Here is a 223,873-nt window from a genome sequence, read left to right as displayed (position 1 = left end):
CGCCGCGACGACGGATCCGCGCATGGTGCGCTGGTGGTGGGAGCGGCAGCCGGACGCGCCGGTGCTGCTCGCCACCGGCGGCCGCGCGCCGAGCGCGGTGAGCCTGCCCGCGGTGACCGCGGCGCGGGCGCTGGCGCGGCTGGACCGGCTCGGTGTGCGTACGGGCCCGGTGGTGGCCACGCCGGAGCGCTGGGCGCTGCTGGTGGCCGGTTACGGCTACGAGGAGCTGGGCGAGCTGCTCGGCGAGCTCGGCTGGGTGCCGGCGTCGCTGGCCTTCCACGGCGAGGGCGGCTATCTGGCGCTGCCGCCGTCGCAGACGGGCGCGGGCCGTGTCCGCTGGGAGCGGGCGCCGCGGCCGGGGCCGGACGGCGGTGCGCCGTGGCTGCCGCCGGTGGCGTCGGTGGTCGACGTGCTGGTGGCGGCGGTGGCGGCGGCTCCGGGCGGCGGCAGCAGGTTCGTCGGCTGAAGAGGCGCGCCCCGCCGGGCCCGGCGGGCGTACGAGAGGTGGAGCGGTGCGTACGGGCAGGCATGCCGCGAGGCGGCCCGTGCGCACCGCTTGTCCGTCCCGCGTCCTGTCTGTCCCGCGCCGCCGAAATGGCGCTCTGTCCCCCGCCTTCGGGTGTGCGCGGCGCGGTGGGTAAAGTCCCCGCGCCGTCCCGTGTCCGGGCATGTAAAGACCCGGCCGCTGGCGACGGGGGATGCACCAGCGACCGGGCTACAAGCGACGGTAACAACACTTTGGCGTTTCGCAAATTCGAACGTCGTAATTCCCGTCAAATGATGGACCCGTCATACCGCACGGTATGTCTTTGATCAGCTAAGCGTCACCTGGCGGTTGGCGAGCCCGCCGCGGGCCTTGCGTTCCGTCCCCGTCAGCGGCTCGGTGACGGCCAGCGCCTCCGCCAGCCGCTCCCCGAACTCCGCGGCGGGCTTCTCGCAGTCCTCCGCGGTCATCGACGACGGCAGGTCCCACACCGGCACCACGAGCCCGTGCGCGCGGAACGAGCCGACGAGCCGGGTGCCCTCCGCGAGCTGGGAGTGGCCGGCGGCGTGGAGCCGGGCGAGGGCGTCGAGGAGCTTCTCCTCGGGGTGGGGCATGACCCAGCGCAGGTGGTTCTTCTCCGGCGCCTCGCACCAGTACGCGGCCTCGACGCCGCCGAGGCGGGCGGTGGGGATGGCGGCGGCGTTGGCCCGTTCCAGGGAGGCGGCGACCTCGCCGGACGCCGACTCGGCGTCGTCCAGCCAGAACTCGAACCCGTCGTGCACCACGGGCCGCAGCGCCGCGGAGGTGTCGAGGAGGTCCTGGAGGCGCGGGCCTTCGCCGGTGCCGGTGGGGGCGGCGGGTTCGACGGGGGAGCCGGGGGTGGCGGTGAGCGCGCGGGTGAGGACGTCGGCGAGGTCGCGGCTGATGTCGCCGGAGGCGGTGTCGTTCTGCAGCCCGAGGAGCACCGTGCCGTCGTCGCGGCGCAGCGCGGGCCAGGCCATGGGGAGCACGGTGGCGAGGGTGAGCGACGGTACGTCGTCGGGGCGGCCGGCGGCGAGGGTGAGTTCCGCGGTGCCGGCGGGGACGAGTTCGCGCAGCGCCACCCAGTCGCATTCGCCGGGCAGTCCCTCGAAGGGCCGGCGGACCAGCTCGGTGACGGCCTGCGCGGCGGCGCGGCCGTGGCATGCCTTGTACCGCCGGCCCGAGCCGCACGGGCAGGGCTCGCGGGCGCCGACGACGGGGATGTCGCCGTCGGGCACGGCGGCGGGCTGGGATGCCTTCGTACGGGGGCGGCGCTTCTTCGCCATGGCTGGAATGCTCCGTTCGGGGCGCGGACGGTGTCACGTACCGCCGGAGCCTAGTCCCAGCGCGGGGCCGCCGGGCGCACCGCCCGGGGACGGCCGCGGGGCGGGCGCGGAGCGGGCGCGGGATCGGCGCGAGTCCGGCCCGGGGGCGGCGCGGCTCGGGCGCGGTTCCGGCGCGGGGTCTGCGGACGGTTCGGCGGCCGGTTCAGCGGCCGGGCAGGGAAGCCCAGACCGTGACCTCGCCGAGGGGGCCCGCGTCGTAGCGCACGCCCCAGTCGCAGGCGAGGGAGGAGATGATGGCCAGTCCGCGGCCGCCCTTGGCGGTGACCGAGGGTGTGGCGGGAAGTGGTCGGGTGGGTCCGCCACCGTCCGTGACGGCGACGGTGACGCGGCCGTCCGGATCGATGTGCCAGTCGGCCCGTACGCGCGTGTCCGCGGTACCGGGGCCGGGGGCGGCGGGCGCCTCCTCCGCGGCCTGGGCGCCGGCGTCCGCGCCGGGCGCCGGTTCCTGCCCGGGGCCGGCGGCGGGGCGGGGGTCCGCCCGGCCGCGTACGAGCACTTCCGCGTCCGCGGTCGCCGCCTCCGTGGCCAGCGGTCTGGCGTGCCTGCACGCATTGCTGAGCAGCTCGGAGAGGACGAGCACGGCGTCTTCCACGGTCGCCTCCGCGGTGCCCCGGGCGCGCAGGTCCGCGCGCAGCCGGCGGCGGGCGAGCCCCACCCCGTCCGGGCCGTGGGGAACGGCCATGGACGAAGCCGGCGCCTGCTGTGCCACCACGAACATCACCACCCCCAGCGATCTCCTCGCCCCGCAACAGGGAGTCAATGCCCCCGCGGGGTGGATCGGAAACCGGCCAACCGGCGACCGGTGATGGACTCGTTACGTAACCGAACGCAGTGCGCGCGCCGCTGTACTACGCGTAGTCACGCATCGCCCGTCGGCGGTGTGTCGTAGCCGAGGCGGTCCAGTTGTGCGCGGACCTGGCGGGGGCGGTTGGTGATGACGGCCTCGACGCCCAGGCGGGCGCACATGGCGACGTCGTCGGGTTCGTCGACGGTCCAGACGTGGACGCGGTGGCCGGCGCGGTGGAGGCGGGCGACGTAGCCGGGGTTGCCGCGGACGATGCGCACGCTCGGGCCCGCGATGCCGACGCCGCGGGGCAGCCGGCCGTCGCGGAAGCGGGGGAGGAGGAACTGCATGAGGAAGACGGTGGGGACGGCGGGTGCGGCGGCGTGGACGCGGTGCAGGGAGCGGGCGGAGAAGCTCATCACCCGGACGAGGGAGGGCTCGCCGCCGGTCTCGTGGGGGCCGGGCGCGGTGGGGGGTGCGGCGCCCCTGGCGGGCGGGGCCGCCGGGCCCGCGAGGCCGAAGCGGCGCAGCAGTTCGACCAGTTTCTCTTCCACCTGGCCGGCCCAGCGGGTGGGGTGCTTGGTCTCGATGGCGAGCTCGACCCGGCGGCCGGCGTCGGTCACCAGCTCCAGCAGCCGTTCCAGGGTGAGTACCGAGGTACGTTCCCAGTCGGGCTCCTCCGGTGTCTCGCGCTGGCGCCGGCCGATCTCGTCGCGGCGGGCCTCGCGGGCCTTCCAGGAGCCGAAGTCGAGGGCGGCGAGGTCGGCGAGCTCCAGTGCGGAGACGGCGCCGCGGCCGTCGGAGGTACGGTTGACGCGCCTGTCGTGGACACAGACGAGATGGCCGTCGGCGGTGAGCCGCACGTCGCACTCCAGGGCGTCGGCGCCTTCCTCGATGGCCCTGCGGTACGCGGCGAGCGTGTGCTCCGGCGCGTCCTCGGACGCGCCCCGGTGCGCGACGACGGCGGGCCGGCCCGGCTCCGTACGCCCGGACGGCCGATCCGCTGGTGCTTGGCTCACCGGCTCATCGTGCCACCCGGCGCGCCGGGTGGCCCGGCCCTCGTCTGCCTCCCAGGGGATGCGCCGGGAATGTCCGAAGTAAAGGATGTCAGCCAAAGACTAGGTGCGGTTTACCGTCCGCTGACAAGCGGTGCGGGACCCTGGTTGGGCGGGTAGGCGCAACTGGCACCTGGCGTGAAACGTGAAGGAGAGAGCTGTGAGCACCGAGAACGACGGCGCGACGCCCCGGCGGCCGGACTTCCCGCCGCCGGACGCGGGAGCGAGGTCTCCGGTCGAGTCTCCTGAGCGCGCGAGCGGCGGAGCCGGCGGCGCCTGGCCGACGGGACCGGAGAGGCCGGGTGGTTCGGACGCTGCCGGCCCTCCGGGTGGCCCGGGTGCCGGGGGGCACGGTGGGGCGCGTACGGAGCAGTTCGCCGCGGTCGGTGCCGCGGGCGGCACGGGCTCCGGCGGCCACACCGGTCCCGCCGGAGGTCAGGCCGGGCCCAGCGGCGCCGCCGGTCCCCCCGGCGGCGCCGGCCCGCAGTGGCCCCCGCCCCCGCTCTCGGCGGACGCCTCCCCGGCGGGCGCCACACCGGCCGGCCACGGCCCGGCGGGCTCGCCGCCCCCCACCCAGCCCGGCTGGGGCAGCGCTCCGCCGCCCGGCGGCACCGGCTGGGACGCCGCCCCCAGGCCCTCGGGCAACGGCGGCCGGCGCGTGGGCACGGTGGTCACGGCCACCCTCGTCGCCGCGCTCCTCGGCGGCGGCATCGGCGGCGGCATCGGGTACTGGGCGGCCGAGGGCGACGACTCCGGCAGTACGTCCACGACAGTCTCCGGCACGCAGGACGGCCAGAAGATCGAGAACCCGCCCGGCTCCGTCGCCGGCATCGCCGGCAACGCGCTGCCCAGCGTCGTGACCATCGAGGCCAGCGGCGGCGGCGGTGACGGCGCCTCCGGCGAGGAGGGCGCGGCCACCGGCACCGGCTTCGTCTACGACAAGCAGGGCCACATCCTCACCAACAACCACGTCGTGGCGGGCGCCGAGGGCAGCGGGTCGCTGACGGCGACGTTCTCCAACGGCAAGACGTACGACGCCGAGGTCGTCGGCCAGGCCAGCGGCTACGACGTCGCGGTCATCAAGCTCACCGACGCCTCCGGCGCCAAGCTGACGCCGCTGCCGCTCGGCGACTCCGACAAGGTCGACGTCGGCGACCAGACCATCGCCATCGGCTCGCCGTTCGGCCTGTCGGGCACGGTCACCACCGGCATCGTGAGCGCCAAGAACCGCCCGGTGGCCTCCGGCGACGCGAGCGGCCAGCAGGAGTCGTACATGAACGCCCTGCAGACCGACGCCTCCATCAACCCCGGCAACTCCGGCGGCCCGCTGCTGGACCACGACGGGAACGTCATCGGCATCAACTCCGCGATCCGCCCGGCGGACAGCGGCAGCCCGTTCGGCGGCGGCCAGGGCGGCAGCATCGGCCTGGGCTTCGCGATCCCCATCAACCAGGCGGACCGGGTCGCGCAGAACCTCATCGAGACCGGCGAGCCGGTGTACGCGATCATCGGCGTCTCCGTCGACAACTCGTACCAGGGCAAGGGCGCGAAGGTGAGCGAGTCGGGCAGCGACTCGACGGGCGACCCGGTGACGCCGGGCGGGCCCGCGGCCGACGCGGGCCTGCAGCCGGGCGACGTGATCACGAAGCTGGACGACACGATCGTCGACAGCGGCCCGACGCTGATCGCCCAACTGTGGGCGCACGAGCCGGGCGACAAGGTGGAGATCACCTACGAACGCGGCGGCGACCAGAAGACGACGCAGCTCACCCTCGGCGAACGCGAGGGCGACGGCTGACGCACAGCGCAGCGCCCCGGCGGCCGGTCACCCCACGCGGGTGCCCGGCCGCCGGTGTGTGTGCGGGGGCCGGGGGCTTCGGCGGTACGGCGCGTCGGCATCCCGGGTTGCGCGCGGCCGGCCGGGGCAAGGCGGCCCGCCGGGGCAATGCGGCCGGTGGCGGTCACGGGCGGAGCCGGGCGCCCGCGCGATGCGCAGATTCCGCGGGGCGGGAGGTCCGGGCCGGGTGTTCGGGGCCGTCCCTCGTCGGCCCCGCCCCTCACCCGGCCCGGACCGGCTCGGCCCGGGGCCCGTCACTGCCCCGGCCGGAACCTCCCCGCACCGGCCCGGCCGCCGGCCGGACCCGGCTGCTCACCGGATCCTGCCGCCTGCCGGACCCGGCCGGCCGCCGGACCGCCGGTCAGCCCTTGCGGGCTGCGGTCTCGGCGCGCACCTCGGCCCACGCGGCCTCCTTCAGCGCCATCCGGGCCGCCGGCAGCCGGCCGCCCGTCGTCTGCCAGTACGGATGCGTGGACACCCGCACCGACAGCCGCAGCAATCGCCGCCGCAGGACCGCCGTTTCGCTTGCGCTGTGCCGGGGCTCTTCCGCGAGCCTGCGGTACACCGCGTACCAGTCGCGCTGGGTCTGGACGAGGTCTTCGGGGAAGGTGTGGGTCACGCAGGTATTCTGACACGTGTTCGATTTTTGAGTCACGCGTCTTCACCGGATCCCCTCCCGCCACCGCACCCGCGCGCCGCCCCCGGCCGCCCGCGGACGGCATAACGGACGGCCCGCGGACGGCGTGCGGTGTGCGCGTGTCGCGCGGCGGGCCGCGGCAGAAAACCGTTCGACAGCGCGGGCGTCCGGGGGATGGGATGAGGCGGACCGCAGGCCGGGAGGAGAGTCGTTTGCCGTCCGAGACCACCGCAGGCGCCACCGCAGCCGCGGACAGCCCCGCCGTCGCCCCCGACGCCGCCACCCCGGCCGGCACCCCCGCCGTCGACGAGGCGCTGGCCAGGCGCCTGCTGGCGGCGCAGTTCCCGCGCTGGGCCCATCTGCCGCTCCGCCCCCTGCACCCCGGCGGCTCGGACCACGTGATCTTCCGGCTCGGCGACGCCATGTCCGTACGCCTCCCGCGCGGCGACTGGGCCGCGGGCCAGGCCGAGAAGGAACTCCTCTGGCTGCCCCGTCTCGCCCCGCACCTGCCGCTGGCCGTGCCCGCGCCGCTGGAGGTCGGCGAGCCGGCGTTCGGCTACCCGTGGCACTGGTCGGTGTCCCGCTGGCTCGACGGCCGGACGGCGACCCCCGAAGGACTCGCGGATCCGGTGGAGGCGGCGGCGGACGTGGCGGCGTTCCTGCGCGCGTTGCAGGGCCTCGCGCTGCCTTCCGGCGGGTCGTACGGACTGCTCTCCCCCGCGGTGCCGCTGCGGGACCGCGACCGTACGACGCGGGCGGCGATCGCGGCGGTGGACGCGGCCGGGGCGTTCGACGCCCGCGCGCTGACGGCGGTGTGGGAGGCGGCCGTTGAGGCGGGGGACCGGGACGGGCCGCCGGTCTGGTTCCACGGCGACATGCACAACGGCAACCTCCTCACCCGCGGCGGCCAGTTGAGCGCCGTCCTCGACTTCGGCGGCCTGGGCGTCGGCGACCCGGCCTGCGACCTGGTCATCGCCTGGACCCTCTTGGACGCCGGACCGCGCGCGGCGTTCCGCGAGGCGCTGGGCGCGGACGACGCGGCGTGGGCGCGGGGGCGGGGCTGGGCGCTGACGACGGCGCTCAGCGCGTACACCGCGTACGCGGCGACGAACCCGCTCGTCGCCCGCAACACGACCCGCCAGATCACCGAGGCCCTGGCGGACACGGTGCCGTGACCGCGGCCGCGAGGAGCGAGACGCATGACCACTGAAGGAACGCACATCGAGCCGGCGAGCGTGGCGGACTTCCACCGCGTGCTCGCCGACCACCCCCGCTACTGGGGCGAGCGCGACCTGCGCGCGCTGCATCTGCTCGCGATGGTGCAGGAGTTCGGCGACACCTGCCTGGTCGCCCGCGCCGCGGACGGCATCCGCGGCTACGTCTTCGGCTTCGTCACCCCGTCCCGTACGGGATACGTCCACCTCATCGCCACCCGCGACGACGCCCGCGGCGCGGGGCTGGGGCGGCGGCTGTACGGGGCGTTCGCGGCGGCGGCGGCGCGGCTGGGGGCGGAGCGGCTGAAGGCGATCACGTCGGTGGCCAACACGGGGTCGCAGGCGTTCCACCGCGGGCTGGGGTTCGCGGCGCGGGTGGAGGAGGACTACGACGGGGTGGGGCGCCCGATGGTGGTGTTCGGCAGGGATCTGCCGCTGTAGCCGGCCTCAGCTCCCGCAGCAGGAGCCGGCGCGGGGGCCGGCGTCCCCGGTGAGCCGTTCGTCCTTGGCGAGCCGTTCGGCGTCGCCCTTCACGACGTACACCTCCCAGGGCTCACGCCCGGGACCGTGCACCCAGACCTTGTCCTGGAGGGCGTAGCAGCAGGAGGTGTCGCTCTCCTCGAACGCGGCCAGCCCCGCGTCCCGCAGCCGGGAGGCCGCAGCGGTGACCTGCTCGGTGCTCTCGACCTCGACGCCGAGGTGGTCGAGCCGGGTGTCCTCGCCGGGCTCGCCCTCGATGAGGACGAGCTTGAGCGGGGGCTCGGCGATGGCGAAGTTGGCGTAGCCGGGGCGGCGCTTGGCGGGCTCGGTGCCGAAGAGCCTGGCGTAGAAGGCGACGGAGCCGTCGAGGTCGGCGACGCGAAGGGCGAGCTGGGCGCGGGGCATGGGTGTGCCTCCCGAACTGTATCGATGTCTGTCGATGCAGTATTGCCAGGTGATTCGAAGAGTGTCAACATAGAGGAATGTCGAAACAAGAGCTGGTGCTGCTCGACCGGAACACGGGCACCTGCTGCCCCGAGCTGACGACCGCGCCGCTCTCCGAGGAGAAGGCCACCGGCCTGGCGAAGGCGTTCAAGGCGCTGGGGGATCCGGTGCGGCTGCGGCTGCTGTCGATGATCGCGAGCGAGGAGGGCGGCGAGGTCTGCGTCTGCAACCTGACGCCGGCCTTCGACCTCTCCCAGCCGACGATCTCCCACCACCTCAAGCTGCTGCGGGAAGCGGGGCTGATCGCCGGCGAACGCCGCGGGACGTGGGTGTACTACCGCCTGGTCCCCGAAACGACGGACCGCCTCGCCGCCCTCCTCGCCCGCCCCGCCCCCGACTCCCCCACCCCCTGAGCATTTCTGAGCCCCAGGAGCCCGCGCCGATGCCCTCCCCCACGTATCCCACGGTGCTGTTCGTCTGCGTCCACAACGCCGGCCGCTCCCAGATGGCCGCCGCCTACCTCACCCACCTCACCGCCCACCGCATCGCGGCCCGTTCCGCCGGCTCCGCCCCGGCGGCGACGGTCAACCCGGCGGTCGTCGCGGCGATGGCCGAAGCCGGCATCGACCTCTCCGCGGCCACCCCGAAACGCCTCACGCCGGAGGCGGTCGAATCGGCGGACGTGGTCGTCACGATGGGCTGCGGCGACGCCTGCCCGGTCCTCCCGGGCACGCGCTACGTCGACTGGCGGCTCCCGGACCCGGCGGGAGAGGACGTGGCGGGCGTACGGCCCATCCGCGACGAGATAGAGAAGCGCGTGCGGGCGCTGATCGCCGACCTGACCGCGGAGGCCGGGCCGGACGGGGCGCCGCGGGCCGGTTGAGAAGTTTCCGCCGAACGCGAAGAGGACGTCGGCCGGCGCCGACCGGTACGCCGGCGGTAGCGGCGAACGACGGGGGTGACGGCCGGTCATCGCCGAAATACGGGGCAAAACACACTAAATTCGTCCCGACAAGGCGAAGGAACGAGGCCCCCATGCTCACGGCGGTAGCCACCGCGGCCGACGCGCCGCTCACCCTCACCGAACGCGAGGTGCCCGAGCCCGGGCCGGGGGAGGTGCTGGTCAGGGTCATCGCGTGCGGCGTCTGCCACACCGACCTGGACCTGCTCCAGGGCCACTGGCCCCTCGCCCGCTTCCCGGTGGTCCCCGGGCACGAGATCACCGGCGAGGTCGCGGCCCTCGGGCCCGGCGTCTCCTGGCCGGCGGTCGGGACGGCGGTGGGCGCGCAGTTCCTCGGGGACTCGTGCCGGCACTGCGACTACTGCGTACGCGGCGAGCAGATCCTCTGCCCCGCGAAGCGGATCACGGGCATCGTCATGGACGGCGGCTACACCGAGTACGCGGTCCTCAAGGCCGACTTCGTCACGCCGCTGCCCGAGGGGCTGGACCCGGTGGGGGCGGCGCCGCTGATGTGCGCGGGGCTGACGGCGTTCAACAGCCTGCGGCAGGCGGGGACCACGGCGAGTTCGCGGGTCGCCGTGATCGGCACGGGCGGCGTGGGGGCGCTGGCGATCCGGTACGCGGTCGCGATGGGCGCGCGCGTCGCCGCGCTGGGCCGCTCGCCGCACGGCGAGGCGGCGGCCCGCGACCTGGGCGCGGAGCGCTACATCACCACCCGCGACACGGATCCCGCCGAGGCGCTACGGGCCTGGGACGGCGGCGCCGACGTGATCCTGAACGCGGCCCCCTCCACCGCCGCGGGCACCGCGGCGGTGGAGGGCCTGGCCCCGGACGGCACCCTGGTCCTCTGCGGCTACGACGACACACCGCTGGAACTCCCCCCGGGCCCGATGGTCCTGAACCGCCTCCACGTGATGCTGAACCCCTCGGGCTCGCCGCACGACGCCCGCGACACACTGGCGTTCTCGGCGACGCACGGGATCGTGCCGGACTACACCCCGATCGGTTTGGAGGGCGCAAACGCAGCCCTGGAAGCAATGACCAAAGCCACCCCACCCAACCGCTCGATCATCACCTTCGCCTGACGCCGGGGAGCGGACGGGGACAGAGGCGGAGGGCATCCCGCACGTGCGGGGAGCACGGCACCGGGGCCGACGAGGTCACGCGGCCGGTCTCGCCACGACGGTGCCGCTTCTGGGCTGTGGGGGTGGGGCTTCTCTGCGGAGAGTGTGGGATTCGAACCCACGGTGACGCAGGACGCCACGCCGGTTTTCAAGACCGCTCCGGTGGTGCGGTCTTCACCCCTCTTGACCTGCGCGATTGCTCATTTGCCGCTTCAGAATGCCACTCTCGGCCCACGCATTGCCCACGACGGTCGGTCGAGTGACGGGTTCGAGGAAGCGGAGGCCGGTTCCTGAGCGGTCGGCCGCCGGTCGAACCTACCAAGATCCACTCCCGGGTCACTCCCGACTCTCCGCGCACGCGCCGTCAGGCCATGCCGCACGGTGTGGGTGTAGGCGGACACGGACCCGGCGGGCTCCTGTCCAACGGGCCTGGAGCCGGAACCACGACCGGGCGCGCCATGGTCGCCGTTCCAGGTCCTCACTGCGACCCAACCCTCCACCCGGGGACGCCCAGCCACCCGCCTTGGCGTATCCACAGTCCTGACACAGCATCACTTTTCACATAGTGTGGGTTGATGAGGCTCTGAGGGGGTCAGCTTTGCTTCACACTCGTATGACACGAGCGAGACTGTACGTACTCGTAGATTCTTTCGAGTCCGATGTGCGCCAAATGATCTTGCGATACGTCCTTGATCATTTGAGTGAGCCTGATGCTCTGGGCGACAGTTTCGAGAGGGCCGCCGATCGACGCCACGCTGATTCCAGCGACGACGAACTCTCAATCGTTGAGTACCTGGATATGCGCGAGGCGTACGACATACTCAACCGGCACCGCGAGGCACTTCCGGTTGAGCTGGCCAGGGAGTTGCGGCATGGCACACCTAGGATGGACACTCTCGTCCCCATCCGTAATCGCGTCATGCATGGGCGCCCTCTGCAGGCTGGCGATGCTGAAAAAGCAGTAAGCGTATGTCGTGACTTCAAGAGCAGGTTCTGGCCGACACTACGGGACACCTTGGATAGATTGGGTGCGCACCCCGATTGGGAACCTGCATTCAACGGGTCAGATCGTCGTTATTCTGATCGCATCCTGCACAACCTTCCCCCCTTTGATTATGACGATACCGGCCTCATTGGCAGATCTCAGGCGTGCACCACGATAGTGAAGCACCTCTTGAGGCGTCGCGAGCCAATGATCACAATCACGGGAGAAGGTGGTATCGGTAAAACTGCACTTGCCTCAGATGTTGCCTACTCCCTCCTGGACAACCCGGATTCTCCGTATGAATGCATTCTGTGGACTTCACTGAAGACTGAGCGACTGACAGCTAACGGCGTAGTGAGCATCGCCGGTGCGGTGCGGGATATAACCGGCGCGACGCAGAGCCTGGGAAAAATTCTAGCAGATGACTTCAAGGGTGGCGCAGAGGAACTAGCCGAAGCCTTGACAGGAATCGAGACTCTGCTCATCATTGACAATCTGGAGACGGTCAGCGGCAGCGAGATCGTGACCCTCTATGAGACTCTTCCTGATAACGTCACCTACCTGATGACGAGCAGGATCGGAATTGGCCAGATTGAACGGCGTATACCGCTACCCCCTCTGGCGGAGAAGGACGCTCAAACGCTATTCAGGGCCTTCGCTAGAGTGCGCGGCGGCAGAGCAGAGTTTCTATCACGCTTGAAGCAGGAGACTGTAGCTCAGATCGTCGCGCGCCTGCGTTTCAGTCCTCTTGCTATTCGCTGGTACGTCCTGTCAGTCGAATCCGGTCGAGAACCTCACCCTACTTTGACCGATCAAGACGAATTGATTGATTTTTGCGTGAGGTCGGTATTCGATGCTCTGAGTGAGACACCGAAGTCAATTTTGTCCGTCCTCTATGCTCTGGAACGCGCCTCAACATTTGATGAGTTGGCTGTTTTAACCGACTCCCCTATTGACGCCCTCAATCTCGCTGTGAAAGAACTGAGCTCAGGCTCCCTGGTCTCACAGAAGCCGGACCCGGACGACGAGCTGGTTTCTCGCGTACAGATCACTGAGGCCGCGCAGCACTTCCTCCGCAGGGTCGCACCACCCTCGAAAACACACATTAGCAACACGCTCCTGCGCGAGCAGGAGTTCAAGCGGTCGGAGGAACAGCGTCGGGCAGACGAGAGTAAGCGACAACTCGCCCCCAATGTGGTTCGTATCCGTTCACCGCATGACGAGCCCACAGCACATCTACTCCGGCTGGCGCTTGCTCGTTCGCGGGCAGGCAACATAGAAAGTGCACGTAGCTACATAACTCGCGCACGTAGCCTCAATCCAGAGTTCTGGGAAGTTGACCGCGTCGAAGCTTTTATCCTCTCCTCTCAGAATCAAATTGATCAGGCTAGCGCCGCGTATCGTTCCGCCTTACGAAAAGCGGATAACGCTGGCAAGGCTGTGATTGCGTACTACTTCGCGGGGCATCTAGCGGGGCGCGCCCACGACGTGAATGGTGCTCTCCCGTTGGCCGAGTCGGCCTATGAACACTTCCGGACTGCTGACACTGCACAGCTTCTCGGCAAGATTCACCTCTGGGCCCGGAATTACGAAGAGTCTCAAGTGCACCTAGAGTGGGCTCTCGAAAATATTACGGGTCGAGGAAGGCTTCGCCTTATCATCATGACGAATCTTGTCGACTCGTGGCGTCGCTGGTCTGAATCACTTTTAGAGGACGACCGACGCCCTTTGGAAGCTGCACACAAGGCATCCGCTGGATTCTCTCAGGGAATCAAGGAACTGGACTCCGGAGCGTGGGACCAGCGACTCGCCGAAATCCTGCTTGAGAGTGCGAATGCATTTCTGCGGGCGATCGGCGAGCTGGGCACTCTTCCTGCCAGGCTGGAAATGGACGCCCTTCGCATTCTTAAGGGAGTAAAGAATCATTCCGTCCTATTTGAGCGTTGTGCTGCATGGCGGCACTTCCCGGGTCGCGTAGGCAGACTGTACCGCCTATCGGGAGTCAATGACGAGGTCGTCAGCCTGTGTGAAGACCTAGTACACATAACTAGGCCGAATCCTGCAGATGGATCTTCTGACTCCCCTCGCGGAATCGTCAAAGCATGGCGTGGAACGTTTGGATTTATTGCACATCCGGATTACCCCAGCGACGTCTTCTTTCCTGGGTCAGTGGTCCAGGAAAGGCACGGAGTGAAATGGGACTCAACCAATCCCGTAGGTTTTCACGTCGCGTTCGAGGTGGACGAGCACGGAAGGGGCGACCGCCCGCGCGCCAACTTCGTCTCCCCAATATTGACGGAAGAATAACTCCTAGCTCAAAGGATTCCAGAGCTGACCCAGGTGCGTCGTCACTTAACCCCTTGAAACTCCCGGTCCAGGAAAGAGCGCCTGATGGGCGAAGTGATTTACCGTCGAGGCAGTTGAAGAGATCCAAGTCTGAAGAAAAGCCGATGGAACTGAGCCAGAAGAGGCTGATACGTGACAGTGTGACGACTGTGACATCCCCGAATGTTGCAGCCTCCTGTCTCAAGGGTGGTCTTGGATTCAGGAGGTGTCGCGGTCGTCCTGTTCTCGTCGTGTCGGCGGGAGCAGGAGGTCGCGCGGGGGGTGTTATTGGCCGGTTACGCGGCCGAAGACTCCTAGGTCTTCGCGGGCGCAGTCGTGGAAGGCGTTGATGCGCTGGAACACTGTGCGGTGTCGTTGGCGCCACTCGGCTAGGGTGCCCGTGATGCGGCCGGTGGCCTGCCAGTCGATCTCCTGGGCTATGGCGTTGACCTCGTGGCCGGCTTCTACAACTCGGTCGTTGCTGAGGAGCATGATGCGCTCGAAGGCTCGTCCGCGTAAGTGGGCGGCTTCGGCCAGCTCCGTCGTCAAGGCGGTGCGGCAGGCCACCGCAGGCAAAGGAGTCCGACGGCTCCCTGCGGTGTCTGATCCGTGAACCACGACCCGGACACTGCGTAGCGTTGCTGAGGTATCCCGTCCATCCACTCAAGTTTGGCGCCACCTGAGTTCACGCGTCGGCATGGATCTCAGTTCAACCACTAACCAGTGGTCGGACTGAGTGGTGCCTACGTGCCGGTTCGACCTCAATCTAAGGAAGAACCGAGCGGGTGGAATCGTCAGTAATCTTGTGGATTCTTGCGTGGTCCGGAGCAATCTCGATCTTGGTGTTCACCCTCCAAGGGCTGATTGAGCAGCTCAAGCAACTCGTTCGGTCAGTGCAGTCTCTCCGTTCTGAGTGGCATAGACACCGTGGAGATCGATCTCAGGATGGCGACGATCACGGACGGTAGGGCTGTCCAGTGGATGGGTGGTCATCGCCCCTCCACGGACGCTCCTCGGCGGGATCGATCGACAAGGTGGGTAGCGCGGCTGTCCTGGCCCACGCATGGCCCATACGCACTGGTCCAACCTGGGATTCGGTGCGCCAAGGTGAGACAGCCCCAGCTCGGCAGGGGCGCCGTCCGGACGCGGCGGTACCCCTGCTGAACTGGGGCTTTGTCACGTGCGGCGGAGAGTGTGGGATTCGAACCCACGGTGACGCAGGACGCCACGCCGGTTTTCAAGACCGGTCCCTTAGGCCGCTCGGGCAACTCTCCCTGCCGTCGCTCCGCGGCGGCAGGGACCAAGGCTAGCGGTTCGGGTGGCGGCGTTGCGGGCGGGATGGCGGTGGGGGTGAGGGGGTGGGGTGCGTTACGCGGATGTGGCGGCGGACGGGTCCATCCAGAAGATCTCCCACTGGTGGCCGTCCGGGTCCAGGAAGCTGCGGCCGTACATGAAGCCCTGGTCGTTGGGCTCGTTCGCGACGCCGCCGCCCGCGGCCAGTGCCTTGTCGACGATCTCGTCGACCGCCTCGCGGCTGTCGACGCTCAGGGCGAGGATCGCCTCCGTCGACGTGCCGGTGTCCGCGATCTCCTTCTTCGTGAAGCCCTTGAAGAACGGCTCCGTGAGGAGCATCGCGTAGATGTCGTCGGAGATGACGAGGCAGGTGGCGTTCTCGTCGGTGAAGTTCTCGTCGAAGCGGTAGCCGAGGGCGGTGAAGAAGGCCATCGAGCGGTTCAGGTCCTTCACGGGCAGGTTGACGAAGATCTTGTGCGGCATCGTGGTGGCCCCTCTCCGGGCTGCGGTCGTCGGCTTCTCGGGCCGCTTACACAGGGATAGACGGCACGGGGGCGGCCGACTCATCGGTGGGTCGGCCCGTCTCCCGGATTTTTCGCCGAGAGGGCCTGCCGCCCGTCATCGCGGCGTGTGTCTCGCCGCTGATGCCACCGTCGCCGTCGCCTCCCGCTCCGGCAACCCGGCCGTCATCGCCGCGCGGATCAGCGCCTCCGCCACCTCCCGGCCGTGGCCCGTCTCGTACGCGCGGCAGGCTGCCCAGAAGAGGCGGGCGTTGCGTTCGCCGGGGTGGGAGGCCGCGACGAAGCGGATCAGGGCGTCCGGCCGGCGTTCTTCTCCCGGAGGGTGCGGGGGCGGCGGCGGGGGGTCCGGTGGGGGCGGGGTGAGGAGGCGGAGCAGGGCTCGCGGGGCGGGGGCCGGGACGGGGGTCGAGCGAGGGGCGAGGCGGTACGTGCCGTGGAGGGTGCGGGAGCCGGGGCCGGCGAGGTAGCCGCCGGTGCCGCGGACGTCGACGCCGGGCGCCAGGCGGCCCACGGAGTTGGGGACCGTGTGGTCGGGGTGGCCCGTGAGCCAGATGTGACGGCCGCCTCCCGGGGTGAGGATCACCACCGTCGGTGGCAGCACGATCCCGTGCGCCGTGAGCAGCGACTCGAACAGCCCCCGCGCATCCGTCCCCGGTTTCACGTCGAGATCCAGCCCGATCAGGTGATGCGGCGGCCGGCCGCAGGCGATCCCGTACCCCGTCGCCCAGGGGGCGGCGGCGAAGAGGGTGTGTATCGCGGCGGTGTCCGTCGTCGCGTCGTACACGCCGTGGCCGATGCGCCCGCACTCCCCGCGGCAGGGCACCCGCGGCCAGTCAGCGTGGTGCGGGGAGCGGACCGCGGGCTGTTTCGCGCGGGACAGCGGGAAGACGGGCAGGCCGCGGCGGGCGGCGGCCAGCGCGGTGGTGAGGGCGTGGCTGTGTACGGAGCTGTCCATCCCTCCAGTCTCGTACATGTGTTCGAAACACGGAAGTGGGCGACTGTGCGGGTTTACCCGCCGCCGATCATGCCTGCGGGGGAAATGGGCGCCGGTCCGCGAATGTCCGGGAGCGGGTGGGAAACGATGCTCTCGCGACGTCGCACAACCGCCGGAGAGCCGGCCGGACCCCGGCCGGATCCCGGCAACGGAACCGTCTTCCGTTACATAGGAGGAAGCAGATGGCACGCACTCGCACGGCCCGCATCCTGGCTGCGGCAGCTTCACTGCCACTCGCTGTCGCGCTCTTCGGAGGGGTCGCGCACGCGGACAACGGGGCCGGAGCGTTCGCCAACGACGACTCCCACTCCGCGGTCGTCGGCCAGCTCGGCGGCGTCGGTGACGACAACTTCGGCAACAACGCCCAGACCCAGCAGGTCAACAACGGCGACGGCGGCTACAACGAGTCCAACACCGCCAACGTCCAGGGCTTCGGCAACGCCGTCGACCAGTCGGACACCGTGATCGCCTTCACCAACATCTGGTAAGGCTCACGCAGTTCGGGGTGCTCATGGGGATGGCCGCGCGGCCGCACCGTCACGGTGCGGCCGCGCGGTCGCGTCCGGGCCCCCCGGGGGGTGTCCGGCCCGTACGGGCCCGGGCGTGCCGCGTACGTCCGGCGCCCCCGCGTCCCCCGCCCCCCCGCGTCCCGCGTACGGGCCTCCCGCCGCCCTCCGGACGGCCCACCCGCGCGTGTCGCACCGGCCGCCCCGCCCGCCCGCGCCGTTCACTGCTCGGCATGCCTCCCGAGCCCCGCCGCCCCGCCCGCCGACTCCTCGCCCCGCTCCTCGCCGCCGCCGCCGTCTTCGCCGGCGCGCTCACCGCCGGCCCCGCCGCCGCCCCCGCCGACGCGGCCCCCGCCGCCACCGGCGTCACCGCCGCCCCCGCCCCCGTACCCGAAGACCTCCGCGACCCCCGCGACCTCGGCGCCCACGTCTTCCGCGGCCGCGCCTTCGACACCTGCCACACCCCCTCCCGCGCCACCATGTCCGCCTGGCGCGCCTCCCCCTACGGCGCCGTCGGCGTCTACTTCGCCGGCCGCGGCCGCGCCTGCCCCGAGCAGCCCCACCTCACCCCCTCCTGGCTCCGCGCCGTCCACCGCATGGGCTGGCGCGTGCTCCCCCTCTACGTCGGCTCCCAGTCCCCCTGCGTCGCCGCCGCCAACAAGGAGCACGTACGCATCGACCCCGACCGCCCCCGCGGCCAGGGCCGCGCCGAGGCCCGCGACGCGGTGCGCGGCGCCCGCGCGCTCGGCATGGCCCCGCGCAGCGCCCTCTACCTCGACATCGAGCATTTCCGCGGCTCCGCGGCCTGCAAGCGCACCACGCTCACGTACATGCGCGCATGGAACGAAGAGGTGCGGCGCCTCGGCTGGTTCCCCGGGCTCTACAGCAGCGCCAACTCCGGCATCCGCATGATCGAGCAGGCCCGCCGCGCCGGGCGGGACGGGCTGCCGTCCGTGCTCTGGGTGGCCCGCTGGCGCACCGCGCCCACGCTCTACGGTGAGCCGCACGTCGACCCCGCCGCGTGGCGGCCGCACCGCCGGATCCACCAGTACGCGGGCATGGTCGAGGAGCGGCACGGCGGCAAGCGGATCGTCATCGACCGCAACGTCGTCGACGCGCCGGTCGCGATCATGGGCCCCCGGACGTAGTACCCCGAAGGGTCCGCCGGCCGGCCCTCCACCTACGGGAGGTCCGGCCGGCTCGGTACCTACTCCCTCGGGTGGAGCCCGCATCGCGACCTACGGCCGATCCGCATACCCGGGTACCGCTCCTAGCGTGGAGCCATGTCCACAGCCAGCACCACCGACGCCCCCGCGGCGGCGGACACCGCACGACCGCCCCTGCCGACCTTCGCGGCGTACGTGCACCTGCGCGGACCGGTGCTGCTGCGCACCGCGCGCTCCCTCACCACCAGCCCGTGGGACGCCGAGGACCTGCTGCAGACCGCGCTGGCGCAGACCTATCTGGCCTGGGACCGGATCGAGGACCCGCGGGCCCTCGACGGCTACGTACGCCGCGCGCTGCTCAACACCCGCACCTCGCAGTGGCGCAAGCGCCGCGTCGACGAGTACGCCGCGGGCGACGACCTCCCCGAGCCCGCCCCCGTGCCCGGCCCCGACCCGGCCGAGCATCAGGCGATGCGCGACGCGATGTGGCGCGCGGTGCTGCGGCTGCCGGAGCGGCAGCGGGCGATGGTGGTGCTGCGGTACTACGAGGACCTGAGCGAGGCGCAGACGGCGGCCGTGCTGGGGGTGTCGGTCGGGACGGTGAAGAGCGCGGTCTCGCGGGCGCTCGCGAAGCTCCGGGAGGACACGGGGCTGGGGGAGATGGCGCAGGCGGCCTAGGGGGCCGAGGGCCACGCCGCGGCTTGTCGTACGGGCCGCGCGGCGGCTCTCGTACGCGCACGCGCAGGGGCCTGCGCGGGAGACGCACACGGGGATACGGGGGCGGACAGTCACCCCCTCCCGAGGTAGTGACAAGGTGCCCGGTCGCCACCAGAATCGGCGCCACCGTCTACTGGCGCGTAACCGCTGCGTGTCTCTGCGTGTCTTACCCCCGGGAGGCCCTCCGTGCTGAGCACGATGCAGGACGTACCGCTGACCATCTCGCGGATCGTGACCCACGGCTCGACCATCCACGGCGCCGCCAGGGTCCTCACCTGGACCGGATCCGGCGAGCCACCGCGGTCCAGGACCTACGCCGAGGTCGGCGCCCGCGCCGCGCAGCTCGCGTACGCGCTCCGCGACGAACTCGGCGTACGGCAGCAGGAGCCGGTCGGCACCCTCATGTGGAACAACGCCGAGCACCTGGAGGCGTACCTCGCGCTGCCCGCCATGGGCTCCGTGCTCCACACCCTCAACCTCCGCCTCGACCCGCGCCAGCTCGTCTGGATCATCAACCACGCCCGCGACCGCGTCCTCCTCGCCAACGGCACCCTTCTCCCCCTCCTCGCCCCGCTGCTGCCGCACCTCCCCGCCGTCGAGCACGTCGTCGTCGCGGGCCCCGGCGACCGCGCGGCCCTCGACGGCACCCACGTCACCGTCCACGACTACGAGGAACTCCTCGCCGGCCGCCCCGAGTCGTACGACTGGGCCGTCCTCGACGAACGCGAGGCCGCCGCCCTCTGCTACACCTCCGGCACCACCGGCGACCCCAAGGGCACCCTCTACAGCCACCGCTCCGTCTACCTGCACTCCCTCGGCGTCCTCGCCGCCGAGTCCTTCGGCATCACGGTCCACGACCTCGCGCTGCCGATCGTGCCGATGTTCCACGTCAACGCCTGGGGGCTGCCGCACGCCGCCTTCATGGCCGGCACGTCCCTGCTGATGCCCGACCGCTTCCTCCAGCCGGGACCGGTCGCCGAGATGATGGAGACCTGCCGGCCCACCATCAGCGGCGCCGTCCCCACCATCTGGCAGGCCCTGCTCAACGAACTCGACGCCCGCCCCCGCGACGTCTCCTCCCTGCGCACCGCCATCGTCGGCGGCACCGCCTGCCCGCCCCAGCTCATGAAGGGCTTCGAGGAGCGGCACGGCATCCGCGTCGTGCAGGCGTGGGGCATGACGGAGACCTCGCCGCTGGGCTGCATCGCGCACCCGCCGGCCGGTCTCGAACCGGCGGAGGAGTACCCGTACCGGCTGAAGCAGGGCCGCTTCCCCGCCTCCGTGGAGGCGCGGCTGCGCGGCCCCGACGGGAGCCTGCTGCCGAAGGACGGCGAGTCGGCGGGGGAACTGGAGGTACGCGGGCCGTGGATCGCGGGCGCGTACTACGGCGGCGCGGACGGGGAGCCGTTCCGGCCGGACGACAAGTTCAGCGAGGACGGCTGGCTGCGCACGGGCGACGTCGGCACGATCACGGCCGACGGCTATCTGACGCTCACGGACCGGGCGAAGGACGTCATCAAGTCGGGCGGCGAGTGGATCTCGTCGATGGAGCTGGAGAACCACCTGATGGCCCACCCCGACGTCGCGGAGGCGGCGGTCATCGCCGTACCGGACGAGACGTGGGAGGAGCGGCCGCTGGCGGCGGTGGTGCTGCGCGAGGGCGCGGAGGTGACGGACGAGGAGCTGCGGACGTATCTGGGGGAGCGGATCGCGAAGTGGCAGTTGCCCGAGCGGTGGGCGCGGATCGGCGAGGTGCCGAAGACGAGCGTGGGGAAGTTCGACAAGAAGGTGCTGCGGCGGCGGTACGCGGACGGGGAGCTGACGGTGACGCGGCTGTGAGCGGGCCGGGGGCGGGTGTGCACCCGTGGCCGGCCGCCGTGCCGGCTACGTGGTGCCGATCTTGGCCAGCAGGTCGACGATCCGGTTCTGCACCTCGGCGCTCGTCGACCGCTCCGCCAGGAACAGCACCGTCTCCCCCGACCGCAGCCGCGGCAGTTCCGCGCGGTTGATGTCCACGGCCGTGTAGACCACCATCGGGGTCCGGTTGAGCATCCCGTTCGCGTTCAGCCAGTCCACGATGCCCGTACGCCGGCGGCGGATCCGCATCAGGTCCATCACGACCAGGTTCGGCCGGAAGCGCGTCGCCAGGTCCACCGCGGCCTCGTCCGACGTGGCGTGCATGACCTGCATCCCGCGCCGCTCCAGCGTCGCCGCCAGCGCGTCCGCGATGTCGGGGTTCTCCTCGAAGAGGAGCACGCGCGGCGGGTGCTGCTCGCTGTCGCGCGGCGCCAGCGCCTTCAGCAGCACCGCCGGGTCCGCCCCGTACGCCGCCTCCCGCGTCGCCTGCCCGAGACCGGCCGTGACCAGCACCGGCACGGACGCCGCCACCGCCGCCTTGCGCAGCGACTGCAGCGCGGTGCGGGTGATCGGGCCGGTGAGCGGGTCCACGAAGAGCCCCGCGGGGGAGACGGAGATCTGCGCGTCCAGCTCCTCGCGGGAGTGGACGACGACGGGGCGGTAGTTGCGCGCGGTCAGCGCCTGCTGCGTCGCGGCGTCGGGCTCGGGCCAGACGAGCAGCCGGCGCGGGTTGTCCAGCGGTTCGGGCGGCATCTCGTCGTCGAGCCGCAGCGGGGTCGTCTCGGGGTCCTGCGCGGCGACCTCGATGACGCCGTGGCGCCCGTCGAGCGGCTCGGGGCCCTCGGCGGCGGAGGCGTCGGGGGCCCCTATGGCGAAGGCGCGCCCGATGGCGTCCCGCCGGGCGGTGGTGCCGGGGCGGGGCGCGGGGCGGTGCTGAGCGTGCGGCGGGTGCTGCGTGTGCTGCTGCGGGGGCGCGTCCGCGGAGGGCGTGTTGCCGCCGCGCGGGGGCGCGCCGTCCCCGGGGGACCCGGCGCCGAGGCGGCGCCGGCGGCTGCCGGTGTGCTCGTCGGCGGAGTCGTACGGGTCGTGGGTGGGGGCGTGCGCGGGGGCCCCGGCGTAGGGGTCGTACGCGGAGTCGTGGGCGGGGTCGTACGGGTCGTGGGGGTCGTGGGCCGGGGCTCCGGCGGGGGCGTTCCGGCCGTGGGTGCCGGTGCCGGTGCCGGTGTTCTGGCCGTGGGTGTCGCGGGGGTCCCGGGGGGTGTCCTCGGGGCCGTCCTGGGGACCCGGGCCGTTCCGGGGGCCCTGGCTGCCCTGGCCGCCCTGGCCGCCCTGGGAGGGCGGGCCGCCCCGGCCGCCCTGGGTGCCCTGGCCGCCTTGCGCCGGTGAGCCGGGCTGGTCGACGTAGGCGACGCCCTGGCCGAGGGTCCGCACGCTGATGGGGCCCGACTGCTGCGCCGGGAGCGCCGGCATCGCCGGGGTCGCGGCGGAGCGGGCGAAGCGGGTGGCGCCGCCGCGTCCGGCGGGGGCCTGGGCGGAGCCGGACCCGGCGGGGCGGGGTCCGGGGGCGTCGGCGGGGGTGGCCTGGGCGTGGGCCGGGTCGGGGGCGTTGCGGGGCGGCGCCTGGGGCGCGGCCGCCGGCGGGGTGTCCTGCGCGGGGACCGCGGGCGGGGCGGGGGCCGCCTGGGCGGCGGCGGGGTCGGCGGTCGCGCGGCGCGGGTCGACGCCGCGGGCGGGGGTCTGCATCCCGTGCCGCGGGTCCACGGGCGCGGGGGTGTGGCCGGAGGCGGGGGCCTGGGCCGGGCCCTGGGCGGCCGGGGCCTGCGGGCCGTGCTGGCGCGGGACGTTGCCGCCGTGGGTGCGGGGGTCGCCTTGCGTACGGGGGTCGTCCTGGGCGCGCCGGTCGCGGGGGTCGTCCTGCGGGCGGCCGCCGCCCTGCGTACGGGGGTCGTGCTGGGCGGGCACGGCCGGGGCGGGGGCGCCGCGCCGGGGCTGCGGGGCGTCCGTGGCGCCGTGGCCGGGGTGCGCCGTCTGCGAGGTGCGTACGGTACGGACCTCGCCCGTGTCGTCGCCGGAGGCGGCGCCGCGGTCGCCGTCGTGAGGGTAGGGACCGGTGTCCGGGTCCTGCACGGGGCGGCCGGTGCCCCGCCGGGGCCGGGGCGCGGCGTAGGGAGGCGGGGCGTCGTCGTAGCCGCCGGGGTTCTGGGAGTGGGGGTAGGGACCGGTGTCCGGGTCCGGGGCCGCGGGACCGGGGGGCAGCGCGGGCGCGCCCTGCGGGGCGTCGGCGGGTGCGGCGGGGCGGCGGCGCCGTCCGGTGGGGTGCTGCGGCTGCGCGGGACCGACACCGCCGGGAGGCACAGGGGTGCCCTGGTTCCGTACGGCGGGGTCGGTGGTGCCCTGGGGCAGTTGCGGTGCCCCGGAGTTCTGCCCGGCGGGCAGGGCGGCGGGATGCCCGGTCCCGCCCCGGTGCCCGGCGGGATCGGCGGGCTCCAACTGCCCCGCGGAAACCGCGTCGTCGGTGCCGCCCCGGGCAACGGAGGGCCCGCGTCCGGCACTTGCGGGCTCGTCGTACGCGCCGGCCGGGCCGCGGGGGCCGTCGGGTTCCGCGTATCGGCCGGGGTCGCGCCGCGCCCGTGCGGGGCCGCGGCCGGGTCCGTCGTCGTACGCGCCGCTGCCGGCCGGGCCCTCGGGGGCACCGGGGCCCGCGTAGCCGGTGTCGTCGTAGTCGCCGGGGGCGGGCGGGCCCGCGTATCCGCCGGAGTCGTTCCGGGTACGGGACCGGGCGTCGCCCGGGTGCGCCGCGTCGCCGTACTCGCCTGTGACCGGGTCGCCGGGGTCGCCCCGGCCCGCGTAGGCGCCGGGGTTGCCGGGTGTCCGGGGGCCGGGCGCGGCCGCGTCGCCGTACTCGCCCGCGGGGGCGTCGGGGTCCGCGTACCCGCCCCGCTCGTCGCGCGTACCGGGGCGGCCCGCGGGGGCGTCGTGTCCTCCGGGCGACTGCCGCGCACGGGAAGGGCCGCGGCCCGCGTCGTCGTACTCACCGGGGCCCGCCGTGTACGCGGGCCCGCCCCGGCGACCGCGCGCCGGGTGGCCGCCCGGGGCCGCCGGGTCGTCGTACGCGGCGGGGTCCTGCGGTCCGGCGTGGCCGGGGGTGTGGCCCGTACGCGAAGGGTGGGCTGCCGGCTCGGTGTGCGCACCCGGGCCCATGTGGGCGCCGGGGCCGGTGTGGGCGGTGGGGCCGCCGGGGGGCAACGGGCCGGGACCGGCCGGGCCGTTGGGGCCGACCCGTCCGCCGGGGCCGCCGGGCGCCGCGGGGCCGACCGGCCCGCCGGGCCCGCCCGGACCTGCCTGACCACCACCGGGTCCGCCGCGCCCTCCCGGGCCTCCCGGGCCGCCCGGGCCTCCGGGCCCCATCGGGCCGCCCGGGCCCATCGGGTCGTCCGGCCCCATCGGGTCGTCCGGTCCCCCGGCTCCGCCCGGGCCGTCGAACCCGCCCTGGCCGCCGTGCTCTCCGGGGCCGCCCGGAGCGGTCTGCCCCTCGAAGCCGGCCGGGCCGCCCGGCCCGCCCCCGGGTCCTTCCGGCCCCGCCGGGCCGCGTCCTACGGGCCTGCGGCGGGCGCCCGTCGTGGGGTCGCCCGATTCGGGGCGGTCCTGCTGCGACGGGCTGCCCGGGCCCTGGCCCACGGGCCGGCGGCGACGGCCGCGACCCTGCGTACCGGGGAGGGCGTGGCCGACCGCCGCCGCGCCGGTGTCCACGACGCCGGCCCCGCCCGCGTCGCCCGTACCGCCCGCCGCTGCGACGGCCCCGGTCTCCGCACCGTCCGGCCCGCCGTTCCGTGCGCCCTCCGGGCCGCCGCCACCCGGCGCCGGTGCACCGCTCCCGCCGTCGTACGCGCCCTGCGGCCCTTCCGGCACGGCCCGCCGCCGGCGTCCACCGGCTCCGCTCGTGCCGTGCGGCGGCGTCGGGCCACCGGGAGCCGCCTGCCCGGCGACGCCGCCGGCCGCCTCGGGCGCCGCCGCACTCTGCGGCGTACCGTGCCCCGGCGTGTGGCCCGGGTCCTGGACGACCGCCGGCCCGCCGGCCTCCGCCGCACCGGCCCCGCGACCGCCTGCCGTATCCGCACCGCCGCGCCCCGAACCGCCGCGCCCCGTACCGTCATTCGCGCCCTGCCCCGGCGGCAGCCCCGCCACCGCGACGCCCTCCGCGGGCACCCCCGCACCGGGCCCGCCGGGCCCGCCGGGAGCCCCGGCACCCGCCGGCACCCCCGCCGCCGGTGTCGCCCCGCGCCGGCGCCGGCCCGTACCCGTACCGCCGGCACCCGTACCGCGCGGGGGTGTTCCCGCTCCGTCGCCCGGCTCCTCGGCCGGGGGAGCGGCACGCCGCCGCCGCCCGCCACCCGTACGCCCGGCACCGCCGCCGGAAGCCCCGCCCCCGGCCGTACCGTCCGCGGCGCCGCCACCCGTACCGCTCCCGGATCCGGCGGACCGGCCACCCGACCCGGCCCCGCCCGAGGCACCACCCGACGACGCAGAAGACCCCGAAGTCCCCCGCCCCGGCGCCTCCGCGCCCGGCATGACCGTCGTCTCGTTCCCCGTGTCCCGGCCGCGCCCCGACGTCTCCCGCCCCCGCGCCACCCGTGCCGCGGGCCCCGCCGCCTGCACCGGCACCTCCAGCAGATACGCGCCGCCGCTCTGCCCCGGCACCTCGTGCGTCTGCAGGATCCCGCCGTGCAGCAGCGCCACGCCCCGCGCCAGCGGCTCGTGCACCGAACCCGCTCCGGCCGCCGCCCCCGCACCGGCGGATCCCGTAGGACCGCCACCGGCACCCCGCGGCCCCTGCACCTCTATCCGCACCACGTCGCCCCGCCGGGCCGCCGCCACCACGACCGGCGCGTCCGACGCCCCCGCCGTGCGCTGCCCGGTGGCGTCGATGCCCGCGACCTCCGCGATCAGGTGCGCCAGCGCCAGCGCCAGCCACCGCCCGTCCGCCTCGATCTCCATCTGCGGCGCGTGCACGACGAACTGCGCCCGCCCGGGACCGATCAGCTCGTCCGCACCCTCGGTCGCGGCGTGCACCACGTCCTCGAGGTTCACCGTCTCCACCGCGAGCCGCGCCTTGCCGGAGTCCAGCCGCTGGAAGTCGAGGACGCTGTCGATGAGCGCGGTCATCCGCCCGTAGCCGGCGGAGAGGTGGCGCAGCGTCTGGTTGGCCTCGGGCCAGAGCTGCCCGGCCGGGTCGTCGACGAGCGTGTTCAGCTCCGCGCGGAGCGTGTCGAGCGGGCCGCGCAGCGCGACGTCGAGCACCGCCTGCAACTGTGCGAGCCGCGCCTCCAGCGCGTCGCGCCGCCGCCGGTCGGTGAAGGCGAGGACGGCGCCGACGAGTTGGTCGCCGTCGCGCACCGGGGCGGTCGTCATGTCCACCGGCACCGGCTGCCCGTCGCGGCCCCAGAGGACCTGGCCGCGTACGCGGTGCTTGCGCCCCGAGCGCAGGGTGTCGGCGATCGGCGTCTCCTCGTACGGCAGGGGGGTGCCGTCGGGGCGGGAGTGGTGGATGAGGGGGTGGAGGTCGGCGCCGCCGAGTTCGCTGGCGCGGTAGCCGAGGATCTGCGCGGCGGAGGGATTGACGAGGACGACCTTGCCGGTGGTGTCCGTACCGACGATGCCCTCGGCGGCGGCGCGCAGGATCATCTCGGTCTGGCGGCGCTGCCGGTGCAGCTCGGCCTCGATCTCGGCGGAGCCCGTGAGGTCCCGTACGACGAGCATCAGCAGCTCGTCGCCCGTGTAGTGGTGGCCGGGCGCGTACGGGGACTCGCCGCCGGGGCCGTCCTCCAGGTCGGCGCTGGTGACCTCGGCGGGGAAGGCGCTGCCGTCGGTGCGGCGGGCGGCCGTGCGCAGCGGCTTCGTCCGCTCCTCGGGGCGCAGCCCCGCGTCGGGCGCGACGGAACCGGTGGAGTCGCCGCGGGGGCGGCGCATGGAACCGGGGATGAGCTGCGGGTCGAAGTCCGGCAGCAGGTCGAGCAGCCCGCGGCCGACGACCGCCGCGCCCGGCCGCTCGAAGGTCTCCAGCGCGACGCGGTTCGCGGCGACGACCGTGCCGTTGGTGTCGACGAGGAGCAGCGCGTCGGGGAGCGCGTCGAGTATGGCGGCGAGGCGAGCAGCGCCTCGGGATGGCCGGCTGCTCACGACGAACTTCCTCCTCGACGACCGTTCTTGCTGTGCGGTGCGGCCGGCCTTCGCGCCGTCGCGCTTCCCGTACGCACCGCGTACACCCCGTGCGCGCCGGTGGCCGTGCCACGAGAGGAGTCTACGGTCCCCCGTTGCCCGGGGGACGGCGGATGAGAATCGTCACGCCGCCACCACAACTCCGCGGGGTGCCGCCGGGGGGCCGCCGGAGGGGTCCCGGGGCCGTGCCGCCGGCGGGTGGCGCGGGCGGTACGGCCCCGGGCGTCAACTGCCCGGCGCCGGGGGCAGGGTAGGGGAAAAAGGGAACGGGGGGACGGGCGGCACGTAGACGGAACGTGACGATTCCGGCGGCCGCAAAAGCCGCGCGCCACCGCCCTGAACGCATGTCGCGCCGCCGTTCGTGCGGCTGGCCACCGGCCGGTCGTCGGCGGTTTCTTCACCGGCTGGACACAGGTCCTGATCCGGCCGGGCGCGGGAAGCACACCGTGCGTCGAAAGCGCCCCAACGCACCACATCGCCCGTAGCCGCCGATGCCCCCCGGCTGCCCGCACCCGCCGTACCTCTGCCACGGGCGAATCTGCCCCGGGCAAAGATCCCTCCCCTTCCGGCCGCCTCCGGCAGACCGTGGAAGCAACGCAAGCAGCATCCGTCCACGAGGGAGGCACGATGACACCACCGGCCCGCACCGCCCTGACACCGCGCGCGGAAGAAGAGGACTCACCGCCCCCGTCGAGGTTCGACGACCACCTGGCCGCCCAGCTCCTCGGCCAGCGCATCGTCCTCCTCGGCACGGAGGTGACCGACGCCTCCGCGAACCGCGTCTGCGCGCAGCTCCTCCTCCTCTCCGCCGAGGACCCGCGCACCGACATCGCGCTCTACGTCAACAGCCCCGGCGGCTCCGTCCACGCCGGCCTCGCCATCTACGACACGATGCGGCTCATCCCCAACGACGTGGCCACGCTCGCCATGGGCTTCGCCGCCAGCATGGGGCAGTTCCTGCTCACGGTCGGCACGAAGGGCAAGCGCTTCGCGCTGCCGCACGCGCGGATCATGATGCACCAGCCCTCCGCGGGCATCGGCGGCAGCGCGGCCGACATCGAGATCCAGGCGGACAACCTCGCGTACAGCAAGACGCTGATGGAACGCCTCCTCGCCGAGCACACGGGGCAGGACCAGGCGACGATCGCGCGCGACGGCGACCGCGACCGGTGGTTCACGGCGGAGCAGGCGAAGGAGTACGGGATGGTGGACCAGGTCGTCGAGTCGCTGGCCGACATCCGCCCGGCAGGTTCGAAGCGACGGATGGGGCTGTGACCACCATGAGCCAGTACACGATCCCGAACGTGGTCGAGCGCACGGCGCACGGCGAGCGCGCGTACGACATCTACAGCCGGCTGCTCTCGGAACGGATCATCTTCCTCGGGACCGAGATCGACGACGGCGTCGCGAACGTCGTCATCGCCCAGCTCCTCCACCTGGAGTCGGCGAGCCCCGGCAGCGAGATCTCGATCTACATCAACTCACCCGGCGGCTCGTACACCTCGCTGATGGCGATCTACGACACGATGACGTTCGTCGGCGCCCCCATCTCCACGTACTGCGTCGGCCAGGCGGCGTCCACCGCGGCGGTGCTCCTCGCGGGCGGGGAGAAGGGCCGCCGCTTCGTCCTGGAACACGCGCGGGTCCTGCTGGGCCAGCCGGCGAGCGGCGTGCGGCGCGGCACGGTGTCCGACCTGAGCCTGGAGGCGAAGGAGATCCTGCGGATCCGGGCGCAGATGGAGGAGGTGCTGGCGCGGCACACGGGCCACGACGTGGCGACGCTGCGGGCGGACACGGACAGGGACAAGGTGTTCACGGCGCAGGACGCGGTGGCGTACGGCCTGGCGGACCAGGTGATCAGCAAGCGCCACCTGTGAGGGGGACCGGCGCGGCGGGGGCCGCCCCGCCGTGCCGCCGCCCCGGGGGGATCAGGCGGCGAGCCGGACGTCGCCGGAGCGCGAACGCGCGCTGGGCAGTTCGGTGACGGAGGACAGCCCGGCGGGCCGCTCCCGGTCCCGCCCCCGGTCGCGTACGGCGGAGAGGCGGACGATCTCGCCGTGGACGAGCACGAGCAGGTCGGCCAGCCGCAGCCCGAGCGCCTGCGCGGCGGCGGCGAGGACCTCGGACGAGGCTTCCTTCAGCCCGCGTTCGACCTCGGAGAGGTACGGCATGGAGATCCGCGCGGCGTCGGCGACGTCCTTCAACGTACGCTCCTGGGCCAGCCGCTCCCGCCGCAGCACGCCCCCGACGACCTGCCGCCACAGCGGCTCGCGCCCGTCGCCCGCGTCGGGCGCGGGGGGACGCAGGGGAAGGACGCGGGCGGGGCGGTTCGGCGCGTGGTGGGTCACGGTCTCAGCGTAGGCGGGTGGGGCGAGGAGGGAAGGGGTGGGCGATCTGCCAACGGCAGAATCGCCGAAGGCGAACGGGGGGAGGCTTCGGTATGGAAGAACCCCCGGGGGGCCGCCCCCAGTCCGGCGCCCCGGGCCGCGCCTCCCGAAGCGGCGCCCCGCCGGGCCAAGCCTCCCTGGGCCAAGCTTCCCCGGACCAGCCTCCCCGGACCACGCCTCCCCCTGCCGCTCCCCCTTGCCGCGACTCACTCCCGCCCCTGAGCCTCCCGGGCCGCGTCCTCGACCCGTCGCCGGTAGGACTCCCACCAGGCGCGGTCGCCGTCCGGCATGTTCTCGTTGCCCCGCCGCAACCCGGCGGCGCCGTCGACCAGCTCGCGGACGATGTCGGCGTGCCCGGCGTGCCGCTGGGTCTCGGCGAGCATGTGGACGAGCACGCGGTGCAGCGACACCTCGGCCCGGTCGTCGGGCCAGTGCGGTACGCGCCCGAGGTCGTCGAGGGCGAACGCCTCGATCGTCGCGTCGGAGTGCGCGCAGGCGCGCTCGTAGAGGCGGACGATGTCCTCGCGGGACTCGTCGGCGGTGGCCCACATGTCGACGTTGGGCACCTCGGCGTCGGGACCGTCGAGCCAGGGCACGGTCTCGCCGAAGGGCCGCCCGAAGGTGTCGCCGAAGTACGCGGTCTCGCAGCCGATCAGGTGCTTGACGAGCCCGAGCAGGTTGGTGGCGGTCGGCGTCAGCGGACGCCGCATCTCGTACTCGGACAGCCCGTCGAGCTTCCACAGCAGCGCTTCGCGGGCGGCCCGCAGATAGCGGTGGAGGTCCGCCTTGGGATCGGTGTCGGCCATGCCCACCAGCATCGCACTGCACGGGCGGATGGCCACCATCCGCCCGCGCCGGGGGGGGCGCCGCCCGTAGGATCGGGGGCATGTACTTCTTCCACCTGCGCTAGGCGCCGTCGGCGAGGCGAGGATCCCCCGTCGCCGACGAGGCGGGGCGGCGTGGCGCCGTCCCGGGCCTTGGCGTGGGAGAAGAACAGTCATCATGCGCGACGACGCACATTTCGTCGCTCGGTCCGCACGCGGTCTGGAACCGCAGTTGGCGGCCGAGATCCTGCAACGCGAACTGGGCAGCATCACCGCGGTCGGACACCGCTCCGTGCACTTCAGGGCCCGGCGCCCGTACGACGCGGGGGTGACCGGGCTGCGGACGGCGGACGACGTGTTTCTGCTGGCGGCGAGGGGGCGGGACGTAGGAACGAGAAAATCGGCGGTCCCGGCCCTGACGGAACTCGCCTCGGAAGCCGACCCGGCGGGACTGCTGGACCACCGCGACACCCTGGCAGGAGCAGGCACCGTGAACCCGCAGGGGGTGGAGGTCTCGGCGTCCTTCCTGGGGAGGCGGAGCTTCAACAGGTACGACGTGGAGGACGCGGTCGGCAACGCGCTGGCGGCGCGTCTGAAGGTGCCGTACCACGCGCGCCGCACGAAGGGGGCACCCCCGCCGGACTACGCGTCGTGGCGCCTGACGCTGGACGGCACCGAGGCGACGCTGATGCTCCGCATCACCCCGCGCCCGCTCCACCGCCGCCCGTACAAGCAGGCGACGGTACCGGGAACGCTGCACCCGCCGCTGGCGGCGGCGATGACGAGACTGGCGGACATCGGCCGCGGCCACACGGTCCTGGACCCGTGCTGCGGCGCGGGCACGGTGCTCATCGAGGCGGCACTGGCCCACCCGGAGGCGGGGCAGTACCGGGGTTACGACATAGACGAGACCGCACTGAGGGCGGCAAGCGCGAACAGGACGAACGCATCGCTCGACCGCATCCGCCTGGAACGGGCGGACGCGGGCAGACTCCCCCTCCCGGACGGGACGATCGACCGCATCGTGTGCAACCCGCCGTGGGGCACGCAGGTCGAGGCAAGGGCCCGGTTGGCGAGGACCCCCATGGCCTGGTGGCGAGAACTCCACCGCGTCCTCACCCCCACCGGCACCGCAGTACTCCTCCTCCCCACCCCGACCCCCTTGTCCCCCGCGATCCAAGCGGACCTACTCCCCACCCACACCCAACGCATCCACCTCGCAGGCACCCCCACGTACCTGATCAAACTGGAACCCGGAAAGCCGCGATGACGCGGCTCCTCCTCGGTGCCGGCGGAGTGCTCGGCGAACTCTCCGCCCTGTCAGCGTGGTTGGCCGCGTCCTCGTGAAGACCACGCCGATGGTCAACAAGCGCCGGCCTGACGCACGGAGCGATGTCCTCGCCGCGGGAGTCCCCCGGGGGCCGTCCCTGCGGGGCCGGCGCTGCGCCCTCCGCTACCCGGGGCCGCAGCCGCAGCTTAGGCGGGGTACGAGGGTCGCGGTGGCCGGGGGCTCTTCTGTGGTGCCGTTGAGGAGGAGGTCTACGGCGCGTTGGGCCATGGTCCGCAGGGGTTGTTCCGTGGCCGTCAGGGCGGGGGCCGTATACGCCGCGTCGGGTGTGCCGTCGAGGCTGACGACGGCCAGCCGTTCGGGCACGGGGACGCCGTGTGCCCTGGCCCCGGCGAGCACGCCGATGGCCTGTTCGTCCGTTGCCGTGACGAGCGCCGCGGGCATCGTCCCCTCGCCGATCAGACGCCCGGTCAGGTCGGCCGCCGCGGCACGCGAATACGCGCAGCGCAGCAGCAGCGGCCGGGAGCCGCCGGCCCCGGCGACCGCCGCCTCCCACACGGCTCGGCGCCGGCCGACGGGTCCGGCGTCCTGCGGTCCCGCGAGGAAGGCGATGTCGGCGTGTCCGTGTGCGCGCAGGTGCGCGACGGCCTGCCGGACCGCCGCATCGTCGTCCGCCGTCACCGCCGCGACCTCCACTCCTTCCGGCTGGTTGTGGACGTACACCGCCGGGACACCGGCCCGTTGCGCCTCGGCCGCGACGTCCGCCCCGCCGTCCGCGGAGACGATGACCAGCCCGTCGACCTGGGCGGTGAGGAACCGTTCGGAGAGGTGTTTCTGCCGGTCGGGCGAGTATCCCGCGTTGCCGATCAGTGTCAGCTTCTCGTGCAGTTCGAGAGCCTGCTCGACGTGCCGGGCCAGTGCCCCGAAGTAGGGGTTGGACGCGTCGGCGAGGATGAGCCCGACCACGCCTGTGGTGCGTGAGCGCAGGGCGCGGGCGATGCGGTTGGGCCGGTAGCCGAGTTCGGCCGCGGCGGCGAGGACGCGGCCGCGGGTGTCCGGCGCGACCGGCCGGGGGCCGTTGTTCATCACGTAGCTGACGACCGCGGTGGAGGTCCCGGCCGTACGGGCCACGTCCGCCAGCGTCGGCGCCTTGGCTTCTCGTCTCGTCATAGGTCTTGCATCGTCTCATCTAAACGATTAGATATGAAGCGTGAACGGATTCTTCCCGGGCCGCGTGATAGCCATGGGCTCGGTCAATCTCGACCGGATCCTGCGCTGTCCCGTCCTCCGGCGCCCTGCCCGTATGGTCCGACGACCGTCGACCGGTGCTGGTGGTCGACGAAGTCGAGGCCCGGCAGCTCACCGGGGCCGACGACCCCCGATCCGCCGCCCGGATCCCGGCCCGGACGGCCTCCGGCGCGGTCGTCACCCTGGGTGGCGGCGGGGCACTGGCCGACCGGGGCGGTGAGTGCGAGCACCTCCCCGCCCCCACCGTGACCGCGCCCCCGCGACCTCGTCCGTATGCAGTCCCGCTGACCCACGGCACGTGCACCACACACCCACCCGACCCGTCATGAACGGAGCACGTCCATGCCCGCTCTGCCTCTGATCATCGACTCGGACACCGGGTCCGACGACGCGGTCGCGCTGCTGCTCGCCGCCGCCAGCGGACTCGGCGACATCAGGGCGGTGACCACCGTGGCCGGCAACGTGCCCGTCGGGACCGGAACCCGCAATGCCCTCATCTCCCTGGAAACCGCGGGCCGCACCGACATTCCCGTCCACCCCGGCTGCGCCCGGCCGATGACGCGGATGCTGTCCAGCGCGCAGCACGTCCACGGCGAGGACGGCATGGGCGACATCGGCCTGCCCGACCCCAGCGCATCCTGCGAGAGCACGCATGCGGTGGAAGTGCTGCTGTCCCAACCCCGCGAGAACCCCGGGGAGTTGACACTGGTGACGCTCGCGCCGCTCACCAACGTCGCCGCCGCTCTGCTGCGCGACCCGGACCTGTTCACCCGCTACCGGCACGTGTACTGCATGGCGGGCGCCGCCGACCTGCGCGGCAACATCTCCGCCACCGGCGAGTTCAACGTCTGGGCGGACCCGGAGGCCGCCAAGATCGTGACGCAGGCCGCCACGCCTGACAAGGTCACCTGGATCGGCTGGGACGTCTCCCGCAAGGACGCGGTCATGACGCCGGCCGACCAGCAGCACCTGGAGAACATCGGCACCCCGATGGCGACGTTCGCGCACCGCATCAACCGCACCGTGGCCGACTGGGCCCGCGACGTCACCGGGCTGGCCGGCTACGACCTGCCCGACCCCGTCGCCATGGCCGTGGCGCTCAAGCCCGACCTGATCACCGAGCAGGAGCAGGCGTACGTCGACATCTCCGTCGCCGACGAGACCCGCGGCCAGATGATCATCGACCGGCGCGTGTCCGCCCCCGCCCCCAACCTCACCCTGGTTCGCCGCGTGGCCGAGGCCGGGTTCAAGAAACTCCTCTTCGACACCGTCGGCACCCTCGCCCCGCCCGCACCCGCAGCCGCCCCCTGAACGGGACCACGATCATGAGCACTCCCGCCGCGCCGATCCCGCGCTACGAACTCCACTGCCACCTCGACGGATCCGTCCGCCCCGACACCCTTGCCGACCTCGCCCGCGAACAGGGCATCGTCCTGGACCGCCCGGTCCGGGACCTGGTCGTGGCCCCCGACCCCTGCGGCAGCCTGACCACGTACCTCACGTACCTCGACCTTCCCCTCCGGCTCCTGCAGACCCCGGACGCCCTCGCCCGCGCCGCCCGGGAACTGGTCGAGGACTGGAAGGCCGACGGCGTCGTCCACGGGGAGGTCCGCTTCGCCCCGCAGTTGCACGGCGATCAGGGCATGACCCTGGACGAGGCCGTGCAGGCCGTCGCCGAGGGGCTGGCCCGGGGACGGGCCGACACGGGCGTGGCCACCGGGCTGCTGCTGTGCTGTCTGCGCCACCAGAGCCCGGACGAGAGCCTGGCCGTCGCCGAGACGGCCCTGCGGCAGCGCGACGTCGTCGCCGGACTCGACCTGGCCGGCGACGAGTCGCGGTACACGGCCACGCCGCACCGCGCCGCCTTCGACCTCGCCCACACCGCGGGTCTGCCCTGCACCGTGCACGCGGGGGAGGCCGCGGGCCCCGAGAGCATGTGGGAGGCCATCGACGTCCTCGGCGCCCGCCGTATCGGCCACGGTGTGCGTTGCACGTCGGACAGCGCGCTCCTCGACCGGCTGCGCACGGACCGGATCGCGCTGGAGATGTGCCCCCTCAGCAACGTGGGAACCGGCGCCGTGCCCAGCCTCGCCGACCACCCCGCCACCGCCCTGCTGACGGACGGACTGCCGGTCACCATCAGCACCGACATCCGCACCACCGCCGCCACCACCCTCCAGCGCGAATTCGACGCCCTGCGGGACACCCACGGCTGGACCACCAAGCACGAATCCCTGGCCCAGCAAAACGCCGCCCGGGCCGCCTTCCCCCTCCCCGCCGCCTGATCAAAGCCCACGGGAACGGTGGGCCGGGGTGGGGGAGACGAGCGCCGGTGGGGTGGCCGGCGTCAATGATTCCCGGAGTAATCGACCACGGAATGGGCCTCGACCATCGTGGTGGCATGACCTCGGACATCCCCCACCCCGCTGACCTCCTGCGCACCATGCCGTTCGCGGAACGCCTGGGAATCGACCTCACCGAGGCGACCCCCGAGCGCACGACCGGCACCCTGCCCTGGTCCTCCGACCTGTGCACGGCCGGCGCGGCGCTCCACGGCGGTGCGCTCATAGCCCTCGCGGACACTGTCGGCGCGGTGTGCGCCTACCTGAACCTGCCGCAAGGCGCCGACACGTCCACCCTGGAGTCCAAGACCAACTTCTTCCGGCCGGTTCGCGCGGGTACAGCCCAGGCAGTGTCACGCCCTCTGCACGTCGGGAGGTCCGTCATCGTCGTACAGACCGATGTGTTCGAGATGGGGGAACGGGTGCTGGTGGGCCAGACGACGCAAACGCAGGCGGTCATCACGACCAGACGCACGGCACCCCACACGCAACAAGCCCCCGAGGACGCCCCGGTTTCCGGTGAGGGTAGAGAAGAACCCCAGGTGCGGTGATCAAGCCGCCACCGCCGAAGCCGGAGCACAGAACACAGCACCCGGGGCCAGGACCAGCGGGTATCCCAGGGCACCCTGTTCCCCCTGCACCCCGGGATCACCACAGCCCGGCTCCCCCGGCTGTCGTCGCGGTACTGGATGAGCCTCGCATCGCCCCACCCGGTTCGCCCTGCAGAGCCCCGGCGCTACCTGCACGACAGCCAACCGGTCAGGTTCGCCCTCCCGGACTTCGCTGTCAACCTGTCCCGCAGAACGCGAATCACCGCCTCCCCTCGGCGCCCCTCTGCATCCGCCTCAACCGCGCTGGTCCAGGTGCCTCTGATGCTGCACCGGCATGCAGAAAGCCCGGCAGACGATGTCTGTGGGGCTTCGACCTGTTCACGCACGGCAGGATCCGAACCTGCAACCTGCCGATCCGTAGCTCAAGCTAGATCAGGCGATGGCGATCAGATCGGTTGGCTCGGGATGCCTCAGGGCTGATGCGGGCCACGGTTGATCGCTGTGGTTGCGGTACCGTGCTGCTGTACCGCGACAACTGATCACCACGGGCCAAAGAACTGATCGGCGTCTTGCTTCGTGTCCTAACCTGCGGTTGTGCTGCCGATGGCAGTCAGCGTTGATCATGATTGAGTCTGAGTGCTTCTGGCACCTGCTTCGAATAAGTCCACGGGGTTCCGCACGTCACGTCCCAGTCAGCGCCATACCGCATTCTGGCCCGATATGGAATGATAGCTCCACCAAGGACTAGCCGAGCCGGAGTGAGCACGACATGACCCTGCAGGATGAAATTGAGGCTGGCCGCTCGACGGTCAAGGCGGATGCCTATGCAATGTCCATCGGCGAAGTCGTGAATCTATACCGTGATCGCGAGCTGGTGATCCGGCCGGAATTTCAGCGTCTCTTTCGATGGAGCCAGTCCAAGAAATCTCGGTTGATTGAGAGCATTCTGCTGGGAATTCCTCTTCCTTCGATCTTCGTGATGCAAAGGCATGATGGGGTGTGGGAAGTGATCGACGGACTGCAGAGGCTTTCAACGATCCTTGAATTTATGGGCGAACTGAGAGATGAGAGGACAGGGGAACTTCGTCCGCCGAGTCAACTCCAGGGGACACGATACCTTCCCTCATTGGAAGGGCTGAGCTTCGAAGGTGTAGACGAGGGGGTGGGCCTGACTCCGGGGCAGAGAATTTCACTGAAGAGGAGCAAGCTCGACTTCAAGATCCTCTTGCCTGAAAGTGACGAGAAAGCCAAGTATGAACTCTTTGATCGCCTCAACTCTGGAGGTGAGGCTCCTTCAGCTCAAGAGGTCAGGAATTGCCAGCTCATCATGATGAATCGCGACTTTTTTCTCTGGCTGGAGGAGTTGCGAAGTGATTCTACCTTCGATGCCTGCACGCTCATTTCCACGCGGGCGGCTGAGGAGCAGTATGACTTGGAGCTTGTTTGTCGCTTCATGACTCTGATTTCAAGCTCACTTCAGGAACTAAAGGAAATGGAGAGTGTAGACCTCTTCCTGACGGATAAGATGCTCGGACTGGCGGGTAGGGAAAGCTTTGACAGGGCTGGCTTGGGAAAGGTATTCCGTGACACATTCGGCCTGCTTGCTGCCGCGCTAGAATCCGATTCCTTCAGGCGCTACGACAAGTCGAAGACCCGGTTTCTTGGTGGCTTCTCGGTCTCGGCATTTGAAGCTGTCACCGTGGGAGTTGCGAGCAACTTGGAGGCTTGGGCGCGAGTGCCAGAGAAAGAGCGGCATCGGGAACTGCGTGGACGGGTTGAGGAGATGTGGTCAGAGGATTTCTTCCGCTCGCAGGCCCGTGGAGGCGTCCGCGGGACGACACGTATCCCTGTAACCATTCCTGCTGCCAAGGAATTCTTTCGCCCTTGAGGTCGCTCAAATGAAGATTCGCACGACTGAGGGTCTGTACGATTGCATTTCAGCAGATCTTGGCTGGAGAAAGAAAGAGCTCAGTATCTTCAAGGGGCAGGTGGGCAGGGCTGAAGCTGGTATTCGTCCAGCGTTGCTCCGCGCTTCAATCGCTCTTCTCTATGCACATTGGGAAGGCTTTGTGAAAAACGGTGCTCACGCCTACCTCTGCTATCTTGCATCACTCAAGTTGACGTACGCGCAGCTACGTCCTGAGCTGGTCGCTCTTGCCATGCGGGCCCAAATTGAGGAATTCGAGCTCACTAACCGAGCATTCATACATGCGACGCTCATTCGCGACGTTCGTGAGGGTGCATCATCTCGCGCCAAGATCCCTACTAGACGTGAAGCGGTAAGGACTTTCTCGAATCTAAATTATGATCGGCTGTGTGACATCCTGTGTTCAGTGGGGTGTGACTTTTCTCGGTACTCTCCTTATCAGGATCTGATCGACGAGCAATTGCTTGCGGCCAGGAACAGGATTGCTCATGGGGAAGAGGATTACATTCGTCTCACTGACTGGGATGATGTTCGGGTGGAGATCATCAAAATGATGGATGATATTTCCAGTCAAATCCTTAACTCTGCGACGCAGAAGAGCTACTTGCTGCAGCAGAATCTCAACAAATAGCTTATGTGGCAGGTCAGTGGAGCGGCTTTAGGCGGGAGCTGCCATGGGTGGGAGACCATGGGGCCTTAAGCTGACCGGGGATCGGGCTGGTTGTGGACCTGCCCGTAATGGGCCGATGTGGCCCCATGATCTTAGGCCCCTGCCCCATGGTGGCTGCCTAAAGCCGTGGAGCCGACCGGACCCAGCCTTGAGTCGTTTCTCCTGAGTTGGCTCGTCTTCCGTTGTGTCGGCCGGTGGACGGGTCGGAGTGGGGTGGAGAGGGAGCGGCGGGCTGGGGAGTTGGGGTGTGCGGTGTGCGGTGGTGAGGCGCCTTGAAGTTGTAGAGAAGGTTGTTACGCGTAGGGCTCACGCGGGCGTGTCTGTCTGCTTCGGCGGTGGGAGGTAGGGCGCTGGTGTGATCGTCCAAGTTGCCTGCGTGGTGTGCTGCTTCAGCGTGAGGGTGTGGGGCTTGCCCTCCGACAGTTCGCGGGTCGCCTCTGCTTGGCCGTGGTCGATCCAGTCGCGGGCCCGGCGGTAGGGTTCCTCATCCATGCTGATCGCAACCATCATCAGCGTGGCCTTCAGCCAGCGCAGTGCCTCGCCTGGGCTGTAGGCGTCGAAGGTGCCTAACCGGCGCTCGTCGACGTGGCACTCGCAGTGAAACCAACGCGGTTCCGGCAGAGTTCGCTGGCTCATGGGTGCCGCCCCTGGGTGCTCGGCCTCAGGCCGGTCGCCGGCCGGGGTTCTGGTTCTGTCGTGCCGCAGGCCGGCTCGGCCATGACGGTGTAGCCCGACCTGTCTCCGCTCAATCTCCCCGCGACCGAGTCCGCGGCTGTGGGTGACGCCTTCTGCCGCAGGTAGCCTGCGGGGTTTCGTCCCGCCGTCCGCCACATCCTCAACAGGCCCGGACCGGTCGCTGTCCTCTTCCCGAATCATCTCGTCTGCCCAGCGGTGACGCCGTTCCCCGGTCATCCCTGTTCCTTCAGATCCGCCCACACCCGCTTGCCCCAGGGCAGTAGCTCGGTGCCCCAGGCGTCGGCCAGTTCGCCCACGAGGGCGAGTCCACGGCCGCCGTCGTCCTCAAAGGATGACTCCCTGTTCACCGGGCGCTCTCGCGAGAAGTCCACGACGCCTACCCGCACGCACGCCGCATCCGCCCGTTCGATGGTGACGCGGATGGACTCACGCCGAGCGTGCTGGATCGCGTTCGTGACCAGCTCTGAGACGACCACGGTGCTGTCGTCCGCCAAGTCGTCCAGGCCCCAGTCGGCGAGCGCCACGCGGACCAGGCGGCGGGCAGTGGCGGCGCTCTCGGGCTCGCGTGCCAAGGTCCTGCTGTGCCGTCGGTAGCCGTGGAGGCGTCGTCGCGTCGTGTGTTGCGGCATGTCGGTCCGCTTCCTCAGATCGGGCAAGCCACGGAGCCGGTCGTACGGTCGCCGGGGCGGTGTCCGTTCATGCAAGCGGCATGCCGGGGACGCTGACAGGGGCGTAACGTCCCACTTTCACCAGGCTATTCGCTGACTCCCAGGAACTCTGCCAACGGTCGGAGTCCCGGCGGGTGGTTGGGAAGCGTCCAGAGATCGCGCACGATGGCCACGGCCAGCGTGTGGTGCTGCATCCACGTCGGCGCCACACGGCGCAGCGACTCCAGGGTCTTCACCGCTCCGGCCGCGTCACCGATGTCCGTGTGGGCTCGTGCCACGTCCAGCAGGAGCCACGTCCGCCACGACGGTGGCGTGTCCCTGCTCAACCGCATCCCCTTGGCCAGAGCCAGGGCATCTTGCGGGTGGCCGTACTGCACTGCGAGCCGGACACGTTCGATGCGTACCGAGGACGGGCTGAAGACGCTCACCATGCGGTTGTCGCCACCGTCGGGCAGTTTCGCCACCCGGGCGGCTTCCTTCTCCGCCGTCTGCATCATCGCCGCGGCGCGCTCGTAGTGGCCGCTGCGTGCGGCCGACGTCGCGGCACTCATGGTCAGCGCGCCCCATACCTTCAGGCCGTCAGCGGTGTCGGTACGGCCGGCGTCCACCAGGTCGTCGGCGGCGCGGAGCGCGATGCTCATGGCGTCTTCGAGGCGCCCCTGCCGCTGGTAGGTCCACGCTGTGGAGTTGACGATCATCGGCACGAGCAGTGGATCGGAGGACCGGTCCGCGGCCTCTATCGCGCGCTCCAGGCTGATGAGAGCGAGATCCGTCTTCCCCATGCGTACGGCGACATGTCCGGCGAGCTGAAGTACTTTGCCCAGCGCGGCGAAACCGTCTCCGCGGACGTCCTCGTCCCTCAACGCCGCGGCAGCGCGCGCATCCGAGATCAAGTCCGGCAGCGCCTTCATCACCGCGTCGAACTCGGCGGAGTGATACTGCGTCCAGCCTTCCGCGATCTGATCGCGCAGCCCGTCAAGGGAGAAGCCGGATCCTTCGGCTCCGGATCCTGTTGCCAGAGCGCCGGCATGACGGCGCGGCGTACGGCTACGAAGCGCGGGCCGTCGCTCTCCCCGGTGGACGCAATCGCGGGTGGGTCGCCAAGGAGCGTCGTCAGCTCCACCCCGAGACCGTTCGCCAGCGCGTGCAGCGTGGGGAGGCGCGCTGAGTGCTTCCGTCCCTGTTCAAGATGGCGGATCACATCAACGGACACACCGGAGCGCTCGGCCAGAGCCTCTTGCGTCAGGGACGCCAGCCGGCGGAGACGAGGGAGCGTCCGTCCCAGGTCTTCGTTCGCCACGCTGTCACGGTACGCCCCGGCCGGGGCCGCGGTGACCGCTGCCGTACGGCAGGCAAGAGCCCCTCTGGACACTATGCGCCCTCGGCAGGATCCGAACGGCAAGCTTCTGGCCCGCAGCTCCACAGGGATCGGGCACTTACGGTCGTACCGGCCGTCAGCGCGGCAGTGAGGGGCGTTGACGCGGGGCCCTTGCCGAGTTGGTAGGGCCCGCGGCGTCTGGCAGAGGAGGGCCGGGGCCTGCCCTTGACGAGCAGCACCCTGGCCAGGATGGCTTATCGTCTGCTGATGGCCTGGCGGCCCGGCCTCACTTCAGGTGCCGGGTGAAGAACCGGGCCGCGCCCTCCCCTGCGAACTGCGGGACGCCGGTGTGCCCGCCCATATTGGCGTGCAGGGACTTCTCCTTGGAGCCGAAGGCGTCGAACAGGTCCAGGGCCGCCTGCCGGTCGTTGCCTTCGTCGTCCCACTGCAGCAGGACGTGCAGCGGAATGGTCACTTGGCGGGCCTCCTCGAAGATGGCGCGAGGCACGAAGCTCCCGGCGAAGAGACAGGCGGCCACGATGCGCGGTTCGACCGCCGCAAGCCGGATGCCTATGGAGATCACTCCCCCCGAGTACCCGACCGGGCCGCCGATGTCGGGCAGCGACAGGAGGGCGTTGAGGGCGGCCTGCCATTCCGGGACCGCCTTGTCTACGAGCGGCAGGGTGAGGGCGTCGATGATCTCGTCGCTGACCGGCTCTCCCGCTTTCCTAGCCCGGTGCAGGTCGGCGCGGACCTGCTGGGCGGCGAGCCAACGGGGCCGGTCACCGCTCCCGGGGAGTTCGATGGTGGCCGCGGCGAAGCCGTCCGCTGCGGCGTGTTGGGCCCGCGCCACCAGTCTGGGGTACATCCTGTGCAGTCCGAGCGGGGGGTGGCCGAGCAGGATCAGCGGTGCTGGTGCGGATGCGGGCGTCCACAGGGTGCCGGGGATCTCGCCGAGGACGAAGTTGCGTTCGAGGACGTCGTCGAGACGCTGTTCGGAAGTGAAGTGAAGGGCCATGGTCGTGCCTTTCGGGAGTGCCCTTGAACGGCGCTCCCGGACGACCTATCGCCCGACCGTGACCCCGGGGGAGAGCACCCACGTCGATACGTTCACGGGTACCACCTCCTCGTTCTCTCGCACGGCCTCCGCGAAGGTAGCAGCAGCCGTCTCGACTGCCAATCGGGTTTTTGCGCGGGCTCCGTATACAGAGCGACGTGGGGCCTCATCGCGGCTTCCGGAGGCGAGGTCCTGCCACCGCGGGGCGCTGGGCGGCCCTCCCGGCTGGCTGACCAGCCGCCTTGGGCGTGCCGGCTGGTGCTGTCGTAGCACCGCATGCAGAAAGCCCCGCAGATGTGTCTGCGGGGCTTCTACCTGTGCGCGCTCGGCAGGATTCGAACCTGCAACCTTCTGATCCGTAGTCAGATGCTCTATCCGTTAAGCTACGAGCGCCCGCTTTCGGGCATTGGCGGCCCGGCTGCGTTGCGGGCACAACTTTACATGACCCTCCGCGCCAGGTGAAATCCGATTCCCGCACCCCCGCCGACCTGCGGAAACACGTCGTCCCCCGGGCATGCAGAGAGCCCGCGCCGTACGGCACGGGCTCGCTGGTCGGGTGGCGGAGGCGGAGGGATTTGAACCCTCGATGGGGGGTAAACCCCAAACCGCATTAGCAGTGCGGCGCCATAGACCAGACTAGGCGACGCCTCCCGCACATCTGCCGGTCAAGCAGGTGTGTGCAGATGATGGCACAGGCGGCGGGGCCGCTGCCAATCGCACCTACCGTACCGGTCACCGTGCCGTGGGGGCAAAGGGCTTGCCGGGGTGCGGGGTCGGGGCGAAGGGGAGGAGGCGGGGCGGAGCGGGCATAGCATCGGTGTACGGGCCGTTTCGGTTCGTAGGCCAGTGGTCACGATGAGACAGCACGCTGGGAGGCGCACGATGGCGTCCGTCCGCCGGAAGGTCCGCGGCGCCCGCGTGAGCATCTGGCTCACCGGGCGGGCGAAGGTGCGGCGCAGGGGGTACCCGCCTGTCGCGGGGGAGGCCGGGCTGGATCTGGGGAAGATCGTCGCGGCCACCGTGCGGTTGCTCGACGCCGAGGGGCTGGGGCGGCTGTCGATGCGCCGGCTCGCCGCCGAGCTGGGCGTCACGGCCATGTCCGTCTACTGGTACGTCGACACCAAGGACGAGCTCCTGGAGCTGGCCCTCGACCGCGCCTACGCCGAGATGGACCTCCCCGCCGAGGACGGCGGCGACTGGGCCGCGCAGCTCCGGCAGCTCGCGCACGAGCACCGGCGCATCCTCGTCGCCCACCCCTGGGTCTCCCGGCTCGCCGGGGAGTATCTGAACGTCGGGCCGCACGCCATGGCCTGCGTCGCCGCCGCGCAGCGCGCGATGCGGCGGGCCGGGTTGCCGGAGGAGTGCCTGACGGGCGGGCTGTCGCTGCTCTTTCCGTTCTCGTACGGATTCGGGGGCGTGGGCGGGCGCCTGGCGGAGCTGGGCGAGGACTACGGCGCGTTCGTACGGGCCCTGCGGGAGCAGCCCGAGTGCGTGCGGCCGCCCGCCGCGCGCTCTCCGGTGCCGGACCACCCGGCCCCCGAAGCCCCCGAAGCGCCCGAAGCCCCCGACCTCCCCGTCCTCCCCGGGCACGAGCAGCGTGACCGCGACTTCGCCTTCGCCCTCGAGTGCGTCCTCGCCGGCATGGCCGCCATGCGCGACCGCGTCGCCGAGCAGGTGCGGCCGACCATCACCCCCGCGTGAGTTCCTTGACCCGCCGCTCCGCCGTCGCCGTCTGCTGCAGGCCGCTGCGCGTCCGCAGCGCGACCTCCTTGATGCACGCCACCATCACGAACGCCAGCAGCGCCGCCGGCGCCGCGTAGAGGAAGATGTCCGCCAGCCCGTGCCCGTACGAGCTCTCCACCACCGTCCGCACCGGCACCGGCAGCTCCGCGAGGTTCGGGATCGCCGAGCCGTCGCCGCCCGCCTCGCCCGCGGCGCGGGCCGGCGGGATGCCGAGGTCGTGGAGGCCGTCGCGCATGTAGCCGGAGATGCGGCCGCCGAGGATCGCGCCGAGGGCGGAGACGCCGACCGCGCCGCCGAGGGAGCGGAAGAACGCGACCGCCGAGCTGGCGGCGCCGAGGTCGGCGGGGTCGACCTGGTTCTGGGTGCAGAGCACCAGGTTCTGCATCATCATGCCGATGCCCGTGCCGAGCGCGGCCATGTAGAGCGCGATGTGCCAGTACGGGGTGTCGTAGCGCATGGTGCCCAGCAGGCTGAGCCCCGAGGTGAGCAGCAGCCCGCCGGCGACGAGCCAGACCTTCCAGCGGCCGGTACGGGTGATGACCCACCCCGAGATCGTCGACGAGAGGAAGATCCCCATGATCATGGGGATGGTCAGCAGGCCCGACGTCGTCGGGCTCTCGCCGCGCGCGAGCTGGAAGTACTGGCTGAGGAAGACCGTCGCGCCGAACATCGCGATGCCGACGAAGAGGGAGGCGAGCGAGGCGAGGGTGAGGGTGCGGTTGCGGAAGAGGCGTAGCGGAAGGACCGGCTCCGGCACCCGGGTCTCGACCCACAGGAACGCCAGCCCCAGCGCGACCGCGCCGCCGGTCATCGCGAACGTCTGCCAGGACAGCCACGCGTACGACTCGCCCGCCAGCGTGACCCAGATCAGCAGCAGCGAGACGGACGCGCTCATCAGCATCGCGCCGCGCCAGTCGATCGACACCTTCCGGCGTACGACGGGCAGCCGCAGGGTCTTCTGGAGTACGACGAGCGCGAGGATCGCGAACGGGATGCCGATGTAGAAGCACCAGCGCCAGCCGAGCCAGCTGGTGTCGGTGATCACGCCGCCGAGGATCGGGCCGCCGACGGTGGCGACGGCGAAGGTGGCGCCGAGGTAGCCGCTGTAGCGGCCGCGTTCGCGCGGGGAGATCATCGCGGCGAGGATGATCTGCGCGAGCGCGCTGAGGCCGCCGACGCCGATGCCCTGGACGACGCGGCAGGCGATGAGCATGCCCGTGCTCTGGCTGAGGCCGGCGACGACCGAGCCGGCGACGTAGATCACGAGGGCCGACTGGACCAGGAGCTTCTTGCTCGCGAGGTCGGCGAGCTTGCCCCAGAGGGGCGTGGAGGCGGTCATCGCGAGCAGGGCGGCGGTGACGACCCAGCTGTACGCGCTCTGCGTGCCGTCGAGGTCCGCGATGATCCGGGGCAGGGCGTTGCTGACGATGGTCGAGGAGAGGATGGCCACGAACATGCCGAGCAGCAGGCCGGAGAGGGCCTCCAGTATCTGCCGGTGGGTCATGCCGGGAGATTCGACTTTAGTTTGTTGCACTAAGCAACAGTATGACGAATGGTTGCCGAAGGCAATCGAAGTCGGGTCGGGGCCGGCGGGGGCGAGCGGAAGGAGGGCTTCCCCCCGCTGACAGGCGTCCGGGGCGTTCGCTAGTGTCCTGCCCCATGGCTCACAATCCGCAAGGTCAACAGCCCGATCCCAACTACGACCCGGCCGGGAGCACCCAGATGTTCCGCGCCTTCGTGGACGAGGGCGGCGGCCCGCAGGCGCGGGGACCGCAGCAGCCGGCGGCCGCGTCGGCGAGTTCGGGGCCGCGGGTGGGGATGATCATCGGGATCGTCGTCGCGGTGGCGGTGCTGGCGGGAGTGGTCTGGCTCGCGGTCGGGTGAGCCGGGGGACGAGGGTCTGAATCCGGGGTCCTGGGGTCTGGATCAGGGGTCCCGGGCGCCGAGTTCGCGCTCCCCCTTACGGAGTCCGCGTCGCGCGCCTCCGTCGTTCCTGCTTGCGTCGGGCTTCGCTCCGCAGACGCGGCTTCACGCGCCGTCTACGGGATCCGGGCGTACGGCGTACGAGCTGGGGCCGGCCCCGCGCCGGCCCCGTCGTCAGTCCGCGATCAGCCCTGCCCGGAGCTGCGCGAGCGTCCGCGTCAGCAGCCGCGACACGTGCATCTGCGAGATGCCCACCTCGTCGCCGATCTGGGACTGCGTCATGTTCCCGAAGAACCGCAGCATGATGATCCGCCGCTCCCGCGCCGGGAGTTGAGCCAGCAGCGGCTTCAGCGACTCGCGGTACTCCACGCCCTCCAGCGCCGAGTCCTCGTACCCGAGACGGTCCGCGAGCGAGCCCTCGCCGCCGTCCTCCTCCGGGGCCGGGGAGTCGAGGGAGCTGGCCGTGTACGCGTTGCCCACGGCGAGGCCGTCGACCACGTCCTCGTCGGACACCCCGAGGTACTGGGCGAGCTCCGGCACGGTCGGCGAGCGGTCGAGCTGCTGCGCGAGGTCGTCGCTCGCCTTGGTGAGCGCCAGGCGCAGCTCCTGGAGCCGGCGCGGGACGCGCACGGACCAGCTCGTGTCCCGGAAGTAGCGCTTGATCTCGCCGATGACCGTGGGCATGGCGAAGGTCGGGAACTCGGTGCCGCGCCGGCAGTCGAACCTGTCGATCGCCTTGATCAGGCCGATCGTGCCGACCTGGACGATGTCCTCCATGGGCTCGTTACGGCTGCGGAAGCGGGCCGCGGCGTAGCGCACGAGCGGCAGGTTCAGCTCGATCAGGGTGTCGCGCACGTAGGACCGCTCGGGGCTGTCCCCGGGGGGCAACTCGGCGAGGCGGAGGAAGAGGGCGCGGGAGAGCGTACGGGTGTCGATGCTGCCGGACGGGGCGGCATCGGCCTCGACGGGGGCGGCGTCGTCCGCGGGGGCGGCGGGGGCCGGGATGGCCGGGGCGGCGGCGTCGGGCGGATTCTGCGGTGCCGCGGCCCCGAGGGGTGGTGGCGGTGCCGGTGGCGCCGGGGCGTGGCCGGCGGCGGCCGGGTCGGGCGACGGGCCCAGGGACGGGGCCAAGGACGGGTTCAGAGTACGGTCCGGGCCCTGGGCCGTGGCGGCCCGGGCGTCGGGGAAAGCCGCTTGTGCGCCGAGAGGCGCGACTTCGGTGAGCATCTGCGAGCTGCCCAGTTCTGCGGACATGCCACCCCCTTGAGGTCGCGGACGGTTCCAGGCCGCCCCTCCCCTTGCCCCGGCGGGAACGTGGACTCCCGCCGGACCGCCGAGAGAAGCAGCCTCCGACTGACTTACCGGGTGCCGGGGCATGCCAAACACCGTTCCAGCAGAATGTCACAAGTCGGCAACGCGCTGTAGCGCCAAGTCGACATATACGCGCAGATACGGAGCCTGTGCGTCAGGGATGACCTCGAAGAGTCCTACCCGATCCGGTTAGGAATCGATCCTGTTTGCGGATCGCAGTCGTGCGAAGCTGCGCGACAGGAGCCGGGACACGTGCATCTGGGAGAGCCCGAGCTCGGCGCTGATCTGCGACTGGGTCATGTTGCGGTAGTAGCGCAGCATGAGGATGCGCTGTTCGCGCTCCGGCAGTTGGACGAGGAGGTGGCGTACGAGGTCGCGGTGCTCGACGCCGGCCAGCGCCGGGTCCTCGTACCCGAGCCGGTCCAGCAGGCCCGGCATGCCGTCGCCCTCCTGGGCGGCCTCAAGGGAGGTGGCGTAGTACGAGCGGCCGGCCTCGCGGCAGGCCCGCACCTCCTCCTCGCCGATCTTCAGATGGGCGGCGATCTCGGCGGTGGTGGGCGCGCGGCCGTGCCGTACGGTCAGGTCCTCGGTGGCGCCGCTGACCTGGGCCCACAGCTCGTGCAGCCGGCGGGGGACGTGGACGGTGCGCACGTTGTCCCTGAAGTAACGTTTGATCTCGCCGATCACGGTGGGCATGGCGAAGGTCGGGAACTGCACGCCGCGGGCCGGGTCGAAGCGGTCGATGGCGTGGATGAGGCCGATGGTGCCGACCTGGAGGACGTCCTCCATGGGCTCGTTGCGGCTGCGGAAGCGGGCGGCGGCGTAGCGCACGAGGGGGAGATTGGCCTCGATCAGCGCGGTGCGGACGCGGGTGTGCTCGGGGGTGCCGGGTTCGAGCGCGGTGAGCTCGGCGAAGAGCGCGCGGGTGAGGGTGCGGGAGTCGGGTTTGCGGGGGGCTTCGGGGTCGCCGGATCCGGCTGATTCGGCTGATTCGCCGGAGCCGCCGGGGTCGGGATCGGGGTCGGCCGCCGGCGCGGGCTCGGCGGGGGCGGCCGGGGGGCCGGGAGCGGCCGTGGCCGGCGTCGTGGCGGCGGGGGCCGGGCCAGGGGGCGGGGGCGAGGCGGGGCTGGAGGCGGGAGGGCAGGGCACCGGCGGGGCCGTACGAGCGGACAACGGCTGCACCACACCACCACCCCTTCGCGACCACGTGACGTACGACCGGCGCCGCGGCCCGTAGCGCAGACGAGCCCGGCTAAATCGGGAAAAGCGGTCATAGCATCACAAGAGATGCGCACTCTGTGCAAGCACCGTAATTTGCCGTGTTGGCGGCCAGTTGGCCGCCGCCGCGCGCCGCGGCCGGGGGCCGTTCGGCCAGGCAGGAGGGCTGTTCCCGTACGGGCGTACGGGGCCGATCGCGTGGTCGGCGATCACCCGGCCGGGCAGCCGCCGCGGGCCGGTGGCCCCGGGCGGACGGCGCCCCGCGTCACTCCGAGGAGGAGGCGTCGTCGAGCAGGTCGGACATCACGTCGCCGATGGCTTTGGCGAGCTCCGATATCCACTCGAAGACGACCTGCACGAGGTCGGCCGCCTGCGAGGGGGAGCTGATGATCGAGTAGATGGCGAAGAGCCCGAGGAGCCCCAGCGCTATCTTCTTGTAGTCCACGAGCTCCGATGCCTCCCCTGTGCGGCACACGCCCGTTTCCCGCTCTCTCCCCAGGCGCCGTCGCATGATTCTATCCGCGCTTGGCACCGTACCCAGGTTTTATGGACTAAAGGCCCGGTCAGAGGGGGCTTTTGTGTCCCCCGCCCGCGGCCGTGGGCGGCGCACCATGGACGGTGAGCCCCGCTGGGTCCGGCAGGACCCCCGGCGGGCTCGGGGCGGGCCCCCTGCGCGTCCGCCGCGGCTACTCCCCCCTCGCTGCGGCGGGTCGTAGGGCCCACCCTCCGCGGGGGGAGGCGGTCGGTTCCCCCCGGGGCCGCCTCCCTCTCCGCGCGCCGCCCCCGCCACGCGCGGGCCGTACCGGAGACGCGGCCGGACCCGGGGACCGGAGCCGGGCGAACTCACCCCCGCGGGCGGTGCATTGACTCCCCCGACTCCCCCGCCCCCCCCCGCAGCCGCCGAACGGCGGTCCCCGCACCGGGACTTCGCCCGCACCCGCGTGATCTCCGGCCGCTTGCCGGTCTGTCCGGACCTGGGTACGTTGGCCCCGCCGGGTCGTCAGGCCGCGGCCCGGAACGCGTCACCCATGAATCCCCCTCATCTGGCGAGCGGAGGGTCCGGTCAGTGTCCCGGTCAGAGCGTCTGCGGGCGAAGGTCCAGGCGGGCATCGTGGCGGCTGACGCCCTGATGGCCGGCGGGAACCACCGACGGGCGCTGGCCGAGAGCCTGAAGGCCAGGAGATGGGCCACTCGCCTGCTGAAGGCCGAACCCACCGTGCGACGTCACGTGGAGGTCCTGGGATCGCTCACGTACAACCAGGCGTTGATGTGGGAGCGCCTGGGTGACGGCCAGAAGGCCATCAGTGCCGGCCGGGCGTCGGTCTACTACTACAACATGCTGTCGATCATCGATCCGGATCACGACCACACCGGGTCCGCAGCGCTGCGTACGAACGATCAGGTGACGGCCCACCTCGCCGACGCCCGGGCGCGCCTCGCCCGCCTGCTGGGCGCCTACGGCGTGAAGGACGACCGTCGACGCCGCCAGTTGAAGGCGTACTCCCAAGATCCGGACATGCCCCTCTACTCGGAGATCTCCCGGCTCGAACAGCAGGCGGGCTGGGCCTACAAGGGACTGATCGGGCGCTCGGGCTACACCCGGGAGGACTTCGAGCGGATCAAGCAGCAGGGCGACGAGGCGTACGCCAGTTTCTTCCGCCGCTTCCCGCAGCGCGATGGGGGCGGACCCCGACCGCCGTAGAACGGCCCGGTCACGCGCACGGGGCAGTGTGGGCCGGCGGCCGCGTGCCGGGGCGGTCGTACCGGCGAAATGAGACCCCCGGCCGCACGAAGGGCGGACCCTGTCGGGTCCGCCCTTCGTGCGACTGGCCAAGACACCCCGTCTGCGAGACGAGGAGGTCGAGCCGTTCACAGTAGAAGAGATCCGCCGTCTGCTGCGGGCAGCAGAGGATGGCCGGAACTCCGCGCGCTGGGCGGTGGCGCTTGCGCTCGGTCTCAGGCAGGGCGTAGCGCTGGGACTGAAGTGGACGGACATCGATCTGAACCGCGGCGTGCTCATGGTCCGCCGAAGCCGCCGGCGCCCGCGGTACGCGCACGGGTGCGGCGACACGTGCGGTCGGAAGTCCGTCTACTGCCCGCGGCGCGTGCGTACGAACCCGGAGACGGCCGACACGAAATCTCGTGCCGGGCGGCGTGCTGTGGGCCTTCCTCCACAGCTTGTGGATCTGCTGGCCAAGCACAAGGCCCGGCAGGATGCCGAGCGGGTGGCGGCAGGGGATACCTGGCACGACGAGGGATGGCTGTTCGCGACACCGACCGGTCTGGGGTCGCCTCCGCGCACCGACTACGACGAGTGGAAGGAACTGCTGCGCAGGGCGAAGGTGCGTGATGGCCGTCTGCACGATGCCCGGCACACGGCGGCGACGGTCCTGCTGATTCTCGGAGTCCCTGAGCGCGCCGTGATGGGGCTCATGGGCTGGTCGTCAACGGCGATGGCAGCCCGGTATCAGCACATGGTCGACACCGTGCGGAACAGCGTTGCCGCTCAGGTCGACGGCCTCATCTGGGAGGCCGACCACGGCCCGGACGACGATGACGACGGGCTGGCCGGGGCGCTCGTACCAACCGGGTGACCGCTGGAGGGCGGTGGAGGAGCGGATCCGGCTCGTCCACCGCCCCCTGCGCGTTGCTGCGGGGTCGCGGCAAAATGCCCACATGGATCAGGGCATTGCTGCTGTACTCGGCGCTGGGGTCGGCATTCTGGGCACGCTCGGCGCCGGCGTCCTCGGCTACGTGGCAGCTCTGCGGCAGACACGAGACCAAGGGCGCGTAGATCACGGACTGAGGCTGCGAGACGAGCGCAGGGAGATCTACCTCGACTTCATCACTGTGGCGGAGCGGATGGAGTCCCTAATTCGCGAGCTACGCAGCATGGTGGAGCCGGATGAGGACACCGAACCCGCCTGGCTCGCCGTCGAGAAACGGGAGGAGGAGCTAGCAGGGGATGCCAAGCAACTCAGCCGACTTCTAACGCGGATCACATTGGCCGGTCCGACGAGCGTTCGGGAGCCTGCGGAGACGATCGTGGAGGTGCTGGAGTCGGCCACAGATTTCCGGCGGGAAGGAGCCGACACCCAGGATGACCTCCAGGTGCTGCATCGGCGGCTCGATGAGTTCATCCAGCAGTACGAACGTGCAGAGGTAGCATTGATCGGCGCAGTCCGTCAGGTCCTGGAAGGCCCGCCTCTCTAAGGGCTGGTGGTCGCCATCCATGCCGACTGAGACCCGAACTGAGACCCAGCAGCGCAATGGGCGGACCCTGACGGGTCCGCCCATTGCTGTTTCTGCACTTCACGAGCGGTAGCGGTGGGATTTGAACCCACGGTGGAGTTGCCCCCACACTCGCTTTCGAGGCGAGCTCCTTCGGCCGCTCGGACACGCTACCGCCACGCAGCTTAGCCCACCCGCCGCCGTGAGCAGAAATCCTTACGGGCGCGGGCCGTCCGGCGGCGGGGCGGTGCGGAAGAAGGCGGTGAGCAGGGCGGTGGCGGGTGGGGCCAGGACGTGGGGGATGACCTCCGGGCGGTGGTTGAGGCGGCGGTCGCGGAGTACGTCCCAGAGGGAGCCCGCCGCGCCCGTCTTGGGGTCGCGGGCGGCGTAGACGACCCGGTCGACGCGGGCGAGGACCGCGGCGCCCGCGCACATCGTGCACGGCTCCAGCGTGACGACCAGCGTGCAGCCCGTCAGCCGCCAGCCGCCCAGCTCCGCCGCCGCCGCCCGCAGCGCCAGGATCTCCGCGTGCGCGGTGGGGTCGCCCGTCGCCTCCCTCTCGTTCCGGGCGCGGGCCAGGATCCTGCCCGTGGGAGGTGCCTCGATCAGCGAGGCGTACGAGTCCCCGGACGCGTCCACCGGGCCCACGACCACCGCGCCCACCGGCACGTCACCCGTCTCCAGGGCGCGCTCCGCCTCCGCCAGGGCCGCGCGCATCGGCGGTGCCCACAGCTCCTCGTACGGGCCGCTCTCCCCTTCTCCGCCGGGCTCGGTCAGCGGACCGCCTCCAGGACGTCCGCCGCGCCGAGCATGTCGGCGATCTCGTTCACCGCGTCGCTCTGCAGCGCCAGCAACTGCTTCTCCGAGACCCCGAGGTCCTCCAGCAGATCCGTGTCGCCCACCGGGCCCGCCGGCGTGCCGGGCGGCGCGTCCGGGTCGGCGCCGGCGTCCGCGCCGGCGCCGCCGGCGGGGTCCGGCTCGCCGTCCTCGGTGCCGTCCAGGTCCGTGAGGCTGTCCAGGGCGCTGTCGTCCTCGGGCTCCCGGCCGAGCAGCTCGGGGGTGAGCAGGATCTCCCCGTACGCGCTGCGCGCGGCTCCCGCGGCGTTCGAGACGAAGACACGCGGGTCGTCCTCGCCGTCTATACGGATGACGCCGTACCAGATGCCCTCCTGCTCGAGCAGCACCAGCACGGTCTCGTCGTCGTCGGCCGTCGCCTCGCGGGCGAGGTCGGCCAGGTCGTCCAGCGTCTCCACGTCGTCGAGCTCTGTATCGCTCGCTTCCCACCCGTCTTCGGTGCGCGCGAGCAGTGCGGCGAAGTACACCGTGACTCTCCCACTGGTCCTAGGTGTGCCGGGCCGGGTGGTCGAGCTTGCCTGCTCTCTCCCCCCGACCAGGGGCGGGGGACCCGCCCTCACCGGAATCGTGACAGAAACCTGCGCTGTCTGCGGGGTCTTCCGCTGTGCGTCGTGAATTGGGCCGCCGCGCGGCCCCCGTTCCGCCGCTCATCGGCCGTCTACCAGCGAAAGGTGCGCATGCGGTGGACATGCCGACGCCGCGCCGCCCGGGCGCGCCGCGGCTGGACGCGCGCCCGCAGCGCCTCGGCTTCGTGCAGGTCGCGCAGGAAGGCGGCGCGGCGCCGGCCGCGGTCGTCGGTGGTCTCGGCCAGCGGATCACCGCTGCGCAGATCACGATCCGGCATCATGCACCTCCAGCGTCCGGGCGGGCCGGGGGACATATCCACCTTGCACCCGGTTGGCGGTTGTGTAGGAACCGCGGCCCGTTTCTCCACGCGTACCCCCCGGCCCCCACGGGTATCCGTGCCCGGCGGGGTCTCGGATAGATTCGGGAGCATGCGGATTCACGTGGTCGACCACCCCCTGGTGGCGCACAAGCTCACCACGCTGCGCGACGAGCGCACGGACTCTCCCACCTTCCGGCGGCTGGCCGACGAGCTCGTCACGCTCCTCGCGTACGAGGCGACGCGCGACGTCCGCACCGAACAGGTCGACGTGCGCACCCCCGTCGCGCAGACCACCGGTGTGCGGCTGGCCCGGCCCAAGCCGCTCATCGTGCCGATCCTCCGCGCCGGGCTCGGCATGCTCGACGGCATGATGCGGGTGCTGCCGACGGCGGAGGCGGGCTTCCTCGGGCTCATACGCGACGAGGAGACCCTCCAGCCCAGCACGTACGCGAACCGGCTGCCGGAGGATCTCTCCGGCCGGCAGGTCTACGTCCTGGACCCGATGCTGGCCACCGGCGGCACCCTCGTCGCGTCGATCCGCGAGCTGATCCGGCGGGGTGCGGACGACGTCACGGCGATCTGCCTGCTGGCGGCGCCGGAGGGGACGGACGCGGTGGAGCACGAGCTGGCGGGCGCGCCGGTGACGGTGGTCACGGCGGCGATGGACGAGCGGCTGAACGAGGCGGGGTACATCGTGCCGGGCCTGGGCGACGCCGGTGACCGGATGTACGGGACCGCCTAGCGGCGGGCCCGGCCGGGGGCCGCCGGGCCGGCAGCCGCCGGATCGGCGACCGCCCGGTCCGCGGGGCCCGCCGCCGCGGGCGCCCTCAGTCGCACGCCCCCGGCTTCGCCTTCGCCGGGGCCGCCAGCGCCTTCAGCGCCGCCTTCGCCTCCGCCGGCTCGGTGAGCCCGCGGAACTCGTCGCCGATGATCAGGTCGACCACCGCGCCCTCGCGCTCGACCGCCTTCGGCTCCGCCTGCGCCAGTTGCGTGCCGAGCACCTTCAGTTCGCCGTCCACCGTCCCCGGGGCGCCGAGCAGGACGCCCTCGCCGCGTACCTTCTTGTCGTACGCCGCGGGCGCGTTGTCCACCTTGCCGATCTTGAAGCCGCGCTTCTTGAGCTCGTCGGCGGTCTTCTGCGCGAGGCCGGTCCTGGCGGTGGCGTTCAGCACGTTGACCTCGACCCGGCCGGGGGCGGGCAGCTCGGCCGGCTTCCCGCCGGCACCGCGCTCGGGTCTCTTGCCCTCGCCGGACTTCGCGCCGGTGTCCCCGGCTCCGCAGTCTCCGGGCGTACGGGCCTGCGCCGCCTTCTCCTCGTCCTCGCCGCCGCCCGTGAAGGCGTCGACGAGTTGGAGCGTCCCCCAGCCGACCACCGCGACCGCGAGCACGGCACCGAGCAGGGCGAGCACTCTGCGGCGCCGGCGGCTTCGCCGCATACGCGGATATTTGGTGCCCTTGATGCGGTACGGCCCGCCCATCTCGGGGGGCGTCAGCATGCTCATGGCGGCAGCGTAGTAGCCGGAAGGGACCGTGCCTACTAGATGATCTACGGGGTGGACGCGGGTCCCCCCGAAAGGGTCAACAGACTGGTCAGTCCAGCTCAAGGACGCGCGCGTGCAGCACCTGGCGCTGCTGCAGCGCCGCCCGCACCGCGCGGTGCAGTCCGTCCTCCAGATAGAGGTCGCCGCGCCACTTCACGACGTGGGCGAAGAGGTCGCCGTAGAAGGTCGAGTCCTCGGCGAGCAGGGTCTCCAGGTCCAGTTGCTGCTTCGTCGTCACCAACTGGTCGAGGCGTACCGGGCGTGGCGCGACATCAGCCCACTGGCGGGTGGACTCCCGGCCGTGGTGGGGGTACGGCCTCCCGTTTCCGATGCGCTTGAAGATCACACGGAAAGCCTACCGGGGATGCGCCTCCGGGCGCAGCAGTGATGCACAGGAGCCACAAGTCAGCGGCAAGTGCGAAGCAAGGCGGAGGCAAGCGGGAGCCGAAAGAAGCAAGGCGGAGCGCGGCGGTGCACGGCCGAAGCGAGGCGGCGGCACGGCGGGGGAACGACAGGAGCCCGGGCCGTTCGCGGCCCGGGCTCCCCTCGCGTCTGTGCTATCGCGTCTGTGCTACGCCGTCACGCGCTCACCGCTCCGCGTGGTCGTCGTGCGCCCCCCCGCCGCTGCCCTCGTCGCCCTCGGTGGGCACGAACGACACCGGCTCGCGCAGCGAGCTGACGTCGTGCGCGTACGTCCCGACCGCGTTGGCGATGACGTCGATGTTCGCGTCGAACGCCGGCATGCTGATGTTGTCCAGGTCGTCGCACGCCGCGTGGTAGCACGGGTCGTACGCCTTGCCCGCCGTGCCGCCGAACTTCACGGCCTGCGCCTCGGTCTTCGTCCCCTCCGCGCCCGTGAACGTGCCGCCGGACGGGATGCCCACCTCGATGAAGGGGCCGTAGTCGGAGCGGCCGGTGAAGTCGGTGCCCTCGTGCGGCATCCCCTTCCTGTCCATGAAGTCGGTGATCTGCCGCTCCAACTGCGCCGAGCCCTCCGGCCCCGGGCCCTCGCCGACGCCGTCGGAGTCGTCGCCGTCGTAGACGAAGAGGCCGTAGTTCGGCGAGGCGACCATGTCGAAGTTCAGGTACAGCTCGATGTCCCGCAACTGGCGCGGGGTCAGCCGGCTCACGTAGTCCGTGGAGCCGACGAGGCTCAGCTCCTCCGCCGACCAGAACGCGAAGCGCACCTGGTTGCGCGGCTTCTTCTCCGCCTTCGCCAGCTCCTTCGCGACCTCCAGCAGCGCCGCGGAGCCCGAGGCGTTGTCGTTGATGCCGGCGCCCTCGGCGACCGAGTCGAGGTGCGCGCCGAGCATGACGGTGCGGTCCTCGGCGCCGCCCTTGGTCTCGGCGATGACGTTCCGCGTCGTGCGCGGCTCGACGATCGTCTGGATGTCGACGTGGACGGTGACCTCGCCCTGCGTCAGCAGCGTGGTCAGGGCCTCGCCCTCGGCCTTGGTGATGCCGCCGGTGGGCACCTTGACCGCGTCGGCGTCGCCGAGGGTGCCGTTGAGGGCGCCCTCGGTGTTGTTGTAGATGACGGTGGCGACGGCGCCCGCGTCCGCGGCGTGGGCCTGCTTGACGGAGAAGTTGCAGCCGCCGCGCTGGACGAGCGCGACCTTGCCCGTGTAGTCGCCGCCCGTGAAGTCGCCCGGCTCGCAGCCCGAGGTGCCGTCGGCGTCGACGGGCACGGCGGCCAGCGGCGCGTCGAGGCCGCCCTCGGGGGTCGACTTCGAGAAGGTCATCGCGAATATCTCGATGTCCCGCGCCTCGGGCGAGACGACGGCGAACTCGTCCTTCAGCGTCTCGGAGTAGGTGAAGTCGAAGGTGTCGTACTCGACGTCGTAGCCCGCCTGCCTGAGCTGGTCGTAGACGTACGCGGCGGACGCCTCGTACCCCGGCGAACCGGCCGCGCGGTGGCCGCCGTTGCGGTCCGCGATCCGCTGGAACGCCTTGAGGTGCTTGTACGCGTCCGCAGCGCTGGACGCGCGCACCAGGTCACGGGCCAGCTTCGCGCCGTCCTTCGCCGGCTGTGCCGCGCCCGCGGGCGCCGAACTGGCCAGGAGCAGGGGGACGGCGAGGGCGGCCGCGCCCAGCGCAGCCGTGAATCTTCGAGGGAACACAGGAGTCCTTCCGACGTCAAGGGTGGGCGAACCTGTCCGGCGTGTGGGGTCTCCTGTCCGCAAGGCGGACGGAGTGCGAGCAACCTAGCGACTCGAACGGCATTGCGGAATGGGCCGGAGGCCAACCCGTCCCGGTTCAGGTGGTCTTCTTCGCCTTCCGCCCCGTCTTCCCCTGCGCCCCGGCCGCCTTGGCCGCCGCCTTCGCCTCCTGCTTGAACGCCCGTACCTCCGTCAGCGTCTCCGGCCCGGTGATGTCCGCGACCGACCGGCGGCTGCCGTCGTCGCCGTACGCGCCCGCCGCCTCCCGCCAGCCGTCGGGCGTGACGCCGTACTGCTTGCCCAGCAGCGCGGTGAGGATCTGCGCCTTCTGCTTGCCGTACCCGGGCAGCGCCTGGAGCCGCCGCAGCAACTCCCGGCCGCTGCCGGCGTCGCGCCAGAGGGCTTCGGCGTCGCCGTCGTACTCGTGCACGAGGTACGCGCAGAGCTGCTGGATCCGCTTGGCCATCGAGCCGGGGTAGCGGTGCACGGCCGGCTTCTCGGAGAGCAGCGCCGCGAACGCCTCGGGGTCCTGCGCGGCGATGGCGTGGGCGTCGAGGTCGTCGCCGCCCATGCGGCGGGCGATCGTGTACGGGCCGGAGAACGCCCACTCCATGGGCACCTGCTGGTCGAGGAGCATGCCGACCAGGACGGCCAGCGGGCTGCGGCCGAGCAGCGCGTCGGCCTCCGGCTGCTGCGCGAGACGGACGGTGACGTTCATCCGAGCATCATGGCAGCGCCGGTCGCGGCCCCGCCGGGCAACACGCGGCCCCCGGCGCGCGCCTTGCGCGCCGGGGGCCGCGGACCCGGACTGGCGTCCCGCTCAGGCGCCGGCCGGGAGCTTCTTCGCGCGGTGGCGGATGCGGACCGCGGTGGCGATCTCGATGACGCCGACGGCGAGCAGCCAGGCGCCGGCGAGGTAGGTGAGGATCGCGATCGACGTCAGCGGCGACACGATCAGCACGATGCCGGCCAGCGCCGAGATCACGCCGAGGCCGATCTGCCAGCCGCGCGCGGGCATCGCCTCGTCGGAACCGGCGGCCACCGCCTGGGTGATGCCGCGGAAGAGCCAGCCGATGCCGATCCACAGGGCGAGCAGCAGGATGGACTGCAGCGCGCTGCGGAAGCAGAGCAGGCCCAGCAGGATGCACAGGGCGCCGCTGATGAACGCCATCACGCGCAGCCCGGTGGAGGCGTGCGTACCGAACGCGGCGACGAGCTGCATCACGCCGATGACCAGCAGGTACAGGCCGAAGAGGATGCCGACGACGCGGAGCGTCTCGCCGGGCCAGGCGAGGGTGAGGGCGCCGAGGACGAGAGCGGCGACGCCCGCGAGCAGCACCGCCTGCCAGGCGCCTCTGGCGAGGAGGCCGAGGGGTCCTTCGGGAATGGCGCCGCGGTCGTGGTGGGCGGTACGTGCCGCGCCGCCGCCGGGCGGCGGGCCGGTGTCCTCGTCGCCCGCGACGACGCTGAGCCGGCGCTCCCGGGGGGCGTGCTCCCCCGGGGCGGTGGCCGCGGCGCGGGGTTCTTCCACGCGGCGGGTGCGGTCGCCGACGGGACGTATGCCCTCGCCGGAGGCGTCGGTGTCCGCGTCGGGGGAGGGGCCGGGGGAGGTGCCTGGCCTGTCGGGGCGGCCGCGCTGCGGCGCCGGGTCGGTGCTCATGCTCCAGGCTGTGAGCGGGCCCGGCGGGGCCGCCACCGGCGCTGGGCCGTACGGGTGACGCGTACGGCAGCGGGTCAGCCCCGCTCCAGCTCCTCCGCGAGCACCGTCAGGTGGCTGCGCCGCACTTCCTTCGTACTGGTCACCAGCGTCAGCGGCCCCTGCTCGTACAGCGCGCGCAGATGCGCGAGCGCCTCCGCTCGCTCGTGGTCGGCCAGCTCCTTGCGATAGCGCTTCACGAAGTCCGGGTAGCGCTCGAAGTCCGCGTGCAGCCAGTGGCGCAGCTCGTCCGAGGGCGCGATGGCCTTCAGCCACTCGTCGACGTGCGCCTTCTCCTTGGTCATGCCGCGGGGCCAGATCCGGTCGACGAGGACGCGCGTGCCGTCGTCGCCGGCGGGGTCGTCGTAGACGCGCCGTATCCGAGGGGGTGCGTGTTTTGTCGTCATACGTCCACGGTAGCCGTGCGGCGAGCCCCCCGCGCCCGCCGCACGGCCCCGCTCACTCCTCGCCGGCCCCGTGTCCGTCGGCCGCCACCGCCCGGAGCAGGCCGCCCGCCGGCGGGGGGCCGCCCGCCGGGGAGCCGGCCGTCAGCCGGGGGAGCAACTGCGCCGTGAGGAGGGTCGAGAGCGCGGATCCATCGGCGCCACCGCCTCCGCCGCCGTCCGTGCGGATGACCGTCGGCCGCGGTGCGCTGCCCGCGAGCACCGCGCCCACCTCCAGTCGCCGCCTGGCCAGCTCGTACTGGAGCACCGCGCGGTTGTCGCGGTACGCCTGCGCCAGCCGGCGCTGCGCCTTCGCCTCGTTCTCGGCGGCGATGAGGCCGCTGCGCCCGCGGGTCTCGATCTCGAAGCGGACCTTCTGCGCCTCGGTCTCCTGCTGCTCCAGCAGCCGGGCGACCTCCTCGCGGGCCCGGTTCAGCGCGGCCTTGACCTCGACGAACCGCGCGTCGCGCGCCTTCTTCGCCCGCTCGATGTCCATCTGCAGGTTGTCGATGCGGCGCTTGCGGGTCAGGCCCCACTCCTGCTCGTACGCGGTCCGCTCCTTCGCCACCCGCTCGCGGGTGGCGAGGTGCTGCTGGTACTGCGCGGGGAGCTGGACGTCGGGGATGTTGGCGCCGGTGATGCGGACGCCGTAGCGGGCCAACTGGCGGTTGAGCAGGTCCTGCATGTCCGCGACGTCCGAGCCGCGCAGGTCGTACGCCCGCTCCGTGCGCACCCGGCGGGCGCGCTGGCGGATCGCGTCCTGCACGGCGCTGGAGAGCACCAGGTCGAAGTTGCCCGCGCCGATGGTGCGGACGAAGAGCACCGCGTCGTTGATGCGGAACTTCAGGAAGAACTCGATCGAGCGCAGCGGCACGTTCTCCTGCGTCGGGCAGGCCATGACCGGCGCCGAGTACGGAATCTCCGTGGCCGTGTCGACGACGAAGTCCACCCGCGACCAGGGGTGCCAGACGAAGTGCCGGCCGGGGCCCAGCGTGCGGGAGATGGCGCCGTAGCGGGTGAGGACGCCGTTCGTGCCCTGCTCGATCTTCACGATCGAGGAGCGCCACCACCACAGCACGCCGACGACCAGCAGGAAGACGCCGGTGCCGTACGCGGCCGCCGCCAGCGCGTCGTACGCGCTCGCGCTCCAGCCGTCCTCGCTGCCGCTCTGCACCCCGGCCATCACGCCGGTCGCGAGCGCCAGCAGCGCCAGCCACAGCGGCACCATCCACCACAGCCGGCGGCGGTGGCGGGGGATGATGACGGGGATCAGGGTGCCGGCCTCGCCGCCGCGCAGGAGCTGGGGGATGTCGCCCCAGGCCGCGACGAGTTCGGAGATGACCGACCTGCGCTTCATGGCCGCCGTGCTCATGCCCCCGCCTCCTCGTGCCCGTGGTGCGCGGGCCCGAAGCCCGTGCTCTCGTGTCCGTGGCCTTCGCCGGCTGCTCCGGCGCCGGCTCCCGCCGCCCGCGGCTCGTGCTCCTGCTCCGCCTCGGCGCTGCCCGCCGGGGCCGGCACCGGCGCCGGCCGCTCGGCCTCGCGCAGCGCCCGGATCTCCGGCTCCCGCTCGGCGATCCGTGCCGCGACCTCGGCCAGCCGCTCCCGTACGGCCGCCATCTCGGCCTCCGAGAACAGGTCCGCGCCGTGCTCGCCGATCAGCTCCCGGGCGAGCGCCAGGAAGTCGACGCCCGCGCCGCCCCCGTTCGTGCCGCCGCCGTTCGCGCCGTCGGCGGGGCCGCCGATACGGAGCAACTGCGGCAGGTGGTCGGCGACCTGCTCCAGGGTGTCGAGCACCTGCTGCTGGTAGCGGTACTCCAGGATCTCCGGCGCCTCGGCCGTCGTCACCGCGCGGATGTCGAGCGCCTGCGCCTCCAGCAGCGCGGCGTTGGCCCGCGCCTCCGACTCGGCCTGGACGTACCGCTGCCGGGCCAGCGCCTCGGCGCGGTTGGTCTCGCGCTCGACGGCGGTGTCCATCTGGGCCTGGTACTGGGCGATGTCCGCCTGGATCGCGGACAGCTCCTCCTCGCGGGTCGCCAGCTCCTTGCTCAGGTCGCCCTCGTCCTGCTCCTTGCGGAGCTGGAGCGCATACTCGTGGGTGTACGCCTCCTTGGCCATCCGCACCATCTCCGGCGCCGCGAGGTCCATGCGGTACGGCTGGTCGGAGGGCTCGGCGTGGGTGATGTTGGCGTTGGTCAGCTCGACCGCGGGCCGGAACTGGTGGTTCAGCGAGTCGAGCAGCCGGGTGGTGTCCTCGCCGACCATGTCGTAGATGCCGGCGGCCTCCTGCTCGTAGATGAGGCTGCGGATCGTCTCGCTGACGGCGTTGTTCAGCTTCTCCTCGAAGCCGCGCACGGCGCCGAGGGTGTAGACGAACTCGACCGGGTCGCTGATCCGGAACTGGATGAAGAGGTCGATGGACGCCTTCACCCCGCCCTTCGTCGGGGCCTCGCGCACGGGCGCGTTGAAGGGGTACTCGCGGGTGGTGTTGAGGATGTACGAGACCCGCTTCCATGGGTTCAGCAGGATCACCCGGCCGGGGCCGACGACCTGCTCCAGCTTGCCGAACTTGGTGATCAGGGCATGACACCCATCGGGCACCATGACCATTCCCTGCCGCCACCACACGAACCCGACGGCGAAGACCGCCAGCACCCAGTAGTGGGCGCCGAAGAGCGGGTTCGTCACGACGTCGTCGCCGGTGGCCGCCACCGCGATGGTGCCGGCGGCGCCGACGACGAGCAGCAGCGACACCGGCAGCATGCTGAGGAACGAGCGCCCGCGCGGCAGCACCATCGGGCAGATGGCGTGCACCTGCTCAAGCCCGTCGCGCTTCAGCTCGCTGCGGTTCAGCACCTCCCCGGCCTCGTCCAGCGGCACGGACTGCTGCGTCATGACGGTGTCGAGGCTTCCGCCCTGGTCGCGGGCGGCGGGGAAGTCGGCCGGGTCCATCCCGTCCTCCCGGGGCGCGTCAGCGCGCCGGCCCCGGCCGCCTTCCCTGCCCTCGCGGCCCTGCTCCCCCTCCGGCAGTACGCCGCGGCGGCGCAGCTCGTCCTGGGCGAGCTGCCTCGGGTCGTTCCCCTCCCTCACAGCCTGCGCAGCGCCTCTGATGGTCTGCGCGCGCGAACGTGCCATGTCGTCCCCCTCCTCAAGTCGCGTGATCACTCTCCGAGATCCCCACCGTTTCGTACAGTCGTACGCAAGCACAGGCGCGGATCGTGACAACACGGGTACGTGGTCATTGCACGATTACGGCAGTCAGCGCGCTGAGGAGAGCTTCTGCTCTACCGTTTCGGCGTCCGGACCCTCCGGGCACGGTCGCGCTGACCCTTGGGGCCGGGACCGCGGTGCTTCAGGGGCCCGCGTGCACCTGGCAGGCCCAGAGGCTGGGCGTCTGCGGATAGGTGTCCCGCAGCCCGCATACGGCGCGGTGCAGGGCCTCGGCCGTGCGGTCGGCGTCGAGCGTGCCGTCGCCCCTGGTCAGACTCTCGTAGACGCTGAGCGCGACGTCCGCCCCGATCACGTCGTCGACGTGCCACAGCGAGCCGACGACGTGGGGGAAGCCGGCCATCTGGAAGGCGCTGACGATGTGGACCGCCTCGTCGGCGAGTTCGGGGCTGGTGTGCAGGGTGGCGCAGGCGGACAGGTAGGCGAGCCGGACCGAGGGCAGCCGCAGCCGCGCCAGGTCGCGGACGGTGAGCGGGCGTTCGGCGTGGTCGTGCAGGACGAGCCTGCTGCCGGAGGCGCGTTCCAGGTCGCCCAGGGCGTGGCAGGCGAAGTGGGCGTAGGCGTGCCGGGGCAGCGCCGAGACGACCGCGGAGTGCGTGGCGGAGGCGTCCGCGAGCAGGGTCGCCCCGGGCACCGTGCGGGCCAGGTGTTCGGCCTCGCGGAGCGCACCGGGGAGCGGGGCATGTCCGGCCGCCTGCGCGACGCTGACGACGAGGGTCCCGGTGCCCGCCGGGCGCGCGGTGCGCAGGCGGGCGTGGTGCAGGGCCCGTAGCGTCGGCGTGTACGAGGAGATCACCCGGTCCAGCGCGCCGGGACCGGCGTCGGCGGGCGCCGCCGCGTGCAGCGGCAGGGTGCCCAGGAGGCCGCCGGGCGACCACCACACGCGGGTGGCGGCGGGCAGGCGGCCGAGGACCGGGCCGGTGACGGTCTCCCACAGCCAGGCGAGGGTCTCCCGTACGTCCCGCTGGGCGTGCTGCGCCTGCTTGCGGGACGTTCCGGGGGCGTCGATGCGGGCCAGCGCGTTCTCGAAGGTCCGCAGCCGCGCCGCCGCCGTCTGCGGGGTGAGGCCGGGGAGCGGTACGGCGTCGATGGAGCGCTCGGTGACGACCAGGGCGTCACTGCCGTACGGGGAGACGTTGACCAGCACCACCGGGCCCGCGGCCGCCGTGGCGCGGAGTTCGCGCTCGTCCCAGTCCCGCACCGGGCGCAGCAGGCCCAGTCCGGGGTGCTCGGCGCGGATCCGGGCGACGAGGTCCCGCCACTCGGCGGCCAGCCGCTGCCGCAGGTCGGTGCGGGCACCGTCGGAAGGGGACGGTCCCTCGTCCAGGAGCCCGGGACCGCCGGTCGCCGTGTCCAGCGCCTCCCGGAGTTCCACGAAGCGGTCGGCGAGGTCCGGGGCGGCCTCCCTGAGCCGGGTCAGGTCGCTGTCGGCGTCGAAGGCGTGGGAGAGGATCACGCCCCTGGCCTGTTCCAGGAGACCGACGCCCAGCCCCGGCCGGCCGCAGCGGACCGCGCAGGCGGCGGCAGCGGCGCCGAGACCGACGGTCCTGCTCAGCAGGAACTCCTGGTCGTCGCGGACGAGATGGCGGGGCGCCACCGCGGGCAGCAGGTCGACCGCCACGACGTACCCGTCCAGGGCGCCTTCCCAGTCGCCCAGCTCCGCCAGGATCTCGCCCCAGGTCTGTGCGGCTTCCAGACGCACGGCGGGCGGGCACTGCTGCTCCAGGGCCGCCTCCCGGCACAGCCCGGCGGCTTCGGCCAGGTCGGCCGGGCGGCGCCGGCGGCCGAGGAGCGGGCCGCGCAGCGCGTTGCCGAGGTTCATCAGGCGCATCGTGCGCGTGGGGTGACCGGGCGGGGCGGCCTCGGCGGCCCGGCGGAACAGCGCGACCACCTCGTCCCGGGCCGCGGACGAGAGCACGGCACGGGGGCTCACCTGCCGCGCGCTCGCGGCCACGGTGAGGGCGCCCGGCAGTTCCGGGGAGGTCGCGGGCAGCATCGCGACCACCGCGTCGGCCAGTTCGCGCGCCTCGTGGGCGTCCTCGGAACGCTGCGTGTGCGGGAAGCGGCTCAGCAGGGCGACGGCGAGATTGTGGCGCCGCCGGGACAGCGCCGGGTCGCCTTCCGGGGTGAGGGCGAGTGCTTCTCTGAAGAGCCCGACGGCTTCGTCGAGCCGGGCCAGGGGCTCGGCGGCGCGCTCGGAGCCGGCCATGACGCCGAGAGCGGTCGAGCTGAGCCGCGCCGCATGGTGCGCGGGCCCGATGCCGGGCAGCGCGGCGGCCCGGCGCCGGCATTCCTGCGCCTCCCGCAGATCGTCGCCGTCCTCGGCCAGCCGGTGCCGCAGGCTCAGCGCCGCGGCGAGGTTGAGCAGCCGCAGCCCGAGCACCGCGTGGGCGTCGGGAGTGAGCGCCACCGTCTCGCGATGGACCCGTACGGCCTCGTTCAACTCCTCCGGGTTTCCCGAGCGTTGATGACAAGCCATCAGCACCAGGCCGAGGCTGTTGAGCGCTGCGGGACGGTCCGGGTGGTTCTGCGGCATGACGGTCTCGGCGTGCCGTAGCTGCCGCAGCGCCTCGTCCAGGTCCGCCCCGTTCGTCTCCGGCGCACGTTTGTAGTTGTTGTAAAGGGCCAGTGCGGGAGCGATGAGCGGCAGTTGCTGCTCGGGCGCCGCTTCCGCGGAGCCGGCTGAGGGAGCGGTGAGCCTGAGCGCCTCGTCCAGGTCGGCCGGGTCGCCGGTCGCCACGTGACGGGCGCGCAGGGCGTTGCCGAGTGCGTTGCGCAGGGCAGCGGTCTGCCCGGGACTCTCCGCCTTGGGGAGCGCCTGGGTGAACACGGCGATCGCCTCGTGCAGATCCTCCGCCCGTCCGGCGTGCTCGCGCCTGTGCATGAGCGCCATGCCCAGGTCGTGGCCCGCCACCGCGGGCCCTTGCGGATGGCCCCTGACGGCAAGGCGACACAGATCCACCAACTCGTCGAGCTCCTCGGGCGTCGCACCCTCCATCTGTCGCAGTGTCAGCAGCCCGTTCGCCAGAGTGTGGAGACAGACGGCCAGATGCGGGCTACCGGGCGGCAGTTGGGCCCGTACGTCACGCGCGATGCCGACCGCCGCGTGCAGGTCGTCGGCGTCGTACGAGTCCTGGTGGCGGTACAGGAGCTGGCGACTGAGGCCGATCAGGGTGAGGAGCCGCTCGGGGGAGTCCGCCGGCAGGGCCTTGACGGCGCGGTGGGTGAAGCGGACCGGATCCGCGTCCGCCAGGTCCCCGAACGGCCAGGCGATTCCGGCGTGGGCCACGACGCCGGACACGTCCCCGAGCCGGTCCGCGAACCGGAGGTCGTGCTCCGGCGTCGCGAGGACGGCGAGGCTGCCGCACCCGATCCCGGTGGCGAGCAGGGCCTCGCGCGAGGCGGTCATGGCGACCATCGCCGCGGCCAGCTCATGCAGCCGGCGGAGGTCTTCCGGCGCGTCCGCCGGCGGGTCGTGGTGCTGCCCCCGTGCGGCGAGCCCGACCGCGGCGCACTGGGCCGCCCACTCGTTCGGACCGTCCGCGGCGGTGGGATCGGGGCGGGAGGAGGGGCCCGCGGACGCGTAGCCCGCCGCCAGCTCCGGAGGTACCGACTGCGGGTCGGCGACCCACACCGGAAAGAGGAGTGTCCCGGCCATGGACCCGTGCACCCTGCCCCCGGCCTCCGGGTCGGCCATGGCGCGGGCGGCGCAGAGCCAGCCGGCCGCGTGCCGGGCCTCCATGTCGGTCCGCGCGTCGGCGGTCCGCAGCAGCCCCCGCAGTTCGGCGTCCGCGTCGCGGCCGAAGACGACGGACCTGTCGACACCCCCGTACGCCGTCCCGGCCCGGTCGAGGCGCGCTCCCAGCGCCCGGAGGAACACGTCGCGGTCGTACCTCACACCTGCGCACCCCCTCGCCGTCCCTGACGGTACGTCAACTCGCCCGCAATTCTGCCCGATCTGCGGCATACTCCGACTGTGGTCGCCTCTCCGGACTTCTCTCCCTCCGACGGCAGAACGGCGGCGGCGCTGTGCACGCTGCTCGGCTCGCCGGAGGACCTGGAGTACCCCGGGGTGCGGGAGGCGGCCGAGCGGGCCCGGGACCTGCTGCGGGCGGGCGCGGACACCGGTGAACTCGCCGCCTGCCTGCGCACGCTGGACATGCTGCTGCGGCAGAGCGGGGACGCCCGCGGCCTGGCCGCCGGGTCCCGGGGCGGCGAAGTCCCCGGCGTCGCGGCCCACATCAAGGTGGCGGTCTGTCCGGGCCCGGCCCGGTGCACCCGCGTCGAGAGGGCACGCGACCTGTTCCCCGCCCCGCACTGCGCCGTCAACGACACCCGGATGCACAAGGGCCGGCTCGGGACCGCGCAGTGACCCCGCCCGCATGAACCCGCTCCTCGCCACCCTGGGCGGCAAACTCACCGAGCGCTGGCTGAACCTGCTGGTCCTCCCCGGTGCCCTCTTCCTCGCCGCCACGGCCGTCGGCACCACCCTGGGGCAGCGTCACTGGCACGACGCCGACCGGCTGCGCACCACCCTGGACGACCTCGCCGCCCGCCCCGCCCTCGACCGCACCGGCACCGCCGCCCTCGTGGTGGCCCTCCTCCTGCTCACCGCGGCCGCGGCCTCGCTCGCCGTGCAGTTCCTCGGCGGCGCGATCGAGCGGTACTGGCTGCGCCCCGGCCGGGACCGGCTCTCCCGCGCCCTGACCGCCCGCCGCGCCCGCAGATGGACGCGCCTGCACGCGCAACTCGAAGCGGCCGTCGCCGAGATCCCCCTGCGCGGCACCGGACCGCACGGCGCGGTGCTGGTCCCGCCGGACGTCCAGGCGCGTATCGAGGATCTCACCGGGGCCCGCGACCGCATCGCGCTGCGCACACCCACCCGCCCCACCTGGTACGGCGACCGGATGCAGGCGGCGGCGGATCGGCTGGAGTCCGCGTACGGCGTGGACCTCGCCACCCTCTGGCCCCGCCTGTGGCTGGTCCTCCCCGAACCCGCCGTACGCCAGATCCAGTCGGCGCACGACTCCTTCGGCGCCGCCGCCCGCCTCGCCGCCTGGGCCGTGGGCTACGCCCTCCTCGCCTGCTGGTGGTGGCCGGCCGCGCTGGCCGCCGCCGGCTGCGCGGTGGTCGCCCGTGCCCGGGCCCGCGACGCGCTGGGCGCGCTCGCCGCGCTCGTCGAGGCCGCCGTCGACGTGCACGGCCGGGAGCTGGCCGAGCGGATCGGCCTGATCGGGGCGGACGAGTCGGGGCTGCTCGGGCACGAGGCGGGGGACAGGATGTCGGAGCTCTTCCGGAAGGCCGAGTGAGGCGGTTCTACGGCTCCGGGGACGGCGACGGGGGCGCGGGCGGCAGGGGGGTGGCGGTGAGCCAGGTGGCCACCCGGCGGAGTTCCGCGGCGTGGGCCGCCGGGTCGTAGTCGTCGTTCGTCGCCGCCAGATAGGCCGCGTCGATCACCGTCACGAGCCAGCGCGCCGCCCGGGCAGGCGGGAAGGGAGCCGTGCGGCCGTTCGTCGCCAGGCGCTCCAGGAGCGTCGTCAGGGCCGCCAGCGTCCGGGTCTCGTCGTCTCCCAGGAGCAGGGCGAACTTCTCGTCGCGGCTCGCCTGGACCAGCGCCGCCGCGATCAGGCCCGGGGCCTGCGGGTCGTCGAGGTCCGCGGTGAGGCGGTCGAAGAGGAGGGCGAAGCCCTCCTCGGGATCGGCCATCGCCAGCGCGCGGTCGCGGATCTCCGCGGTACGCGCCAGGTCGTCGGCGAAGAGGGCGTGGAAGATCGCCTTCTTGGTGGGGAAGTAGTGGAAGAGCGTCCCCGAGCCGATGCCCGCCCGGCGGCAGATGCGCGCCGTCGACGTCCCGTCCACCCCGTTCGCCGCGAACTCCTCCGCCGCCGCGGCCAGGATGCGGGCCCGCTTGCGCGCGTGCTGCTCGGGGTTGACGGTACGCATCACCGCCGAATATATCGGTGGGGGACCGGGGCGTGACCGGCGTAGGGTCCCGCCCATGTCTGCTGTCCGGATGCACGCCGGCGAGGCGGAGATGGACGCCGCCCTCGTACGGCGCCTGATCGCCGCCCAGTTCCCGCGGTGGGCCGCGCTGCCCGTCGAGCGGGTCGCCTCCGGCGGCACCGTCAACGCCGTCTTCCGGCTCGGCGACGAGCTGAGCGTGCGGATGCCCCTGACCGCCGCCGGGGCCAAGGACGTGGGCCTGGAGTTCTCCCATCTGCCCCGGCTCGCCGCCGGCCTGCCCGTACCCGTGCCGGAGCCCGTCGCCGTGGGCGAGCCCGGGGCCGGGTACCCCTGGCAGTGGAGCGTCTGCCGCTGGCTGCCCGGGACGATCCTGCCGCCCGACGCGGGCATCGCCGCCCCCGGGCCGCTCGCCGGCCAGCTCGCCGGCTTCGTCAACGCCATGCGCGCCGCGGACCCGGCCGGCGGCCCGCCCTCGTACCGCAGCGAGACCCTGGCCGACCGCGACGCGGAGACCCGCGCCGCCCTCGCGCAGCTCGAACCCGGGGACGGCGTGGACGTGCCCGCCGTGACCGCCGCCTGGGAGGCCGCCCTGCGCGCGCCCGCGCACGCCGGGCCGCCGGTGTGGCTCCACGCCGACCTGTCCCCCGGGAACCTCCTGCTCACCGACGACGGACGCCTCGGCGGCGTCATCGACTTCGGCTGCATGGGCCTCGGCGAACCTGCCGTCGACCTCATCGCCGCCTGGAACCTCTTCACCGGCCCCGCGCGCGAGGCGTTCCGCGCCGCGGTCACGGGCGGGGACGACGACGCGGCGTGGGCGCGGGGGCGCGGCTGGGCGCTGTCGATCTCGCTGATCCAGTTGCCGTACTACCGGCACACCAACCCGTTCATGGTCGCCAGTTCGAAGTTCGTCATCGACGAGGTGCTGGCGGACGGGTAGGGTTGCGGGCATGACCTGGCGACATTGATTCGAACGAACCGCCCGCCCCGAGCGGCGACTGGCGGCCTGCTTCTACGCGTACTCGTTCCTGGACGACTTCGTCCTGCTCTACCCCGTGTACGCGCTGCTCTTCGCCGACCACGGGCTGTCGCTGTGGCAGGTCTCCTCCCTCTTCGTCATCTGGTCGCTGACGTCCCTCCTGCTCGAAGTCCCCTCCGGGGCCTGGGCCGACGCGTTCTCCCGCCGCCTGCTGCTGTGCGCGGGGCCGCTGCTGTCCGGCGCGGGGTTCGCGCTGTGGATCCTGGCGCCGTCGTACTGGGCGTTCGCGGCGGGCTTCGTGCTGTGGGGAGCGAAGGGCGCGTTCGCGTCGGGGGCGCTGGAGGCGCTGCTCTACGAGGAGTCGGTCCGGGCGGGTGCGGCGGAGACGTACGCGCGCACGCTGGGGCGGGGCCGCGCGGCGGGCACGGTGGGCGTGATGGCGTCGATGGCGGCGGCGGCCCCGGTCTTCGCGGCCGGCGGGTACGCGGCGGTGGGGGCGGCGAGCGTGGCGTCCTGCCTGCTGGGGGCGGCGGTGGCGACGCGGTTCCCGGAGCACCGGGCGGCTGCCGCCGACGCTGAGACGGTACGGGCCGACGCCGACGCCGGCACCGGTCCCGGACCCGACGACTCCGACGACCCCGAACCCGGCTGGGTCGGCACCCTCCGTGCCGGGTTCGCCGAACTCCGCGCCCAGCCGTCCGTCCGCGGCGCCCTCCTCCTCGTTCCCGCCGTCGTCGCCGTCTGGGGCTCCCTCGACGAGTACACCCCCTACCTCGTCCGCGAGGCCGGCGTCGCCGACCCCGCCGTCCCGCTGTACCTGATGCTGATCTGGGCCGGTGCCGCCGCCGGCGGGCTGCTCGCCGGGCGGGTCGAGGAGCGCGGCCGGGCCGCCGGGACGCCGGCCGGGGTGCTGGCCGCGCTGCTCGCCGGGTCCGCGGTTGCGCTCGCCGCGGGCGGGCTGCTGGGGACGGCGGTGGGGATCGCGCTGGTGGGGGTCGCGTTCGGCGGGTTCCAGGTGGCGACCGTGCTCGCGGAGGCCCGGTTGCAGGAGCGGATCACCGGTCCTGCGCGGGCCACCCTGACCTCGCTGGCCGGCGTCGGCACGGACCTGGGGACGATCGCGGTCTACGGCGCGTACGGCCTGCTCGGCTCGGCCGCCGGGCTCGGGCACGGGGCGGCGTTCGCGGTGTGCGCGCTGCCGTATCTGGTCGTCGCGCCGCTGCTGTTGCGCGGCCGGGGGCGCCGACGGGCGTAGGGCGCGGTACGGACCGGGGGCGGTGAGTCAGGGCACCGCCCCCGGTCCGTCCCCCGGCGCCGCTACGCGCCGTTCCCCGTCACCGGTGCGCCGCTGGGCACCGAGGTCAGGCCGGCGTACAGCACGTCCGGGTCCGCCGGGCTGACGGCGAGCGCGCCGATGCCGTGGTGGCCGGAGTGCCGGATCGTCAGCTCGTCGTCGTCCGCGTCGTGGCGGTAGAGGTTGGTCCCGCTCCACGGGTCGCCGTACTCGAAGTAGACGACGTCGGCGTCGGCCGGATCCGGGCGCATCCAGCCGCCGTTGTAGATCACCACGTCCTCGCCGTCCTGGAACTGGTCGACCACGGGCCTGAAGGTGCGGCCGCCGTCGGTCGAGCGGTAGAGGTGCCGGCCGCTCTCGCCGGCCTCCAGCTCGGTGACGTTCAGCGCCTTCGCGTAGACCACCCGCGGGTCGACGGGCGAGATCGCCAGGGAGAAGCCGTTGACCTTGTCGCCCGCGGCGCCGAGCCGGGCGCGGCGCCAGGTGCGGCCGGCGTCGTCGCTGGTGAAGCCGCCGGCGTCGCTCACGCCGACGACGATGCGGTCGAAGTCGGCGCTGGAGACCTTCGCGTCGTAGAACATGGTGTGCGGGCCGACCCCGGCCAGCGGGACGGGCGTGCCGATGGGGCGGAAGCTGCGCCCGTGGTCGGTGGACTCCAGCACGCGTCCGCCGTCCGTGACGGCCCGCAGGTGGCCGGCGCGGCGCGGGTTGGCGGTGAGCCCGTAGAGCCCGCCCAGCTTCTCGCCGTCGAACGCCGGCATCCTGACCAACTCGTCGCCGTCGACCCGGTAGACGCGGTCGCCGCGCAGCTCCCACACGTAGGCGCTGCCGTTGCGCCCCGGGGCGACGAACCAGTGGCCCGCCCCGAGCTCGGCGATGGTGCGCCAGGCGCAGCCGGCGTCGGTCGACCGGGTGACCCGGCCGTTGATGTCGGTGGCCAGCAGCCGGTCGGGGGTGGAGAGGGTCTCCAGGCCGGTGACCAACTGGTAGTACGGCGGCCGCTCGGCGGTGGTGGTCGGGGCGAAGGTGGCGCCCCCGTCCCGGGTGTGGGAGAGCGAGCCGTCGCTGACGACCCGGTCGCACCCGGGTGCGTTCCAGTGCTTGGGGTGCGCGGCGGCGTGGGCGGGAGCGGCGGCCGTGAACAGGCTCGCGACGAGCGCTGCGCCGACCGTCACGGTGGTAATCGCGCGGTGAAGGGGTCTCACCCGGATCTCCTCCTCGATGACGTTGTCCTCACCAGGAAGTACCGTGATCGTCTGGATGTCCACGTCGATCGGCTGGCGAACGGACGCCATGGCGCCCATGCGCCGCTCGCGCTGCCCCCATCAGGCGGGACATATCCGATACGCGCCCGGGGGGTCCACGTCATGTTCGAGCCGTTCGGCGTCCTCGCGTCCGACGAGGCCCTGTACCGCCTGCTGCTCCGCCATCCGCCGCTCGACACCGCGCGGCTGGCGGCGGCGGCCGGGCGTACGGAGGCCGAGACCGCGCCGGCGGTCGAGCGGCTCGCGGAGCTGGGCCTGGTCACGCTCCTGCCCGGCGCCCCGGTCCGGCTGGTCGCGACGCGTCCGGACGCGGCCGTCGACCAGCTCACGGTCCGCTGGCAGGACCAGGTCGCCGTGGCCAGGACTGCGGCCACCGCGCTCCTCGCCGACCTGCCGGTCGACCGCAGGCACCGCCCCGAGGACCAGGTGGAGATCCTCTTCGGCCGCGGCTCCGTCGCGGCGCGCTTCGACCGGCTGCAGCGGTCGGTGCGGCGCGAGTTGCTGGTCCTGGACCGGCCGCCGTACGCGCAGGAGCCCGCCGAGCCGAACCGGGCGGAGCTGGAGATACTGGCGCGCGGGGCGCGGGTGCGCGGGCTGTACGCGCCGGAGGCGCTGGAGGTGCCCGGCGCGTTCGACGTCTTCGAGGCGGTCGTCGCGGCCGGGGAGCAGGCCCGGGTGCACACGGACGTGCCGCTGAAGCTCGCCGTCGCCGACGCCTCGACGGCCATCCTGCCGTTCAGCCGCGAGGCCCACGAGATGGTCGACAGCGCGTTCGTGATCCACGAAGGGGCCCTGCTGGACGCGCTGGTGCAGCTCTTCGAGCTGCTGTGGGCGGCGGCGGTGCCCGTGCCCGCCGGACCGGGGACGGCGGCCGGTGCGGCCCCGAACGAGCGGTCCGGCGACGCCGAGTCCGACCGGCAACTGCTGACGCTGCTCGCCGCGGGGCTGAAGGACGAGGCGGTGGCGCGGCGGCTGGGGGTGAGCGCCCGTACCCTCAACCGCCGGGTCAGCGCGCTGATGCTGCGGCTCGGGGCCCGTACCCGCTTCCAGGCGGGGCTTCAGGCGGCCCGTAACGGAGCCCTCGACCTCTGACGCGTATACGAAGCGACCGGCGGGGCGCGAACCGCCCCCGGGGAGAGGGCCGTTACCGGCGTGCCGGCTGCTCCGCCGCGGGCAGCGCCTGGGCGAGCACCTCGCGGTGCGTGGGCCTGGCGTCCTCGTACAGCCGCCGGCCCTCCTCCGTGAGCAGGACGAAGATGCCGCGCCTGTCGACGTCGCACATCGCCCGCGTCACCAGACCCGCGCGCTCCAGCCGGGCCGTCAGCCGCGACGTCGCGCTCTGGCTCAGGTGCACCGTGCCGGCCAGCTCGGCCGCGCGGCACTTGTCGTGGTCGCTCGCCGCCAGGCCCTCCAGGGCCTCGAACTCGCTGACGCCGATGCCGTGCCTGCTCTGCAGCTCGCGCTCCAGCGCACCCCACACCGCCGCGTGACAGGCCAGGAGGCCGTGCCAGCGGTCCACCAGGGCGCGCTCGGCGCCGACGTCGCTCACGCTCACAGACCCCAAGGTAACATGCGCGTGAACCTAATGCGACTTCATTAAATGCGTTGGCATTAGATGTCTCTGCATGTACTGTGATCCGTCATGAGCTCTTCCGCACATCTGTCCACCACCTCGACGAAGTGGGACGCCCGCCTCTGGGGCATCCTGCTGACCGTCTCCCTCGTGGTCGGCCTCGACGCTCTCGACGTGTCGATGGTGGGGGTCGCCCTCCCCTCCATCCAGGCCGACCTCGGGCTGTCCACGAGCACCCTCCAATGGGTCGTCAGCGGGTACGTCCTCACCTACGGCGGTCTGCTCCTCCTCGGCGGCCGCACCGCCGACCTCCTCGGCCGGCGCCGGGTGTTCCTCGTCGCCGTCGCGGTGTTCGCCGTCACCTCGCTCCTCGGCGGGCTGGTCGACGACGGCGGGCTGCTGATCGCGACCCGGCTGCTGAAGGGCGTCTCCGCGGCGTTCACCGCGCCCGCCGCGCTCTCGATCATCACCACGACCTTCGCCGAGGGTCCCGCCCGCAACAAGGCGCTCGGGATCTTCGCCGTCTTCGGCGCCAGCGGCTACAGCGCGGGGCTCGTCTTCTCCGGCCTGCTGACCGAGGTCGGCTGGCGCTGGACCTTCTTCCTGCCCTTCCCCATCGCCCTGATCGCGCTCGTGGCCGCCTTCCGCGTGCTGCCGAAGGAGGGCCGTCCGGAACGTACCGGCGGCTACGACATCCCCGGCGCGGTGACCGGCGTCGGCGCGATGCTGCTGCTCGTCTACACCGTCGTCGAGGCGCCCGAGGTGGGCTGGGGCGCGACCCGCACGCTGCTGCAGTTCGCCGTGGCCGCGGTGCTGCTGGCCGGCTTCCTCGCCATCGAGCGCCGCAGCAGCCACCCGCTGATCCGGCTCGGCATCCTGCGCTCGGGACCGCTGGCCCGGGCGAACCTCGGCGCCGCCGTGTTCTTCGGCGGGTACCTGGGCTTCCAGTTCCTGGTCATGCAGTACCTGCAGTCCGTGCTCGGCTGGTCGGCGCTGGAGACGGCGCTCGGCTTCCTGCCGGCCGCGCTGATCGTCGCGTTCGGCTCACCGCGGATGGACTCGCTCATCGACCGGGTCGGCACCACGCGCACCATCGCGGGCGGTGTGGTGGCGCACCTGCTGGCGTACGTGCTCTTCCTCGCCATCGACCGGGACGCGCCGTACCTCGTCGGCACCCTGCCGAGCATGGTGCTGCTGGGCCTCGGCTTCATGCTGGCGTTCGCGTCGTTCAACATCCAGGCCACCGCGGGCATCCCGGACGACGAGCAGGGTCTCGCCGGCGGGCTGCTGAACACCTCGCTCCAGGTGGGCGGGGCGATCGGGCTGGCGATCGTGACCGCCGTGCTCACCGCCAACGCGGAGGGCGCGACCGGCTCGCGGGCGCTGCTGAACGGCTTCGACCCGGCGCTGTACGTGGTCGCGGCCATGGCGCTGCTGGGCCTGGTCATCGCGCTCACGGGGCTGCGCGGCTCGCGCCGCCCGGAGCCGGAGCCCGAGCCGGTGGAGGACCGCGAGTTCGTCTACGCGGCCGACTGAGCCGCACCGCCACGACCACGGGGAATCGGGGGTACGCGGACCCGGGCCGGCCAGGCCCGGGTCCGTTTCCGTGCGCGCTCAGGCGGGCGGGGCGTGCTCGTCGTCGCCCTCGTCGTCGTCCTCGTCGCCGTCCGGCGTTACCCCCAGGCTGTGGAGGAACGCCGCCGCGGCCGGGGACGGGCGGGTGCGGGGCCAGATGAGGCGTTCCTCCCGGGACGGGCCGTCCGCGATCCGTACGGTGGCCAGGCCCGGCAGGCGGGGGGCGAAGGTGCTGGGGAGGAGGGCGACCCCCAGCCCGGCCCGTACGAGATCCGCCATGAAGTCCATCGACGACACCTCGAAGCCCACCGTCCGCCGCAGCCCCGCCGCCGCGAACGCCTCCTCCGACTGCGCCCGCGCCGCCGTGCCCGCCGCGAAGTCGACGAACGTCTCCTCCGCCAGCCGCGCCAGATCCGTCTCGTCCGTGCCCGCCAGCGGGTGGTCCGGCGGCAGGACGGCCAGGTGCCGGTCCCGTACGAGGATCCGCTCGCGGACCTTGTCCGCCCGGAAGCCCGCCGGGACGCCGAGCAGCGCCAGGTCGTACGTGCCCTCCGCGACCGCCCGCACCAGGTGCTCGCTCGCGCCCACCGCCAGGCTGATCCGCACCTGCGGGTACGTGTCGTGGAACTCCTTCAGCGCCGTCGGCAGGTTCACCGCCGCCACCGTCGGGATCGACCCGATGGCCAGCCGCCCGCGCACCTCCCCCGTCGCCGCCGCCACCTCGGCGCGGGCCCGCTCAGCGGCCGCGAGGGTCGCGCGGGCGGCGGGCAGGAACGCCTCGCCGGCGCGGGTCGGGCGCACCTGCCGGCTCGTCCGGTCGAACAGCCGGGCGCCCAGCTCCCGTTCGAGCTTGCCGATCTGGTGGCTCAGCGCCGACTGGACGACATGGCAGCGCTCGGCGGCGCGGGTGAACCCGCCGGTGTCCGCGACGGCGACGACGTAGCGCAGTTGCTGCAGCTCCATGCGATCCATCGTGATACGAGATGGATCAGATGACAACTATGTGTTGGACTCATCCTTGGGGGCGGGCGGAGTCTGGGGTCATGACAACGGACCCGGCATCAACGCGATCAACGCGATCACCGCGATCACCGCGCGAGGAGCCCGGCACCCTCGGCCGCGGCATGCTGCTGCTCATGGCGACCGCCACCGGCCTGTCCGTGGCGGGCAACTACTTCGCCCAGCCCCTCCTCGACCTCATCGGCCGCGACCTGCACGTCGGCAGCACGCTGGCCGCGCTCGTCGTCACCGCCGCGCAGACCGGGTACGCGCTGGGCCTCATCCTCCTCGTCCCCCTCGGCGACGTGACCGACCGGCGGCGGCTGTCCGTCGGGCTCTTCGTCGCCACCGCCGCGTTCCTCGCGCTCACCGCCGCCGCGCCCAACGGCCCCGTGCTGCTCGCCGGTACGGTCCTCACCGCGCTGGCGTCCGTCGGCGCGCAGGTCGTCGTCCCGTACGCGGCGGGGCTCGCGGCGCCGGAGGAGCGGGGGCGGGTGGTGGGCGTCGTGATGTCCGGCATCCTGCTCGGCGGGCTGCTGGCCCGTACCGCCTCGGGGGCGCTGTCGGAACTCGGTGGCTGGCGCACGATCTACTGGGTCAACGCCCTGCTCATGGCCGGCATGGCCGTCCTCCTCCACCGCCACCTGCCGCGGCTGCCGGCGGCGGGCGCGGGGATGGCGCGCATGTCGTATCCCGCCCTGCTGCGCTCCACGGTCGCGCTGCTGCGCGAGGAGCCGGTGCTGCGGCGGCGGTCGGCGCTCGGGGCGCTGTCGCTGGCCTCGTACAGCGTGCAGTTGACGGCGCTGACGTTCCTGCTGGCGCGGCCGCCGTACGGCTGGTCGGAGTCGGCGATCGGGCTGTTCGGCCTGGTCGGGGCGGTGGGCGTGGTGACGATGACGTTCGCGGGACGGCTCAACGACCGCGGCCACGTCCAGGCGGTGACGGGCGCGGGCGTGCTGGTGCTGACCGGCTCGTGGGTGCTGCTGGGGGTGGCGGGCGAGTCGCTGCCGTGGCTCGTCGTGGGGATCGTCGGCCTCAACGTCGCGCAGCAGGCGGTGCTCAACAGCAACCAGGCGGTCGTGTACGCGATCCGCCCGGACGCCCGCAACCGCATCAACTCCGCCTTCATGACCAGCTTCTTCGCGGGCGGGGCGGTCGGCTCGGCGCTCACGTCGGTGGTCTGGGCACGGGGCGGCTGGCAGGCGGTGTCGGCGCTGGGCGCGGTGCTGGCGGCGGGGACGGTGGTGCTGTGGGTGGCGGAGCGCGTGGGGGAGGTGCGGGCTGCCCGGGGTGCCGCGCGTACGGGTGCCGCCGGGGGCGTACGGGCCGGGGCGCGGCCCGTACAGGACGACGCCGGGCCCCGGCAGGCACCCGCACGGTGACGGGCTATGCGCCCCCGCCCTGCTGGTAGGGGGCCAGCGTCGCGGCGATGTGGGCCTCCGCCGCCGCGCGGTCGACGCCGAGCCTGGAGAGCACGCCGTCGCCGTTCTCCTGCTCCAGCAGCGCCAGCAGGATGTGCTCCGTACCGATGTAGTTGTGGCCGAGCCGCAGCGCCTCGCGGAAGGTCAGCTCCAGCGCCTTCTTCCCCTCCGCGTTGTACGGGATCAGCTCCGGCACCGCGCCCTCCGCGGCCGGCGGCAGCACCGCGGCGGCCTCCTGGCGCACGGTGTCGAGGAGGATGCCCTGCGCCTTGATCGCCGCCCCGCCGACGGCGTCGGGCTCGGCGAGCAGCCCGAGGACGAGGTGGGCCGGGCCGATCTCGGTGTTGCCCGCGGCACGGGCCTCGCCCTGGGACGCCATCACCACGCTCTTGGCGCGGGGGGTGAACCGGGCGAAGCCCTCGCTCGGGTCGAGCGTGAGGCCCTCGTCCGAGCCCTTGGTCACGAACCGCTTCTGGGCGGCCTGCCGGGTGACGCCCATGCTCTTGCCGATGTCGGTCCAGGACGCGCCGGAGCGCCGCGCCTGGTCCACGAAGTGGCCGATGAGGTGGTCCGCGACGTCGCCGAGGTGGTCGGCGGCGACGACGGCTCCGGTGAGCTGGTCGAGGACGTCGGGGTGGACCTTCTTGATGGCCTCGATGAGGTCGTCGAGGCGTACGGGATGCGTGGAGCGGTCGGGTTCCGTCATGCTGACAACCGTAGGTTGACACCCGCGCGTCGTCAACCTCCGGTTGACACCGGACGGAAGTGGGTGGTCAGCCTGCCGTCCGCCTCCAGGACGTGGAACGCCAGGGCCGGCGGCTGGTCGAGATGGACGTGGTGCGCGGCGTCCGCCTGCCGCTCCCAGGGCAGCCGGACGGTGTTGACCACACCGGGCGCGACGAGCAGCGGGCGGCCGGCGAAGGTGGTGGCGGCGGCGGTGTGCGCGTGCCCGGCGAGGAAGGCGGCCACCTGCGCGTGGCGCCCGGCCAGCTCGGCGAGGCGTGCTTCGTCGAACTGCCGGATCTCGTCCACGTACGGCACATGGAGCTCGACCGGCGGATGGTGGAACGCGACCAGCACCGGCTCCCCCTCCGGCACCCGCCCCAACTCCCCCTCCAGCCACGCCAGCGTCTCGTCCCCGAGCCACCCCTCGGGCTTCCCGGGCACCGACGAGTCACACGCGAGCACCGTGAACCCGTCCCCGCGATATACCTGGTCGACGGGGCCCGAGGCCGCCGCCTCCCCGAGCAGCCCGCTGCGGAAGGCGGCCCGGTCGTCGTGGTTGCCGGGACAGACCAGCACGGGATGCCGCGAGGCGAGCAGTTCGCGGGCGGTCGCGTACTCGGCGGGGGCGCCGTGGTCGGCGATGTCCCCGGTGACGAGGACGAGGTCGAGGTCGCAGGGCAGATCCTCCAGATACTCGACGACGGCACGGGCCCGCAGGACACTGCGCTCGTCGTCGATGTGAACGTCACTGAAATGCGCAATCACGGCCATGACGACTCCCCTCCCCGGCCCGCCACCGCGGCGCCCGGCCCGCCCGACGCTACGACCCGCCCGGACGCCGGGTGAACAGCCAGTCCACGACCGGTGGCACTGAACACCGCCCAGACGGCTTTGCCGGTGCTGGTGCCGATGCCGGTGCGGTCGGCGGGCCTGACGTGTGCGTGGGCTGGGCCCCACGGATCTGGGCTCGGTCCGGTTGCCGATGTCCGCGGTGGGCGGGGGCGAGGACCGGTGCAGGGTGGGACCGGTTGCGGGCGTTCGCGGCGCCGGGGTGGGGGTCCGGTGCGTGGCGGCCGGGCGCGGGATGGACCCGGTGTCGGGGCGGCGGCGCGGTGGCGGCGGGCCCTTGTCGCCGGGCTGGCCGGCGTCGTAGGAAGGGCGGGCGTCGGGGTGGGCGATCTCGTAGGCGAAAGGGCCAACGTGGGTTTTGGAGCATTGGCCCCCCAGGCCGGAGCCCAGCCACGTCCCCGAAGGAACCCGCTCCGGCCGCAGCGGCGATCACACGCAACAACCCGCGCCCGCCAGCACCCAGAACCCGCCCACCCGGGGAAGCGACCGGCAACGGGACCGCCCCCGCCGCATGCAGCACCGGAACCCCGCACCCGGGGAAGCCGCGCCCAACTCCCGGCCGCGTGAGGTGCGTCCGCCCAGCGACGGCGCGCCGGGGTTCTGCGCGGCGTCGAGTGGGCAGTGCGTGCCGTGGGGCAAAACTCGGGCGCTGGGGCCTGATTCGGCCCGAATCCAGGGGGGTTACCGCGAGTTACGGCCCAGTGTCTCCGCTCCTGCGGTACGGGCACCCCCGTCGGGGGATCGCGGGGCGGAGGCACGTCGTGCGGCAGGCGTTGGGCCTTGCTTCCCCGGGTGCTCAGGTCCTGGGCACCGGCGGGCGCCGGGTGCTGTGCGTGATCGCCGCTGTGACCGGAGCCGGGCACACCGGGGAACGGGCCGCCGGGCGAGGTGGGGCCCGATGCTCCAAAACCCCCGTACGGACCGCTCCCACGCGACACCGCCCACCCCGACTCGGACCCCCCGACCCCGACAAGCCCTCACGTCCGCCAAGACCCGACCCCGGCCTCCTCCGGCCGCACCCACCGTCACCGCCTCAACCCCGGCAGCGACCGCGCCGCGAAGGCACCTCCCGTACCCGTGGGTCCAACAGACCCGCCCCGGCGGCGTCATCGTGGTCCACTGCGCACGTACCTTGCACCCCGTCGCAGGGTGCCCGAGTGCAGGACGCGGTCGACGGCCTTCCTTCACTCTGTGTCTGTGTCGGCCGAAGAGGGCGTCCCACAGGGGATCTTGAACATTGTCCAGACGACTTTGCCGATGCCCTGGCGGTCGGAGGTGCCCCAGTCGTCGGCGAGTGCGTCGACCAATTGCAGGCCGCGGCCGCGGTCGTCGGTTTCCGCGGGCGTGAGGAGACGGGGAAGCGCGTCGCTCGCGTCGTGCACTTCGATACGCACGGCGCCAACGTCCACGGCAACGTGCACGCGAAATTCGCGCCCCCGCGGGGTGCCGTGCAGCAGGGCGTTGGTGGCGAGCTCGGAAACGCACACCCGAATGTCCTCGGCCCGTTCACCCACACCGACGGCAGCGGCGACAAAGTCGCGCGCTTTGCCAACGGAGCCGGCACTTCTGGTGAACCCGCGCGCGTATGTGGTCATGATGCTTACCTCGTTCCGGGCGGAGCCCAGTACGTTCCGTGTTCGCGACACAGTCAACGGCCGGGGGCGGCGTGGGCGACAGGTGAGAAGCGATGGGACTCCGGCGCGGGACCCGGTGATTTTTACCTTCGCGCTGTCGTGACGCGATCGTGGAGCGTTACCTTCGTGCCGTGTACGCGAACGCCAAGCTGGGAGCGCGGATCGACGCACTCGGCTTCTCCCAGGCAGAGTTAGCCAGGCAGGTCAACGTCGCGATCGAACGGCTGACGGGTTCTCCCGGCGCGGTGACCGACGCTGACGTACGACGGTGGCTGAGATACGACACGAAGTGGCCCCAGGATCGCATCCGCTTCTGCATCGAGCAGGTACTGGGCGCCTCTTCCGAGGATCTCGGGTTCATCCCCCGGCGTAAGAAGAGCCCCGCATCGTCTGAGGGCGAGCTTGTGCGGCGTCGTCGCGAATTCCTCACGGCAGCGAGCGCGACGGGCCTTTCGCTCGTGGTCCCGCCGCCCACACCCCGCGGACGTCTGGGTACGGGCGACGTCCACAGGTTTCACCGGGACTACGTGGGAATTCTCCGGCTGGACCGCACGGTCGGCGGTTCCCGCACCGTGGAGAGTCTCGCCACCGAACTCGCCCGGCGCATCCAGTCCGCCCTGGCCGCCGGCGGAGCCTCCGCCCGGGTGCGGGACGGGCTGCATCGCCTGGCCGCCGAGGCGCTGGCGTCCGCTGCCTTCGCCGCCATCGATGCCAGCGCACCTCAGCGCGCCCGCGGGCATCTCGACAAGGCCATGACGCTCGCCAGCCTCTCCAGGGACAGCGGGACGGCCTTCCGTATCTGGGACCACCTCATGCTCACGTCGAGCCAGCGGGAGAACCACGGCGAGGCCGCTGCCGGCGCCGACGTGATGAAGCGGTCGACGGCTGCCCGGCGCAACCCTCTGTACGCGTCTCTCGGACACCTGCGCAACGCCAATGCCCTCGCCCGTCTCCGCCTGCGCACCGACGCACTGCGCGCACACGGCCTGGCCGAGAAGAACTTCGAGCGCCGTGCCGACGTGCCGCACTCGGACTGGATCAGTTTCTACGGCCGGGCCGAGTTCGACGCCCAGTCGTCGTACATGTGGACGGCCATGGGGGCCCACGACCGGGCCGAATTCTGCCTGCACCGCACCCTCGCCGCCCTCTCCGAGGGGCAGGTCCGGGACAGGGCGCTCTACACCGCGCACCTGGCGCTTGCGCAAGCGCGGCAAGGCGAGTTGGAGTCGGCCTGCGCCACGGGGGCGAAGGCGTACGCCTTGCTTCCCTCCGGGTCGAAGAGGACGTCGCACACCTTGGCCCTGACGCGCGAGATGGTGGCCACCTCAGGGTCGAGGGCTCCCGAAGTGGTCGAGTGGATCGAGGTGTCCGGGCGATGGAACTGAAGCGGCATGGGCACGCCGAAGCCGACGACGTGCGATCTCTGTTGCTGGACATCCATGACGAGGTGTACGCGGACCATCCCGACCCTTTCCACTCCCGCGAGCGCTTCACCTACTTCCTGGACCTCTGGTCCTCCCGGAAGAACTGGCGGTGCGTGTCCGGGTGGGAGGACGGAAGCGCGGTGGGATACGCCTACGGGGCGATGCTCGCGCCGGGCGGTTGGTGGAAGGGGAGTGAGCGGCGGCGCGACCTCCGGGGGTCCGTGTTCGCCCTCTCGGAGCTGATGGTGCTGCCTGGGTGGCGTGGGACTGGGCGCGCCAAGAAGATCCACGATGCGCTGATCGGTCCCGTGGCGGCGGACATGGTGTCCCTCCAGGTCGAGACCGCCCACGCCAAGGTCATTTGCCTCTACGAGAGCTGGGGCTACGAGAAGGCCGACGAGTTCGCATCGGACGACGACTCGCCTCCGTACACGGTGATGGTGAAGAAGCTGTCCGGGGCGGTGTGAGGTGCCGGGGTGGGCGAGGCGCGTGTGATCACTCGTAGGTGTGATCGTCGCGAAATATGCCCCCGGCCTGGCCCGGGGCGGGCGAAGCTGGCGCTCGCCCGGAAGCGGGCACCACGACGGTTATGGCTCAACGCACGAGGTCTCACATGCTGGTGGAGGAGTTCGAAGAGATCGCTTCCGCCGCACCCGAGACCGTCACGTTGGAGTTCCTCAACGGACGGATCGAGGGGAAGCGCGTGCTGGACGGGGACCACGACGAGATCATCAGGTGGCTGCTGAAGCGCTGTCTTCAACAGCGCCCTGATCTCTTTCTCTACCCGGCCGGACGCGGGCTGAAGGTCGAGACCTACCGGCAGGGGCGCGCCCGGCCCGATGGCGTCCTGGCGCCGGACGGGCACTTTGCCGGGGTCGGTGAGTGGTCCGAGCCCGACGGCGTCCTGATGGTCGTCGAGGTCACCTCGCACGACGGGGACACCGACCGCCGCGACCGGCAGGACAAGCCGGCCGCCTACGCGGCAGCGGGCATCCCCGTCTACCTCCTGGTGGACCGCGATACCGACACCGTCGTCGTCCAGACCAACCCCCACCCTGAGCGCGGATGCTACCTGGACATCCACCGGGCCCCCTTCGGCGAGGAAGTGACTCTTGCCGACCCGGTGGGCATCACGCTCGACACGGAGACCCTGAAGAACTACGTCGGCTGATCCCCGCCGTCAGTCGTCCGTCAGGCGGGACAGGGCCAGGTTCAGTTCCAGGACGTTGACCTTCTCGTTGCCCAGGAAGCCCAGGTCCCGGCCCTCCTTGTGGGCGTTCACCAGGTTCTCCACCTGGGCCGCCGCCAGGCCGTTCTCCTGTGCCACCCGGTTCACCTGGATCTCCGCGTACGCCGGGGAGATGTGCGGGTCTATCGCCGAGCCCGAGCCCGTTACCGCGTCCTTCGGGACCTCCGATACGGGGACGTCGTTGAAGGACGCCACCTGCTGCTTCGCCTCCTTCACCGTCTTCACCAGCGTCGCGTCCGACGCGCCCAGGTTCGACGGGCCCGTGGCCAGGGGGTCGTAGGCGCTGTTGGAGGGGCGGGGCTGGAACCAGCGGGGGTCGGGGGTGTCCGTGCCCTTGAGGTTCCAGCTCTGGCCGATCAGCTTCGAGCCCGCCTCCCGGCCCTCGAACTCGACCTTCGAGCCGTTCGCCTTCCCGGCGAACGCGCCCTGCGCGATGCCCGTGATCACCAAGGGGTAGATCACGCCGGTGACCACGGTGAGGACCAGCAGCGCGCGCAGCGCGCTGACGAGCAGCCGGGCGGTGGAGCGTGCGGAAGTGTTCATCAGGGTTCCTCAGCCGATTCCGGGGATGAGCGAGACGACGAGGTCGATCAGCTTGATGCCGACGAACGGGGCCACCAGCCCGCCGAGGCCGTAGACCCCGATGTTGCGCCGGAGCATGCGGTCGGCGCTCATCGGGCGGTAGCGCACGCCGCGCAGCGCCAGCGGGACCAGCGCGACAATGATCAGCGCGTTGAAGACGACCGCGGAGAGGATCGCCGACTCCGGCGAGGACAACTGCATGATGTTGAGCTTGTCCAGGCTCGGGTAGGCGGCGGCGAACATCGCGGGGATGATCGCGAAGTACTTCGCGACGTCGTTGGCGATCGAGAAGGTCGTGAGCGCGCCCCGGGTGATGAGGAGCTGCTTCCCGATCTCCACGATCTCGATGAGCTTCGTCGGGTTGGAGTCCAGGTCGACCATGTTCCCGGCCTCCTTGGCGGCGGAGGTGCCGGTGTTCATGGCGACGCCGACGTCCGCCTGGGCCAGCGCGGGGGCGTCGTTCGTGCCGTCGCCGGTCATGGCGACGAGCTTGCCGCCCGCCTGTTCGCGCTTGATGAGGGCCATCTTGTCCTCGGGCGTGGCCTCGGCGAGGAAGTCGTCGACGCCGGCCTCGGCGGCGATGGCCTTCGCCGTCTTGGCGTTGTCACCCGTGATCATGACGGTCCTGATGCCCATGCGGCGCAGTTCGGCGAAGCGTTTGCGCATGCCCTCCTTCACGACGTCCTTGAGGTGGACGACGCCGAGGACCCGCGCGCCGCCCCGGTCGTCGGCGACGGCGACGAGCAGCGGGGTGCCGCCGGAGTCGGCGACGGTGTCGGCCATGTCCCGCACGGTGTCCGGGACGTCACCGCCCCGTTCCCGTACCCACGCCGCGACCGCGCCCGCCGCGCCCTTGCGGATCCGGCGGCCGTCGACGTCGACGCCCGACATGCGGGTCTGCGCGGTGAACGGCACCCAGTCGGCGTGCGCCAGCGCGCCGGGTTCGCGCTCGCGCAGCCCGTAGCGGGACGTGGCGAGCACGACGATCGAGCGGCCCTCCGGCGTCTCGTCGGCGAGCGACGACAACTGCGCGGCGTCGGCGAGTTCGGCCTCGCCCGCGCCGGGTACGGGCAGGAACTCGTGCGCCTGCCGGTTGCCGAGCGTGATGGTGCCGGTCTTGTCCAGCAGCAGCGTGGACACGTCGCCGGCCGCCTCGACGGCCCGGCCGGACATGGCGAGCACGTTGCGCTGGACGAGCCGGTCCATGCCCGCGATGCCGATGGCGGAGAGCAGCGCGCCGATGGTGGTGGGGATGAGGCAGACGAGCAGCGCGGCGAGCACGACGAGGGACTGCTCGGCGCCCGCGTAGACCGCGAAGGGCTGGAGCGTGACGACGGCCAGCAGGAAGACGATCGTGAGCGACGAGAGCAGGATGTTCAGCGCGATCTCGTTCGGCGTCTTCTGCCGGGCCGCGCCCTCGACGAGCGCGATCATGCGGTCGATGAACGTCTCGCCGGGCTTGGCGGTGATCCGTACGACGATGCGGTCCGAGAGCACCTTGGTGCCGCCGGTGACCGCCGAGCGGTCGCCGCCCGACTCCCGGATCACGGGCGCCGATTCGCCGGTGATCGCGGACTCGTCGACGGAGGCGACGCCTTCGGCCACGTCGCCGTCGCCGGGTATGACGTCGCCGGCCTCGCAGACGACGAGGTCGCCGACGCGCAGGTCGGTGCCGGGGACCCGTTCCTCGCCCGCGGTGGTACGGCGGCGGGCGACCGTGTCCGTCTTGGCCCGGCGCAGCGTGTCGGCCTGCGCCTTGCCGCGGCCCTCGGCGACGGCCTCCGCCAGGTTGGCGAAGAGCACGGTGAGCCAGAGCCAGGCGGCGATGACCCAGCCGAACCAGTCGCCCGGGTCGGTGACCGCGAGGACCGTGGTGAACACCGAGCCGATCTCGACCACGAACATCACCGGCGACTTCGCCATGACCCGCGGGTCGAGCTTGCGCACCGCGTCGGGTACGGACCGCAGGAGCTGCCCGGGGTCGAACAGGCCGCCGGCGACCCGGGGTCCGGCCTCGGTCCGTACGGGATCCACGGGGGCGTGCGGAGGGGTCTCTGTCTGCGTGATCATGCTGCCAGTCCTTCGGCGAGCGGCCCGAGTGCGAGCGAGGGGAAGAAGGTGAGCCCGGCGACGACGGCGATGCAGGCCACCAGCACGCCGGTGAACAGCGGCCTGTCGGTACGGAGCGTCCCGGCGGTGGCCGGCACGGGCCGCTGCCCGGCGAGCGAGCCGGCCAGCGCCAGCACGAACACCATCGGCAGGAACCGGCCGACCAGCATGCACAGGCCGAGCGCGGTGTTGTGGAACCCGGTGTTCGCCGAGAAGCCCGCGAAGGCGCTGCCGTTGTTGTGGGAGGCGGAGGTGTAGGCGTAGAGGACCTCGGAGAAGCCGTGCGGCCCGGTGTTCGTCATCGACGACTCGCCGTTGCCCGTGCCCATCGCCAGCGCCGTGCCGGTCAGCACCAGCGCGGGGGTGACGAGGATGTAGCAGGCCGCGAGCTTCATCTCGCGGGGCCCGATCTTCTTGCCGAGGTACTCGGGCGTACGGCCCACCATGAGCCCGGCGATGAAGACCGCGACGATCGCCATCACCAGCATGCCGTACAGCCCCGAGCCGACCCCGCCGGGCGCGATCTCGCCGATCATCATGCCGAAGAGCAGCACGCCGCCGGAGAGTCCGCCGAAGGAGTCGTGGAAGGCGTTGACCGCGCCCGTCGACGTCATGGTCGTGGAGACCGCGAAGAGCGACGACGCGCCCTCGCCGAGCCGCTGCTCCTTGCCCTCCATCGCGCCGCCCGCCACCTGCGCGGCGGTGCCCGGGTGCGCGGCCTCCAGCGCGGTCACGGCGACCACGCCGGCCAGCCAGATGCCGGCCATCGCGGCCACGACGGCGTAGCCCTGCCGGACGCTGCCGACCATCCTGCCGAAGGTGCGCGGCATGGCGAACGGGATGACGAGCAGCAGGAAGATTTCGAGGAGGTTGGAGATGCCGTTGGGGTTCTCGAAGGGGTGGGCGGAGTTGGCGTTGTAGAAGCCGCCGCCGTTGGTGCCCAGCTCCTTGATGGCCTCCTGGGACGCGACGGCGCCGCCGGTGAGGTGCTGGGTCTGCCCGGTCACGGTCGTCACGGACTCGGTGCCGGAGAAGTTCTGGATCGCGCCGCACGCGACGAGCAGCACGGCCGCGACGGCGGCCATCGGCAGCAGGATCCGCAGCGTGCCGCGGACCAGGTCCGCCCAGAAGTTGCCCAGTTCGCCGGTGCGGGAGCGGGCGAAGCCGCGGATGAGGGCGACCGCGACGGCCATGCCGACGGCGGCCGAGACGAAGTTCTGCACGGCCAGGCCGCCGGTCTGGGTGAGGTGGCCCATCGCGGACTCGCCCGAGTACGACTGCCAGTTGGTGTTCGCGACGAACGACGCGGCGGTGTTGAACGCCTGGTCGGGGCTGATCGCGGCGAAGCCGAGGGAGAGCGGCAGCTTGTCCTGGACCCGCTGGAGCAGGTAGAGGAAGAGCACGCCGGCCAGGGAGAAGGCGAGCACGGCGCGCAGGTACGCGGGCCAGCGCATCCCGGCGTCGGGGTCGGCGCCGATGGCGCGGTAGATCCAGCGCTCCACGCGGCTGTGCTTCTTGCCGCCGTAGACCCCGGCCATGTAGTCGCCGAGGGGGCGGTGGACGAGCGCGAGGGCGACGACCAGCGCCGACACCTGGAGCACGTCAGCGAGTATCGGGCTCATGCCGGGACCTCAGAACCTCTCGGGGAAGACGAGGGCGAGGACCAGGTAGCCCAGCAGGGCGACGGCCACGATGAGGCCCACCACGTTGTCGGCGGTCACAGCCTGGCCACCCCTCGGGCGATGAGCGCCACCAGCGCGAAGACCGCGAGCGTGGTGACGACGAAGGCCACGTCGGCCATCGGTGCTCCTAGACGGAATCGAATCGAACGGACATGTCCAGAGAAACCCCGCGCCGGGGCGGATGTGACAGGTGTTGACGGTCCCCTGACGAGGCGGGGGGCGGCGTTGACGGGATTCATACGCAGGTGAGGACGGTGCCGGCGGCGCTCGACGGCGCGGCCTCCCGGGCGGGGGCGCGGGCGGCCCGTGGGGGGCGCGGGAGCGTAGCCTGGGGTACGGCGACGGCCGCCGGTACGCCGGCCGGGCCGTCCCGCGGCGGTGGGGCCCGCCGTACCCGAACCGCGGCGCCGGATGCCGCCAACGGTCCCTGCTTGCGACGGAAGGCGCGCGCCACCGCGCGCGCCGCGGCGAGTGGGTGAGGTGCGCATGACGGAGGCCCCGCGGCCCGGCGACGACGTCCGCCGGGCGCACCGGGCAGAGCCGATCGACCCCGATGTCGAGGTGGTGCGGCCCGTGCCGGCCGAGCACCGGTGGCGCGGTCAGGGCGCGCCGGTGGCGATGGTGGCGCTGGGCGGCGGGCTGGGGTCCGCGGCGCGGTACGGGGCCGGGCTGCTCTGGCCCACGGAGCCGGCGGCCTTCCCGTGGACGACGCTGCTGGTGAACGTCGTCGGGTGCGTGGCGATCGGCGTGCTGATGGTCCTGATCACGGAGGCACGGACGGCGCACCGGCTGGTGCGGCCGTTCCTGGGCGCGGGGGTACTCGGAGGGTTCACGACGTTCTCGACGTACGCGGTGGACGTGCAGCGGCTGGTGGCGGAGGAGGAGCGGGCGGCGGCGGGGGTGGCGTACCTGGTGCTGACGCCGGTCGCGGCGCTCGCGGCGGTGTGGGCGGCGCAGGCCGTGACGCGGCGGGCGGTGTGGGGGCCGCCCGCCGGGGCGGCCGCGGAGGGGGAGGGGGACGCGTGAACTGGCTGCTCGTGATCGCCGGGGGGATGGCGGGGGCGCCGCTGCGGTACGTCACGGACCGGGCGGTGCAGTTGCGGCACGGCTCGCCGTTCCCCTGGGGCACGCTGGCCGTCAACGTCACCGGCTGCCTGATCCTCGGCACCCTCGCGGGCGCGACGCTGGCCGGCGCCGCCCCGGAGTCGGTGCGGCTGCTGCTGGGCACGGGGCTGTGCGGGGCGCTGACGACGTACTCGACGTTCTCGTACGAGGTGCTGCGGCTGGCCGAGAAGGGCCGGGGGCGGTACGCGGCGGCGTACGTGGGCGCGAGTCTGGCGGTGGGGCTCGGCGCGGCGTTCCTGGGTGCGGTGGCGGGGGAGGCGGTGTGGGGGTGAGGGGCGGCCTCCCGCGGCCGTACGGACGGTGCGGGCGGGGTGCTTGCGGTGCGGGCGGCGCTTGCCGTGCGGGCCGTACGGGCGGTGCGTACCGGAAACCGGCGTGCCTCCCCGGTGCCCGCTCGGGTAGCGTGCGCGTCATGTCGAGCCCCGAGTCGGACAGGGCGGGGGCTTTCGGTCACGCCGTCAGCCCCCTGAACCACTGAGTCCGCAGCCCCGCCGCCGCGCCGCCTGACGCGGCCGGACGCGCGTGCCCCCGGGCGCTGACCCCGCGGTGACCGAGACGCCTCCCCCTCTTTCCTCCCTCGTCTCGGAGCCTCCCGATGCCCTTCCCGCTCTATCTGCTTGCCCTGGTCGTCTTCGCCATGGGCACGTCCGAGTTCATGCTCGCAGGACTGCTGCCGGACGTCGCCTCGGACCTCGGCGTCTCCGTCGGCACGGCCGGCACCCTCACCTCCGCGTTCGCCGTCGGCATGGTCGCCGGCGCCCCGCTCGTGGCCGCGCTCGCCCGCAACTGGCCGGGGCGGAGCACGCTCCTCGCCTTCGTCCTCGCGTTCGCGGCGGCGCACGTCGTGGGTGCCGTCACCGGCAGCTTCGCGGTGCTCTTCGCCACCCGGATCCTCGCCGCGCTGGCGAACGCGGGCTTCCTCGCCGTCGCGCTGACCACCGCCGCCGGGCTCGTACCGCCCGACCGGAAGGGGCGGGCGCTGGCCGTCCTGCTGTCGGGCACGACGGTGGCGACGGTCGCCGGGGTGCCGGGCGGGTCGCTGCTGGGCGCGGCGTTCGGCTGGCGGGCCACGTTCTGGGCGGTCGCCGCCCTCTGCCTGCCCGCGGCCCTCGGCATCCTCGCCGGGATCCCCGGGCGCCGGGCGCGGCAGGATGCGGCGGGCGGGCCCGCGCTGCGGTCGGAGATCGCGCGGCTCAGGAGCCCGCGGCTGATCCTCGTCATGCTGCTCGGCGCGCTGGTGAACGCGGCCACGTTCGGCAGCTTCACCTTCCTGGCGCCGCTCGTCACCGACACCGCCGGGCTGGCCAAGCCGTGGATCTCGGTCGCGCTGGTGCTCTTCGGGGCGGGGTCGTTCGCCGGCGTCACCTTCGCGGGGCGGCTCGCGGACGTGCGCCCCGGTGCGGTCGTCGCCGTCGGCGGACCGCTGCTGCTCGCCGGCTGGCCGGTGCTGGGGCTGCTGGCCGGCTATCCTGTCGCGCTGCTCGGGCTCGTGTGCGTGCTGGGGGCGCTGTCGTTCGCGGTGGGCAGCACGCTGATCACGCGGGTGCTGTACGAGGCCGCAGGGGCACCCACGATGGCCGGGGCGTACGCGACGGCGGCGCTGAACGTCGGTGCCGTGGCCGGGCCGCTCGTCGCCGCGGGCGCGATCGGCGCCGCGGGGAACCGCGGCCCGCTGTGGGCGAGCGGGGTGCTGGTCCTGGCGGCGCTGCTCGTCGCGGCGCCGTTCCGCGGGGTGGTGGCGGGCGCGCGGAACGGCGCGTGAGCGTGGCGGGTGCCGTCAGAGGAGGCCGTTGAGGAGCGGCAGGTCGAGTTCGAGGCCGCCGCGGTCGGAGTCCTCGGCCGAGCCGCCGCCGGAGTCGCCCGAACCTCCCGAGCCGCCGGAGCCGTTCGAGCCGCCGTCGTCGCCGCCGGTGCCGGTGTCGCCCTCCTTGCTCGGCGTGGGCGTCGGGGTGCCGGTGGACGGTGACGACGACTCGGGTTCGGCGGTGTCCGGCGCGGTGACGCGGCCCTCCGCCGGGGTGGTGGTCGTCGGCGCCGGGCTGTCCTTCGCCGGTGCCGGGCTCTCCGCGGGCCGGTCCGCGTCGCGGGCGGCCTTCGTCGGCCCGGGCCGCGGCCCGGTGGGCTCCGCGCCGTCCGGCTTCGCCGCGCCCGAGGGGCGGTCGCCGTCCGGGGTGGCGCCGCCGTCGCCGCCGGGCTCCTCGGACGGGAGCGGCTGCACGGGGGTGTCGGCCCGCGCCACGGCCTCGTCCGTACGGGCACCTCCGCCGCCGCCCATGGCGTTCGCGGCGAGCAGCCCGCCGGAGAGCACGGTCATCCCGGCGGCCGCGAGACCGGCCAGCCGCCGGCTGCGCCGCTTGTAGCGCCGGTGCCGCGCCCGGGGCGGTACGGGCACGAGTTCCGCCCCCACCCCCTCGCCGCCGTACGCGGCTTCCGGCACCGCGGGCAGGGCCGCCGTCCGGTCGTGCTCGTCGAACAGCTCCAGGTCCGCGGGCGCGGGTCCGCTCGGCGCCCCCGCGGGAAGCTGGGCCGGGGCGCCGAGGGTCCCGTAGATCTCGGGGACCGCGGGCACGTCGCGCGGCTGCGCGCACCACGGCGCTCCCGCCGGGTCGTGCCGGCTGTCGCACCGCGGGCAGTAGATCGTCGTCACTGTCCTGGCGTCCCTTCCGTCGCGTGGGGGCGAGGGGTGCTCCGACGCGGGAACAATGTGCCAGCGCAGGAATCCCGCGGAGCACGAAGAATCCCCATAAGAAGTGCGGCGGTGAGACCTATCTCACATTGACGAAGGTGGTACAGACCCTCGCGCCTCCGGACATCGCACCCACTCCGCGGGGGTCGGGCGGCGGCTGCGAGACTGCCGCGATGACCGTTCAGCTCGTGTCCGTGATCGGGAACAGTCCCGGGGTCGGCAAGTCCACCCTGTGCCGCGCCCTCGCCGCGGCGCTCCGCGAAGACGGGGCGGTGGTCGACCACTTCGAGGAGGCCGACATCCTCGCGCGCGAGGTGTTCCGGCCGGTGGCCGAGGAGTTCGCGGACGGTACGGGGGCGGTGCGCCCCGGAACGCTGGTCGCGTGCGTCCGCGCGTACGTCGCGGAGGCGGCCGCCGCCGGGACGGACGTCCTGGTGACGGACGCGCTGCTGCCCTTCGTGCCGTCGCTCGTGGCCTGGGGCCACGACGAGGACGCCGTCGCGGGCGTGGTCGGGGAACTGGTGCGGGCGGTGGCCCCCGCGGAGGTCACGGTCGTCTACGTGCACGACGACCCCGGGGCGGCCCTCGGCCGGGCGGTCGCCCGGGAGGGCGCCGGGTGGGCGGAGTGGTACGTGGCGAAGCTGGGCTCCTCGCCGGGCACGCGGCACGTACGGGACCTGGAGTCGGCCGCGGCCCACCTGCGGGCGGAGACGGAGCTGACCCGGCGGGTGCTGGCCGGTACGCCGTGGCGGACGGTGCCGGTGGACACGGGCGCACTGGACGCCGAGGCGGCGTTCGCGTACGCCCGCGCCCGACTGGCGCGGCGGCCGGGGCGGTTCTAGGACCTGCCCCGGCCGCGGTCCGTCCGCGCTGTCTCGTACGTCCGGGTAGAGCCGACCGTACGGGCACCCCCCCGGCGGCCCGGTGTCAGGCCCGCGCGAGATGCTATCCGAACCGTTTGTTGCTGACTTCCGTGAGGATCCGAGATGAGCAGCTTCGCCGAACTCCGTTCCGCCGTCCGCGGCCGGGTGCTCCTGCCCGGCGACGACGGCTTCGAGGCGGCCGCCAGGCCGTGGAACCTTGCCGTGCCGCAGCCCGACGCCGTCGGCGTCGTGGAGGCGGCCGACGCCGACGACGTCGCCGCGCTGGTCCGCTTCGCGCGGCGGGCCGGTGTCGCGGTCGCCACGCAGCCCGCGGGGCACGGCGCGTCGGGGACCGTGAACGGCGCCGTTCTGCTGCGCACCGCGCTGCTGGACGAGGTGCGGGTCGACCCCGCGGCGCGGATCGCGCGGGTCGGCGCCGGGGTGAAGTGGGGGCGCGTACAGGAAGAGGCGTCGCGGCACGGGCTGACCGGGCTCCCCGGCAGCTCGCCCGTCGTCTCCGTCACGGGCTACACGCTGGGCGGCGGCGTGAGCTGGTTCAGCCGCGCGCACGGCTGGGCGGCCGACTCGGTCACCGCCTTCGAGGTCGTCGACGCCGAGGGCGTGCCCGCCCGGGTGACCGCCGAGAGCGACCCCGAGCTGTTCTGGGCCCTGCGGGGCGGCGGCGGCGACTACGCGATCGTCACCGCGACGGAGTTCCGCCTGCACCCCGCGCCCGCCCTCTACGGCGGCCAGATGCTGTGGCCCGGCGCGCAGGCCCGCGAGGTGCTCGACGTCTTCCGCTCGGTGACCGCCTCGGCGCCCGACGAGCTGACCGTCTGGGCCGGCGTGCTGAACCCCCCGGTGCCGGCCCGGTGGCCGCCGTCCACACCACGTACCTCGGCGAGGGCGCCGGGGACGCCGGGCCCGAGCTGCTGCGCCCGTTCGACGCGATCGCCGGCCGGATCGACGACAACCGGGCCGTGCTGCCCGTCCACGAGCTGGGCGCCATCACCGCCGAGCCCCCGGACCCCAGCCCGGGCCTCGGCCGCGCCGAGATGGTCACGGCCGTCGACGACACCGTGATCGACGCGCTCCTCGCGGAGCCGATCACGCCGCTGCTCGGCGTCCAGTTCCGCCACGTCGGCGGCGCGCTGGGCCGCCCCTCGGACTCCCCGCACGGCGCGCTGCAGGAGCCGTACCTGCTGTATCTCTTCGGCATCCCGTTCTCCCCCGAGGCGGCGGCCGGCATCCCCGTCCGCCGGAGCGCGCTGGTGGAGGCCCTCGGCCCGTACGTCGCGGGCCGCAAGCCGTACACGTTCCTGGGCCCCGACGAGAGCCCGGCGGACGTCTTCAGCCCGGAGAGCCTGGCCCGCCTGCGGGCCGTCAAGCGCGCCCGCGACCCGCAGGGGGTGTTCCGCAGCAACTTCCCGGTCGGCACGGACTGACTCCTGCACCGGCGGGGCCGGCGGCCTGACGGGCGGTCTGACCGGCGGCCCGGCCTTCCGGCCCGTGCACCGCCGTCACCGCACGACCGCGGTGAACTCCGCGGTGCGCACCGCGTCCTCGTGCTTGAAGTCGAGGAACAGCCGGTACGTCCCCGGGCCCGGCACCTGCGCGTGGAACGCCACGACGGGGCCGGGTTCGGTCGTCCCGTCGCCGGGGGAGCCGTCCGGGTGGACGTGGACGTACGCGAGGTCCTCGCGGCGTACCGCCACGAGGTGGCCGTACGCGGCCAGGTAGGGCTGCAGGTCGGTGACCGGCTCGCCGTCGCGGGCGACGGCGAACTCCAGCCGCCGCCCCTCGCCCGCCGCCAGTTCGCCGGTCAGCGTCACCTCGCGGCCGTCGACGGTGAAGGCCGGGGCGGGTGCGGGGAGTTCGCGCGCGGGCCCGGCGCCGTCGCCGGCCGTCAGGTCCGCGCCGAGCGTGAGGGTGCGGCCGAGCGCGGCGGGGGCGAAGTCGGCGAAGACGCGGTAGGAGCCGGCCTCGGGGAGGAGGACGCGGACGGACCAGGTGCCGTCGGCCGCCTCCGCGGGGTGGACGTGGACGTAGCGGGTGAGGTCGCGGCGTACGGCGATCAGGTGGACGAGCTTGTCGTGGATGGGCGTCAGGTCGGTGACCGGGCGGCCGTCGGCGCCGAGGAGGCGGAAGCGCAGCTCGGTCTCGGTGCCCGCGGGGGCCTCGGTGGTCTCCAGCGCGAGGGTGTAGCCGTCCTCGGAGCCGTCCAGCCCGGCGGGTCCCGCGGGGGCGTGGTGACCGTGGTGGGCGGCGTGCGCGTCGTGCTGACCGTGGCCGGCGTCGTGATGCTGGGTGGCGTTCATGGTGGGTGTCCTTGCCCTTCGTCTCCGGTGCGGTCTCTCTGGTGATCAGCGTAGCAGAGATACCCCCTGGGGGTATGACGACGTGCGGTGACGCGTGTCACGCGGGGTGGTGCGAGGGCGTCACGCCGCGGTGGTCGTACGGTCCCGGGTGAGCCGCGCGCCGCGGTCCCGCAGGGAGGGCCCGGCCGTACGCGCCGCGCCCGCCGGCCGCCACAGCAGCACCGCCGCCACCGCCGCCGCGAGCCCGATGACCGCCAGCACGCCGGCCGCCACCCCCGTCCCGGCCCGCGCCGCGAGATAGCCGGCCAGCGGGTACGTCACCAGCCACGCGACGTGCGACAGCGAGAACTGCGCCGCGAACGCCGCCGGCAGGTCCGCCTTCCCCGGCACCGCGCCGCGGATCACCCGCCCCGCCGGCGTCACCATCGCCGAGGTCGCCGCGCCGAGCAGGGCCCACGCGGCGAGCAGCGCCGGCCAGGTCCGCACCCCCGCCGCCAGGCCCGTCCCGACGACGGCCAGCACCGGCGCCGGCACGAACGCCGCCGGCAGCATCACCGCGCGGTCGCCGGCCCGCTCCAGCACTCGGGGGAGCGCCAGCGCGACGGCCATCGACCCGGCGCCGTAGGCGCCCAGCGCGAGCGACACGTCGCCGACCGGGCGGGCGAAGTGGTCGCGGACCAGGACCACGGTGTTGACGATCACCATCGAACTGGCCGCCGCGACGGCGAGGTTGAGCGCCAGGAGCGCGCGGAGCTGCGGCGCGGAGCCGAAGAGCCTCATCCCGTACGCGGCCCTGGCGAACACCCCGCCGCTCTCCGTGCCGCCCTCCCCGCCCCTCTCGCGCGGGGTGGGCTTCGGCAGCGCCACGGAGACGACCAGCGCGGCGGAGGCGGCGAAGCCGGCGGCGGTGCCGAGGAAGAGCCGGTCGTAGGTGAGGAGCGTCAGCAGCCCGGCCGCGAGCACGGGGCTGAAGAGGCTCTCCATGTCGTACGCGAGCCGCGACAGCGACAGCGCGCGGGTGTAGTCGCGCTCGGCGGGGAGCACCTCGGGGATGGTGGCCTGGAAGGTCGGGGTGAACGCGGCGGAGGCGGACTGGAGGAGGAAGATCAGCACGTAGATGTGCCAGACCTCGGTCACGAACGGCAGCGCGAGCGCGACGACGCCGCGCACGAGGTCGGCGGCGACCAGCAGGGCGCGGCGCGGGATGCGGTCGCCGAGGGCGCCGATGACGGGGGCGATGCCGACGTAGGCGACCATCTTGACGGCCAGGGCGGTGCCGAGGACGGCGGAGGCGTTGCCGCCGGCGAGGTCGTAGGCGAGGAGGCTGAGCGCGACGGTGGCGAGGCCGGTGCCGACGAGGGCGATGACCTGGGCGGCGAAGAGGTGCCGGTAGGTGCGGTTGCGGAGTACGGAGAACATGGCCCTGGCCTCTTCCTTTGCTCGTGTGCGCATATACGCACATGTTAAACAGAGGAGGGCCCGGGGGCTATTCCCGCGGGGCGGTTACCGGTTCAGGAGTGCCAGGGCTCGCCGGTCATGAGGTGGTCGGCGTGGTTGAGGGCCTCGACGACGAGACCGCGCAGATGCCCGTCGCGCAGCGAGTACACGACGCGGCGGCCCTCCTTCCTGGAGTGCACCAGGTGGGCGAGGCGCAGCTTGGCCAGATGCTGGCTGACGGCCGGCCGGGCGGCGCCGCTGGCGGTGGCCAGCTCGGTGACGTCGGCCTCGCCCTCGGCGAGGAGCCACAGCAGGTGCAGCCGCGTCGCGTCGGCGAGCAGCGCGAAGACCGTGCTCGCGGCTTCGAGCTGCTCCCGGTCGGGCGTCCACTCGTGACGGTGGACGGCGGGGGTGGGCGAGGGGGCGGTGTCGCGCTCCGGCATGCGCCTATCGTATGGCGGTACGAGGCCCGGGGCCGGGCGTCGCGGCTGCTCAGCCGGCGCGGTACATGCCGAGGGAGCCGTGCCCGGCGACGTCGGCGAAGCCGAACTTCTCGTACAGGAACCGGGCGGGCCCGTCGGCGACGAGCGACACGTACGCGGTGGCGGGCGCCCGCCGGTCGAGCTCCGCGACGAGCTCCGCCATGATCTGCTTCCCGAGCCCCTGCCCCTGGTGGTCCGGCAGCACGCACATGTCCACCACCTGGAACACGGTCCCCCCGTCCCCCACGACCCGCCCCATCCCCACGGGCACCCCGCGGTGGTACACGACGACCCCGTACCAGGTCTGCGGCAGCCCCACGGCGGCGGCCTCGGCCGCCTTGTCCGACAACCCGGCCCCGGTCCGCAACCGCCGGTAGTCCGCGACGGACGGCACCCCGGCCCGTATCTCGTAAGGGTCACTCATGGATTCCATGCGTTACACCCTAACGGGGTGCCGCCGGCGATCAGGTGGCGGTGCCCGCTCCCGGGCACCTGTCATGCACGCCACGTGCCCTCCCCCGGGAGGGGGTTCGTCTGCGATGATGGCGCTGCCAAAGGTGACGGCGGAACGAGGAAACCGGTGTGAATCCGGTGCGGTCCCGCCACTGTGATCGGTGAGCCGGCTTCGAACAGGCCACTGCCCCCGCGGGGGTGGGAAGGCCAGGGGCCGGCGGTGAACCGAGAGCCAGGAGACTCACGTCGTCGCCTCCTCGACGGATCTGGGGCGGATTTCCCCGGAGAGGAGCGTGCGCCGTCGTGCGTGCCCTGCTGCGCGGCCCGGTGCGGTCGTTGCGTGTGGTCGTTCCCCTTTCCCTGCTCCTCGCCGCCGCCTGCGGGGGACCCGCGCGGGACGGCGGGCGGGTGGAGGGGGAGTCGCCGCCCGGGTTTCCGGTGACCGTCGGCAACTGCGGGGTCGAGACCGTCTACGAGCGGCCCCCCGAGCGGGCCGTGACCCTCAACCAGCACGTCACCGAGATCATGCTCGCCCTCGGGCTGGAGAACTCCATGGTCGGCACCGGCTATCTCGACGACGAGATCCCGCCCGCCTACCGCGAGGCGTACGACGGCATCGAGGTGATCGCCGACGAGTACCCCTCGTACGAGACCCTTCTCGCCGCGGAACCCGACTTCGTCTACGGCGGGTTCGCCAGCACCTTCGAGGAGGGCCGCGGCCGCGACGCGCTCGCCGGGGCCGGCATCGACTCGTACCTCAGCCTGGAGGCGTGTGCCGAGCCGCCGGTGACGGTGGACCTCATGGACCGCGAGATACGCACCGTCGCCGAGGTGTTCGGCGTCCCGCGGCGGGCGGAGAAGCTCCTCGGCGAGCTGCACGGGACGCTCGACGGCGTGCGGGACGCGGTCGCCGGGGTGGAGGCCGCGGAGGTCTTCGTCTACGACAGCGGCGACAAGACCGCGTTCACCGCGGGCGGCGGCGGGATCGGCAACGAGATCATCGAACTGGCCGGCGGCGCCAACGTCTTCGCCGGCCTCGGCAAGCCCTTCGGCGACGTGTCGTTCGAGCAGGTCGCCGCCCGCGCCCCGGACGCGATCGTCGTCTACGACTACGGCGACCGGTCCGTCGCCGACAAGAAGCGGTTCCTCCTCTCCCACCCCGCGCTCCAGGACGTCCCGGCGATACGGAATGAACGCTTCGCCGTCCTCCCGCTCTCCTCGACCGTCCTCGGCGTACGGGTCCCGGAGGCCGTCGACTCGCTGGCCCGCCAGCTCCATCCGGACCGCTTCCGGTGACGAGGGCCCGGGCGCTGCCCTTTCCCGCCCTGCTCGTCCTCCTCCTCGGCCTGCTGCTGCTCTCCGCCACCGCCGCCGTCGCCCTCGGCTCCGTCCGCGTCCCCGCGGGCCAGGTCTGGGGCATCCTCCTGCACCGCCTCCACCCCGCCCTCGCGGACCCCGGCTGGAGCCCCGTGCGCGAGACCATCGTGTGGGACGTGCGCCTCCCGCGCGTGCTGCTCGCCGGGGCGGTGGGGGCGGGGCTCGCGGTGTGCGGGATGGCGCTCCAGGCGCTCGTACGGAATCCGCTCGCGGACCCCATGCTGCTGGGCATCTCCTCGGGCGCCACGGTCGGCGCCGTGCTCGTCGTGGTCTTCAACGTCACCATCCTCGGCCTCTTCACGCTGCCGCTCGCGGCCTTCGCCGGCGCCCTCGCCGCGCTCGTCGCCGTCTACTTCCTCGCGCTCGGAGCCGACGGCCGCATGACGTCGCTGCGCCTGGTGCTCGCGGGCGTCGCCACGGCCGAAGTCCTCTCCGCCGTCGTCGGGTTCCTCATCGTCACCTCGGGCGACCCGCACAAGACGCAGGCCGCGCTCCGCTGGATGCTCGGCGGCCTCGCCGGCAGCACCTGGCGGCTCATCTGGATCCCGCTGGCCGTCGTCGTCCTCGGTACGGTCGCGCTGCTGGCCGTCGCCCGGCCGCTGAACCTGCTCCTCGCCGGCGAGGAGGCCGCCGCCGCCCTCGGCCTGGACGTGCACCGCTTCCGCTCCGCGATGTTCGCGCTCGTCGCCGTGATGGTCGGCGCGGCCGTCGCGGTGAGCGGGGCGATCGGGTTCGTCGGGCTGATCCTGCCGCACGTGGTGCGGCTGCTCACCGGCGCCGACCACCGGCGGGCGCTGCCCGCGGCGGCGCTGCTCGGCGCGGCGTTCCTCATCGCCGCCGACCTGGCGGCGCGCACGCTGATCAGCCCCGAGGAGGTCCCGGTGGGAGTGCTGACGGCGCTGGCCGGCGGGCCGTTCTTCCTCTGGCTGATGCGCCGCGGGGCCGCCCGGTGACCGGCCGCGCGCCCGGCGCCCCCGCCGCGCCCGGCGCCCTGCGGCTTGAGTCCGTCACCGTGACCGCGCGCGGGCGCACCCTCGTCGATGCGGTCTCCCTGGACATCGCGCCCGGCGAGGTCGTCGGCCTCCTCGGCCCCAACGGCGCGGGCAAGACGACGCTGCTGCGCACCGTCTACCGCGCGCTGCGGCCCACCTCCGGGCGCGTACTCCTCGACGGCGACGACGTGCGCGCGCTGCCCGCCAAGCGGCTGGCGCGGCGGCTCGCCGCGGTGCTCCAGGAGAGCCCGGGCGCCTTCGAGCTGACGGTGTACGACGTGGTGGCCATGGGCCGGACGCCGCACAAGCGCGCCTTCGCCGGGGACGACGACGCCGACCGCGCCGTCATCGCCGGCAGCCTCGCGGCGGTCGGGGCGGCGGAGCTGGCCGGGGCTCCGTTCGACCGGCTGTCGGGGGGCGAGAAGCAGCGGGTGCTGATCGCGCGGGCGCTGGCGCAGCGCGCGGGCACGATGGTGCTCGACGAGCCGACCAACCACCTCGATCTGCGCCACCAGCTCGACGCCCTCCGCCTCGTCCGCGGCCTCGGCGCCACCGCGCTGGTCGCCCTCCACGACCTCAATCTGGCGGCCGCGTTCTGCGACCGCATCTGCGTGCTACGGGCCGGCCGCGCGGTCGCCGCGGGCCCGCCGGCGCAGGTGCTGACGCCGGCGCTGCTCGCGGAGGTGTACGGGGTGGCGGCGGAGGTCACCGTCCACCCGGCCACGTCCCGCCCCCACATCACCCTGCTCCCGGACGGGCCCCTGCCGGGAGCGGCCAGGGCGGGAGGCCCGGATGCGCCGGGCGGCGCGGGGCTGCCCGGGGACGCGGATTCGCTAGGGGACGCGCGCGTGCGTGATGGCACGGGCTCGCACGGCCCGTTCGGCGTGCCTCCGGACGACGCCCCACCCCCGCGCATGGTCCCGCCCGGCCCGCCGGAGCCGCCCGTGCCACCCGAGCCGCCCACCGCCGCCGCGCCGTCCGACCCCGCCCCGAAGGGAGCACCGTGACACCCGCCGACCAGCCCCTGCCCCCGGCCGTCGTCGCCGCCGCGCTCGAAGACGCCGCCGCACTCGGGCCGTTCTTCGCCCTCGCCGTCGCCGGGCCCGGCGACGGCTGGCACCCCGTCACCGACACCTACGCCCGCGGCGCCGCCGACCTCGTCGCCGCCACCGCCGGCCGCTACGGCACCGCCGAACTCCGCATCGGCGCCTCCCTCGTCCAGTTCGGCCACGCCTCCCGGCTCTGGTCCCCGGTGCTCGCCTGCGCCCTCCTCCACGGCGTCGTACCGGACCTGACCGGGCTCCAGCGCGCCGACGAAGGCCCCGCGCTCCGGCTGCCCGTGCCCTTGGGGCGCCCGGCGCCCGCGGCGGCCCGGCTGCCCGAGGTGCTGTACGAGGAGGTGGTGACCCGGCACCTGGAGCCGCTCGCCGCGGGGCTGCGCGTCAAGGTCGCCGCCGGGCTGCTCTACGGCAACGCCGCTTCCGCGCTCGTCGGCGCCGCCGCCGCGCTCCGCGCCGCCCGCCCGGCGCTGGGCGACCCGCTCACCCGGCTCACCGGCGCCCTGCTGGGCACGGGGCGACTGGCCGGCACGGGACTGCTCACCGGGCCGGGGCTGACGTTCCGGCGCCGTAGCTGCTGCCTGTACTACCGCGTCCCCGGCGGCGGCACGTGCGGCGACTGCTCCTTGCGTACGTGACGGCCGCCCGCCCCGTACCACGCCAGGACCCGCCACCGCCTCACCGCTTCCCCCGCCCCCGCAGGAACCGGTCCGCCCCCTCCGCCAGCTCCACCACCCGCTCCGGATACCCCGACTCCGCCCGCTCCCCCGCCGGCAGCCTCCACGGCCGGTGCACCGCCGCCCCCGCGATCCCCGCCAGCTCCGGCACCCACCGCCGCACGTACGCCCCCTCCGGGTCGTAACGCCGCGCCTGCGCCAGCGGGTTGAGCACCCGGTTCGGCCGCGTGTCGGTGCCCGTCCCGGCCACCCACTGCCAGTTGAGCTGGTTGTTCGCGATGTCCCCGTCGACCAGCAGGCCGAGGAAGTGCGCGGCGCCGACCCGCCAGTCCACGTACAGCGTCTTCGTCAGGAAGCTCGCCGTCAGCAGCCGCCCGCGGTTGTGCATCCAGCCCTCGTGCGCGAGCTGCCGCATCGCCGCGTCGACGATCGGGTAGCCGGTCCGCCCCGCGCGCCACGCCGCGGTCCCGCCGGCGTCCGTGCGCCACCGGTCGCCGCGCGGGCGGTAGTCGGCGTGCGCCGCGTCGGGGCGCGCGGCGAGGACCTGGTGGTGGAAGTCCCGCCAGGCGAGCTGCCGGACGAAGGCGTCGGCGCCCGGACCGCCCGCCGCGCGGGCGCGGTGGACGAGTTCGGTGGCGGAGAGCGTGCCGAAGTGCAGGTGCGGGGAGAGCCGGGAGGTGGCGTCGCCGGGGAGGTCGTCGTGGCGGTCCGCGTACGCGGCCATCCCGGTACGAAGCCAGGCGGCGAAGCGCCGCCTGCCCTCCTTCTCGCCGCCGCGGGCCAGGCCCGGTGAGGTGCCGGAGACCTCCGCGCGCGCCGGGAGCGCGAGCGAGCGGACCCCCGCGGGCACCGGGACGCGGCGCGGCGCGGGCAGCGGCGTGCGCGTCCCGGCGGCGCGCCAGCGGCGGAAGTACGGGGTGAACACCGCGAAGTGGTCCCGCCCCTGCGGCGTCACCGCACCCGGCGCCAGCACGGTGACCGCCGCCTCGTGCACGACCAGCCGCCGCCCGTCCGCCGCCAGCGCCTCGCGCAGCCGGGTCTCGCGGCGCTGCGCGTACGCGCTGACGCCCGCGGCGACGTGCACCTCGGCCGCCCCCGCCGCCGCCGCGACCCGGACGGCCTCGCGGACCGGGTCCCCGGCGCGGACGACGAGGCGGCCGCCGCGCGCCCGCAGCGCCTCGTCGAGACCGGCGAGGCAGTCCGCGAGGAACGCCCGCCTGTTGGGCGGCGCGAACCCGATCCGGGCGAGGGCGTCGTCCGCCACGAACAGCGGCACGACGTCATCGGCGGCGCGCACGGCGGCGTGCAGCGCGGGGTTGTCGTGCAGCCGCAGGTCGGACGTGAAGAGGCAGACGGCGACGCTCATCCCGGCATTCTCACGGCGCCGCCGCCCCGGCGCCGCGCCGCCATGCCGGTGGCGTACGCCCCGGCCCGTCCCGTGACGTACGCCACCGAAGCCCCGCCCCGGCGCGGCGTTTACCGATTCGTTACTCGGCAAGACGCCGTGAATGCCGAACAGAAGCAGACCCAGTGCGGCGGCGGTGATCGCCGGGATCGCGGATCTGGCCGCGATCGTGATCGGACTGTGGATACTCCTGTACGTCCTCGACGCGAACCGCTCGAACGACTTCGTCGCCTTCGTGCACGACATCGCGAGCTGGCTCGCGGGCTGGTCCCGCGACATGTTCACCGTGGACCCCGACTGGTGGCAGGTCCTGCTCAACTACGGGATCGCCGCCTGCGTCTACCTCGCGGTCGGGCACACGGTGTCCAGGACCGTCAAACGGTGGTGACCTGACGCCGGAGGCAGCAGCGGGACCGGAGGCCGCAGGACCGGAGGCCGCGGGAGGGAGGGACGATGAGGGCACACCGGCTGACGTTGCACGTGCTCAGCTCCAGCGCGCAGTGCGCGGTGATCCGCGTCGGCGGCGAACTGGACCACGGGGGCGAGCGGCTCTTCCTCGACACCGTGGGGTCGTGCGTGGACTCCGGGCACCGCTACGTCGTCCTCGATCTCACCACGCTCACCTTCTGCGACTCCCGCGGCCTCAACTGCCTCTTCGCGGTGCGCTGGCTGCTGCGCCGGCAGGGTGGCGAACTGCTGCTCGCCGCCGTCGGCCGGCGGGTGACGTACCTGCTGGAGCAGACCGGCAGCACCGACGTGATCGCCACGTACCGCAGTGTGCGGGAGGCGCTGGAGCACGTGCCGGAGCCGCTGCGGGCGCGCTGGCCGCCCGGCGCGGTCCCGGACGCCGCGCGCCCCTCGCGCCCCGATCGTTGACGCGTGCTGCAAATGGCCCAGGGACGAGCGGAAATGCGAGCTGGAAGGGGTGTTGTCGGACCACGTTGGTTACGGATGCAAAGTAACGGTCAGGTATAGCCGCCGTGATGACGGGTAGCTGCACACAACGCCTGTCGAGCAGAAGTCCACATCAGGGGGACACCATGACGACATTCGTGACGCGCGACCACGGGCCCGGGACCGGCCACGCCACGGCAAGCGACACCGGCCCCGGCCCCGCGACGGGCACCGCCCCGGCCACCGACACGGGCGCAGACCCGCTCGCCGGCCTCGACCTGCCGCCGCTGCCCGAGCTGCGCGAGGCGAGTACCGCCGACGCGCGCGCCCTGTCCCGGGTCCTCTTCGCCCGGCTCGCGGAGCTGGAGGAGGGCACGTACGCCTACTCGTACGTCCGCAACACCCTCGTCGAGCTGAACCTCGCGCTCGTCCGCTACGCCGTCAGCCGCTTCAGGCTGCGCAGCGAGTCCCGCGAGGACGTCGTGCAGGTCGGCACCGTCGGTCTGATCAAGGCGATCAACCGCTACGACCTCGGCGAGGGCACCGAGTTCCCCACGTTCGCGCTGCCCACGATCATGGGCGAGATCAAGCGCCACTTCCGCGACACCTCCTGGGCGGTGCGGGTGCCGCGGCGGATGCAGGAGCGGCGGCTGACGCTGGCGAAGGCGAGTGCGCGGCTGGAGCAGACGCTGGGCCGCGGCCCGAGCGTCGCGGAGCTCGCGGAGCAGACCGGTCTCGACCCGGACGAGGTCGTCGAGGGGCTGGTCGCCGCCAACGCGTACAAGACGTCGTCCCTCGACTACCACGCCGCCGACGAGGAGGGCGAGTCCTTCCTCGCGCGGCGCACCGGGGTCACGGACCCCGACCTGGAGAAGGTCGAGAACCTGGTGTCGCTCAAACCGCTGGTCGAGGCGCTGCCGGAGCGCGACCGCAAGGTGCTCGACCTGCGGTTCGGCGCCGAGATGACGCAGAGCGAGATCGGCGCCGAGCTCGGCATCTCGCAGATGCACGTGTCCCGGCTGCTCTCCTCGATCCTCAGACGCCTGCGCGAGGGACTGACCGAGCCGGCGTGAGCGCGGGCGCGCGCCTGCGGCGGGGCGGGCGGTCCGTGCGCCCCGGCCGCGTACGGCGCCGGAAGGCGACCGGGATCGCCGGGGCCCGGCGGCTGCGCCGGGCGGACCACGCCCTCTTCGCCCGGATCGCCGCGACCCGCTGGCCCGGCGCCGAGCCGGTGCTGCCGCGGCTGAGCCGCGCCGCCGACCACGGCGTCCTGTGGTTCGGCACCGCCGCGGCCGTCGCCGCGCTCGGCGGCTCGCGCGGGCGGCGTGCCGCGCTGCGCGGGCTCGGCTCGCTGGCGCTGGCCTCCGCGACGGCGAACACCGCGGGCAAGGGCGCGTTCCGCCGCGCCCGCCCGGTGCTCGACGCGGTGCCCGTCATCCGGCATCTCACGCGCCAGCCGATCACCTCGTCCTTCCCCTCGGGACACACCGCCTCCGCCGCCGCCTTCGCGTGCGGCGTCGCGATGGAGTCCCCGCGCTGGGGCGCCGCCCTGGCGCCGGTCGCGTGGTCGGTCGCCTTCTCCCGGATCTACACCGGCGCCCACTACCCCAGCGACGTGCTCGCCGGGGCCGCGCTCGGGCTGGGCGCCGCGCTCGTCGTACGCCGCCTGGCGCCGCCCCGCGCCCGCGGGACCCACCCGGCGCCGCCGCCCGCCGAGGCGCCCGCGCTGCCCGCGGGCGCCGGGCTCTACGTGGTGGTCAACCCCGCCTCCGGCGCGCAGCAGTTCGGCGACCCGGTGCAGCAGCTCGCGACGGTGCTGCCGGAGGCCCGGGTGGCGCTCGCCGACACCCCGGCAGGACCCGGGGCGGGACCGCTGCCCGAGTTGCTGGACACCGCGGCGCGGGAGGCGGCGCGGCACGGCGGCGCCCTGGGCGTCTGCGGCGGCGACGGCACGGTGGCCGCGGCGGCGGAGGCGGCCCTGCGGCACGGCGTGCCGCTGGCGGTGCTGCCGGGCGGCACGTTCAACCACTTCGCCACCGACCTCGGGGTGGAGAGCATCGCCGAGGCCGGCGAGGCGGTGACGCACGGCAGCGCCGTCGCCGTGGACGTCGGCCGGCTCCGCCCGCGGGAGCCCGCGGGCCCGCCGGCCCTCTTCCTGAACACCTTCAGCCTCGGCGTCTACCCCGAGCTGGTGCGGCGGCGCGAGCACTTCCCGCCGCCGTTCCGCGGCCCGCTCGGCACGGTCGCGGCGGTGCTGCGCGTCATGCGTACGGCACAACCCATCAGTGCGCGGATCAACGGCCGGCGGCGGGAGGTGTGGCTGCTCTTCGCGGGGTCGGGCGCGTACCACAGCGTGGGCATCGCGCCCGTGCGCCGCGACAACCTCGCCGACGGCGTGCTGGACGTGCGCATCGCCCGCGCCGGGGACTTCGCGCGGGCCCGGCTGCTGGCCACGGCGCTGGCCGGCGGCCTGGCCAGGACCCGGCTGTACGCGGCGGGCCGGCTGCGCCGGATCGTCGTCTCGGGGCTGCCGGAAGGCACGCGGATGGCCTACGACGGGGAGGTCGTCCCCGCGCCGACCGCGTTTGAGCTGGATAAGCTCGAAAGAGCGCTGACCGTCTACCGGCCGGCAAGGAGCTGACGCATCCCCCCGGGAGGCCCGCATGATCGAGGCACACGACATCCGTGAGTGGCGCGGCCACGCGGTCCGCGGCGCGGACGGCGGCAAGATCGGCGAGATGGAGGCCGTCTACGTCGACACCCGCACGGACATGCCGTCGTTCGCCACCGTCAAGGCGGGCGTGCCGGGGCGCAAGCGGCTGGTGTTCGTCCCGCTGGAGGGCGCGTCCGTCAGCCCCGGGTACGTGACCGTCGCGTACGACAAGGGCCGGGTGAAGTCCGCGCCGTCGATCGACACGGACGGGGAGCTGGCGTTCGAGGAGGAGCCGGCGGTCTTCCGGCACTACGAGCTGGAGTACGAGTCGGGCGCGGCGGGCGAACGCCGGCTGGCCCGCCGCTGACCAGGCTCCCGGCCCGGCGCCTCAGGGCGCCGCGGTCCTCACCGCGGTACGGCAGGCACCGCAGGGCGCCGCGGCGGGCGGGCGGCCTCCGGCGTGCCCTCGCCGCGCGCGAGCAGCGCGTTGAACTGCGCGCCCGCCAGCAGCGCAAGGTTCGAGAACCACAGCCAGATCAGGAAGACGACGACCCCGGCGAGTGACCCGTACAGCCTGCTGTACGTCCCCGCCGCGTACGACGCGTACATCGCGAACCCCACCGACGCCAGCAGCCACAGCACGCCCGCCAGCAGCCCGCCCGGCACGGCGTGCGACACGGCGCGCGACTCCGGCGGCCCCGAGCGGAAGAGCAGCAGCACCAGCAGCGCGGCCACGAAGACCAGGAACGGCCAGCGCAGGAAGTCCCAGAGCGCCGCCGTCTGCTCGCCCATCCCCAGCGGCCGCCCCAGCGCCCGCATGCCGGGCCCGGTGACCACGAGCGTCAGCGCGGCGGAGACCAGCAGCGTCAGCAGCAGGAGCGCCATCGCCAGGATCGCGGGCGCGCGGCGCAGCACGGGCCGGCTGTCGGAGGTGCCGTACATCGCGTGCAGGGCGCGGCGGAAGACGGACAGGAAGCTGCACGCCGACCAGACGGCGCTGGCCGTGCCCACGCTGGTGAGGATCCAGGCGGTGGAGTGGCCGCGGGTGACGTCGTGGAGGGCGTCGTTGAGCGCGGTGTCGGTGCCGGTGGGGGCGAGCCCCGCGATGTAGGCGATGAGGGCTTCGGTGCCGGAGGGGTCGGCGAGGCCGATGACGGTGAGGGTGACGAAGAGCGTGGGCAGGACCGTGAGTATGGCGTAGTACGTGAGGGCGGCGGCCCAGTCGCTGATGTCGTCGTCCCAGAGGGCCACCGGGGTACGGCGCAGGGCGGCGCGGTAGCGCGCCCCGTTCGCCCATCTGCCCCGTGCGTGCACCCCACGCTTCATCGGTCCATGCTCCGCTCTTCGTTCTCTCCGCGCCCGCCGGGCACGCCGCCGTGGACCGTTCCTGTCTACCGCGTGCGGGCCGCCGGCCCTTCAACCGGCCGGGCGCGGCCCGCGGAAGATGCGGTGCCACCAGCGGCGGCGCGGCGGGTGAACGGCGCGGCCGAGGCGGCGGCCGAGGAACAGATAGCCGAGGAAGGCCCCGGTGGTGTTGAGGATGACGTCATCGATGTCGAACGCCCGGCCCGTGAGGAAGGTGCCCTGGACCACCTCGACGGCCGTCATCACCGCCGCCGTGCACAGTCCCACCCGCAGCAGCCCCCGGGCGGGCGGCACGAGCACGGGCAGCAGCAGGCCGAAGGGCACGCCGAGGAGGATGTTGCCGCCGAGCTGCCGGACGGTGTCGACGAACGCCGGCTGGGTGAGGTAGTCGCGGATCGAGTCGCCGGGGCGCAGGTTCGTGTGCGTCACCGGCTCCGAGGCGGACGACCCCTCCAGCGTCAGCCGCGCCAGCACCACGGCGAACGCCACCATCAGGGCGAACGCGACCAGCATCGCGGCCGCGCGCACCCACCGGGCCACGGGCGGTGCGCCGGCCGGCGGCTCCGCGGGCCGCTCGCCGGCGGCGGCCGTGCCGCCGGTCGCGGCGGTCGGAGGCCGGAGCTTTCGGGAGATGCCCATCATGCCTCCCCGAGGCCGGCGGGAGTGCCGCGGGCGCATCGCCACTCGTCGGCGGACGGGGGCGCGGATGACATGAATCCTCCCTTCCGGGGGCCGGGCGGGGCGCCCGGCGCGGTGTCAGCGGGCGGTTACCCGGCCGTCCGGGCGGTATGCACGGGGGCGTGACCTGCGGGGCGGGCGCGGCCGGTGGGGCCGCCGGGAGGTGTGCGCCGGTGCGCCGGGGGCGCGACGGGCGTACGGCGGTCGCTGCCGGGTGCGAAGACTGATACGCCGCGGCGCGGGCCGGCCCCGTGTCCGGCCCGCGCCGCGGCTGTCCCGGTGCGGTGGAGGTGATCGGTGCGGGGTGCGCGGGGGAGGCGCACCGCGGGGTGTAAGTGACGTACGGACATGGCGCGGTGTCTGCTCACGCGCTCGCGTCGAGGACCTCCCGCAGCTTCGCGCCGAACGCCTCCGGTTGGCCCGCGTAGCCGAATTCCGCGTCGAGGAAGCCGCCGTGGTGGCTGGGGAAGACCGTCGCCTCCTGCCCGAGCAGCGCGGCCGTGCCGCGTGCCGTACGGGCCGTGAAGGTGTCGCCGGACTCCTCGCCCACGGCGATGACCACGCGCGTCGGCGCGGCGGCGAGCGCGGCCGGGTCCGGGCGGTAGCCGCTGACGGCCCAGGAGGCGTCGGAGAGCAGCGGGTCGTCGCGGTTGCCGTCGTCGCCGGCGGGCATGCCGAAGGCCGCCGGGTCGGGCGCGGGCTGCGCGAAGTAGGCGTCGGTGAACTCGCCCTGCCAGGCGCCGAGTCCCATGAACGCCGCCATGCCGGTGCCCCAGCCCTTGGCGTTGTACGCGTCGGTGACGCCCTGCCGGGCCCGCTCCGCGGCCTCGGCGTCGGGGAGCGCCGGGATGATCGGCGGCTCGTGCGCCACGAGCGTGGTCACGTCCTCCGGGTAGGCGGTCACCAGCGCCAGCGCCGTCACCGCGCCGCCGCTGCTGCCGAAGAGCTCAACCGGGCCCGCGCCCAGCGCGGCGATGAGGGCGTGCACGTCCTCGGCCTGGGTCTGCGGGCTGTGGTCGTGCCGGCCGTCCTTGCGGGTGCTGCGGCCGAGGCCGCGGGGGTCGTACGTGACGACGGTGCGGTCCGTGAACTGCGCCGCCAGCGCGCGGAAGCCACTGGCGTCCATGGGCTGGCCGATGAGGAGCAGCGGGGGGCGGCCGTCGGCGGTGGGCAGGGGGCCGCGCACGTCGTAGACGAGGTCGGCGCCGGGGAGGTGCAGCGTGTGTGTGTCCATGTCCGTGCAGACGGTGCGGCACGCGCAAACTCATCGGCGCCGGATGTGACCCCCCGCACTGCAACCCTGTGGTTGCAGTAGACGGGATTCATGTGCAATGCTGCGGTTGCAGATGGACGCACGAGGAGGAACCGTGAACGACATCGCGTACACCGACGCGGAGCTGGCGGAGCTTGACCGGGTCGCCCGCCAGATCGACATCGACGCCCCCGCCGACCGGGTCTGGGACCTGGTCGTACGCCCCGGCTGGTACATCAACGAGGGCGAGGTCGACCCCGAGCCCGACCTGAGCTACGACGGGGACGTGGCCGTCGTCCGCGGCGACGGGCTCGGCGAGTTCCGGTTCAGCACCGTGGAGCTGGACAAGCCGCGCTACGCCGCCTTCCGCTGGCTCACCGGCCGGAACCAGCCGGGGGCCAAGGGCTCCACCCTCGTCGAGTTCTGGATCGACGAGCGCCCCGGCGGCGTGACGCTGCGGGTCGTGGAGAGCGGCTTCTCCCGCCTCTTCGACGAGCGGTCCGCGTGGCTCAAGGAGCGCGAGGGCAACGACGTGGGCTGGGCCGAGGAACTGGCGGCCGGCAAGCGCTACGTCGAGAAGGCCGCCGCCGCGGCACCCCGGTCGTGACCGCGGCCGCCGGCCCCGCCGTCGTGTGTGCCGCGCTCGGCGAGCCGACGCGCTGGACGATACTCACCCGTCTCGGCGAGGGCCCGATGTCGGCCTCCGCGCTGGCCAGGGTCATGCCGGTCAGCCGGCAGGCCATCGGCAAGCACCTCGACGTGCTGCGCGAGGTCGGTCTGGTCGAGTCGGAGCAGCGCGGCCGGGAGGTCGTGTACGTGGCCGTGGGTGCCCGCCTCCACGCGCTCGCCCGGGAGCTGGACCGGATCGGCCGGGCCTGGGAGACCCGCCTGCTGCGGATCAAGGAGCTGGCGGAGCGGCCGGACTCCGGCCCGCCGCCGCGGAGCTGACTCCGCCGCGGAGATGACGCCGCGCGCGACCCCTCCCCGACGCGGCCGGGGAGGGGTCGCGCGCGCTACCGGGCGGCCCGGCTGCGTACCAGGAGGTAGAGGAAGTACGGCGTGCCGATGACCGCCGTCATCAGGCCCGCGCCGAGCTGCGCCGGGGCGATCACCGAGCGGCCGATGACGTCGGCCGTGCACACCAGCACCGCGCCGAGCAGCACCGCGACCGGCACCACCCGGGTGTGCTGCCGGCCCACCAGCGCCCGCGCCGCGTGCGGCGCCACCAGGCCGACGAACCCGATCGTGCCCGCCGCCGACACCGCCGTGCCGGCCAGCACGACGCTGAGGATCAGCAGCCACAGCCGGCTGCGGCCGAGGTCGAGGCCGAGCAGCCGCGGCGTGTCCTCGTCCAGCGAGACGAGGTCCAGCTCCCGGCGGCGTACGGCCGCGATGGCGAGCCCCACGACCAGGACGATCGCCAGCGGCACCACGTCCGGCAGCGTCCGCCCGTACGTCGAGCCGGAGAGCCAGGTCAGCGCCATCGTCGCGTTGAACGGGTCGGTGAGCACGATGAGCAGGCTGATCAGCGCCGTCGAGGCGGTCGCGAAGCCCATGCCGACGAGCACCAGCCGGTTCTGCTGGAATCCGCCGCGGGCGGCGAGCCCGAAGACCCCGACCGAGGTGAGCGCCGCGCCGCCGAGCGCGGCGGCCGACAGGGCCCACGAGCCGGGCACCGACACCGTCGTCACCAGCAGCACCGCGCCGAGCGCGGCGCCGTTGGAGACGCCGAGCACGCCCGGCTCGGCCAGCGGGTTGCGCGTCACGGCCTGCACGATCGTGCCGGAGAGCGCGAGCGCGGCGCCGGCCAGCAGCGCGGCGAGCACCCGCGGGACGCGGGTGTCCAGGACCACGTCGGTGGTCGGCCCCGCCCGGCCCTGGAGCCAGTTGGCGACGTCGCCGAGGAGCAGCTTGGTGTCGCCGACCAGCAGCGCGACGACCGTGACGGCGACCAGCGCCGCCACCAGCAACGCCGTGGTGACCACGAACGTGCGGTGGCTGCGGATGCTCAGCCTGTCGGTGTCGGCCGCGCCCGCGGTGTCCCGCAGCCGGGCGGCCATCACGACGAGGAACACCGCGCCCACGAGGCTCGTGACCACGCCCGTCGGTACGGAGACCGCCGTGTCGGCGGGCACCATGGCCCGCAGCAGCACGTCCGAGCCGAGCACCAGCGCCATGCCCAGCAGCGCCGCCAGCGGAATGCCCGCCCGCGTCTTGCCGTACGTGCGGAACCTGCGGGCGACCGACCGCACCAGCGCGGGCGCGCAGAGCCCCACGAAGCCGATCGGCCCCGCGAGCGTCACCGACGCCGCGGCGAGCAGCACCGCGAGCAGCACCGCCGTGACGCGGGTGGCGCGCACCGGGACGCCGAGGCCGCGGGCGGCGTCGTCGCCGAGCGCCAGGGCGTCGATGCGCCGGGAGAGCAGCAGCAGCCCGGCGAGCCCGGCGACGGCGAGCGGCAGCATCTGCGTGACGCCGTCCCAGCCGCTCTGCGAGATGCTGCCCTGGTGCCACTCGTAGAGGCCCTGCGTCTCCTCGGGGAAGAGCAGCAGCATCCCCTCGGTGACCGCGTACAGCCCGAGCGTCAGCGCGCTGCCGGCGAGCACCAGCCGTACGGTGCCCGTGCCCAGGCCCGAGAGCCCGAGCACCACCGCCGCGGCGGCGAGCCCGCCCGCGAACGCGATGCCGGAGGACGCCAGCAGCGGCAGCGACACCCCGGTGGCGGCGGCCAGCCCCAGCGCGGCGTACGAACCGGCGTTGACGGCGAGCGTGTCCGGCGAGGCCAGCACGTTGCGGCTGACCGCCTGGAGGGCGGTGCCGGCGATCGCCAGCGCCGCGCCGACGACCAGGCCCGCGACCATCCGGGGCAGCCGGGACGCGATGACGACGGAGGAGTCGGTCGAGTCCGCCCGGCCGGTGAGCGCCTTCCAGACCTCGGCGGTGCCCGCGTCCGAGGTGCCCTGGGTGAGGTCGACGACCGCGAGGACCGCGACCAGCAGCGCGATTCCGGCGGCCACCGCCGCCGCGCCCGTCCGCGACCGTACGGTCGGCGGCGGGGCGGGCGCGGTGGCGGTGGCCGGGGCGGTGACGGCCATCGGGGCCACCGGCTACTTCGTCAGCGCGCCGACGAGTGCGTCGACGTACTGGTTCATGGATTCGACGCTGCCGAACATCCAGATGCCGTCGTCCAGCCGGTGGACGTCGCCCGCCTTGACGAACGGCAGCGACTTCCAGACGGAGTCGTCCTTCAGCTCGCCGGTGAACGGGGTGCTGGCCTCGTCCTTGTCGTTGCCGATGTACACGAACTGCGTGTCCTCGGGGAGCTTCGTCAGACCCTCGACGTCGGTCGAGCCGAGGCCGTAGTCCTTGTCGCCCTTGACGTCCCAGGCGTTCTCCAGGCCCAGCCGCTCATTGACGCCGCCGAGCAGGGAGCCGCTGGTGAAGGGGCGGATGGAGACCTGGTTGGAGACGACGTAGCCGTCGGCGAAGGCGACCTTCCCGCCGCCCAGGCCGGCGTCGTCGAGCGCCTTCCTGCCCTCGTCGAGCTTGGTGTCGAAGTCCTTCTTCAGCTTCTCGGCCCGGTCGGTCGTGCCGGTGGCCTTCGCGATGAGGTCGAGGTTCTCGGTCATCTGGCCGACGGGGTCGGAGGCGTCCGCGGAGCGGAGGGTGAGCACCGGGGTGCGCTCGCTCAACTGCTTGACGGCCGACTCGGGCAGGTCGCTGGTGGCGATGATCAGGTCGGGGTTGAGCGAGGCGATGGTGTCGATGCTCGGCTCGCCGCGGGTGCCGATGTCCTCGGGCTCGTTGGTGAGCGGGACCGCGGAGTCCCAGGTGTTGTAGCCCTTGACGTCGGCGACGCCGACGGGGTCGACGCCCAGCGACACGAGGTTCTCGACCACGTTCCACTCGGTGCCGACCACCTTGGTGGCGGGCCCGTCTTCGAGCGTCACCTTCTTGCCGGTGGAGTCCGTCAGGGTGATCGGCTGCGCGGCGCCCTTGCCGGCGCCGCCCTTGTCGTCGTCGTCCGCGGCGTCTTCGGTGGTGCCGCAGGCGGCCAGGGTGAGCGTCGCGGCGGTGGCGACCGCCGCGGTCAGCAGGAGGCGTGTCATGAGGAGGTGCTGAGCCTTTCGCTTCGCTTGTGGTGCCGGCCGATCGCGCGGGTGCGCAGCCGGCCCGTCAGGGGGTCGTCGTCGACGTCGATGCGGATTCCGTACGCCCGGCTGAGCAGTTCGGGCAGCAGGACGTCCTCCGGGCGGCCGTCGCCGACGATGCGGCCGTCGTCGAGCAGGACCATGCGGTCGGCGACGGCCGCCGCCTGGTCGAGGTCGTGCAGGACGGCGCCCACCGCGATGCGGTGGTCGTCGGCCAGGTCGCGTACCAGGTCGAGGAGTTCGACCTGGTAGCGCAGATCGAGGTGGTTGGTCGGCTCGTCGAGCAGCAGCACGCCGGTGTCCTGCGCGAGACAGCCGGCCAGCCAGACGCGCTGCAACTGCCCGCCGGACAGGTGCTCGGCGCCGCGCTCGGCGAGTTCAGTGACGCCGGTCATCGCCAGCGCCCGGTCGACGGCCGCGCGCCCGCCGGGGTCGGAGGCGCCCCAGCGGCCGCGGTACGGGTAGCGGCCGAACTCCACCACGTCGCGGACCGTCAGCCCGCTGGGCGTGGGCCGCCCCTGCGTGAGCAGCGCGACGTGCCGGGCGAAGTGCCGGGTGGACATCGCGAACCCGTCGGTCTCGTCGTCGATGACGAGGCTGGCGCGGCGGGCCCGTTGGAGCCGCGCGAGGGTGCGCAGCAGGGTCGACTTGCCGCTGCCGTTGGGCCCGACGAGGACGGTCACCTCCCCGGGCCGCAGCCGCAGCGAGGCGTCGTGGACGACGTCGACGCCGTCGTACGCCACGGTGACGTCGGCGGCGGACAGGGCGTGCCCGCGGGCTCCCGCGGCGGTGGGCGTGCTCTCTCCGGCTCTCACGGGAGCTTAGGTTAACCTAACCTCACCCCGGCTCGGCAGTCGGTACGCGAGGGAAGTCTGCGCGCCCCCCGCCGCGGGCCGCCCCCTCGCCTTCCGCGGACCGGCGGCCTACGCTTCCCCGCGGCCCCATCTCCCCGAGGAGGCCGGCCCGGTGAACTGGTGGAAGAAGCTCCGTACGGCCCTGGCGGGTGGCGACAAGCACACCGCCCCCTGGTGCGACGCCTGCCGCAGACGCGTCCCGGGCGGGGTCACGAAGGCGCCGCCGCCCGGGGTGCTGTCCCCGTTCTACGTGGGTGCGCCGGGCCGGGTCGGCTCCACCGTCGTCCGGGAAGCCTGCGACGACTGCTGGCGGCGGCACCGCGAACTCACCGCGGAAGGCGAGGCGGACTACCGCAGGACGCATCCCGTCGAGAAGTACGTCGCGGCGCTGCGGCATCGCAAGCTGTCCGTCCGCGAGGACGCCGCGCGCGTGCTGTCGACGCTGCGCGACCCGCGCGCGGTCGCCCCGCTGATCGCGGCGATCCGGTCGGAGACGGACCATCCCCGGGTGGAGCGGTCGTACTACGTCAGCGCCCTGATGTTCGCGCTCGCCGACACCGGCGGCGAGGAGGCCCGGGACTTCCTCGACGGGCTGCTGCGCGCGCCGGCGTCCTGGCGGGAACTCCACCGCCCGGACTTCTACCCGCTGATCCCGGCCGTCGACTGGGTCGCCCCGGCGCTCGCCGTCCTGGGCGACACCGTGATGCTCCGCCCCCTGCTGGACCTGCTGGCGGAGGACCGGCCCGATCGGGTGCGCCGCATGACAGCGCGGCACCTGGTCCGCCTCACGAACGGCGGCGCGGGCCGGTGGTCGGTGGACGGTCCCGTGGTGTGCGAGATCACCCCGCAGGGGCGGAGGATGTTCACCGAGGGGATGCGGGCAGCGGCGGACGACGCGGACGAGACCGTACGCGGGTACGCCACGACGGCGCTGGCGCACGTCGGGGCCTGGTAGCCGGGCCGCTTCCGGACGTACGCGCGGGGGCTTCGCGGGGCCCGGCGGCGCCGGGAGGCGAACCTCACTGGCGCGCGAGGGGGGTGCCGGGGCGAGAATACGGATGGGCGGCGTGCGGATGCCGGACCCACACGCGAGCGCCAGGCACCCGCGGCGCCCGCAGACGAGCACATCCTGGAGGCTCCGTGACCGCCGCACCACCGCGTACGACAGCCGCCCCCGCGGGCGGCGGAGAGGCCCCGCAGGCCACCGTGGCGTGGGCCGCCGCCGTGGGGCAGCGGGCGCCGTGGCTGGCGGCGTTCAGCCGCCGGGCGTGGTTCCCGCCCGCGCTGGCCGCGGTCGCCGGGGTGCTGCTCGCGCTCGCCTTCCCGCCGTACGGGCTGTGGCCGCTGGCCGCCGTCGCGCCCGCGGCGCTCTTCGTGCTGCTGCGCGGCGCCCGCCGCAAGCGGGACGCGTTCTGGCTCGGCACGGCCTTCGGCGTCGCCTTCTTCGTCCCCCTGCTGTGGTGGCTGTCCAACCTCGGCATCCTGCCGTGGCTGCTGCTCAGCGTCATCCAGGCGCTGATGCTCGGCGGCCTCTGCCTCGCCGTGCCGCCGCTGGTGCGGCTGCCGCTGTGGTGGCTGTGGGCGGCGGCCTGGTGGGTGGCGGTCGAGGCGGTGCGCTCGCGGGTGCCGCTGGGCGGCTTCCCCTGGGGCCGGCTGGCCTTCAGCCAGGCCGACGCCCCGACGCTCGGCTGGGCCTCGGCCGGCGGCGCCCCGTTGGTCAGCGCCGTCGTCGCGCTCACCGCGGGCGCGCTCGCGGCGCTGGTCACCGCGCGCGCCGCGCACCGCGTGGTGCCGGCGGTCGCGCTCGCCGGGTCGGTCGCGCTGGGGGCCTGCGGGATGCTGCTGCTGCCGAGCGCCGGGGACGCGGGCGACGAGCGCGCGACCGTGGCCGTGGTGCAGGGCAACGTGCCGCGGGCGCGCAGCCTGGAGGAGCAGGCCCGGGTCGAGATGGTCGCGGAGAACCACATCGCGGCCACCGAGGAGCTGGTCGAGGACGTCAGGGCGGGCCGGGCGGAGCGGCCGGACCTGGTGCTGTGGCCGGAGAACGCCACCGACCGCGACCCGCGCAACGACCCCGTCCTCAGCGCCCGGATCTCCCAGGTCGTGGACGACCTCGGCGCCCCCGTCGTCGTCGGCGCGATCCTCGACGCCCCCGGCGACCGCATCCGCAACGCCGGCCTCCTCTGGCTCCCGGGCAGCGGCCCCGGTGAGTACTACGCCAAGCGGCAGCTCGTGCCCTTCGGCGAGTACATCCCGATGCGCTCGCTGCTCGGCGGCTTCGGCGACCTCCAGCTCATCCCGCGCGACTTCGAGCCGGGCGAGGAGGCGGTGCGGCTGGACGCCGGGGCCGTGCGCCTGGCGGAGTCGATCTGCTACGAGGTCGCGTACGACGGCCAGGTCCGCGACCAGGTGCGTACGGGGGCCAACCTGCTGGCCGTACCCACCAACAACGCCACCTACATGCGCGACGGCAACCTCGGCGAGCCCGAGCAGCAGCTCGCGATGTCGCGGCTGCGGGCCGTCGAGCACGACCGCTCGACGCTGGTCGCCTCCACGACGGGCATCAGCGCGATCGTCACGCCGGACGGCGAGACGGTCGACGAGACGGGCCCGTGGCGCCGCGAGGTGCTGACGGCGGAGGTCCCGCTGCGTACGGACGAGACGCTGGCGACGCGGGTGGGCTCGGCCCCGGAGTGGGCGATCGTGGCGATCGCGGCGGGGTCGCTCGGCACGGCGCTGTACCTGCGCCGCCGGGACGGCGCTCCTGCTCCTGCTTCGGCTTCGGCTTCGGCTTCGGCTTCCGCTTCGGGTTCGGCTTCCGCTTCGGCTTCCGGGGCCCGTACGGCGACGGAGGACTGACGCGCCGCCGTGACGGGCCTGGGGGCGGACTTCCGGCGGCTGTGGTTATCCTCCGCCGTCTCCAACCTCGGCGACGGCGTCCGCCTGACAGCCCTGCCCCTGCTGGCCGCCGCCGTGACCCGCGACCCGGTGGCCGTCGCCGCCGTCTCGGTGGCGGCCGAACTCCCGTGGCTGCTGGTCAGCCTCCCCGCGGGCGCCCTGGCCGACCGGGTCGACCGGCGCCGGCTGATGGTCGCCGTCCAGCTCGTCCGGATGTGCCTGGCCGCGCTCCTCACCGCCACCGTCCTGGCCGACCGCTCCTCGATCGCGGTGCTGTGCGCGTTCGTGTTCCTGCTGGGGATCGGGGAGGTGGTCTACGACGCGGCGGCGCCCACGATCCTGCCGCGGATCGTGCCCCGGGAGCAGCTCACGCGCGGCAACGCGCGGCTCTTCGGCGTGGAGCTGGGCGCCAACGAGTTCGCGGGCCCGCCCCTCGGCGGCCTCCTCTTCCGGCTCGGGCAGGCGGTGCCGTTCGTGCTGGACGCGGTGAGCTTCGCGGCGAGCGCGGCGCTGCTGAGCCGGCTGCGGGGCACGTTCCGGCCCGCCGGGGCGGCTGATGGGCCGAAGGCCGGGGTGGTGCGCGCGATAGGGGAGGGCTTCGGGTGGCTGTGGCGCAACCCGGTGATCCGCACCCTGTCGGTCGTCGTCACCTTCATGAACCTCGCCCGCGCGATGACCATGGCCGTCTTCGTGCTGTACGCCCTGGAGACGCTGGACCTGTCGGCGGTCGGTTACGGGGTGCTGTCCAGCGCCGTCGCGGTCGGCGCGGTCGCCGGGTCCTGGGCCGCCGAGCGCATCCGGCCCGCGGCGGCGGGGCCGTGCCTGGTGGCGGCCGTGCTCGGGCACGGGCTGACGACGGTCGCGATGGGGGCGACGTCGAATCCGTGGGTGGCGGGGGCGAGCAGCGCCGGGTTCGGGTTCGCGACGATGACGTGGAGCGTGCTCACCGCGGCGGTGCGGCAGACCGTCGTGCCGGACCGGCTGCTGGGGCGGATCAGCAGCGTGCACCGGTTCCTGAGCTGGGGCAGCCTGCCGCTGGGTTCGCTGCTGGGCGGGGTGCTGGCGGCGGCGTACGGGCTGCGCGTGCCGTTCGCCGCGGGCGGGGCGGCGGTGGTGCTGGCGGCGCTGGTCGCGGCTCGTACGCTGCTGGGGGTCTCGGCGCTGCTCGCCGGGCCGGGCGGTGCCGGCGGGGTCGGTGGTGTCGATGGTGCCGGCGAGGCCGGCGGGGTCAGTGGAAGCGGGTCGTGACGATGCGGGCCTTGTAGATCTGGGCGCCCGGGCGGGTCTTGGACTGGCCGCCGGAGAAGTAGACGGTCGGGCCGCCCCACGGGGGATCCGCGGGGGTCGGGTCGAGGGTCCACATCGCCTCGCCGTCGGTGTAGCGGACGTAGGACTTGACGTAGTTCTCCTCGGAGATGATCGTCACCTTCCGCGTCGCCTTGTCCAGCGAGTACACCCGGCCGCTGTCGGTGACCCACAGCTTGCCGGGGTCGGTGTAGTCGGGCTGGATGTCGTGGCCGTTGCCGGCGAACGTGATGTCCGTACCCGACTTCACCAGCCGGGCCGTGGAGTTGGCGCCCGTGACCCGGTACGTGCGGATGACCGTGCCGCCGGTGACCCAGAGCAGGTCGTTCACGTCGTCCCAGAGGACCGCGTGCGGCTTGGGCATGTCGGTGATCGTCTGCACCTCGCGGAGCGTGGAGTGGTCGCTGTTGGCGCCGCCGTAGACGTGGATGCGGTCGCGGGTGCCGGCGACGACCACGGCGGCGACGTTCGGGATGCGCTCGATGCAGTGCGGGTAACTGGCCACGGACGCCTCCCAGATGAGGTCGCCGCGGTCCAGCCGGTTGCCGTTGCCGGTGACGGCCACGATGCCGGCGCGGCCGTTGCCGGGCTGGCCCGCGGTCATGAGCGCGATCGTGCCGTAGCGGGTGGTCGCGCGGAAGCGGATCTCGAAGGGGTCGTCCCAGCCGTTCGTGGTGCCCGGGGTGAAGCTCCAGTTGGACGCGGCGGACCAGTCGCCGGTGCGGTCGAAGACCTGGAAGCTGTTGGTGGCCTGATCGGTGAGCGCGATGGGGTAGTTGGCCACCGCGGCGTTCGCCTTCGACGCGCCGAGGGTGACGGCGGCCGGTGCGGCGACCGCCCCGGCGAGGGCTCCGGTGAGCAGGCTGCGTCGCTTCATCATCCGTCCATCCGTTCGTCGGCTCGCCGGTGGGGGACCGGCCGATTTCCGTTGTAATGCACGGGTAATGCACGCCGGTTGCGCCGCGGTTGCGCGGGATGGGGGACGTACACCGACTTCATGATCCTGTCAGGGGCATGACTTCCCACGGCCATTCTACGCGCATAGTCTGAGCGCCGGCACGGCCGACTGCCGGCACTCCCGCGGCAGTTGGTGCACCCCCAGGCCGTGCGCCGTGACCCGGCGCACCTACCCGAGGAGTCCCCATGCGCCCCACCGCGAAGAAGGGTCTGGTCGCCGCCGGCGTCACCGCGGCGGCCCTCCTGGCAACCGTCGCCCCCGCCGAGGCCGCCCCCGCCGACAAGCCCCAGGTGCTCGCCAGCTTCACCCAGACCAGCGCCACGAGCTACAACACCTGGGCCGCCGCCGAGGCCAACCGCGGCGCCTGGTCCGCCTACGCGTTCAACTGGTCGACCGACTACTGCAGCAGCTCCCCCGACAACCCCTTCGGCTTCCCCTTCCAGAAGGCGTGCCAGCGCCACGACTTCGGCTACCGCAACTACAAGGAGATCGGCGGCTTCGACGCCAACAAGTCCCGCCTCGACAGCGCCTTCTACGAGGACCTCAAGCGCGTCTGCAACCGCTACTCGGGCGCCACCAAGACCTCCTGCAACAGCACCGCCTGGGTCTACTACCAGGCCGTCCGCGCCTTCGGCTGACCCCGTCCCCACCCCCGATCCGGCCCCGGCGGTGCCCCCATGCCGCCGGGGCCGGACGCCTGTTCACCGGCACTTCGGTGCGGGGGTTGCCTAAGGGCTGTCCCGTAATTGATCTTTGAGTCGGTGAAGGCGTGGCTGCTCGGGCGACGGCGGCCGCTCCTATCCGGCGAGGTTGAGGTTGTGCAGGCGAGCGACGCCGAGCATGGCGTGGTGAACCCCGTCCCCTTTGAGGGGGCAGCAGTCGCGGAGGATCCTCCAGGTCTTCATGCGGGCGAAGGCGTGCTCGACGCGGGCGCGGACACGCTTGTGGGACTTGCTGTGGGCCTGCTTCCACTCGGAGAGCTCTTCGCCTTTGCGGCGGCGGTGAGGCATCACGAGTCCGGTGCCGGGATAACCGCTGTCGGCGATCGTCACGGTCTTGCCGACGGCGGCCTTGGCGCCGGATTCCTCGTGGTTGGTGGAGTAGCGGTAGTTCTTCGACTGCTCGGCCACTCTGTGGTCGCGGGTCGGCACCAGGGTGCCGTCCACGATCGGCACCGCGTCCTTCGCGAACCGTTTCCGTGGCTGCAGCGCAAGCATCGGCCCGAGATGGTAGATCACTCGGTCGGCAGCCGACTTCGACACCCCGAACGGCGGCGCCAGTTGGCGCAATGTCAGGTTGGCACGCCAGTAGGCCGCGACCAGCAGCACCCGGTCCTCCAGCGACAGTGTCCACGGCCGGCCCCGCCCGGGCTCCTCCGCGCCCTCGCTTCGCAGTGCGGGTTCACCAACTTCCCGAAGCAGCGCGGGCGCAGCCCGGTGAACGGGGCTATCCAGGACGTTTCAGACGCCGTGATCACACCAGCCACGGCTGTGATCACCGCACGTCGTGATCACCTAGCCATCGAGACTGAATTGCTTGATGACCTGCTTCGCAACGTCTTCTGGCGAGAGGTGGGTGTTGTCGATCCTCAGGTAGTCCGTGCGGTCCTGGAACTCCGTCGTGGAGTTGAGCCGGTGCCTCTCGTCCATGGCCAGGAGCCGACGCTGCGACGCATCGAGGTCACGTTTGGATGGCTTCTCGGCGAGCCGGGACGCGCCCGAGTTCCGCTGCAGTCTGGCTTCTTGGCTTGCCTTGAGCTCAAGGTAGAGAACTCGACCGCCTCGCTCACGGAACGGAAGGGCGTACTGCTCCAACGCTCGCTCATCGTCTGGCTGGTCGAATGCCCACACGTAGGTGAAGATCAGGCCCGGCAGGTCGCTCGCGGCGACTTCTTCGATCAAGCCCTGCCGAAACCCGTCAACGAGGCGCACGAACGCCGGGCTGCCGAAGTCGAAGAAGCGAAGGACCGGCTCGATGGCCATGTGGTTGTGGAACAGGCGAAGCCCGGTGCGCGTGGCGATCTCGTGACCGACGGTCGCCTTGCCAACAGCAGGCGGCCCGACGATGTACAGAAGTGTCGGAGCAGTGGAGGCAGATCCTTCGGCCATTGCCCGAACCTAGACGGGACGTTGCCTCCTTGGCCAGCGCTTCCCTGCTGAGCTCCCGCCCTTCGTGCGTCCGGTCAGGCCGGGCCGCCGCCCAGCAGGTGCACCGCTTACGGGACAGCCCTTAGGGTCCGGCGGTGGGGGGTGCGGAGATGAGTTTCCGGCTGGCGGCGTACGCGGTGTGCATCGAGGACGGCCGGGTGCTGCTCGCCCGGCACGTACCACCGCAGGGCGAGAGCAACTGGACCCTTCCGGGCGGCAGGGTCGAGCACGGGGAGGACCCCTTCGACGCGGTGACCCGGGAGGTCGCCGAGGAGACCGGCTGCGCCGCGGTGGTCGAGCGCCTGCTGGGTGTGGATTCGAGGGTGATCCCGGCGGCCGACGCACGGGCGGGGGTGGAGCACCAGAACGTCGGCATCTTCTACCGGGTCCGCATCACGGGCGGCCGGCTGCGGCCCGAACCGGACGGCGACATCGCCGAGTCGGTGTGGACCGCGGTGGCCGATGTCGCCGGATTGCGCCGTTCGTCGCTGGTGGACATCGGCCTCGCACTGGCGCGGACCCTTCCGGCGACCGGCCACGTCCCTCCTGTCCGCGTCGGCGGCCTGATCGGGCACTGAGGCGGTCCCCGCGGACGGCCGCGGCTGTCCGCGGTCACCGGAGGCCGAGGGGAAGCCCGGCGACGACGGCTTTGCCGCAGACGCGGCGGGGGACGACGGCCCAGGCGGCGGAGAGCGCGTCGACGAGGAGGAGCCCACGGCCGCCGCAGTCGGTGGTGGAGGGTGCGGTGAGGGAGGGCGTGCCGGGGCCGGGGTCGGAGACGGCGAGCCAGTAGTGGCCGTCGGCGGGCCAGAGGAAGAGCTCGATGAGGTGGTCGGAGTCGGGGCGGGTGCCGTGGCGTACGGCGTTGGTGACGAGTTCGGAGGCGAGGAGCTGGAGGTCGTCACCGAGGCGGGGGTGCTGGGGGCGGGGCAGGGCGTCGAGGACGGCGCGGCGGGCACGGGGGACGGAGAGGGGATGGGCGGGGAAGGTGCAGCGGACGGGGAGGGGCGGGACGGGCGGGGTGGGGGTGGGGAGATGTGGGGGCATGGCGTACTCCTGGGCGGGGGTTGGTCGTTGATGTGCCGGTGGCATGCCTCCCTGGACGCGAGCACGCCCACCCCAGGGAGAGCGGGCATGCTCGCGCGGTGCGCTTCCGGCGTTGCTGTGAGTGCCTTGCGCGTCACTAACCGTAGGGCATCGGTGTCACATGTGCTACCGATCTCGGATGCGGCTTGGCCGGGGCCGTGAAGCGCGGCAGACTGACTCGCGCATACGGAGAGGAAGCGGATGCCGCCAAGGAGTAATCCCACCGCGCGTCAACGCCGCCTGGGCGCCGAGCTGCGCAAGTTGCGCGAGGCCGCCGGGCTGTCGACCGAGCAGGCAGCGGCCGTGCTGGCGACGAACCGCACGGTCATCACCAGCACCGAAGCCGGACGCCACGGGATCAGCCCGGAGCGCGTACGCCGCCTGGCGTGCAACTACGAGTGTGCGGACCCGGAGTTGGTCGACGCCCTGGTGCGTATGGCCGCGGATCGCACCAGGGGGTGGTGGGAGGACTTCCGAGGCGTGCTGCCGCCCACGTTCCTGGACATCGCCGAACTGGAGTGGTTCGCCACCGCGCTGCGCATGGCCACGATGACCCACATCCCCGGCCCGTTCCAGACGGAAGCGTTCGCTCGCGCGCTCTTCGACGCCGCCATCCCGCCGCTGCCCGCGGACGAGTTCGACGCCCGCGTCGCCCACCGCGTACGCAGGCACGAAGCCCTCACCCGGCCGGACGGGCCCGCCTACACGGCCCTCGTACACGAGGCCGCCCTGCGGACCGAGGTCGGAGGCCGCAAGGTCCTGCGCGAGCAGCTCCAGCACGTCCTGGCGATGGCCGACCACGAGAACGTCACGGTCCGGGCCATACCGTTCTCGGCCGGTGCCATCCCCGGGTCCGGCCAGGCCCTCCTGTATGCCGATGGCGACGTGCCGAGCCTCGACACGGTTCAGCTGGACCGTACGAACGCGGCCGAGTTCCTCCACCTGGACGGTCAACTCCGCAAGTACCGGCTTCATTTGGACCGGATGCAGCAGATGTCGCTGCCACCGGCCGAGACCCGCGATCTGATCCACGACCTCATCCACCAGCTCTAGGGAGTGTGCCCATGCCGGACATCACGTGGGAGCAACCGTTCTGCCAGGACTCGGGGAACTGCTTCCGGATAGGCACGGACGCGGAGGGCAACGCGCACATCGCCGTGGCAGGCAGGGAGGAGCACCGGGTCACCGACTCCGTGGAAGCACTCCGCATGCTCATCCGGGACATCAAGGCCGGCAAGGCGGACCACCTGCTGTAACGGACCAACCCGGCGTCGGAGGGGCGGCGTCGGGGCTGCCGGCGTCGCTTGGGCACCCCCCGGGCCACCCATCTCCTGATGATGCGGGCCTCCGTCCGGTGTCAAGGGCGCTCCTCTCCGCTTCGCTGCGAGGAGCGTCGCTGCGCGATGGGGCTGCGCCCCACCCTTGACACCGGACTCCGGCCCGTAACGACCGGCGGCTATGAGTGGCCCGGGGGGAGCGGCACCCCGTTGAAGGGCCTACGGATCGATGCCCGGCGGACGGGGGCCGACGCCGCGGCGAGACGACCCCGCTCGCGGACGGGTCCGGCGCCGACTCGGACCGGAGCCGGGTGACTGGACGGCGGAGGGGAGCGGGGGTGAGCTGGGGTGGACGCCGAACCGCGCCCACCGGGCCACAACCCGTCCTCCAGCATCCGGATCACGCGGAACGCACGTGACCGGGACGAACTCGCGGTAACCCCTCGCGAAAACCGACCCAAACCACCCACCCGTCCCGACTTTCGCCCACCCGGCCACCGCAGCCACGCCCAGGCCACTCCGAGGGAACGCAAGGGAGCCGAACTCGCAGTCACGTCTTCGTCAAATCGGCGCAAACCGCCCCTGCGGGCCGACTTTCGCCCATCGATACACACGCGGCCGATTCCGAGGCCGGCTGCTGTGACCGGGATGGTCCACCGTGATCGGGAGGCGGCTCGGGGGACGAGCGCACGCGAAACGGCTGATATGACTGAGGCATGCAGGAAGAGATTGCACGGTCCGCGATCGACATGTTCATCTCCGCGTTCAACGCCTCGGATGAGAGCTATGTGACTGCCCTGCTCTCCCAGGCTCTGACCTCGGACGTGGTCTTCTGGGGGCCGTTGGGTCGCAGTGAAGGAATCGAGGCGGTCGAGCGGTTCGTGCTGGACATCCGGCGCCACCCGGCGGGGGCCGGCACGATGGTGCGCTGCTCGGCGGTGGACATGCCTGGCGAGTGGGCCCGGTATCAGTGGGTCTTCACCGCGCCGGACGGGGGTCCCCGCCTGGCGGGAACGGACGTCGTCCATCTGCGGCGGAGCCTCATCGACCAGGTCATCGTCTTTGCGGGGGAGATCGAACCGTCCGCCTCCTGAGTCATCCTCCCGCCGCGTCCTTCTCCTGGACTCGCCCCCATCGGCGCGGAGGAATGGGCCGCAACTCGCGGTAACGCCCCCATCGAACCGGGGCAAATCGCCCGCCGGGCCGGACTTTCGCCCATCCGCATGCACTCGCCTCACTCCGGGCGGGTCGGCTCGCCTCAAGGCGGGTCGGGTGCGGGAATTCGAGCAGAACTCGCGGTGCCCCCGCTGGGAACTGGGGCAAATCGCCCTCGTGGGGCGACTTTCGCCCATCGACGCGCACGCGGCCGATTCGAGGGCCGTTGGCCGCTGTTCGTGGTGTCTGGGCGGAGGAATTGGGTCGTAACTCGCGGTAACACCCCCGGATCCGGGCCGAATCGGCCCCCGGAGCCGACTTTCGCCCGACGACACACACGGGCGGAGGCCCGGACCGCGGGAGCCCGCGGCCGGTTCTGCCCGGCGCCGCCCCGGGGCCTCCGCCTGCCGGAGGGACCGGTGACCGGGCCGAGCCCGGATCCGTGGGGCCGCCCCCGTCCGGTGGGGGAGCGGCGAGGAAGTGCAGCCCGCCTCCGGCCTCCGCCCACGTCGGCCGAGGGAGACCGGTGATCGGGACAGACCGGGCGCCCGGCGGCCCGGCTCCCGTCCGCTGGGGGCCTCGGCGATCGGGAGGCACCCCGGGCCCGGCCCCCTCCCGCCGGAGGGGGGATCGGCGATCAGGGGAGACCCCGGCGCCCGGCAGCCCAGCCCCCGTCCGGCGGGGCCACCGGCGATCGGGCCCGGCCCGCCTCCGTCCTCCGCCCCACGCCCGCCGAGGCAATGGCGATCGGCGAAGCCCCGGCGTCTGGGGTCCGGCCCCCGTCCGCCAGGGGCATCGGCGCTCGGGGAAGACCCGGCGCCCGGCAGCCCGCCCCCCCGTCCGCCGAGGGGATCGGCGATCGGGGAGACCCTGGCGCCCGGCAGCCCGCTGCCCGTCCGCCGGGGGATCGGCGAGCGGGCCCGACCCGGCACCGATGCCCGCCCCCGTCCGCCGGGCACGGCATCCGTAGTGCCAGTCGGAGGGTGCCCGCTCCCTCCGGGCCACCCTTAGCTGCCGGTCTTTTACGGGCCGGAGTCCGGTGTCAGGGGTGGGGCGAAGCCCCATCGCGTAGCGACGTTCCCGGAGCGAAGCGGAGGGGACGCCCTTGACGCCGGGCGGAGGCCCGCACACTCACAAGCGGGGTGGCCCGGGGGGAGCCCCTGCGACGCCCTTTTCCCTTCGCCGCTCCCCCCGTACACCGGCTCCCTCAGCGAAGCACCGCCGGCCCGGCGCCGTACCCCCGTACCCGGCCCGCGCAGACACGACGTACCAGCTCAGCGCCCTGCTGCCCCCCGCGCTGTCAGAGCAGGCGCATACCCTTGGGCGGGTGTGAGGGGATGTACGGGCGAGTCGATGTGCGGGCGAGTCGATGTGCGGGCGAGGGGACGTGCGGGCGAGGGGACGTGCGGGCAAGCGGACGTACGGGCGCGAGCGGGCGTAACGGGAGGGGACCCATCAGCCCCCGCGCACACCTCGGGCGGGTGCGTGGGTGAAATGTTCCCCCCCCGCCGGTTCCCGGCCCGCCTGTCTCCGCCCCGCCGGTTCCCAGCCCGCCTGTCCCCGCTGCGCCCCCGCCCCACCCCCGCCCGCCCGCCGAAGTCGCCCACCCGCAAATTCCGTTGACCCCCGCCCGCCCCGGCGCAAGAGTGGTCGTCCGGCAGGGGTCGGTCGGCGGCGTGCCTGGGGCGGTGTGGTGGCTGGTTCGGAGATGGCCCGCAAGCTGCGTGCCGGGGGTGCCGGGGATCCGCCTTCCCCCACGCCCCTGTGGACGACGGACTTCCGGCTCTTCTTCACCGCCCGCACCACCTCCCTCCTCGGCGACGCCATGCTCCCCGTCGCCATCACCGCCGCCGTCCTCGGCGCCGGCTACGGCGCGAGCGGCGTCGGCTACGCCCTGGCCGCCCTCGTCGCGCCGTTCGCCGCGCTGATCATCTTCGGCGGCGTCCTCTCCGACCGCTTCGGTGCCCGGCGGCTCATGGTCCTCTCGGACGCGGCGCGGCTCGTCTTCCAGATGGCGCTCGCCCTGCTCTTCCTGGTGGGTACGCCCCCGCTGTGGCAGATCCTCGTGCTGCTCGCCTTCGTCGGCGCCGGCAGCGCGCTCTTCCAGCCCGGCGTCGCCAGCATCACGCCGCGCGTCGCCCGCGACGTGCAGAAGGCCAACGCCACCCTGCGCATCGCCGAGTCGGTCACCCTCGTGCTCGGCCCGTCGCTCGCCGGGCTGCTGCTGGCCGTCTCCTCGCCCGCCGTCGTCGTCGCCCTGGACGCCGTGACGTACGCGGTCAGCGGCGCCTGCCTCTTCGCTCTCCGCGCGGTCCCCAGGGGCCCCGGCAAGGCGGCGCGCGAAGGGGCGCCCTCGTTCCGGGCCGATCTGGTCGAGGGCTGGCGGGAGTTCTCCGCGCGCACCTGGCTGTGGAGCGTCATCGTCGTCTTCATGCTCTGGCAGCTCGCCGGGGCGGGCCCCACCACGACCCTCGGCAACAGCACCCTCGTCACCGACTACGGCGCCTCGACGTTCGGCCTGGTCATGTCGTCCCTCGGGGCGGGCAGCGTGCTGGGCGGGCTGGTCGCGATCCGGCTGCGCCCGCGGCACCCGCTGCGCGCCGGGGCGCTGTCGATGACCCTGTGGGCGCTGATGCCGCTGGGCGTCGCCCTCGGGCTCTCCGCGCCGCTGGTCGCCCTCTGCTACGGGGTGAGCGGTATCGGCGCCGCCTTCTGGATTGTCATGTTCCATACCAGCGTGCAGACGCACGTCCCGCAGGACGTCCTCGGCCGGGTGCACGCGTACGACGCGGCGGGGTCGCTGGTGATGAAGCCGGTCGGCCAGGCGGCGGCGGGACCGCTGGCGGGGGTGGTGGGCACGGTGCCGCTGCTCTTCGTGTCCGCCACGATGGCGGTCCTCACCTGCCTCCTGCTCCTGGCCATCCCGGCGGTACGGGGCCTGCGGCGCGTCGAACGCTAGCCCGCCGCGGCAGCGTGACCAGGCCACTTCCCGGCCCAGTCGCACGGCTCCCCATGAGAGGCTGGACGGCATGGGGGCAGCGCCGGACGATCAGACTTCCCGGGAGTTCCTGGCAGGGATCCGCGTGGGCGATATCTGCAGCGGGTCGGTCGCAGAGGTCACGCGGTCCCGGGGGGTGGCGGTGACCCTGGACGGGTTCCCCACGTGCCCGCTGGGGACCGTCTGGCCGGCGGACGTCTCCTGGCGCCGGAATACGGCCGTGGCCGTGAAGGCCGGCCAGCGGATCACTGCTGAGGTGATGGCCGTTGATCTGGATGAGGGCCAGGTCCGGCTGGCGATGACCGCCACCGAGAATCCGGAACTTTGGGCGTTCCTGAAATCACGTCACCGCGGGGAGATCCTTTCCGGTACGGTCGCGGCGATCGAGCGGTTCGGCGTGTTCGTGTCGCTCGACGACGGCCCTGACCACCCGGTCTTCCCCGGCGTCGGGTTCATCACCATCCCCGAACTGTCGTGGCGCCACATCGACGCAGCTTCGGACGTCGTTCGGGTCGGACAGCACGTCTCATGCGAGTTCCTCCAGTTCGACGACTGGAACGGAGAGGCACGGCTGTCCCTGAAGGCGACGCAGCCGGACCCTTTCGCGGCGTTCGCTGAAGGGACTGCGGTGGGTGAGACGTTGCACGGAAAGGTCACCAAGGTGGTCCCGTTCGGCGTCTTCGTTCAGGTCGCCGACGGCATTGAGGGACTGGTCCGTCCACGAGAGCCCACGCGAACGCCTGTGGAGACTCCGGAGGACGTCCTTCAGGCCGGCGACGAGGTCACGGTCGTCGTCACGGAAATCGACCGACAACGACGTAGGCTTGCACTCTCCCGACGTGAGGTCCCACCCGACATCCAGTGACCCCCGCGTGTCGCCGCCGGGAGCGCGCGGCGCCATCTGCTGGACAGGGCCACGTCCCCGCGGCGGGGGTTCACCGGCCCTCGGCCGCCGCGCGCCGCCATGCCGCGGTGCGCAGCAGCCGCAGCCCGTTGAGGCCGACCAGCACCGTCGAGCCCTCGTGGCCGGCGACGCCCAGCGGCAGCGGCAGGTGCCAGGCCAGGTCCCAGACCACCAGGCCGGCGATGCACACCCCGGCGATGACGAGGTTCTGCACCACCAGGCGGCGGGCCCGGCGGGAGAGCGCGACGACGGCGGGGACGGCGGTGAGTTCGTCGCGTACGACGACGGCGTCGGCGGTCTCCAGGGCGAGGTCGGAGCCCGCGCGGCCCATGGCGACGCCGGTGTGCGCGGCGGCCAGGGCGGGGGCGTCGTTGACGCCGTCGCCGACCAGCAGCACCCGCCGGCCGCCGGACTGCAGCGCGCGTACGGTCTCGGCCTTGTCCTGCGGCAGCAGCCCCGCGTGGACGTCGGCGGCGGCGATGCCCACGCCGGCCGCCAGCCGGTGCGCGGCGGGCGCGTTGTCGCCGGTGAGGAGGAGCGGGGGCGCCCCGGTGAGCGCCGCCAGGGCGGCGACGGTGCCCGGGGCGTCGGGGCGGGTGCGGTCGGCGATGCCGAGGACGCCGACCGGCGTGCCGTCGCGGGTGACGACCACGGCGGTACGTCCCTCGCCTTCCAGCTCGCCGGCCGCCTGCCGGGCGGCGGCCGCCGCGTCCGGCGGGGAGTCCGGTGAAGCGCCCGGTACGGGGCCCGAGTCAGGGCCGGAGCCCGAGCCCGGGCCCGAGCCCGGACACGGGTCCTTGCCGCGCAGTCCCGCCGGGCTGCCGACCGTGACGCGGGCGCCCGCGACCGTGGCGGCCACGCCGCGGCCCGGGGCGGCGGTGAAGTCCCGTACGGCCGGGACGGGCAGGGCCCGTTCGCGGGCGGCGGCCACGACGGCGCGGGCGAGGGGGTGTTCCGCGGGGTGCTCGGCCGCCGCCGCGAGTGCGAGCAGGTCGTCCTCCGTCATCCCCGAGCCGTCGAGGGGCCGTACGTCGGTGAGATGGGGCCGGCCCTCCGTCAGGGTGCCGGTCTTGTCGAGCGCCGCCAGGTCGGCCTGCCCCACCTGCTCCATGACGACCGCGGACTTGACCAGCACCCCGTGCCGTCCCGCGTTGGCGATGGCGGAGAGCAGCGGCGGCATCGTGGCCAGCACCACCGCGCACGGCGACGCCACGATCATGAACGTCATTGCCCGCAGCAGCGTGGACTCCAGTTCCGCGCCGAGGAGGAGCGGCACGGCGAAGAGCGCCACCGTGGCGGCCACCATGCCGATCGAGTAGCGCTGTTCGATCTTCTCGACGAAGAGCTGCGTAGGCGCCTTGGTCCGCGACGCCTCCTCGACCATGGCGACGATCCGGGCGATCACCGAGTCCGCCGGGTCGCGCCCGACCCGTACGGTCAGCGCGCCGGTGCCGTTCAGGGTGCCGGCGAACACCTCGTCGCCGGGCTCCTTGGGCACCGGCAGCGGCTCGCCCGTGATGGTCGCCTGGTCGGCTTCGCTCGCCCCGTCGAGCACCCGGCCGTCGGCCCCGATGCGGGACCCGGGCCGGACGAGGATCACGTCGCCCACCCGCAACTGCCCGGTGGGTACGTCCTCTTCCGTACCGTCGGCCGCGACGCGGACGGCGGTGGCGGGGGCGAGGTCGAGGAGGCCGCGTACGGAGTCGGCGGTGCGGGCGGTGGCGATCGCCTCCAGCGCGCCGGAGGCGGCGAAGATGACGATCAGCAGGCCGCCGTCCAGGAACTGCCCGAGGGCCGCCGCCCCCAGCGCGGCGACGACCATGAGCAGGTCCACGTCGAGCGTCTTGTCCTTCAGCGCCCGCAGCCCCGACCAGCCTGGCTCCCAGCCGCCGGCGGCGTACGTCAGCGCGTAGAGCGGGCCCCAGGTCCACGCGGGGGCGCCGAGGAGGTCGAGCGGGAGGGCGAGGAGGAAGAGCGCGAGCGCCGCGGCCGCCCAGCGGGCCTCCGGTACGGAGAAGGGCCCGGGGCGGCGGGGTGCGGCGGCCGGAGCCGGGGTTCCGGCGGTCCGGGCGGTCTGCGGGTCCGGCTGCGTGAGGGTGTGCGGCATCGCGGCGCGATCTCCCTGCGGGTGGCGGAGCTGCCTGACCGCCTCACCATACAGGAATGCATGAAGAGGTATTCATGTGTGGTTTCAGTACGATGACGGCATGGGTCACGGAGCCGCCACCCCGGGCGCGAGCGACGGCGGGCGCGTACGCCTCGACGCCGCCACCGCGCAGAAGGTGGCCGCCACGCTCCAGGCCCTGGCCACCCCTTCCCGGCTGCTGATCCTCGCCCGGCTGCGCGAGGGCCCGCTGCCGGTCTCGGAGCTGGCCGCCGAGGTCGGCATGGAGCAGTCGGCCTGCTCCCACCAACTGCGGCTGCTGCGCAACCTCGGCCTCGTCACCGGCACGCGCCACGGGCGCTCGATCGTCTACGCGCTCTACGACGACCACGTCGCCGAACTGCTCGACCAGGCGCTCCACCACACCGAGCACCTGCGCCTCGGCCTCACGGACACCCCCGCGGGCACCGGCCGCGACGACCTGCGCGACGAGGAATCGGCCGCGGCGCGGGGGTGACCGGGCGGGTGCCCGGGGCGCGGCGGCTTCCCGGACCGGTGCCCGCGCTGTCGGTGGGGGTGCGTACGCTGGCGGGGTGACCGCGAGCATCCGCATCGGACCGCGCCGCCGCCCCGCCGGGCGGCTCTTCGTGCTGCTGGTGCTCGCGGTGCTGGCGGGCGTGCTGGGCATGCACGCGCTGGGCCCCGGCGGTGCGCCGGCCGCGGAGCGGCCGACGGCCATGGCGCCGGGCCACGGCGGGACGGAGGCGCGGGCGGCGATGGTGGCGCAGACGCCTCTGCCGGTCTCCGGGGCGCCGCAGGCTTCCGCGGGGCACGTCCCGGCGGGGCAGGCTCCCGCGGCGTTCGTCCCCGCGGCGCAGACCCCCGCGTCCCCCGCTTCCCACGCGCCCCCCGCTCCCCACGCGCCCGTGGCAGAGACACCCGTCGCCACGCCCGCCGGTGACGCCTGCTCCCATACCGACGGGGGCTCCGGGCACCTCTCGCACGCCGACCGTACGTGTGCCGCCGCCGGTACGGCCTCCGCGTACGCGCCGCCCGCCCTCGCCGATGCCCTGCCCGGCGCTCCCGCCGCCGCGCCCGCGCCGATCGCCGGGCCGGCCGCCGGGGTGCCGGACCGGGCGCCGCCGGATCTCGCCGAGCTGCAACTCCTGCGGATATAGCGGCGGCCCGCACGGCCATCCCCGTACGACCCTCGTACGCCGCCCTGTGCAGGGCCCGTGCCGTGCTGCCGCATGCCAGGACATCCGTACGTTCCGCGCGCCCGCAGCGGCGCGCGCGAAGGAGTTGCACAGTCATGATCCGCACACGTTCCCTGTTCCGCCGCGGCGCCGCGGCGGCGACCGCGGGCGCGGTCGCCCTCCTCCTCGCCGCCTGCGGCGGCAACGACGACGAGTCGGGAGACCACGGCAAGCACGGCGGCGCTTCCGCGTCCGGCCCCGCCGCCTCCCAGAAGGAGCAGAACGCCGCCGACGTCACCTTCGCCAAGGGGATGATCCCCCACCACCGCCAGGCCGTGGAGATGGCCGACCTCGCGCCCGAGCGCGCCGCCTCCGACGAGGTGAAGAAGCTCGCCGCGGAGATCAAGAAGGCCCAGGACCCGGAGATCGAGACGCTCTCCGGCTGGCTCACCTCCTGGGGCGAGGACGTCCCCGCGGAAGGCGAGATGGACCACTCCATGCACGGCTCCGCCGGCGGCATGATGTCCGCCGAGGACATGAAGAGCCTGGAGAAGGCGGAGGGCGCCGCGTTCGACACCGCCTTCATGGAGATGATGATCGAGCACCACGAGGGTGCCGTCGCCATGGCCGAGACCGAGCAGGCGGACGGTGCGTACCCGCCGGCGAAGAAGATGGCCGGGCAGATCATCAGCTCCCAGGAAGCCGAGATCGACGCGATGAAGTCGATGCTCGACAAGGGCTGACCGCGGTACGCGCGTAGGGCGGGCGCGGCGCCCGCCCTACGCGTACCGCAGCGCCCGCCGCCGGCCCGACACGATGGCCACCAGCGAGACGCTGAGCGTGAGGACGTACGCCGCGAACGCCCAGGCCGCCGGGGACCACGAGGTGATCGTCAGCAGGGTGACCGTGGCGCCGGTGCCGACGAGGACGTAGAAGAGGAGGTTCTCGGAGGCGGGGTCGTGCCACGCCTTCACGACGGTCGGCAGCGCCGCCGCCGCGTCGGCCGCCACGGCGAACACCACGGCCAGCGCCGCCTCGCCGAGCCCCAGCCACGCCCCGAGCGCGGCGCAGGCGGCGAGAGCGCAGGCGAGGTCGAAGGCCCCGAGCCGCGCCAGGTTTTGCCGGGTGCACACCCCGGTCACCACGACCACGAGCGGACCGGCCCCCGCCACCAGGGTCTGCACCGCGGGCAGCCCCACACCGGAGTCGAGCTGCGCGGAGAACGCGATCAGCGGCACCGCGGCCCACAGCGACCACGTCACGAGATTCGGCCGCACGGTGCCGCGCACGATGGCGAACGCGTACCGGACACTGCCCGCCATCCCGAGCACGGCGCTGACGAACACCCAGCGCGGATCGATCACCCCGAGCCCCCTCCGCCCCCGGGTCTAGCAACTGCAGTCGCAGCAACCGCAGCAGTCGCAGCAGTCGCCGTCGCAGCCACAGCCGTCGCAGCCGCCGCAGTCGCAGTTGCTGTGCTTCTCCTGCTTCGCTTCCTCCTCCTCGCTCTCCTCGCCCTTCCCCAGCGGTACGAACTCCGGCGGCGGCGGGCCGAACCCGCCGCCCGCGTGGGCGAAGGTGCGGCGGACCGCCCGTTCCAGCTCGCCGACCAGCAGGGCGCGGACCAGCCGGTCGTCGGTGAACTCCGCGTCCGCCAGGGCGAGTGCCACGCCGCGGGTCGCGTCGTCGCACAACTGCCGTACCCGGGCGGGGGGAGTGCCCGTCGCCGTGATCGGGTTCCACGCGCCCGTGCGGCGGTCGTCCTCCGCGTCCTGGACGGCGTCCAGGAGGTGCGCGACCCGGCCGAAGAGGCGGCCGGCCTCGGCCAGCGCCGCCTCGTTCCCGGGCCGGCCCGCCAGCTTCGCGGTGTGCGCGAACGCCGCCGCCGTCGCCAGCTCCGTCGGCTCGGTCACCACCAGCACCGACGTGCCGGGCCCCGCCAGCGCCTCCACCTCCCGCTGCCGCTCCACCGCCTCGACGAGCACCCCGGTGTCGAACCCCAGCCCGGCGCCGCCCCGGGCCCCGGCCGCCTCCCAGCCCCCGGCCACCCGCTGCGCCGGGGCGGCCAGCACCGGCCGCGCCAGCGCCCCGTCGCCGTCGGCGACGTGGTCGCGGATCTTCGCCGAGGCCAGCAGGAGCGACACCACCGCCGCCAGTTGCGCCCCGTCCCCGTGCGCCACCTCCGCCCGTCGCATCCGGCGCAGCGGGCACGGTCCGGCGGTGCGCCAGCCGCCGCCGGCCTTGCCCTCCGCCGGGGCGGCCTGCGCGTCGTACAGCACCGATATGAGCAGCCCGTCGTGGTTGGTGGCCGCCCGCGCGACCTGCCCGCCCTGGCCGCGCAGCGCCAGGCACAGCCCGCACAAATGCCCCAGCCACTCCTTGGCGAGCCCCTTCGGCAGCCGGCAGCGGCACGGCCGAATGATGCCGAACATGCGTCTCCCCTCCCGCATTCCCCGTGTCCAGTGGAAGACGAGGCTACGCGCGCCCGGTTCGCCCGCGGTGGCGCGCGGTAACGCTTCTGGGCCCGCCGGCCAAGTGCGTGATGTAGGCAGGGGTTGAAGGGATCACACATGGTCAGCAACTCGGGTGAGGCGGTCCGCCGGATCGGCACGGATCCCCAGGCGTTCGAGGCGTTCTACCGCGCGCACGTCGAGGCGGTCGAGCGGTTCATCGCCCGCCGGATCGCGGATCCGCATCGTGCCGCGGATCTGACGGCGGAGGTGTTCCTCGCCACGATCGAGTCGGCCGAGGGCTACAAGCCGTCCCGGGGGGCGCCGGTGGCCTGGCTGTACGGCATCGCCCGCAACGTGCTGGCCGGCGACAGGCGGCGCAGCGCGCGCGAGCGTGACGCCGGTCTGCGGCTGGCGGGGCGGCGGCTCGTCGAGGGGGACGACATCGCCAGGCTGGACGACCGAATAGTCGCCGAGGCACAGGCCAGGACGCTCTACGAGGCGATGAGCCGACTGCCCGCCCACGAACGGGCGGTGCTGGAACTCGTCGCGGTCGACGGCCTGAGCGTCAGCGAGGCGGGCAAGACGCTGGGCATCCGGGCGCCCACCGCGCGGGTCCGGCTGCACCGTGCCCGCCGCCGGGTCCGTGACCACTTCGGAGCCCCCGTCTCACCGCCGGCCGTGTCGGCGGCTTCCGGACCGAGACAGTAGGAGGTACCACCATGAGCAAGTCAGAGGGCCCGATGGGCGGCTTCGAGGAGCGGCTGCTCGGCGAGCTGAAGCAGGTCGTCGCAGCGCGCGCCGCGGAGGAGGGCGCGACGGCCCGGCCGGTGGCCGTGGCCGCACGCGCACCGCGCCCGCGCCGCCGGATGTGGGCCGGGCTCACCGCCTCGGTGGGCGCAGCGGCGGCCGGTGCCGCCGCCTTGGTCGCCCTGCCGGCGATGGGGGGCTCGGCCGCGTACGCCGTCGAGACGAACGACGACGGGACGGTGACGGCGACCATCAAGGAGTTCACCGACGCCGAGGGGCTGGAGCGGCAGTTGGAGGAGCACGGCGTGTCCGCAGAGGTCGACTATGTGGAGTGGGGACAGGAGTGCCAGCCCGAGCGAGGCGAGAGCGCCACCCGCGACTTCCTGCTCAAGCAGGGCGCGCCGCCGCCCGAGGCCGACGGCCCGTACACCTTCACCGTCCGCCCCGCCGACTTCAAGCCGGGGGAGACGCTCGTGCTGGAGACAACCCTTGAGTGGCAGGGCGATGCGATCACCGGCATGGGCTGGGGCTTTCAGTTGGTCACCGGCCCCGTGGCGCCCTGCAACCCGACGGCCATTCCTGACGAGGACTAGCCGGTCAGGTGCGTGGGCGGCCTACGGGCGAACGCCGGAAGGAACGGCCAAGCCCTGACCGTCCGGCGCAGCGCGCCCCCGGCCATGTCCAGCGGGCCGGGGGCGCGTGGTCCGTACGGAACGGTCAGTTCCCCGCCGGCTCTTCCCACCACGACAGATGGGCGGCGGCCCGCGCCGCCGGCTCGATGATCTCCCAGGCTTCCGCGATCAGCCCGTCCTCGATCCGCCAGACGTCGGCCACCGTGATCTCCGGCCCGTCGTCCGGGAGCCACCGCCGGGAGTGCATGACGACGTGGTCGCCGTCGGCCAGCAGGTGGTGGATCTCGACCCGCATGCCGGCGAGCGGGGTGAGCGCCGCGCGTACGGCGGCGAGCCAGGCGGTCTTGTCCGAGGTGGTCGCGTCGGGCCGGTGGTGTACGAAGTCATCGCTCAGCAGCGGCGCGAGGCCGTCGGTGCTGCCCGTCTCGACCAGAGCGGCGAGTGCCTGCCGGACGAGGGTCTTGTTGCTCTCTGCGGTCATGGGACGCAGTGTTTCCGCGGTCGCGGCGGCTGTCGATGACATGGCATTTCATGGGCGTACGAGGCCGCGGTGCGTACCCTCGGGGACCGTGCCCACCATCGGTGACCTCCTGCGGCAGTGGCGGCACCGCAGGCGGCTCAGCCAGCTCGACCTCGCGCTCGCCGCCGGCGTCTCGGCCCGCCACGTCAGCCTCATCGAGACGGGCAAGACCAACCCGAGCGCCGCCATGGTGCTCCGCCTCGCCGACCATCTCGCCGTGCCGCTGCGCGAGCGCAACCGGCTGCTCCTCGCCGCCGGCTTCGCCCCCCGCTACCCCGAGCGGCCCCTGGACGACGAGGCGCTGGCGGCGGCCGGGGCGGCGGTCGCCCGGGTGCTGCGCGCCCACGAGCCGTACCCCGCGGTGGCCTTCGACCGCCGGTGGAACATCCTGCGCACCAACCGCGCGGTCGAGCCGTTCTTCGCCGGCGTCGACCCCGCCCTGCTCCGGCCGCCGGTCAACCTCGTCCGGCTGGGACTCGACCCGCGCGGCTTCGCCCCGCTGGTGGTCAACCTGGACGACGTACGCACCGTCTTCCGCGCCCGGATCCGCCGCCAGCTCGCCCTCGCCCCCGACCCGGAACTCACCGCGCTCTACGACGAGCTGCTGGCTCCCGGCGCCGCGGACCCGCCGGACCAGGACCCGGACCCGGCCGGCCCCGGCCCGGCGGTCGCGTCCGACGTCGTGATCCCGATGGTCCTCCGCGTGGCCGGGCGGGAGCTGCGGCTCTTCTCCACCATCACCACGTTCGGCACGCCGGTGGACATCACGCTGGCCGAGGTCGCCATCGAGTCGTACTACCCGGCGGACGCCGAGACCGCCGCCTACTTCGAGGAGCCCGGAGGACGCCCGCGCCCGCCCGCGCCGGGTCCCGCGGAGTGACCGGTTAGGGCGGGAAAGCGACCCGGCGCCTGCGGCCGGACAGCGCGCGTGACAGCGGCGTCAGCGCACTTACGCGGCTGCAATCGCCGTCCTGCTTCGATGGGGCGATGAGAGTCCTGGTAGCGGAGGACCACCGCATCCTGGCGCGTACCGTCGCCACCGGCCTGCGCCGCCAGGCCATGGCGGTCGACGTCGCCCACGCCGGCGACGAGGCCGAGCGGATGTGCCTGCACACCGCGTACGACGTGCTGATCCTCGACCGCGACCTGCCGGGCCTCAGCGGCGACGAGGTGTGCCGGCGGCTGCGCGCGGCGGAGGGCCCGCCGCGGATCCTGATGCTGACGGCCGCGGGCGAGGTCACCGACAAGGTCTACGGGCTGACCGCGCTCGGCGCCGACGACTACCTCGCCAAGCCCTTCGACTTCGCCGAACTCGTCGCGCGGGTACGCACCCTGAGCCGCAGGGCGCGGAAACCCGCGCCCGGCGCGCTGGAGTTCGCGGGCATCGTCCTGGACCCGGTCCGGCACCGCGTCCACGCCCGCGGCCGGCCCGTGGACCTGACGCCCCGGGAGTTCGCCGTGCTGCACCTGCTGCTACGGGCCGGGGGCGCGCCGGTGCCGCACGACACCCTCGTCCGTACCGTCTGGGACGAGCACCTCGATCCGCGCACCAGCGCCGTCCGCGCCACCGTCAGCCGGCTGCGCGGCAAGCTCGGCGGCGGCGGCGTGATCGCCGCCGACACCGGAGAGGGCTACCGGCTGTGCGGCTGAACCCCCGCGCGCTGCTGCGCCGGCTGCCGTTCCGCGCCCGCCTCACCGCGGCGATCACCGGCCTCTTCCTCCTCACCGGCACCGGCCTGCTGGCCTTCGTCGTGGTCCTGGCCCGGCACGGGACGGCCGAGAAGGTCGAAGGACTGGACATCTCGTACCACTCGACCGCCGGCCCGCCGCTCACCGGCACCCACCCCACGGACGCCTCCGGGGCGCGGGCCCCCGGCGACTACGCCGAGATCAGGAAGATGGCGGAGACCGTCCAGGCCGTCCAGGACACCGCGCTGCGGCAGATGGTCCTCTGGTCCGCGGTCGGCGTCCTGGTCCTGGCGCTGCTGGCCGGGTTCCTCGGCTGGTGGCTGGCGGGCCGGGCGCTGCGTCCCGTCGCGTCCATGACGGCGGCCGCGCGCCGCATCAGCGAGCAGAACCTGCACCAGCGGCTGGCCCTCACCGGCCCCGACGACGAGCTCCACCGCCTCGCCGACACCTTCGACGCCATGCTCGACGGCCTGGAACGGGCCTTCGAGAGCCGGCGGCGCTTCGTCGCCAACGCCTCCCACGAACTCAAGACGCCGCTGGCCGCCCAGCGCGCCAGCCTCCAGGTCGGCCTCGCCGACCCGCTGCCGGAGCACCTCGCGGAGGTACGCGCCGACCTGCTCGCCACCAACCGCGAGGCGGAGCGGCTGGTCGACGCGCTGCTGCTGCTCGCCCGCAGCGACCGCGGCCTGGACCGGACCGAACGCGTGGACCTCACCGCCACGACGCGCCTGGTCGCCGCGGAACTCGCCGCCGCGGCCGGGGAGCGGCGGGTCGACCTCACCGTCGAGGCGGCGGACGCCGCGCCCGTACGAGGGGACCGCGTCCTGCTGCGGCACCTCCTGGCCAACGTCGTCCGCAACGCGGTCCAGTACAACCGCCCGGGCGGGCACGTCCGCGTACGCGTCGAGGACCGCACCGTGACGGTGGCCAACACCGGCCCGCCCGTCCCCGCCGGCACGATCCCGGCGCTCTTCGAGCCCTTCCGCCGCCTCACCCCCGACCGCACGGCCGCCACCCCCGGCCACGGCCTGGGCCTGGCCATCGCCGCCTCCATCGCCGAGGCCCACGCCGCCGCCCTCACCGCCGCGCCGGGCCCGGCGGGTGGCCTGACGGTCACTCTCCGTTTCCCGCCGCCGCCCTGAGGCGAACGGCCGCGGCCGTTCGGATGGCTGTGTTAGTCTGAAGTAGTTGCAGTTGTGGTTCCCATTTACTTTGTGTGCGCCCGTCGGCTCTGACCTCGGGCGTATTTTTGTTTTTCGGTGCTTGCTCCGGATCGGGAATTCATCGCGGCGACGCGGGATCATGCACACGTATGCCCCCGGTATGCCCCCCAAGAAGGAGACACAAGCCATGGCAAACGGCACCGTGAAGTGGTTCAACAGCGAAAAGGGCTTCGGATTCATCGCCCAGGACGGCGGCGGCGCCGACGTCTTCGCGCACCACTCCAACATCGACGCGCAGGGCTTCCGCGAGCTGGTCGAGGGCCAGCAGGTGGAGTTCGACGTCGTTCAGGGCCAGAAGGGCCTGCAGGCGGAGAACATCCGCATCGTCTGATCCGGGACGACGCGGCGTAAGCCGTAGCGCAAGGGGCCGTGCCGCAGGGCACGGCCCCTTGCTGTGCGGTACGCGGTCATCGGACCGCCCGGCCGCGTGCTTTCAGAGCTTTTCCATCTGATCGTACGGAGCGGTGACCCGGACTTGGCACGAGCCGAAGTCGACGAGCATCGCGACGCCGTTCTCGGCGGCGACGATCGTGCCCAGGCCGTACCGGTCGTGTGTGACCTTGTCGCCGGGCGCGAACGTCTTGACCGCGGGGACGACGGGCGCGTCGAAGGGGCTGGTGGGCAGGTGGCGCCGAGGCGCGGATGCTTTTTTCATCGGAAGCCCAGTATGGGCCGCCGAGGCCGCCCGCGTCCCCTCCGTGCGTGATCCGTCCGCATCCGCGCCGCGCGCCCACCCCTCCCGGAATACATGAGCAGTCATGTTGTTGAGGGGGTACGCGCCCACGCGCCCCGGCGGACGCGCGGAGTGGAGAGGAGAGGATCATGCAGTTCGGGATCTTCAGCGTCGGCGACATCGCACCCGACCCGCTGACCGGCCGCACCTACAGCGAGGCCGAGCGGATCGACAACATCGTCCGGGTCGCGAAGCGGGCCGACGAGGTGGGGCTGGACGTGTTCGCGCTGGGTGAGCACCACAACCCGCCCTTCATCCCGTCGTCCCCGCCGACCCTCCTCGGGTACATCGCCGCGCAGACGCGGCGCATCATGCTCAGCACCTCGGTCACCCTCATGACCACGAACGACCCGGTGAAGATCGCCGAGGACTACGCCATGCTCCAGCACGTCGCGAAGGGGCGGCTGGACCTGATGGTGGGGCGCGGCAACACCGTGCCGGTCTATCCGTGGTTCGGGAAGGACATCCGCGAGGGCGTCGGGCTCGCGCTGGAGAACTACAACCTGCTGCACCGGCTGTGGCGCGAGGACGTCGTCGACTGGGAGGGCAAGTACCGCACCCCGCTGCAGGGCTTCACCGCCACGCCGCGGCCGCTGGACGACGTACCGCCGTTCGTCTGGCACGGCTCGATCCGCTCGCCGGAGATCGCCGAGCAGGCCGCGTACTACGGGAACGGCTTCTTCGCCAACCACATCCTGGCGCCGAACTTCCACTTCAAGCGGCTGGTCGACCTCTACCGGCAGCGGTACGCGCACTACGGCCACGGCACGCCCGAGCAGGCCATCGTCGGCCTGGGCGGGATGTCCTTCATCGCCGCGCGGTCGCAGGACGCGGTGGAGCGCTTCCGCCCGTACTTCGAGAACTACCCGATGTTCCGCGGGTCCCGGCTCGAAGACCACATGGCGGCCACCCCGCTGACCGTGGGCAGCCCGCAGGAGGTCATCGACAAGGTCCTCACCTTCCAGGAGGGCTTCGGCGACTACCAGCGGCAGTTGTTCGCGCTCGACGGCCTCGCGCTGCCGGTGGAGACGGCGCTGGAGCAGGTCGAGCTGCTGGGCACCGAGGTCGTGCCGGTCCTGCGCAGGGAGCTGGAGTCGCGCCGGGCGGAGGGCGTGCCGGACGCGCCGACGCACGAGTCGCTCGTCACCGCCAAGTACGGGGACGCGGAACCGCGCCAGCCGCGGCCGAACCCGAACCGCGGCGACAACCTGTCGGGCACCATGCCGTACCAGGACAGCGACCCGGCGGTGCGGGCCGAGTTCCCCGTGGTGCGGTGATGGCGAACACCACGCGGATCGCGCTCGCGGCCTGGGAGTCGTTGCTGCGGGCCCAGGCCACGATCGCCCGCGAGTTCGAGTACACCGGCGACTGGGGCGACGTGCTCCCGCGCGAGTACGCCGTCCTGCACGCCCTGTCCGACGCGGAGGACGGGCGCCGGATCACCGAACTGATGGAAGACGCGCTGCTCACCCAGGCCGGCGTGTCGCGCCTGGTCGCCCGGCTGGAGACCCGGGGGTACGTCGAACGCCGCGACGACCCCGACGACGCCCGCGCCTGCCGCGTCGCGCTCACCGCCCGGGGCCGGGATACGTACCGCAGCCTCGGCCGCGCCCACGCGCGGCAGGTCCGCGAGGTGATGACGCGGGCCCTGGACCCGCAGGCCATGGAGACCCTGCGGGAGCTGACGGAGGCCCTGATCGCCGCGAGCCCCCGGCCCACCTCCCGCCCCGACCCCCGCCCCAGCGATGCCCGATCACAGCGAAGGAGGCCGACATGAGCACGGAGCGCACGATCGTCGTCATCAACGCCGGTGTCAGCGAGGAGTCCTCGACCCGCCGGCTGGCCGGCCGGATCGCGCAGCAGAGCATCGACACCCTGGCCGCGGCCGGCATCCCGGCCACCGTGACGATGCTCGACCTCGGGCCGCTGGCCACCGAGATCGCGCGCTCCCTCGTCTCCGGCTTCCCCACCGAGGCGGTGAGCGAGGCGATCTCCCGGCTGGCCGGGGCCGACGCGGTGATCGCGGCCACGCCCGTCTACAAGGCGGGGATCAGCGGTCTCTTCAAGTCGTTCGCCGACCTGATCGACAACGACCTGCTCATCGCCGTGCCGGTGATCCTCGCGGCCACCGGCGGCACCGCCAGGCACGCGATGGTCACCGACGACCAGCTCCGCCCCCTCTTCGCCTTCCTCCGCGCCCTGCCGGTCCCCACGTCGCTGTACGCGGCCCCGGAGGACTGGGGCTCCCCGGAGCTGGGCAGGCGGATCGGCCGGGCGGCGGGCGAACTGGCCGTCCTGCTCCGTACGGACGCGCCCCGACAGATCGCCGACGACAACTGGACCGGCTACCAGCACCGGTTCGCCGGCCAGGCCACCCGCGCGGAACAGGGCGCGGCGGACGTCGACTTCACCACCGACCTGATGCGCCTGGCCACCGGCGGCCAGGCACCCTGACCCCTCAAGCCGTCCGCCCCCGCGCCCTCTTGGCCCGCGCGTCGTACCGCCAGGCCAGGAGGAGGGGGACGAGGGACAGCACGAAGGCCGCGATCGTGACCGGGAGGATCCAGCCGGGGACGGCGGCGGTCTGCGTCGTACGCCACTGCGTCCAGCACGGCGGCAGGAAGCCGAGGCCGAGGCCGGCGTTGAGCAGCAGCAGCGCCCGGGCCAGCCGGTGCGCGGAGGCGGCGGTGGCGGGGCGGTTGACCATGGACCCGCCGGCCCGCGCCCACGGGTCGCGCGGCTCGGGCAGCGCGTCGAGCGGCGTGGTACGGGCCGCCGCCGCCGCGCAGGCGACGAGGACCAGCGTGAGCCCGGCGTACACGAAGACCGGCAGGAACACCGTCCACACGCTCTTGTCCGTCCAGGCGTCCACGCCTCCCGGCCCGATGTGCTGCGGCACCCGCCCCGGCACCTCGGGATACCGCAGCACGCCCCAGACGGTCATGGCCCCCAGCACCACCGCACTCGGTACCAGCCATCCCCACGGGAACGCCTGCCGTCCGGCTGCGGTGGTGGTGTCGGTCGCCACGCGGCGCGCCCTTCGTCCGGGGTCTGTCGTACCTGGCCCCCAGTGTGCGACATCGCCGGCGGGCGCGCCGGTCCCGGGGGTCAGCCGGCGGGGGCGCCCTCCTGCCGGCTGCGGTGCGCCGTTTCGACGATCTCCTTGATCCGGCCCATGTTGATCTCCGACATCTCGTTGAGATGCGCGGTCATCTGGGCGTTGTCGTACGGGGCGCCTTCCTTCATGTCGAATTCCTGCACCCAGCGCAACTCGGTGCCCTCGCCGGTCACGCGGTAGCTCCAGTGCAGCTTCATGTAGACGAAGGGGCCCGTCTCGATCCGGTGCGCCTCGACCGTGAGGGACTCCCGGTCCGGGGCGCGGTGGGACACCCATTCCCACACCCGCCCGTTCGCGTCCGGGTGCGTCCTGATCCGGAAGTCGATGCCGTCGTCCGTGGTCCGGAGGATCTCCGTCTCGGCGTAGCCGGCGAAGAGATCGGGCCAGGACTCGACGTCGTTGGTCATGGTCCACACGAGGTCGACCGGGGCGTCGATCACGATGGCGTGTTCGGTGCGCGCTCCCATGTCAGGCTTCCCTTCCGGAGACTGCTTCGTTGATGAGCCGGAGCGTGCCCCCGGGAGTCCGCATCTCGCTCTCCGCGATCTCGACGCCGAGGGTCTGCTTGATGCGGGCGGAGAGTTCCAGCAGGGCGAGCGAGTCGTAGCCGAGTTCGTCGAAGGCCATGTCGGCGATGTCGCCGCTCAGATCGGCCACGTCGGATTCTCCGGCGCAGTCTCTGATGAGAGCGACGAGGTGCGAGAGGGTGAAATCGGACACGGGTGACCTCCTAGGGGTGTGGTGTGTCCGGTACGGGCAGGGCCCGCGGTCAGCCGTAACGGCTGAGGACCAGCGCCGAGTTGAAGCCGCCGGCGCCGCGGGCGACGACCAGCGCGTGGCGCACCGCCGTCTCGCGGGGCCCGTCGAGTACCAGGTCGATGCCGAGGCCGGGCGCGGGGGAACGGGTGCCGGCGGTCGGCGGGATGACCGAGTCGCGTATGGAGAGCAGGGCCGTCGCCACGTCCAGGGCCGCGCCGCCCGCGTAGAGCCGGCCGGTGAGCGTCTTCGGCGCGGTGACGGGGACGGCCGACGGGCCGAAGACCCGTACCAGCGCCTCCGCTTCCGTCCGGTCGGCGGCCGGTACGCCGAGGGCGTCGGCGAAGACCACGTCGACGTCCGCCGGGTCAAGCCGCGCCTCGTTCAGCGCCCCGGTGATCGCCGCCGCCAGCGCGGGCGGCCGGCCGGAGCCGGGCCGGGGGTCGAACGTCGAGGCGTGTCCCGCGATCCGCCCGTAGATCCCGGCGGCGTTCCGGCGCAGCGCCGTGTCCTCCCGCTCGACCACCAGGAGCGCCCCGCCCTCGCCGGCCGCGTAGCCCGCCGCGTCGGCGTCGAAGGGCAGATAGGCGCGCTCCGGTTCCGTGGCGGTGCTGAGCAGCCCGGTGGGGAGCTGGACGGCCAGGCCCCACGGGCAGAGCGGGGCGTCGAAGCCGCCGGTCAGGGCGGCGCCGAGGGTGCCCGAACGCAGCAGGCGTGCGGTCTGGGCCGCGGCGTCGAGGGCACCGGCCTGCTCCGAGACGAAGACCGAACTGTGGCCCCGCAGGCCGTGGCGGATCGAGACCTGGCCGGTGTTGACCGCGTAGAACCAGGCGAACGACTGGTAGGTGCTGACCCGTTCGGGCCCCGTCCCCCAGAGTTTCTGCAACTCCCGCTGGCCGAACTCGAAGCCGCCGCAGGCGCCGGCCGTCAGCACGCCCAGGTCGTACTCCCCGAGGCCGGCCGCTCCGGGTCCTGACGGGCCCGGGTCCCCCGGCGCCAGACCGGCGTCCGCCAGCGCCCAGTCGGCGGCGGCCAGGGCGTAGCGCGTCATGCGGTCGGTCTGCGGCAGCATGCGCTGCGACAGCAGGGCGTCGGCGTCGAAGTCGAGCACCTCGCCGCCGACGCGCACCGGGTAGGCGCGCGCGTCGAAGCGCTGGATGAGGCCGATGCCGCTCGCGCCGGCGAGGGTCGCCTCCCAGTACTCGCCGGTGCCGATGCCGTTGGGCGCGACGATGCCGACTCCGGTCACGACGGCGCCCGCCGGCGCGGTGCCGGCCTCCCCGGCGGTGGTCCGCCCGGCCGCGGCCGTCGCCGCGCCGGCGGTCACGGTCACGGCGCCGCCGCCTTCGTGGGTGGGCGGGTGAGTACGGCTGCGCTCTGGAAGCCGCCGAAGCCGCTGCCGACGCTGAGGACGGTGTCCACGCGCTGTTCGCGTGCGACGTTGGGGACGTAGTCCAGGTCGCATTCGGGGTCGGGGTTGGCGTAGTTCGCGGTGGGTGGGATCACGCCGTATTCGATGGCTAGGGCGCAGGCGGCGAGTTCCAGGGAGCCGATGGCGCCGAGGGAGTGGCCGATCATGGACTTGATGGAGCTGACGGGCACTTCGTAGGCGCGGGTGCCGAGGCTGCGTTTGAACGCGGCGGTTTCGTGGCGGTCGTTTTGCCGGGTGCCGGAGCCGTGGGCGTTGATGTAGCCGAGATCGTCGCCGGTGCGGCGGGCCTGGCGCATGGCGGCGCGGATGGCTTCGGCCATCTCGCGGCCGTCCCGGGTCAGGCCCGTCATGTGGTAGGCGTTGGAGCGGGTGGCGAAGCCGCGGACTTCGGCGTACAGGTGGGCTCCGCGGTGGTGGGCGGCGGTGAGTTCCTCCATGACGAAGACGGCGGCTCCCTCGCCGAGGACGAAGCCGTCGCGCTGGCGGTCGAAGGGGCGGGAGGCGTGTTCGGGGTCGTCGTTGTTCGCGGAGGTCGCCTTGATCGCGTCGAAGCAGGCCACGGTGATGGGGGAGATGGGGGCGTCGGTCGCGCCGCAGACGACGACGTCCGCCCGGCCGGTGCGGATGAGGTCGGCTCCGTAGCCCACGGCGTCCAGGCCCGAGGTGCAGCCCGTGGAGATCACGGTCACCGGGCCCTCCGCCCCCGTCTCCCAGGCCACGTCACGCCCGATGGACGACGGAATGAAATAGTCGAAGATCCTCTCCGCCGAGCGCGTGTGGTCGACCAGCCAGTGGGCGCCGTTGCCGCTGACGCGCTGGTAGTCCCGGTCGAGGCTGGTGGTGCAGCCGACGGCGGTGCCGATGCTGACGCCGATCCGGCCGGGGTCCGTTGCGGGGGTGTCCAGTCCGCTGTCGCGCACCGCTTCCCGGGTGGCGGCGAGCGCGAGCTGTGTCGCCCTGTCGTAGGTCTCCGCCTCCGCGGGGGACAGACCCTCCGCCGCCGGGTCGAAGTCGACCTCCGCGGCGACGCGGGACCGGAACGGCGAGGGGTCGATCAGCGTCATCGTGCGCGTCGCGGTGCGCCCGGCGACCAGCAGTTTCCAGAACGCGTCCGTTCCCACCCCGCCCGGGGCCCTGACGCCGATGCCGGTGATCACCGCGCGTTTCTCCGCGTGCCCGTCCATATCAGCCACCCACGCGCGGTGGTACGCACCCGGGATGGGGCACGGGTTCGGTGTCCACATGGCCGAGTTCGGGACGGGGCGCGAGCGGGGCGATCTGGAATACGGCCTTCAGCACCCCTTCCCCGCGGTTCTCGATGCGGTTGCGCTGGCCGCGGGTGATGAGCAGTGCCTGGTCCGATTCCAGCGGTACTTCTTCGCCGTTGACCCGGACGACGGCCGAACCCTCGGTCACGTACAGGAACTTGTCGGAGAACGGGTGGTAGTGCTCCGTGACGAATTCACCCGGGGCCAATTCGAGATGCCCCAGGAACCCGGAGGTCGCGCCGACGGAGGCGGGGGTGAGCAGCGCCCGTATGGCACCCCCCTGGCGGCGGTTCGGCGCGACGTCTTCCAGGGTGACCCTGGCGGCCAATGCCTCATTTTTTGCCACGACTTTGTCCTGCCTTTGCGAAACTCGAGGAAAAGCCGAACTCGGCCCGGTAGCAGCGGAGATGAGCGAATTCCCCCCGCCACGCCAGGTGATTTCTCCAGCGTGTCCTGGCGAAAACGACGACGCTCTTCCGGCCACTCAAGTGGGTGTAGTTTTACGATCAGTCCGACCAGCGGCAGGCGCGAATATCGCAGGTGGGGGCGGAGTGCGGGTGGTGCGGAGGGCGCATTCCGCCGCCGTGCACTCCTCATCGATTCCCCGGGGCGGCGCGGCCGTTCGGCAGGACCGCAAAGAGTGGCGGGGGCTCGGGGCCGGGGCCCGGGCGTTCAGGGACGGGTGGCGGTGCCGATGACGTGGGCGACGCGGGGGGCCAGGGCGGAGAAGGCGAAGCCGAAGCGGTCGACGTCCCCGAGGGCGAACCCGGCGGCGCGGACGGCGGCTTCGGTGTCGCGGTTGGGGTGGCAGCCGCCGGCGGCCCGGCGCCACAGCGGGGTGCCGATGTCCTCCAGCGCCGCGAAGAGGCGGCGCCGGGAGCGCACATGCTCGTAGAACCGCAGTTCGCCGCCCGGCCGCAGCACGCGGGCGGCCTCGGCGAGCGCCGCGGGCACGTCGGGCACCGAGCACAGCACCAGCGAGAAGACCACGGCGTCGAACTCCCCGTCCGCGGCGGGCAGTTCCCCGGCGTGTCCGGCGGCCACCCGCACCGGCACGGGCGCGGCCGCGGCGGCCCGCCCGGCGGCGGCCCGCAGGGTGTCGTCCGGCTCGACGGCGACGACGTCGGTGACGGTGGCGGGATAGTGCGGCAGGTTGCGCCCCTGGCCCGCGCCGACCTCCATGACCCGGCCGGTCAGGCCCGCGAGCAGCCGGCGCCGGTGCTCGGCCCCGCCGCGGCGGTCGGCGACGGGGGCCATCTTCAGGTACTGGCGGGCGAAGCGGGGATGCTGGAGGTCTGACGGGCGGCTCACGGCTGCTCCCTCGGGTGGCGCGGTCGGGCTTCGGTCACGGGGTGCTGCTTTCCACCGGATACGGCGCGTACGTACGCCGGTCGGGGTCGATCGCCAGGCGGCTCCCCGCCGGCGGCCGGGCGCGCTGGGCGCAGTCGCGGCGCTCGCAGATGCGGCAGCCCAGGCCGATCGGGGTGGCGGCGCGCGGATCGTCCAGGGCCACGCCCTCGGCGTAGACGAGCCTGTGGGCGTGGCGTATCCCGCAGCCGAGCGCGACGGCGAACTCCGCGCGGGGCGCGTGGCGTCCGTAGCCGCCGCGGGTGACCGTGCGCGCGATCCAGAAGTAGCGCTCCCCGTCGGGCATCTCCGCCACCTGGGGCAGGATGCGCCCGGGCGCGGAGAACGCCTCGTACACCGTCCACAGCGGGCAGGTGCCGCCCAGCCGGGAGAAGTGGAAGCCGGTCGCGGACTGCCGCTTGGAGATGTTGCCGGCCCGGTCGACCCGCAGGAAGGAGAACGGCACCCCGCGGTGGCCGGTGCGCTGGAGGGTGCTCAGCCGGTGGCAGACGGTCTCGAAGCCGACGCCGAAGCGGGCGCCGAGCAGCTCGATGTCGTAGCGCCCCTCCTCGGCGGCGGCGAGGAAGGCGGCGTACGGCATGAGCAGGGCGCCGGCGAAGTAGTTCGCCAGGCCGATACGGGCCAGCGCCACCGACTCGGGGGAGGTCAGCTCCGCGGCGCCGCCGGTGAGCGCGTCGAGCAGCGGGCCGTGCTCCAGCAGGGCGAGCTGGGTGGCGAGCTGGAAGGCGCGCTGGCCGTCGGTGAGCCAGGGGGAGAGGAAGAGCAGCCCGTTGGCGGCGTCGAAGCGGCGGGCGTCGGCGGCCCGGCCCGGGGCGGCGTCGACGACCCTGACGCCGTGCCGCCCGGCGAGGCGGGCGGCGAGCGGTTCCGCCGCCCCGCCGGGGCCCCACCGCGCGGCGGCGGCGGTCTGTTCGGCCTCGGTGTCCAGGGCCTCGAAGTGGTTGTGGTGCGCGTAGAAGAAGTCCCGGACCTCGTCGTGCGGTTCGCCGGGCGGGAGTACGGCGCCGCCGTCCTGGCCCGGCGTGGCGAGCGCGGCGGCCCGCTCCGCGGCGTCGCGGTAGCGGCGGTGCAGGGCCACTAGGGCGCGGGCCACCTCGGGATGGCCGCGGGCCGCCTCGGTGATCTCCTCGGCGGCGGGCATCGGCACCCCGCACGCCTCGTCGGCGAGGGCGGCGCGCAGGTCGGCGGCGAGGCGGTCCTCGTCGGCCTGGGAGAAGAACTCCGCGTCGACGCCGAAGACCTCGGCGATCCGCAGCAGCACGGGCACGGTCAGCGGGCGCCGGCCCTGCTCGATCTGGTTGGCGTAGCTGGTGGAGATGCCGAGCGCGCGGGCCATGTCGACCTGGTTCATGCCGCGCTCGCGGCGCAGGCGGCGCAGCTTGGCGTGCGCGTAGACCTTTCCGGTGGCGGGGCGGCCGGGCATGCCCGTGGCTCCTCTGTGGCGCGGTTTCACATCCGTGCGATCCGCAAGTTTCGCAGGTTCACCTCCTCGGATCGTACGGATTCCACAGCTTCCGGCGATGTCCCCGCGGGCGCGGCGCGGGCAGGATCTGCCACGTCAGCACCGTGCGCCGGGCCACCGCGAGGAGTGCCGTGAGCGAGCAGCACGTACAGGACCAGCCGGGTACGGACGGTCCGCCGCACGACGCGGCGGACGGCCGCCGCCCTCCGCCCGCGCCCGGCACCGCGAACCGCGCGCGACCGCGCGCCGTGCTCCCCGCCCTGTGCGCCACCCAGATCACGAGCTGGGGGATCGTCTACTACGCGTTCCCCGTCCTCAACCCCGCCATCACCGCCGACACCGGCTGGTCGCCGACCGCCACCACGGCCGCCTTCTCCGCCGCGCTGCTGGTCTCCGCCCTCGCCGGGATCCCGCTCGGCCGGGTCCTCGACCGCCGCGGGCCGCGCGCCGTCATGACCGCCGGTTCCGCGCTGGGCGTCACCGCCGTCGCCGCCCTCGCGGCGGCTCCCCACCAGGCGGTCTTCACCGCGGCCTGGCTGCTCGCCGGCATCGCCATGGCCGCGACGTTCTACCAGCCCGCCTTCGCGGCCGTCACCCGCTGGTGGGGCGAGGACCGGGTGCGCGCGCTGACGATCGTCACGCTGGCCGGCGGCCTGGCGTCGACCGTCTTCGCCCCGCTGACGGCCGCGCTGGCGTCGCACTTCTCCTGGCGGGTCACGTACGCCGTGCTGGCCGCGGTGCTCGCGCTCGTCACCCTCCCCGCCCACGCCCTCGCCCTCCGCGCCCCCTGGCCGCCCGCGCCCCCGCCGCCCCCGCGGCCCGGCGGCGGCCGGTCCGTGGCCCGTACCCGCCCGTTCGTCACCCTGGCCGCCGCCCTGATGCTGAACAGCTTCGCGATGTACGCCGTCGTCATCGCCCTGGTGCCGCTCCTCACCGAACGCGGCGCCGGCCCCGCCGCGGCGGCCTGGGCCCTCGGCCTCGGCGGCGCGGGACAGACCCTCGGCCGTACCCTCTACGCCACGCTCGCCCGCCGCACCGGCGCCACCGCCCGCACGTTCCTCCTCATGGCCGCGGGCGGCGCCACCACGGCCGCGCTGGCGCTGGTCCCCGGCCCGTACGCACTGCTCGCGGCGCTCTCCGTCGCGGCCGGCACGGTCCGCGGCAACGTCACCCTCCTCCAGGCCACCGCCGTCACCGACCGCTGGGGCACCACCCACTACGCCCGCCTCACCGCCCTCCTCACGGCCCCGGCCATCACCGCCTCCGCCGTGGCCCCGGTCGCCGTCACCGCCCTGGCCACGCCCCTGGGCGGCTACCCCCGGGTCTTCCTCCTCCTGGCCGCCTGCTCCGCCACCGCCGCCCTCCTCACCCTCACCCTCCCCCGCGGGACCCGCGAGCCGCGGACCGCGGCCCGCCCGGCCACCGCGCGGCATGCCTGCGTTGCGCGACGAGATGAGTAAGTCTACGCTTACGGTTCGTGGCTACTTACGGAATGGACGACGGGTGGAGCGCGGTGGGCGACCCCACCAGGCGGGCGATCATGGCCTGCCTGGCCGAGCGGGAGCGCGCGGTCGGGGAGCTGGCCGACGAGCTGCCGATCAGCAGGCCCGCCGTCTCCCAGCACCTGAAGGTGCTCAAGAACGCGGGACTGGTCACTGAGCGCACCGCGGGCACGAGACGGATCTACCGGCTCGACCCGGCGGGGGTGGCCGCGCTCCGGGACCAGCTCGAGACGTTCTGGAGCCGGGCCCTGGCCGGGTACCGGGAAGCCGCGGAAGACCACGGCAACGGCAAGGAAGCACACGGCGAGGAGAAGGCATGACTGAGACAGCAACCCCTGTGGTGCGGCGGCAGACCGTCGTGGCGGCACCCCTGGAGAAGGCGTTCGCCGTCTTCACCGAGCGCTTCGGCGACTTCAAGCCGCGGGAGCACAACCTCCTCGGCGCCCCCCTCACCGACACCGTCTTCGAGCGGCGGGTCGGGGGCCACATCTACGACCGCGCCGAGGACGGCAGCGAGTGCCGCTGGGCCCGGGTGCTGGCGTACGAGCCGCCGGAGCGGGTGGTGTTCACCTGGGACATCGGCCCCACCTGGACGCTGGAGACCGACCCGGAGAACACCAGCGAGGTGGAGGTCCGCTTCATCGCGGAGACCCCGGACCGCACCCGCGTGGAACTGGAGCACCGCAACATCGACCGCCACGGCCCCGGTTGGCCGTCCGTCGCGGACGGCGTGGGCGCCGGCGAGGGCTGGCCTCTGTACCTGGACCGCTACGCCGCGCTCTTCAACTGACAGCCCCGGCAACCCCGGAGAACCCCCGAACGCCGACGACGAGGCCCCGCAGCGGCACACCGCTGCGGGGCCTCGTTCCGCCGCCGGACGGACGCCGGTTGTTCTACCTTGCGTAGAGCAAACGGCCGGAGTGCTGCTACGGTGCCGCCCACAGTTGCTCTACAAGACGTAGAGCAAAGTCAGGTACGGAAGGCCCGTCTCATGCTCGTCCGCATCGCCCGCGCCTGCCACCGCCGGCGCTGGACCACCCTCCTCGGCTGGCTGCTGGCCGCGCTGGCCCTCGCGTCGGCCGGCGGCATGGCCGGCACGGACTTCGACTCCGCGTACGACCTGCCCGGCACCGGCTCCCAGCGCGCGTACGACGTACTGGAGCGGCACTTCCCCGAACAGGCCGCGGGCACCGGCGACATCGTGCTGCACGCCGACGCCGGCCTCGACGCTCCCGGCGTACGGGAGCGGGCGCGGGACGTGCTCGCGGCGGCGCGCACTGCCGACCCCGTGGTGGCCGAGGTCGTCCCCTTCGACGACGCCGCCCGCGGCGGGCTCGTCAGCGACGACGGCACCACCGCCACGGCGCGGATCGTCTTCACCGTCGGCCGCACCGAAGTACCGGACGAGGCCGCCCGGGAGATCGAGCGGCGGCTGACCGGCATGTCCGGCGACGGCCTGCACGTCGAGTTGTCCGGCACCATGTTCGCCCCGAAGCCGAGCACCGGGCTGAGCGAGAGCGTCGGACTCGCGGCCGCGCTGGTCATCCTCCTCGCCGCGTTCGGGTCGCTGGCGATGGCGGGGCTGCCCGTCCTGGCCGCCCTGACCGGGCTGTTGACCGCCATGGGGCTGGTCATGCTGCTGAGCAAGGCCATGAACGTGCCGGACTTCAGCATGTCCGTGGCCGTGATGATCGTCCTCGGAGTCGCCGTGGACTACGCGCTCTTCATCGCCGTCCGCTACCGCGGTGCCCGTCGCGAAGGACACGAGCCGGACCGGGCGGTGGCGCTGGCCGCGGGCACGTCGGGGGCGGCGGTGCTCTTCGCCGGCACGACGGTGATCGTGTCGCTGGGCGGGATGTTCTTCATGGGGGTGCCCTTCGTGTACGGGCTGGCCGTGTCGTGCATCCTCGGTGTCGCCGCGACCCTCGGCCTGGCGCTCACCCTGGTGCCGGCTCTGCTGGGCATCGCCGACCGGTGGCTGACGCCGCGCGGGCGGCTGGAGCGCCGGGGTGCCGGGGCGCGGGTGCCAGGGGAGCGGGGGGCCGGTGCGTACGAACGGGCCCCCGGTGCGTACGAGAAGCTCCTGCGCCGCCGGCCCCTCGCGGTGGTCGTCGGCGCCACCGCGCTGCTGCTGGCCCTCTGCGCGCCGCTGGCCGCGATGCGGCTGGGCTCCGCCGACGCCGGCAACGCCCCCGCCTCGGACACCACCCGCCGGGCCCACGAGCTGAAGCAGGAGGCGTTCGGTCCCGGCGCCACCGCGCCGCTGATGGTTGTGGCCGACCTGCGCGGCGCCTCTCCCGATGACACCGCCGGGCTGGTCGAGCGGCTGCGCCGCGCCCCCGGCGTCGCCCACGTCGGCCCGCCGGCCACCAGCCCGGACGGCCGGGCCCAGGTCGTCACCGTCGTCCCGCGCACCGACGCGCAGGACGAGGCCACGCCCCGGCTCGTACGCGAACTGCGGGAGACGGCACTGCCGGAGGCCGCGGCCGGTACCCCGATGCGCTTCTACGTGGGCGGGGTGACCGCCACGTTCCAGGACCTCACCGACCGGATGGCCGACCGGCTGGCCGTCTTCGTCCTGGCCGTCGTCGTCATCTCCGCGCTGGTGCTCGCGCTGATGTTCCGCTCGCCGGTCGTATCGGTGCAGGCGGTGGTCCTCACCCTGCTGTCCCTGGGGGTCTCCTACGGGCTGCTGGTCGCGGTCTTCCAGTGGGGCTGGGCGTCCGGCGTGCTCGGCACCGGCGCCACCGGGCCGGTGGAGAGCTACCTGCCGATGACGCTGATGGCGCTGCTCTTCGGACTCGGCATGGACTACCAGGTGTTCGTCCTCGCCCGGATCCGCGAAGCCCGCCTGCGCGGGGCGGAGGCCCGCGACGCCGTGGCCGAGGGCCTGCGGGACTCGCGCCGCGTGGTGCTGGCCGCGGCGCTGATCATGGCGGCGGTCTTCGCCAGTTTCGCGCTCTCTCCCGACCGCATCATGAAGCAGTTCGGACTCGGCCTCGCCGGCGGCGTGCTGGTCGCCGCGGCGGCCGTCCTGGTCGTCACCCCCGCGCTGCTCACGTACCTCGGCGACCGCGCCTGGCCGCGCACGGCCCGGCGCCCCGGCGTCCCGGCCGCCGGACCGCGGCCGGAAGCCGGCGCCCGGAGCGGCGAGCCGACCCGGACGTAGGCGCGCCGCCACACCTCCGAACGCGGGCGTGGAACGCACCTCCCGGGCGGGCGCCGCCGCCGTCCGCCCGGGACGTACGGGGGGCTTGGTCACCACGGTGCTCCGCACTCCGCGGCGAAGCCGCGCGGCGGGCCGGCGGGCCCCGGCCGCGATCACAGCGGGAGGGCGAACAGGCTCACCGGAGTGGAGAGCGCCGTGGCGGCGACGACCAGCACCGCCGTACGGGCGAGAGCCGTGGCCCGCCGCGGCGCCAGCAGCCGGGCGGTCCGGGCGGTGACGGCGGTGTCCGCGGCGGCGAAGCCGCCGGCGGGGGGCGGGACGGTGCCGCCCGCGGCGGTGAACCGGGCCAGGGCGTCGGTCAGGTCGCGGCGCGGCAGGCGGCGGCAGCAGGCGTCGTCCGCGCACATCTCCAGCAACAGCCGGACCGCCGCCACGGATTCGAGCAGCAGCGCGCTGCGCGGCAGCAGCCGCCGCCAGGCCAGCAGCGGAAGGAGGACGAGATCGTGGCGCTGGCGCAGATGGGCGCGCTCGTGGGCGACGACGGCGGCGAGGTGCCGCGGGCCGAGGAGGCGCAGGGCGCCGGTGCTGAGCACGACGAGCCCGGGGCGCCCGGGCAGGCAGTACGCGGCCGGGACGGGATGGTCGAGCACCTCGACACCGGGCAGCGCCGCGCGCGAGCGGGCCACGAGCGTCAGCAGGTCGCGGTGGCGCCGCCGGTGCCGGGCGAGGTCCCGGCAGACCAGCGCCAGGCTCCAGCCGCGGGCGGCGAGATAGGCGGCGCCGAGCGCCAGGGCCGCCGGGGCGAGCGGTCCCGCGGGGGCGCCGCCTGCGCGCGCGAGGTCCAGCAGGCCGGGCACCAGCCCCTGGTTGGCGGGCGCGAACACGGCGGCGAAGACCAGCCCGAGCAGGGACAGTTCCAGCGTGAGGCCGAGGGCCTGCCAGGTGACGAGCGCGGTGCGCGGCATCCGCGTCACCCAGCGGGCCCGGGCCAGCGGCCGCACGGCCGCCAGGCAGCAGGCCAGCATGACGGCGAAGTGCAGCAGATGGCTCATCGGCGGCGCTTGTCCTCGTCGCCGGACCCGTGGTGCTCATCCGCTTCGCGGGCGAGCGCGGCGCGCAGGACGTCCGCCTCCGGGCCGGACACGGAGCGGGCGAAGTGCGCCAGAACGGCGTCGCGGTCCCCGGCCTGGGCGAGGACGTCCATCATCAGGCTGGTGACGTAGGACTCCCTGCTGGCCGCCGGGGTGTAGTGCCAGGAGCGGCCGATGCGCTCGCGCCGGGCGGTCCCCTTCTGCGCCAGCCGGTCCAGAACCGTGATCACCGTCGTGTACGCCAGCGCGCGGTCCGGCAGCGCGTCGAGCACGTCCTTGGCGGTGCGGGGGCGACCGGCGTCCCAGAGAACGTCCATGACCGCGCGTTCCAACTCGCCAGAACGCCGCACGTGCCCGCTCCCTCCGACGCGACCGCGGTGGCACCGCACTCTACCCCACGTAGAACAACCCCCGGAACCCGCGCGACGCCCTCCCGCGTAGCGCCCCGGCGGGTGACTGAGTACGCTCTGCCGCGGCCCCTCACGGGCGGTGAACTGGGCATGGATCGGGGGGACGTTGGTGGAGGAGACGCAGCCGGAGCGGATCATCGGCGGGCGCTACCGGCTCGTCGGGCAGCTCGGCGTCGGCGGGTTCGGGCGGGTGTGGAAGGCGCACGACGAGGCGCTCGGCGTCCACGTCGCGGTGAAGGAGGTGTGGCTGCCGCACCAGGCGGGCTCGGACGCGGAGCATCGTGAACGGGTGGTACGCGCGGCCCGCGAGGCCCGCAACGCGGCCCGCCTGCGCGACCACCCGCATATCGTCGCCGTCCACGACGTGGTCGTCGAGGACGGCGCACCCTGGATCGTGATGCGCCTGGTCGACGGGGAGTCGCTGGAGGAGCGGCTGCGCGCGGACGGGCGGTTGCCCGCGCCGCTCGTGGCCGAGACGGCGACCGCCCTGCTCAAGGCCCTGAAGGCGGCCCACGCGGCCGGGATCGTCCATCGTGACCTGAAGCCCGCGAACGTGATGCTCACCGGCGACGACCAGATCCTCCTCACCGACTTCGGCATCGCCGTCCACGAGACCGACACGCGTCTCACCACCACGGGCGGGGTCATCGGCTCCGTCGAGTACATGGCTCCCGAACGCCTCAACGGCCTCCAGGACCAGGCCGCCGGCGACCTGTTCTCCCTCGGGGTCACCTTGTACGAGGCCATCGAGGGCGTCTCCCCGTTCCGCAGGGAGACCCCCACGGCGACCCTCGCCGCCGTGGCCCTCCACGATCCGCCGCCGATGCAGCACGCGGACCCCGTCCTCGCCTCGCTCATCACCGCCCTCCTGGCCAAGAAGCCCGAGGACCGCCCGACCGTGGAGAGCACCCTGGCCGTGCTCCGTGCCCGTACCCCCACGGTCACGGCGCCGGCACCCGCGCCTTCGCCCGCAAGCGGCGCACCGGTCGTGCCACCCGCCCCGCCGGCTGTGGCGCCGGCCGGCACCGCGCGGGTCGGGCGTGTGATCACGGGGAGCTGGTTCCTGCTGGCCGGGATCGGCCTCATCGCGTTCGGCTGCTACATGTTCAGCACCGAGGGAGGCTGGGAGGGCGCCTATCCCATCAGTGCGGTCACCGCCGCCCTGGTCGCGGTCTTCTTCGGGCTGGCCGTGATGTTCTACCGGTGGACCGGTCCGGGCAGACCGTCCTTCCGGATCGTGGGCGGGCTCTTCTTCCCCGTCTTCTTCCCGCTGGCCGCGATCTGGGCGGTGTGGAACGCGGTGCTGCTCGCGTAGCGGCGTATACGGGAACCGCCGTCGGCGGTCCGTGGCACAGTGGCGGCCATGACGGTGGACGAGCTGCTGCGCCGGCTGACGACGCTCCGGCGCGCGACGACGGGAACCGGACGGGCACCGCACAAACCTCTGCTCCTGCTCTGGCTCCTCGGCCGGCTCTCCGAAACAGGCAGCAGCACGGTCACGTACGACGAGGCCGCCGAGCCAGTGAGCCGCCTGATCAACGACTTCGGCCCCACGGTCGCCAGCCCCGCCCGCGCCCGCGACCGCGCCGCGATGCCGTTCGTGCACCTGGAGCGGGAGCTGTGGGACCTCCGCGATCTCCACGGCGAGCCCATCGGCCCCGGGGTCAGCGAGAGCGGCGCACTCCTGCGCCGCCGCGAGGCCCACGGCCGGCTGCGACCCGAGGTCGAGAAGATCCTCGCGGACCCCCGGTCCCGGGCGGCGGCCGCACGGGTCCTGCTCGACCGGCACTTCACCCCGGCGCTGGAAGGGGCGATCTGCGCAGCGGCCGGTCTGGACCTCACCGATCTCGAACTCGCCGCGTACGACATGGTGGCCGCCCGGCGCCGCACCCGCCGCGCGGGCTTCACCGAGGAGGTGCTGCGGGCGTACGCGTACGCCTGCGCGATGTGCGGCTTCGACGGCGCGCTCGGACGCAACCCGGTGGGGCTGGAGGCAGCACACGTGCGCTGGCACAGCCATGAGGGCCCGGACGAGGTCAGCAACGGCATCGCCCTGTGCTCGCTGCACCACACCCTCTTCGACCTGGGCGTCCTCGGCCTCACCCTTGAGCTGCGCATCAGGGTGTCCGAACTGTACGTGGCCCGCAGCCCGGCCGGCCTCGCCCTCGACGATCTCCACGACCAGCCGCTGAGCACGCCGCGCCCGGGCCGGCCGGCCCTGGACGCCGTTCATCTCCGCTGGCACGGCCGTGAGGTCTTCAAGGGCGATACGGCCACGGCGGCTTGAACCGCTGCGGAGAGCCGTCGGCAGCCCGGAGAACGAGCGGCTACGCCGGATCCACGAAGGCGCCGATGGCCGAGGCGTCCAGCAGCCGCCCGGTGCACCAGTCGGCCAGCAGCAGATCGCACTCACGCATCACCTGCGCGAGGCCGGCCACCGCCGACCCCGACTCCGCCGCGGCATCGGGCGAGGTCATGAGGCACAGCGTCGTGACCCGGTCATCGTGCGCCTGGCCGTACACGGTGACCGGATCGGCGGCGATCGCGAACGAGCCGGCCACGCGGCCCGGATCGTCACCGAAGCAGACGCCCGTGTACGGCCTGCCGCCGACGGGCAGCAGCTCCGACAGCCGCCGCAGCGAAACCTCGCCGGAGAGGGGGGCGGTCGGGGTCTGGCGGAGATGAATCCGGTCGAAGACCCGTACCGACGACGCCCCCTCGCCGATCACCCGCGAATGCTGCCGGAAGACCTCATGGATCGCGCGCATCTCGGCCTCGACCTGCCCCGCGAGCTGGCGGGAGACCATCTCGGCCTGCCGCCAGTCGTCCTCGTGGATCACGAAGTGCTCCCCCGGACCGGTCGAGTCCTCGGTCGGCGGCAGCGGGTCGAAGATCGTCGGCAGGGAGTACGTCAGCTCCTGCGGATCGATCTGCTGGACCCGCCTGAGGGTCAGCACGAGGCTGCCGCTCCGAAGAAACTCTTCTGCGGTCGGCGGCTCGGCCCGGACGACGGCCCACGACTCTCCTCCGAGTTCGAGACGCGTCTCATGCGCGAACGAGTCGGGAAGCTGCCCGGGAGCGAACTCACTCCGCGCGAACTCCGCCTCCGTCTCGGCATCGACGAACACCACCCGCACCGACCCCACCGCCACGCCCCGACCCCCACACGTCTCACGGCCCGGCCCGCCGCCGGACCCGTCGCCCCCATGGACACTACGAGATCCGCACTCGTGAGGGGCGCGAACCTTCCATGCCCGCCATTCACGGGGGCGATCTGCACAGCGGCCGGCCGGGACTTCACCGATCCCGAACCCGCCGCGCCGGCCGCCGTCAGCCGGTCTTTCGTCCGACTCCTGCGCAGACCCACTGGCGGTCGGCACCGGACGGCGCGGTCGTGTCCGGTGCGGTGGACCACGGCGAGACGGGTGTCGGCTCGGGGCGCCACAGCGACACGGTGGTCAGGCCCGGGTCGAGCAGGTCGAAGCCGTCGAACAGCCGCCTGATCTCCGCGTAGCTGCGGAGCGTGAGCGGAGAATGGGCCTTCTTGTAGACGTCGGCGGCCCTCTGGACCCGGCCGTCGGTGTCGAACTCGGAGGTCGAGTGCGAGATGACCAGATGGCTGCCGGGTGCCATCGCTGCGCGCAGGCGCGCCACGATCCCCGGTGGGTCCGCCTCGTCGTCGATGAAGTGCAGCATGGCCAGCATGATCACGGCTACCGGCCGGTCGAAGTCGATGACCTCACGCAGGTCGGGATCGGCCAGGATGTCCTCGGGGTGCCGGGCGTCGCCGTGGGAGACGGCCACCAGGGGCGATCTGCCGAGTAACGCCCGCCCGTGGCTGACGACCACCGGGTCGATGTCGACGTACGCCACGCGCGTGTCCGGGGCGACCTGCTGGGCGATCTCGTGCAGGTTCTGGTGCCCGCCGCCCTCGACCGGCATACCCGAGCCGATGTCGATGAACTGCCGGATCCCGGAACCGGCCAGGTACCGTACCGCGCGCCGCAGGAACGCGCGGTTCTCCCGCGCCATGAGGGGTGCGTCGGGAACGTGCCGCCGGACTTCCTCCATGACCGCCCGGTCGTGGGCGAAGTTGTCCTTGCCGCCGAGGAAGTAGTCGTAGATGCGCGGGACGGCCGGGGTCCGGAGCCGGAGGGGGTTCTCCTCCTCGCGTCCTCCCCCGTTCGGCGACGACTTGTTCATCGATCTCTCCCGCCATGCCCCTGCCGCGCTGCAGAATCCGTGGAACGATGCGAGCGTAGCGACCGGCCGGCGACGTCGTCCGGCCGGAGCCGGTTTCGGCCCGACAACGTTGCCGGGACGTGACCCGAGGAGGGAGTGCCATGCCGGACGGCGGCATCGACAGGATTCCCGGCCCGCCCGCGGGCGGTGACGGCGTCAAGGCGATCGTGGCGGCGGGAGGGCTGCACAACTATCAGCTCAAGCTGCACGCGGAGTTCGGTCCGGTGGTGCGCTTCCCCTTACCGGGAGCGGACGTGGCGGTGTCGGTCGCCGATCCGGTGCTGCTGGAGGCCACGGCGGAGATCAACAAGCGGCCGGAGAAGCTCTTCGAGTTCCTGGAGCCTCTCCAGGAGTCGGGCAACGTGCAGACGCTCCCGGAAGACGAACACGTGCCGTGGCGGCGGGTGATGCTCTCCGTACTGGCCGGACGGCCCTCGCACGAAGCGCACTTCGCGCAGTTCACCGCGCTCACGGCGTCGATGGCCGACCGGTGGGCGGAGAACGCCGCGCGGGGCCCCGTGGAGCTGCAGAAGGACCTCAGCGAGCTGTCGCTGCGGATGATCTGTGAATACGCGCTGGGCAACGGCCTGCGGTCCGAGGAGGCCGCCGGGCGGGTCGTGTCGGCGTTCGAGGACGTGCTCACCGACTACCTGGCGCGGCTGTACCAGATGGACGTGGGCGGCACGGAGGAGGAGCGCCGCGTACGCTCCGAAGAGGCCCTGGCCTACCTGCGCGCGACCGTCGACGAGGTGCTCACCGCGCACCGCGAACGCGGCACCACCGAGCACGCCGACAGGAGCGACCTGGTCGCGGCTCTGGTCAGAGCGGGCGAGTCGCCGGCGCGGATACGCGACACGGTGCTGACGACCATGCTGGCCGCCCACCACACCACCGGGGTCGCCATCTCCTGGACGCTCTACCTGCTGGCCCGCCACCCGGAGGTGGCCGAGCGGGCCACCGAGGAGGTCGACCGGGTTCTCGGTGACCGGACCGCACCCGACTACGGCGACCTCAGGCCGCTTTCGTACCTGGACACGGTGCTCCGGGAGGCCATGCGGCTGTACCCGCCGGGACCGTACGGCGCCCGGGAGGCCACCGAGGACCTCACGCTCGGCGAGTACACCGTTCCCGCGGGCACGACCATCTTCTACCCCTTCTGGGCCGTGCACATGAACCCCGAGCACTGGCCCGACCCGGAGGTGTTCGACCCGGACCGCTTCACACCGGAGGCGTCGGCCCAGCGGCACCGGTTCGCGTACATCCCGTTCGGGCTCGGGCCCCGGAGTTGTGAAGGCTCCGTCCTCGCGATGGTCGAGGCGAAACTCGTCCTGGCGATGCTGCTGAAGCGGTTCCGGTTCCAGATGGCGCCAGATCAGACGGTCACGCCTGTCGAACGCTTCGTCCTGTGGGCGGCCGAGGACATCCGCATGGACCTCACCCCCCGGTAACCCGCCCGGGCCCCGAGGGCCGCAGCACGACGATGCCCCGCACCGGCAGGTGCCCGCATCCGGACCCGGGACTACCGGGTCCGGATGTCCCAGAGCCGGATCACCCGGTCCTGGCCGCCGCCGGCCAGGATGTGTCCGCCGGGGGCGAACGCCAGGCTGAGGATGGGCCCTTGGTGCGCGTCGATGACGAGGCGCTGGTCTCCGGTGGCCGTGTCCCAGAGGCAGATGACGCCTTGGTGGTCGCCGGTGGCGAGGGTGCGGCCGTCCGGGGCGAAGGCCAGGGCGGTCCTTCCCTGGGTCTGGCCCTCCAGTACGCGCAGGTCTTCGCCGGTACGGGCGTTCTTGAGGTGTACGGGGGTGCCCCCGAAGGCGGTGGCCAGGACCGCCCCGTCCGGGCTGAACACGAGGCTGATGTAGGCGCCGCGGGGAAGCTCCCAGCGCGGCTCGCCCGTGGCGAGGTCCCACATCCGCGGCGTACCGCTGTCGCCTCCTCCGACGATGCCGCGGCCGTCCGGGCTGAATGCCAGCGAACCGACCCACCCGCCATGCCCCTTCAGCACCGGGCCGGGGTCGCCGGTGTGCACGTCCCAGAGCCGGATGGCCCTGTCGCTGCCGCCGGTGGCGAGGGTGCGGCCGTCGGGGCTGAACGCCACGGAGGCCACCGACGCGGCCCATCCGGGGTACTTCAGGGCCAGGCGCGGCTCGCCGGTGTCCGCGTCCCGCAGAACGACGTCCTTTCCGTTCCGGGTCGCGAGGAGGCGGCCGTCCGGGGCGTAGGCGGCACCGGTCGAGCGGGTGTCCTTCATGCGCAGCGTGGTACGCGGTTCGCCGCTGCGCGGATCCCACAGGCGCACGCACTTGTCCCAGCCGCCGCTGGCGAGGGTGCGGCCGTCGGGGCTGAACACAAGGTTCCCCACCGCGGTGCGGTGACCGGACAGGGTGAGATGGTGCTCGCCGCGCAGCGGCTGTGCACGAAGGGCGCGCGGTGCGTCCGGCGCGGTACGTGCATCCGGCGCGGTACGTGCGTCCGGCGCGGCCGGCGGCCGAGGCGCGTCCCGTACCCGTACGCCGGGTCCCGCCAGCTCGCGGGCCAGAGCCCGGGCGTCCGGGCGTCCGTCCGGGTCCTTGGCCAGCAGCGCCAGCACCAGATCTGCCAGGTCTCCCGGCAGGCCGGGTCGCAGCTCGCGAAGCCGCGGCGGGGGCTGTTCGAGATGCTGCCGCATGAGGGCGTACACCGTCGCCTCGGTGAACGGCGGCCGGCCGGTGAGCAGTTCGTACAGGACACAGCCCAGGGCGTACAGATCGGCGCGGGTGTCGACCTCCGTCCCGCGCCACTGCTCGGGCGACATGTAGCGCGGGGTGCCCAGCACGGCTCCGGACACGGTCAGCGCGGTCGAGGCGTCGGCGGGGCGGGCGATGCCGAAGTCGCAGATCTTCACCCGGTCGCCGGGCTGTACGAACAGGTTTCCCGGCTTGAGGTCCCGGTGGACGACGCCGCAGCCGTGGATGGCGTCCAGGGCGACGGCGGTCTGCCGAGCCACGTCCACGGCCCGCGCGACGGGCAGGGCCCCGCCGTGGCCGGCCAGCAGCCGCGCCAGGTCCTGGCCGTGCAGCCGCTCCATGACGATGTACAGGAAGCCGTGGTGCTCCCCGGCGTCGTACACGACGGTGATGCCCGGGTGCTGGAGCCCGGCGAGGACAGCCGCCTCTCGCCGAAAGCGCCGCACCCCGCGCCCGCCGGCCAGGGACGGCAACACCTTGACGGCCACCTCCCGCCGCGGCAGCGAGGAGTCACGCCCCAGCCACACCTCCCCCATACCGCCGCGACCGAGTAACTCCCGCAACTCATAACGCCCGGCGAGCGTCACGCCCGCAAGCTCCATCCGTACCTTCCCCCCAGGATCGCGCGGAGTCCGGGGCAGCCGGCGCCCGCCGCCGGGCCCGATGCAGCCGCCCTCCATGAAGACACCGTGTACGTCGATGCTGCCACCGGGCCCGTATTGCCGCCGATGCACGGCGTAGCTGTGTTCCGCAGGCAAGGCCCGTATGCGTCCGAGCAACGACGAGGCCCTCGACCGGCGCGCCGGTCGAGGGCCTCGTTTTGCCTGGTCAGGCTGGGTGCGGAGGATACGAGATTCGAACTCGTGAGGGTGTGAACCCAACACGCTTTCCAAATCGCCGTGTTGGTGTCCGGGGTTGGACGGCTCCGTTCTGACCTGCTGCTGAGCGAGCGCGGAAGTGCTCGACGGACGGAGGCGGACGCCAGCGAATGAGACCAAAATTGAGACCATGAGCGGCTGCATCGCGTCTGGTCAGGACCTGTGCTTGCCCGCATCGGCCTCTTTGCTCGAGCGCTTGGCCGGCCTTCTGGCCAGAACTCCATTACCTGGCCGTTTCGTCCGTTGCTGGCAGTTGCGGTGCGCGCGGTTTCGCTGGGATGCGCACCCCGGTTGACCTGGAGGCGGACCACGTCCGCTGGCATAGTCACGAGGGCCCGGGTCGAGGCGAGCACGGCGTCGCACGGCGTCGCCCTCTGCTCTCTCCACCGCACTCTCTTCCGCCTGGGCGTCGTCGGCCCACTCCGGAACTGCGCATACGGGCCTCGCAGCTGTACGTGGCCTTTGACCCGTCGGGACTTGCCATCGACGGGCGTCACGACCGGCCGCTCAGCTCACCACGCCGCGGACAGCCGGTTGCGGAGATCAGGCGCCGGGGTGCATCTCCCGGTCGGATCCCGAAGGGTGGCGTCTCTGCCACTGGCGTCAGATACCGATTCGCTCCCGCTGGTTGACCGCGCCCGGCCGCATCGGGCAGACCCGTGTGAAACGCTGCTTGCCCGTGCTCGACGGCCTCCGTGCTGCACCGCGCCTGTCATCCCCCGTCACCGTGGGCGAACTGGACATCCTGCGGATCGTGCAACGCCTGGCACGCCACCTGCCTGTGTCGGGCCTGACCGGAGCCCCGGCCGGGTCATCTCGCTCGAAGGGCACAGAGCGTGCGCATCCCAAAGACCGTCTTATTCCTTCATGGGGCCAATGGGTGAGCCTAGAAGTGGGACCAGGGGATGCGTGAGGCCCCGCAGCCGCCTGCCAGTGCAGGGCCTCGTTCGCCTGGTCAGGCAGGGTGCGGAGGCTATGGGCTTCGAACGCGTGAGGCATGCACCCCACACGCGCGCGTCCGGTTCGACGGAGCGCTCCTCACCTGAGGTCTTCCGGAACCCAACCGGGCGGAACCTTGGGAAGTCCGATGAGGGCGTCGATACCCAACTGTTCCTTGAGCAGGGCTTTGAGCCCACGACCGTCGATGAGCTGCATGCGGCCGGTCCGATAGGCGAAGTCGAGGCTGGTCTTTCCGAACCACGCAGTGGTGACGAGGATGCCCTTCGCGGCGGCCTTGTCGTGCATGACGCCGGCCAGCGCGCGGACGGCTTCCGCCGGAACGGTGTTCTTGGTGCGCTTGGCCTGGATGATGCACAGGCCGCCCGTCATCGGATCCTCGTTCGTCGCGACGGCATCGATCCCGTCGTCCCGCGATGCCTGGGTGACCCACGCCTTCATGCCGTACGCCTCGAAGAGGCGGCGGATGAGGTGCTCGAACTCGATGGGATCCAGCTTCATCAAGTCCGGCCTGCTGTCGAGCCCGGCCACTACGTCGACCTCGGGAGCGAACTTGTACTTACTGAGGTCGAATGTGACCACAGGACGGACCGGTTCGAGGTCGTAGGGGTGCTGGGAGACGATGGCGTTGAGATGACGCAGACACTGGACCGGGTCGAGGGCGGGTTCATCCAGCACCAGGTCCTCGAAGTCGCCACGACTGCTGCGCACGCTGACCAGGCAGGGACGAATGGCCTTCCCAGTGGCCCGGTTCTTGCTCCGGACGTGCCCGTTGAATGCGACGACATCGACGAGCGACGGTGGGCTTGCGGCCAGTACCTCGTTGATCGCGCGAAGCGCCAAGCGAGCGACGAGCCGTGAGTACTGCTGCTTGACCTCCGCTTCTTTTCTGGGCTGGGGGACGACCGCGGCTGGTGCGGCGGCCTTGAAGCGGAACTGCGAGACCGCGGGCACGACCTCCTGCCCCGGAAGGTCCATCTCCACGACCATTTCTCGTGTTTCGGGCGCGAACACGGCACGCCACTCGCCCCGCAGGCCCTCCGGATCGGGCAGCTCCGCCAGGGCTCCTCCGATCGCTTCGACCAAGCCGTCCGGTCCGCTGCCATTGAAGGCGTTCTCCACGGTCGTCCGGTGACCATACAGACCTGCCGGCCTCTGCAGGAGGAGGCTTTCAAGAGACTCGATCCGCTCCTGAACCTGTGTTGTGCGGTCGACTGCCTCGGCCTTCAGCGCTTCGGTGCGCGCCAGTTTCGCCTGCCGTTCGGCGGTGGCCTTGGCCTTGGCGTCCTCTCGTTTGCGACGTTCCTCGGCCTGTCTTTTGGCGGTCTGGCGTTTTTCCAGGTCGCGTTCGATCTGCGCGGCCTTGCGCGCCCGCTCCGTGTCCTGCCGTTCCTTCTCCTTCCGCGCCCGCTCCCACGCCCGGGACTGCTCCCGCTCCTGTTGGGCGCGGGCCCGCTCTTCGCGGGTCCGAGCCTGCTCGGCGGCCCGGGCACGTCGAACCTGTTCCTGTTCCAACCGCTTCTGCTCGGCGGCCCTGGCCTTCTTCGAGTCCTGGTACGCCTTTAGTAACTTCCCGGCCAGGGACTTCTTCCGTGCCACGATTTCCCCTCCCGACGCTCATGCTCGCCCTCAGATCTGCCCAGCCCGGCCAACGGGCAACCGGCAGACATCAGCGGCCAGACCTCAAGCGCTTCGACGAGGTCCCCTCAGCCCGAACGCGGATTACCCGGGTGCTCCGGGACGCCGATGCTCCAACGGAGGGAGGGAAGCCCAATCTGCAACCTTCAGCAGCCGACCCCGAAGGGGGCGAGGACTACTGAGGAACGGCCACCGCCAGGAGAGTACCGTCCCCGAGATGCAGCCAGCCTCTGCCGGGAGTGGGTCTATCGCTGACGAGGGACGGGACCGAAGCGCTGCCGATCAACCTGCCGGACGTGGAATTCTGGGGCGCGAGGAGGAGACCCCGATGAGCCTTGGTTAGTTCCCTCGGCCATTTCACGCAGCGGTTGAGCCTCTGATCATCGCCGGCTGCGACCAGGGCCGTTCCTTCGCTGAATCCGTGTCGGAGAAGCTGCCTCAGTACAGGGGCGGCGCTGCAGTCAGCCAGCACCTCAACGTCGTCCATGACCACCACCACAGGATGGTCACGCGTGGCCGTGTCCAACACCTCCTCCATCTCCCGACACGTGAAGTCGTCCCGGTCGAGACAGCCCATCACGGACTCCCGCCCTGCCAGTTCCCGGAGCGGCGAAGGCCGTGGCGCGACGAGCAGGACCCTCGCGCCGCCCGCTAACAGAGAGCGCGCGACGGTAGTCAGAGCGATGGAGCGCCCGGATCCGGCGGACCCAGCGATGGTGAAGGCCGCAACGGTCCCGGCTGCGAGATCGGGGCCGTGAGCGGTCAGGGGATCGCCTCCGACACCTGCCAGCCCCCACAGCCGTGGCGTCGTCGGGGGCCGCATCCCCCACGCTTCGTCGAATCCGATGGCTGACGGTAAAGTGTCGAGGTGCGACTGCCGCTCCAGTGCTTCATGGGCTGAGCTCCAGAGCCCGAGTATCAGGGTGCGGTCCTCCAATTGCAGGCTTGCCGCATGGGAAAAGGCGATGATCGCTTCGCGGTCGGGCAGTTCGCACTGGGTGTACCAGTGGATCCACCTCTCCGCAGAGATCCGCGTTTGGCGCTCCAGGTCGGTAAAGGACCAGCGGTGTTTGAGTCGGTGCTTTTCAAGTTGGCGGTGAACCATGCTGAGCTCCAAACGCGCGGCGGTGCGGGCCACCGCGAACTCGCGGCTCTGCACTCCGTAGAACGTCGCATTCGCCGGGCGGTGCTCTTCCAGCGCGTCGGCCATCTTGGCGAACCCCGCACTGCGGCGGACCACACCGAGGAAGACGCGGAGTGCGTCCCTGTCGTCCCACAGCGACTGTGCCGCATGGATGATCAGTGCTTTGAGGGACTCCAAAGCAGGGTCGCCCGGCGCGTTATCGTCCCTGTTGTCGCCCGGCTCCGTGAGATCGTCCGGGACGCCGGTGTGCGCCTGTGTGACCGTCTCGCTCGCGGCTAGCTTCCACAGGCCCTCGAACCGATCGGCTGTAGCGTCCTCGTCGTGGCGGGCCATCTCGGCCAAGGCGCGGACGATGAGATCGAGACGGCCAGGCTGAGGCAGGACAGGCTTCTGAAAGACATCCAGAACCGCTTGGTGATTGACGATCCAGAAATCCTGCGCGTCCTTACCGATCCGATCCCGGACTCCCCGTGCGGACGGGAGCCCCGCGTTCAGCCTGAGGTCGTGGAGGTTGTCGTTCAAATCCCTTAGGCAGGGCTGTCGGGAGAGATCGGGCCTCGTCCAGAACTGAGCATTCACGGCGCCTCCCTAGGACTGGGGTTCGCCAGCTGTCGCCCAGCGCCCCTGCGCTGCCCATCATCAGACTCTGTCACAGACCGTCCGCCAGTGGACCTGGCTGGCCGATTTTGTCAGGGGCTGTCCGAGGCTGTCAGAGAGTGCTGACGACGACGCACTCTGATTTTGGAGACGGCATTGACCGGTCGCCGAGTGAAGGAAGGTCCCATGGAACAGCTGAGCGTTCGCGCCCTCGTCCTTCTCCTGGTGGGCGCTCTCGTCGTCGTTCTCATCGTGCGCGTGCCCACCCTCGGGTTCGCCTTGGTGGGGGCGGCTGCGGTGGTTGCGTTGCTGGACCAGCTCTTGGATAGGGGGTGAGCCAAGACTTCAGCATGGAAACCAGAAGCCTGTCCAACCGTGCCGTGCTGGATCGCAGCCGTGGCTGCCTGGGCCGGATGCCCTGCGGCGCCCCACTTGGTGACGGGCTCCGGCGGCCTGCGGAGCGAAGCAGGGCGTAGCTGACGGCCGAGCGGTGTCCCTCCGCACGACACGGTCCCAGACATCGTCCCGCGCGTACCGCTCCAGCCGGGCGGCGCGCACCATGACCGTGAGCAGGACGGACAGCGCCCTGGGCCCGACCTCTAGGCCGCCCTGCCCGCGCAACTGCTGGTGGCGCCAGTGCCACCACGTTACGAGCGACATCCTCAGGGCGTGGCCAAGCGCGTCGGGGGGCTCATCCGGGAGGTAGCGCAGGGTACGGACGAGGCGGCGCAGGAGAAGCTCGAAGCGCCCCGTTGAGACTGCGAACCACGATAAGGCCCCCGGCGGCACGCCTCCGGGGGCCTTCGTTTCGCCTGGTCAGGCGGGGTGCGGAGGATACGAGATTCGAACTCGTGAGGGTGTGAACCCAACACGCTTTCCAAGCGTGCGCCCTAGGCCTCTAGGCGAATCCTCCGCGGGCAAGAGTACAAGACGGGGTGGGGTGGTCGCGAACTCGTTCGTTGGGGGTGGGATCGGTTAAGGTGGAGTCGCCCCTCACGCGGCGCTATCTCGCTGAACTCCCCCAGGGCCGGAAGGCAGCAAGGGTAGGTGGGCTCTGGCGGGTGCGTGGGGGGCACCTTGCTGTCCGGGGTGGGGCGGCGGGGGCGGGGGTTTTCGTGGGTGGGCGCCGTTGTCGGCGGGCACCGATATCGTCGTAGTCGTGTCGCAGCTCGCTCTCTACCGCCGCTACCGACCCGAGACCTTCGGCGAGGTCATCGGGCAGGACCACGTGACCGGCCCGCTGCAGCAGGCGCTGCGGAACGGGCGGGTCAACCACGCGTATCTGTTCAGCGGGCCACGCGGCTGCGGGAAGACGACCAGCGCGCGCATCCTCGCCCGGTGTCTCAACTGTGAGCGCGGGCCGACGCCGGAGCCGTGCGGGGAGTGCCGGTCGTGCCGGGACCTCGCGCGGAACGGGCCGGGGTCCATCGACGTCATCGAGATCGACGCCGCGTCGCACGGCGGCGTGGACGACGCGCGTGAGCTGCGCGAGAAGGCGTTCTTCGGGCCCGCCGCCAGCCGGTACAAGATCTACATCGTCGACGAGGCGCACATGGTCACCTCCGCGGGGTTCAACGCCCTGCTGAAGGTGGTCGAGGAGCCGCCCGAGCATCTGAAGTTCATCTTCGCCACGACCGAGCCGGAGAAGGTCATCGGGACTATCCGGTCCCGGACCCACCACTACCCCTTCCGCCTCGTCCCGCCCGGCACCCTGCGCGACTATCTCGCCGACGTCTGCCGCGTCGAGTCGATCCCCGTCGCGGACGCGGTGCTGCCCCTGGTCGTACGGGCCGGGGCCGGCTCCGTGCGGGATTCGATGTCCGTCATGGACCAACTGCTCGCCGGTGCCGGCGAGCAGGGTGTGACGTACGCCATGGCCACTGCTCTTCTGGGGTATACGGACGACGCCCTGCTCGACTCCGTCGTCGACGCCTTCGCGGCGGGGGACGGGGCGGGTGCGTTCTCCGTGGTGGAGCAGGTGATCGAGGGCGGGCACGATCCGCGGCGGTTCGTCACCGACCTGCTGGAGCGGCTGCGGGACCTCCTGATCCTCGCCGCCGTGCCGGACGCCGGGGACAAGGGGCTCATCGACGTTCCGGCCGATGTGCTGGAGAGGATGCGGCGCCAGGCCGACGCCTTCGGCGCGGCCGAGCTGAGCCGCGCGGCCGACCTCGTGAACGAGGGGCTGACCGAGATGCGCGGCGCCACCGCGCCCCGGCTGCAGCTCGAGCTGATCTGCGCGCGCGTGCTGCTCCCCGGGGCGTACGGGGACGAGCGCTCGGTGATGGCCCGGCTGGACCGCCTGGAGCGCAACGCCCCGACCGGTCCGCCGACCGTGGGGTACGTGCCCGGGCCGGATGCCCACCGGCCTCCTGGCGGGAGTGGGAGCGGGGGCGGGGATGTCCCCGGCGGCGGTGGCGGTGCCGGTGGTGCCGGTGCCAGTGGCGGGAGCGGGGGTGCCGGGGCTGCCCGTGCCGCCCTTGCCGAGCGGGGTGGGCCGGCTCCCGATGCCGGTAGTCGTGGTTCTGGGGCCGGGACCGGTGCCGGCTCCGCGCCTGCGCCTGGTTCCGGGGGTCCTGCGGTCGATGCCGGCGGGGGCGCGCCCTCCGGACCGCCCGCCTCCGGCGGCGGTGATCCGCAGGGACGGCGGCCCGGGGCCTGGCCCGGGAGCGGGGCTCCGGCCGCGTCCGGGGGCCCGGCCCCCGCGCCGCCGCCTGCTCCGGCACCGGCACCGGCACCGGCACCCGACGCTGCACCCGCGCCCGCGCCCGTGGCCGCGCAGGCCCCCGCCGCTACGGCCCAGGGCGTGCCCGCGCAGCAGGGGGGCGGGGCCGCCGGGGCCGCTTCCGTGCGGCAGATGTGGCCCGACATCCTGGAGGCCGTCAAGCACCGGCGGCGCTTCACCTGGATCCTGCTGAGCCAGAACGCCCAGGTGAGCGGGTTCGACGGCGGGACCCTCCAGCTCGGCTTCGGCAACGCCGGCGCCCGGGACAGCTTCGTCAACGGCGGCAGCGACGAGGTGCTGCGCGAGGTGCTGGCGGAGCGGTTCGACGTGCAGTGGAAGGTCGAGGCCATCGTGGACCCGACCGGCGGTGCCGGCGGCGGGCCCGCGGCACCGCCCGGTGGCGGCGGGGGGCCGGGGCCGGGCGGCCCGGGTCCCGGAGGCGGCGGCGGGTTCGGCGGCAGTGGCGGCGGGGGCGGGGGCGGCGGCGCCGGGTTGCGGCAGTCCGTACAGACGACCTCGCCCGCGCCCTCCGTACCGGCGCCCGCTCCCCCCCAGCAGCCCCGGCCCGCCTCGGCCGGTCCCGGCGGCCGCCGTCCGCCCGACCCCGGGCCGCCCCCCGATCCGGGCCCCCCTCCGCCGCCGCTGGAGGACGACATCCCCGACGACGACGATCCCGACCTCGTCGACACCGCCCTCTCCGGCCACGACCTCATCGTCCGCGAGCTGGGCGCCACCGTCATAGAGGAGATCCGCCACGACTAGGCGGGACCGCCCGTCCGCGTACTCCGGAAGGATGAGGACGGCGGGAGGAGCGCGACTCCCCGCGGGGCAACCCAAGTGGCGCGCGTCCTCCCTGCGATGGACGGCAGCGCGGCGGCTGAGAACGTAGGCTCGCCTGGACGACCGGCCCCACACCCGGCCGGAGCCCGGACGCGGACGCAGCCGCAGAAGACGTAGACGTAGCCACAGAGAACTGCAGTAGCGCGACAAGGAGCGAGCGACGTGATGCCTGGTGGTGGCCAGCCCGACATGCAGCAGTTGCTGCAGCAGGCCCAGAAGATGCAGCAGGAGCTCGCCTCCGTCCAGCAGGAGCTGGCCGAGACGCCGGTCGAGGGGACCGCGGGCGGCGGGCTGGTGAAGGCCACGGTGACCGGCTCCGGCGAGCTGACCGGGCTGGTGATCGACCCGCGGGCCGTCGACCCCGAGGACACCGAGACGCTGGCCGACCTCGTCGTCGCGGCCGTACGGGACGCGAACAACGCCGCGCAGCAGCTTCAGCAGGAGCGGCTCGGCCCGCTCGCGCAGGGGCTCGGCGGGATGCCGGGGCTGCCCTTCTGACCCCTCCTTCTTCTGTCGTCCCGCGGGGGCCGTTCCCTGCCGTCCGGATCTGCCGGGTTCCGGAACCGGAGGCCACCCCCGAAGCGGGTTGAACCCGGCGGTAGCGGCTAGCTTGGTGCAGGAGAGCGGACACGAGAGAGGCGTTGCGTGTACGAAGGCGTGGTCCAGGATCTGATCGACGAATTGGGCAGGCTGCCCGGCGTCGGTCCCAAGAGCGCGCAGCGCATCGCCTTCCACATCCTGCAGGCCGAGCCGGCCGACGTCCGCCGGCTGGCGCATGCGCTGACCGAGGTGAAGGAGAAGGTCCGGTTCTGCGCGGTCTGCGGGAACGTCGCGCAGGAGGAGCACTGCCGGATCTGCGCCGACCCGCGGCGCGACCCCGCCGTGCTGTGCGTGGTCGAGGAGCCGAAGGACGTCGTGGCCATCGAGCGGACCCGTGAGTTCCGCGGGCGGTACCACGTGCTCGGCGGCGCGATCAGCCCCATCGAGGGCGTCGGCCCGGACGACCTGCGGATACGGGAGCTGCTCGCCCGGCTCGCGGACGGCACCGTCACCGAACTGATCCTCGCCACCGACCCCAACCTCGAAGGCGAGGCCACGGCCACGTATCTGGCCCGCATGGTCAAGGCCATGGGCCTGAAGGTGACCCGGCTGGCCAGCGGCCTGCCCGTCGGCGGCGATCTGGAGTATGCGGACGAGGTCACTCTCGGCCGCGCCTTCGAAGGCAGGCGGTTGCTCGATGTCTGAAACGGAACCACGTGCCCGCCGGCTGGATCCCGGCGCAGCGCCCAGCAGCCCGGCAGGCCGCCGCACGCGGCCTGCCGGTGCGCGGGGCGCCGACAGAGGAGGTCTGCTCGATGTCTGACGCCACCACGCACCAGGCGACGCAGGACCCGGACAGCTTCGCGGTCCAGATCGCCGACTCGATCGAGAGCTTCATCGTCGCCGTCACCGAGGTCGCCAAGGGCGACGAGCCGAACAGCGCCGTGCCCTTCCTGCTGCTGGAGGTCTCGCAGTTGCTGCTGGCCGGCGGCCGGCTGGGGGCGCACGAGGACTTCGTGCCGGACGAGCGGTACGAGCCGGACACCGGCCCCGAGCCGGACGTGGACGAGCTGCGCGAGCGGTTCGCCGAGCTGCTGGACCCGGTGGACGTCTACTCCGAGGTCTTCGACCCGTACGTGCCGCGCAGCACCCCCGTCGCCAGCCGGATCTCCGACGACCTGGCCGACGTGATCACCGACCTGCGGCACGGCCGCGCGCACTACGCGGCGGGGCGGGTCAACGAGGCGCTGTGGTGGTGGCAGTTCTCGTACCTCTCCAACTGGGGGCCGACCGCGAGCGCCTGCCTGCGCGCGCTGCAGTCGCTCGTGGCCCATGTGCGGCTGGACACGCCCCTGGGGGAGCTGGACGGGCTCGACACCGACAGCGACGCCGCGCTGGACGACGGGCGGCTGGAGGAGGAGGCGGGCCGCGTGATGGCGGCGGAGATCGCGGAGCCGCTGGGGCTGCGGCGTAGCTGAGCCAGGGGGCGCGGCGTACGGGCAGGGCGCGCGCGGTGTCGCGTACGCCGTGCGCACGCCGTGCGCACGCGCCGAGTGCCTATCCCCCGCCCCGAGTTCGCCCCGCCGCTCCCGCGCCCCGGATTTTCGGGCTCCGGATGTGACCTGCCTTACGTTTCCGTGTGCTCGCGGTGCTCCCGGGCAGGTACGTCTCCGAGCCGGCCCGCCCTGGGGGTATCCGCCGGCTCGGTAGACTGAGCCGACCGAAACACCATTGCGAGGAGCGCACGTGGGCCTTGTCGTGCAGAAGTACGGCGGCTCTTCCGTCGCCGACGCCGAGGGCATCAAGCGCGTCGCCAAGCGGATCGTCGAGACCAAGAAGGCCGGCCACCAGGTCGTCGTCGTGGTGTCCGCGATGGGCGACACGACGGACGAGCTGATCGATCTCGCCGAGCAGGTCTCGCCGATCCCGACCGGCCGCGAACTCGACATGCTGCTCACCGCGGGCGAGCGGATCTCCATGGCCCTGCTGGCGATGGCGATCAAGAAACTCGGTCACGAGGCGCTGTCGTTCACCGGCAGCCAGGCGGGCGTGATCACCGACGCCGTGCACAACAAGGCGCGGATCATCGACGTGACGCCCGGCCGCATCCAGGAGGCGGTGGACAAGGGCGCCATCGCGATCGTGGCCGGATTCCAGGGTGTTTCGCAGGACAGCAAGGACATCACGACGCTCGGCCGCGGCGGCTCGGACACCACGGCGGTGGCGCTCGCGGTGGCGCTCGAGGCGGAGGTCTGCGAGATCTACACCGACGTGGACGGCGTGTTCACCGCCGATCCGCGGGTGGTGAAGAAGGCCCGTAAGATCGACCGGATCCCGTACGAGGACATGCTCGAACTGGCCACCAGCGGATCGAAGGTCCTGCTGCACCGCTGCGTCGAGTACGCCCGCCGGTACAACATGCCCATTCATGTCCGCTCCTCGTTCTCGGGGCAGCCGGGCACCTGGGTAGGCAATATCTCCGAGGGAGCAGAAGGCATGGAGCACGCGATCATCTCCGGAGTCGCGCACGACGTCTCCGAGGCGAAGATCACGGTGGTCGGGGTCCCGGACAAGCCGGGCGAGGCCGCCGCCATCTTCCGGGCGATTGCGGACGCCGAGATCAACATCGACATGGTGGTGCAGAACGTCTCGGCCGCCGCCACCGGCCTGACCGACATCTCCTTCACCCTGCCCAAGACCGACGGCCACCGCGCGATGGAGCTGCTCACCAAGGCGCAGCCGGCCATCGGCTTCGAGTCGCTGCGCTACGACGACCAGGTCGGCAAGATCTCCCTCGTCGGCGCCGGCATGCGCTCGCACCCCGGTGTCACGGCCACCTTCTTCGAGGCGCTGTCCAACGCGGGCGTCAACATCGAGCTGATCTCCACCTCGGAGATCCGGATCTCGGTGGTGACCCGCGAGGACGTGGTCAAGGACGCCGTACGGGCCGTGCACACGGCGTTCGGTCTCGACAGCGAGAGCGACGAGGCGGTCGTCTACGGCGGCACGGGCCGTTGAGCCAGTCGTAACCGATCCGTTGGTCCATACCGCTTGCGCCGAACACCCTTGCCATCCGACGATTTCGGTTCGCGCCGTCTGCAACCGCGGCGGCGCCGCGAAGCGTCTCTGTCCCCGCCCGCATTGGCCGGCCGCACGGAGCAAGGGAGTGGGCATGGCAGTACGCGCGGTAACACCACCGGCGTCGGCGCCGTGCGCGTACAACCTTGACGGGGGTCGGTGTGTCAAACAGGCGTGGCAGAGGCACTCAGCATTGCGACCCTCCCGGCCGGCCCCGCGCTGCGCCCCGGTTCCTCCGCGGCGCCCCGGGGACTGCCGGTGATCGCGCCGTGGTCGGCGCGGCCTGCCGAGAAGAAGTCCGCGGCGGACGCTGACGACGCCATGGCGGAGGGCACCAGCGTCGACCACCTCACCGAGACGTACCAGACCCACTACCGGTCGCTGCTCGGTCTCGCCGCGCTGCTGCTCGACGACCTCGCCTCGTGCGAGGACGTGGTGCAGGAGGCTTTCATCCGCGTGCACTCGGCGCGCAAGCGGGTCAAGGACCCGGACAAGACCCTCGCCTATCTGCGGCAGACGGTCGTCAACCTGTCACGTTCCGCGCTCCGTCGGCGCATCACCGGGCTGAAGCTGCTCTCCAAGCCCATGCCCGACATGGCCAGCGCGGAAGAGGGTGCGTACGAACAGTTGGAGCGCGACCAATTGATCCAGGCGATGCGCGGGCTGCAGCGCCGGCAGCGCGAGGTGCTCGTGCTGCGCTACTTCGCGGACATGACCGAGGCTCAGGTGGCCGAGTCGCTGGGCATCTCGCTCGGCTCCGTCAAGGCGTACGGCTCCCGGGGCATCGCCGCACTGCGAACAGCCATGGGAGCGCGGGCATGAGCGAGCGTTTCTACGGATCCGGGCCGCCGTGGGACCGGGGATCCGAGGGATCCGGTGGGTCGGGGTCCGGCGGTTCTTCCGGGCCCGGGGCCGGGTCCGGGACCCGGTACGGGCGTGGACGTGGGGCAGTGGACGTGGCGGAGACGGCGGAGCTGCCGGAGGTGCCGGCGGGTTCGGACGAGGCGACGGCGGCGGTGCCGGAGATTCCGGGGCCTGAGGCTTCGGGGCCCGGGACCGGGGAGCCCGGGGCCGCCGCGGGGCCGGATGACGGGGCGAAGGTGCAGGGCGCGGCGGGTACGTCGAAGGGAGCCGGCGCGGGCCCGGACGAGCCGGGCGGTGCCGCCGGCTCCGGTGGTGCCGCCGCGTCCGGTGGTACGGCCCCGTCCGGTCGTACGGAAGGGGCGGACGGCCCCGGTGGTCCCGACGGCCGCCCCGAGCCGGGCGGTCCGGACGGCTCGGACGGTGCCGGTAGCGCGGCCGCCCCGGGGGGTGCGGGCGGCTCCGGCGGGGCCGGGATCCCGCGGTGGCCCGGTGGCTACGGCGACGGGGACGGCGCCGACGACGCGGGCGGCGAGGACGAGCTGCGGCTGCTGCTGCACTCCGCCGTCGACGGCCTGGAGCCGGCGCCCGGCACGCTCCAGTACCTCCAGCGGGCGGTGCCCGCGCGGCGCACGCGCCGTCGCCAGTTGGTCGCCGTCGCCGCGGTCGCGGTGGTCGCGCTGGCGGTCTCGGTGCCGGCGCTGATGAACGTCGCCGGCTCGACCAGCGAGGAGAACCCGCGCCAGGACATCGCCAACAGCCAGTTGCCCGGCGCCGGGCAGCAGGGCGGGGGCGGCGCCGTCGAGGGCAACGACTCGGATGCCACCGCCGGCAGCGAGGAGCCGAGGGACAAGGAAGAGAAGACCGAGAGCCCCGGGCACGAGGAGAACACCGCCGCCCCGACCGGCGGCTCCGAGGGCACGGCCGCCGCGGAGCCGTGCGCGCCGGCGCAGATCAGCGAGCCGGTCGCGGCGAGCGGCATGCCGGACGAGGCGGGCCGGGTCACCGGCTCGTTCACCGTCACCAACGTCTCCACCACCGCCTGCGTGGTCGAGTCGTCGGAGGGCGTCCGGGTGGGCGGCACGTTCGGCGCGGCGAGCGCCAGCGCGGTCGACACCCGTACGCACACCGTCGGCGACGCCGCCACGGACCTGCTGCCGCCGCCGGAGGCGGCCGGCGCGCTGGTGCTCGCGCCCAACGAGTCGTACGTGGTCGAGTTCGCCTGGGTGCCCGAGACCAGCACCGACGGCGGCTGCACCACCACGGCCACCACGCCGACGCCGGACCCCACCGACGACACGCAGTCGTCGCCGGACGAGACGCAGTCCGAGACCGACCAGGGGACCGAGACCGGCGGCGACACCGGCGGCACGGGCGAGCCGGGCGAAGGCGACGGCACGACTGACGGCTCCGTCACCCTGACCCACGCGCCGGAGGCCGACTCCTCCGCCGTGGCCAGCGTCACGGTCCAGAACGCCTGCGCCGGCACCGTCTACTACACCGAACCGCTCCCGAGCGCCTGACCCGGACCCCGCCCCGATCCCGCCCCCTGGGCGGGATCGCCGCGGGGGAGGCCGTACCGTGGAGGCGTGTACCGGTTCCTGCTGACGCCCCGGTGGTGGGTCGTCAACGTCCTCGCCGCACTCGCCATCCCGGTCTGCCTGGTCATGGGCAGCTGGCAGATGAGCCGCTTCGAGACGCGCGTGGACACCCACCAGGAACAGCAGGATCAGCAGGACCGCGCCGCCGACGGCATCGACGGCCGGCCCATGGCCGAGCTGCTGCCCGTGACCCAGGAGACCACCGGCGACGCGGCCACCGTCACCGGGCGCTACGGCCCCCAACTCCTCGTCCCCGACCGCACCCTCGACGGCGAGACCGGCTTCTACGTCCTCACCCTCCTGCGCACCGACGCCCCCGTGGGGGACGGCGACGGCGGCGACGCCGGGGGCCGTACCACCTCCGTTCCCGTCCTGCGCGGCTGGCTGCCCGGCGAGGCCGACCCGGCGAAGGCTCCCGAGCCGCCCGCCGGCGAGGTCACCGTCACCGGCGCCCTCCAGGCGTCCGAGCACCAGGGCTCCCCCGGCGTGCACACCGAGGGCGGGCTGCCCCGCGGCCAGGTCGGCATGATCAGCGCCGCGGCGCTGGTCAATGTCGTGGACGAGCAGGTCTCCACGGCCTGGATCACCCTCTTCGAGGCGGACGGCGGGATGCGGCCCGTCCCCGCCGAGGTCCCGCAGGGCAGCGGGCTCGACCTGAAGGCGTTCCAGAACCTCGGCTACACGGCCCAGTGGTTCGTCTTCGCCGGCTTCGTGATCTTCATGTGGTACCGGCTCTTCCGCCGCGAGGCGGAGGTAGCGCGCGACACGGCCCTCGGCCTCACCTCCCCCGATCCTGACGAGGACGGTCCCGGGGCTCCGGATCCGGCTGCTGCGGCCGCGGAGCCAGGTCCGGAAGCAGATGACGGCGAACGAAGTCGAGCTCCAGCCCCAACTGCTTGATCCGCTCGTCCACGACCAGCGAGCCGTGCCCCGCGTCGTAGCGGTACACCTCGTGCGGATGCCCGCGCTCCGCCAGCCGCCCGACGTAGTTCTCCACCTGCCGGATCGGGCACCGCGGATCGTTGACCCCCGCGGAGACGAAGACCGGCGCCCGCACCTTGTCCACGTACGTCAGGGGTGACGACGCGGCGTAGCGCTCGGGGACCTCCTCCGGCGAGCCGCCCATCAGCGTGCGGTCCATCGCCTTGAGGGCCTCCATCTCGTCCTCGTACGCCGCGACGTAGTCCGCGACGGGCACCGCCGCCAGGCCCAGCGCCCAGACGTCCGGCTGCGTGCCCAGCGCGAGCAGCGCCAGGTAACCGCCCCACGAGCCGCCGCCGACGACCAGCCGCTCCGGGTCCGCGAGGCCGGAGGCGACGGCCCACTCCCGCACCGCGGCGATGTCCTCCAGCTCGATGAGGCCCACCCGGTGCTTCAGCGCGTCGGTCCACTCCCGGCCGTAGCCGGTGGAGCCGCGGTAGTTGACGCGGACGACGGCGAAGCCGTGATCGACCCAGGCCGCCGGGCCGGCCGCGAAGGCGTCGCTGTCCTGCCACGTGGGGCCGCCGTGCACGTCGAAGAGGCAGGGGAACGGGCCCTCGCCCGGCGGCCGCTGCACCAGCGCGTGGATCCGGCCGCCCGGCCCGTCGACCCAGGCGTCCTCCACCGGCACCGAGCGCGGCGCCGCCCGCCCCGGCGGCTGCAGCACCACGGCGCCCTGGGCGGACCGCACCTGCGGCGGCTCCGCGCCCGACGACCAGTGGAACTCCACCGCGCCGTCCGGCCGCGCCGTCGCCCCCGAGATCGTCCCCGGCGGGGTCTCGATCCGGGTCATGGCGCCGGAGCCGGGGCCCTCCAGGCCGTACCGCCACAGCTCGCTGCGGGCCTGGTACGTGTGGAGGACGAGCAGCGCGCTGCCGTCCGGATACCACTCCGCCGACACGTCCCCCGGCAGGTCGAGCTCCAGCTCCCGGGACCGGCTCGTGACCGGGTCCCAGATCATGGGCTCCCAGCGGCCGCGCCGCTGGTGTCCGACGAGCAGCCGCGCGTCGCCCGCCACCGGGGCGAAGCCCAGCACCTCCAGGCCCAGCTCCTCCCGGCCGCCCTTGGTGTCGTCCAGCTCGGCGACCGTCGGGTCGCCGCCGGGGTTGCCGCCGAGCCGCAGCACCCGCAGGGCGGCGTGCATCGCGTCGCCGTGCTCGGTGTGCTCGATGGCGAGCAGCCTGCCGTCGTGCGAGAGGCCGCCGACGCCGGCGGACTCCCGGTGCCGGTAGATCTCGCTGGTCTCGCCGCCGGGCCGGACGAGGTGGATCGTCGTCCCCGTCTCCTCCGTGGACCGGCCGACCACCGCCGTGCCGTCCCGCCCGAGCGCGAGTCCCGCCGAGTACGCCGCCGGCAGCCCCGGCGCCGCCGCCCGGTCCTGCCCCGGGGCGGCGCCCGCGAAGGGCTGCCGCCGCCACACGCCGAACTCGTCTCCGTCGGTGTCGCAGAACCACCACACCCACTCGCCGTCCGGCGTCAGCGCGCCGTCCGTCGTGCCGTTCGGCCGGTCGGTGACCTGGCGGACGCCGCCCGTGCGGCGGTCCCAGGCGTACAGCTCGAACGTGCCCGTCACGTTCGACACGTACAGCGCGCGATGCGGTGCGTCCTCCGCCCAGCCCGGCAGGCTGATCCGCGGCGCCCGGAACCGCCGCTCCCATGCCGGGGCCGCGTCCGCGGCACCGCCGGAGCCGGCGCCTGCCCCGCCGCCGCCTGCCCGGGCGCCCATGCCGTCCCCGCCGCTTTCCCTGGCCTCGTCGCTTTCCCGGGCCGCGCCGATTCCGCCGGCCCCGCCGTCTCCGTAGCCCTCGCCGCCGACGCTCGCGTCGTCACCGGCACGTCCCGCCTTGCCCCCGTCGATCTCGCTCATGCCGACATTCTGCGTCCTCGGCCCGGCCCGTCGGCGCCCGCAGCGCCAATCTGTGGATTACTCCCCAGTTGTGGATAAACCACCGCCGCCGCGGACCGCCCCGCGGCCCCCGGCGGGCCGGCCCCGCCGCCCCCGCAGTCCGCGAGACCTACGCCCGCCCGCCCGACACCGCGTACTCGAACAGCGCCTTGTTGCTGTTCCGTTTGCGGATCACCTCCACCTCGACCCCCGCGAAGCCCACTTCGCGCAGCAGCGCCGCGTACCACTCCTGCGCGGGCACCTGGTTCCCGTAGAAGGTCGAGTTGCCGATCACGTAGACCACCCGCCCGCCGCCGCGCACGTTCTTGTACGCCGCCCGGAAGTGCCCCCACATGTCATGCATGTACTTGCCGACGTAGTTCGCCAGCAGCGGCCCGTTCCGCCCGCCGTCCCGGCGGATCGCCGCCTGCGTCCTGGCCAGCTCGCCCGCGACCGGCTCCGGCACCCCCTCGGCGTCGGGGCCCGGCGGCCGCCAGGCCCGTACGCGCGAGGTGGCCGCGCCCCAGGTGCCGCCGATCGCCTGCCAGTCCAGCCGGCCCGCGTCCTCCGCCCGCCGCAGGTGCCGCATCCAGTACATGTACGGGCGCAGCTCGCGGATGTACGACATGCGGTTCACGTACGGCGGCGAGGTCAGCAGCAGGTCGCAGGGCGTGAGCCGGCCGGCGGCGGGCTGCATGTCGCGGGAGTCGCCGTACAGGACGCGCGCCGTGCCGGGCAGCGGGGTCGCGGCGTTCGCGAGCGTGGTGCCGGCCTCGCGGCGGAACGTCTCCAGCACCGCCCGCGCGGCGTCGGGGTCGAGTAGCTGGAGGGCGCCGTCGCCGCCCGTCCGGTCTTCCTTGAAGGACATGCTCTGGTGGTTGAACGCCGCGTTGCTCGACGCGATCAGCGTCCGGCAGAAGGCCACGTCCAGCAGATCCCGCCCGCCCGGCGGCAGTGCGCCCGCCGCGACGTCCAGTGCCCGGCGTATCGCTTTCAGCGCGTCCAGCGCGCTCCGCGCCCACCAGCGCCCGATGTTGTGCAGCTCCGGCTGCCACAGCTCGCCGGCCGCCGGCAATAACTCCTCGGCGCGGTGCACCAGCGGGGCGAGCGCCCGCCGGGTCGCGCGCAGGTGATCCGGCTCGTACGCCGCCGTCTTCATCTTCCCCAGCCAGATGAGGAAGGGGTTCACGTCCAGGGACTGCCCCGTCAGCCCGTGCTCGGCGGCGGCGAGCGGGGTGGTGCCGGTGCCGGAGAAGGGGTCGGTGACGACGGAGCCGGGCGGCATCTCGGCGGCGTAGCGGCGCACGAGGCTCACGGAGTAGGCGGGGGTCAGCCGGAGCCAGCCGTGGCGGCCGGCGCCCGCGTTGGCGCGGTAGGTGAGGTGTGCGTTCTGACGCGTCTCCGACCGCATGCTCTCGCTCTCGCCGAGGGGGTGGGGGGTAGCGTGGATCGTAGTGGGCCGCGGCCCGTCACCCGGCTGGAACCGGCAAGTCTGGTCGTACGGAACGAAAACGCACTGCCGTACGACACGCCCCCTGTGCGGCGGCCGCCCCCTCGCGTACACGGGGGAGCGGCCGGTCGTCTTCTGGCGGTGTTTCCCGTGAAACCTCCGCCGAGAATGTCTGATTGTCAGCCCCGCGCGGTCGCCTCCGCGAACCGCGCCGAGACGTCCTCCCAGTTCACGAGGGACCACAGCTTCTGGACGTAGTCGGGGCGGACGTTCTTGTACTGCAGGTAGTAGGCGTGCTCCCAGGCGTCGAAGACCAGCAGCGGGGTGCTGCCCTGGCCGACGTTGCCGTGGTGGTCGTAGACCTGTTCGACGATCAGGCGCTTGCCCAGCGGCTCCCACGCCAGCACGCCCCAGCCCGAGCCCTGCACCGAGGCGGTGGCCGCGCTCAGTTGCTTCCGGAACGCCTCGAAGCCGCCCAGGTGCTCGTCGATGGCGTCGCCGAGGGCGCCGTCGGGGCGGTCGCCGCCGTCCGGGGAGAGGTTCTCCCAGAAGATCGTGTGCAGTACGTGCCCGGAGAGGTGGAAGGCGTAGGTCTTCTCCAGCCCGACCAGGTTGCCGAACTGCTCCTTGTCGCGCGCCTCGGCGAGCTGCTCCAGCGTGTCGTTGGCGCCCTTGACGTAGGCCGCGTGGTGCTTGGCGTGGTGCAGTTCGAGGATCTGCCCGGTGATCGCGGGCTCCAGTGCGGCGTAGTCGTAGGGCAGATCCGGTAGCGCGTACGTGCTCATCAGGCGCTGCTCCTTTCGTGGGACATCCGTCCTCGATCACCCTATGCGCTTATTGCACAGCACTTGCAACAACTTCTTGCGTGCATCAAGCTGGGTTCCACCGGGCGGGGCCCGGCGGTAGGCGATCGTCTTCCCGCCGGTGCGCTCCGGCTACCTGTGCGCCGGGCCCCGCCCGTCACGTGCCCGTTCCCCTCCGGCGTGCTCTCGGGGCGCGATCTTCCGGTACGGGCACGCAAGCGCTTGTCGCCACCTCCCCCATCTGCTTGACTCCGGCTGCCAGTGCCCCAACGCACCGGGGGAGGACCCCATGGAGTTCACCCGCAGACGCCTGCTGTCCACCCTGCCCGCCGCCGGCCTGCTGGCGGTCCTCCCGGCCCGTACGGGCTTCGCCGCCGGGAGCGCCGCGGCCGCGGACCCCGCCCTCCTCCTCGCGAACACCCGCGCCGTCTTCGCCGGTACCGCCGAGACCAACGCCCGCCCCGAGGCCGCCGCCAAGGTCGCCGCCCTCCACGCCACCGCCCGCGCCAACCTCGCCGCGATGGCCGACACCGGCACCGCCACCACCGAGCTGTTCACCGGCGTCCCCCTCGGCACCAGCGACGTCAACCTCGCCACCTCGTACCGCATGCTCTACGAGATCGCCCTCGCCACCCGCGCCCCCGGCGGCGGCCTCCACGGCGACACCGCCGCCCAGCGCCGTGCCGTCGACGGCCTGGTGTGGCTGCACGAGCGCTACTACGGCGACCAGGCCCGGGGTTACTACGGCAACTGGCACAACTGGGAGATCGCGATCTCCACCCACGTCGGCAAGACCTTCGCGCTCCTCGCCGACGTCCCCGGCGCCGTCCCCGCCGGGCTGCTCACGACGTACGTCGCCTCCATGGACGCGTACCTCCGCAACGGCAAGGAAGGGGACGTCGATCTCGACTCCCGTTTCCACACAGGCGCCAACCTCGCCGACATCACCACCAACCGCATCCTCCAGGGCGCCCTGCTCTCCGCCGCCCAGGAGCCGGGCGGCGAGGCGCGCATCGCCAAGGCGCTCGAAGACCAGCTCACCGTCTTCGCCACCATCGACCCGTACGACATCCGCCACGGCAACACCGACGGCTACTACGCCGACGGCTCTTTCATCCAGCACCACTCCGTCGCGTACACCGGCTCGTACGGGAAGGGGCTGCTCACGCGCGTCGTCCAGACGCTCAAGATCCTCGACGGCACGGGCTTCGCGAACACCGGCGCGCTCGTGCCCGTCGTGCAGCGCTGGGTGCGCGACGGCTTCGCGCCGCTGATCTTCGAGGGCTGGATGATGGAGATAGTCAAGGGCCGCGCCGTGGTCCGCACGACCTCCGGCTACACCGACGTCGCCGCCGTCGTCGAGGCCGTCGTCGACCTCGCCGACTACGCGACCGGAGCCGAGGCCGCCGCGCTCAAGAGCTACGTCAAGCACATCCGCGCCACCTCGCGCGCCGCCCTCGACCCCGCGGGTTTCGTCTCCCCCGTCAGCGTCGTGCGCTACGCCGACATCGTCGGCGACGACGCCGTCCCGCCCGCCGACCTCAACCCGGCAGCGCGCAGCGTCGCGTACAACGCCATGGACAAGCACGTCCACCGCCGTCCCGGCTTCGCGTTCGCGCTGGCGCGCAGCTCGGACCGCATCAGCAAGTACGAGTACATGAGCGGCGAGAACCTGATGCCCTGGTTCCAGGGCGACGGCGCGTACTACCTGTACCTCTCCGGGCAGGACCAGACGCGCGCGTACGGCGTCGACTACTACACCGTCGTCTCGCCCTACGGCCTCGCCGGCGCCACCGCGCCCGTCGAGCGGCGCGGCACCGTACCGGAGCTGTACGACGGCAAGCTCTGGTACGACAACCCCGGCCACCCGCTGAACTTCACCTCGTCCTCCGAGTCGCAGAACACGTACGTCTACTTCCCGCGCGGCACCAACCGCCACTCCGGCGGCGCCGTCCTCGGGGCGTACGGCACGTCCGCGATGGTGCAGTCCGACGACGTCGCGTACGCCGAACGCGAACGCCTCCCCGACGACTTCGTCGTCTACCGCAACGCGACCGCCACCAAGTCGTGGTTCATGCTCGACGACGAGATCGTCGTCCTCGCCGCCGGCGTCGGCGACCCGGCCGGGCGCACGGTGACCACGACCGTCGACGCCCGCACCGCGGACCCCTCCGCCGACGTCGCCGTCACCGGCGCGCGCGGCGACGGCCGCGCCTGGGAGGGGCCCGGCACGGCGCAACTGAGCTGGCTGCGCTACGCGGACGCCGCGGAAGGCACGGCCGTCGGGTACGTCTTCCTGGACGCACCCCGGGTACGGGTCGGGCTGGAGGACGTCACGCGCAGCCGCCGCGTCGTACGCACCGGCAACCCGGACACGGCGGTGACCCGCACCGTGTTCAGCGCCACCGTCGACCACGAGCCGCGGCACGGGCTCGCGCGCCTGGCGTACGCGCTGGTGCCGCACGCCTCCGCCGCGCAGTTGGACGCGTACCGCCGCGGCGGCCCGCTCACCGTGACCGCCAACTCCCCGCGCCTCCAGGCGGTCCGCCACTCCGGCCTCCGCCTGACCGCCGCCAACGCCTTCACCCCCGGCCGCCACGACACCGAGGAGCTGAGCATCGACGGGCCGGCCTCGGTGCTCGTGAGGACCGGGGACGACGGGCGGGTGGAGATGGCCGTGGCGGATCCGACGATGGACCGCGACACGGTCACCGTGGTGCTGCGCGGGCGCCCGCTGCGGAAGGCCGCGGGGGACGACGGGGTCCGGGTCAGCCGGGTGGCCGGCGGGACGAAGCTGGTGGTGGACACGCATCACGCATACGGCAGAAGCCTGACGGTGAGCCTGGAGAAGTAGGCGGCAGGTCGTCCGGTTCGGGGGCATGTGCACGGCGGTCGGCGGGTCTACTCTGTGGTCACAGGGGCTCGGGCCGGTCGCGGCCGGCCGGACCGGGGGAGGACGAGTGTCCGAGTTGTTCTTACGTGGTCTGAGCCGGTGGCAGGCGGACACGCAGCGCGAGGCCGTGGCGGACGTCTACGTCGCGGCGTACAACGGCGCGGTCGGCGGGGCGGCGCCGGAGCGCGAGGGCTTCCTGCGCCGGCTCGAAGACCACGTGCAGCGGCCGGGGTTCGAGATGGTGCTGGCCGGGGGCGACCGCCCGGTGGGCTGCGCGTACGGGTTCCGGGCGGACCGCTCGGGCGTGTGGTGGCCGGACTTCCCGGAGGGACCGCCGCCGGCGCTGGCGGAAGTCACCTCGTCCCCGCGGGCGTTCGTGGTCGCGGAGCTGATGGTGGTGCCCGACCAGCGCCGCCGGCACATCGCCACCCGGCTGCAGCAGCACCTGCTGGCCCGCTGGGCGCCGTCCCCCGCGGTGGCGCTGCTGCCGCAGGACAACGCGGCGGCGGGCGCGGCGTACGAGACCTGGGGCTGGACGAGAACGGGCAGCCTCCACCCGGTACCGCCGACCCCACCGCTGGACCTCTGGACGCACCGCCGCCCGTTGGCCTGAGTCGGGGCGGGGCACGCGGAGGCGGCCGGTGGGTGCGGTCGTCAAGGGCGCATCAGGCTTGTGGGCGGGGCGCGTCAAGCGCGTGTCAGGGCGCGGATCGGGGTGCGCGCCGCGGGCATAGCGTTCACGACGTGGACGGCCCTCATGGCGTCGATCGGCGTCCATGACGTCCACGACCTGGAACGACGTGCCCGCGAGGAGGGCCACCATGAGCGAACCCCGTGCCGACGAGGACCCCGACCCCGCCGAACCCGCCCCCGGCGTCGGGGCCGTGCTCTACGTGCCCGTACGGCCGGTGCCGTACGGCTGCACGACCCGTTTCTTCCGCACCCCGCTCGGCGAACGCACCGCGGTCGGCTTCACCAGCCGCGCGAAGCTCGCCGCGGCGCTGGGCGCCGGGCAGCCCGGGATCCGGCTGTCCGCGGGCGCGCTGCGGGCCCTGGCGGCGCCGGTGGGCGTGACGCGGCTGACGGTGGACCCCCGACTGGTCGCCCCGGCCCCCTCGCGGACTCCGGCGCCTTCGCCCGCTTCCGCGCTCCTTCCGGCCGGCGCCCTGGCCGGCTGAGGGATACGCGATGTCCGTCACCACGCCGCCTCCGGGCGTTGCCGAGTCGTCCACCTCTCCCTCGCCCTCGCTCGCCGTCTGGCCCGCCTCCGCGCGCGAGGCGCCGGGCGGCGACGTCACCCTCGGCGGGGTCTCCCTCGCCGAGGTCGCCGACCGCTTCGGCACCCCCGTCTACGTACTGGACGAGCAGGAGGTACGCGCCCGCTGCCGCCGCTACGCCGACGCGTTCGCGGGCGGCGAAGTGCTCTACGCCGCCAAGGCGTTCCTCTGCCGCGCCATGGCCCAGTGGGTGCGGGAGGAGGGGCTCGGCCTCGACGTGTGCTCCGCAGGCGAGCTGGAGCTGGCCGTGACCACCGGTTTCCCGCCCGAGCGGATCGTGCTGCACGGCAACGCCAAGAGCCTGCACGACCTGCGGACCGCGCTGCGGCTGCGGGTGGGCCGGATCGTCATCGACAGCGCCTCGGAGATCGCGCGGATCGCCGTCGCGGTGCCACCGGGGGAGCGGCAGCGGGTGATGGTCCGGGTGGTGCCCGGCATCTCCGCGGGCGGGCACAGCGCGATACGTACGGGCACGGGGGACCAGAAGTTCGGCCTGTCGGTCACGGACGGCTCGGCGGCGTACGCCATCGGGCGGGTCCTCGGTCAGCCGGGTCTCGAACTCGTCGGCCTGCACTGCCACATCGGCTCCCAGATCGCGACGGTCAAGCCGTATCTGGCGGCAGTGCGGCGGCTCGTCGGGCTGCTGGCGCGCGTACGCGACCAGCACGGCGTCACGCTGCCGCAGTTGGACATCGGCGGCGGGCACGCCGTCGCGTACCGCCCGGGGGAGCCGGCGCTCGATCCGGCGGTGCTGGCCGCGCGGGTCCGTACCGAGCTGGCGGAGGGGTGCGCGGGTGCGGGACTGCCGGTGCCGCGGCTGGTGGTCGAGCCGGGGCGGGCGGTGGCCGGGCCCGCGGCGGTGGCGCTCTACCGCGTGCTGTCCGTGAAGCACACCGAGGGGCGGGTGTTCGTGGCGGTCGACGGCGGGATGGGCGACAACCCGCGCGGGCCGCTGTACGGGGGGCGCTACGAACCCCGCCTCGTCGGCCGCGCCACCACCGCACCGCCCCGCCGCGTGACCGTCGCGGGACGCCACTGCGAGGCCGGCGACCTCCTGGCGGAGAACGTCCCCCTCCCTTCCGACGTCCACCCCGGCGACCTGCTCGCGCTCCCGGTCTCCGGCGCGTACCAGGTCTCGCTGGCCTCGGGCTACAACCTCGTCGGCCGCCCGCCGGTGGCGGCGGTGCGGGACGGGCACGCCCGGCTGCTGGTCCGCCGCGAGACGCTGGAGGACTACCGCAGCCGCGACGTGGGACTGTGACGGCTCCCGGCGCTACTCAGGGGCGCCGCCGAAGCCGATCTCGTTGCCGTCGGGGTCGCGGTAGACCGCCTTGCGCACGCCATTGCCGTACGTCTCCCGCTGCACCGGCTCCAGCCCGCGCGCGGATATCGCGGCCACCCGCTCGTCGAAGTCGCCGACGAAGACGGTGGTCAGCGCGTGTCCCGCGTGCTCCGGGCGGTGCTCGACGGCCAGCGAACGGTGCTCCGCCAGCTCCCACACCACCTCCTCCGGGGACGCCACGAAGGTCGGCGGCGTCCCGAGCAGGCGCTCGTACCAGCCCAGCGCAGCCGCGAAGTCCCGTACGGAGATGCAGGCGAAGAGATCGACGCTCATGCCGGCCATCGTAGGAACCGCCACTGACACCGCCGCTGACACCGCCCCCGGGCGGCCGCCGGACGGCGTACGCCTGACCGGCGTGGCCGTGCTGAACCTCCTCTTCAGCCTCACCGACCGCTCCCCGGCCCGGACCGGTCGCGAGAGTTGGTCAACTCGCCTCCCCGTTTTTCACCTGAAAGAGGCGAATAAAGTGCGGGTGGGACAGAAGTGGCTACGCTCAGTCGCGTGCCGGGTACTCACGCCGCCTCGCTGCCGCGACTCTGCCACGCCGTGATCGCTCTCCTCGCGGGGCTGGCGATCGTCGTGCTGGCCCCGGTGTTCGCGTGCGTGGACGCCGGTACGCCGCACCACGACGGCGGCGAGAGCCTGCGGGGGAGCACGCTCGCGGTGGCGCTGGCGCCGGTGGCGTACGCGGAGGTGACACGGGCGCACGCGGCCCGCCACGGTGAGGACCACCTCGACGACCACGCCGGCCACGCCGACTGCGGCGAGCCGTGCTGCGAGCCCTCGGCCGCCCTCCCGCACGCCGTCGTACGGGACGATCCCGCCGGCTCCGCCGCCCACCCCGCCCCGGCCGTCCCCGCCCCCGCCCCCGGCGCGCTCCGCGATGCCGGCGGGGCCCGCGCCGCGCCGCCGGCCGCCGCCGCCCTCCCCGCGGCCCGCCCCGGGGCCGCCCTCCTCCGCCTGGTCTGCGTCAGCCGTACGTGACGGCCCCCGCGCGCCCGCGCGCGCCCGGCGCCCCCCCCACGTACGCACGCGATCACCCGGCCCCGTACCCGCGCGGCCGCGGAAGGACCACCCATGCACTCCACTCTGCGCACCGTCTCCCCCGGCGACCTCCGCGGCTTCGCCGCAGACCACCGCCTGCCCGCTCCCGCCGAAGGTGCCCGCAGCACCCCCGCGGGGCTCGTCGGCAACACCCCCGTCCTGTGGATCGGCGAGCCCTTCGGCCCGGCGGGCCACGGCTTCTGGGCCAAGCTGGAGGGCGCCAACCCCGGCGGGCTCAAGGACCGTTCCGCGCTGCACATGGTCGCCGCCGCCCGCCGCCGCGGCGAGCTGGCGCCCGGCGCGCCCGTCGTCGAGTCGACCAGCGGCACCCTCGGCCTCGGCCTCGCGCTCGCCGGGATCACCTTCGGCCACCCGGTGACCCTCGTGACCGACCCGGGTCTGGAGCCGCTGATGCGGCACCAACTGGCCGCGTACGGGGCGCGCGTCGAGGTCGTACGCGCCCCGCATCCCACCGGCGGCTGGCAGCGGGCCCGCCGCGACCGGGTCGCGGAACTGCTGGCCGCCCGGCCCGGCGCCTGGTGCCCTGACCAGTACCACAACCCCGACAACCCCGCCGCGTACGACGCCCTCGCCCTCGAACTCGCCGTCCAGCTCGGCCGCGTCGACGTCCTCGTCACCGCGGTCGGCACCGGCGGCCACTCGGCGGGCGTGGCCCGCGCGCTGCGCGCGTTCTCGCCGGGGATGCGGCTCGTCGGGGTGGACTCGGTGCGCTCCACGGTCTTCGGGCAGCCGGCGGGCGAGCGCCTGATGCGCGGGCTCGGCAGCAGCATCCACCCGCGCAACGTCGACCACGCGGCGTTCGACGAGTGCCACTGGGTCGCGGCGCACGAGGCGGTGTGGGCGGCCCGGCGGCTGGTGCGGCACCACTACGCGGGGGGCGGCTGGAGCGTCGGCGCGGTGGCGCTGGTCGCGGGGTGGCTGGCGCGTACGGAGGGGCCCTCGGTCCGTATCGCGGCCGTCTTCCCCGACGGGGTGCAGCGGTACTGGAACACCGTCTTCAGCGACGACTTCTGCCGCGCGCACGACCTGCTCGACCGCCCGCCGGCCGCGGGCCCCGACGAGATCGGGCATCCGGGGGAGCGGACCGTCGAACGCTGGACGCGCTGCGCCAACGTCACGGCCGTGCCGGCGGGGGTGCCGGCCCGATGAGGGACCTGGTGCGCGAGTTCCGCTCGTACGGTGGCGGGGTGCGGCTGCTGATGGTGCAGCAGTTCACCATCAACACCGCCTTCTACATGCTGATGCCCTACCTCGCCGCGCACCTGGCCGACGGGCTGGGCATGGCGGCGTGGGCCGTCGGCCTGGTCCTGGGCGTACGGAACTTCTCCCAGCAGGGCATGTTCCTGGTCGGCGGCACGCTGGCGGACCGGCTGGGGTGCAAGCCGATGATCGTCGCGGGGTGCGTGCTGCGGACGGCGGGGTTCGGGCTGCTGGGCTTCGTGCAGTCGCTGCCCGCGCTGGTCGTCGCCTCGGCGCTGACGGGCTTCGCGGGGGCGCTCTTCAACCCGGCGGTGCGGACGTACCTCGCGCAGGCCGTGGGCGAGAAGCGGCGCGTGGAGGCGTTCGCGTTGTTCAACGTCTTCTATCAGACGGGGATGTTCGTCGGCCCGCTCGTCGGACTGGCGCTGCTGGCGGCCGACTTCCGGCTGGTGTGCACGGTCGCGGCGCTGCTGTTCCTGGGGCTGACCGTGGTACAGGTGCTGGCGCTGCCCGAGGGGGATGCGGTACGGGCCGAGCGCCCGGGGGCGCGCGGGGTGCTCGCCGACTGGCGCACGGTCGTCGCCAACCGCCCCTTCATGCTCTTCTCCGCCGCCATGATCGGCTCGTACGTGCTGTCCTTCCAGGTGTATCTGGCGCTCCCCCTCCAGGCACACCGCGCCTTCCCGGCCGCGGGCGACGGAGTGACCACCGCGCTCTTCGCCGTCTCGGCGGGCGTGGCGGCGGCGGGCCAACTGCGCGTCACGGGCTGGGCGAAGAAGCGCTGGCCGGCGCAGCGGGCCCTGGTGTACGGCATCGCCCTGATGGGCGTCGCCTTTCTGCCGCTCCTGCTCACCGGCGCCCCGCCGGGCGGCGGCGGGGCGGCGGCGGCAGCGGCGGCGTTCACCCCGCTGCTGCTCGCCGCCGCCCTGCTGGCGCTGGGTACGGCCCTGGCGTATCCCTTCGAGATGGACACCGTGGTGTCCCTCTCGGGAGGCCGCCTCGTCGCCACGCACTACGGCCTCTACAACACGGTGTCCGGCCTCGGCATCACGCTGGGCAACCTGGCGACGGGTGCACTGTGGGACGCGGCGGAGAGGTATCCGCGCCTGCCGTGGCTGGTGCTCACCGCGACGGGCGCGGCCTGCGCGGGGGCGCTGGCGGCGCTGGCGCGCGGCGGGCGGTTGCGCGCGATGCGGCCGGAGCCGGAGCCGGCGTCCGCCTGATCCGGTGCCGCCCGGGGGGGCGCCGGCGTGCGCCGCCACCGCGCGCGTGGGCGCGTCCCCTAACGGACGCTGACGAACACCGGGTTGGAGTAGAACCACAGGTCCTCCCACGGGCTCTCCAGCCCGTCCGCCGCCGGCTCCGCCTCGTCCGTGCTCGTACCGCGTACGCGCGCGTACATGTCGCCGTCCACGTCCCGCAGGGTGTGCCGGATGACGTAGTCCTTGCCCTGGCGGCGCCAGTCGTTCGGGCCGAAGCGGGCGACGACCCTGGTGGTCGGGTTGGTGTCGGCGTCGCGGTCGGCGCTCGGGCCCGTGATGCTCCCGGTGATGAGGTCGACGCGGCGCACCTCGGGGCGGTCGCCGTTGCCGTTCTCGCCGTCCAGCGGGCGGAAGCGGATCTCGATCTCCACGTCCGCACCGTTCCGGCCGCTGACGGTGAGCGTCTCGCCCATGGCCGCGCTGCGGCCGCGGTTGCCGGCGGTCAGGTCGAGGGAGGTGATGAGGTCGCCGGTGCCCACCCAGACGCGGCCGTTGCGCAGGCCGTCCATGACGTCCGCGTAGTCCTGCCGCGCCATGACGTACGTCTTGCTGTACTCGCCCGGCCAGAAGTCGGTGCCGCCGCGCGTCCAGTGCACGTGCGAGTCCGAGGTGGCGGTGATCCACCAGCGCCGGCCCTCGCCGAGCAGCGCGTCCCAGAGGCCGCCGAGGCGCGCGGTCATCTGGTCGAAGCCGCCGTACGTGGGGTGGTTGCCGTAGCCGCCGCGGGCGCCGCCGACGAGGGGGCCCGCCTGGTGGCCGGGGGCGCCCTCGAAGCCGACGTAGACGTCCGGGGCGACGTCGTTGCCGTTGCGGAACTCGCGCGGGGTGTCCTGGCCGTAGACGCCGAGGCCCGGCGCGGACCGGGACGCGTGGTGGGCGAGCACCAGCGGCTTGCGGTCCATGGTCTTCGCGGCCTTGAGGAACTCGATCATCTTGGCCTCGGTGTCGCGCCCGGGGTCGGCCGGGAACGGGTCGAGCTTGGCGAACCGGCGCTCCAGCTCGTACAACTGCTGTGCCTCGTCGCGGTGGTGGGGGATCATCAGGGTGTGGTGGTCCAGCGCGGGCGCGTCGAACTCCATGCCCCAGAACTGCAGGACCTCGGGCACGAGGACGCGGGAGCGCAGCAGGTCGGGGTAGGCCAGCTCCAGGTTGACCTTCGAGTGGGTCGGGCCGCCGTGGTCGGTGCACATCACCCAGGAGAGGCCGAAGTGCTTGGCCATGATGGCGTTGGTGACGATGGGGTAGACCGCGTCGGCGCCCTTGTGGAACGTCGGCGGGTTGGCCGACGTGTCGAACCGGCCGCTGTACTCGGAGTGCACGTGGTGGTCGCCGGCCCGCCAGGCACGCCGCCCGTCGTTCCCGCGCCCGCCCGCGGCGTTCCCCTGCGCGTCGTCGGCGACCGCCTCGCCGCTCACGACGAGCGGGCCGGCCGCCGCGAGCGTCGCCCCCACGCCGGCGTAGCGGACGAGGCGGCGCCGCGAGATCCCCGTGCGCTCGGGGCCTTCGGCGCCTTCGATGTGTCCTTCGTTCATGCTGTGGGCCTCTCCTTCGCGTGGCGGGGGGCGACCAGCGAGTTTCGGCGGCGGAACGGAACGGGGCGTGAACGGCGGTGCCGGGGGCGGAGAACAACGGATCACGCGGGGAGCGCCGGTGCCGGGCCGCGGGACGCGGTGGCCGCCTCTGCCGCCCTCGTACGGGCCGCTGCGCGGCCTCAGGCCGCCGCCCCCTCCGGCCCCGCCCGTACGCCCGTCAGCCGCTCCTCCAGCGGCCGTATCGCCACGCTCGCGACCAGCGCCAGGCACCCGACCACCACCCACGGCAGCACCCGCTCCACGCCGTACAGGAGCCCGAAGAGGCCCGGCGTGACCATGTCCGCCGTCGCGAACGAGTACTGGAACGCCGCCAGATACGTGCCCCGCGCCCCTTCCGGCGCCGCGTCCGCGGAGAGCGCGTTGGAGGCCGGCCCGTGCAGCATCTCCGCGGCCGCCCAGAGCAGCATCACCAGCGCCAGATAGCCGACGAGCACCGGGCCGCGCGGCAGCAGCACCGCGAGCGCGACGGCCCCGCACCACCCCGCCCAGGCCACCCCGCCCCAGGCCATCGCGCCGCCGCGGGAGGTGCGCCGGCGGATGCGGCGGGTGACCGCGGCGGTGGAGGTGGCGACGACCGCCGTGGTGAGGGTGAGCAGGACGCCGACCGCCCAGCCGGGCGCGTCCAGCCCGCGGACGACGTAGACGGGGGTGGCGACGGCCAGCAGGACGGTGCAGATGTTGAACAGCACGTTGACGGCGATCAGCAACAGATAGGCGCGGTTGCGCAGCAGATGCCGTACGCCGCCGGCGGGCTTCCCTTCGACGTCCCCGGCGACCCGGCGCGGGCGGCTCCGTACGAAGAAGGTGAGGGCACCGGCGGCGACGACGAAGGAGAGCGCGTTCGCCAGGATCATCCCCCGGTACGCGTCCTGCGAGGCGAGCCCCAGCAGCACCCCGGCGAGGACCGTCCCGGCGCCGGTCCCGGCGGCGCGGATCATCGCGGTGCGGGCGAACCACTGGTCCCTGGCGCGGTCGTCGCCCTGTTCCGCGATGAGCGCGAAGACCGACGACCAGTACACCCGCAGCCCGGCCGCCTCGACCAGCGCCGCGGCGAACAGCGACGCCGGCCCGTCCACCGCCAGGTAGAGCAGGAAGCCGCCGGCCTGCAGCAGTTGCCCCGCGATCACGACGGGGCGCGGGCCGATGCGGTCCACGACCCGCCCGACCAGGAGCGGCAGCAGGAGCGCGGAGGCGGTCGCGGCGGTCATGAGCAGTCCGACGCGCGCCTCGGAGAGGTCGGTGGCGGCGAGGAAGTAGACCATGGAGAGCGGCAGATAGATCCCGCTCCCGACGGCGTCGACGCCCAGCGCCACCGGAATCGCCCAAGCCGCCCCGTCCCGCGCCAGAACCCGTCCCCGCACCCGTCCTCCGGTCCGCACCGACAGCCGAGTGCAACGTTGTAACCCCGCCGTCCGGGGACGTCAATACGGTGTCCGCGTCCGGCTAGCGTGTGCCGTATGGGAGTCATGGACGCGCTCGGCCGCTTCAACAGGCGGCATCCCTGGAGCCACAACGACCACTACGGCCCGTGGATCGCCCGGCGGGTCGCCGAGGCGGGGGCGCGGGACGTGCTGGACGTCGGGTGCGGGGCGGGGAACCTGCTGGCGCTGCTGCGGCGGCGCGGCGGTGCCGTGACCGGGCTCGAACCCGATGCCGCGCTCGCCGACGTCGCGGCCCGCCGGTTCGACGGCGATCCGGCGGTCACCGTCGTACGGACCGACTTCGCCGGCCGCGAACCGGAGCGGCGCTGGGACGCCGTCACGCTCGTCGCCGTACTGCACCACATGCCGCTGGTGCCCACGCTGCGCGAACTGCGCGACTGCCTCGCGCCGGGCGGGCGGCTGGTCGTCGTCGGGTGCTACCGCGAGGCCGGCGCCGCCGACCTCGTCGCCGCCCTGCCGGCGGTGGTCGCGAACCCGCTCGTCGGGCTGGCGAAGCACCCGGCGCGCGCGGACGCCGTACCCGTCCACATGACCGCGCCCACCGCCGACCCCGAGGAGACCCTGGCCGAGATCCGGGCCGCCGCGGCGGCGGAGCTGCCGGGCGCGCGGATACGCCGCCGCCTGTTCTGGCGGTACAGCCTCGTCTACGACGCGCCCCGGCCCGCCGCCCGGCCCGTCTGACGCCGCGGCGTGACGCCCGCCCTACTCCGTCCAGCCCGCCGTCGCCGCCGCGCGCTCCTCCCAGAGCCGTACGCCCGGACCGCCCGGCTCCCACCGCTCGCAGAACCGCCGCATCTCCGCGCACTTCGCCAGCATCGCCGCCCGCCGCACCGGCCACGGCGGCACCTCCCCGCCGTACGCGCGGAAGAAGCCGCCGAGTGCGCCGCGCTGCGCGGGGTGGTGGGTCCGTACGATCCACTCGCACCACGCCAGATCCTCGACCGCGGCACCGCGGCGGGCGAACTCCCAGTCCACCACCGCCGTCACCGCGCAGGTCCGCGGGTCGAGCAGCAGGTTGTTGGGCCCGAAGTCGCCGTGGACGAGCACGGTGCCCGCGGCCGGCCCGCCCTCCGGCAGCACGTCCGGCGCGACCCCGTGGATCCGCCGCAGCACCTCCCCGCACGCCGCCAGCACGGCCGCGGCCCGCCCGCCGTCCAGCAACTCCTGGCCCGGTACGCCCGCGACGTGGCCGAGGGTCAGGGCATCCGCGGACGCGCCCCGCACCGGCGGCACGGGCAGCAGGCCGCGCAGCGCGGTGAGCAGCGCCCGCTCGCGGCGCAGCCGGAGTGCGGCGTCCGGCCCCTCGTACGTCTTCCGCACCACCGCGCCGTCGCCGAGGGTGCGGTTGGTGTAGCCGTGCTTCATCGGACGCATCCCCCGATCATTCCCTTCGGCCCCGGCGCCCGCCCGCCGATATTCGCTTGCGTGTCCGGTCGCCGAGCCGCATCGTGTGTACGGTGAGTGACGACGACGCACCCCAGCGGTGGACCGAGGCCAGCGTCTACCCCGACATGTGGGCAGACCCCGACAAGGACCCCCGCAACAACGACTCCAGTCCCGACGGCGAGTTGGCCACGCTCCAGGACTTCCTGGTCAACTACCGGCTCACGCTGCAGATGAAGTGCGAGGGGCTGACCGCCGAGCAGTTGGCGCGCCGTTCCGTGCCGCCGTCGACCATGTCGCTGCTCGGGCTCATACGCCACCTCGCCGAGGTGGAACGGGACTGGCGCAACTGGGTCGTGCCGGAGAACCCCGCCCCCAAGATCTACGGCGAGCGCGACGCCGACTTCCACGGCGCCGCCGCCGACCAGGCGCTCGTCGACGCCGCCTTCGCCGACCTCGCCCGCGAGCAGGCGGAGTGCGACGCGGTGCTGGGCGCGTACCCCGACCTGGGCGCCCGGCTGCCCAAGGACGGCACGTCGGTGCGCGAGCTGTGGGTCCACCGGGTGGAGGAGTACGCGCGGCACTGCGGCCACGCGGACCTGCTGCGCGAGTGCGTCGACGGCCGGGTGGGGCAGTAGCGGCGCGCGGTAGCTGAAGGGGCGCAGGGGAGGCAACCCGGCGCGGACCTCATCGCGTTCGACGAGTGTGCGACGTGAAGTGGGGACCGGATGGCAGGCGCAGCATGCTGAGACGGGGCGCGGCCCAGCCGCCGGGATTCGAGGAGTTCGTGGCGGCCCGCGGGCCGCGGCTGCTCCGCGTGGCCTGGCTGCTCACCGGGGACGCCCAGCTCGCCGAGGACCTGCTGCAGACCGTGCTGGCCAAGGTGTGGCCGAAGTGGGAGCAGATAGCGGACGGCAGCCCCGAGGCGTACGTCCGTACGGCCATGGTGCACACCAACATCTCCTGGTGGCGCCGCCACTGGTGGGGCGAGGTGCCGCACGGCGAGCTGCCCGACACGGCGGCCCCCGCCGACGCCTTCGCGCAGGTGGACCTGGAGCAGTCGCTCGCCGCCGCGATACGGCGCCTGCCGCCGCGCCAGCGCGCGGTGGTCGTCCTGCGCTACTTCGAGGACCTGAGCGTCCAGGACACCGCGGCGACCCTCGGCTGCGCGCCGGGCACTGTCAAGAGCCAGTCCGCCAAGGCGCTGCGCACGCTGCGCGGCCTGCTGCCCGAGGCCGAGCTGGTGGAGGGCGGTGAGTCCGGTGGCCTGGAATGCGGCTGAGACGGCGGGGCCGGGCGAGCCGGCCGCCCGGGCCGACCTCATGGAGTCCGCCGAGGAGGAGCGCGCGCTGCGCGCACTGCTGGAGCGCGCCGTCCCGCGCCCGGCCGCTCCCGCCGAGCGGATGGAGCGGATACGGGGACGGGCGCTGCGACGCCGCCGCAGGCGGCGCACGGTGTGGGGTGCGACCGCGACGGCCGCGGCCGTGGGCGTACTCCTGCCGCAGGTGCTCCCCGCCGCCGACACGCCGCCGAGCGCCGCGTCTCCCGCCGCGGACGCCGGGTCGCCGGAACGGCGGGACGCCGAGACGCGGTTGACGGAGCTGTCGGACCTCACGCTGAAGGTGCCCGCGGGCTGGAGCAGCCGCACGGTGCGTACGGACTCGCCGAAGGGGGAGTACGTCGGCTACGTCGCGAGCCTGTCCCTCCGCCCCTCCCCCGAGCCCTGCCCCACCGGCGCGGACGGCACCTGCACCACCCCGCCGCGCGAACTGCCCCGCCGCGGCACGCTGATCACGCTGCGACTGCTCTACGGGCCGAAGGAACCCGACCCCGGCCTGCGCAATCGCGAGCTGGGCAAGGCGTGCGTCGTCGCGGGCGGCACCGAGGAGCTGTGGGCCGTACGCAGCCCGGCGGGCGCGGCGGAGGGAGTGCAGGTACTGGCCACGGTCTGCCTCGCCACCCCGGCGCACGGAGACGTCGCCGAGGCCAGCACGGTCCTCGGGTCGATGCGCTTCGACCCCGCGGGAGAACCCCGTCGACCGGAGCGGACCGACCGCTGATGCTGCCTCGACGCCGGATGCTGTACGCGGTCGGACTCCCCCTGCTCGCCGCGGCCGGCTGCACGGAGGCCGCCGCACCCCGTACGGACGACGCCCCGCCCCGTACGGAGGCCGCCTCGCCGCCCGCCCCCGCGCCGACCCGCGCGCCTGTCGCGGCGGCCCCCGCGCGACTTCCGCGGGACATACCGGGCCTGGGGCCGCGCATCCGCGCCCGCGTCCCCGCCCGCGCGCGCCAGGCCCTCGTCGTCACCGGCACCGACCGCCGCTCGTCCGGCTCCGTCGCCGTGCTCTACGAACGCGCCCCCGGCGGCTGGCGCGCAGGACCCTCCTGGCCCGCCCACAACGCCCTCCGCGGCTGGACCCACCGCCACCTGGCCGGCGACCTCCGCACCCCGACCGGCGTCTACGGCCTCACCGACGCCGGCGGCCTCGACCCCGACCCGGGCACGAAGCTCCCGTACGACCACGGCCCCGCCTTCACCGCCACGGGCCGCGGCTACGAGGGCGAACCCCTCGCCGGCTCCTTCGACTACGTCGTCGCGATCAACTACAACCGCAAGCCCGGCACCACCCCGCTCGACTGGACCCGCCCCCTGGGCGACGCCCGCGGCGGCGGCATCTGGGTCCACGTCGACCACGGCGGCCCGACGAGCGGCTGCGTCTCGCTGGCCAAACCCCACATGCGCACCCTGCTGCGCAGCCTGGACCCGCGGAAGCACCCGGTGGCGGTGATGGGCCCGGAGACCTGGCTCGCCCGCTGACGCGGGGCCGGCGCCGGGCTCTGTGCTGCCGTGTTCTGCCCTCGCCGCCGTCCCGGACTCCGCTGTCGGTGACCCGCGTTACTCTTCGGAGTCGTACCGACTCGCTACGGCGCGCAGGGGGAGGGGTGTGTGATGACGGATCCGGTGTCGTTGGCCGCGATCTCCGGGGTGCTCGGCGCGATCGGCATGGGGATGGCCAACGAGGTGGGCCGGGCCGCGTGGGAGACCACCGGGGCGCTGGTGCGCAGGGCCGCCGGGCGGGAGGTGCGGGCGCCCGCGCGGGCCGCGGAGGTGGAGCGGGTGGCCGCGCTGCTGCGGGAGGGGGCCGCGCGCGATCCCGAACTCGCCCGGATGTGGGAGCGGTTCGCGTCGACCCTGCCGGCCGGTTCCGGCCCCGGCTCCGTAGGTGCGCCCCGTCTGCCCGCCGCGACGCGGCACTTCACCGACCGCCGCCCCGCCTTACGGCTGCTCGACCGCGAGGCGGACCGCAAGTTCGACGGAAGGCCGCGGGTGGCGCTGCTGCACGGCCCCGAGGGCATCGGGACCTCCGCCACGGCGCTCTTCTGGGGCAGCAGGCGCGCCGCGGACTTCCCCGACGGGCAGGTCCACGTCGACCTGCACGGCTGGTCGTCGCAGAGCGCCCTCGGCCCGGCCGTGGTCGCCGGCCGCCTGCTGCGGGAGCTGGGGCTGCCGGCGGAGGAGACGCCGCACGCGGCGGACGGGCGGCTGGACCTGTGGCGGCGGCTCGCCGGCGGGCTGCGGCTGCTGGTCGTCCTCGACCACGCGTACTCCGCGGCTCAGGTGCGCCCGCTCCTGACCTCCGCGCCCGGGGTGTTCACGCTCGTGACGGCCCGTCACCCGCTGCCGGGTCTGGACGCCGTGCCCGTGGCGCTGGGGCCGCTGGCGGCGAAGGACGCCCGGCGGGTGCTCACGCACTTCGCCGGGCCGGAAGCCGTGGCCGCGGCGCCGGACACGGCGAAGGACCTGCTGGTGCGGTGCGCCGGGTCGCCGTACGCGCTGCGTACGGCCGCGCCGCTGCTGTCGGTCCACGGCGATACGGCACGGGGTGCCGCGGACGCGGCCGGGCCCGTCGCCGCCCTGACCGAGTCGGCGTACCGCGCGCTCGACGCCGACGCCGCCCGGATGTACCGGCTGCTGGCTTTACGGGACTGGCCCCACATCGACGCCAGGACGGCCGCCTGGGCGACGCGGCCGGACCAGCCCGTCGCCACCGACCCCGACGCGACCCCCGCCGCGGCCCTCCTCGGCCTCCTCGCCGACCGCGGTCTGCTGGAGCCCGCCGGCACCGGGCGCTACCGCTTCCGTCCCGCCGTCCGCCGCCACGCCGAGCTGCTCGCCCGGCACGAGGACGGCCCGCGCGCCTGCGCCGAGTCGGCCGCCCGCGTCGTACGCGGCTACGCCGACCTCGCCGAGGACGCCGCTCACCAGGCGCTGCCGGAGAGCTGGCGCGTACCGGCGCCGTCGAGGCCCGGTCCGCCGCTGGGCAAGGCCGAGGCCCTCGGCGCCCTGGTGCGGGAGGCGGCGAACGTCTTCGAGGCCGTGCAGGCCGCCGCCGACGCCGGTGACCGGGCCGCGGCCGTACGCCTCGCGCGCGCCCTCTGGCCGCTGCAGCTCAAGGCCGGCCGGCACGCGGAGGCCGTCCCCGCGCTCCGCTCGGCCCTGCGCCTTCCGGCGCGGGAGGGCGAGCCGCGCGCCACCGCCCTCCGCGACCGCGCGGCCCTCCGCTTCCAACTGGCCATGAGCCTGACGGAGCTCGGCGAGCACGCCGAGGCCGAGACCGAGTTCCGGGCCGCCGCCGGGGACGAGCGGACCGCGGGCCACATACGCGGGCACGCCTCCGCGGTCGAGGCGCTGGGCCTGCTGCGGCTGCGGCAGTGGGCGGGGCCTGAGGCGCTGGCCCTCTTCGACCGGGCGGACACGCTGTACGGGACCATTGCCCCCGGCGAGGAAGGCCACGCCGACCTGCGCCGTGCCCGGCCGCTGCTCGTGCGCCACCGCGGGCGCGCGCTGCGCGCCGACGGCCGCTTCGAGGAGGCGATAGCCCTGCTGCGTACGGCCGTCGGGTCCTTCGGGGAGATCGGCGACGACTACAACCGCGCCCGCGCCCTGACGGACCTCGCCGAGACCCACGTGCTCGCCGCCGCGCCCGCCGCGGCCCTGCCGCTGATCGACGAGGCCATCGCCCTGCTCGACGCGGAGCGGGCCGAGCACCCGCTGGCCTACGCGCGGTCCGTACGGGCGCGTTGCGTCACGCCCTGAGCGGGGCGACGGTCACGCGGTGCTCGCGCGCGCCGGTACGGACCAGCAGGCCGTGCTCCGCGAGGGCGGCCGCGCTCCGGCCCGCCGCCAGCCAGGCGTGCAGGGCGGAGGCGTAGGCCGCGGGGTCGGCGTCGGCGGCCCCGGGGACGGCGGTGAGCGCGAGCGCGTCGCCGTCACGGGTGCGGACGGTGCAGTCGCCGGGGCCCGTGACGTACGCGGCGAGGGCACAGTGCGCGTACCGCCGCAGGGTCTCCGCGCACCAGGTGGCGGGTGAGCCGAAGCGCGGGTCGTCGGGGGTGCCGTGACGGAGGATCACGTCGGCGAGGTCGAGGCGGCCGGGGTCGCGGGTGTCCTCGGGCACGGCGGTGTGCGCGGCCGTGTGCGCGGCGGCGTGCGGGCCGTCGTCGCCGGCGGGCTCGTACGCGGGATCGGCCCAGCGGCGCAGCACGACCGCGCCCGCGCCCGCCCCGGCGGGCAGCCGGGTCAGCACCCGCATCGGTGCGGTGCGGCTGACCGGTTCGTACGGGGGCAGCGGCAGCGGTTCCAGCAGCGCGGGCCGCTCGGGCTCGGGCAGGTCCATGAGCCCGTAGAACAACTCCCGCAGCCGGCCCGCCGACTCCCCCGGCACCGACGAGGTGAACCGTGCGGGACCCGGCTGCGGCCGGTGGCCCGCGATCAGCGCGTCGAGTTGCGCGGGCAGCGGGGCGAACGGGTCCAGCCGGGGCGAGTCGGCGAGGAAGCAGGCCAGCGGCGCCCGCGGGTCGACGTGCGCGAGGGGCGCGGCCGCCAGCACCACGGGCACGCCGAGGGCCGCGGCGTAGTACGTCACGGCCCCGTGGTCGCCGATCACCGCGTCCGCCGCGAGCAGGGCCTGCCGCCAGCCGCCCAGCGGATCGACGAGCGCGAGCCCGCCGCGCCTGGCCCCGTCGAGCCAGGACCGCACCTGCCCGGGGCCGTGCCCCTGCCAGATGTTGGGGTGCAGGACGGCGGCCACCCGGTACTCGTCGGCGGCCAGCTCGCCCGTCAGCCGCGGCAGCAGGGCCGGGAGCACGTCGCCCGCGCCGCTGTCGCCGAACAGGCCCTCGGGGTTCCACGTGGCGGACACCACGACGAGCCGCTGCCCGTCGCGTACGCCCAGCGCCCGCCGGAACCGGTCCCGGTGCCCGCGGGCGGCGAGCATCCGGTCGAAGCACGGATCCCCGGCGAGCACCGCGGCCCCGGCCGCCTCGGGGCACGACTGCCGCAGGCGCTCCGCCTGCTCGGGGTGCGAGAGCACGAACGCGTCGGCCACGGGCCGCCCGTCCTCGAGCAGCCACTCCGGCGCCAGCCCGAAGACGGGAGCCCGGCGTCCGGCGTCCGGCGACCGGCGACCGGCGACCGGCGACCGGCGACCGGCGACCTGAGCCTCTTAGTATATCCAACGCCATGCGACAGAACGGCCAATTTGCCATGCAATGCGGCTATTTGACCACCCAGGCTTGCGGAGACGGCCAGGTCGACGGGCGTACGGACCGCCTGCTCCCACGGCAGCACCGGCACCCCCACCGACGCCAGCAACTCGCCCACGCCGCCCTGGAACGGCGAAGACCCCGTGCACGTCGCCAGCATCTGCACCCGCAGGTCGTCGTCGAAGAGGGGCATCACGTCCAGCAGCCGGGTGGCCGACGTGACGTTGTGCACGACGAACAGCACCCGCCGGCACCGCCCCCGGGAAGCCCACCGCCGAGCCCCTTCCCCCACCGGAACCCGTACCCAGCCCTCCCGCGCCTCCGCCATCCAGCCCCCCACGTGCCGCCACCCGGGCGTGAACTCGCCACCCTAGACGGTGCGGTGCGGCACCGGCAGACGACGGCCGGCCTGCTGAGGGGTGCCGGAGCAGCGGCCGGTGTCGCCCGCTCAGCGGCGGGTGTGGCCGAAGAGGGCCATGGCCTCGTCGAGGCGGATGCGGGCCCAGTCGTACTGCTTGCTGTCGGTGTGCCCGCGGTAGACCGTCTCGATGACCATGATGAGCATCAGATGGAGGCAGTACAGACGGCGGCGCACCTGCTGCGTCGCGGTGAGCTCCGGGTGGCCGTAGCCGCGCATGAACGGCACCGGGTGGCCGAAGGCCGCCATCTGGGTGCCCGCGAAGCCGGACTCGATCAACGGGTCGCCGTAGAAGGCGCGCTCGTGGTCGATGATCCCGGCGATCTTGCCGTCGCGCACCATGACGTTGCCTGCCCACAGGTCCCACTCCACGAGACGCGGCTCGGTCACCTCGTCGAGGCTGCCGGCATGGGCGTCCACGACCGTACGCACGGTGTCGTAGCCCCAGCCGAGGTCGACACGGCGGCGCTCGCCATCGGCGAGGACGTCCTCGACCATGCCGGTGAACACCCGCCGCCAGCTCGGCTCCCCGGGCCCGGCGAGCGGCCCGAAGGCGTCCCCGCGCAGCGAGTTGATCTCCCGGTTGGCCGCGCCGACCTGCTCCATGAGCGAGTCCCGTGCGGCGGCGGGGAGTTCCTTCGCGATGACGCCGAGGTTGTCGCCGTCGATGTACGGCATGAAGAAGTACTCGGCGTCGCACAGCTCGCGGCTGCGGTCGGCGAAGTCGACGGCGGGGACGGGCACCGAGGTGTGCGTACGGAGGAGATCCAGCATGCGCAGCTCGACGGCCATGGCGCCGCGCTCGTACGTCATGACTTCCACCTGCGGCGACGGCGCGATCTTCACCACGACCTCGGCCCCGTCACGCAACCGGATGCGATAGGCGACGTTGAACCACCCGTGCCCCAACTCGACGGCCCACCCGTCCCCCACGGGCACCCGGTCGGCCCCGTACGCCCGCCCGACCATGGCGCGCAGAGCGTCGGGGGACTGCCTGTTCTTGGTGATGCTCTCCACACCCGATCCCTCCGCCGAAACCGCCTCCGTACAGCATGGCCGGACCGTCCCCATCCGACTCCGGCCGACGGGCACGGCGGGCTCGCGCGGGACCCCTCCCTGGTGCGCGTCGGTAGAGATGGAGCATGCCAACCGACGCTACGGCTCCCTTCCACGCACCCGCCCGGTACGCGCTGTCGCTGCTCGCCGCGGTGCTTCTGCTGTCTTCCTGCTCCGATTCGGACGACGCGGCGGACGCGAAACCGAGCGACCGCCCGGAAAAGCGCCCCACCTCCGCCCCTCCCTCCCCGAAGAAGCCCTCGCCCACCCCGCTGCATGCGGCGGACGGCTCCGACGTCAAGGCGTGCCGGAACGTGGACTGCGAGATCCTGCTGCGCGGCACCGCCGAGATCCCGGTGCGGCCCGGCTTCGGCATCACCGGGTTCACGCTCGGCCACGAGAAGCCGAACACGGTGACGTTCGATGTCCAGCGCCCGGAGTACGGGAACGCAAGCGGCTACATCGCCGGCACCGGCTTCCTGAGCCTCGCCAACGGCGTGACGGTCACCATCGAGGAGATCGACTCCCGGGGCGCCGTGCTCCGCTTCGAGCCCAAGGCGAAGGACCGCAGGAACGACAGGGCAGCCGGCTCCGAGGGCCTCTCCCTCATCAACGGCTGACGCCCAGGGAGCCCGCCGCCCATGTCCGGCGGCCCGCACGGCCTTTGCCCGCCCCGACCTCTCCAGACGATCTCCGGGAAACCACTCAGGGGCCCGATCCATCAAGTGGATCAAGCCCCTGACCTGGTGCTTTGCTGTCGGGGTGGCGGGATTTGAACCCACGACCTCTTCGTCCCGAACGAAGCGCGCTGCCAAGCTGCGCCACACCCCGTGACTGCGAGGACTACTGTAGCCCACCCGGGCGGGTCGGGTGAAATTCGTTTACGGAGGTGGGGGTGAGGGTGAGGAGGGTGGCTTCCGGGGGGCAGGCGAAGCGGAAGGGGGTGTAGCGGTTGGCGCCGCAGCCGGCGGAGACGTGGAGGGCGGAGCGGCGGGATCCTGCGGTGTGGGTGGAGAGGCCCTTGACGCGGTTGGTGTCCAGGTCGCAGTTGGTCACCAGGGCGCCGTAGAAGGGGATGCAGAGCTGGCCGCCGTGGGTGTGGCCGGCGAGGATCAGGGGGTAGCCGTCGGCGGTGAAGGCGTCGAGGACGCGTAGGTACGGGGCGTGGACCAGGGCGAGGGAGAAGTCCGCGTCCGGGTCGGGGCCGCCGGCGACCGCCGTGTAGCGGTCGTGCTTGATGTGCGGGTCGTCCAGGCCCGTCAGGCCCAGGACCGCGCCGCTGTCCAGCTTCAGCCGGCCGCGGCTGTTGTCCAGGCCCACCCAGCCCGCCGCGTCGAAGGCGTCGCGCATGCCCTCCCAGGGGTTGCGGGGGACGTTGTGGCGGAGGCGGTGGCGGCCGTTGAGACCGTGTATGCCGCGGGCCTTCTCGATCAGGTAGCGGCCGGGGTTACGGAACGTGGGCGCGTAGTAGTCGTTCGAGCCGAAGACGTACGTCCCGGGGAACTCCATCAGCGGGCCCAGCGCGTCCAGCAGCTCCGGCACCGCGTCGGGGTCCGACAGGTTGTCGCCCGTGTTCACCACCAGGTCGGGCCGCAGGCCCGCCAGCGACTGCAGCCAGCGGCGCTTGGCCTGCTGGCCGGAGACCATGTGGATGTCCGAGATCTGCAGGATGCGCAGCGGGTGCATGCCTTCCGGCAGTACGGGGACGCTGACCCGGCGGACCCGGAAGGCGCGGGGTTCGACCACGGCCGCGTAGGCGACGCCGCCGGCCGAGAGAGCTGCCAGGCTCAGGGGCACTCCGTATCGCGCGCGCATTCTCCTATCGTCGCAGAGGCGCGGGGTGGAGGTGGCCAGGGGCCGGATCCCGCGGCGTCCGCGCGCTGCCGCCGCGGCATGGGAGACTCCGGGCATGACCACGCTCAAGTCGAAGCTGCAGGACGACCTCACGGCCGCCATCAAGGGCCGGGACGAGCTGCGCGCCGCCACCCTCCGTATGACGCTCACCGCGATCACGAAGGAGGAGGTCGCGGGGAAGGAGGCGCGCGTGCTCTCCGACGACGAGGTGCTGAAGGTGATCACCCGCGAGGCCAAGAAGCGGCGCGAGGCCGCGGAGGCCTTCGCGCAGGGTGGCCGTACGGAGTCCGCCGAGCGGGAGCGCGCCGAGGGCGAGGTGCTCGCGGACTACCTGCCGAAGCAGCTCGGCGACGAGGAGCTGGCCGCCCTGGTCGGCGAGGCCGTCGCCGAGGCGAAGGCCGGCGGGGCCGAGGGGCCGCGGGCCATGGGGGCCGTGATGAAGATCGTGAACCCCAAGGTCGCGGGCCGGGCCGAGGGCGGGCGCGTGGCCGCCGCGGTCAAGCGCGCCCTCGGTCAGGGGTGACCGCCTCCGGCCACCGGGGCTGAGGCCGGGGTACGGGGCCTCACCGGCCCCGGCGGCCGGAACCCCCCGTCACCTGCCGTCCGGCCAGCCGCCGTTTCCGCCGTCCGACCAGCCGCCGTCCAGCGAGCCCCCGTCGAGCGTGCCGCCGGGGCCACCACCGCCGGGGCCGCCGTTGCCGCCGTTCCCGCCGCCGTTGCCGTTGCCGCCTCCGAGGAGGCCGCCCAGCGGGTTCTCCGGCTTGTCCTCGTCGTCCTCGTCGTCATCGTCGCCCTTGCCCTTGTCCGGGCGGTCCACCGGCACCGGGACCTTGTACAGCTCGGGCGAGGTCTTGCCCGCCAGGGCGCCGTCCATGGCGTCGCGCCAGATCGGGCCGGGGACCGCGCCGCCGAAGACGCGGTCGTGGTACGTGGGGCCGATCTGGATGTTCTCCATGGAGACGTCGTCCAGCGGCCCGCCGACCCACACCGCGCCGGCGAGGTCCGCGGTGTAGCCGACGAACCAGGCGGCCTTCCGCTCGTCCGTCGTACCGGTCTTGCCCGCGTTGTCCCGTCCGGTCAGCCCCGCCTCCTTGCCGGTGCCGTCCTCGACGACGCCCGACAGCAGGGTGTTTATCGTGCCGGCCGTCTTCTCCGACATGACGCGCTTGCACTGCGTCTTCGGCACCGGGACCTTCTTGCCCTTCGCGTCCTTGATCGACTCGATGGCGACCGGGCTGCAGTACTCGCCGCGGTTGGCGAAGGTCGCGTACGCGTTGGCCATCGCCAGCGGCGCGATGGTCTGGCCGCCGAGGGTGAGCGAGGGGGACTCCTCCAGATCCTTGCCGTCGCCCCGGTGGACGCCCATGCTCTGCGCCAGCTCCTTGACCGGGCAGATGCCGATGTCCGAGATGAGGTCCACGAAGTAGGTGTTGATGGACTTGGCGGTGGCCTCGCGCATGCTGTACGGGCCGACCTCCTCCTCCGTCTCGTTCGCGACTTCCGAACCCTCGGTGTTCACCCAGTTCTTGCCGTCCTCGCACGTCTCCACCGGGCTCGGATACGGCATCTCGTTCGGCGACGGGTACACCTTCGTGTTCGGCACGCCCTTCTCCAGCGCCGCCGCGGCGGTGAGCGGCTTGAAGGTGGAGCCGACCTGGAAGCCGTAGTTGGACCCGTTCATGGACTTCTCCACGGACAGGTTGATCATCAACTCGTTCTTGCCCGAGCCGTACGGCCTGGACTGCCCCATCGCGCGGATCTTGCCGGTGCCGGGCTCCACCATGGTCACGGCGGTGGCGACGGCGTCGTCCTGGTAGACGTGGCTCTTGATCGACTCGCTGGCGGACTTCTGCGCCACCGGGTCGAGCGTGGTGCGGATGGTCAGGCCGCCGCGGTTCCAGCGCTTGACCCGCTGCTCGGGCGTCTTCCCGAAGCCCTTGTCGTCGAGCAGCACTTCGCGTACGTAGTCGCAGAAGAACGCGGCGCCGCTGACCGCGGTGATGCACCCGTTGCGCGGCTCGCTGATCTTGAGGCCCAGCGGTTCCTTCATGGCCTTGTCGGCCTCGGCCCGGGTGACGTTGTCGTTGCTCGCCATGCGCCGCAGCACGGTGTTGCGGCGCTTCTCCGCCGCTTCCGGGTCGTTGATCGGGTCGTACCGGCTCGGGGACTGCACGATGCCGGCGAGCATCGCGGACTCGGCGAGGGTCAGCTTGTCCGCGGACTTGCTGAAGTAGCGCTCGGCGGCGGCCTCGATGCCGTACGCCTGCTGGCCGAAGAAGGCGATGTTCAGGTAGTTCTCCAGGATCTCGTCCTTGGTCAGCTCCTTCTCGACCTGGATCGCGTACTTCAGCTCCTGGATCTTGCGCCCGAGCGTCTGCCGGGTGGCCTCGGCGACCTTCCGGGCGTCGTTGCCCGCCTCCTCGACGAAGAGGTTCTTCACGTACTGCTGGGTGAGCGTGGAGGCGCCTTCGGAGACCGTGCCGGACTGCGCGTTGCTGTTCAGTGCGCGCAGGATGCCCTGGAGGTCGACGGCCCCGTGCTCGTAGAACCGCTCGTCCTCGATCGCGACGATCGCCTGCCGCATCACCGGCGCGATGTCGTCGAACTTGACGACCGTGCGGTTGCGCGAATAGACGTCGGCCAGGTGGCCGCCCTCGCGGTCGAGGATCGTGGTCTTCTGGCTCAGCGGCGGGCGCTTGAGGTCCGCGGGGATGTCGTCGAACTCCGCGACCGTGCCCTTGGCCGTCAGACCCAGCAGACCGGCGGCGGGCAGCGCGAGGCCCGCGAGCACGGAGCCGGCGAGGACGCTGACGCCGAGGAACTTCGCGGCTTGCTGCGTGGCGGTGAGTCCGCCACCCGGGCGCTTGTAGGCCATGGGGCCACCCTAACTTCTGATTCCCCGGACAGCCGCCCGTCTGTTCGCCTACTCTGTTTTCGGCCATCACCACCGGCCACGGTCCACCTCGCCCGTTGGTTCACTCCTGTGGGTGATGAGGCTTGACCGAATTGACGACATGTGACGCCCGAGGTCCGAAGGCAAGTCGGCGAACTGCCCGCTTTGCCCGGATCGTCCTTGACGGGGAGGGCTCACTCCGGTGGGTGATCTGCCGCGTACGCATAGTCCGTTCGGGCCATTCAACTTTGGGCCTGACGGGGGTGTTGCGTTGCCGCACTCCTTCCGTAACGTCCTCAACTGGCAACGGTGCATATGCCGTTTGCCGCCGTGGGGGAGCCTCAATTCGGGAGAGGACGGCGCCAGCATGAGCTGGGTTACCGACTGGAGCGCACAGGCAGCCTGCCGCACTGCCGATCCGGACGAACTGTTCGTGCAAGGCGCGGCACAGAACAGAGCCAAGGCGGTCTGCACCGGATGCCCGGTGCGCACCGAGTGCCTCGCCGACGCGCTCGACAACCGCGTCGAGTTCGGCGTGTGGGGCGGCATGACGGAGCGCGAGCGGCGGGCGCTGCTGCGCCGCCGGCCGACGGTCACGTCGTGGCGCAGACTGCTGGAGACGGCACGTGAGGAGTACGAGAGCGCGGGCACGCCGCTGCACGAAGGCGCCCTGCACGAGGACGCGCTGCGCGCGGCGGAGGAACTGCCGGTCGCCGCGGGCTGACCCCGGGCTCCGGGGCCTTCGGCCCCGCCGTGAGCCTGCTGTGTGCCCGTCGTGAGTCCGCCGCAAGCCCCGCTGTGAGCCCGTTCTGCGCCCGTCGCCCCAGTGCCCGTTCGCTACGGGCCGGACGCGGCCCGCGCGCCGTACGCCCCGGCTACGCTCCCCCACGCGTGCTCCGGCCTACGCGCCAGGCGCCTCCTGCGCCGTCAGCAGCTCCGCCACGTCCCGTAGCCCCGCAAGGTCGTGCACGTCCCCCGGCAGCGCGGTGACCTGGGTCACCGGAACCTCCGGGTGCAGCGCCGCGAACCGGTCCCGCGTACGGCGCTCGTGCGCCAGCACCTGCATCCGTTCGGCATGCAGCCGCAGGAGCGCCGCGGCATCCGCCGCGCCCTCCGTGCCCGCGCCGCCCGTGCCCGTATCCGCCGCCCCCGCGCCCTTCGCGCCGGAGCCCGCGTCGTCCACGCCCCGCTCGTCCAGCGCCTCGGCCGCCGCCAGCGCCCGCTCCGCGCTCAGTTGCGCCGCGTCGCTCTCGTGCACCCGGTTGAGCACCAGTCCGGCCAGCGGCATCCGGTCCGCTTCGAGGCGTTCGACAAAATAGGCCGCCTCCCGCAGCGCGTCCCGCTCCGGCGTCGCCACCACCAGAAAGGCCGTGCCCGGCGCCTGCAGCAGCCGGTACGTCGCCTCCGCGCGCGTGCGGAAGCCGCCGAAGAGGGTGTCCATCGCCGCGACGAACGTCTGCACGTCGCGCAGGAGGGAGGCGCCCAGCAGCTTGCCGAGCGTCCCCGTCATCATCGACATCCCGACGTTGAGGAACTTCATCCCCGCCCGGCCGCCCGCCTTCGCCGGCGCGGTCAGCAGTCTGATGAAGCGCCCGTCGAGGAAGGAGCCCAGCCGCTTCGGCGCGTCCAGGAAGTCCAGCGCGGAGCGGCTCGGCGGGGTGTCCACGATGATCAGGTCCCAGGAGTCCCGGGCCCGCAACTGGCCCAGCTTCTCCATCGCCATGTACTCCTGCGTGCCGGCGAAGCCGGCCGACAGCGACTGGTAGAAGGGGTTCTCCAGGATGGCGCTGGCCCGGTCCCCGTCCGCGTGCGCCTCGACGATCTCGTCGAAGGTGCGCTTCATGTCGAGCATCATGGCGTACAGCTCGCCGGGCCCCTCCACGCCGCCGACCCGCCGCGGGCTGTTGTCCAGGGCGTCGATGCCCATGGACTGCGCCAGCCGCTTCGCGGGGTCGATGGTGAGCACCACGACGCGGCGGCCGCGCTCCGCGGCCCGTACGCCGAGGGCGGCGGCCGTCGTCGTCTTGCCGACGCCGCCGGCGCCGCAGCAGACGACGATGCGGGTCTGCGGGTCGTCGAGGAGCCCGTCGGCGTCCAGCCGGGGCGCGGTGTCGAGGCTCATAGGGGCCACTGCTTTCCCAACTCGCCGGAGAGCCGGTAGAGACCGGCCAGATCCACTCCCTCGGTGAGCAGCGGCAGTTCGTACTGCGGCAGCTCCAGCCGCGCCAGCGCGGCCCGTTGCGTACGTTCCAGGGCCAGCCGCTCCGTATGCTCGCGCGCCTGCCGCAGCAGCGGCGCGACCAGCCGCTCCGCCCGCGCGCCCCGGCTCGCGCCGCCGAGCCCGGCGGCGGAGAGCGCGGCGGCGAGGGCGGCGGGGTCGGCGGCGGCCCGTTCCAGCTCCGCCTCGTCCATGAGCGCGGGGCGCACCATGTTGATCACCGCGGCGCCGACCTGGAGCCCGGCCTCGCGCAGCTCGGCGACGCCGTCGACGGTCTCCTGCACGGGCATGTCCTCAAGGAGGGTGACCAGGTGCACGGCGGTACGGGCCGAGGTCAGGACCCGCATCACGGCCCGGGCGTGGTTGTGGATGGGCCCGGCCTTGGCCAGCCCGGCGACCTCGGCGTTGACGCCCAGGAAGCGCGTGATGCGGCCGGTCGGCGGGGCGTCCATGACGACCGCGTCGTACACGTGCCGGCCGTGCTTGTCCTGGCGGCGGGCGGCCTCGCATGCCTTGCCGGTGAGCAGGACGTCGCGCAGGCCGGGGGCGATGGTGGTGACGAAGTCGATGGCGCCGAGGCGGCGGAGGGCCCGGCCCGCGCTGCCCATCCGGTAGAACATCTGCAGGTAGTCCAGCAGGGCCTGCTCGGCGTCGATGGCGAGCGCGTACACGTCGCCGCCGCCCGGCGCCGAGGCGATGCGCCGCTCGCCGTACGGCAGCGGCTCGGTCTCGAAGAGCTGGGCGATGCCCTGCCGGCCCTCCACCTCGACGAGCAGGGTGCGCCTGCCGTCGGCGGCCAGCGCCAGCGCCAGTGCGGCGGCCACGGTCGTCTTGCCGGTCCCGCCCTTGCCGGTCACCACGTGCAGCCTCTGGAGCCCGCTCATGTCCGCGAGCCTAATTCCTCGGCGCGCGACTCAGCAGACCGCCTCCGTCCGACGGCCCCAAGCGGGGGCCAGCCGGGGCGGGCTAAAGTCTGGCCCATGACGAAGTGGGAATACGCGACCGTGCCGCTGCTCGTACACGCCACCAAGCAGATCCTGGACCAGTGGGGCGAGGACGGCTGGGAGCTGGTCCAGGTCGTGCCCGGGCCCAACTCCGAGCAGCTCGTGGCGTATCTGAAGCGGGAAAAGAGCTGATGGCGGGGCGGGTCGAGGAGAAGCTCGCGGAGCTGGGGCTCAGCCTGCCCGAGGTGGTGCCGCCGCTGGCGTCGTACGTGCCGGCGGTGCGCAGCGGGCCGTACGTGTTCACCGCGGGGCAGCTCCCGATGGTCGACGGCACGCTGCCGCTGACCGGGAAGGTCGGGGCGGAGGTCACGCCGGAGGAGGCCAGGGAGCTGGCCGCGCGGTGTGCGCTGAACGGGCTCGCGGCGATCAAGTCGGTCGCGGGGGACCTCGACCGGGTCGTACGGGTGGTGAAGGTCGTCGGCTTCGTCGCCTCGGCGCCGGACTTCACGGCGCAGCCGGGTGTGGTCAACGGGGCGAGCGAGCTGCTGGGCCAGGTGCTGGGCGAGGCCGGTGTGCACGCGCGGAGCGCGGTGGGGGTGGCGGTGCTGCCGCTGGACGCGCCCGTGGAGATCGAGTTCCAGGCGGAGCTGGCCGGGTAGGGGCTGCCGCTCCGGGGCGTTCGTCCGGGACGTTCGTCCGGGACGTTCGTCCGGGGCGGGTATGGGGCCGGCGGGCCCGGAGTCGTCCACATACCGGCGGTTGTCCACAGGCTGGGGTTGCCCACTCGAACATGGCCTCGGCAGCCCGTAGGCTCCCCGTCATGTCCGAAATGAACGCCGCGAACGCCGCGGCCGGAGCGCAGCCCCGGTGGATTCCGCCCGCCGAGCGCATCCGCGCGCTCGCCCGCGGCGAGCTGACGCCCGTCACGCCGCGTCGCGCGGCGACGGTGCTGCTGCTGCGCGGCATGGCCCCCGACGGCCCGTGGGTGTACATGCTGCGGCGGAAGACCTCCATGCCCTTCGCCGCGGGTGCGTACGCCTACCCGGGCGGCGGCGTCGATCCGCGCGACGAGCGCCCGCTGCCCGCGGCGGCCTGGGCCGGGCCGGCCCCCGCGCGGTGGGCGGCGCGGCTGGGGGTGGCCGAGCCGGAGGCGCAGGCGGTGGTCTGCGCGGCGGTGCGGGAGACGTTCGAGGAGGCCGGGGTGCTGCTGGCCGGGGCCTCGGCGGCCGAGGTCGTGGCGGACACCACGGGGGCGGACTGGGAGGCGGACCGCGCGGCGCTGGTCGCCCGCGAGCTGGGCTTCGCCGACTTCCTGGCCCGCCGCGGTCTGGTCGTACGGACCGATCTGCTCGGCGCCTGGGCGCGCTGGATAACCCCGGAGTTCGAGACCCGGCGGTATGACACGTGGTTCTTCGTCGCCGCCCTCCCCGAGGGCCAGCGCACGCGGAACGCCTCGACGGAGGCCGACCGCGCGGAGTGGGTCAGGCCCGCCGAGGCGGCCGAGGGGTATGAGCGCGGTGAACTGGTGATGCTGCCGCCGACGATCTCGATGCTGCGCGGGCTGCGGGAGTACGGGTCGGCGGCCGAGGCGCTGGCCGCGGCCGGGGAGCGGGATCTGTCGGCGGTGCTGGTGAAGGCCCGGATGGAGGGGGACGACGTGGTGCTGAGCGCCCCGGGGCACGAGGAGTTCACGCGGAGGCTGCCGTCATGAGGGCGGCGGCGGGGAGGACGGCGGGGGTGGTCGTGTGACGGACGCGGCGGCGCTGCCAGGACAGCCGCGCGGCGGGGCGCTCAGCGGGCCGGCCACTGCTCGTGCGACGTGCGTGCTGGCGCCCAACGCCTCGCCCATGACCCTCGACGGTACGAACACGTGGATCGTCGCCGAGCCGGACTCCGCGCGGGCCGTGGTGATCGACCCCGGGCCGCTGGACGAAGGCCATCTGGCGGCGGTCATGGACACCGCGGACCGGGCGGGCCTGCGGGTGGCACTCACGCTGCTCACCCACGGGCACGCGGACCACGCCGAGGGCGCGGCCCGCTTCGCGGAGCTGACCGGGACGAAGGTGCGGGCCCTGGACCCGGCGCTGCGCCTCGGCGACGAGGGGCTGGCCGCGGGGGACGTGATATCCGTCGCCGGGCTGGAGCTGCGGGTCGTGCCCACGCCGGGCCACACGGCGGACTCGCTCTGCTTCCACCTGCCGGCCGACGACGCCGTGCTCACCGGCGACACCATCCTCGGCCGCGGCACGACGATGGTCGCCCATCCGGACGGCCGGCTCGGCGACTATCTCGACTCGCTGCGCCGGCTGCGGTCCCTCACCGTGGACGACGGCGTCTCGACGGTGCTGCCGGGCCACGGGCCGGTGCTGGAGGACGCCCAGGGCGCGGTGGAGTTCTACCTGGCCCACCGCGCGACGCGGCTGGCGCAGGTCGAGACGGCGGTCGAGAACGGGCACCGCACGGCGGCGGAGGTGGTGGCGCACGTGTACGCGGACGTGGACCGGACGCTGTGGCCCGCGGCGGAGCTGTCGGTGCGGGCCCAGCTCGAGTATCTGAAGGAGCACGGCCTGATCACGTAGCCGGGCCGGGCCGGCCCGCGGTCAGCGCGAGCGCTTCGCCAGGCGCTCCACGTCCAGCAGGATCACGGCCCGCGCCTCCAGGCGCAGCCAGCCGCGGCTGGCGAAGTCCGCCAGCGCCTTGTTGACCGTCTCCCGGGAGGCGCCGACGAGCTGGGCCAGCTCCTCCTGCGTCAGGTCGTGCACGACGTGGATGCCCTCGTCCCCGGGGACGCCGAAGCGCCGCGAGAGGTCCAGCAGGGCGCGGGCGACGCGGCCCGGGACGTCGGAGAAGACCAGGTCGGACATCTGGTCGTTGGTGCGCCGCAGCCGGCGGGCGACCGCCCGCAGCAGCGCGGAGGCGACCTCGGGGCGGGCGTTCAGCCAGGGCTGGAGGTCGCCGTGGCCGAGGCCGAGCAGCTTGACCTCGGTCAGCGCCGAGGCGGTGGCCGTGCGCGGACCCGGGTCGAAGAGGGACAGCTCGCCGATCAGCTCGCCGGGGCCGAGCACGGCCAGCATGTTCTCGCGCCCGTCCGGGGAGGTGCGGTGGAGCTTCACCTTGCCCTCGGTGACGACGTACAGCCGGTCGCCGGGCTCGCCCTCGTGGAAGAGCGCGTCACCGCGCGACAGCGTCGCCTCGGTCATGGAGGCACGCAGCTCCGCGGCCTGCTCGTCGTCGAGCGCGGCGAAGAGGGGCGCGCGCCGCAGAACGTCGTCCACGAGTTCTCTCCTTGTCGGGGTGCCCGGGCGACCGCGGGCCGTTGCTCGGTCGGCCCGTCGTTTTCCATGATGCCGGACAGTAAAACAGTGCGATCAGTCACAAGTTTGACGTACCGCAGCGTGAACCGTAGCCCAGGGGTCCGATTGGCGGCACTTTTCCGGTGCTCAGCAGCGGGCGCTCGGGGGGTTGCGCGGGGGCGCGTAGTTGCGCGCGGAGGCCCGGGCGGGCGCTCAACGAGCCGGTCGGGGCGCCGTCGTGCACGGCGTGTGGGGTGACCCGTACGGCCCTATTCCGCTCTCAGCGAACGCACCTCCTGCAATCCGATAAACCGGACATAACGCCACCGTGGCGGCGTGACAGCGTCCTGTGCGCGCCGTGCCAGCGGTCCTCGGCACGCTCCTTCCCGCAGACCGAGAAGGAGACACCGCATGACCTACGCATTCAGGGCCGAGGGCCTGGTCAAACGGTTCGGCGCGACCACCGCGCTGGCCGGTATCGACCTCGCGGCCCGGCAGGGCACCGTCCTCGGCGTCCTCGGCCCCAACGGCGCCGGCAAGACCACCGCCGTACGCATCCTCGCCACCCTCCTCCGCCCCGACGAGGGCACGGCGGCCGTCGGCGGCCTCGACGTCGTCCGCGACGCCGGAGAGGTACGCCGGCTCATCGGGCTCACCGGCCAGTACGCCTCCGTGGACGAGGACCTGACCGGCACCGAGAACCTCGTGCTCATCGGGCGCCTCCTCGACATGCGCACCGGCGCCGCCCGGGCCCGCGCCCGCGAGCTGCTGGCGCACTTCGAGCTGGCCGGGGCCGCCGGCCGCCCCGTGCGGACGTACTCCGGCGGCATGCGCCGCCGCCTCGACCTCGCCGCCTCCCTCGTCGGCCGGCCCGACGTCATCTACCTCGACGAACCGACGACGGGCCTGGACCCGGTGCGCCGCGAGGACGTCTGGGGCATCGTCCGCTCGCTCGTCGGGGACGGCGTGACCGTGCTGCTCACCACCCAGTACCTGGAGGAGGCGGACGCGCTCGCCGACGAGATCTCCGTCATCGACCACGGCCGGGTCATCGCCCACGGCACCCCGGCCGAGCTGAAGCGGCGCGTCGGCGGCCGCCACCTCGACCTGCGCCCGCTGGACCCGGCGCGGCTGCTGGACGCGGCCGGGATCCTCGCGGCGGTGGCCGGCACGCAGCCCGAGTCGCCGACGCGCGGCACGCTGACCGTCCCCGTCGCCGACGACGGCATGCTCACGGCGGCCGTACGCCGCCTCGACGAGGCCGGGATCGCGGTGGCCGAGCTGTCGCTGCGGCTGCCCGACCTGGACGACGTCTTCTTCACCCTCACCGGCCACGGCACGGCCGCCCCGGCCGGATCCGTCACCGGGACAGCGGGCGCGGCCCGTACGCCGAAGACCGAGGAGGCCGTCCGATGACCACGCTCACCGCCCCCGAGCGGACCGCGGTGCCGTCCCGCCGCGAGGGCGCCGCCCGGCCCTTCGCGCTCGTCCGGCACAGCGTCGCGCTCGCCGGCCGCAGCCTGGTCAAGACCAGGCGCACGCCCGAGCAACTGATCGACGTGACGCTTCAGCCGATCCTCTTCCTCGTCATGTTCCTGTACCTGCTCGGCGGTGCCGTCGCGGGCTCGACGCACGCGTATCTGCAGACCCTGCTGCCGGCGTTGATGGTCATGAACACGGCCTTCGCCTCCGTCCAGACCGGCATCAACCTCAACGACGACATCAAGAAGGGCGTCTTCGACCGCTTCCGGAGCATGCCCATCGCGCGCTCCGCGCCGCTGATCGGCTCGGTGCTCGGCGACCTGATCCGGTTCGTCGTCCTGATCGTGGTGCAACTCGGCTTCGGCTACGCCGTGGGCTTCCGGGTCGGGACCGGACTGCTGCCGGCCCTGGCGGCCTGTCTGCTCGTGATGCTCTTCGTGTTCTGCCTCTCGTGGGTGTTCGTGCTGATCGGGATGCTGGTGCGGGAGCCGGGGGCGGTGCAGGGCGTGGGTTTCATGGCGATGTTCCCGCTGACCTTCGGCACCAACGTATTGGTGCCCACCGACACTCTCCCCGGCTGGCTGGAGACGTGGGTCGACGTGAACCCGGTGACGGGCGTGATGGAGGCCGCGCGGGGGCTGATGGTCGAGGGCCCTGTCGCGGGGCCGGTGCTGGAGTCGGTGCTGTGGAGCGCGGGGGTGCTGGCGGTGTTCTTCCCGCTGGCCGTACGGGCCTATCTGCGGCGCACCTAGGGACAGCCGGGGGTGTCGGCCAGGTACGCGCGGAGCAGTTCGATGGCGTCGCCCTGCTTGAGGGCGGCGCCGCGGGCCCGGGCCGGCTCGAACTCCGCGCCGAGCGCGCGGCGCAGCCGGGCGGCCAGGTCGGCGGCGTCCGGCAGCGCGACGTCGCCGACCCCGCGGACGGAGTCGGCGGCGCCGAGCAGTTCGGCGGCGCGGGCGAACTCCGCGCCCGTGTGCTCCTCCTCCGTCAGCCCCGTCGCCGTTTCCCCGTACTCCGCGGCCAGCGTCGCCACGCCGACCCCGACCATCGCGACCACCGGCATGTCCTTCACCCCGACCGCCACGCCGAGCGCCGTCGCCAGCTCCGTACGCGCACCGGCCGGGTCTCCGCGTACGCACGCCAGCAGCGCCCGCCCCGTCCGTACGATCGCCTCGATCTGCGGCACTGCCACCCCGCCCCGCCGCAGCGTCGCCAGCGCCTCCCCGTACCACCGCGCCGCCTCGTCCGCCTCGCCCGCCCGGCGCGCGAGGTCGCCCAGGACGTCCCGGCACAGCGCCGCGACATGCGAGCGCCCCTCGCGCACCGCCGCACCCAACACGCGGTGCAGCTCCGCGCGTGCCTCCTCCGTACGCCCCTGCGCCGCTTCGAGCTGCGCGAGCCGGGTGCGCAACTGCCCCACGTCGTCCTCGGCATGCACCTCGCCCATGAGCCGCAGCGCCTCCTCGAACCCCGCCCGCGCCCGCTCCGCGTCCCCCAGCAGCGCCCGGTACTCGCCGAGTTGGTGGAGCGCCATCGCCAGCCCCCACCGGTCGCCGACCTCGCGGAACTCCGCCGCGGCCGCCTCCAGGTCCTCCTCGAGACCCGGCGCGTACCCCCGGTTCTCCCGGAACGCCGCCCGGATCATCCGCAGCAGCGCCCGCGTCCACGGGTCCGGGTGGCCCAGCCGCTCGTCGATCGCGGCGAGCCCGCGCGCGTCGTCGTCCGTGAACACCGCGATGCCCGGCTCCAGCACGGCCAGCATCGGGTGCCCGCCCATCGGATCGACCCGTGCGGCCAGCGCCGTCAGCTCCTCCAGGGCCGCCGGGTCCGGCTCGATGCCGCCGCTCGTCGCGGAGTTGATGAGGGAGAAGCCGAGGGCGACCGCGTGCGGTTCGAGGGGCGGGTCGCCGGGGACGGCGAGCGCGAGGCGGAGCCAGTCGGCGGCCTCGCTGTGGTGGCCGAGGATCATCCAGTAGATGCCGAGGGCGGCGACCAGCCGGACGGCGGTCACGGCGTCCCCGGCGTCGATGGCGTGGCGCAGGGCCGCGAGGAGGTTGTCGTGCTCGGCGTCGAGGAGGGCGATCCAGCCGAGCTGCTCGTGGCCGCGCACGTGCGGGTCCGCGGTCTCGGCGAGCCGGAGGAAGTGGGCGGCGTGCGCGGCACGTACGCGGTCGAGGTCGCCGGCCTCGGCGAGGCGGTCGCGGCCGAACTCGCGGATGGTCTCCAGCATGCGGTAGCGCGGACCGGCGCTCGGCTCGGCATGCGCGCCCTGCGGTGCTTCCGCGATCTGCAGCAGGGACTTGTCGGCGAGGGCCGCGAGCAGGTCGAGCGCGGTGACGACGTCCATGCCGCACACGCCCGCGACGGATTCGGGCGTCGCGCCGCCCGGGAACACCGACAGCCACTCCGCGAGCCGCCGTTCCTCGTCCCCCAGCAGCTCCCAGCTCCAGGCGACGACGGCCTGGAGCGTACGGTGCCGGGGCAGCGCGGTCCTGCTGCCGGTGGTCAGCAGCCGGAACCGGTTGTCCAGCCGGGCGGCGACCTGCTCGACGGGGAGCGAACGCAGCCGGGCGGCGGCCAGTTCGATGGCCAGCGGCAGGCCGTCGAGGCGGCGGCAGATCTCGGCGACGGCGGCGGCGTTGGCGGGGCCGACGGCGAAGTCGGGGCGGGCGGCGCGGGCGCGGTCGGCGAAGAGCCGCACCGCCGCGCCGGTGGCGTGCTCGCCCTGCCCGTCGCGGGCGTCCCGGCCGTCCTCGGCGTCCCGCGGGGGCAGGCTCAGCGGCGGGACGGGGCACAGCGCCTCGCCGTCGATGCCCAGCGGCTCGCGGCTGGTCGCGAGCACGCGCAGCTCGGGGCAGCGGCGCAGCAGGTGGTCGGCGAGGTGGGCGGCGGCCGAGACGACGTGCTCGCAGTTGTCGAGCACGAGGGTGGTGGGCGCGGCGGCGAGGGTGTCGGTGAGCCGGGTCAGCACGTCGCGCGGGGGCAGGTGGCGGTTGTCGAGCACGGCGGTCTCGCGCTGGCCGAGCGCGCCGAGTACGGCGAACGGGACGTCGTCGCCGCCGGTCACGGGCGCGAGTTCGACGAGCCACACGCCGCCGGGTGAGTCGTCGAGGAGCGCTTCCGCTGCGGTGGTGGCGAGCCGGGTCTTGCCCGCGCCGCCGGGCCCCGTGAGGGTGACGAGCCGCGAGCCGCCGAGGAGGGCGCGCACGCGGCGCAGTTCGCCGTCGCGGCCGACGAAGCTGGTGAGGGCGGCGCGCAGGTTGGTACGGACCGGGGGCGGGGGGTCGTCGGGGGCACCGGGCCCGGTGCCGGGCTTCGTACGGTACGGATCGCCGGTGGCGCCGGGTCTCGTACTGTACGGGCCGCTTGCGCCGCCCCGCCCCGGCGTCCCGCCCCGCAGCACCGCCACGTGCAGCTCCCGCAGGGCCTCCGACGGGTCCGCGCCCAGCTCCTCCGCGAGCAGCGTGCGGTACTCCTCGTACGCCCCCAGCGCCTCCGGCTGCCGCCCCGTCGCGTAGAGCGCGCGCATCAGCAGCGCGCGCGGGCGCTCGCGCAGCGGGTGCGCCACCGTCAGCGCCTCCAGCTCCGGAACCGCGGCACCGGGCCGGGCGCCGCCCGGACCGCCCTCCGCCAGACCCGCCTCGATGCGGTCCTCGGTGGCCTCCAGCCGCAGCTCCTCCAGCCGGTGCGCGGGCGCCGCCGCGAACGGCGCGTCCGCCACGTCCGCGAGCGCGGGCCCGCGCCACAGCGTCAGCGCCTCCTCCAGCAGCCGGCGCGCCGCCGGGGCGTCGCCCGCCGCCAGCGCCTCGCGCCCGGCGTGCGCCTGCCGCTCGAAGCGCACGGCGTCCACCGCCTCCGGCGGCAGTGCGAGCCGGTAGCCGGCGGGCCCGTACGCGAGGACGTCGGACCGGCCGAGCGCGCGGCGCAGCCGGGAGACGAGGGACTGCAGCGCGTTGCCGGGGTCGGCGGGGGCGTCGTCGCCCCAGAGGCCGTCGGCGAGCAGCGTCGTGCCGACGTACCGGCCGGGGTCGAGCGCGAGCCGTACGAGCAGCGCGCGGAGCCGGCCGCCGGCGATCTCCACCGGCACCCCGCCGACCGCCACCTCCAGCGGACCCAGCACCCCGATGCGCACGTACGCCAGCCTCTCACGCACCCCGTGAGCGGCCGATCTCCTTTTACCCGCCCCTTTACCGAACCCGAACCCCGAAACCCGAAACCCCGAACCCGGCACCGGTGCGGACGCGGCCACCGGCGCCGGGCCGCCCCGGTGGGTCCCGCCGGCCGCGGGCGCCCACCGGGAGCCGAGCGGATCCGGTCAGACCCGGTCCGCGGCGATCAGCAGGTACTGGAAGCTCCCGCTGCGGTACGCCGTGAGGAACACCTCCTCGATCCCGGTGGCGACGGAGGACTTGGCCCGCAGCTCCCAGTACGGGATCGTCGCCTCGGTCAGGTCGATGACCTCCGCGGGCACCAGCCGGTTCGCGACCAGCTCCTTGAAGTACGTCGACCGCGGGTGGACGTTGCAGATGTAGTGCGCGTTGATCTGGCTGACGGCGCGGGACGGCAGCCCGTAGGCGTCGTTGTAGCAGCCGGTGATGGTGACGTACCGGCCGCCGCGCGCGAGCAGCCGCGCGTGCTCCTTGAAGAGCTGCGCCAGCTCCACGTACATCGTGCTCTCGTTGTTCCAGATCCCGCGGAACGCACCCGTCTCGAAGCCCGTGTCGAGCATGTTCTTCAGGTGGAACCGCACCGCGCTCCCCAGCCCGCGGCGCTGCACCTGGTCGTTGGCGAAGGAGACCTGCGACTGCGAGATGGAGATGCCGTCGACGCGGCAGCCGAATCGTTCGTGCGCCATAAAGCTCGTGCCGCCCCGGCCGGAGCCGGCGTCCAGCAGCCGGGCGCCGCGGTCGGGCTCGCCGAGGTGGTCCAGGAGGAGGGTGGCCTGTGCGGTCTCCAGGCGGTGCATCTCCGCGATGATCCGCTCTTCCCTGGTCTCCTCCGGGCCCGCCAGCACGGACTGGTCGACCTCGCCGATGCCGTAGTGGTGGTGGTACGTCCCGCTGACGTCGCCGAGCTTGAGGTTGACCGGGTCCTTCTCCCGGTTCCAGTAGTCGGCGATGGAGTGCTGGTACGGGCTGGTGAGGACGTTCGTGTCGGCGGCTGCCGCCATGGTCGTTCTCCTTCTGAGGGCGTGCTGAGCGTGCTGGAGCTGGTGAGGCGTGGTGGTCGGGGACGTGCCGGTGCGGACGCGTGGCCCGTCAGGCGTACCTGCGGGTGCGTCGGAGGGATGAACGGGCCGGGTCTGCCGGGTATGCCGGTCCGGCCAGGCGGTCCGGGCCGGCAGGCGGATCGGCCCGGCGGGTCAGGCGGTCTGGTAGCGGGCGCTGGTGGCGTGCCACTCCTTGCAGCCGCCCATCCACGCCCACACCCCGGCCAGGAAGCGGCCGAGCTGCGGGGAGCCGGCGGCGGTGAGGGCCGCGGCCTCCATCTCGTAGGTGTGCATCAGCTCGTCGTGGATGAGGGCCGTCCGGTCCACGGCCTCCTGGAGGGTGCAGCCTTCTTCTGCGGCGATCAGATTGGGCAGGTTGGTGTCCGTGGGGTCTTCCTTTCCCATCGAGTACAGGTCGTTGAGGAGCACGCTGGCGGTGCCGGCGTAGAGGTACGTGCGGCGGACCCGGGCGTCGGCGAACTCGTCCGGCGGCAGCTCGTACCCGCTGACGGGGTCCACGAGGACCATGCAGGGGAAGAACGCGTTCTCGTAGCGGTGGAGCAGGTACTCCCACACCGCGGGGGTGCGCGCCGAGGAGCGCCACTCGGCCTCCTGGCCGTACCCGACGAACATGACGGCCAACTCGTGCCGCAGCCGGGCGACCTGGGTGGGGCTCGCGTACCGCGAGAGGTGCGCGAGGGCGGAGCGGAACGCGCGGAGCACCGGCTCGCGCTGGACGGTCTCCTCGAACTGCGGCATGTAGCGCGCGGGGAGCCGGACGGGGTCGATGACGGCGTGCGCCAGCGCCATCCGCTCGCCGAGCAGGGCGGGATCGGGGTCCTCGCCCTCGTCCACCCAGTGGTCGTCGACGGACCACTCGGACAGGCCGCACTTGGCGGCGGCCAGCAGCCGGTCGGGGTCGTCGCAGTCGGGGTGCGCGAGCATGAAGAGGCGGCCGAACTGGTGGGAGCGCAGGCGCTCGATGCGGCCGGTGAAGATGCCGATCTCTTCCGCCCACGCGACCAGCCGCTCGTTGACCTCGTCCCCGAGCGCGGGGTCGTTGCGCAGGGCGTCGGGGCAGTACAGCGGCGGGATCCGCAGGCCGCCGCGCTCCCCGCTGCCGTCGGGCGGTGGCGCGGTGCCGGCCTCGGGCCCCGCGGCGGATGCGGAGCCGGGGTCCGAGTCGGTGCCGGGTCCGGCGCCGGATGCCGGCTCCGGCCGGGGCTTCGTACGGGCGGGGGGCTCCGCCTCGGGCTTCGGGACGGCCTCCGGTACGTACCCGGCGAGCGGGTGCGCGGCGGCGGTGCCGAGACCGGTGGGGCCGAGGGGGAGGAGGGCGCGGAGTGCTTCTGCGGGTGCTCCGGTCATGCGCGGCACCCGGCCTCCGCGGCGGTCGGCGAGGAGATCGTCATACTTCGACGCTAGGCATCTGCGCCGAGTGCGGCAATCGCTCGAAAGAGTAGGCATAAAAGGGGGATTGGCCGATGAGGGATCCACTCGCGAAGTCACTGGGTGAAACGGTTGCGTTTCTCCCGGTCGCGATCTAGCGTGGGCCGTACGAAACCGTTCCGTACGAAAAGGATCGCCCGTCATGCCCGGCAGACCCGTCGGCCAGCTCCACGGCCAGGCCCCCGACGCCCGGATCCGCCGGCCCCGCATGACCCCCGAGCGCGAGCGTGAGCTGCTCGAAGCGGTGCTGGGCGTGCTGCGCGAGTCGGGGTACGAGGCGCTG

General features: G+C 73.3%; 205 protein-coding genes, 6 tRNA genes, 1 other RNA gene, 5 pseudogenes and 1 riboswitch (2 of these 218 cut by a window edge). Of the genes and pseudogenes, 115 read left to right on the top strand and 102 right to left on the bottom strand.

Features of this window, described 5'->3' with window-relative positions:
* Nucleotides 1-466 carry the 3' portion of a bifunctional DNA primase/polymerase gene (locus DMB38_RS16480; RefSeq protein WP_125935832.1) on the top strand. 254 nt of this gene lie to the left of the window's left edge, so the window shows 466 of its 720 coding nt (coding positions 255-720); its start codon lies beyond the left edge, outside the window; it ends in the stop codon at nt 464-466.
* Nucleotides 467-813: 347 nt separating this feature from the next.
* On the opposite strand, the gene DMB38_RS16475 is transcribed toward DMB38_RS16480, so the two are convergent.
* The 3 genes from DMB38_RS16475 to DMB38_RS16465 form a co-directional block, all read right to left on the bottom strand.
* On the bottom strand, nt 814-1,791 hold the full coding sequence (locus DMB38_RS16475; RefSeq protein WP_125935831.1) for a DUF5926 family protein: 978 nt from the start codon (nt 1,789-1,791) through the stop codon (nt 814-816).
* 202 nt (nt 1,792-1,993) lie between these two features.
* A complete protein-coding gene (locus DMB38_RS16470) occupies nt 1,994-2,569 on the bottom strand; it encodes an ATP-binding protein (protein WP_346429539.1) in 576 nt (191 codons plus the stop codon).
* A 140-nt stretch (nt 2,570-2,709) separates the two neighbouring features.
* Nucleotides 2,710-3,654, bottom strand: a complete 945-nt coding sequence (locus DMB38_RS16465) for a glycerophosphodiester phosphodiesterase family protein (RefSeq protein ID WP_125935829.1) — start codon at nt 3,652-3,654, stop codon at nt 2,710-2,712.
* Nucleotides 3,655-3,850: 196 nt separating this feature from the next.
* Here DMB38_RS16465 and DMB38_RS16460 point away from each other — a divergent pair, with 196 nt between their 5' ends.
* Entirely contained in the window at nt 3,851-5,488 is a 1,638-nt protein-coding gene (locus DMB38_RS16460; protein WP_125935828.1) for a trypsin-like peptidase domain-containing protein, read from the top strand.
* 400 nt (nt 5,489-5,888) lie between these two features.
* Here DMB38_RS16460 and DMB38_RS16455 read toward each other — a convergent pair whose 3' ends face one another.
* Nucleotides 5,889-6,146 carry a hypothetical protein gene (locus tag DMB38_RS16455; protein WP_047016690.1) on the bottom strand — a complete coding sequence of 86 codons (258 nt, stop codon included), beginning with the start codon at nt 6,144-6,146 and terminating at the stop codon, nt 5,889-5,891.
* 230 nt (nt 6,147-6,376) lie between these two features.
* On the opposite strand from DMB38_RS16455, the gene DMB38_RS16450 reads away from it, so the two are divergent.
* Both DMB38_RS16450 and DMB38_RS16445 read left to right on the top strand, forming a co-directional pair.
* Complete coding sequence (locus tag DMB38_RS16450) at nt 6,377-7,339, top strand: aminoglycoside phosphotransferase family protein (RefSeq protein ID WP_125935827.1); 963 nt, start codon at nt 6,377-6,379, stop codon at nt 7,337-7,339.
* A gap of 24 nt (nt 7,340-7,363) precedes the next feature.
* On the top strand, nt 7,364-7,819 hold the full coding sequence (locus DMB38_RS16445; protein ID WP_125935826.1) for a GNAT family N-acetyltransferase: 456 nt from the start codon (nt 7,364-7,366) through the stop codon (nt 7,817-7,819).
* A 6-nt stretch (nt 7,820-7,825) separates the two neighbouring features.
* Here DMB38_RS16445 and DMB38_RS16440 read toward each other — a convergent pair whose 3' ends face one another.
* Nucleotides 7,826-8,263 (bottom strand): ArsI/CadI family heavy metal resistance metalloenzyme, encoded by a 438-nt coding sequence (locus tag DMB38_RS16440; RefSeq protein ID WP_125935825.1) that lies wholly within the window; start codon nt 8,261-8,263, stop codon nt 7,826-7,828.
* A gap of 77 nt (nt 8,264-8,340) precedes the next feature.
* On the opposite strand from DMB38_RS16440, the gene DMB38_RS16435 reads away from it, so the two are divergent.
* From DMB38_RS16435 to DMB38_RS16420, 4 genes are all read left to right on the top strand, one after another.
* The gene (locus tag DMB38_RS16435; protein WP_125935824.1) at nt 8,341-8,715 is read left to right on the top strand and encodes a metalloregulator ArsR/SmtB family transcription factor; all 375 of its coding nucleotides are present in this window, start codon (nt 8,341-8,343) and stop codon (nt 8,713-8,715) included.
* A 29-nt stretch (nt 8,716-8,744) separates the two neighbouring features.
* Nucleotides 8,745-9,185, top strand: a complete 441-nt coding sequence (locus DMB38_RS16430) for an arsenate reductase ArsC (protein ID WP_125935823.1) — start codon at nt 8,745-8,747, stop codon at nt 9,183-9,185.
* A gap of 152 nt (nt 9,186-9,337) precedes the next feature.
* Entirely contained in the window at nt 9,338-10,348 is a 1,011-nt protein-coding gene (locus tag DMB38_RS16425; RefSeq protein ID WP_125935822.1) for an alcohol dehydrogenase catalytic domain-containing protein, read from the top strand.
* A gap of 709 nt (nt 10,349-11,057) precedes the next feature.
* A complete protein-coding gene (locus tag DMB38_RS16420) occupies nt 11,058-13,679 on the top strand; it encodes an NB-ARC domain-containing protein (RefSeq protein ID WP_125935821.1) in 2,622 nt (873 codons plus the stop codon).
* Between the two features lie 303 nt (nt 13,680-13,982).
* Here DMB38_RS16420 and DMB38_RS16415 read toward each other — a convergent pair whose 3' ends face one another.
* From DMB38_RS16415 to DMB38_RS16400, 4 genes are all read right to left on the bottom strand, one after another.
* Entirely contained in the window at nt 13,983-14,246 is a 264-nt protein-coding gene (locus DMB38_RS16415; RefSeq protein WP_125935820.1) for a hypothetical protein, read from the bottom strand.
* 637 nt (nt 14,247-14,883) lie between these two features.
* Nucleotides 14,884-14,971, bottom strand: a tRNA-Ser gene (locus DMB38_RS16410).
* A gap of 94 nt (nt 14,972-15,065) precedes the next feature.
* Nucleotides 15,066-15,473, bottom strand: a complete 408-nt coding sequence (locus DMB38_RS16405; RefSeq protein ID WP_125935819.1) for a VOC family protein — start codon at nt 15,471-15,473, stop codon at nt 15,066-15,068.
* Nucleotides 15,474-15,608: 135 nt separating this feature from the next.
* On the bottom strand, nt 15,609-16,466 hold the full coding sequence (locus DMB38_RS16400) for a bifunctional DNA primase/polymerase (RefSeq protein WP_125935818.1): 858 nt from the start codon (nt 16,464-16,466) through the stop codon (nt 15,609-15,611).
* 221 nt (nt 16,467-16,687) lie between these two features.
* On the opposite strand from DMB38_RS16400, the gene DMB38_RS16395 reads away from it, so the two are divergent.
* The 4 genes from DMB38_RS16395 to DMB38_RS16380 all read left to right on the top strand — a co-directional run bounded on the left by DMB38_RS16395 (nt 16,688) and on the right by DMB38_RS16380 (nt 20,733).
* Complete coding sequence (locus tag DMB38_RS16395) at nt 16,688-16,993, top strand: hypothetical protein (RefSeq protein WP_206337702.1); 306 nt, start codon at nt 16,688-16,690, stop codon at nt 16,991-16,993.
* 251 nt (nt 16,994-17,244) lie between these two features.
* A complete protein-coding gene (locus tag DMB38_RS16390; protein WP_125935817.1) occupies nt 17,245-18,159 on the top strand; it encodes a glycoside hydrolase domain-containing protein in 915 nt (304 codons plus the stop codon).
* A 135-nt stretch (nt 18,160-18,294) separates the two neighbouring features.
* Nucleotides 18,295-18,855 carry a SigE family RNA polymerase sigma factor gene (locus DMB38_RS16385; RefSeq protein WP_047016684.1) on the top strand — a complete coding sequence of 187 codons (561 nt, stop codon included), beginning with the start codon at nt 18,295-18,297 and terminating at the stop codon, nt 18,853-18,855.
* 225 nt (nt 18,856-19,080) lie between these two features.
* On the top strand, nt 19,081-20,733 hold the full coding sequence (locus DMB38_RS16380; protein ID WP_125935816.1) for a long-chain fatty acid--CoA ligase: 1,653 nt from the start codon (nt 19,081-19,083) through the stop codon (nt 20,731-20,733).
* Between the two features lie 45 nt (nt 20,734-20,778).
* Here the strand turns inward: DMB38_RS16380 and DMB38_RS16375 are convergent, their stop codons facing one another.
* The gene (locus tag DMB38_RS16375) at nt 20,779-26,928 is read right to left on the bottom strand and encodes a PAS domain-containing protein (protein WP_125935815.1); all 6,150 of its coding nucleotides are present in this window, start codon (nt 26,926-26,928) and stop codon (nt 20,779-20,781) included.
* A gap of 666 nt (nt 26,929-27,594) precedes the next feature.
* Between DMB38_RS16375 and DMB38_RS16370 the strand changes: the two genes are divergently transcribed.
* Together DMB38_RS16370 and DMB38_RS16365 are read left to right on the top strand one after the other, a co-directional pair.
* On the top strand, nt 27,595-28,242 hold the full coding sequence (locus tag DMB38_RS16370) for an ATP-dependent Clp protease proteolytic subunit (protein ID WP_125935814.1): 648 nt from the start codon (nt 27,595-27,597) through the stop codon (nt 28,240-28,242).
* A 5-nt stretch (nt 28,243-28,247) separates the two neighbouring features.
* The gene (locus DMB38_RS16365) at nt 28,248-28,844 is read left to right on the top strand and encodes an ATP-dependent Clp protease proteolytic subunit (protein ID WP_125939078.1); all 597 of its coding nucleotides are present in this window, start codon (nt 28,248-28,250) and stop codon (nt 28,842-28,844) included.
* Nucleotides 28,845-28,895: 51 nt separating this feature from the next.
* Here DMB38_RS16365 and DMB38_RS16360 read toward each other — a convergent pair whose 3' ends face one another.
* Together DMB38_RS16360 and DMB38_RS16355 are read right to left on the bottom strand one after the other, a co-directional pair.
* On the bottom strand, nt 28,896-29,315 hold the full coding sequence (locus tag DMB38_RS16360) for a helix-turn-helix transcriptional regulator (protein WP_052770347.1): 420 nt from the start codon (nt 29,313-29,315) through the stop codon (nt 28,896-28,898).
* Nucleotides 29,316-29,560: 245 nt separating this feature from the next.
* On the bottom strand, nt 29,561-30,160 hold the full coding sequence (locus tag DMB38_RS16355; protein WP_125935813.1) for a DinB family protein: 600 nt from the start codon (nt 30,158-30,160) through the stop codon (nt 29,561-29,563).
* A gap of 196 nt (nt 30,161-30,356) precedes the next feature.
* On the opposite strand from DMB38_RS16355, the gene DMB38_RS16350 reads away from it, so the two are divergent.
* A complete protein-coding gene (locus tag DMB38_RS16350; RefSeq protein WP_125935812.1) occupies nt 30,357-31,448 on the top strand; it encodes a methyltransferase domain-containing protein in 1,092 nt (363 codons plus the stop codon).
* A 183-nt stretch (nt 31,449-31,631) separates the two neighbouring features.
* Here the strand turns inward: DMB38_RS16350 and DMB38_RS16345 are convergent, their stop codons facing one another.
* Nucleotides 31,632-32,636, bottom strand: a complete 1,005-nt coding sequence (locus DMB38_RS16345) for a LacI family DNA-binding transcriptional regulator (protein WP_125935811.1) — start codon at nt 32,634-32,636, stop codon at nt 31,632-31,634.
* 420 nt (nt 32,637-33,056) lie between these two features.
* Between DMB38_RS16345 and DMB38_RS16340 the strand changes: the two genes are divergently transcribed.
* From DMB38_RS16340 to DMB38_RS16320, 5 genes are all read left to right on the top strand, one after another.
* Entirely contained in the window at nt 33,057-34,025 is a 969-nt protein-coding gene (locus tag DMB38_RS16340) for a nucleoside hydrolase (RefSeq protein ID WP_125935810.1), read from the top strand.
* 14 nt (nt 34,026-34,039) lie between these two features.
* Nucleotides 34,040-34,999 carry an adenosine deaminase gene (add, locus tag DMB38_RS16335; protein WP_125935809.1) on the top strand — a complete coding sequence of 320 codons (960 nt, stop codon included), beginning with the start codon at nt 34,040-34,042 and terminating at the stop codon, nt 34,997-34,999.
* A gap of 116 nt (nt 35,000-35,115) precedes the next feature.
* Nucleotides 35,116-35,607, top strand: a complete 492-nt coding sequence (locus DMB38_RS16330; protein WP_125935808.1) for a PaaI family thioesterase — start codon at nt 35,116-35,118, stop codon at nt 35,605-35,607.
* Nucleotides 35,608-36,376: 769 nt separating this feature from the next.
* Nucleotides 36,377-37,495: a DUF262 domain-containing protein gene (locus tag DMB38_RS16325; RefSeq protein ID WP_125935807.1), complete on the top strand. Its 1,119-nt coding sequence runs from the start codon at nt 36,377-36,379 to the stop codon at nt 37,493-37,495.
* A 10-nt stretch (nt 37,496-37,505) separates the two neighbouring features.
* Nucleotides 37,506-38,165, top strand: coding sequence for an MAE_28990/MAE_18760 family HEPN-like nuclease (locus DMB38_RS16320; protein ID WP_125935806.1), 660 nt, complete (start codon nt 37,506-37,508; stop codon nt 38,163-38,165).
* Nucleotides 38,166-38,510: 345 nt separating this feature from the next.
* Here the strand turns inward: DMB38_RS16320 and DMB38_RS16315 are convergent, their stop codons facing one another.
* The 6 genes and pseudogenes from DMB38_RS16315 to DMB38_RS16285 all read right to left on the bottom strand — a co-directional run bounded on the left by DMB38_RS16315 (nt 38,511) and on the right by DMB38_RS16285 (nt 42,594).
* Nucleotides 38,511-38,840, bottom strand: a complete 330-nt coding sequence (locus DMB38_RS16315; RefSeq protein ID WP_125935805.1) for a hypothetical protein — start codon at nt 38,838-38,840, stop codon at nt 38,511-38,513.
* A 272-nt stretch (nt 38,841-39,112) separates the two neighbouring features.
* Nucleotides 39,113-39,529, bottom strand: coding sequence for an ATP-binding protein (locus tag DMB38_RS16310; protein ID WP_125935804.1), 417 nt, complete (start codon nt 39,527-39,529; stop codon nt 39,113-39,115).
* A gap of 125 nt (nt 39,530-39,654) precedes the next feature.
* Nucleotides 39,655-40,868: pseudogene (locus DMB38_RS16305) on the bottom strand (helix-turn-helix transcriptional regulator).
* Nucleotides 40,869-41,172: 304 nt separating this feature from the next.
* A complete protein-coding gene (locus tag DMB38_RS16300) occupies nt 41,173-41,904 on the bottom strand; it encodes an alpha/beta hydrolase (RefSeq protein ID WP_125935803.1) in 732 nt (243 codons plus the stop codon).
* 359 nt (nt 41,905-42,263) lie between these two features.
* A tRNA-Arg gene (locus DMB38_RS16290) sits at nt 42,264-42,336 on the bottom strand.
* A 164-nt stretch (nt 42,337-42,500) separates the two neighbouring features.
* Nucleotides 42,501-42,594: transfer RNA gene (locus DMB38_RS16285), tRNA-Ser, on the bottom strand.
* 231 nt (nt 42,595-42,825) lie between these two features.
* Here DMB38_RS16285 and DMB38_RS16280 point away from each other — a divergent pair.
* The gene (locus tag DMB38_RS16280; RefSeq protein ID WP_125935802.1) at nt 42,826-43,644 is read left to right on the top strand and encodes a TetR/AcrR family transcriptional regulator; all 819 of its coding nucleotides are present in this window, start codon (nt 42,826-42,828) and stop codon (nt 43,642-43,644) included.
* On the opposite strand, the gene DMB38_RS16275 is transcribed toward DMB38_RS16280, so the two are convergent.
* Nucleotides 43,631-45,190 (bottom strand): MDR family MFS transporter, encoded by a 1,560-nt coding sequence (locus DMB38_RS16275; RefSeq protein WP_125935801.1) that lies wholly within the window; start codon nt 45,188-45,190, stop codon nt 43,631-43,633. The genes DMB38_RS16280 and DMB38_RS16275 overlap by 14 nt on opposite strands.
* A 155-nt stretch (nt 45,191-45,345) precedes the next feature.
* On the opposite strand from DMB38_RS16275, the gene DMB38_RS16270 reads away from it, so the two are divergent.
* Nucleotides 45,346-45,570 (top strand): hypothetical protein, encoded by a 225-nt coding sequence (locus DMB38_RS16270; protein WP_125935800.1) that lies wholly within the window; start codon nt 45,346-45,348, stop codon nt 45,568-45,570.
* Nucleotides 45,571-45,783: 213 nt separating this feature from the next.
* On the opposite strand, the gene DMB38_RS16265 is transcribed toward DMB38_RS16270, so the two are convergent.
* The 3 genes from DMB38_RS16265 to DMB38_RS16255 all read right to left on the bottom strand — a co-directional run bounded on the left by DMB38_RS16265 (nt 45,784) and on the right by DMB38_RS16255 (nt 48,583).
* Nucleotides 45,784-46,863 (bottom strand): RNA polymerase sigma factor SigF, encoded by a 1,080-nt coding sequence (locus DMB38_RS16265; protein ID WP_240662302.1) that lies wholly within the window; start codon nt 46,861-46,863, stop codon nt 45,784-45,786.
* 246 nt (nt 46,864-47,109) lie between these two features.
* Complete coding sequence (locus tag DMB38_RS16260) at nt 47,110-48,105, bottom strand: RNA polymerase sigma factor SigF (protein ID WP_125935799.1); 996 nt, start codon at nt 48,103-48,105, stop codon at nt 47,110-47,112.
* Nucleotides 48,106-48,403: 298 nt separating this feature from the next.
* A complete protein-coding gene (locus DMB38_RS16255) occupies nt 48,404-48,583 on the bottom strand; it encodes a hypothetical protein (protein WP_047016665.1) in 180 nt (59 codons plus the stop codon).
* A 666-nt stretch (nt 48,584-49,249) separates the two neighbouring features.
* Between DMB38_RS16255 and DMB38_RS16250 the strand changes: the two genes are divergently transcribed.
* From DMB38_RS16250 to DMB38_RS16240, 3 genes and pseudogenes are all read left to right on the top strand, one after another.
* Complete coding sequence (locus tag DMB38_RS16250) at nt 49,250-49,840, top strand: hypothetical protein (protein ID WP_125935798.1); 591 nt, start codon at nt 49,250-49,252, stop codon at nt 49,838-49,840.
* Nucleotides 49,841-49,958: 118 nt separating this feature from the next.
* Nucleotides 49,959-50,732: pseudogene (locus tag DMB38_RS16245) on the top strand (site-specific integrase); the annotation flags it as partial.
* Nucleotides 50,733-50,814: 82 nt separating this feature from the next.
* The gene (locus DMB38_RS16240; protein ID WP_125935797.1) at nt 50,815-51,351 is read left to right on the top strand and encodes a hypothetical protein; all 537 of its coding nucleotides are present in this window, start codon (nt 50,815-50,817) and stop codon (nt 51,349-51,351) included.
* A 106-nt stretch (nt 51,352-51,457) separates the two neighbouring features.
* Here DMB38_RS16240 and DMB38_RS16235 read toward each other — a convergent pair.
* The 4 genes from DMB38_RS16235 to DMB38_RS16220 form a co-directional block, all read right to left on the bottom strand.
* Nucleotides 51,458-51,544, bottom strand: a tRNA-Ser gene (locus DMB38_RS16235).
* Nucleotides 51,545-51,585: 41 nt separating this feature from the next.
* Entirely contained in the window at nt 51,586-52,086 is a 501-nt protein-coding gene (locus DMB38_RS16230; protein WP_125935796.1) for a nucleoside deaminase, read from the bottom strand.
* Nucleotides 52,087-52,142: 56 nt separating this feature from the next.
* On the bottom strand, nt 52,143-52,691 hold the full coding sequence (locus tag DMB38_RS16225) for a hypothetical protein (RefSeq protein ID WP_125935795.1): 549 nt from the start codon (nt 52,689-52,691) through the stop codon (nt 52,143-52,145).
* Nucleotides 52,692-52,882: 191 nt separating this feature from the next.
* Entirely contained in the window at nt 52,883-53,068 is a 186-nt protein-coding gene (locus DMB38_RS16220; protein ID WP_125939077.1) for a hypothetical protein, read from the bottom strand.
* Nucleotides 53,069-53,219: 151 nt separating this feature from the next.
* Here DMB38_RS16220 and upp point away from each other — a divergent pair, with 151 nt between their 5' ends.
* The gene (upp, locus tag DMB38_RS16215; RefSeq protein ID WP_047016662.1) at nt 53,220-53,852 is read left to right on the top strand and encodes a uracil phosphoribosyltransferase; all 633 of its coding nucleotides are present in this window, start codon (nt 53,220-53,222) and stop codon (nt 53,850-53,852) included.
* 85 nt (nt 53,853-53,937) lie between these two features.
* On the opposite strand, the gene DMB38_RS16210 is transcribed toward upp, so the two are convergent.
* From DMB38_RS16210 to DMB38_RS16170, 9 genes are all read right to left on the bottom strand, one after another.
* Nucleotides 53,938-54,606 carry a LytR C-terminal domain-containing protein gene (locus DMB38_RS16210; RefSeq protein WP_125939076.1) on the bottom strand — a complete coding sequence of 223 codons (669 nt, stop codon included), beginning with the start codon at nt 54,604-54,606 and terminating at the stop codon, nt 53,938-53,940.
* Nucleotides 54,607-54,700: 94 nt separating this feature from the next.
* Nucleotides 54,701-54,997, bottom strand: a complete 297-nt coding sequence (locus DMB38_RS16205; protein ID WP_018836497.1) for a type II toxin-antitoxin system VapB family antitoxin — start codon at nt 54,995-54,997, stop codon at nt 54,701-54,703.
* A gap of 241 nt (nt 54,998-55,238) precedes the next feature.
* Nucleotides 55,239-56,771: a M28 family metallopeptidase gene (locus tag DMB38_RS16200; protein ID WP_125935794.1), complete on the bottom strand. Its 1,533-nt coding sequence runs from the start codon at nt 56,769-56,771 to the stop codon at nt 55,239-55,241.
* Between the two features lie 136 nt (nt 56,772-56,907).
* Entirely contained in the window at nt 56,908-57,528 is a 621-nt protein-coding gene (locus DMB38_RS16195; RefSeq protein WP_125935793.1) for an HhH-GPD-type base excision DNA repair protein, read from the bottom strand.
* 102 nt (nt 57,529-57,630) lie between these two features.
* A complete protein-coding gene (locus DMB38_RS16190; RefSeq protein ID WP_125935792.1) occupies nt 57,631-58,470 on the bottom strand; it encodes an HdeD family acid-resistance protein in 840 nt (279 codons plus the stop codon).
* Between the two features lie 74 nt (nt 58,471-58,544).
* Nucleotides 58,545-58,913 (bottom strand): DUF488 family protein, encoded by a 369-nt coding sequence (locus DMB38_RS16185; RefSeq protein ID WP_125935791.1) that lies wholly within the window; start codon nt 58,911-58,913, stop codon nt 58,545-58,547.
* 52 nt (nt 58,914-58,965) lie between these two features.
* Entirely contained in the window at nt 58,966-60,321 is a 1,356-nt protein-coding gene (locus DMB38_RS16180) for an SPFH domain-containing protein (protein WP_125935790.1), read from the bottom strand.
* Complete coding sequence (locus DMB38_RS16175; RefSeq protein ID WP_125935789.1) at nt 60,318-62,081, bottom strand: SPFH domain-containing protein; 1,764 nt, start codon at nt 62,079-62,081, stop codon at nt 60,318-60,320. Before DMB38_RS16175 ends, DMB38_RS16180 begins: the two co-directional genes overlap by 4 nt.
* Nucleotides 62,082-62,298: 217 nt before the next feature.
* Nucleotides 62,299-66,072 (bottom strand): CHAT domain-containing protein, encoded by a 3,774-nt coding sequence (locus tag DMB38_RS16170; protein ID WP_125935788.1) that lies wholly within the window; start codon nt 66,070-66,072, stop codon nt 62,299-62,301.
* A gap of 78 nt (nt 66,073-66,150) precedes the next feature.
* Between DMB38_RS16170 and DMB38_RS16165 the strand changes: the two genes are divergently transcribed.
* A complete protein-coding gene (locus DMB38_RS16165; protein WP_125935787.1) occupies nt 66,151-66,546 on the top strand; it encodes a hypothetical protein in 396 nt (131 codons plus the stop codon).
* A 10-nt stretch (nt 66,547-66,556) separates the two neighbouring features.
* A complete protein-coding gene (locus DMB38_RS16160; RefSeq protein WP_125935786.1) occupies nt 66,557-67,483 on the top strand; it encodes a hypothetical protein in 927 nt (308 codons plus the stop codon).
* 7 nt (nt 67,484-67,490) lie between these two features.
* Here the strand turns inward: DMB38_RS16160 and DMB38_RS16155 are convergent, their stop codons facing one another.
* Nucleotides 67,491-68,117 carry a TetR/AcrR family transcriptional regulator gene (locus DMB38_RS16155; protein ID WP_125935785.1) on the bottom strand — a complete coding sequence of 209 codons (627 nt, stop codon included), beginning with the start codon at nt 68,115-68,117 and terminating at the stop codon, nt 67,491-67,493.
* A 70-nt stretch (nt 68,118-68,187) separates the two neighbouring features.
* Here DMB38_RS16155 and DMB38_RS16150 point away from each other — a divergent pair, with 70 nt between their 5' ends.
* Nucleotides 68,188-69,078: an aminoglycoside phosphotransferase family protein gene (locus tag DMB38_RS16150; protein WP_125939075.1), complete on the top strand. Its 891-nt coding sequence runs from the start codon at nt 68,188-68,190 to the stop codon at nt 69,076-69,078.
* 88 nt (nt 69,079-69,166) lie between these two features.
* On the top strand, nt 69,167-70,372 hold the full coding sequence (locus DMB38_RS16145; protein ID WP_125935784.1) for an MFS transporter: 1,206 nt from the start codon (nt 69,167-69,169) through the stop codon (nt 70,370-70,372).
* Between the two features lie 62 nt (nt 70,373-70,434).
* Here DMB38_RS16145 and DMB38_RS16140 read toward each other — a convergent pair whose 3' ends face one another.
* On the bottom strand, nt 70,435-71,706 hold the full coding sequence (locus DMB38_RS16140) for a hypothetical protein (protein WP_240662301.1): 1,272 nt from the start codon (nt 71,704-71,706) through the stop codon (nt 70,435-70,437).
* A 72-nt stretch (nt 71,707-71,778) separates the two neighbouring features.
* Here DMB38_RS16140 and DMB38_RS16135 point away from each other — a divergent pair, with 72 nt between their 5' ends.
* Nucleotides 71,779-72,768 carry a helix-turn-helix transcriptional regulator gene (locus tag DMB38_RS16135; RefSeq protein WP_125935782.1) on the top strand — a complete coding sequence of 330 codons (990 nt, stop codon included), beginning with the start codon at nt 71,779-71,781 and terminating at the stop codon, nt 72,766-72,768.
* Nucleotides 72,769-72,820: 52 nt separating this feature from the next.
* Here DMB38_RS16135 and DMB38_RS16130 read toward each other — a convergent pair whose 3' ends face one another.
* Nucleotides 72,821-73,225, bottom strand: a complete 405-nt coding sequence (locus tag DMB38_RS16130; RefSeq protein ID WP_125939074.1) for a MarR family transcriptional regulator — start codon at nt 73,223-73,225, stop codon at nt 72,821-72,823.
* Between the two features lie 93 nt (nt 73,226-73,318).
* Here DMB38_RS16130 and DMB38_RS16125 point away from each other — a divergent pair, with 93 nt between their 5' ends.
* On the top strand, nt 73,319-74,785 hold the full coding sequence (locus DMB38_RS16125) for an MFS transporter (RefSeq protein WP_125935781.1): 1,467 nt from the start codon (nt 73,319-73,321) through the stop codon (nt 74,783-74,785).
* Nucleotides 74,786-74,863: 78 nt separating this feature from the next.
* Here the strand turns inward: DMB38_RS16125 and DMB38_RS16120 are convergent, their stop codons facing one another.
* The gene (locus DMB38_RS16120; RefSeq protein ID WP_125935780.1) at nt 74,864-75,787 is read right to left on the bottom strand and encodes a LysR family transcriptional regulator; all 924 of its coding nucleotides are present in this window, start codon (nt 75,785-75,787) and stop codon (nt 74,864-74,866) included.
* A 173-nt stretch (nt 75,788-75,960) separates the two neighbouring features.
* Between DMB38_RS16120 and DMB38_RS16115 the strand changes: the two genes are divergently transcribed.
* Nucleotides 75,961-77,205, top strand: coding sequence for an MFS transporter (locus DMB38_RS16115; protein WP_240662299.1), 1,245 nt, complete (start codon nt 75,961-75,963; stop codon nt 77,203-77,205).
* Nucleotides 77,206-77,209: 4 nt separating this feature from the next.
* On the opposite strand, the gene DMB38_RS16110 is transcribed toward DMB38_RS16115, so the two are convergent.
* The 3 genes from DMB38_RS16110 to DMB38_RS16100 all read right to left on the bottom strand — a co-directional run bounded on the left by DMB38_RS16110 (nt 77,210) and on the right by DMB38_RS16100 (nt 80,414).
* Nucleotides 77,210-77,950, bottom strand: a complete 741-nt coding sequence (locus DMB38_RS16110) for a Clp protease N-terminal domain-containing protein (protein ID WP_125935779.1) — start codon at nt 77,948-77,950, stop codon at nt 77,210-77,212.
* Nucleotides 77,951-77,982: 32 nt separating this feature from the next.
* Nucleotides 77,983-78,741 carry a metallophosphoesterase gene (locus DMB38_RS16105; protein WP_125935778.1) on the bottom strand — a complete coding sequence of 253 codons (759 nt, stop codon included), beginning with the start codon at nt 78,739-78,741 and terminating at the stop codon, nt 77,983-77,985.
* Between the two features lie 1,262 nt (nt 78,742-80,003).
* The gene (locus DMB38_RS16100; protein ID WP_125935777.1) at nt 80,004-80,414 is read right to left on the bottom strand and encodes an ATP-binding protein; all 411 of its coding nucleotides are present in this window, start codon (nt 80,412-80,414) and stop codon (nt 80,004-80,006) included.
* Nucleotides 80,415-80,584: 170 nt separating this feature from the next.
* Here DMB38_RS16100 and DMB38_RS16095 point away from each other — a divergent pair, with 170 nt between their 5' ends.
* The 3 genes from DMB38_RS16095 to DMB38_RS16085 all read left to right on the top strand — a co-directional run bounded on the left by DMB38_RS16095 (nt 80,585) and on the right by DMB38_RS16085 (nt 83,048).
* Nucleotides 80,585-81,838 (top strand): XRE family transcriptional regulator, encoded by a 1,254-nt coding sequence (locus DMB38_RS16095; protein WP_240662297.1) that lies wholly within the window; start codon nt 80,585-80,587, stop codon nt 81,836-81,838.
* Nucleotides 81,829-82,344 carry a GNAT family N-acetyltransferase gene (locus DMB38_RS16090; protein ID WP_125935776.1) on the top strand — a complete coding sequence of 172 codons (516 nt, stop codon included), beginning with the start codon at nt 81,829-81,831 and terminating at the stop codon, nt 82,342-82,344. Before DMB38_RS16095 ends, DMB38_RS16090 begins: the two co-directional genes overlap by 10 nt.
* Nucleotides 82,345-82,490: 146 nt before the next feature.
* On the top strand, nt 82,491-83,048 hold the full coding sequence (locus DMB38_RS16085; protein ID WP_240662295.1) for a Uma2 family endonuclease: 558 nt from the start codon (nt 82,491-82,493) through the stop codon (nt 83,046-83,048).
* A 9-nt stretch (nt 83,049-83,057) separates the two neighbouring features.
* Here the strand turns inward: DMB38_RS16085 and kdpC are convergent, their stop codons facing one another.
* The 4 genes from kdpC to kdpF are packed head-to-tail and all read right to left on the bottom strand — an operon-like array spanning nt 83,058 to nt 87,538.
* On the bottom strand, nt 83,058-83,669 hold the full coding sequence (gene kdpC, locus DMB38_RS16080; RefSeq protein ID WP_125935774.1) for a potassium-transporting ATPase subunit KdpC: 612 nt from the start codon (nt 83,667-83,669) through the stop codon (nt 83,058-83,060).
* Between the two features lie 9 nt (nt 83,670-83,678).
* Nucleotides 83,679-85,778: a potassium-transporting ATPase subunit KdpB gene (gene kdpB, locus DMB38_RS16075; protein WP_125935773.1), complete on the bottom strand. Its 2,100-nt coding sequence runs from the start codon at nt 85,776-85,778 to the stop codon at nt 83,679-83,681.
* On the bottom strand, nt 85,775-87,439 hold the full coding sequence (gene kdpA / locus DMB38_RS16070) for a potassium-transporting ATPase subunit KdpA (protein ID WP_125935772.1): 1,665 nt from the start codon (nt 87,437-87,439) through the stop codon (nt 85,775-85,777). The genes kdpB and kdpA overlap by 4 nt, the downstream gene beginning before the upstream one ends.
* 9 nt (nt 87,440-87,448) lie before the next feature.
* Nucleotides 87,449-87,538, bottom strand: coding sequence for a K(+)-transporting ATPase subunit F (gene kdpF / locus DMB38_RS16065; RefSeq protein WP_018836529.1), 90 nt, complete (start codon nt 87,536-87,538; stop codon nt 87,449-87,451).
* Nucleotides 87,539-87,985: 447 nt separating this feature from the next.
* On the opposite strand from kdpF, the gene crcB (DMB38_RS16055) reads away from it, so the two are divergent.
* The 3 genes from crcB (DMB38_RS16055) to DMB38_RS16045 all read left to right on the top strand — a co-directional run bounded on the left by crcB (DMB38_RS16055) (nt 87,986) and on the right by DMB38_RS16045 (nt 90,386).
* Nucleotides 87,986-88,525 (top strand): fluoride efflux transporter CrcB, encoded by a 540-nt coding sequence (gene crcB / locus DMB38_RS16055; protein WP_125935770.1) that lies wholly within the window; start codon nt 87,986-87,988, stop codon nt 88,523-88,525.
* On the top strand, nt 88,522-88,896 hold the full coding sequence (gene crcB / locus DMB38_RS16050) for a fluoride efflux transporter CrcB (RefSeq protein ID WP_047016639.1): 375 nt from the start codon (nt 88,522-88,524) through the stop codon (nt 88,894-88,896). Before crcB (DMB38_RS16055) ends, crcB (DMB38_RS16050) begins: the two co-directional genes overlap by 4 nt.
* A gap of 323 nt (nt 88,897-89,219) precedes the next feature.
* Nucleotides 89,220-90,386 carry a Cmx/CmrA family chloramphenicol efflux MFS transporter gene (locus tag DMB38_RS16045; RefSeq protein ID WP_125935769.1) on the top strand — a complete coding sequence of 389 codons (1,167 nt, stop codon included), beginning with the start codon at nt 89,220-89,222 and terminating at the stop codon, nt 90,384-90,386.
* 15 nt (nt 90,387-90,401) lie between these two features.
* Here the strand turns inward: DMB38_RS16045 and DMB38_RS36135 are convergent, their stop codons facing one another.
* Nucleotides 90,402-91,271 (bottom strand): hypothetical protein, encoded by an 870-nt coding sequence (locus DMB38_RS36135; protein WP_164716015.1) that lies wholly within the window; start codon nt 91,269-91,271, stop codon nt 90,402-90,404.
* Between the two features lie 212 nt (nt 91,272-91,483).
* Here DMB38_RS36135 and DMB38_RS16035 point away from each other — a divergent pair, with 212 nt between their 5' ends.
* From DMB38_RS16035 to DMB38_RS36900, 3 genes are all read left to right on the top strand, one after another.
* The gene (locus DMB38_RS16035) at nt 91,484-92,152 is read left to right on the top strand and encodes a hypothetical protein (RefSeq protein WP_206337701.1); all 669 of its coding nucleotides are present in this window, start codon (nt 91,484-91,486) and stop codon (nt 92,150-92,152) included.
* A gap of 144 nt (nt 92,153-92,296) precedes the next feature.
* Nucleotides 92,297-93,256 carry an FAD-binding oxidoreductase gene (locus DMB38_RS16030; protein ID WP_240662293.1) on the top strand — a complete coding sequence of 320 codons (960 nt, stop codon included), beginning with the start codon at nt 92,297-92,299 and terminating at the stop codon, nt 93,254-93,256.
* The gene (locus DMB38_RS36900) at nt 93,154-93,618 is read left to right on the top strand and encodes a hypothetical protein (protein WP_240662291.1); all 465 of its coding nucleotides are present in this window, start codon (nt 93,154-93,156) and stop codon (nt 93,616-93,618) included. Before DMB38_RS16030 ends, DMB38_RS36900 begins: the two co-directional genes overlap by 103 nt.
* Nucleotides 93,619-93,693: 75 nt before the next feature.
* Here DMB38_RS36900 and DMB38_RS16025 read toward each other — a convergent pair whose 3' ends face one another.
* From DMB38_RS16025 to DMB38_RS16010, 4 genes are all read right to left on the bottom strand, one after another.
* A complete protein-coding gene (locus DMB38_RS16025) occupies nt 93,694-94,491 on the bottom strand; it encodes a hypothetical protein (RefSeq protein WP_125935768.1) in 798 nt (265 codons plus the stop codon).
* Nucleotides 94,492-94,611: 120 nt separating this feature from the next.
* Nucleotides 94,612-95,910: an MFS transporter gene (locus DMB38_RS16020; protein ID WP_125939071.1), complete on the bottom strand. Its 1,299-nt coding sequence runs from the start codon at nt 95,908-95,910 to the stop codon at nt 94,612-94,614.
* 92 nt (nt 95,911-96,002) lie between these two features.
* Nucleotides 96,003-96,371, bottom strand: coding sequence for a metalloregulator ArsR/SmtB family transcription factor (locus DMB38_RS16015; protein ID WP_125935767.1), 369 nt, complete (start codon nt 96,369-96,371; stop codon nt 96,003-96,005).
* 49 nt (nt 96,372-96,420) lie between these two features.
* Nucleotides 96,421-96,843 (bottom strand): GNAT family N-acetyltransferase, encoded by a 423-nt coding sequence (locus DMB38_RS16010; RefSeq protein ID WP_206337700.1) that lies wholly within the window; start codon nt 96,841-96,843, stop codon nt 96,421-96,423.
* 95 nt (nt 96,844-96,938) lie between these two features.
* A riboswitch (cobalamin riboswitch) is annotated at nt 96,939-97,127 on the top strand.
* Between the two features lie 174 nt (nt 97,128-97,301).
* Between DMB38_RS16010 and DMB38_RS16005 the strand changes: the two genes are divergently transcribed.
* From DMB38_RS16005 to DMB38_RS15990, 4 genes and pseudogenes are all read left to right on the top strand, one after another.
* On the top strand, nt 97,302-98,159 hold the full coding sequence (locus DMB38_RS16005) for an ABC transporter substrate-binding protein (RefSeq protein ID WP_125939070.1): 858 nt from the start codon (nt 97,302-97,304) through the stop codon (nt 98,157-98,159).
* Nucleotides 98,156-99,193 carry an iron ABC transporter permease gene (locus DMB38_RS16000; protein WP_125935766.1) on the top strand — a complete coding sequence of 346 codons (1,038 nt, stop codon included), beginning with the start codon at nt 98,156-98,158 and terminating at the stop codon, nt 99,191-99,193. The genes DMB38_RS16005 and DMB38_RS16000 overlap by 4 nt, the downstream gene beginning before the upstream one ends.
* A pseudogene (locus tag DMB38_RS15995) lies at nt 99,163-99,984 on the top strand (ABC transporter ATP-binding protein); the annotation flags it as partial. The gene DMB38_RS16000 and the pseudogene DMB38_RS15995, both read left to right, overlap by 31 nt.
* 251 nt (nt 99,985-100,235) lie before the next feature.
* The gene (locus DMB38_RS15990) at nt 100,236-100,928 is read left to right on the top strand and encodes a (2Fe-2S)-binding protein (RefSeq protein ID WP_125935765.1); all 693 of its coding nucleotides are present in this window, start codon (nt 100,236-100,238) and stop codon (nt 100,926-100,928) included.
* A 40-nt stretch (nt 100,929-100,968) separates the two neighbouring features.
* On the opposite strand, the gene DMB38_RS15985 is transcribed toward DMB38_RS15990, so the two are convergent.
* Nucleotides 100,969-102,333 (bottom strand): deoxyribodipyrimidine photo-lyase, encoded by a 1,365-nt coding sequence (locus DMB38_RS15985; protein WP_125935764.1) that lies wholly within the window; start codon nt 102,331-102,333, stop codon nt 100,969-100,971.
* 142 nt (nt 102,334-102,475) lie between these two features.
* Here DMB38_RS15985 and DMB38_RS15980 point away from each other — a divergent pair, with 142 nt between their 5' ends.
* The 5 genes from DMB38_RS15980 (at nt 102,476) to DMB38_RS15960 (ending at nt 106,286) form a co-directional block, all read left to right on the top strand.
* Nucleotides 102,476-102,760 (top strand): hypothetical protein, encoded by a 285-nt coding sequence (locus DMB38_RS15980; RefSeq protein WP_047016631.1) that lies wholly within the window; start codon nt 102,476-102,478, stop codon nt 102,758-102,760.
* Between the two features lie 65 nt (nt 102,761-102,825).
* Nucleotides 102,826-103,248, top strand: a complete 423-nt coding sequence (locus DMB38_RS15975) for an STAS domain-containing protein (RefSeq protein ID WP_125935763.1) — start codon at nt 102,826-102,828, stop codon at nt 103,246-103,248.
* A 176-nt stretch (nt 103,249-103,424) separates the two neighbouring features.
* Entirely contained in the window at nt 103,425-104,339 is a 915-nt protein-coding gene (locus tag DMB38_RS15970) for a SigB/SigF/SigG family RNA polymerase sigma factor (RefSeq protein ID WP_125939069.1), read from the top strand.
* 74 nt (nt 104,340-104,413) lie between these two features.
* A complete protein-coding gene (locus tag DMB38_RS15965; RefSeq protein WP_240662708.1) occupies nt 104,414-105,907 on the top strand; it encodes a phosphatase PAP2 family protein in 1,494 nt (497 codons plus the stop codon).
* Between the two features lie 22 nt (nt 105,908-105,929).
* The gene (locus DMB38_RS15960; protein ID WP_125935761.1) at nt 105,930-106,286 is read left to right on the top strand and encodes a PRC-barrel domain-containing protein; all 357 of its coding nucleotides are present in this window, start codon (nt 105,930-105,932) and stop codon (nt 106,284-106,286) included.
* A gap of 38 nt (nt 106,287-106,324) precedes the next feature.
* On the opposite strand, the gene DMB38_RS15955 is transcribed toward DMB38_RS15960, so the two are convergent.
* The 3 genes from DMB38_RS15955 to DMB38_RS15945 all read right to left on the bottom strand — a co-directional run bounded on the left by DMB38_RS15955 (nt 106,325) and on the right by DMB38_RS15945 (nt 109,196).
* Nucleotides 106,325-107,245, bottom strand: coding sequence for a YihY/virulence factor BrkB family protein (locus DMB38_RS15955; protein WP_125935760.1), 921 nt, complete (start codon nt 107,243-107,245; stop codon nt 106,325-106,327).
* A gap of 90 nt (nt 107,246-107,335) precedes the next feature.
* Nucleotides 107,336-107,923 carry a VanZ family protein gene (locus tag DMB38_RS15950; protein ID WP_240662288.1) on the bottom strand — a complete coding sequence of 196 codons (588 nt, stop codon included), beginning with the start codon at nt 107,921-107,923 and terminating at the stop codon, nt 107,336-107,338.
* Nucleotides 107,924-108,326: 403 nt separating this feature from the next.
* The gene (locus DMB38_RS15945) at nt 108,327-109,196 is read right to left on the bottom strand and encodes an alpha/beta hydrolase (protein WP_125935759.1); all 870 of its coding nucleotides are present in this window, start codon (nt 109,194-109,196) and stop codon (nt 108,327-108,329) included.
* Nucleotides 109,197-109,329: 133 nt separating this feature from the next.
* Between DMB38_RS15945 and DMB38_RS15940 the strand changes: the two genes are divergently transcribed.
* Entirely contained in the window at nt 109,330-109,821 is a 492-nt protein-coding gene (locus tag DMB38_RS15940) for an SRPBCC domain-containing protein (protein ID WP_125935758.1), read from the top strand.
* Complete coding sequence (locus DMB38_RS15935) at nt 109,818-110,162, top strand: metalloregulator ArsR/SmtB family transcription factor (protein ID WP_125935757.1); 345 nt, start codon at nt 109,818-109,820, stop codon at nt 110,160-110,162. Before DMB38_RS15940 ends, DMB38_RS15935 begins: the two co-directional genes overlap by 4 nt.
* A gap of 65 nt (nt 110,163-110,227) precedes the next feature.
* On the opposite strand, the gene DMB38_RS15930 is transcribed toward DMB38_RS15935, so the two are convergent.
* The 3 genes from DMB38_RS15930 to DMB38_RS15920 are packed head-to-tail and all read right to left on the bottom strand — an operon-like array spanning nt 110,228 to nt 114,180.
* Complete coding sequence (locus DMB38_RS15930) at nt 110,228-112,309, bottom strand: iron ABC transporter permease (protein WP_125935756.1); 2,082 nt, start codon at nt 112,307-112,309, stop codon at nt 110,228-110,230.
* Between the two features lie 12 nt (nt 112,310-112,321).
* Complete coding sequence (locus tag DMB38_RS15925; RefSeq protein ID WP_125935755.1) at nt 112,322-113,323, bottom strand: iron-siderophore ABC transporter substrate-binding protein; 1,002 nt, start codon at nt 113,321-113,323, stop codon at nt 112,322-112,324.
* Nucleotides 113,320-114,180 (bottom strand): ABC transporter ATP-binding protein, encoded by an 861-nt coding sequence (locus DMB38_RS15920; protein WP_125935754.1) that lies wholly within the window; start codon nt 114,178-114,180, stop codon nt 113,320-113,322. Before DMB38_RS15920 ends, DMB38_RS15925 begins: the two co-directional genes overlap by 4 nt.
* A gap of 151 nt (nt 114,181-114,331) precedes the next feature.
* On the opposite strand from DMB38_RS15920, the gene DMB38_RS15915 reads away from it, so the two are divergent.
* The 3 genes from DMB38_RS15915 to DMB38_RS15905 all read left to right on the top strand — a co-directional run bounded on the left by DMB38_RS15915 (nt 114,332) and on the right by DMB38_RS15905 (nt 118,365).
* Nucleotides 114,332-115,174 (top strand): hypothetical protein, encoded by an 843-nt coding sequence (locus DMB38_RS15915; protein ID WP_125935753.1) that lies wholly within the window; start codon nt 114,332-114,334, stop codon nt 115,172-115,174.
* A 185-nt stretch (nt 115,175-115,359) separates the two neighbouring features.
* Complete coding sequence (lnt, locus tag DMB38_RS15910) at nt 115,360-117,078, top strand: apolipoprotein N-acyltransferase (protein WP_240662286.1); 1,719 nt, start codon at nt 115,360-115,362, stop codon at nt 117,076-117,078.
* 9 nt (nt 117,079-117,087) lie between these two features.
* Entirely contained in the window at nt 117,088-118,365 is a 1,278-nt protein-coding gene (locus DMB38_RS15905) for an MFS transporter (protein WP_125935752.1), read from the top strand.
* Here DMB38_RS15905 and DMB38_RS15900 read toward each other — a convergent pair.
* On the bottom strand, nt 118,346-119,302 hold the full coding sequence (locus tag DMB38_RS15900; RefSeq protein ID WP_240662284.1) for a DUF6528 family protein: 957 nt from the start codon (nt 119,300-119,302) through the stop codon (nt 118,346-118,348). The genes DMB38_RS15905 and DMB38_RS15900 overlap by 20 nt on opposite strands.
* A 263-nt stretch (nt 119,303-119,565) precedes the next feature.
* Here DMB38_RS15900 and DMB38_RS15895 point away from each other — a divergent pair, with 263 nt between their 5' ends.
* Nucleotides 119,566-120,018, top strand: coding sequence for a phospholipase (locus DMB38_RS15895; protein ID WP_125935751.1), 453 nt, complete (start codon nt 119,566-119,568; stop codon nt 120,016-120,018).
* Between the two features lie 159 nt (nt 120,019-120,177).
* Here DMB38_RS15895 and DMB38_RS15890 read toward each other — a convergent pair.
* Together DMB38_RS15890 and DMB38_RS15885 are read right to left on the bottom strand one after the other, a co-directional pair.
* Nucleotides 120,178-120,866 (bottom strand): annotated as a pseudogene (locus tag DMB38_RS15890) (transposase family protein).
* 28 nt (nt 120,867-120,894) lie between these two features.
* A complete protein-coding gene (locus DMB38_RS15885) occupies nt 120,895-121,488 on the bottom strand; it encodes a shikimate kinase (protein WP_125935750.1) in 594 nt (197 codons plus the stop codon).
* 149 nt (nt 121,489-121,637) lie between these two features.
* On the opposite strand from DMB38_RS15885, the gene DMB38_RS15880 reads away from it, so the two are divergent.
* The gene (locus tag DMB38_RS15880; protein WP_125935749.1) at nt 121,638-122,105 is read left to right on the top strand and encodes an NUDIX domain-containing protein; all 468 of its coding nucleotides are present in this window, start codon (nt 121,638-121,640) and stop codon (nt 122,103-122,105) included.
* 34 nt (nt 122,106-122,139) lie between these two features.
* On the opposite strand, the gene DMB38_RS15875 is transcribed toward DMB38_RS15880, so the two are convergent.
* Entirely contained in the window at nt 122,140-122,574 is a 435-nt protein-coding gene (locus DMB38_RS15875) for an ATP-binding protein (protein ID WP_125935748.1), read from the bottom strand.
* A 240-nt stretch (nt 122,575-122,814) separates the two neighbouring features.
* Here DMB38_RS15875 and DMB38_RS15870 point away from each other — a divergent pair, with 240 nt between their 5' ends.
* The 5 genes from DMB38_RS15870 to DMB38_RS15845 all read left to right on the top strand — a co-directional run bounded on the left by DMB38_RS15870 (nt 122,815) and on the right by DMB38_RS15845 (nt 128,908).
* Nucleotides 122,815-123,666 carry a helix-turn-helix transcriptional regulator gene (locus DMB38_RS15870; RefSeq protein ID WP_125935747.1) on the top strand — a complete coding sequence of 284 codons (852 nt, stop codon included), beginning with the start codon at nt 122,815-122,817 and terminating at the stop codon, nt 123,664-123,666.
* 11 nt (nt 123,667-123,677) lie between these two features.
* Complete coding sequence (locus DMB38_RS15865; protein WP_125935746.1) at nt 123,678-123,869, top strand: hypothetical protein; 192 nt, start codon at nt 123,678-123,680, stop codon at nt 123,867-123,869.
* A 737-nt stretch (nt 123,870-124,606) separates the two neighbouring features.
* Nucleotides 124,607-124,984, top strand: a complete 378-nt coding sequence (locus DMB38_RS15860; RefSeq protein WP_125935745.1) for a nuclear transport factor 2 family protein — start codon at nt 124,607-124,609, stop codon at nt 124,982-124,984.
* A gap of 1,754 nt (nt 124,985-126,738) precedes the next feature.
* Complete coding sequence (locus DMB38_RS15850; RefSeq protein WP_240662282.1) at nt 126,739-128,004, top strand: MFS transporter; 1,266 nt, start codon at nt 126,739-126,741, stop codon at nt 128,002-128,004.
* 70 nt (nt 128,005-128,074) lie between these two features.
* The gene (locus DMB38_RS15845) at nt 128,075-128,908 is read left to right on the top strand and encodes a S1 RNA-binding domain-containing protein (protein ID WP_125935744.1); all 834 of its coding nucleotides are present in this window, start codon (nt 128,075-128,077) and stop codon (nt 128,906-128,908) included.
* Nucleotides 128,909-128,978: 70 nt separating this feature from the next.
* On the opposite strand, the gene DMB38_RS15840 is transcribed toward DMB38_RS15845, so the two are convergent.
* The gene (locus tag DMB38_RS15840; protein ID WP_125935743.1) at nt 128,979-131,054 is read right to left on the bottom strand and encodes a heavy metal translocating P-type ATPase; all 2,076 of its coding nucleotides are present in this window, start codon (nt 131,052-131,054) and stop codon (nt 128,979-128,981) included.
* Nucleotides 131,055-131,154: 100 nt separating this feature from the next.
* Between DMB38_RS15840 and DMB38_RS15835 the strand changes: the two genes are divergently transcribed.
* The 3 genes from DMB38_RS15835 to DMB38_RS15825 all read left to right on the top strand — a co-directional run bounded on the left by DMB38_RS15835 (nt 131,155) and on the right by DMB38_RS15825 (nt 132,990).
* Nucleotides 131,155-131,568 carry a metalloregulator ArsR/SmtB family transcription factor gene (locus tag DMB38_RS15835; protein ID WP_125935742.1) on the top strand — a complete coding sequence of 138 codons (414 nt, stop codon included), beginning with the start codon at nt 131,155-131,157 and terminating at the stop codon, nt 131,566-131,568.
* A gap of 76 nt (nt 131,569-131,644) precedes the next feature.
* Nucleotides 131,645-132,229: a DUF6153 family protein gene (locus DMB38_RS15830; RefSeq protein ID WP_240662280.1), complete on the top strand. Its 585-nt coding sequence runs from the start codon at nt 131,645-131,647 to the stop codon at nt 132,227-132,229.
* A gap of 134 nt (nt 132,230-132,363) precedes the next feature.
* Nucleotides 132,364-132,990: a DUF305 domain-containing protein gene (locus tag DMB38_RS15825; protein ID WP_125935741.1), complete on the top strand. Its 627-nt coding sequence runs from the start codon at nt 132,364-132,366 to the stop codon at nt 132,988-132,990.
* A gap of 36 nt (nt 132,991-133,026) precedes the next feature.
* On the opposite strand, the gene DMB38_RS15820 is transcribed toward DMB38_RS15825, so the two are convergent.
* Nucleotides 133,027-133,611: a hypothetical protein gene (locus DMB38_RS15820; protein ID WP_125935740.1), complete on the bottom strand. Its 585-nt coding sequence runs from the start codon at nt 133,609-133,611 to the stop codon at nt 133,027-133,029.
* 24 nt (nt 133,612-133,635) lie between these two features.
* Nucleotides 133,636-134,679: a DUF5685 family protein gene (locus DMB38_RS15815; RefSeq protein WP_125935739.1), complete on the bottom strand. Its 1,044-nt coding sequence runs from the start codon at nt 134,677-134,679 to the stop codon at nt 133,636-133,638.
* Between the two features lie 138 nt (nt 134,680-134,817).
* On the opposite strand from DMB38_RS15815, the gene DMB38_RS15810 reads away from it, so the two are divergent.
* A complete protein-coding gene (locus DMB38_RS15810; protein WP_125935738.1) occupies nt 134,818-135,408 on the top strand; it encodes an RNA polymerase sigma factor in 591 nt (196 codons plus the stop codon).
* A gap of 11 nt (nt 135,409-135,419) precedes the next feature.
* On the top strand, nt 135,420-136,040 hold the full coding sequence (locus DMB38_RS15805) for a hypothetical protein (protein WP_125935737.1): 621 nt from the start codon (nt 135,420-135,422) through the stop codon (nt 136,038-136,040).
* A gap of 124 nt (nt 136,041-136,164) precedes the next feature.
* Here the strand turns inward: DMB38_RS15805 and DMB38_RS15800 are convergent, their stop codons facing one another.
* Nucleotides 136,165-136,560 carry a nuclear transport factor 2 family protein gene (locus DMB38_RS15800; RefSeq protein ID WP_125935736.1) on the bottom strand — a complete coding sequence of 132 codons (396 nt, stop codon included), beginning with the start codon at nt 136,558-136,560 and terminating at the stop codon, nt 136,165-136,167.
* 88 nt (nt 136,561-136,648) lie between these two features.
* Here DMB38_RS15800 and DMB38_RS15795 point away from each other — a divergent pair, with 88 nt between their 5' ends.
* From DMB38_RS15795 to DMB38_RS15780, 4 genes are all read left to right on the top strand, one after another.
* Nucleotides 136,649-137,479, top strand: coding sequence for a helix-turn-helix transcriptional regulator (locus DMB38_RS15795; RefSeq protein ID WP_125935735.1), 831 nt, complete (start codon nt 136,649-136,651; stop codon nt 137,477-137,479).
* Nucleotides 137,480-137,586: 107 nt separating this feature from the next.
* Nucleotides 137,587-138,249 carry a response regulator transcription factor gene (locus DMB38_RS15790; protein WP_125935734.1) on the top strand — a complete coding sequence of 221 codons (663 nt, stop codon included), beginning with the start codon at nt 137,587-137,589 and terminating at the stop codon, nt 138,247-138,249.
* Nucleotides 138,240-139,430 carry an ATP-binding protein gene (locus DMB38_RS15785; RefSeq protein WP_125935733.1) on the top strand — a complete coding sequence of 397 codons (1,191 nt, stop codon included), beginning with the start codon at nt 138,240-138,242 and terminating at the stop codon, nt 139,428-139,430. Before DMB38_RS15790 ends, DMB38_RS15785 begins: the two co-directional genes overlap by 10 nt.
* A 208-nt stretch (nt 139,431-139,638) precedes the next feature.
* Nucleotides 139,639-139,842: a cold-shock protein gene (locus DMB38_RS15780; RefSeq protein WP_047016605.1), complete on the top strand. Its 204-nt coding sequence runs from the start codon at nt 139,639-139,641 to the stop codon at nt 139,840-139,842.
* A gap of 102 nt (nt 139,843-139,944) precedes the next feature.
* Here the strand turns inward: DMB38_RS15780 and DMB38_RS15775 are convergent, their stop codons facing one another.
* Nucleotides 139,945-140,166 carry a hypothetical protein gene (locus tag DMB38_RS15775; protein WP_047016604.1) on the bottom strand — a complete coding sequence of 74 codons (222 nt, stop codon included), beginning with the start codon at nt 140,164-140,166 and terminating at the stop codon, nt 139,945-139,947.
* Between the two features lie 167 nt (nt 140,167-140,333).
* Between DMB38_RS15775 and DMB38_RS15770 the strand changes: the two genes are divergently transcribed.
* Genes DMB38_RS15770 through DMB38_RS15760 form a run of 3 tightly spaced genes read left to right on the top strand, consistent with a single transcriptional unit; the run spans nt 140,334 to nt 142,698 of the window.
* Nucleotides 140,334-141,521, top strand: a complete 1,188-nt coding sequence (locus DMB38_RS15770; RefSeq protein WP_125935732.1) for a CE1758 family FMN-dependent luciferase-like monooxygenase — start codon at nt 140,334-140,336, stop codon at nt 141,519-141,521.
* On the top strand, nt 141,521-142,021 hold the full coding sequence (locus DMB38_RS15765) for a MarR family winged helix-turn-helix transcriptional regulator (RefSeq protein WP_240662278.1): 501 nt from the start codon (nt 141,521-141,523) through the stop codon (nt 142,019-142,021). Before DMB38_RS15770 ends, DMB38_RS15765 begins: the two co-directional genes overlap by 1 nt.
* A complete protein-coding gene (locus tag DMB38_RS15760) occupies nt 142,018-142,698 on the top strand; it encodes a CE1759 family FMN reductase (protein WP_125935730.1) in 681 nt (226 codons plus the stop codon). Before DMB38_RS15765 ends, DMB38_RS15760 begins: the two co-directional genes overlap by 4 nt.
* A 4-nt stretch (nt 142,699-142,702) precedes the next feature.
* On the opposite strand, the gene DMB38_RS15755 is transcribed toward DMB38_RS15760, so the two are convergent.
* The 8 genes from DMB38_RS15755 to DMB38_RS15720 form a co-directional block, all read right to left on the bottom strand.
* Entirely contained in the window at nt 142,703-143,272 is a 570-nt protein-coding gene (locus DMB38_RS15755) for a DUF1648 domain-containing protein (RefSeq protein WP_206337698.1), read from the bottom strand.
* An 80-nt stretch (nt 143,273-143,352) separates the two neighbouring features.
* Nucleotides 143,353-143,829 (bottom strand): SRPBCC family protein, encoded by a 477-nt coding sequence (locus DMB38_RS15750; protein ID WP_125935729.1) that lies wholly within the window; start codon nt 143,827-143,829, stop codon nt 143,353-143,355.
* 1 nt (nt 143,830) lies between these two features.
* Nucleotides 143,831-144,082 (bottom strand): acyl carrier protein, encoded by a 252-nt coding sequence (locus DMB38_RS15745; protein WP_240662276.1) that lies wholly within the window; start codon nt 144,080-144,082, stop codon nt 143,831-143,833.
* A gap of 49 nt (nt 144,083-144,131) precedes the next feature.
* The gene (locus DMB38_RS15740) at nt 144,132-145,367 is read right to left on the bottom strand and encodes a ketosynthase chain-length factor (protein ID WP_276314993.1); all 1,236 of its coding nucleotides are present in this window, start codon (nt 145,365-145,367) and stop codon (nt 144,132-144,134) included.
* Nucleotides 145,368-145,447: 80 nt separating this feature from the next.
* Nucleotides 145,448-146,707 (bottom strand): beta-ketoacyl-[acyl-carrier-protein] synthase family protein, encoded by a 1,260-nt coding sequence (locus DMB38_RS15735; RefSeq protein ID WP_276314992.1) that lies wholly within the window; start codon nt 146,705-146,707, stop codon nt 145,448-145,450.
* 28 nt (nt 146,708-146,735) lie between these two features.
* On the bottom strand, nt 146,736-147,146 hold the full coding sequence (locus tag DMB38_RS15730; protein WP_240662274.1) for a cupin domain-containing protein: 411 nt from the start codon (nt 147,144-147,146) through the stop codon (nt 146,736-146,738).
* A 344-nt stretch (nt 147,147-147,490) separates the two neighbouring features.
* Nucleotides 147,491-148,129, bottom strand: a complete 639-nt coding sequence (locus DMB38_RS15725) for a class I SAM-dependent methyltransferase (RefSeq protein ID WP_240662272.1) — start codon at nt 148,127-148,129, stop codon at nt 147,491-147,493.
* Between the two features lie 34 nt (nt 148,130-148,163).
* Nucleotides 148,164-149,609: a short-chain fatty acyl-CoA regulator family protein gene (locus DMB38_RS15720; RefSeq protein ID WP_125935728.1), complete on the bottom strand. Its 1,446-nt coding sequence runs from the start codon at nt 149,607-149,609 to the stop codon at nt 148,164-148,166.
* A 287-nt stretch (nt 149,610-149,896) separates the two neighbouring features.
* On the opposite strand from DMB38_RS15720, the gene DMB38_RS15715 reads away from it, so the two are divergent.
* From DMB38_RS15715 to DMB38_RS15700, 4 genes are all read left to right on the top strand, one after another.
* A complete protein-coding gene (locus DMB38_RS15715) occupies nt 149,897-151,108 on the top strand; it encodes an MFS transporter (RefSeq protein WP_240662707.1) in 1,212 nt (403 codons plus the stop codon).
* Between the two features lie 17 nt (nt 151,109-151,125).
* A complete protein-coding gene (locus DMB38_RS15710; protein ID WP_240662270.1) occupies nt 151,126-151,470 on the top strand; it encodes a metalloregulator ArsR/SmtB family transcription factor in 345 nt (114 codons plus the stop codon).
* The gene (locus tag DMB38_RS15705) at nt 151,467-151,940 is read left to right on the top strand and encodes an SRPBCC family protein (RefSeq protein ID WP_125935726.1); all 474 of its coding nucleotides are present in this window, start codon (nt 151,467-151,469) and stop codon (nt 151,938-151,940) included. Before DMB38_RS15710 ends, DMB38_RS15705 begins: the two co-directional genes overlap by 4 nt.
* A gap of 201 nt (nt 151,941-152,141) precedes the next feature.
* Nucleotides 152,142-154,319 carry an MMPL family transporter gene (locus DMB38_RS15700; protein WP_125935725.1) on the top strand — a complete coding sequence of 726 codons (2,178 nt, stop codon included), beginning with the start codon at nt 152,142-152,144 and terminating at the stop codon, nt 154,317-154,319.
* Between the two features lie 152 nt (nt 154,320-154,471).
* On the opposite strand, the gene DMB38_RS15695 is transcribed toward DMB38_RS15700, so the two are convergent.
* Together DMB38_RS15695 and DMB38_RS15690 are read right to left on the bottom strand one after the other, a co-directional pair.
* Complete coding sequence (locus tag DMB38_RS15695) at nt 154,472-155,371, bottom strand: M56 family metallopeptidase (protein ID WP_125935724.1); 900 nt, start codon at nt 155,369-155,371, stop codon at nt 154,472-154,474.
* Nucleotides 155,368-155,760, bottom strand: a complete 393-nt coding sequence (locus DMB38_RS15690; RefSeq protein WP_125935723.1) for a BlaI/MecI/CopY family transcriptional regulator — start codon at nt 155,758-155,760, stop codon at nt 155,368-155,370. The genes DMB38_RS15695 and DMB38_RS15690 overlap by 4 nt, the downstream gene beginning before the upstream one ends.
* Before the next feature lie 169 nt (nt 155,761-155,929).
* On the opposite strand from DMB38_RS15690, the gene DMB38_RS15685 reads away from it, so the two are divergent.
* A complete protein-coding gene (locus tag DMB38_RS15685) occupies nt 155,930-157,135 on the top strand; it encodes a serine/threonine-protein kinase (RefSeq protein ID WP_125935722.1) in 1,206 nt (401 codons plus the stop codon).
* 48 nt (nt 157,136-157,183) lie between these two features.
* Nucleotides 157,184-158,107, top strand: a complete 924-nt coding sequence (locus DMB38_RS15680) for a phosphorothioated DNA-binding restriction endonuclease (protein WP_125935721.1) — start codon at nt 157,184-157,186, stop codon at nt 158,105-158,107.
* 40 nt (nt 158,108-158,147) lie between these two features.
* Here DMB38_RS15680 and DMB38_RS15675 read toward each other — a convergent pair whose 3' ends face one another.
* A complete protein-coding gene (locus tag DMB38_RS15675; RefSeq protein WP_125935720.1) occupies nt 158,148-158,972 on the bottom strand; it encodes a hypothetical protein in 825 nt (274 codons plus the stop codon).
* A 178-nt stretch (nt 158,973-159,150) separates the two neighbouring features.
* On the bottom strand, nt 159,151-160,023 hold the full coding sequence (locus DMB38_RS15670) for an SAM-dependent methyltransferase (protein WP_125935719.1): 873 nt from the start codon (nt 160,021-160,023) through the stop codon (nt 159,151-159,153).
* 140 nt (nt 160,024-160,163) lie between these two features.
* Between DMB38_RS15670 and DMB38_RS15665 the strand changes: the two genes are divergently transcribed.
* The gene (locus DMB38_RS15665; RefSeq protein ID WP_125935718.1) at nt 160,164-161,510 is read left to right on the top strand and encodes a cytochrome P450; all 1,347 of its coding nucleotides are present in this window, start codon (nt 160,164-160,166) and stop codon (nt 161,508-161,510) included.
* Between the two features lie 71 nt (nt 161,511-161,581).
* Here the strand turns inward: DMB38_RS15665 and DMB38_RS15660 are convergent, their stop codons facing one another.
* The 3 genes from DMB38_RS15660 to DMB38_RS15650 form a co-directional block, all read right to left on the bottom strand.
* Nucleotides 161,582-163,393, bottom strand: coding sequence for a serine/threonine-protein kinase (locus tag DMB38_RS15660; RefSeq protein ID WP_164716013.1), 1,812 nt, complete (start codon nt 163,391-163,393; stop codon nt 161,582-161,584).
* A 1,314-nt stretch (nt 163,394-164,707) separates the two neighbouring features.
* A complete protein-coding gene (locus tag DMB38_RS36895; RefSeq protein WP_240662268.1) occupies nt 164,708-166,225 on the bottom strand; it encodes a restriction endonuclease in 1,518 nt (505 codons plus the stop codon).
* A gap of 214 nt (nt 166,226-166,439) precedes the next feature.
* A complete protein-coding gene (locus DMB38_RS15650; RefSeq protein ID WP_125935716.1) occupies nt 166,440-167,987 on the bottom strand; it encodes a hypothetical protein in 1,548 nt (515 codons plus the stop codon).
* Nucleotides 167,988-168,191: 204 nt separating this feature from the next.
* Between DMB38_RS15650 and DMB38_RS36130 the strand changes: the two genes are divergently transcribed.
* Nucleotides 168,192-168,341 carry a hypothetical protein gene (locus tag DMB38_RS36130; RefSeq protein WP_164716011.1) on the top strand — a complete coding sequence of 50 codons (150 nt, stop codon included), beginning with the start codon at nt 168,192-168,194 and terminating at the stop codon, nt 168,339-168,341.
* A 492-nt stretch (nt 168,342-168,833) separates the two neighbouring features.
* Here DMB38_RS36130 and DMB38_RS15645 read toward each other — a convergent pair.
* A tRNA-Ser gene (locus DMB38_RS15645) sits at nt 168,834-168,918 on the bottom strand.
* Nucleotides 168,919-168,990: 72 nt separating this feature from the next.
* Here DMB38_RS15645 and ffs point away from each other — a divergent pair.
* The 9 genes and pseudogenes from ffs to DMB38_RS15600 all read left to right on the top strand — a co-directional run.
* Nucleotides 168,991-169,085: signal recognition particle sRNA small type (ffs, locus tag DMB38_RS15640), an RNA gene on the top strand.
* Nucleotides 169,086-169,164: 79 nt separating this feature from the next.
* Nucleotides 169,165-171,492, top strand: coding sequence for a DNA polymerase III subunit gamma and tau (locus DMB38_RS15635; RefSeq protein ID WP_125935715.1), 2,328 nt, complete (start codon nt 169,165-169,167; stop codon nt 171,490-171,492).
* 240 nt (nt 171,493-171,732) lie between these two features.
* Nucleotides 171,733-172,068 (top strand): YbaB/EbfC family nucleoid-associated protein, encoded by a 336-nt coding sequence (locus tag DMB38_RS15630; protein WP_125935714.1) that lies wholly within the window; start codon nt 171,733-171,735, stop codon nt 172,066-172,068.
* Between the two features lie 147 nt (nt 172,069-172,215).
* Complete coding sequence (recR, locus tag DMB38_RS15625) at nt 172,216-172,815, top strand: recombination mediator RecR (RefSeq protein WP_125935713.1); 600 nt, start codon at nt 172,216-172,218, stop codon at nt 172,813-172,815.
* Nucleotides 172,816-172,925: 110 nt separating this feature from the next.
* A complete protein-coding gene (locus DMB38_RS15620) occupies nt 172,926-173,588 on the top strand; it encodes a DUF5063 domain-containing protein (protein ID WP_047016581.1) in 663 nt (220 codons plus the stop codon).
* A 268-nt stretch (nt 173,589-173,856) separates the two neighbouring features.
* The gene (locus tag DMB38_RS15615) at nt 173,857-175,128 is read left to right on the top strand and encodes an aspartate kinase (protein WP_125935712.1); all 1,272 of its coding nucleotides are present in this window, start codon (nt 173,857-173,859) and stop codon (nt 175,126-175,128) included.
* Between the two features lie 234 nt (nt 175,129-175,362).
* Nucleotides 175,363-176,010, top strand: coding sequence for a SigE family RNA polymerase sigma factor (locus DMB38_RS15610; protein WP_240662267.1), 648 nt, complete (start codon nt 175,363-175,365; stop codon nt 176,008-176,010).
* Nucleotides 176,011-176,144: 134 nt separating this feature from the next.
* Nucleotides 176,145-177,572, top strand: coding sequence for a hypothetical protein (locus tag DMB38_RS15605; RefSeq protein WP_240662265.1), 1,428 nt, complete (start codon nt 176,145-176,147; stop codon nt 177,570-177,572).
* Nucleotides 177,573-177,638: 66 nt separating this feature from the next.
* Nucleotides 177,639-178,430: pseudogene (locus tag DMB38_RS15600) on the top strand (SURF1 family protein); the annotation flags it as partial.
* Here DMB38_RS15600 and DMB38_RS15595 read toward each other — a convergent pair.
* The 3 genes from DMB38_RS15595 to DMB38_RS15585 all read right to left on the bottom strand — a co-directional run bounded on the left by DMB38_RS15595 (nt 178,429) and on the right by DMB38_RS15585 (nt 182,751).
* Entirely contained in the window at nt 178,429-180,498 is a 2,070-nt protein-coding gene (locus DMB38_RS15595) for a prolyl oligopeptidase family serine peptidase (protein ID WP_125935710.1), read from the bottom strand. The pseudogene DMB38_RS15600 and the gene DMB38_RS15595 overlap by 2 nt on opposite strands.
* A 148-nt stretch (nt 180,499-180,646) precedes the next feature.
* Complete coding sequence (locus DMB38_RS15590; RefSeq protein ID WP_125935709.1) at nt 180,647-181,927, bottom strand: DNA methyltransferase; 1,281 nt, start codon at nt 181,925-181,927, stop codon at nt 180,647-180,649.
* A gap of 218 nt (nt 181,928-182,145) precedes the next feature.
* Nucleotides 182,146-182,751, bottom strand: coding sequence for a superoxide dismutase (locus DMB38_RS15585; protein WP_125935708.1), 606 nt, complete (start codon nt 182,749-182,751; stop codon nt 182,146-182,148).
* Nucleotides 182,752-183,058: 307 nt separating this feature from the next.
* Here DMB38_RS15585 and DMB38_RS15580 point away from each other — a divergent pair, with 307 nt between their 5' ends.
* From DMB38_RS15580 to lysA, 4 genes are all read left to right on the top strand, one after another.
* Nucleotides 183,059-185,623 carry a polysaccharide lyase family 8 super-sandwich domain-containing protein gene (locus tag DMB38_RS15580; RefSeq protein ID WP_125935707.1) on the top strand — a complete coding sequence of 855 codons (2,565 nt, stop codon included), beginning with the start codon at nt 183,059-183,061 and terminating at the stop codon, nt 185,621-185,623.
* A 106-nt stretch (nt 185,624-185,729) separates the two neighbouring features.
* On the top strand, nt 185,730-186,275 hold the full coding sequence (locus DMB38_RS15575; RefSeq protein ID WP_240662262.1) for a GNAT family N-acetyltransferase: 546 nt from the start codon (nt 185,730-185,732) through the stop codon (nt 186,273-186,275).
* 208 nt (nt 186,276-186,483) lie between these two features.
* Entirely contained in the window at nt 186,484-186,840 is a 357-nt protein-coding gene (locus DMB38_RS15570; protein WP_125935706.1) for an SAV_915 family protein, read from the top strand.
* Nucleotides 186,841-186,850: 10 nt separating this feature from the next.
* Nucleotides 186,851-188,200 carry a diaminopimelate decarboxylase gene (gene lysA, locus DMB38_RS15565; protein ID WP_125935705.1) on the top strand — a complete coding sequence of 450 codons (1,350 nt, stop codon included), beginning with the start codon at nt 186,851-186,853 and terminating at the stop codon, nt 188,198-188,200.
* A gap of 12 nt (nt 188,201-188,212) precedes the next feature.
* Here the strand turns inward: lysA and DMB38_RS15560 are convergent, their stop codons facing one another.
* Entirely contained in the window at nt 188,213-188,554 is a 342-nt protein-coding gene (locus DMB38_RS15560; protein ID WP_125935704.1) for a VOC family protein, read from the bottom strand.
* Between the two features lie 228 nt (nt 188,555-188,782).
* On the opposite strand from DMB38_RS15560, the gene DMB38_RS15555 reads away from it, so the two are divergent.
* The 3 genes from DMB38_RS15555 (at nt 188,783) to DMB38_RS15545 (ending at nt 191,769) form a co-directional block, all read left to right on the top strand.
* Nucleotides 188,783-189,265, top strand: a complete 483-nt coding sequence (locus DMB38_RS15555; protein ID WP_125935703.1) for a hypothetical protein — start codon at nt 188,783-188,785, stop codon at nt 189,263-189,265.
* Between the two features lie 93 nt (nt 189,266-189,358).
* Nucleotides 189,359-190,495 (top strand): PLP-dependent cysteine synthase family protein, encoded by a 1,137-nt coding sequence (locus tag DMB38_RS15550; RefSeq protein ID WP_125935702.1) that lies wholly within the window; start codon nt 189,359-189,361, stop codon nt 190,493-190,495.
* On the top strand, nt 190,492-191,769 hold the full coding sequence (locus DMB38_RS15545; RefSeq protein ID WP_125935701.1) for an MFS transporter: 1,278 nt from the start codon (nt 190,492-190,494) through the stop codon (nt 191,767-191,769). Before DMB38_RS15550 ends, DMB38_RS15545 begins: the two co-directional genes overlap by 4 nt.
* A gap of 59 nt (nt 191,770-191,828) precedes the next feature.
* Here the strand turns inward: DMB38_RS15545 and DMB38_RS15540 are convergent, their stop codons facing one another.
* Together DMB38_RS15540 and DMB38_RS15535 are read right to left on the bottom strand one after the other, a co-directional pair.
* Entirely contained in the window at nt 191,829-193,340 is a 1,512-nt protein-coding gene (locus DMB38_RS15540; protein WP_125935700.1) for a phosphoesterase, read from the bottom strand.
* A 179-nt stretch (nt 193,341-193,519) separates the two neighbouring features.
* Entirely contained in the window at nt 193,520-194,761 is a 1,242-nt protein-coding gene (locus tag DMB38_RS15535; protein ID WP_125935699.1) for an MFS transporter, read from the bottom strand.
* A gap of 96 nt (nt 194,762-194,857) precedes the next feature.
* On the opposite strand from DMB38_RS15535, the gene DMB38_RS15530 reads away from it, so the two are divergent.
* Complete coding sequence (locus tag DMB38_RS15530) at nt 194,858-195,523, top strand: class I SAM-dependent methyltransferase (protein WP_125935698.1); 666 nt, start codon at nt 194,858-194,860, stop codon at nt 195,521-195,523.
* Nucleotides 195,524-195,544: 21 nt separating this feature from the next.
* Here DMB38_RS15530 and DMB38_RS15525 read toward each other — a convergent pair whose 3' ends face one another.
* On the bottom strand, nt 195,545-196,216 hold the full coding sequence (locus DMB38_RS15525; RefSeq protein ID WP_125935697.1) for a phosphotransferase: 672 nt from the start codon (nt 196,214-196,216) through the stop codon (nt 195,545-195,547).
* An 83-nt stretch (nt 196,217-196,299) separates the two neighbouring features.
* On the opposite strand from DMB38_RS15525, the gene DMB38_RS15520 reads away from it, so the two are divergent.
* The 5 genes from DMB38_RS15520 to DMB38_RS15500 all read left to right on the top strand — a co-directional run bounded on the left by DMB38_RS15520 (nt 196,300) and on the right by DMB38_RS15500 (nt 201,326).
* Nucleotides 196,300-196,863: a DinB family protein gene (locus DMB38_RS15520; RefSeq protein WP_125935696.1), complete on the top strand. Its 564-nt coding sequence runs from the start codon at nt 196,300-196,302 to the stop codon at nt 196,861-196,863.
* A gap of 104 nt (nt 196,864-196,967) precedes the next feature.
* On the top strand, nt 196,968-197,507 hold the full coding sequence (locus DMB38_RS15515; RefSeq protein ID WP_125935695.1) for a SigE family RNA polymerase sigma factor: 540 nt from the start codon (nt 196,968-196,970) through the stop codon (nt 197,505-197,507).
* Nucleotides 197,488-198,285 carry a hypothetical protein gene (locus tag DMB38_RS15510; protein WP_125935694.1) on the top strand — a complete coding sequence of 266 codons (798 nt, stop codon included), beginning with the start codon at nt 197,488-197,490 and terminating at the stop codon, nt 198,283-198,285. The genes DMB38_RS15515 and DMB38_RS15510 overlap by 20 nt, the downstream gene beginning before the upstream one ends.
* Complete coding sequence (locus tag DMB38_RS15505; protein ID WP_125935693.1) at nt 198,285-199,046, top strand: L,D-transpeptidase family protein; 762 nt, start codon at nt 198,285-198,287, stop codon at nt 199,044-199,046. Before DMB38_RS15510 ends, DMB38_RS15505 begins: the two co-directional genes overlap by 1 nt.
* 132 nt (nt 199,047-199,178) lie before the next feature.
* Nucleotides 199,179-201,326, top strand: a complete 2,148-nt coding sequence (locus DMB38_RS15500; protein WP_125935692.1) for a hypothetical protein — start codon at nt 199,179-199,181, stop codon at nt 201,324-201,326.
* On the opposite strand, the gene DMB38_RS15495 is transcribed toward DMB38_RS15500, so the two are convergent.
* Nucleotides 201,316-202,617 (bottom strand): hypothetical protein, encoded by a 1,302-nt coding sequence (locus DMB38_RS15495; RefSeq protein ID WP_240662261.1) that lies wholly within the window; start codon nt 202,615-202,617, stop codon nt 201,316-201,318. The two genes, DMB38_RS15500 and DMB38_RS15495, sit on opposite strands and share 11 nt — an antisense overlap.
* A gap of 605 nt (nt 202,618-203,222) precedes the next feature.
* Complete coding sequence (locus tag DMB38_RS15490; RefSeq protein ID WP_125935690.1) at nt 203,223-204,209, bottom strand: phosphotransferase; 987 nt, start codon at nt 204,207-204,209, stop codon at nt 203,223-203,225.
* 125 nt (nt 204,210-204,334) lie between these two features.
* Here DMB38_RS15490 and DMB38_RS15485 point away from each other — a divergent pair, with 125 nt between their 5' ends.
* Nucleotides 204,335-204,868, top strand: coding sequence for a hypothetical protein (locus DMB38_RS15485; protein ID WP_125935689.1), 534 nt, complete (start codon nt 204,335-204,337; stop codon nt 204,866-204,868).
* Nucleotides 204,869-205,005: 137 nt separating this feature from the next.
* Here DMB38_RS15485 and DMB38_RS15480 read toward each other — a convergent pair.
* Nucleotides 205,006-205,079: transfer RNA gene (locus DMB38_RS15480), tRNA-Pro, on the bottom strand.
* Between the two features lie 12 nt (nt 205,080-205,091).
* Nucleotides 205,092-206,063 carry a metallophosphoesterase gene (locus tag DMB38_RS15475; protein ID WP_125935688.1) on the bottom strand — a complete coding sequence of 324 codons (972 nt, stop codon included), beginning with the start codon at nt 206,061-206,063 and terminating at the stop codon, nt 205,092-205,094.
* A 94-nt stretch (nt 206,064-206,157) separates the two neighbouring features.
* Between DMB38_RS15475 and DMB38_RS15470 the strand changes: the two genes are divergently transcribed.
* The gene (locus DMB38_RS15470; protein ID WP_047016559.1) at nt 206,158-206,625 is read left to right on the top strand and encodes a GatB/YqeY domain-containing protein; all 468 of its coding nucleotides are present in this window, start codon (nt 206,158-206,160) and stop codon (nt 206,623-206,625) included.
* A 69-nt stretch (nt 206,626-206,694) separates the two neighbouring features.
* Here DMB38_RS15470 and DMB38_RS15465 read toward each other — a convergent pair whose 3' ends face one another.
* On the bottom strand, nt 206,695-208,977 hold the full coding sequence (locus DMB38_RS15465; protein ID WP_125935687.1) for a transglycosylase domain-containing protein: 2,283 nt from the start codon (nt 208,975-208,977) through the stop codon (nt 206,695-206,697).
* Nucleotides 208,978-209,362: 385 nt separating this feature from the next.
* On the opposite strand from DMB38_RS15465, the gene DMB38_RS15455 reads away from it, so the two are divergent.
* Nucleotides 209,363-209,719: a WhiB family transcriptional regulator gene (locus DMB38_RS15455; RefSeq protein WP_018841321.1), complete on the top strand. Its 357-nt coding sequence runs from the start codon at nt 209,363-209,365 to the stop codon at nt 209,717-209,719.
* A 177-nt stretch (nt 209,720-209,896) separates the two neighbouring features.
* Here DMB38_RS15455 and DMB38_RS15450 read toward each other — a convergent pair whose 3' ends face one another.
* Together DMB38_RS15450 and DMB38_RS15445 are read right to left on the bottom strand one after the other, a co-directional pair.
* Nucleotides 209,897-211,117 carry an ArsA family ATPase gene (locus tag DMB38_RS15450; protein ID WP_125935686.1) on the bottom strand — a complete coding sequence of 407 codons (1,221 nt, stop codon included), beginning with the start codon at nt 211,115-211,117 and terminating at the stop codon, nt 209,897-209,899.
* Nucleotides 211,114-212,097 (bottom strand): ArsA-related P-loop ATPase, encoded by a 984-nt coding sequence (locus DMB38_RS15445; protein ID WP_125935685.1) that lies wholly within the window; start codon nt 212,095-212,097, stop codon nt 211,114-211,116. Before DMB38_RS15445 ends, DMB38_RS15450 begins: the two co-directional genes overlap by 4 nt.
* A 96-nt stretch (nt 212,098-212,193) precedes the next feature.
* On the opposite strand from DMB38_RS15445, the gene DMB38_RS15440 reads away from it, so the two are divergent.
* The 4 genes from DMB38_RS15440 to DMB38_RS15425 all read left to right on the top strand — a co-directional run bounded on the left by DMB38_RS15440 (nt 212,194) and on the right by DMB38_RS15425 (nt 214,736).
* Nucleotides 212,194-212,349: a DUF4177 domain-containing protein gene (locus DMB38_RS15440; RefSeq protein WP_123060262.1), complete on the top strand. Its 156-nt coding sequence runs from the start codon at nt 212,194-212,196 to the stop codon at nt 212,347-212,349.
* Nucleotides 212,349-212,816, top strand: a complete 468-nt coding sequence (locus DMB38_RS15435) for a RidA family protein (protein ID WP_125935684.1) — start codon at nt 212,349-212,351, stop codon at nt 212,814-212,816. The genes DMB38_RS15440 and DMB38_RS15435 overlap by 1 nt, the downstream gene beginning before the upstream one ends.
* 170 nt (nt 212,817-212,986) lie before the next feature.
* A complete protein-coding gene (locus tag DMB38_RS15430) occupies nt 212,987-213,868 on the top strand; it encodes an NUDIX hydrolase (RefSeq protein ID WP_125939055.1) in 882 nt (293 codons plus the stop codon).
* A gap of 34 nt (nt 213,869-213,902) precedes the next feature.
* On the top strand, nt 213,903-214,736 hold the full coding sequence (locus DMB38_RS15425) for an MBL fold metallo-hydrolase (protein ID WP_125935683.1): 834 nt from the start codon (nt 213,903-213,905) through the stop codon (nt 214,734-214,736).
* Nucleotides 214,737-214,757: 21 nt separating this feature from the next.
* Here DMB38_RS15425 and DMB38_RS15420 read toward each other — a convergent pair whose 3' ends face one another.
* The gene (locus tag DMB38_RS15420; protein WP_018835840.1) at nt 214,758-215,432 is read right to left on the bottom strand and encodes a Crp/Fnr family transcriptional regulator; all 675 of its coding nucleotides are present in this window, start codon (nt 215,430-215,432) and stop codon (nt 214,758-214,760) included.
* A 429-nt stretch (nt 215,433-215,861) separates the two neighbouring features.
* Between DMB38_RS15420 and DMB38_RS15415 the strand changes: the two genes are divergently transcribed.
* Both DMB38_RS15415 and DMB38_RS15410 read left to right on the top strand, forming a co-directional pair.
* On the top strand, nt 215,862-216,866 hold the full coding sequence (locus DMB38_RS15415; RefSeq protein ID WP_125935682.1) for an ATP-binding cassette domain-containing protein: 1,005 nt from the start codon (nt 215,862-215,864) through the stop codon (nt 216,864-216,866).
* A complete protein-coding gene (locus tag DMB38_RS15410) occupies nt 216,863-217,684 on the top strand; it encodes an ABC transporter permease (protein WP_125935681.1) in 822 nt (273 codons plus the stop codon). The genes DMB38_RS15415 and DMB38_RS15410 overlap by 4 nt, the downstream gene beginning before the upstream one ends.
* On the opposite strand, the gene DMB38_RS15405 is transcribed toward DMB38_RS15410, so the two are convergent.
* From DMB38_RS15405 to DMB38_RS15395, 3 genes are all read right to left on the bottom strand, one after another.
* Nucleotides 217,681-221,085 (bottom strand): BTAD domain-containing putative transcriptional regulator, encoded by a 3,405-nt coding sequence (locus tag DMB38_RS15405; RefSeq protein WP_125935680.1) that lies wholly within the window; start codon nt 221,083-221,085, stop codon nt 217,681-217,683. The genes DMB38_RS15410 and DMB38_RS15405 overlap by 4 nt on opposite strands.
* Before the next feature lie 162 nt (nt 221,086-221,247).
* Nucleotides 221,248-222,102, bottom strand: a complete 855-nt coding sequence (locus tag DMB38_RS15400; protein WP_125935679.1) for a geranyl diphosphate 2-C-methyltransferase — start codon at nt 222,100-222,102, stop codon at nt 221,248-221,250.
* Between the two features lie 192 nt (nt 222,103-222,294).
* Complete coding sequence (locus DMB38_RS15395; RefSeq protein WP_125935678.1) at nt 222,295-223,509, bottom strand: family 2 encapsulin nanocompartment cargo protein terpene cyclase; 1,215 nt, start codon at nt 223,507-223,509, stop codon at nt 222,295-222,297.
* 223 nt (nt 223,510-223,732) lie between these two features.
* Here DMB38_RS15395 and DMB38_RS15390 point away from each other — a divergent pair, with 223 nt between their 5' ends.
* On the top strand, nt 223,733-223,873 hold the beginning of the coding sequence (locus DMB38_RS15390) for a TetR/AcrR family transcriptional regulator (RefSeq protein WP_125935677.1). The gene runs 483 nt beyond the window's last position; 141 of the gene's 624 nt are visible here — the first part of the coding sequence; the start codon lies at nt 223,733-223,735; the stop codon falls past the right edge of the window.

Origin of the sequence: Streptomyces sp. WAC 06738 (genome assembly GCF_003945505.1) — a bacterium.
GTDB lineage: Bacteria > Actinomycetota > Actinomycetes > Streptomycetales > Streptomycetaceae > Streptomyces.
The sequence above is the reverse complement of the archived record's forward strand: the minus strand, read 5'-3'. Positions and strand labels throughout refer to the sequence as shown.

Excerpts from the sequence above, each read along its gene's own strand:
- DMB38_RS16475 (WP_125935831.1), bottom strand. The coding sequence starts at position 1,791 with ATGGCGAAGAAGCGCCGCCCCCGTACGAAGGCATCCCAGCCCGCCGCC.
- DMB38_RS16470 (WP_346429539.1), bottom strand. The coding sequence starts at position 2,569 with ATGTTCGTGGTGGCACAGCAGGCGCCGGCTTCGTCCATGGCCGTTCCC.
- DMB38_RS16445 (WP_125935826.1), top strand. The coding sequence starts at position 7,364 with ATGACCACTGAAGGAACGCACATCGAGCCGGCGAGCGTGGCGGACTTC.
- DMB38_RS16440 (WP_125935825.1), bottom strand. The coding sequence starts at position 8,263 with ATGCCCCGCGCCCAGCTCGCCCTTCGCGTCGCCGACCTCGACGGCTCC.
- DMB38_RS16435 (WP_125935824.1), top strand. The coding sequence starts at position 8,341 with ATGTCGAAACAAGAGCTGGTGCTGCTCGACCGGAACACGGGCACCTGC.
- DMB38_RS16430 (WP_125935823.1), top strand. The coding sequence starts at position 8,745 with ATGCCCTCCCCCACGTATCCCACGGTGCTGTTCGTCTGCGTCCACAAC.
- DMB38_RS16425 (WP_125935822.1), top strand. The coding sequence starts at position 9,338 with ATGCTCACGGCGGTAGCCACCGCGGCCGACGCGCCGCTCACCCTCACC.
- DMB38_RS16420 (WP_125935821.1), top strand. The coding sequence starts at position 11,058 with ATGATCTTGCGATACGTCCTTGATCATTTGAGTGAGCCTGATGCTCTG.
- DMB38_RS16405 (WP_125935819.1), bottom strand. The coding sequence starts at position 15,473 with ATGCCGCACAAGATCTTCGTCAACCTGCCCGTGAAGGACCTGAACCGC.
- DMB38_RS16400 (WP_125935818.1), bottom strand. The coding sequence starts at position 16,466 with ATGGACAGCTCCGTACACAGCCACGCCCTCACCACCGCGCTGGCCGCC.
- DMB38_RS16395 (WP_206337702.1), top strand. The coding sequence starts at position 16,688 with ATGGCACGCACTCGCACGGCCCGCATCCTGGCTGCGGCAGCTTCACTG.
- DMB38_RS16390 (WP_125935817.1), top strand. The coding sequence starts at position 17,245 with ATGCCTCCCGAGCCCCGCCGCCCCGCCCGCCGACTCCTCGCCCCGCTC.
- DMB38_RS16385 (WP_047016684.1), top strand. The coding sequence starts at position 18,295 with ATGTCCACAGCCAGCACCACCGACGCCCCCGCGGCGGCGGACACCGCA.
- DMB38_RS16370 (WP_125935814.1), top strand. The coding sequence starts at position 27,595 with ATGACACCACCGGCCCGCACCGCCCTGACACCGCGCGCGGAAGAAGAG.
- DMB38_RS16365 (WP_125939078.1), top strand. The coding sequence starts at position 28,248 with ATGAGCCAGTACACGATCCCGAACGTGGTCGAGCGCACGGCGCACGGC.
- DMB38_RS16355 (WP_125935813.1), bottom strand. The coding sequence starts at position 30,160 with ATGGCCGACACCGATCCCAAGGCGGACCTCCACCGCTATCTGCGGGCC.
- DMB38_RS16350 (WP_125935812.1), top strand. The coding sequence starts at position 30,357 with ATGCGCGACGACGCACATTTCGTCGCTCGGTCCGCACGCGGTCTGGAA.
- DMB38_RS16345 (WP_125935811.1), bottom strand. The coding sequence starts at position 32,636 with ATGACGAGACGAGAAGCCAAGGCGCCGACGCTGGCGGACGTGGCCCGT.
- DMB38_RS16340 (WP_125935810.1), top strand. The coding sequence starts at position 33,057 with ATGCCCGCTCTGCCTCTGATCATCGACTCGGACACCGGGTCCGACGAC.
- add (WP_125935809.1), top strand. The coding sequence starts at position 34,040 with ATGAGCACTCCCGCCGCGCCGATCCCGCGCTACGAACTCCACTGCCAC.
- DMB38_RS16330 (WP_125935808.1), top strand. The coding sequence starts at position 35,116 with ATGACCTCGGACATCCCCCACCCCGCTGACCTCCTGCGCACCATGCCG.
- DMB38_RS16325 (WP_125935807.1), top strand. The coding sequence starts at position 36,377 with ATGACCCTGCAGGATGAAATTGAGGCTGGCCGCTCGACGGTCAAGGCG.
- DMB38_RS16320 (WP_125935806.1), top strand. The coding sequence starts at position 37,506 with ATGAAGATTCGCACGACTGAGGGTCTGTACGATTGCATTTCAGCAGAT.
- DMB38_RS16315 (WP_125935805.1), bottom strand. The coding sequence starts at position 38,840 with ATGAGCCAGCGAACTCTGCCGGAACCGCGTTGGTTTCACTGCGAGTGC.
- DMB38_RS16310 (WP_125935804.1), bottom strand. The coding sequence starts at position 39,529 with ATGCCGCAACACACGACGCGACGACGCCTCCACGGCTACCGACGGCAC.
- DMB38_RS16300 (WP_125935803.1), bottom strand. The coding sequence starts at position 41,904 with ATGGCCCTTCACTTCACTTCCGAACAGCGTCTCGACGACGTCCTCGAA.
- DMB38_RS16280 (WP_125935802.1), top strand. The coding sequence starts at position 42,826 with ATGGCGTCCGTCCGCCGGAAGGTCCGCGGCGCCCGCGTGAGCATCTGG.
- DMB38_RS16275 (WP_125935801.1), bottom strand. The coding sequence starts at position 45,190 with ATGACCCACCGGCAGATACTGGAGGCCCTCTCCGGCCTGCTGCTCGGC.
- DMB38_RS16270 (WP_125935800.1), top strand. The coding sequence starts at position 45,346 with ATGGCTCACAATCCGCAAGGTCAACAGCCCGATCCCAACTACGACCCG.
- DMB38_RS16265 (WP_240662302.1), bottom strand. The coding sequence starts at position 46,863 with ATGTCCGCAGAACTGGGCAGCTCGCAGATGCTCACCGAAGTCGCGCCT.
- DMB38_RS16240 (WP_125935797.1), top strand. The coding sequence starts at position 50,815 with ATGGATCAGGGCATTGCTGCTGTACTCGGCGCTGGGGTCGGCATTCTG.
- DMB38_RS16230 (WP_125935796.1), bottom strand. The coding sequence starts at position 52,086 with ATGCGCGCGGCCCTGGCGGAGGCGGAGCGCGCCCTGGAGACGGGTGAC.
- DMB38_RS16220 (WP_125939077.1), bottom strand. The coding sequence starts at position 53,068 with ATGCCGGATCGTGATCTGCGCAGCGGTGATCCGCTGGCCGAGACCACC.
- upp (WP_047016662.1), top strand. The coding sequence starts at position 53,220 with ATGCGGATTCACGTGGTCGACCACCCCCTGGTGGCGCACAAGCTCACC.
- DMB38_RS16210 (WP_125939076.1), bottom strand. The coding sequence starts at position 54,606 with ATGCTGACGCCCCCCGAGATGGGCGGGCCGTACCGCATCAAGGGCACC.
- DMB38_RS16195 (WP_125935793.1), bottom strand. The coding sequence starts at position 57,528 with ATGAACGTCACCGTCCGTCTCGCGCAGCAGCCGGAGGCCGACGCGCTG.
- DMB38_RS16190 (WP_125935792.1), bottom strand. The coding sequence starts at position 58,470 with ATGAGCACCGACCCGGCGCCGCAGCGCGGCCGCCCCGACAGGCCAGGC.
- DMB38_RS16185 (WP_125935791.1), bottom strand. The coding sequence starts at position 58,913 with ATGACGACAAAACACGCACCCCCTCGGATACGGCGCGTCTACGACGAC.
- DMB38_RS16180 (WP_125935790.1), bottom strand. The coding sequence starts at position 60,321 with ATGAGCACGGCGGCCATGAAGCGCAGGTCGGTCATCTCCGAACTCGTC.
- DMB38_RS16175 (WP_125935789.1), bottom strand. The coding sequence starts at position 62,081 with ATGGCACGTTCGCGCGCGCAGACCATCAGAGGCGCTGCGCAGGCTGTG.
- DMB38_RS16160 (WP_125935786.1), top strand. The coding sequence starts at position 66,557 with ATGAACCCGCTCCTCGCCACCCTGGGCGGCAAACTCACCGAGCGCTGG.
- DMB38_RS16155 (WP_125935785.1), bottom strand. The coding sequence starts at position 68,117 with ATGCGTACCGTCAACCCCGAGCAGCACGCGCGCAAGCGGGCCCGCATC.
- DMB38_RS16150 (WP_125939075.1), top strand. The coding sequence starts at position 68,188 with ATGCACGCCGGCGAGGCGGAGATGGACGCCGCCCTCGTACGGCGCCTG.
- DMB38_RS16140 (WP_240662301.1), bottom strand. The coding sequence starts at position 71,706 with ATGGCGTCCGTTCGCCAGCCGATCGACGTGGACATCCAGACGATCACG.
- DMB38_RS16135 (WP_125935782.1), top strand. The coding sequence starts at position 71,779 with ATGTTCGAGCCGTTCGGCGTCCTCGCGTCCGACGAGGCCCTGTACCGC.
- DMB38_RS16125 (WP_125935781.1), top strand. The coding sequence starts at position 73,319 with ATGAGCTCTTCCGCACATCTGTCCACCACCTCGACGAAGTGGGACGCC.
- DMB38_RS16120 (WP_125935780.1), bottom strand. The coding sequence starts at position 75,787 with ATGGAGCTGCAGCAACTGCGCTACGTCGTCGCCGTCGCGGACACCGGC.
- DMB38_RS16115 (WP_240662299.1), top strand. The coding sequence starts at position 75,961 with ATGGCGACCGCCACCGGCCTGTCCGTGGCGGGCAACTACTTCGCCCAG.
- DMB38_RS16110 (WP_125935779.1), bottom strand. The coding sequence starts at position 77,950 with ATGACGGAACCCGACCGCTCCACGCATCCCGTACGCCTCGACGACCTC.
- DMB38_RS16105 (WP_125935778.1), bottom strand. The coding sequence starts at position 78,741 with ATGGCCGTGATTGCGCATTTCAGTGACGTTCACATCGACGACGAGCGC.
- DMB38_RS16100 (WP_125935777.1), bottom strand. The coding sequence starts at position 80,414 with ATGACCACATACGCGCGCGGGTTCACCAGAAGTGCCGGCTCCGTTGGC.
- DMB38_RS16090 (WP_125935776.1), top strand. The coding sequence starts at position 81,829 with ATGGAACTGAAGCGGCATGGGCACGCCGAAGCCGACGACGTGCGATCT.
- DMB38_RS16085 (WP_240662295.1), top strand. The coding sequence starts at position 82,491 with ATGCTGGTGGAGGAGTTCGAAGAGATCGCTTCCGCCGCACCCGAGACC.
- kdpC (WP_125935774.1), bottom strand. The coding sequence starts at position 83,669 with ATGAACACTTCCGCACGCTCCACCGCCCGGCTGCTCGTCAGCGCGCTG.
- kdpB (WP_125935773.1), bottom strand. The coding sequence starts at position 85,778 with ATGATCACGCAGACAGAGACCCCTCCGCACGCCCCCGTGGATCCCGTA.
- kdpA (WP_125935772.1), bottom strand. The coding sequence starts at position 87,439 with ATGAGCCCGATACTCGCTGACGTGCTCCAGGTGTCGGCGCTGGTCGTC.
- crcB (WP_125935770.1), top strand. The coding sequence starts at position 87,986 with ATGACGGAGGCCCCGCGGCCCGGCGACGACGTCCGCCGGGCGCACCGG.
- DMB38_RS16045 (WP_125935769.1), top strand. The coding sequence starts at position 89,220 with ATGCCCTTCCCGCTCTATCTGCTTGCCCTGGTCGTCTTCGCCATGGGC.
- DMB38_RS16035 (WP_206337701.1), top strand. The coding sequence starts at position 91,484 with ATGACCGTTCAGCTCGTGTCCGTGATCGGGAACAGTCCCGGGGTCGGC.
- DMB38_RS16030 (WP_240662293.1), top strand. The coding sequence starts at position 92,297 with ATGAGCAGCTTCGCCGAACTCCGTTCCGCCGTCCGCGGCCGGGTGCTC.
- DMB38_RS16025 (WP_125935768.1), bottom strand. The coding sequence starts at position 94,491 with ATGAACGCCACCCAGCATCACGACGCCGGCCACGGTCAGCACGACGCG.
- DMB38_RS16020 (WP_125939071.1), bottom strand. The coding sequence starts at position 95,910 with ATGTTCTCCGTACTCCGCAACCGCACCTACCGGCACCTCTTCGCCGCC.
- DMB38_RS16015 (WP_125935767.1), bottom strand. The coding sequence starts at position 96,371 with ATGCCGGAGCGCGACACCGCCCCCTCGCCCACCCCCGCCGTCCACCGT.
- DMB38_RS16010 (WP_206337700.1), bottom strand. The coding sequence starts at position 96,843 with ATGGAATCCATGAGTGACCCTTACGAGATACGGGCCGGGGTGCCGTCC.
- DMB38_RS15985 (WP_125935764.1), bottom strand. The coding sequence starts at position 102,333 with ATGAGCGTCGCCGTCTGCCTCTTCACGTCCGACCTGCGGCTGCACGAC.
- DMB38_RS15980 (WP_047016631.1), top strand. The coding sequence starts at position 102,476 with ATGCCGAACAGAAGCAGACCCAGTGCGGCGGCGGTGATCGCCGGGATC.
- DMB38_RS15975 (WP_125935763.1), top strand. The coding sequence starts at position 102,826 with ATGAGGGCACACCGGCTGACGTTGCACGTGCTCAGCTCCAGCGCGCAG.
- DMB38_RS15960 (WP_125935761.1), top strand. The coding sequence starts at position 105,930 with ATGATCGAGGCACACGACATCCGTGAGTGGCGCGGCCACGCGGTCCGC.
- DMB38_RS15955 (WP_125935760.1), bottom strand. The coding sequence starts at position 107,245 with ATGAAGCGTGGGGTGCACGCACGGGGCAGATGGGCGAACGGGGCGCGC.
- DMB38_RS15950 (WP_240662288.1), bottom strand. The coding sequence starts at position 107,923 with ATGGGCATCTCCCGAAAGCTCCGGCCTCCGACCGCCGCGACCGGCGGC.
- DMB38_RS15945 (WP_125935759.1), bottom strand. The coding sequence starts at position 109,196 with ATGGACACACACACGCTGCACCTCCCCGGCGCCGACCTCGTCTACGAC.
- DMB38_RS15930 (WP_125935756.1), bottom strand. The coding sequence starts at position 112,309 with ATGGCCGTCACCGCCCCGGCCACCGCCACCGCGCCCGCCCCGCCGCCG.
- DMB38_RS15925 (WP_125935755.1), bottom strand. The coding sequence starts at position 113,323 with ATGACACGCCTCCTGCTGACCGCGGCGGTCGCCACCGCCGCGACGCTC.
- DMB38_RS15900 (WP_240662284.1), bottom strand. The coding sequence starts at position 119,302 with ATGATGAAGCGACGCAGCCTGCTCACCGGAGCCCTCGCCGGGGCGGTC.
- DMB38_RS15895 (WP_125935751.1), top strand. The coding sequence starts at position 119,566 with ATGCGCCCCACCGCGAAGAAGGGTCTGGTCGCCGCCGGCGTCACCGCG.
- DMB38_RS15885 (WP_125935750.1), bottom strand. The coding sequence starts at position 121,488 with ATGGCCGAAGGATCTGCCTCCACTGCTCCGACACTTCTGTACATCGTC.
- DMB38_RS15880 (WP_125935749.1), top strand. The coding sequence starts at position 121,638 with ATGAGTTTCCGGCTGGCGGCGTACGCGGTGTGCATCGAGGACGGCCGG.
- DMB38_RS15875 (WP_125935748.1), bottom strand. The coding sequence starts at position 122,574 with ATGCCCCCACATCTCCCCACCCCCACCCCGCCCGTCCCGCCCCTCCCC.
- DMB38_RS15870 (WP_125935747.1), top strand. The coding sequence starts at position 122,815 with ATGCCGCCAAGGAGTAATCCCACCGCGCGTCAACGCCGCCTGGGCGCC.
- DMB38_RS15865 (WP_125935746.1), top strand. The coding sequence starts at position 123,678 with ATGCCGGACATCACGTGGGAGCAACCGTTCTGCCAGGACTCGGGGAAC.
- DMB38_RS15860 (WP_125935745.1), top strand. The coding sequence starts at position 124,607 with ATGCAGGAAGAGATTGCACGGTCCGCGATCGACATGTTCATCTCCGCG.
- DMB38_RS15845 (WP_125935744.1), top strand. The coding sequence starts at position 128,075 with ATGGGGGCAGCGCCGGACGATCAGACTTCCCGGGAGTTCCTGGCAGGG.
- DMB38_RS15840 (WP_125935743.1), bottom strand. The coding sequence starts at position 131,054 with ATGCCGCACACCCTCACGCAGCCGGACCCGCAGACCGCCCGGACCGCC.
- DMB38_RS15835 (WP_125935742.1), top strand. The coding sequence starts at position 131,155 with ATGGGTCACGGAGCCGCCACCCCGGGCGCGAGCGACGGCGGGCGCGTA.
- DMB38_RS15825 (WP_125935741.1), top strand. The coding sequence starts at position 132,364 with ATGATCCGCACACGTTCCCTGTTCCGCCGCGGCGCCGCGGCGGCGACC.
- DMB38_RS15815 (WP_125935739.1), bottom strand. The coding sequence starts at position 134,679 with ATGTTCGGCATCATTCGGCCGTGCCGCTGCCGGCTGCCGAAGGGGCTC.
- DMB38_RS15810 (WP_125935738.1), top strand. The coding sequence starts at position 134,818 with ATGGTCAGCAACTCGGGTGAGGCGGTCCGCCGGATCGGCACGGATCCC.
- DMB38_RS15805 (WP_125935737.1), top strand. The coding sequence starts at position 135,420 with ATGAGCAAGTCAGAGGGCCCGATGGGCGGCTTCGAGGAGCGGCTGCTC.
- DMB38_RS15800 (WP_125935736.1), bottom strand. The coding sequence starts at position 136,560 with ATGACCGCAGAGAGCAACAAGACCCTCGTCCGGCAGGCACTCGCCGCT.
- DMB38_RS15790 (WP_125935734.1), top strand. The coding sequence starts at position 137,587 with ATGAGAGTCCTGGTAGCGGAGGACCACCGCATCCTGGCGCGTACCGTC.
- DMB38_RS15780 (WP_047016605.1), top strand. The coding sequence starts at position 139,639 with ATGGCAAACGGCACCGTGAAGTGGTTCAACAGCGAAAAGGGCTTCGGA.
- DMB38_RS15775 (WP_047016604.1), bottom strand. The coding sequence starts at position 140,166 with ATGAAAAAAGCATCCGCGCCTCGGCGCCACCTGCCCACCAGCCCCTTC.
- DMB38_RS15770 (WP_125935732.1), top strand. The coding sequence starts at position 140,334 with ATGCAGTTCGGGATCTTCAGCGTCGGCGACATCGCACCCGACCCGCTG.
- DMB38_RS15765 (WP_240662278.1), top strand. The coding sequence starts at position 141,521 with ATGGCGAACACCACGCGGATCGCGCTCGCGGCCTGGGAGTCGTTGCTG.
- DMB38_RS15760 (WP_125935730.1), top strand. The coding sequence starts at position 142,018 with ATGAGCACGGAGCGCACGATCGTCGTCATCAACGCCGGTGTCAGCGAG.
- DMB38_RS15750 (WP_125935729.1), bottom strand. The coding sequence starts at position 143,829 with ATGGGAGCGCGCACCGAACACGCCATCGTGATCGACGCCCCGGTCGAC.
- DMB38_RS15720 (WP_125935728.1), bottom strand. The coding sequence starts at position 149,609 with ATGCCCGGCCGCCCCGCCACCGGAAAGGTCTACGCGCACGCCAAGCTG.
- DMB38_RS15705 (WP_125935726.1), top strand. The coding sequence starts at position 151,467 with ATGACTGAGACAGCAACCCCTGTGGTGCGGCGGCAGACCGTCGTGGCG.
- DMB38_RS15700 (WP_125935725.1), top strand. The coding sequence starts at position 152,142 with ATGCTCGTCCGCATCGCCCGCGCCTGCCACCGCCGGCGCTGGACCACC.
- DMB38_RS15695 (WP_125935724.1), bottom strand. The coding sequence starts at position 155,371 with ATGAGCCATCTGCTGCACTTCGCCGTCATGCTGGCCTGCTGCCTGGCG.
- DMB38_RS15680 (WP_125935721.1), top strand. The coding sequence starts at position 157,184 with ATGACGGTGGACGAGCTGCTGCGCCGGCTGACGACGCTCCGGCGCGCG.
- DMB38_RS15670 (WP_125935719.1), bottom strand. The coding sequence starts at position 160,023 with ATGAACAAGTCGTCGCCGAACGGGGGAGGACGCGAGGAGGAGAACCCC.
- DMB38_RS15665 (WP_125935718.1), top strand. The coding sequence starts at position 160,164 with ATGCCGGACGGCGGCATCGACAGGATTCCCGGCCCGCCCGCGGGCGGT.
- DMB38_RS15660 (WP_164716013.1), bottom strand. The coding sequence starts at position 163,393 with ATGGAGCTTGCGGGCGTGACGCTCGCCGGGCGTTATGAGTTGCGGGAG.
- DMB38_RS36130 (WP_164716011.1), top strand. The coding sequence starts at position 168,192 with ATGGAACAGCTGAGCGTTCGCGCCCTCGTCCTTCTCCTGGTGGGCGCT.
- DMB38_RS15620 (WP_047016581.1), top strand. The coding sequence starts at position 172,926 with ATGTCTGACGCCACCACGCACCAGGCGACGCAGGACCCGGACAGCTTC.
- DMB38_RS15595 (WP_125935710.1), bottom strand. The coding sequence starts at position 180,498 with ATGAGCGAGATCGACGGGGGCAAGGCGGGACGTGCCGGTGACGACGCG.
- DMB38_RS15590 (WP_125935709.1), bottom strand. The coding sequence starts at position 181,927 with ATGCGGTCGGAGACGCGTCAGAACGCACACCTCACCTACCGCGCCAAC.
- DMB38_RS15585 (WP_125935708.1), bottom strand. The coding sequence starts at position 182,751 with ATGAGCACGTACGCGCTACCGGATCTGCCCTACGACTACGCCGCACTG.
- DMB38_RS15580 (WP_125935707.1), top strand. The coding sequence starts at position 183,059 with ATGGAGTTCACCCGCAGACGCCTGCTGTCCACCCTGCCCGCCGCCGGC.
- DMB38_RS15570 (WP_125935706.1), top strand. The coding sequence starts at position 186,484 with ATGAGCGAACCCCGTGCCGACGAGGACCCCGACCCCGCCGAACCCGCC.
- lysA (WP_125935705.1), top strand. The coding sequence starts at position 186,851 with ATGTCCGTCACCACGCCGCCTCCGGGCGTTGCCGAGTCGTCCACCTCT.
- DMB38_RS15560 (WP_125935704.1), bottom strand. The coding sequence starts at position 188,554 with ATGAGCGTCGATCTCTTCGCCTGCATCTCCGTACGGGACTTCGCGGCT.
- DMB38_RS15550 (WP_125935702.1), top strand. The coding sequence starts at position 189,359 with ATGCACTCCACTCTGCGCACCGTCTCCCCCGGCGACCTCCGCGGCTTC.
- DMB38_RS15545 (WP_125935701.1), top strand. The coding sequence starts at position 190,492 with ATGAGGGACCTGGTGCGCGAGTTCCGCTCGTACGGTGGCGGGGTGCGG.
- DMB38_RS15540 (WP_125935700.1), bottom strand. The coding sequence starts at position 193,340 with ATGAACGAAGGACACATCGAAGGCGCCGAAGGCCCCGAGCGCACGGGG.
- DMB38_RS15530 (WP_125935698.1), top strand. The coding sequence starts at position 194,858 with ATGGGAGTCATGGACGCGCTCGGCCGCTTCAACAGGCGGCATCCCTGG.
- DMB38_RS15525 (WP_125935697.1), bottom strand. The coding sequence starts at position 196,216 with ATGCGTCCGATGAAGCACGGCTACACCAACCGCACCCTCGGCGACGGC.
- DMB38_RS15515 (WP_125935695.1), top strand. The coding sequence starts at position 196,968 with ATGCTGAGACGGGGCGCGGCCCAGCCGCCGGGATTCGAGGAGTTCGTG.
- DMB38_RS15505 (WP_125935693.1), top strand. The coding sequence starts at position 198,285 with ATGCTGCCTCGACGCCGGATGCTGTACGCGGTCGGACTCCCCCTGCTC.
- DMB38_RS15500 (WP_125935692.1), top strand. The coding sequence starts at position 199,179 with ATGACGGATCCGGTGTCGTTGGCCGCGATCTCCGGGGTGCTCGGCGCG.
- DMB38_RS15485 (WP_125935689.1), top strand. The coding sequence starts at position 204,335 with ATGCCAACCGACGCTACGGCTCCCTTCCACGCACCCGCCCGGTACGCG.
- DMB38_RS15475 (WP_125935688.1), bottom strand. The coding sequence starts at position 206,063 with ATGCGCGCGCGATACGGAGTGCCCCTGAGCCTGGCAGCTCTCTCGGCC.
- DMB38_RS15470 (WP_047016559.1), top strand. The coding sequence starts at position 206,158 with ATGACCACGCTCAAGTCGAAGCTGCAGGACGACCTCACGGCCGCCATC.
- DMB38_RS15465 (WP_125935687.1), bottom strand. The coding sequence starts at position 208,977 with ATGGCCTACAAGCGCCCGGGTGGCGGACTCACCGCCACGCAGCAAGCC.
- DMB38_RS15455 (WP_018841321.1), top strand. The coding sequence starts at position 209,363 with ATGAGCTGGGTTACCGACTGGAGCGCACAGGCAGCCTGCCGCACTGCC.
- DMB38_RS15450 (WP_125935686.1), bottom strand. The coding sequence starts at position 211,117 with ATGAGCCTCGACACCGCGCCCCGGCTGGACGCCGACGGGCTCCTCGAC.
- DMB38_RS15445 (WP_125935685.1), bottom strand. The coding sequence starts at position 212,097 with ATGAGCGGGCTCCAGAGGCTGCACGTGGTGACCGGCAAGGGCGGGACC.
- DMB38_RS15440 (WP_123060262.1), top strand. The coding sequence starts at position 212,194 with ATGACGAAGTGGGAATACGCGACCGTGCCGCTGCTCGTACACGCCACC.
- DMB38_RS15435 (WP_125935684.1), top strand. The coding sequence starts at position 212,349 with ATGGCGGGGCGGGTCGAGGAGAAGCTCGCGGAGCTGGGGCTCAGCCTG.
- DMB38_RS15430 (WP_125939055.1), top strand. The coding sequence starts at position 212,987 with ATGAACGCCGCGAACGCCGCGGCCGGAGCGCAGCCCCGGTGGATTCCG.
- DMB38_RS15415 (WP_125935682.1), top strand. The coding sequence starts at position 215,862 with ATGACCTACGCATTCAGGGCCGAGGGCCTGGTCAAACGGTTCGGCGCG.
- DMB38_RS15410 (WP_125935681.1), top strand. The coding sequence starts at position 216,863 with ATGACCACGCTCACCGCCCCCGAGCGGACCGCGGTGCCGTCCCGCCGC.
- DMB38_RS15400 (WP_125935679.1), bottom strand. The coding sequence starts at position 222,102 with ATGGCGGCAGCCGCCGACACGAACGTCCTCACCAGCCCGTACCAGCAC.
- DMB38_RS15395 (WP_125935678.1), bottom strand. The coding sequence starts at position 223,509 with ATGACCGGAGCACCCGCAGAAGCACTCCGCGCCCTCCTCCCCCTCGGC.